We start from the raw sequence: 169,397 nt of genomic DNA, 5'->3' as shown, positions 1-169,397 counted from the left end.
CAGGATTATCAATAAATGTGTAAATTCATTCCAGTATTAACAATCAATAGTGTAAACTTTTTTTAGGACGGGTCAGTACTAAAACTGTGTCACCAAGTCGAAAAGTGTATCATGGTTTCAAAAACTGTAACACGGGTTTTGGTTAATTTACTGGATAATAGTGAATTAATCATTTTTTGACCTGAAAAAGTGTAACAGGTGTAACACCTTATTGTGATACAGTTTACAACATTACGGCGTAGTTTGCCACACTCCTTCAGTCCTCAAAGTTGATTAGCGCGGCGTACTTTCCCGGCGCAACTTCGCAGTAAGCAACCTTTAACAGTTCGGTACACATTTGGGGTGCGGCAATTTGCAGATCAATGTGGGTCCACCCTAATTTACCCCATTTGTTGGGCACCGGATAGACGCCGTTGTTTTCGCTAAGGCAGAAAACATCCTGGTCATTCGGCGACAGCTTTACCGTAGCCCGGCTTTGCCCCGGCACTATAGTGGCAAATATCTTCCCCGCTATCTTAAAGGACGTTTTCTCAAAGTGAGGCTCTTCAGTAGTGTCTGGCAGGGCAAGCGCCGCCATGCGAAATGTGGCGAAGTCCATCATACAGGCAAATTACCAGTCATCACTATTAACGATAGTTTACTTGTTCTGAGCAGCTAAGATATCGCGTATCTCTGCCAATAGCACTTCTTCTTTAGATGGCGCAGGTGGAGTGGCGGGTGCAACTTCTTCTTTTCTTTTGAAGCGGTTTATGGCAGTAATGACGATAAACAACGATAAGGCAATGATGATAAAGGATATCACCTGAGACAGGAAGTTACCGTATTTAATGGCCGTGCCGGGTATTACCAGCTGACTTAGATTAGAAAGATTAGCCGCCTTAAGGGCTGGTGTAAGTACAGCAGGCGTGATAATATCTTCCACAAGTGAACTAACTATCTTCCCAAAGGCGCCGCCAATTACAACAGCAACAGCTAAATCCAATACGTTGCCCTTAACGGCAAATTCTTTAAACTCTTTAACGAATCCCATAGCGCAGTTTTTTTTTTTAAAGTTACAATTATTAGCTACTCATGCAAACAAAACCAATTCAATTGCATTTAAAACTTACAATGCAATGCCACCTTATTATTTCCCAAGTTAAGGTAATTGGTGTACTTTTGCCCTTGCTTTAAATTATGCTTAAACAGAACCTTCAACAGAAACTTTTACAAAAGCTTTCACCGCAGCAGATACAATTTATAAAGTTGCTGCAGGTGCCTACTGTGTCGCTGGATACCCGTATTAAAGAGGAACTGGAGGAAAACCCTGCTCTTGAAGATATTAGTTTAACCAACCTTAACGAACCTGAAGAACAATATCCTGACCGCGATCCTGACGACGACTACAAAGGAGACGAGGAGAAAGGTGAGATGGATGAGTTTAACATTGACGACTACTTACAGGAAGATAACGTTAATGAATATGGTTCGCGGTATGACCAGAACGGGGATGATGATGATGAGCATAAGGAGATCCCGATAGCTGTACAAAGTTCTTTTTTTGAAAGCCTGCAGGCACAACTGGACCTACTCCCTGTATCTGACAAGGACTTTAAAATAGGCAAACAGATCATCGGCAGTCTTGATGACGATGGTTACCTACGCCGTCCTATCATGTCTTTAACCGATGATCTTGCTTTTTCGCAGAACGTAATGGCTGAGGACGAGGAAGTAGAAGACATGCTGAAGGTAATTCAAAGCTTTGACCCTCCAGGCGTTGGCGCGCGAAGCTTACAGGAATGTTTGCTGATACAGTTGAGGAGAAAAGATCAAAATGATCCAATCATCAAAAAGGCGATGACCGTTGTTGAAGATTATCTTGACGAGTTTACCCGCAAGCATTACGACAAGCTAGAGCGCTCGTTAAACATGAACTCGCAGGAACTGCGTGGCGTGGTAAACGAGATATTAAAACTTAATCCCAAACCTGGCGATAGCAACGAAGTAAGCACCAAGCAACTGCAGGTTATTCCCGATTTCCATATCACCAATAATGATGGGGTTCTTATACTCACTCTTAATTCTAAAAATGCACCGGAATTAAAGGTAAGCCGCTCCTACCAGGAAATGTTCCAGCATTACGAAAAAGCTTCGCAGAAAGACAAAAAGTTGAAAGAAGCTGTGCAGTTTGTTAAGCAAAAGCTTGATTCTGCCAAATGGTTTATCGACGCAATTAAGCAGCGCCAGCAAACGCTGCTGAAGACCATGAATGCCATTATGCAATATCAGTATGATTTCTTCCTGACAGGTGACGACAAAAACCTGCGGCCTATGATCTTAAAAGATATCGCAGACCGTATCGGCATGGACATCTCTACCGTATCACGTGTAGCAAACTCCAAGTATGTACAAACAGAGCATGGCACGTTCTTGCTAAAATCCTTTTTCAGCGAAGCCATACAAACAGAAAGTGGTGAAGAGGTGTCCAACAAAGAAGTTAAGAAAATACTAGAAGAGCATATAGGTAAAGAAGATAAACGCCATCCGCTTGCTGACGAAAAGCTCACGGACATACTCAAAGATGCAGGTTACAACATAGCAAGGCGCACCGTAGCAAAATATCGCGAACAAATGAATATACCTGTAGCAAGGCTGAGAAAAGAACTCTAGGTTAACTGTGGTTCTAGATAAAACAGAAAAGGCTGCTTCACATTTGTAAAGCAGCCTTTTCTGTTACAACGGATTTTACCACCCATGCTGCGGGCTTGTTAACTTATATCTGTTGTTTAATAATATACCCAACACTATCTCGTGCGATCCGTTACTTACCGTACGAAGGGCGGATGTGGTAACATCATAAGAATAGCCAACATTCACTACAGAACTTAAATTAAAGCCGGCAAGAACGGCATAAGAGTCATCCTTACGGAAAGAACCACCAAACCAAAACCTGTCGCGGAAAGAGAGCTTCATGTTTATATCGAAAGAGATCGGCGCCGGATCAATAAACTTTAACAGCGCAGATGGTAATAGAGTAACATCATCTGACAGGAAGAACTTGTAGCCACCAGTCGCAAAAAAGTGTGGCACTGTTTTGCTTTGGTTAGCTGTGTTTCCGGTAGTTATATAAAGATTCTGAGGCAGGATCTGCTGTGCTGATACGCCGAAATAATAATTTGATGAATACGCCCAGATACCTACACCAAGATCAGGTTTCCACTGACTGTTGTTGATGTTGTTAAGCGTAGGGTCATTAGGATCCTCCAGTGTTATCAGGTCAGTGTTCAAGTTGATATGATTTACCCCCGCCGAAATCCCTACAGAAAGGTTTAGCTTTTCAGTTAATCCCAAATGATAAGCGTAATTAGCGTTGATGTTTGTTTGGGTAATTGGCCCCGCTTTGTCAGACACCACCATAAAACCAATACCATGATGCGGTTCAGCCGCGCGGTAGTACTGGGTGTATAACCTGCTTGATGGGTTTTCGCCGCCCGAAGCAGGGAAAGCGGTTGCGTCACCTTGTAGGAAGTTATCACCAATTGGCGCACTTATGCTAAAATAGCTGGTAACAGGTGCACCTTGCAAGCCAGTCCACTGGCTGCGGTATCCCAGTTTAGCATCGGTATAATTCTCGATGCCGCTTACTGCAGGATTCAAAAGCAGATTATTGAACACGTATTGTGTATACTGCGGGCGCTGCTGTGCTTCTGCCAAACTGAAACACATCTGCAACACAAGCAAGAAAAGTAAAATTCTCTTCATTTATCTGATGATTGTAACATTGCCCGAAATAAGCCCACGGCCGTTCTTCGGGTCTATGATATAGTAATAGGTTCCTGCGGGTAAATTTGTTCCGTTGCGCGTACCATCCCAGGGAATGCCGTAACCAACAGACGAATATACCTTTTCTCCGTATCTGTTGTATACATTAACCGTATTTCCGGGGTAAGTTTCCAAATATTTTATCTTCCAGGTATCATTTATACCGTCACCGTTAGGTGTAAAAGTGTTGCTAATATTTAAGTTCTTAAGTACAGTTACTTTCACCTGATCTTCGGTGCTGCACCCATCACTGCTTGTAGCCGTTAAAGTATAAACTTTATCTTCGGTAGCTGTTACCATCGGCCTTAGAGAACTATCGTTATCTAAACCTAATAACGGCGACCATTTGTAGATCAAGTTTTTGCCTGTAGCTGTTGCTTTAAGCAAAACAGAGCCGCCCTCAAGAACCGTTACATCATCACCGGCGTTAATAACGGGTGCCTGTAACACTTCAATGTCCTGCGTAGCGCTAAAGTCGCAGCCATTAGTTGAAATGAATCTGTATTTAATAGTAGTGGTACCTGCACCAGCTAAAGCGGGGTCAAATACCCCGGCTTGACTGACTCCCTTCCCGCTAAAAGTTCCAGTTCCTGGTAAACTTGTTTGTTGAACAACTAATTGGATTGACTTTGCATTCTGACATATTGTACCAACTTTCAGGATGTTTACATTTGGACTCGCTAAAACTTCAATATCCTGATCTGCAATGGCAAAACACGTCTGACCGGAATAAGCTTCCATATGCACTCTATAAACCTTTGATGCCGGGCTACTAAAAACATTATAGGCATGCATGTATTTTCGATTTTCAGGCATCTCCCCGCGGGTAAATTCTTCCTTATCCTGCGGATTGTTCTTGTAATCGTAATACCATACTATCCTGGTAATATCTCCAAAATTAACGCTGGATGCATCTTTGAACACCACCGGATTAGAGCTGCACAACGTGTTTTTATTTTCTACTTCAAAACTTGCTACTGGTTTATCTCCATTTACTTCGAATGATTGAGAGACACTATATTGGCAACCATTGGATGAAGTAGCCGTTAACGTTACTAAATATTCGCCAACACTGGTATACTTGTGTTTAGGGTTCTTTTCGGTGGATGTATTTGGATTACCAACACCAGCTTTGCTGTCACCAAAGTTCCAGAAATAGGTCAAAGCCTCCGTAGTTCCGTCTTCTGTTGTTGTTTCATTTGAAAATTGCGCAAAAGCATCTGAAAGGCAAACGTCTGGTGTTCTGAATTTCACATCCGGTGCGGGGAGTATCTGGATTATTTGACTGAATGTTTCACTACTGCAGCCGCTTTGCGTTAAAACGGTAAGGCTGACTGTATCCGTACCCGTCTTCTTAAACACATGCGTAAACGGCTTATTATCGTACTGGGTAATTATGGTCGAGTCGCCCATATTCCATATCCAACTGGCAATAGGAGCATCAGAGGAGACTGATTTATCAGTAACAATCGTTGTTTTTTTTGTGCAAACAGGCGCATCTACAGTAAACGAGGCTACTGGCTTTTTAGCTACAACAACATTAGTTTGAGTTGATGATGTACACTCGTTTGCATTCGTAACTGTGAGTACTACTGTATACCTGCCATTTGATTGATATTTATGAACCGGATTAGCCAAGGTTGATGTTGTGCCATCGCCAAAATCCCACACTCTGCTTTTGATGAGCGCTGAACTAACATCTGTACTATCGATAAAGTAAGTACTATCCCCTTCGCAAGCTCCATTATAAGCTATTTTAGTCTTAGGTACATCGGTTACGCTAAAATCGAAATCTATGTCTGTCATAGAACCACACTCGTCAGCAACAGGATTTAGAACCGTTGCTGTTACCGAGTAATCACCAGCAGTATAATTGATTAATGTTGGATACTCATATGTATAAAGCGTTATACCATCCCTTACACTTGTGGAAGTAATTACAGGATTGTTTATCGTCACCGGGTCACTTCCGTTATCAAGCTTCCATTTTATACTATTTGTTTGGTACGGTAATGTCAACTGAAGTTTGTAATTGATACTGGAACAGCCGTTTAAATATAATGTGCCATTCCCGGGATCCTTAAATAAAATATTCTGATTAAGATTGGCAAGGTTTGCACCTGCGGCATACCCATAGCTCTCATGCTGGCCAAAGCCATAAGCGATTGCATTAAAACCACCATCAGCAGACATCGTGTGGACACCTGATGTTAATGGCACTTGTGCGTAAGAATATGTGTTGTCCGCATCAAGCAAAGTAAAATCTGTATAAAGCTTACCATCCACCCTGAAGCTCCCTTTTGCTGTTGTTTTTATGATAACGTTAGCAAAATGCTTAAATATCGCAAAATTACCTGTTGAGTTGAGTATGACGTGATCGAGGGTTTGTTCAAGCGGAGTTAGGTAGATCATTTCAGGATCACCAATATCGCTCTTGTCAATTTCACATTCATCCGTGTTAGTACGTCCTTGAGTTACGGCGTACTGTACTACCTGTATGGGCTTATTTGCTGTAACGAGGCTGGGTTTACTCGTCCAAAACTCGTAAAACTTAGGAGACCAAAACTCTGCTTTATCTACACTTTGCCCATTAATTTTAATCTCAGTATCCACATCGTCAATGACCACTCTAAAAATATCATAGTCTCTGCCTTTTAAAGGAACAGTTAAGTAGGTTTTGCCCCATGACGATGTGGGATAAACCTGTTGAAATAAATTATCAGACGAATAATCTACGTTTCCAATACACCCTATACCAATTCTTGTACTTCCTGAATACACAGCAATTTTCTTGCACTCCCCGTCAATTGTGCTTATAGATTTTATTGTAGTACCTGTAAGGTCTTGGTCAGACAACCCTTGATATAGTTCTCCTTTATTTAACAACAGTCTGAAAGTCTCGCCAGCGGGGTGCCCATCTTTTAGCTTATTACCAGGAGTTATTTCCACTGTAGTTTTATCTTCAGTAGCGATAACCATAAATGTTGAAAATGTATTTTTTTTGTTTGAAGCCTGGAAATAATTAATTGAATAATAGTTTTTTCCCAACGCATTAACAGGCAAAATAAGTGTTGCACCCGATACATTTTGAGCGTAGATGTGCCCAAAAACAGCTATCTTCTTTTGAGAGGTGATATGCAGACCTTTTTTATACTTCCCTGAGGCTTGTACATATGCACTTACCGGAATTCTTATTTCAATAAGCTTTCCTCGTTTAACATTAAAATCGTAAGAATAACTGCTGTCTGCAAGTGATATATTACCCTTAGTATCAAAGTCAGATGTAATATAAACAACCATATTGCTGCCTTCGCCTGCTGGAAGATCATGTGCCATATAGGCTGTCCAAAATTCTTTGCCCTGGTTAGTTGTACCCTGGGCAAAAACGCTTGAGCACATGCAAAACAACGCTGCAATAGTTAAACTTATCGCCTTTATTAGGTTCAATATAAATTTAATATCTGCTTATACTTTGATGGAAGCAAGTTAAAAGTACAAATTAATTGATTAATAAATGCCGCTATGCTGAGTTAAAAAAACTTGTCTGGATTAGGTACCAGATTAAGAAATTTATCAAAGTTTTCTTCGTAGTGAGATTGATCTAACTTATAATAAAAAGCACCCTTTTTTGATGACAGTTTATCCTTTTCGTCCAACTTTACTAAAAGGCCGGTAGAAAGCAGTTTCCGGCTGAAATTGCGATCGTCAAACTTGGTTTGATACACGCCCTCGTAAAGCGCTTGCAGCTGTGGTATTGTAAATTTCCCAGGTAACAGTTGAAATAATATGGGGTGCAAGGCCGCTTTGTAGCGCAGTTGTTTTAGTGCCCCTTTAACCATTTCAGTATGGTCAAACACTAGATGCGGTATCTCATCAAGCAGGAACCATTCCGGACTGTGCTCCGCGGTTAGCTGCTCCTCGTACTGGTGGATGTCTATTAAGGCAAAATAAGCTACCGCCAGGGTACGTTCCACCGGATCGCGGTTAGGATCACCAAATACTTTAAACTGCTCCATGTACACATTCTTCAGGCCGGTGTAATCTTCCAGTATCCTGTTTGCGGCATCTTCAGGCGACTCAGTTGGATTAATAAATCCTCCCATAAGGCTCCACTTGCCAAGTTCCGGGGCTAATCGTCTTTTAACCAGTAACAATTTAACCTTTACACCATCAAACCCAAATATGATGCAGTCTACTGCTACTAAAATTCTTTGTTGTCCCGAATACTTATGCATGAGTGTAGTTTATACGCAATTGTAAAGAAAAGATAATCATTTTAAAAACACTTAGTTTATGTAATGCTTTTGTAACTAAATATTTCACAGCCAAAAGCTCTAAATAAAACTTTGATATTTAACAACCTTCATTATACATAGCTTGGAAACAATATTAAATATATCGGCCGTAAGTAAAACTTATAAAAGTGCCGGGCGCAGTTTAACTGTGCTCGATAATGTAAATTTCGCTATTGCTGCAGGGTCTACCAACGCTATCGTAGGCCCATCTGGTAGTGGCAAAACAACTCTGCTTGGCCTTTGCGCCGGGCTGGACAGTGCAAGCAGTGGAACAGTAGAACTAAGCGGTGTAAACCTTACCGGTTTAAGTGAAGACAAGCGTGCACAAGTTCGCAATCAGCACGTTGGCTTCATCTTTCAAAACTTTCAACTACTACCTACCCTGACTGCTTTAGAAAACGTAATGGTTCCCCTTGAGCTCCGCGGAGAACGGAACATTAAAGCACGTTCTTTAGAGCTGCTGGACAAAGTAGGCCTTGCTGATCGGGGACACCACTACCCTGCCCAACTGTCCGGAGGTGAGCAACAAAGAGTATCGCTGGCAAGGGCGTTCTCAAATTCGCCGAAAATTTTGTTTGCTGATGAACCTACGGGCAACCTTGATGCTGAGACAAGCGAAAGAGTTGTAAAGCTAATATTCGACCTAAATAGAGAGGCGGGAACCACGCTGGTATTGGTAACACATGATCCGGAACTGGCTGCTAAAACGCAGCGCATTCTCAGAATAAAGGGCGGCAAATTGGTGTCTGATGATAAAACCGGTAACTAAAGCCCATGGAAAACCTGATTTATAACCGTGGGATTAACTTTGGCTGGCTATTTAAAATGGCATGGCGGGATAGCCGACGTAACCGAGCCCGGCTGTTGCTGTTTATTTCATCAATAATTTTTGGCATTGCTGCCCTGGTTGCTATATACTCTTTTAAATACAATATTCAAAATGATGTAGATGAGCAAGCCGCTACCTTAATTGGTGCCGATCTTACGGTAAACGGCAATAAGCAACCAGACAAAACACTCCAGAAGTTTTTAGACTCGTTAGGCGGCGACCGTTCTGAGGAACGTGCATTTGTATCCATGGTTTACTTTCCACGTACCAACGGCACCAGGCTTACGCAAGTAAAGGCTTTACAGGGCAACTTCCCATACTATGGCTCATTGGAGACCATGCCCTTAAGTGCAGGTACGTCGTTCAAGACAGGACAATATGCCTTGGTGGATAAAACGCTAATGCTACAGTTTAATGTAAAAGTGAATGATACCGTACGCATCGGCAATTCAGCGTTTGTAATCGCGGGCGCGTTGGACAAAGCACCCGGACAAACGGGCATCTCCTCGGGTGTGGCTCCGGTGGTTTACATACCTATGCGATATTTGCAGCAGACCGGATTGATGCAAAAAGGAAGCCGTATAAACTACAGCTACTACTTTAAGGTACCAGCCGGTACTAATATGGACAAGCTTAGCAAGCGCATAGAGGCTGTAACTGAAAAGGCAGACTTTAACTACGACACTATAGCTACCCGGAAAGAAAACACAGGTCGTTCTTTTGGCGATCTCTCTCGCTTTCTTTCACTTGTGGGGTTCATTGCCTTGCTACTCGGCTGTGTTGGCGTGGCCAGCGCTATAAACATTTACATCCGAGAGAAGATTGCCTCTATTGCTATCATGCGCTGCATGGGGGTAAAATCGTCAGAAGCGTTCCTAATCTACCTTATTCAAATATTAGGTATTGGGCTAATTGGTTCGATAGCCGGTGCTTTACTTGGATCTGCGATCCAGCGTTTATTGCCAATGGTATTAAAGGACTTTTTACCTGTTGAAATCTCAACCAACATATCCTGGTTGGCTGTCGGGCAGGGAATTGGTTTGGGAGTGGTAATATCAATACTATTTGCTTTATTACCGCTCATCAATATCCGTAACATATCTCCGTTGAATACGCTCAGGATGTCTTTTGATGAGGTGAATACCCGGCGCGATCCATTGCGTTGGCTGGTGTATCTGCTGGTGGTACTTTTTGTAGTAGCATTCTCCTACTTGCAGCTAAACGACTGGATGGGTGCCATAGTGTTCACCATCGGGATAGTCATTGCTTTTCTCATACTTACTGCAATTGCGTGGTTGCTTATCCGCTTTACCAGGCTGCTGGTTATGAGTTCCTGGAGCTACATCTGGCGGCAGGGCTTTGCAAACCTCTACAGACCCAACAACCAAACCATCATCCTTACGGTTTCTATCGGTTTAAGTACAGCTTTTATATGCACACTGTTCTTGATACAACAACTACTTATTAGCCAGGTATCTCTTTCTTCAAGCGGCAATCAAAGCAATATGATATTGTTTGATATCCAAAGCAGCCAGAAAAAAGCAATAGCTGAGCTTACAAAAAAAGAAGGTTTACCGGTATTGTCGCAGGTACCGATCATAACGATGCGACTGGATAAAGTAAACGGGCATACAGCTGCTGAAGCTAAAAAAGACAGCAATCTGCATATATCACCGCGCGCGTTCTCTTACGAGTACCGCGTTACCTATCGCGATTCGTTAACATCATCTGAACAGGTGACCAGCGGCGAGTTTATAGGAAAGGCCGAGCAGGGAAAAGACATTCCGGTATCTGCTGAAGAACGTTTTGCTAAGCGCATCAATGTAAAAGTAGGCGACAAACTGGTGTTTAATGTACAGGGTGTGCAGATGCCTGCATATGTAAGCAGCATACGTAAAGTAAACTGGAATAAAATCTCAACCAATTTCCAGGTTGTTTTTCCTGCTGGTGCCCTGGAGGATGCTCCGCAGTTTAACGTGTTGCTTACTCACGTTCCATCTGAAAAAGTATCTGCGAAGTATCAGCAAGCGGTTGTCCAGCGCTTTCCAAACATCTCCATGATTGATCTCGGCTTGGTGCTTACTGTTTTGGACGAGTTGCTGGGTAAGATTGGCTATGTGATCAAGTTCATGAGCGGTTTTAGCATTATTACGGGCATCATCGTGTTGATATCATCTGTTCGCATCAGTAAGTACCAACGCATACAGGAAAGCGTTTTACTAAGAACGCTGGGGGCCAGCCGCGGACAGATATTCTCCATAACCGCATTGGAGTATTTATTCTTGGGTGCTTTATCAGCATTAACGGGAGTAATTATCGCAATAGCATCAAGCTGGCTGTTAGCCAGCTATAGTTTTGATATGCCGTATAAAGTTAATTTCATGCCTGTGGCAATCATCTTCTCCGCAATAACGTTATTAACGGTAATTATAGGGCTGCTTAATAGTCGTGGTATATTAAACAAGCCACCTTTAGAAATACTGCGTGCAAACGCCTAATACGTAAACATGAAATCAAGGCTTAAAATAGGGGTACTTACTTGCTTAACCGTTGTTCTTGCTGCGTGCAATAGTAACACAAAGTTCTCCGAATCAGACACCACTAAGGCTGCTTCAGCAGCGTCGGCTCCTAAGAAAACTATACTAGTGTTCGGCGACAGCCTTACTGCCGGTTACGGGCTAGAAGATGTATCTGAAGCTTATCCCGGGGTTCTTCAAACAAAGATCGATTCTGCAAAGCTGCCTTATGAAATAGTGAACAGCGGAGTAAGCGGAGAAACATCTGCAGGAGGACTGGGAAGAATAGATTGGATATTGAAGCAGCCGGTAGACATATTTGTGCTAGAACTTGGCGCTAATGATGGCTTGCGTGGTTTACCTGTAAGCAGTACACAGTCCAATCTGCAAACCATTATCGACAAAGTAAAAACCAAGTATCCAAAAGCTAAATTAATGCTGTTGGGCATGCAGGTACCACCAAACATGGGCGGTACTTACGTTAAAGAATTTAAGGATATGTTCCCGAATCTTGCCAAAAAGAACAATATAACACTTGTACCATTCCTCTTGCAAGGCGTAGGTGGTGTAAAGAGTTTAAACCAGGCAGATGGCATACACCCTACAGCAGAAGGCGCTAAAATACTCGCCAATAACGTTTGGGCGGAGCTCAAAGGATTGTTGTAACTGAACGGCTTACAACGTTGTTTCCTTAAACAAACGCACAAAATAATTTTTCTGCGCGTTTGTTTATATCTAATTTTTATCTGTTTAGCTCTCCATTAGTGTCCGGCAACTACATCAACCTTCTTAACTTTAAGGTTGTTTAGTGCAAACAACAGGATAGCCGCAAAACTTATTCCGGGAACCAGGTAAGCAACCTGGATGTTGAACATGTCGGACACCCGGCCCATTATTGGCGGTAGTATAGCGCCACCCACAATACCCATGATCACAAGCGACGAACCGAGCTTTGTTTTATTGCCAAGGTTACGGATGCTCAACGAGAAAATTGTTGGGAACATGATAGACATAAAGAACCATACTGCCATTAACGTATATACAGCCTCCCTGCCATGCAGGTTTACAGCAAGCACAATTAGTACAACGTTTATTACCGCATAGGTAAGCAGCAACTTTACAGGGTTAAAAAACCGCATAAGGAACGTACCCACAAAGCGCCCGATCATGAAGCCTAAAAATGCAAGAGGAAGATATATAGTAGAGGCATCTTTCTCGGGTATCAATGCTACCTTTTCGCTAAAACGTATAAAAAAGCTGCTTACACAGGCCTGGCCACCTACATAGAAGAATTCGGCCAATACGCCTGTCATCAATTGCTTATTCTTTAACAATTCCGCTATACGGCTACCAAGCTGCCGACGTTCGTCGCCAAGGTCGTCTGCGTTTTCGTCTGTCACAGCAGGGAAGGCGGTCCGCCAAACAAGCACAGCAACAATAAACACCACTATACTTATTACAATGAAGGGTATTTGTACCGATGATGCTTCCTTATCCAGGTAAGCACCTAATTCCTGTGACGACATGGCCTTTTCTTCGGCCGCGGTAAGTGTTTTACCTGACAAAATAAACAGACCACCTAAAAGCGGACTTACCGTAGCTGCAAGACCGTTAAAAGATTGAGCAAAGTTTATGCGTTGCGTGGCGCTTGCCGGATCGCCAATAAGGGTAATCAACGGGTTTGCGGCAGTTTCTAAGAAAGCCATTCCGGAGAACACCACGAACAATGCGCCAAGGAAAAAGCCATATTCTCTTACAGCTGCTGCCGGGTAAAACAACAAGGCCCCAACCGAAAACAGCAAGAGCCCTAACACAATCCCACCTTTATAGCTATATCTTTTCATGAACAACGCTGCTGGAATAGGCATCAGGAAATAAGCGATATAGGAGGCAGAATCAATCAGTGAAGATTGAAAATCGGTAAGCTGACAAGCCTTTTTTAGATGCGGTATCAGTATAGGGTTAAGGTTCAACGCAAATCCCCATAAAAAGAATAGCGAAGTGATAAGCGCAACTGCAGCAAGGTTGTTATTTTTAGACATAATCAGATCTAATCGGTAATTTCGTGGGGTCAATATAGTACTAATTCACTTCCAATTCATCTTTAGCCGGCATTTTTGGAAACGGGCCATGCTGCCCCGTTTGGTACCAAAACACAACGGAGGCTATGTCGTCCTGTAAAGGCAAATACCTGCCTCCGCTGCGCCATCCTAACGCCTGTATGGTAACTTTAAGGTTCTTTTCAAATCGTATCGGATCAGCAATATGCCAGCGGTACATACCGAAGCGCTGGCCAACATTGTAGTGCCCGTCGCCACGTACCACCTGGTGCAATCCAGAATACGGTCCACTAAACTCCGTATAATCGGTGTATTCACTTCCATCCGGCCGCTTCTTACGCGAGTCGAAATTGTATGAACCGCAAAAATAGTCCTCAGTACCGGTGCCTATTATAGTAGGGTATTTTGTATCGTCATCCATAAAGAACTTGATTTCGCCCTCTCCCCACCAGCCGTTTTTGTTTGATCCATAAGCCAGGTAAGTGCCTACATACTGGCCCTTACCCCTAATGCTGTCTACCAAAACATAGTCCTTTTTATAAGGCAAAGGGTTTATACGCCTGAACTGCGCATGAAAATACCCCGCGTCATCAGGCACCCTGGTCAGCGTATAATTTACCTGGTAATAAAGCACCATGTCTTCGTCATCTATATTCTCCATCGTAATACGGCATTTTTTTCTGAAAGGCATTGGCCAATAACAGTTGAAAGCGCTACCGGGATTCACCACAACGGCTAGCGACGTAAGCGGCGAATACTTTCCCCAGCCCATGCAAAAGAAATCGCCAACAGGGGCTTCAACTGATGGTGTTGTTTCATCATCCCAGTAAAAGCGTATGATGGAATACCGCCAGTTACCGGTAGGTGTCATCCAGATGTGTTGTATAGCGCCTGAGCCATCAATTTCTGCAACGGTGTAAGTAGTGTGCTTTTTGATGATTATTGAAGGGCTCACTTTCCAAGTCTGTCCCAGATCACGGGAGGCGGCTGCACCTGTGCCGGTGGTTGCCATGCCGCCCTTTCCTTTTTCTCCTTTAAAGTTTTCGGGGCTGATGGATCTGCTCACCGCATCTGATGTCCGGAAGATGTTGCCCATGCCGTTGTTCAAGCCATCGTACTGCTGTGCTGCAGCTCCCAAGCCCAGCAATGCAAAAATTGCGGTAAAAAGGTGTTTTTTCATAATGTAGGTGTAATGGTTTATAAAGTTAAAAATAAACATTTTACATGCTAAGGTATGTCGACAAAGCTCATTTCGGAGCAGGTAACTAAATGTGTATCTTTGCCGCCTTACATTTTAAGTATGGTGTGGTCAGATAAGCTACGGCTGAACAAGCAATTAATTCGATCCGTTAATGAGGTTGGCTACACCAGCCCTACCGAACTACAGTCAAAAACAATCAACCGCATTATAGGTGGTCAAGACTTAATTGCCATAGCACCGGAAGAATGCGGCAAAACGACTACCATCGTGCTTGGCGCGTTAAACCGCTTTAGTTATAAACCCGATGGTGTGCCGCAAGTGCTGATACTGGTGCCAGATCAGGAGGCAGTGTTCGCAATGATCGCTCATTTTGATCTGCTTAATAAGAACTCCGCTATACGTATAGTTGGCCTTCACACAGGAGGGGGTGTAGACCAGCAAATGGACGACCTTACTGAAGGTGCAGATATTGTAATTGCCTCACCTGAAAGGGCCAGAGCTATTTATTTAAAGTTAGGATTGAACCTGAACAAAGTCACTTTATTTATTATAGATGATGCGCACGAGATAGTAAAACTTGGCTTACAGCTGCCCGTTACAGAGCTATCTAACAGCATTGATAAGTGCCAGCGCCTGGTGTTTAGCGAAGTGATGCATGATAAGCTGGAACGAATGATCATGCCGTTTATGAATACTCCGGCAGAGATTGAAGTGGATGGTTCATTCGACCATAAAATACCGACTTATCAGCAGCTGTTGTATCATGTACCCAACTTTGGCACAAAGTTAAATCTGCTTACATTGTTTATGCAAGACGATGAACTGTTTACTAAAACAGTGGTATTTGCCAATACAAAACAAACTGCTGAAAAGATTTACCAGCAACTACAAAACCGGCAACGTACAACAGTGATGCTGCTTGCTCCGGCCGCGTTCGACCTAAAAAAAGTAAGCGCAATAAGCGAGTTTACAGAGGATGAAAGCGCCCGTGTACTCATAATTGCGAATGAAAACGAACAGGAAACTGACCTGACCAACATACCTTTCATCATCCATTTTGACCTACCTGCAGAGAAAGACACGTTTATTAAACATGTAACTAAGGCGACCGACAGCAACGACGATGATACTGTGGCGATAACTTTTGCTACCGACATTGAATTAAACCAGGTTCGTAAGATTGAGCAGGCAACAGGGCAGAAAATGGAAGCCGGTGAGCTGCCCGAAGAGTTGGTGGTAGAAAAGGACCGCAAACAGAAGGAAGCTGAAAAGGAGAAAAAACCAGTCCGCACAGATCCTAACAAATACGTACCAGGCGAGGCTTTTCACACAAAGAAGCCTGAGAACGCCAAAACATTCAATTTCAGTTCAGGAGAGAAAGCTAAAATGAACAAGAAGCGCAAGCACTAGGCTTTATCGGCAGGCATTTGTTGGTGGAACTCTATATAAAGATCTTCCACTTTCTTGCGTGCCCAAGGCGTTTTGCGCAGGAATTTGAGGCTCGAGTTTATACTTGGATTATCCAAAAAACAGTTTATCCGGATACGATAACCAAGCTCCGGCCAACCAAAATAGTTCACCAAAGCCGTTAATATAGCTTCCAGGGTTTTACCGTGAAGTGGGTCTTTCGAGGTTTGCGGCATTGTCTTTATTTACTTAGCTGTACCAGTTCCAAGGCTTTAACGGTATTGGTATACAGCTGATCATACAGCCGCTCATCCAAAACCTTTTTACTAATAAGTTTACTCCCCAACCCTACAGCGCACACACCAGAACGGAACCAGGCTGATATGTTATCTGCCTCCAGCTCCACCCCACCGGTAGGTACAAATAGCTGCCCTGGAAACAATTCCCGTATAGAAGAGACAAATGCCGGCCCCAGGATATTAGCAGGGAAAAGCTTTATCAGCATGGCTTTATACTGCTGCGCAACATGTATTTCCGACGGTGTCATACAACCGGGAATATACAACAGCTTGTAGCTTGAAGTCACCTGAGCAACCTCGCTATCTATGATGGGTGATACTATGAAATCCGCTCCTGCATCAACAAACGCCTCCGCTTCAAGCCCGGTTTTAATGGTACCAATGCCCAGGTACATACCTGGCATATCTGCAGCAACAGCTTGTTTGATGATACGAAAGTTAGCTAATGCCTCTTTGCCCCTGTTTGTGTACTCCAGCGCCCTCACCCCTGCTTTATACAGCGTACGGGTAATTTCGAGGCTCACAGAGGCATCTTCGTAGAAAAACAGAGGTAATATACCCTGCGAAAGTATAGTGTCTAATACAGCTTCTTTATCGGCCATTTGAGCAATCGTTATTTTTTATCGAAATCAAAGTAGTTCTTGGCATTGTAGTAGCAAATGTCTTGTACAATTTTGCCGGTCCATTCCGGGTCATTAGGCAACTCGCCATTCTCAATGTCGTCACCAAATAAGTTGCAAAGTATCCTGCGGAAGTATTCGTGCCGCGGAAATGACATAAAACTGCGCGAATCTGTAAGCATACCCACCAAACGGCTAAGTAGCCCCATATTAGACAAGGCATTCATCTGCCTGATCATGCCATCTTTCTGATCCAGGAACCACCAAGCCGAACCCCACTGTATCTTGCCGGCAACCGAACCATCATTAAAGTTGCCGGCCATTGTTGCCATCAACTCATTATCAGCAGGGTTAAGATTATAGAGAATGGTTTTAGCCAGTTTATCTTCGCTGTCAAGCTTATCCAAAAACTTCGAAAGGCTTTTCCCCTGATGAAAGTCACCTATAGAGTCGCGACCAGTGTCGGGACCAGACTGCCTGAAGCCCCGCGTGCTATTATTACGTAACGCGCCAATATGGTACTGCTGCACCCACCCTTTCTCATGGTCCCAAACGGCAAACTGGTACAGCATGGCCGATTTAAATTTCACACTCTCCTGCACTGTTATTGGCTGATTGGAGCGTATTTTAGCAAAGATCTCAGACACTTCCTTCTCTGTGTAGTCCTCAGCGTACATCTGATCTATACCATGGTCAGACACACCGCAGCCCTGCCCTGCAAAGTAAGTGTGGCGCTTTTTTAAAGCAGACAGGTAACTGTACCAGTCAGGTATCTCACTATCAACAACTTTCTCCAACTGGTTGATGTAATTGTTCAATGCAGAAAGGCTATCGGTGTTCATGGCCTTATCCGGCCGAAACGCCGGCAGCACCCTAACGCCAAAGTTATCCTGACGTATTTTATGGTGATGTTCAAGGCTGTCCAGCGGATCATCCGTAGTGCAGATAACCTCAACATTGTTCCTGACTATTAGGTTTCTAACACTATATTCTTTACTGCGGAGCTTCTCGGTACAATCGTTATAAATATCATCAGCAGTGGATGGCATCAACCTTGATTTTATGCCGAAATAGCGCTGTAATTCCAAATGTGTCCAGTGATATAAAGGATTGCGAAGGGTGTAAGGTACCGTTGCCGCCCATTGCTCAAACTTCTCTTTATCGCTTTTACCACCGGTTATATAGCTCTCATCCACGCCGTTAGCCCGCATTGCCCGCCACTTGTAATGATCTCCGTGCAACCATATAGCAGTTAAATTATCGAAATTGATATCTCCGGCTATCTCATTTGGGGGTAAATGGCAGTGATAGTCAACAATGGGCATATGGGCCGCATAGTCGTGATAAAGGCGCTTTGCAGTCTCTGTTTGCAGTAAAAAATCCTCGTTGAGAAAGGTTTTCATGGTAGTAATATCCGGAGTTTTCAATTATAGGTTTATTCTGCCAAATAGCCTAAAACTTTTAACGAAAACGTTTCCGTTGATGTCGCCACTCTCTTCACGGAGGACCGGAGTTATCAGAATCCGTTAATAACCTCCATAACTGGTATGTTGCCATGAACCAAAATCTGCAGAAACCGCATTTTTTACTACAGCAATTTTGAAATAAAAAAAGCTGCTCCAAAATCCGGAACAGCTTTTTCATAACTTCTTTTCAGGGCTATTATTTTACCACAAGAACGCCGTCTGCCATAATGGAGATGTCCTTCTTCGGCTCGGTTATCTGGGCAATCTCTGCCTGGCTTTTGCCGGCGTCTTTAGCGTAGTGCACCAGGCGCTCTACTGATGTCTCCTTAACTTTGGCTTTACCTTCAACTACTACCGTTTTGCCAACAATGTTCTGTGGCATAAAGTAGGCGTAGTCTGTAAACTGCACCATTATGGTTTTGCCATTACCCTGGGCGAGTTTCATAAAGCAACCTTTCTTTTTACAAACTTCAACTACTGTTCCTGTCACCTTGCCGTTGTATACTGAGTCGGTGCTAAGGCTCGTTTTCAGGCTTTCGGTGCTGATGGCGTTATCGGCCGTAACTGTTTTGCCGTAGGTAATTCCCGCTGCAGCTGGGGTGATAGCAGTCTGCGCAAAAGCAACAACTGAAAAGCATAAGGTCAAAATAAGCAGGGTTAAGCGTTTCATTTCTGAATTAAATAGGTTTACAAATTGGGGCTTACACAAAAGTAATATTAATAGTCTGAAAACATTAATTCTTGAGCGCTTCTTTATAAGCCTGCTGCAGCAAGTAGTCCTTAGCTGAACGGATCTTCGCCGGCGTAAGTTTTACTTCCTTGTCCAGCTTTACACCTTTTCCTTCCTCAAAGCTTCCATTAAGTCCAATCACTTTAACTGCTGTGTACGAGCCTTGTATACCTCCGGGTATATCTATCCTGATCATGTTACCAGTTGTACCTGCGGTTTGCCTACCCATGATAATCGTATTAGGCCGCGTGCGCAGTTCCAGCGCGACACTTTCTGCCAGGCTTTGGGTATGCTCGTTCACCAGCACCACCAGCCTGCCTTTGTATAAAGGCAGGTTTAGCGTATCGGGCTCAGCAGGCAGTTGCTGCATATTGGCTTTAAATACCCCCGGATACTCCAGTACACCCTCGTAGTCGATTTCTGCCCTGCCCCTGTTCGCCATAATGCCCGGGAACATAGCTTGTACGATCTTGAATGACGGATAGTCGCGCATTTCCCAAATTACTCCTCTAGCATCTTTTATGGCTTCGTACATGTTTTTAAGGTTCTTTGTATCGGCTATCTCACATATCCGCACGTAAAATATACCATTCCCCATATCCTCCCACAACTTCGCGCGATGGCGTAAACGGTATTGGTACAATTCTCCATAGCTGTACATTTTGGCCTTACTTTCAATCACTTGCCCATTCCTGCTTAAAGTAACATTTACTATCTTAGTTGAATCGAACCGGAACAGGTTACGGCCAAGGTCTCGATGAAAAACAGCATTGTTAGTTCCCGTGGTGTAAGGTTTTATTTGCCGCTCGCGCTCTGCCACTGGTGTACCATTTATGGCAACAATCTCATCGCCTATTTCAAAATTGTTAGCCTTCATCAACGAATCGTACCTGCTGTAGCCAATGATATATTTCCCGCCAGCATAGTAGGTATCAAAGGGCATGTTCAAGAAGTCGCCATGTTTGGCGTTCCATTCTTTATTTAAAAACCAGCTGTGGCTGTCACGGATGCGGCAGGTAAGTTTCAGGAATGCTTCCCGGTATTGGTCAACATCGGCAGCATTCACGAACTGCGGTACAAATTCAGCCAGCACCTTATCCCAATCCGGGGTATTAACTGCTTTATGCGGATAAAAATAATTTACAATATTCCAAAAACGTGCTAACGCCAAAAAGCGGTGGGCCTCATCCGGGTAGTCGGGTTTCTCTATCATGTCCTCATTATGGAAGATATGATCGTAGGTATAGCCCCCCTCTTTATTGTTGATGTATTTGCTGGAATCAGGCAGGTGGTAACGGTACAAATTCACCAGTTCTTCCTTCAAACTCTTGGCAATAGTAAGCTTGTTGATGTCACGTTCGGTAAACACCCTAATGATGGAATCACCCTTAGGCTGAGTCTCACTTGTACTAACATTTGCTTTAGGTAAACCTTTGTACCATCTGATTAATAATTTGTTAAACTCTTCATCAGACTTAAGTTTCTTTATAGTTAAATAGCGTTTTGTGAGTTCCACGTCCCAGTCGGGGTGTCCTTTGGCTGCTTCCGGGTGATAATATTTCAAAAATCCCCAAACACGGGCGAAGATAGCCAACCTGCTGGTTTGTTCCCTGGTTTGAGCCACTGCATTCAAAGCAATAAGACTCATTAAGATGATAGTAGTAACGGTGCGCATTTTCATGCAGCAAACTTCCGTCATCTCCCCTACTCCGCCGGTATTAATTAGATGAACATGCCTTATGGACTGCCGAACCAAGGATATTGAAATTCACCGTGCAAAAACGGTTGTTCGTCTAAAAACAACTACCTTCAAAATCTGCAAACCTTACATTTGGCTATGCGCTTTTCTTTTTCATCGCTCAACTATAAACGAAAAAGCCTGGTTGCCGAGGCATGTTACCTATTCTTCCTTGGAGTGCTTAGTCCGTTTGCTGTTGGCAGCCAAATATTCACCCGGGCATCTTACACCTGGAGCCTGGTGATGCTCAATATTTTTAGCCTTGCAGCTGTTATACTGTTCTACCGCGTGTACCTGCCGCAAACCATTGGCAAACGCCGTTATGTGTTGTTTGTAGTATTGTTCCCGGTTTACATTGTGGTATATGAACTAATTGCCCGCCTTTCCGCCGTAATCCTTCTCAGGCTGCCTTTTATACCTGAGGGATATAAGAACAACGTACGTATGGGCCGTCCGGAAGACTTCTCCAGCATCTTTGCCTATCAAACGTTTGGCTATACCTGCCTGGTGCTTGCAGCTGCAACCTCCATTTATGTAATAAGGATGTTATTCAAACAGCAGCATAGCTTATATGAGGCCCAAACAGACAAGTTAAGACTGGAGCTGGACCACCTTAAATCGCAGGTGCAGCCGCATTTCTTTTTCAACACATTAAACAACCTATACGCACTTAGCGTGCAGAACTCACCTAAAACGCCCGGCATCATCGCCGATCTGAGCGGTATCATGCGTTATGTACTTTATAACAGCCAGCAGGAGAAAGTACATCTGCAGCAGGAGATCGGTTTTATACAAAGCTATATTCAGCTGGAGAATGTGCGTCATGATACCCCCGAAGCCATTGAGTTTTTGGTACAGGGCAATACCGGCGCTACCGAGATAGAGCCACTGCTGTTTTTACCACTTATTGAGAACGCTTTTAAGCATTCACTGCAAAAAAATCTCACAAGTAAATGGGTGAAACTGGCGTTGGTGGTTGATGATGATGAATTAACTTTTCAGACCAGCAACCCTGCGCCGGAAAACACCTTGAGCTCCGTGCCTGAAGGTGGCATAGGCTTAAAGAATGTTAGCAAGCGGCTGGAGCTGCTTTATCCGGGCAGACACCAACTTGTGGTACACAATGCGGATAATGTTTTTACCGTAACTTTAACCATTCAACTAAAATAATTCATGACCAACTGTATTGTTGTTGATGACGAGCCCCTGGCCAGGCAGTTGCTGGAAGGCTACATAAACCAAACACCTGGCTTAAACTGCATTGCCGTTTGCCAAAGCGCGGTGGAGGCATTCGCGGTATTGCATCAACAAAAAGTAGACCTCATGTTCCTGGATATACAAATGCCCGGGATAACCGGCGTGAGCTTTTTACGGTCGTTAAAAAATGCTCCGCGGGTAATCTTCACCACCGCTTATACCGACTATGCTGTTGAAGCATTCGAGTTAGAAGCAACAGATTACCTGCTGAAACCCATCACCTTTGAACGTTTTATGAAAGCGGTACAAAAAGTTTGGGCCATAAAATATGATAGCAGCGCATCCTCTGTTACCGCTAGTGAGGAAAACCCTTTTATTTTTTTGAAGGTAGACCGCCGCCTGGTTAAAGTAGATCACACAGATATTGTTTATGTAGAAGGATATGGTGATTACCTAAAGGTGCATACTAAAACTAAAACTCAAACCCACATTACCTATATGACTTTTGGTAAGCTTGAGCAACTGCTGCCTGGCACAAAATTCATCCGTATACACCGCAGCGTAATGGTAAATGCGGCATACATAGAATTTGCCGAAGGTAATTACTTGCGCGTGAATGGGCACGATTTACCAATAGGCAGCTCATACCGCGACAAGGTTTTTCAAAAACTGAACTTAGAATAGTACTTACTCTCTAACCTATAACTCTAAACGTAAGGTTTATTCGCTCCTGTAAGGCCTTGGTTGATTTGGGGACCTGGTGCTGCCAATTGTGCTGCAGGTCGCCTTTCATGATTAGCAGCGAGCCATTCTCCAGGTCTACAGAGTACTTTTCTTTATGATTGAGCTTGTGCCGCACCTCAAACGTGCGTATTTGGCCAAAGCTTACAGAAGCGATAACCGGGTTTATACCCAGTTCAGGTTCATCATCGGCATGCCAGGCAACCGAGTCGTTTCCGTTGCGGTAGAGGTTTAGTAAAACGCTGTTGAAGGTAATTCCACAAGCCGCATCTACTCGCTCCTTTATCAGCAGCAGTTCCGGTGTCCATGGGTGTGGGTCAAAACGTTTGCCCGAGAACGCGTAAGTTTTGTTATTGTCGCCATACCATGCGGTAAGCCGCGGCGTGTTCAATAACTTGCCGTACATCTGGATGGTTTCCTGCTTCCAATTGATGTTGCTGTGGAACGCAGTTATAAACCCGCTGCTTTCTTCCCTACTGAAGAAACCCGGCCGATACTCCATCAGGTCAGTTGGCAGCTTGGGGCTTTGTCCGCCACCATCAAAAAAGCTCAGTTGTTCCATGGCAGTTATAACGGCATTTACAAAAAAAGTGTTCTGACCAGAATTGTCCAAAACTCGATTTTTTTAATTTGATTTCAGAAATCAAGACCTACATACCTCTTGTTAAATTATGTTAATACAATTTAATCGTCTTGCCAATAGTTCATAAAAGTTGTTAATTGCACAGCCAAACCCATCGTTATGAAGAAATTCCACACCCTGCCTATTATAGTAGCTGTCGCCATTACTGCGGCATGCAATCAGCCAAAATCAACACACCAGAGTACCAATACTGCTAAGGTTGATGTAAAAAATAACAACGTTGAAATTGCTTATACCGACACAGGCACCGGCGATACCACGCTGCTATTTGTACATGGCTGGGCAATAAACAAGGGCTACTTTACTGACCAGGTAAAGCACTTTGCCGGGCGCTACCGGGTTGTTACCATGGATATGCCAGGCTTTGGCAAATCGGGCAAAAACAGGGATAAATGGGACACCAAAACCTACGCTACCGATGTTAATGCGCTGATAGATCAGCTTAAGCTAAAGAACGTAGTGCTGGCGGGCCACTCCATGGCAGGAGACATTGTTTTACAAGCCGCGCTTAACCAGCCGGACAAAGTAATTGCCATAATAGGAATAGATAACTTTAAAGGTATTGGGTGGGTACCAACTGAAAAAGACAGGAAAGAAGTTGCCGATGCCGTTGCAGAAATGAGCAAACACTACACATCATTTGCTACTATGTACTTTAACAATTATCTGTTCTCTAAAACAACAAGTAAAGCTATAAAGGACCGTATTTTGTACGATGTAGCGCACACCGATTCTGTTATTGCAACGAAAGCCATGGCCGAAGGGAACGGCGAAAACCATGAGATTGAAAATCTGCGGAAGTACAACAAAAAGCTGTACCTCATCAACAGCGATTACCAACCTACAGATACCACTACTATAATAGCTAAAAAGATACCTTACAAATTAATGAACATACATGGCGCCGGGCATTTCCCGATGGTAGAAGCGCCGAAGGATTTCAACAAAGCAATGGATGTTATTTTAAAGGAGATCTAATAATCTCCTTCTTCATCAAGTTCCACATTCTTTTTAACGGTAAACTCAAAAGTAGTACCCGAGCCAATTCTTGACTCTACTCGAATGGTGCCCTTCATCTTTTCTATAAGCGCTTTTACATTGTACAGGCCAATGCCGGTCCCACGCTTATTAAAGCGGTCGATAACGTTTAGCGTAACTTCCTTGTGAAAGATGCGCTCCAGGTTCTTTTCTGCTATACCCATACCGTTGTCAATTACTTTAAACTGATAGTAGTCGCCATCTTCCCTAAACTGGATATTAATTAATCCTTCTTCCTTATCATTGTACCTGATGGCATTGCTGATAAGGTTCATAAATATTTGCTCCAGTGCTATTGCCGAACAGGTTAATACGTGGTCATTAGTAGGCAGGTTAATCTTCATTCCATAAGGAATCTCTACCATAGCTATCACCGTTTTCAACAACGGATTAAGTTCTACTACAACACGGTTAGTGAGCAAGGTAGATGGAGACGAAGAATAGGTCAGGATTTCATCTACCAATGTCAGTAATCTTTTAGTAGAAGATATATTAAGCTCAGTAAGGTTTTTGCTTTTATCGTCGCTGCTCTTACTTAAACGCATTTGCAATGCCTGCGACGTGAGCAGGATGCTGCTTAACGGATTTTTAAGATCGTGAGCTGCCGAGCTTGCAAACTTTTGTATAAAAGAATTACTCTCTACAAGTGTTTGATTGGCGCGCTCCAGGCGTGCCAGCTTACGCCTCAACTCCATCTGGGTTATTACCTGCTTGGCCAGTATTTTCAACGACTTTATCTGCCTTGGGGTTAAGTCCTTTCGTTGTTTATCTATAACACACAACGATCCAAGAGCATAACCATCCTCATTCACCAGCGGCACACCTGCATAAAATACGATGCTCGGATCACCGGTAACCAACGGATTAGATGAAAATCGCTCATCCTCGCGTGCGTCAGGCACAACCATTATCTCGCTTGCACCCGCAATAGTGTGCGAACAAAAGGCGTATTCCCTTGGTGTTTCACGTGCGGTAAGCCCTATCATCGATTTAAACCATTGGCGTTTATCGTCAATCAGGCTGATAAGTGCTATAGGAGTTTGGCAAATTTCTGAGGCGAGATGCGTAAGCTCATCAAAATCATTCTCAGGCATGGTGTCGAGTACGTCGTAGCTATCCAGCGCATCCAAGCGCGCATCTTCGTCCTCAGGTATCGGGTAGGGTAATTTATTCAAGGCAATTCTAAAATTAAATAAAGGTAAGGCTTTTATGGAAGTAAATGCCACAATGGTGAACTATGACGCTATACTGATCTGTTATTCTTATTTAAAATAAATCTAAATAAACATTGCAATTTTAAAACCCGTTGTTATTTTTGCCCTAAATTAGAATCAATCTAAATACTACTTATGACATCTAACCCCTACTCACCTCTTTTAAAATTCTTGTCTGCCTTGTGCATTGTTCTGTTTACAGCACTTAGCGTAAAAGCTATTGACACTGATGACAGCAACAATGGCAGAATAAACGGTAAGGTTTTTACCAGTGACGGAAAACCTGCTGCGTTTGTAACCGTAACCCTTAAAGGTGTGAATAAAACCACCATGACGGTTGATGACGGTTCTTTCATTTTCAAGAACATCAAACCTGGCAGTTACGTAGTTAAAGTATCTTTCACCGGCGCCCAGAGCGAGGAAAAAACTGTTACTGTTGCAGCAGATAAGACAACAACCATCGACTTTACCCTTGTGGAAAGTGCCAACAAGCTTAATGAAGTAAGCATATCTTCTACAAAAACCATCAATCGTAAAAAGATTTCTATCGGCAAGATGAACGTTGCGCCAATTGATCTTCCGCAAAGCATCTCTGTAATTGGTCGTGATGTGCTTGATCAGCAGCAATCACTACGCCTCAGCGATGTTACAAAAAATGTGAATGGTGTATACTTATACAGCGCTCGCGGCAATACGCAGGAAACCTTTGCTGCACGCGGCTACAACTTCTCCAGCACCAACATGTTTAAAAATGGATTTAGGGTGAACTCAGGCGCAATGCCCGAGATCAGCTCACTGGAACGTGTTGAGGTACTTAAAGGCAGCGCTGCGCTACTATATGGCAACGTTGCTCCAGGCGGCGTGCTGAACATGATTACCAAAAAACCAAAGTTTGAGCAGGGCGGCCAGGTATCCATGACCTACGGCAGCTATGATCTGTACAAACCTGCATTTGATGTTTACGGCCCTATATCTTCCAAATTGGCTTTCCGTGTAGACGGCACTTACGAGAACTCCAAAAGCTACCGCGATGTGGTAAAAAACGAACGTTTTTACGTAAATCCTTCATTATTATACAAGATAAGCGACAAAACCAACATTGTACTCGAGGCAGATTACCTTAATTATGATTTCACCCCTGACTTTGGTACCGGCCAGGTAAACAACGTTATTGCCGATGTACCCCGCAACAGGTATTTGAGCCCACTATGGTCTACAGGTAAAACCAGGCAATCTACAGTAACCGCAACTTTAAACCACCAGATAAACAGCCTTTGGCAGGTAAGCGGCGGTGTGTCTTACCAGTACTATGACAGGCGCTACCAAACAACAGAACGAGTGCAGCCCGATGCTGCCGGTGACTGGTCACGCCCTTTAAACCGTGCTAAAACGTTGGAGGATTATATTACCGGCCAGCTTAACATAACCGGTCAGTTTAACACCGGTGTTATTAAGCACAACATTCTAGCAGGTATAGACGCAGACAGATATAAAAACGACAACTACACCTTTGTAGCCAATATCGATCCTACAAAGAAAACAGTAGTTTCATCAGGCGGCGTATCCAGCTACCTTGATAATGATGGCACAACAAAAAGCTCCACCTACGACAAGATCAATATCTTCGATCTGAACAAGTATACGGCACGTACAGACATGCCCAACATGAACCCTTTTTATGATGTAGAGACCGTTACTAACCGCTTTGGTGCTTATGTGAATGACCTGATCAGCATATCTGATAAGTTGAAGGTGCTGGCCGGTGTTCGCTGGTCATACCAGTACATTGCTCCTACTAAAGTAAACGCGTTCTCTTCTTATGGTGCCGTGGCATCTGCCAAAAGTAAAACTGATAAAGCTTTTTCTCCGCGTATAGGCGTAGTATACAAGCCATTGGCCAATACAGCACTGTTCGCCAGCTATTCAAACTCATTTGTAACAAATACGGGTACAGATATCAATAACAATCCAATTGATCCGTCTATCATAGATCAATACGAACTTGGTATTAAGAACGACTTCCTAAATGGTAATTTATCAGTGAATGTAACTGCCTATCGTATTCAAAATAGTAACCTGGCACAAACCGCACCCTTTCAGGCAGATGGTATTACTCCAAATACCAACACTAATATTAAGGTGCTAAGCGGACAAACCAAAAGTGATGGTGTAGAACTTGACATAGCTGGCCACCCTGTAAAAGGATTGGATGTATTGGCTGGTTATAGCTACACCAATGCACGCTACACTAAAACATCTACAGTTCCGGGCAGCAATATAGCCGGACAACCGTTATTAAACGTACCTAAGCATACCGCCAATGCAAGTATATTCTACAACTTCCTGGATGGCAGCTTGCGGGGCTTTAAAGTAGGTGCAAGCGTGTACTACCTGGGCAACCGCGAAGCTGGCTTTGCAAATGTTGTACCGCCCGTTGGCCAGCCACAGGCTGCGTCAAGATTAGTGCATGTACCCCACTTTACCACTGTTGACGCATCATTAGGTTACACCTACAAAAAGCTGTCTATCATTGGTAAAATATCCAACATAGGCGATGTGCTTAACTGGAACGTTCATGAGAACTACAGCGTAAACCCCATTGCGCCTCGTCAATTTTTAACTACCCTTACTTATAAATTTTAAAACAAACAGGGCATGCACTGCATGCCCTACTTTTTGAATCCGTTATGAAGGTTTTCTTTCGCAACATACACCTTTACCTAAGCCTGGCAGTCGGCATTGTTATTTTTTGCTCATGCTTAACCGGCACCATTCTGGTTTTTGAGAAAGAAATAAACCACACGCTTCATCCGCAACGATACTTTGTAGAATCCGCCGGTAATCGCATGGCGTTATCACAGCTTATTAAAGCAGCACTTAAGCAGGTACCGAAAGCAAAACTGGCATCGGTAATGGTGTTTAATGATCCTTTAAGAACCGTTGAAATAGGTGTAATGATGCCTGAAAAGGGGATTAACAAAAAATTAACTGAAGAAAGAAGCCACAAAGCAAGTGACAATAAAGGAAGGGATGTAAAAAAAGGCGGCGAGAACAAAAAGCCAAACACCACTTTATACGTAAACCCATATACCGGAAAGGTAATAGAGCAATTCAGCAAAAAGGGGTCCTTCCTGTTTTCTGTTGAAATGTTCCACCGCTTTTTGCTGGCAGGTAAAGACAGCGCCGGCGACATGATTGTAGGCATATCTACCTTGCTGTTCTTGTTTATCCTGATCACCGGTGTTGTTTTATGGTGGCCAAAAACAAAAGCAGTATTCATCAAGCGCATTAAAGTAAAATGGGACGGGAACACCAAGCGACTTGTGCATGATCTCCATTTAGTTACCGGCTTTTACACATCAGTATTCCTAATCGTGATTGTGTTAACAGGGATAGTCATGTCATTTACATGGGCAAACAAAGCGCTGTTTGCTTTAACAGGTTCTAAACAAAAGGAAAAAGATGCCAAACAGCCAGCCTCCGCATACTCGACCGGTTTAAAGAAACTTTCGCCTGATGAAGCATTGGAGGGCCTAAATCTGCAGGTAAAGAACGCGGAATACTTTACAATAAGAACACCCAAAGACTCTGTTGGCACCTATAGTATAAGCGTGTTGCCGAAAGGTGCATTTGAAAATACATCAGACACCTACTTTATAGATCAGTATAACGGCAGAATTGTTAGTACAGAAAAGTTTGCCGATAAGAGTACAGGCCAACGCGTGCGTTCTTTTGTTAAATCAGTACATACCGGGTCGGTATATGGTTTACCAACCAAGATAATCAGCTTTATCGTTTGCCTGCTATCACTTATTTTCCCTGTAACAGGTGTTATGATGTGGCTGAACAGAATTAAGAAAAGGGATAGAAAAAAGTCAATTACGAGGCCACGTCCTAAACCTGCCAAGGCAGTACTTTCTGTATAAAATCAGCAATCCAACAATCTCCTGTGATAATTTACTTGACCTAGGTGATAACTTAGATGCATGGCAAGATGAACGAGGAAAAATTCAGTTGTGAGCGTTCTTTCGAAGACAATCTGCGGGTAGTCTTTTCTTAATTGATCTTCGGTGAGAAACTCCAATACGGTATTAACAACTTCGATAGTCTGCTCTATCTTGTGGATCAATTCACTTCTCGGGATATTTTTTAACGAAAACTCCTCAGGTCTATTCCTTATATAATCTGTACTACCCAGTTCGGCACCTAAATAGGTATTAAGATTACCTATCAGGTGCAGGCAAAGGTTTCCTGCGGAATTCAAGATATCTTTATCCACGCGCCAGATATTTTCCTCGTCGTGATATAGTTCCAGCTCCTGCTTTAATTTAACTAGCTCTCTATTAAAAAGTTCTTTTAGCGTGTTTGCAAGCATCGTAGTAATTTGTGTGGTAAGATAAATAAACACATAATTAATTAAAAAAGCGGATGATCCCTCATCCGCTTTTCTCAGCACAAGCAATGGCCGGATTAACCTTCTACCACAAAATTGGTAGCTGTTGCCTGTTTGCGCCAGGCCTCCATATCCGCTTTTACAGCTTCTATTTTCTGGTCGGCAAGTTGGTAGGCATCAGGGCCTAAGAACAAGTGCAAAGGAGCCTCGTCCGCTTCTGCTACTTCTATCATAACGGCTACTCCTTTTTCAGGATCTCCCGCCTGCTGACCGTTAATCTCATTTTGATGGGCGCTTTGCACAGCACGTACTTCCTTGTACTCAGCAATCTCGTTTTGAGGCGTACTTAACGAATCAGGGGTGAGAAAATTGGTGCGGAAGTATCCCGGGGATACGATGGTCGCCTTTATTCCAAACGCTTTGGCTTCGGCAGCAAGTGATTCGGTAAATCCTTCTACTGCAAACTTGGTTGCACAGTAAATACCAAAGCCGGGGAAATTGCCGGTAAATCCTCCTATTGATGAGAGATTAAAGATATGGCCTGAACTCTGCGCACGCAGGTGAGGCATAACCTGGCGTATAACGTTTAATGAACCGAATACATTAATATCAAAGTTATCGCGTGCTTCCTGGTCGGTAAGTTCTTCCAGGCTGCCAGTTAAGCCATAACCGGCATTATTCACCACCACATCAATCTTTCCAAAGCGGGTTAACGATTGGCTGATAGCGTCAGCAACGATTTCTTCCGATTTTAAGTTAACTGCTAGCGCCAGAAAATTTTCGTGCTCGCCTACTGCTTTAGTAAGATCGGCTATGTTGCGTGATGTTGCCGCAACGTTATAACCTTTATTTAGTAGTTGTTTTGCGAGGCTAAGGCCTAAACCTTTAGACGCACCGGTTACAAACCATGTTTTTTGATTTTCCATTTTTTGTTGTTTTTATATGTTGATGTTGTGGGTTAAGCATTGAATGCCATTGATTTGGCTATCTCTTCGTTCAACTGAAATTCCTTTTGCAGTTTTTCGAGCTTGGCCATAGCACGTGTATAAGCATCTTCGCCAAGCAAAAGGTATAGTGGCGGGTTTTCCATTAGCCCAACTTCTATAATGGCGGCGGCGGCTTTCTCGGGGTCGCCGGCTTGCTGTCCGTTCATTTGAGTAAACCGGGTCTGGATGTTTCTTACAGCTACGTAATCAGCTATTTCGTTTTGTGGATAAGAGATAGAATCTGCTTCCAAAAAGCTGGTGCGGAAAGCACCTGGTGCAACAACGGTAACCTTCACACCGAACTCTTTAACGTCCTCGGCTAATACTTCGGTAAGGCCAACAACGGAGAACTTGGTAGCAGCATAAACCGCAAAGCCTGTACCCGGTGCAATGCCCGCTATGGAAGATATATTGATAATATGGCCAGATTGCTGATGGCGCATATAAGGCATTACGCACCTGATAACGTTAAGCGTACCAAACACATTCACCTCAAAGTTGTCGCGGGTTTCGCGGTCGGTAAGTTCTTCAATACTGCCGCCTACCCCGTAACCGGCATTGTTTATAACAACGTCAATCCTGCCAAAAGCCTGTTTAACCTTGTGGATGGCGCAGCCCACGCTGTCTTCGTTGCCCAGTTCTGCTTCTAATGGTAAAAAGTTGTCGCCTGTATAGTTTACAGCTTTTGTAAGTCCATCAAGGCTACGTGACGTTGCCGCTACGTTATGCCCTGCATTAAGTAATTGTTTTACCAGGCTAAGTCCAAAACCTTTGGAAGCGCCTGTGATAAACCATATTTTTTTGTTTTCCATAATCTTGCTTGTTTTGATAAGACAAAATTATGGCGCAAAAAACCTGACCGTTTACAGGATTCAAACCAAAAGTTACAAAATTCAAACAACCCTAAATGCCGAGGGCGTTACACTTGTTTGTTTCTTAAAAAAGTTGTTAAAATGCGCCGGCTCTTCAAACCCTAAACTGTAGCTGATCTCCGACACGTTCCAGTTGGTGTGGCGCAGCAGGGCTTTTGCTTCGCTGGCGAGACGTTCCATTATGTGGTCTGTTGTGGTTTTGCCGGTGGTTTGGCGAATGGCCCTGTTTAAGTGGTTTACGTGTACCGACAACTGCTCGGCGAAATCCTTTGCCGAACGCAGTTTGAAACGCTGAGATGGCGTTTCAATTGGAAACTGGCGTTCCAGCAGTTCGGTGAAGATGCTGGTTATACGCGAGTTGGCATCAGGGTGCGGGTATATAGTTTCGGTGGGCTGGATCTTAAGCGCGTAGTGGATCAGCTCGGTAACGTAGTTGCGCAGCAGGTCATATTTAAAGCGATACTCCGACCCTATCTCACCCTGCATCTTTTCAAACACCTGCGTTGCATAGCTATGTTGCTCATCATTAAGCGCATACACCGGGTTACCGCCAGGCATGAACATAGGCAACTCGTTAATGTTATTACGAAGCATCTCCGTAAAGAAAGACTCCTTAAAGATGCAGAAGTACCCGGACCGGATATCACTGGTATATTCAAATGTGTAGGGCACCACCGGGTTAAAGAAAATGAGCGTGGGGCCTGTAAGCTCTATGCTCTTATCTGCATAATGCACTATACCCCCGCCCCTGCTCAGGCTAATTTTGTAGAAGTCCCGACGACTGTACTGCACTGGCTTTGCATCCGGCAAAAAGCAGTCCTCCGTTTTAAACACATTGAAATGGCCAATGTCCTGACTCAGGTTAGCGGGCATCCAATTGAACTTATGCTGGTAGAATTCTTCGATGGTTTCTGTACGTGCCATATCCAAAGTTACACAATTCAAACATCAACATCCAAATACATAAGCAAAAACCTTCAAAAACCGCATTTTTTCATATGCGCATAGCTGCCCTTTTGAAAATCCGATGGGCAATCTTCAGCGGCCACGCTGTTTCGCAGCAAGGCAGAACTTACGTGTGTGATAGCGAACTGATTCCGGGCGGACTTCTCTCCATCCATACCCTTCTACTAATGGCCTAAAATGACACCGCAATTATTCTTAGCTGCTAAGAGTAAGCACTTCGAAATCTTGACTTTCAGAAAACCTGTTAGACAATTTGCGCTATCTACTTTTTTAATGCCCACTTTTTGCGGTCGCACATGTAGCACTTATATGTTCTTACAGGCACCCAAAAAAATAAGGTTTTTAGGTACCAGGGGCGCGGTGTGCGTACCCAATTAGTTTGCCCGCAAACGCAGGTGCCAATTGTTTGGTTTTTCTTAACAGGGGGATTACTAACCATTACAAAAAGATTTATTTAATCTTCTGATAACTTTGGTTTTATTGGTATTCAAATATACCAATTATCGTCTAAAATAAATTAATCAATTAGGAATATAATGGTCAAATAATGAAATTTTAATCCCATTTTAATGTTGTACCTGGTAATAGGAGGCAAAGTGCTGGTTATTGAGGATTCTAATAGCTTATCAACAAACAATATCCATTAAAATGCAAGTTAGGTCTACAACTAACGCAGATTCATCTTCCTTTTATATACTTATATTTAACACATATGAAACATTTGTTCTTTCTACTCACCATAACCATGCTAACTATGCTTACTTCTAAAGATGCCAGGGCACAAACTGACGAACGCATGGTACGTGTTGCCAAAATTGAGGTGGACCCATTACAGTTAACGGCCTACAATGCTGCCTTAAAAGAACAAATGACAACTGCGGTAATGTTAGAACCCGGCGTGCTCACCTATTATGCAGTAGCCGATAAAAAACAGCCTTCGCACATCACCATCCTGGAGATCTATGCCAACACTGCTGCTTACCAGTTACATATACAAACGCCACACTTTAAAAAGTATAAAGCTACTGTACAAAACATGGTAAAAAACCTTGAGCTGACGGATGTTGATGTAATAGGAATTGCTAAAAAGTCGGGACTATAACGTGCTCCGGGCTAAAAGACATGCCATTATCAGTATTTTTTTCCGGATGTAACGAACTTTAAGCTTCTTACGTCTATACCACCGATAAATACCTAAACATTTTATCGGTCAATATTCATGAGACTTTCGTTACTAACTACATTACTATTAACTACATTTTTTTGCATGAGCATCAGCCTGGCACATGGACAGGCCCGCAGTTCTATTGGTCTTTCGGGTGGCTTTAACCAAAGCTTTCATAAATGGGACAAGGAACATCATTATGGTTTTGGATTGATTGGGAATGTGCGTATCTCGCCTAAGTTTGCCATAGAGCCTGCAATAGCAACCAGGGAAGTAAAGGACTACGCTACAGCGCGGCTGTCGGCAAAGTATTACCCCACTAATAACTTTTTTGTTGCTGCCGGCCCGTTCTTTTGGGTTGGGAGCGATTTGTACAATAACTTTGGGTTTACCAGCAGTGTAGGCTACCGTGTACTAAATAGGAGTTACAGTAATCTCGAGTTATCTGTTCACGGCAACTTTGCAAAGTATAAGTATGATGGAGTGCCGGTTGTTGGCGTAAGAGCTGCCTTTAATTTCAACTTTAAAAAGTAGTTGCTGTTGATTGATCGGCTCTTGAAGCAGAATGCAGCGTTGTAAAGTAATAAACGCCGCCTACCCGGGAAGAACGGCGTTTATTAACGAAGTATATATTTGTCAGAAGCGGTTTTAGCTTCAACAATATCAGACCGGCTCACAACAAAGTTAATACGTTTAGGCCTGCTTTTTATTTTATTGATGTAACAAATTACAACCCGGGATTGTGCAGCTAGTGTACTTTACAGTGTAACTTGTATTAGCTATTATAAAGGTAAGGTAAACCAGAAAGTAGTACCCTTACCCAGTTCGCTGTCTGCATGTATGGTACCGCCATGGCGTTTTACAATTTCAGAACTGATGTACAGCCCAAGGCCCAAACCCGATACCTGATACCCTGCCGAGTCTACGCGGTAATACCTGTCAAACAAATGTGGTATTTTCTCTTTAGGTATACCCGGGCCTGTATCTGTAACAGATACCTTTACCATACCATCTATCAAATCGATAGAAAGGCTTATCACCTCTGAATCGGGCGCGTACTTTACCGCGTTATTTAGCAGGTTGGTAATCACCTGGTCAATCCGGTGCTCGTCTGCATTTACCTCTAACTCCAGTTCGCCGCCTATGCTAATTTTATGTTTACCCATAATAGCTATGGGGTTACAGGCAGCGTTTAACAGCTGCGATAGTACAAAACGCGTTTTGTTCAGGTTAAGCTCACCGTGTTGTAGCTTGGCAACATTAAGCAGCTCATCTACCAGGATGCTTACCCGCTCTACACTCTTGCGCGATTGCATGATAAGTTTAGGTGTCATGACCTGTCCCGGTACGTTTTTTATTTTGTCCATCAGCTGTAGCGAAGCTTTCAGGGTAGTTATGGGTGTTTTAAGTTCGTGGCTCGCAATGCTTATAAAGTCGTCTTTACGCTGTTCCTCAAGTTTTTCCACCGTAACATCCTGCAGTATACCGCTAAAGCGTGTAGGTTGTTTACTTGCGTTAAACTCTGCCTTGCCTTTTGCGCGTACATAACGTATTTTTCCATCCACCTGGTTTACAATGGCATATTCTACATCGTAGTTGCCGCCAGAGTCGTAGCGCAAGGCTTCGGCTATAGCTGCATTAACCTTTTTACGGTCGGCCACGGGTATTTGGTTAGTTGCGCGTTCAAGCTCTATTTCGTCTTCAGCAGCAAGGCCAAACCAGCTTTTAAGCCTGTCGTTACCGGTAAACCTAAAGGTGTTCGGATCCAGGTCCCAGGTGGCCAGTTCGGCTGCATCAATGGTAAATTGCAGTTGCCTTTCGCTGGTGGTGAGGTTATCGTTCACCGTGCTCAGCAGCTCGTTAGACTGCATCAGCTCGCTGGTAAGCGCCGCAAGCTCCTGGTTGGTGTTCATCAGGTCGGCATTGGATGCAGATAACGCTGCAGAAAGATTTTGCTCCCGAAGAAGCCCGAAGTACTGGCTGGTTACATCACGGGCCGTATGCAGCAGGCAGTAAGTCTTACCCTGTTCGTCAAGTATGGCCCTGTATTCAAAATCAAAGTAAAATGTTTGAAGCTCTCCGTTTACCACCAAATTGGCCGGGGTGTTTTCTGCAACGTAGGTTTGCCCTGTGCGCCATACGTTCTTCAGCAGATCTATAAAGGGCTGGCCTTCCAGCTCAGGCACCGCTTCTTCAAGCGTTTTACCTATTACGCTACGGTCTCTGCCCCAAAAGCTTATCATGGCATCATTGGCAAACCGTATGTATATATCTTCGCCAACATAAACCGCGGTAGCATCTTTAGATAATGCTAAAACCTGTAAAAGGGTATCGTTGCTTAAAGGTTGTACCGGCTGATCCATCTAAAAAGAAATTCTGCTAAAAAATAAGCAGCGCAAAGTTATAAAACTGCTTAACATGAGCTATAACTAAATTGTTCGTACGAAATTATATGCATAAACCAATTATCAGCAGAATAGGCAGATTTCACTTAGATTTGGCGCTTATATAACTGAAATAGTGTTTGACGTATTTAAAACATACCTGCTAGACAAGATCTCTCTTACCGAGGAAGATTTGGAACGCATCCGGGCGGTAAGCATTATTAAAAAGCTGCGTAAAAAACAGTACCTGCTGCAGGAAGGAGATATTTGGAAGTACGATGCCTTTGTGGCATCGGGCTGCCTGCGCACCTACTCGGTAGATGAGAAAGGTAACGAGCACATTATTAATTTCGCAATTGAGAACTGGTGGACAGGCGACAGGGAAAGCCTGTTGAGCGGACAATCATCGAGGTTTAATGTTGATGCCGTAGAAGATAGCGTGGTTATTCTTTTTATACACACTAATTTTGAGCAGTTGTGTAAAGACATTCCGGCTTTTAACAATATGGTGAACGCGATACTTCAACGCAGCTTTGTAACGGCTCAAAACCGCATACAGGCAGCCCTAAGCTATACCGCCGAAGAAAAGTACCTCAATTTTGTAGCTAAGTATCCGGGGTTTGCAAACCGCATCCCGCAAAGTATGATAGCCTCTTACCTGGGCATGACACCCGAAACTCTTAGCCGCGTGCGCAGCGCTACTGCTAAAAAGTAAGCTGCGGAAAGTTCCCCGGCTTTTTGGTTGATCTATATCAATTCCTTTCTTACCATACATCAATGTGCAAGTTGGCGTGGTAGCGCACCTTTGTAATGTTCACAACAACAAAGAACATTAAAAATTAAATACCATGTCAAAAACAATTTTCATCACAGGAACAAGCACCGGTTTCGGAAAATTAACCGCTACAACCCTTGCACAGGCAGGCCACTCTGTAATAGCCGGGATGCGCAATATAAACGGTAAAAACCAGGTCGTTGCTGCAGAGCTAAATGCGTTGCCCAACATAGAGGTAGTAGAAATAGACGTAACCAGCGATGACTCAGTTAATGCCGCGTTCGAGAAAACTTTAGCTAAATACGGCCATATAGATGTACTGGTTAACAATGCCGCGCTATCAGGCTTTGGTTTGGTAGAAGCATACTCCGTTGATAAAGTACGCGAGATGTTTGAGGTAAACTTTTATGGTGTGCTGCGCACCTACCAGGCAGTACTGCCATCTATGCGTAAAGCAAAGAACGGGCTGATCATCAACATTACCTCAGGCGCCAGCGGGCATACCCTGCCCTTTATGGTGCCGTACCTGGCATCTAAATTTGGTGTGGAAAGCATTACCGAAGGTATACAGGGCGAATTAAGCGACTTTGGAATTGAGAACGTAAGCATACAGCCTGGGGTTTACCCAACCGAAATGAATAACGGATCAAAAGCCGGCGTTCATGCTGATAAAGCCGAAATAGCAGCCGAGTACGGCGATGCCGCCCAGGAAAGGTTTAACGCGCTTGGTACAGCCTTATTTGGTAAAATGGCCAGCTTTAACATGGACCCGCAAACCATTGCCGACGGTATACTTTCACTGGTAGAAATGAAAAAAGGCACCCGCCCTTTACGTATGCCGCTTGATGCCATAGCACAAGGCACCGACCAGGAGTTTATTGATGCCCGTGCAGCCATAAAAGAAAAGTGGCTGGCTAAATACACTGCATAACTAAGGTATTTACACCTAAACCATCTGTTGTAATAATCGTGAAAGGAGCTGTTAAATTAACAGCTCCTTTTTTTATTATGCCCCCTGCACCCCTATCAAATACTTTTCAACAAATTATAAATACTAATATTTTTAGCATTATGTTTGTGATAACAATGTTATGGAAAGTGTAAAATCCAGGTTGGCTATTGTAGATCAGTTGCAGCAAAAAATTTTGCGGTGGCAGGGTTTTGTTCCGCCGTCTGCAGGTAAAAAGCAGCAGCTTGGGCTGGGTCCGCTGGAGGAAGCTTTTCCTAATGGTGTATTCCCAACCGGCACCATACACGAAATGCTTTGCGCAACCCGCGAGCAAGCTGCCGCAACCACTGGCTTATTATCCGGAATGTTAGGTTCCTTAATGCAGCAAACCGGCACCTGCCTCTGGATAAGCACCGACAGGAAGCTCTTTCCCCCTGCCATGAGCATGTTTGGCGTAGCGCCGGAGCGGCTCATATTCATTGATGCTAAAAGTGAGCGTGATGTATTGTGGGCCATGGAAGAAGCCTTAAAGTGCGAAGGGTTGGCTGCAGTTGTTGCAGAAGTGCGGGAGATCAGTTTCGCGCTATCCCGCAGGCTGCAGCTGGCGGTAGAAAGCAGCAAGGTAACCGGCTTTTTACTCCGTACGGATCTGCGCAAGCTTAACACCACAACCTGCGTTGCACGCTGGCAGGTTACACCTTTACCAAGTGTGCTTGATGATGGCCTGCCCGGTGTGGGCCATCCCCGCTGGAAGGTTGAGCTGCTGCGCGTACGCAATGGCCATCCGGGTAGCTGGCAACTGGAGTGGAAGGGCGATGGCTTTGTACCGGTACAAGAACAACAAGAACAAACAATTATACGAACGCTGCAAGTTGGTTAGTTATGCACAAAAGGTATGCTTCGTTTTGGTTCCGCCATTTACTGACGGACAGACTTGCCATCCGGCAGCCTGACCTGAAGAACGTACCCTTTGTTTTAGCCGCACCACAGCACAACCGCATAGTAATTACAGCAGTAAATGCGTTGGCCCTGCAACAGGGCATTACCCCAGGCATGGCAGCAGCCGATGCTAAAGCAGTTATACCCAACCTTAAAGTTATTGATGATGTTCCCGGCAGGGCAGCCATGCTGCTGCGTTCCATTGGCGAATGGTGCATCCGTTATTCGCCGCTTATTGCTGTTGATGAACCGGACGGACTGATAATGGATATCTCCGGCTGTACACATTTATGGGGCGGAGAAGAGGCGTACCTTAAAGAAGTGACCGCACGGCTGGCAGCAAAAGGGTATACCGTGTGCGGTGCCATTGCCGATACCATTGGAGCTGCATGGGCTATGGCCCGCTTTGGTAAAGAACAGTTTATTGTTGAGCCCGGCATGCATACCAACGCTATGTTGAAACTCCCCCCTGCCGCGCTGCGTCTGGATACAATTATACTGGACCGGCTGCACAAGCTCGGCTTTTACAGCATCAGGCGGTTTATGGGGTTAAAGCGACAGGCACTCAGGAGAAGGTTTGGAGACCAGTTCCTCTTGCGTATAGACCAGGCTATGGGCACCATTGACGAACCCCTGCTGTACCTACAGCCGCAGGAAGCCTATTACGAACACCTGCCCAGTCTTGAACCTGTACGAACAGCAGGCGGTATTGAAGTTGCTATAACAGCACTCCTGCAAAACCTGTGCAAGCGCTTAAAAAGCGAGGGTAAAGGTCTGCGTACAGCAGTACTGAAATGCTACCGTATAGATGGCAAAGTTGTTGGTGCAGAAATAGGCACCAATCGCCCAACTTATAACACCAGTCACCTGTTCAAGCTGTTTGAATTAAAGATAGCCTCTATAGAACCGGCACTTGGCATAGAGCTGTTTACACTTAGCGCCTCAAAAGTTGAAGATATCTCCATTGAACAGGAAGCAATTTGGGCTCCTGACGGCTGCGGACTAAACAACATCCGCCTTGCCGAACTACTTGACAAACTTGCCAACAAAATAGGCGCAAACAACATTCACCGTTACCTGCCGCAGGAAAGCTATTGGCCTGAGCGAACTACAAAAAAAACACTGAACTTAACAGAAAACGCAGTTAATGGCTGGAGCATCAGCAGGCCAAGGCCTTCCCTCCTCCTGAAAAAACCGGAACCTATTGCGGTTACTTTTAAATTGCCGGATAACCCGCCTATGCTATTCGTTTATAAAGGCGAAAAACATATTATTAAAAAAGCAGATGATGCTGAACGGATAGAGCCTGAATGGTGGCGCACTACGCGCCCGCACCGGGATTACTATATTGTAGAGGATGAGCAGGGCCGGCGTTACTGGCTGTTCCGTTCGGGGCATTTTGATGCTGAAGGTTCGCGGTGGTACATACACGGTTTTTTTGCATAAATTATGGAGTACGCCGAGCTACAAATAACCAGCAATTTCACCTTCATGCGAGGCGGATCGCACCCCGAAGAACTGGCAGACTATGCAGCAGAACTCGGCTATAGCGCTATAGCCATAACCGACCGTAATAGCGTAGCGGGTGTTGTAAGGGCACATCAAACCGCTAAAGCAAAAGGACTCAAATTTATCCCGGCTTGCAGGCTTGACCTACTGGACGGGCCCAGCCTACTGGCCTACCCTACCAACATTGCCGCATGGAGCAGGTTATCGGCCATGCTTACCAAAGGAAACTTGCGTACAGAGAAAGGCAAGTGCGACCTATACAAACAAGATGTTTACGAACATGCGGAAGGAATAAAGTTTATAGCCGTACCTCCGGATAGCCTAAACAAAAACTTTGATATAGAAGATGATTTTAAAGCACATCTGAAAGAATATAAGCAGGTTTTCGGCAGCAACCTTTACCTTGCTGCAACCCGCAATTATAACGGGCACGACGATAAACGTTTTTACAGGTTATCACGCTTAGGCGTACCGCTGGTGGCTACTAATAATGTGCATTACCATTCTCCCGAACGGCGCGAGTTGCAGGACATACAAACATGCGTTCGCGAAAAATGTACCATCCAAAATGCCGGCTTTAAACTACATTATAATGCCGAGCGATACCTGAAACCAGTTGAAGAACTCGAACGCCTTTACCGCTTGTACCCAGATGCTTTGCTTCGCACAAAGGAAATAGCGGATGCTTGTACATTTTCCTTAGATACACTGAAGTACCTGGAGCCAGAGTGGAAAAGCCCCGATGGCCGCACAGCAGATGAGCATTTGCGCGAGCATACTTTAAAAGGTGCAAAAAAACTTTTTGGTGAGGACGTCCCTAAAAAAATACTTAAACAGGTAGATTTCGAATTAGGGTTCTTTGCAAAAAGAAAGCTTGCCCCATATTTTCTACGCGTATACGAGTACACTCAAAAGGCCGAAGAACTGAACATACTTCATCAGGGCCGTGGTTCTGCGGCTAATTGTACAGTTTGTTTTTGCCTTGGCATAACACCGGTAAATCCAACTAAATCAAGGTTGTTGTTCTCCCGTTTTATGTCTGACGCGCGAGACGAGTGGCCTGATGTTGACGTCGACTTTGAGCATGAACGCCGGGAGGAGATCATACAATGGATATACGAGACCTATGGCCGTGATCATGCCGCTATTGTAGCTACGGTTACACAGGAACGGCACAAAGGAGCCATACGTGATGTAGGCAAAGCGATGGGCTTGTCAGAAGATACTATCAAGCGGCTTGCAGGTGCCATATGGGACTTTTCGGAAGAAGCGTTTGACCGCGATCGCATCATCTCGCAAGGTTTAAACCCAGATGACCCTCATCTGCATAAAACATTGGAACTTACTGATCAGCTGATCGGTTTTCCGCGTCAGCTAGGGCAGCATACCGGCGGATTTGTGATCACCCAGTGCAAACTTTCAGACATATGCCCGGTTATGAACGCCCGTATGGAAGACCGTACCCAATTGGAGTGGAATAAGGATGACCTGGAGGCGCTTGGGATTTTAAAGGTAGATGTACTGGGGCTTGGCATGCTTACCTGCATCCGCAAAGCTTTTCAACTGGCACAGAAGCATTACGGATTGGATCTTACGTTAGAGAACGTACCACAGGACGACCCTGTAGTTTATGATATGATCTGCCATGCTGATACCCTTGGCGTTTTCCAGATAGAAAGCAGGGCGCAAATGTCAATGCTGCCGCGCTTAAAGCCACGTAAGTTTTATGACCTGGTAATAGAGGTTGCTATAGTTAGGCCCGGCCCTATACAGGGTGACATGGTGCACCCTTACCTTAGGAGAAGAGATGGCATTGATCCTGAAGATTACCCCTCTGAAGAACTAAAAGAGATTTTGGGACGCACAAAGGGTGTCCCCCTATTTCAGGAGCAGGCAATGGAAATTGCTATGGTTGCAGGAGGCTTTTCACCTGCGGAAGCAGATCAGTTACGCCGCAGCATGGCTACCTTTAAAGCTAAGGGATTGGTTAGTCAGTTTCGCCAAAAGCTTGTTGATGGCATGACTGCAAAGGGATACGACCAGCAATACGCCGAAAGGGTGTTTAAGCAGCTGGAAGGCTTTGGCAGCTATGGTTTCCCGGAAAGCCATGCGGCATCCTTTGCCCATTTGGTTTATATCTCCAGTTGGCTTAAATGCCACTATCCCGACGTTTTTGGGGCAGCCCTGCTTAACAGCCAGCCAATGGGGTTTTATCAGCCAGCAGAAATTGTAGATGATGCTCGCAACCATGGTGTAACTGTAAGGCCGGTAGATGTAAACTATTCGGAATGGGACAACATACTGGAAGAAAAAGATGGCAGGTATTATGCCATGCGCTTAGGTTTCCGACAGGTAAAAGGGCTTAGTGAAGCAGAAATGAACCTGCTGGTAAAAAACAGGAATACAGGTTTTAGTACGGTACAGCAACTAAGCGATGCAGGTATATCCCAATCGGCTATAGAACGCCTGAGTGATGCAGATGCCTTCCGTTCTTTGGGACTTGACCGTCGCGAAGCGCTGTGGGAAGTACCGGCTCTGAATGATAAGCCAATTGGTTTGTTTTCCGGCCAGCCATCTGACAGTGCGCACGAATCGCAGTTCACCCTTCCGCTCATGACCAAATCCGAACATGTGGTACAGGACTTTGCTGTTATGGGCTTGTCGCTTAAAGCGCACCCGGTAAGCTTTGTTCGCCCCCAGCTGGACCTGCTACACGTAACTACAACTGCTAATACAAAACTGTTAAAAGATGGTGCGCCTGTTAAAGTTGCAGGTATGATCACCGTTAGGCAGCGGCCGGGCACAGCTAAAGGCATTCTTTTTATTACTATAAAAGACGAAACGGGTTTTTCTAACCTTGTTGTTTGGGAGAAGGTATTTGACAAGTACCGTAAAGAAATATTGCAATCGCGTTTGCTTATGGTAGAAGGAAGGGTACAAATAGAAGGCGAAGTGATACACATTGTGGTGCGGCGCTGCTTTAACCTCAACTCGTTTTTAAAAACGTTAACACCTGCCGGTGATGACGACTTCCCGGTAACAGCCATGTCGCGTTCTGACGAAACGGTTTCACCCGGCCTCATCACGAAAGAAGATACCGGCGTTAAAGATGTATTCTACAAAGGCAGAAATTTCAGGTAGATCCTCAGAAACCCACTCCAAATTGGATACCTGCACCAACGGAAGAAGGCAAGTTATTGCCAAACCTTACAGGTAAGGGTACGGCTACAAACAAATTCGAGCTTTTGCCTTTTGCCAATACCTGGTTAAACACCGGCGTAAAACCAAACCTTCCGCTGGTTTCAAATGCTACACGCCCAACCAGGGTAAACCCATGCTTAAACCTGAACATAGCACCGGGGTGAAACAGCAGGTTGTTCATCTTAGAAATATTCTTTTCTGTACGGATTGATGGTGCCACTTCCATGCTGATACCAAAACTATCGCTTTTGAGGATGTTTATACCAAAGGGAAAAGCAACGGTATAGCTGCTGCCAAAGTTAGTAGCAGCGCCATTTTTATTCCAGGCAACAATAGGATGTAGTACAGCAAAGTAGCCCGCAACCCTCGGGTAATTTGCCGATGACTGGCTTTTAGCTGAATATGAAAGCAGCATTATGCATAAAAATGTTGCAGTAGTAATTTTTGGAAAGGTATTTTTTAAACTTGTCATATTTTCAACAAGTTTATGGGCGTTACGCAGCTTAAAATAGTACGCGTTTTAACTTTTGGAAGCCTTTTTACTTTTAGCTAAATTTCTTTTATAAACAGATGGCGTTACACCTGTATGCTTTCGAAATATGCGGGTGAAGTGACTTTGGTCAGAAAACCCTGTAAGGTAAGCAACCTCAGTTAAACTGTATTGCGAGTTTTCCATGAGGCCTTTGGCTTTTTCAATCCGTAGACCCCGGATGTAATCACCGAAAGATTGATTCTCAAAATACCTGGAAAACTCACGAGACAGATATGATGGATTGATGTCCAGCTCTGAGGAAAGCTGGGTAAGGCTTAGGTTCAGGTTGGTATCCAACTGGTCCTGTATCATTTCCCTTAACTCAGTAACCCAGTCAGGGGCTTTGGCTTGATTATTCTCGAGGTATTTGTGGTAAACATTCAACAAAAGTCGCTCTACAGGTAATTGCGTATGCTTTTGCTCATACAAATGCGCTGCCCAGGTATAAAGCCCGTCATAAACCTTCATGCCCAAAGCCAACAGTTCATGATCGTCGCTAATGTTGTGCGATAAACCTAAAAATATTGCCGACAGACCACTGGACTGTGCCGCAAAGTCATGCCGGTCGGTATCGGCACCGCGTATTATCGGCGCCATCCTCTCCAGGGCGGCATTTTTTAGCTGATGTTTTTTCAGGAAATAGTCAAAGGTGCATTGGTCATCGTAGTGGCTATACTCCACGCCGGGGATGTCGTACGGTATGGCGTTAAGCTGCTCTGCCTTTGTTAGCACTTCACTAAAAGGTACGTAGATAAACTCAGCTTCGGTATCAATAAAACGTTTTATAAGCCACGGACAGGCTATACGATCAATTTTGGGGTGCTCTCGTGTTATCCATTTCACAACTCTTAAATATAGGCTTATAGTGACAAAGTACCTCGTGCCTATTATTATACCGGTGCTTATTTTTCAGTATTCAACAAATTAAGCTTAAGCCCAATCTCAAAAGTGTTGTTTGCATAAGAGTTTAGGCTCGAGGTGTTGTTTGTATAGGCCAGTAGTACATCTACAGGCTTTAGGTTTATACCTACGCCAATTGTTCCGCTTTTGTTAGTATGATACATTCCGGAAATGCTGAAGTTATATTCGGCCATATTCAGGTTTGCCCCGGCATCCAGTATATTATCAAACCCTTTTATGCCCCGGTAAGCAACCTTTGGTTCCAGCGTAAAATTATTGTCGTTATTTAAAAGCAACTTATAACTTATTGCAGTAAAAAAAGTATTGCGCAAAGCGTCCAGTTCCTGGTCGTTTTTTAAAAATATGCTTCGCAGGTTAGGCACAGCCCCCTGGATGGTGAACTGGCTGCTGGTGTAAGCAACGCCAAGGTCACCGTCAACATAAACGCTACGCCTGTTAAACTTATCTACCGACCCGTCGCCGGGGTCGCCAATAATTCGGTTATAATCTATAAAAACATTATTAAGTCCCAGTGAAAGGCCAAAGTTCAATTTATCATTCTCGCCTACCCGCAAGTGGTAAGCATATGTAGCCATTATACGTGTGCGGCTGATAAGCCCCGCCTGATCGTTGTTTACATTTAAGCCAGTGCCCACGTTTCCACCCGAATTATAATCAGCAGTAAAGTTCTGCATCTTAGGGCTGCCGGGCACGCTGTTAAACTGTTGCTGTAAGCCAAGGTTTAAGTTAAGCCCTTGTGTAAGCCCCGCCATTGCCGGATTGGTAATGTACTGGTTTTGAAAGAAAGCAGCTTGTAATACAGATTGCGAATTAGCTACATTGCCGCCCAGGCACAACACCGCAAGTATAACAAAGCATGCCTTTGGCATGCCGGGTATTTTAAATTTCATTAGGGAGTATTTTGAAGTAAGGCGAACCGTTTTTTACGGTTCGCCTGTTATTAACTACCTGTCTCTTACAACAGTGAAGAACCCTTTAATAAGGTTTGATTTACCAAGATCTATTGTATAATAATATGTGCCTTCTGAAAGCACACCGCCGCGATAGGTACCTGCCCAATCATTAGCATAGCCTTTCTTACTGAACACAACATTACCACCGCCATCAGTTACGTTAACGGTATTCTCGGGATAGCTTTCAATATTGCTTACTATCCATGTGTCATTCTTACCGTCGCCGTTTGGAGAAAGGATGTTGTTAGCTACTACAGCGCTATTACCTGTATCATTTAAGCCCGGTGCAAAATCGGTGGTGTTATAACCATTGCTGGCTAGGCGCAGGTTATTTGCAGTTGTGGTAACTGATGCCGGGTTGTAACCGGTTTTAAGGTAAGCTTCGGAACCTGCAGTACCGTTATATTCAACAACCAACACAGTGTAGGTTGATGATGCCGACAGGCCAAAGATATTTGTTGTATTTGCCGTTCCGTTGTACACGCAGTACCAGCCGCTTGTACCCTCCTGGCTGCCAAGCCCGAATGTGGTGTTGGCAGAATAGGTTACCCCTGTTGTTGGGTTAATTGGGCTTTTGCCACCTGCGCGCACAAACACTGCGCGAGCTGTTCCGTTACCGCTTACCCAGGTAGCTTTGGTAGAATTAAAAGTGGTATTGCTAAAGGTTAACCCGTAAGTGTAAGCTGTTGGAGGTGTTATAGGCGTGGTTAAGTTTGCCGGAGCTATGTTGTTTGTAATATACAGAGGCTTATCAATAGTGCCATTGTACTCTACCACCGCTACGCGGTAAGTGCCACCGGAAATAAGGCCTATAACATTTGTGGTAGAACCGGTGCCATTATAGATGCAATACCAGCCGGTTGACCCGATCTGGTTGCCGGAGCCAAACCTGACGTTGGATGAGTAGTACACATTAGCAGGCAGCAGTGCACCACTGTTGCTATTGCTGATGAACACTGCGCGGCTGGTGCCCGATCCGTTTGTCCAGCTCACCGTGCTGGTTGTTCCCGTAATATTGCTGAATGCCAGATTTGACGCTTGTGTAGGCTGGGCAACAACCGGTGTTATCACATAGGCAGGCGCCGTACGGGCTGTGTAGTATTTTTCGAGTCCCGGGTCGCCGTTGTATTCTATAACAACGCCGTAATATTTTGTACCACCCACAAGGTTGGTGATGTTTACGCTACTGCCGGCACCATTATAAACACAGTACCATCCGGTTGTGCCAAGTTGTGCCCCTTTGCTAAATGCTGCATTAGCTGTGTAAGTGGTAAAATCTGCGGGAACAGGTGAGCTACCGGCGTTTACATGCAGGAACACCGCGCGCTTGCCACCCGGCCCGTTTGTCCAGTTCAGGGTTGTGCTGGTTGCAGTTGTATTGGTAAAGTTTAGTAAGGTAGCGTAACCGCCGGGGGCTGCTACAGCCTCGCCTATATGATAAGTATAAGCACCGCCTAATGATAAATCATAAATCGAGTAAGAGTCCGTTGGCGAAGACCGTACTCTATTCGGGATAGTAGAACTGTCCCGGGGATTTCCTATAAACGCCACTGTAGCATCTGGTGTAAGAGCTATCGACACAGCAACCTGCACCTGGTCCTTTGGATACGTATTAGCTTGTTTTTTCCAGACCATGCCGGTGCCACGGGTATAAGCCACAGGTCCGGCATCTGTTGTGATCATGATTGTTGCGCCGTCGGCACTTATCGAAGGTATGCCTGCTTCAGGCAGTGTTTGTTTCAAAGTCCAGGTGGTGTCGGTACGTACAAGTATCTGCATTTTACGGGTTACCATAACATTGCCATCGGCGCTCAGCACTGTGCCCAGAAGGATACCTTCGAGGCTTAGCTGTTTTTGCCACCCATTATCAGTCTTGGCATAAACAAAGCCGATACCTGATATAGCGGGAGAAAAGTTGTTTGAATAACGGTAACTGCCTATCATAGGGGCTAACGCAAGTGTACTTCCATCAGCGCTTACACTAGCTACTGTCACACCTACTATATGCTCGCCCTGGTTGTCTTTCAGATCAGACATCACCCAAGTATTACCTTTTCTTTGGTAAAGCACTGCACTACTCCACGTACGATCATTATTGCCTTGCGTGGCAAAAATGCTATTCCCGTCAACCGTAATGGCGAAACCTGATACCTCAAAAGAAGTAACAAACGGATTGGTATTCCAAACACCGTTCAACCGTGTGAAAAAGTTCGCAATAAACGGCTTACCTTGTTCAACTATCAACTGGCCCACCACCGCTGTATTGCCATCACCGCTCAACGCTACAGAATTCCCATAGCCTGGCCATCCCTGGTGAGGGAACACGCCATCTTTTAACCATTCTCCATCCACGTTTTTGTATGAAGATACCCCCCCTATAGGTTGACCTCCTTCAGGTCTAAAATTAGAGTAACCCAATCTGGAACCTACCAGCGCGGTTTTGCCGTCAGCACTAATTGCTACCGACTGCCCTTGGTTTAAATAAGGCTGGGGATCATATGTAAATCTCTTATACTTAGTGGTATCGGCTAGTATTGGTTGTTTTTGAACGTTTGGATACAAAGTAGGCGTAACGGTAAAACTGCCGCCGCTGACGGTGCCTGCCGCGGTTGTTATACTTACACTACCATTAACTGTACCCGGCATTGCCATAGCCGTCACCTCGTTATCATTTACAGACAGGATAACGGCTTTCTTGCCGCTGATTGTCAGTTGGGTGGCTCCGCTAAGGTTGGTACCTTTAACTTTAACCACGGTACCAACAGGCCCTGTAGCCGGGCTGACGCCTGCAATGATAGCCGCAGGCTGTATGCCATATGCCGTAGCACTACCATACGGATAGGTGATGTAAGTACTATCTGTAGGTATGGTAGTACTACTTGTGTTAAAAATATACCGCTTGGTTAGTATTTGCCCGGCGCTGGCATCATCCGGAAAGCCGGATAATGCAGTGGTACCATCTGCGCTAATGGAAATAGCACTGGCAGCACTAGTTGTTAATCCAAGGTCTTGCTTTTGCCATACACCGGCAGTATTACGGATGTAGGTCACAGGGCCGTTATACCCCGGAAACATCACCACTTTGGCATCTGCGGTCACTGATGGTTTACCGGTTTCAGGTATGTCCTGAGCTTTGCTCCAGGCGCCATTAATACGCGTATAAAAAGAAGTTGAGCCTGAGAGCGACTCTATTAGCACATTACCATCAGTGTTAAGGGTTACGCTGCCCGCCACCGGCAACTTTGCTTGCACCTGCCAGGCTGTGCCGTCAAATCTCATGATATAGGTGTAACCAAAGTATGACGTTGCGGCAAGCGTTTTAGCGTCGCCGCTTATGGCCACCACACTGCCGGCTGCGTCGCCGGCACCAAAGGTAATTGCCTCACTTGGAGTTGCGTCAGACGTCCACGAGCCATTCTTACGGTGATAAATTGTTGTGAACTCAGTTACTTCGGGTCCATTCCTGTGTTGTACAACACGTGCATAGCCAAGTACTATGGTATTGCCGTCCGCACTCACATCGGCGTTGCTACCAAATTGAAAGAATGATGTTTTGTACCACACGCCGTTCTTCTTTTCTAATACGGATGTTGGTTCAAGATTATTGCCAGAATTTACAAGTACCGTTCCATCTGCATTCAACCTTGTGTTTTGTTTTACACCATATATCGAATTAGCAGCGAAGAACCTGGTTTTTTTCCATTTACCTTGTTGTTTTTCGTAAAAAGTAAATGATCCGGGATCGCCATAATATTGATTATCATAATTAAGGCCGGTAACAGAGGATACCACTGCGCTGTTACCATCGGCACTAACGGCAACATCAGCACCCTGATTAACAGATTTATACCTCACCCCCCCGGGAGGCGGCGTACCGCCGTCCAGATAAATCATTTTTGGATACGTTGTAGTATCCACCAGTTTAGGGCCCATTTGAGCTGTAGGGTGAGGCGTTGTAACCACTGTGAAAGTACCCTGGGAGGCTAACACTGCACCACCTGCTGTTGTAACCCGCACAGCGCCTGTTACGTTACCGGGCATTACCATTGCAGTAAGGGTGCTATCTACAGTAGAAATAATTAGGGCTGCACTATTACCAATGGTAACGTTGGTAGCCCCTGCAAGGCCAGAACCCTTTATTTTGATTAATGTACCGGGCGCACCGCTTGATGGCGCAAAAGAAGATACCGCAGCATAAAAGCCTTTCACATGCGGAGCTTTTGCAGCTGTGGCATTTAAAGCGATACCAAAAATTGCGATGAGCAAAATGAGTTTTGTACCAAAAAGGCTGAACGGGGCTGTTGAAAAAGCACCTTTAGGTGAGTTCATATTAAGTAATTGTTAAGGTTTAGTACTGGTATATTAAGATATAGAAGCAAGGCAGACGATACCGAGCAACTTTTATAATAATACCTGAAAGCATTTAATTATCAATATAGTTAATGCGTTCAGTTTGTGATATATCGTCAAATATAGATATTTAACCACTATTATAATATCGACCCCATAAATTAATTGTAATAAAAACGTTACCATATACTTTACCTTAAATAAATAAAAAGCCAACCTGTTTTACGCACATATCGGTTAATAAAACCACAAAATATATTTCAAATATTAACCATTGATTAATACGTAAATTCGGAATATTATTTTTTACTCAGTTAACAGTTCGTACTTGTAACATTTCCATGATAACGGCTGATCACATGCTGTGCTAGTAAAAAATTAATAGTTTCGTAACAAACAATCACACAGAATGAGAAAACCTTTACTTTTTTGCTTTTTCCTGCTGATGATCCAAATTTGTCGCGCGCAGGAGACTTTTCCTGTTAATGGCAGCTGGGACATCCGCCCCGGGAAGTATGCGTTTACCAACGCAACAATTATTACCGGACCCGAACAAACACTCACCGGCGCAACCCTGCTGGTGAACGATCGCGTAATTGAGTCTGTAAGCTCACAGGGAACTATCCCAAAAGGGTACATCACCGTTGACCTTAAAGGCAAGTTCATTTACCCCGGCCTTGTTGATGCCTACACAACGTATGGCATACCCGATGCACCACGCCAGGCATTTGGGCAGGGTGGCTTTGGCGGCGGACGCGTTTTTGTATCTACCAAGCCGGGAGCTTATGGCTGGAACGAAGCTATAAAGCCAGAAATGAACGCGAAAACAGTTTTTCACGTTAATACAGATGCAGCGGAAGCATTAAAGAAGAACGGTTTCAGCACTGTGCAATCGTTAATACATGACGGTATTGCACGCGGTACATCTGTTGCCGTAAGCCTTGCTGATGAGCGGGATAATTTTGTGATGATAAATGATCAGGCGGCCGCGCACTATTCTTTCAGCAAAGGAACGGCGGCTACTAATTACCCATCGTCATTAATGGGCAGCATAGCCTTGTTGCGCCAAACCTATTATGATGCGCAATGGTATAAATCGCAAAAAACAGAGTACAATATATCGCTGGACGAGTTCAACAAAACTCAGGCGTTACCCCAGATATTTGAAGTAAGCGATCCGCAGAGCATTCTTCGTGCGGCTAAAATTGCAAAGGAATTTGGCAAAACATACATCTTTAAAACAGATGGCTCAGAGTATCAGCGCATAGCTGCTGTAAAAGGCACCGGCGCTTCGCTAATTGTTCCGCTTAATTTCCCGGCCCCTTTCGAGATAGAAGACCCGCTTGATGCACGCAATGTAAGTTACCAGCAGTTAAAAAGCTGGGAATTGGCGCCCAGCAACCCTGCGGCATTAGAAAAAGCAGGCATTAAGTTCGCCATCACGTCATATGGGCTGAGCAACACGCGTGACTTTTGGGCTAACCTCCGCACCGCCATCAATTACGGCTTAACTCCTAAACAGGCACTTGCCTCGCTAACTACTATCCCTGCCGAAATGCTGGGCATCAGCGATAAAGTGGGCACGCTTGCAAAAGGCAAATTGGCCAGCTTTATTATCACGTCCGACACCTTGTTTAAGGCAGAGAGCGTGATCTATGAAAACTGGGTAGAAGGCCGGCAGTACATTGTATCTAAAATGGATGTTGCCGATATCAGTGGTAAATATAACCTCACCGGCGACGGCTTTGCCAATACCAACTTAACCATTAGCGGCAAGCCGGGAAGCTATGAAGCCAACATTGAGCGCACCGGGGCCGATAGCGCTAAAGTACGCGGCACCATTACCCGCACCGGGGACGATATAAATATCTACTTTAATTACAAAAACAAACCTGCTGGCATCATTCGCCTGTCGGGACATATTTCATCAATTTCGCCGGTTATAATTCGTGGTAACGCGTTACTGCCTGATGGTGGTTCAACCGCGTTTAGCGCTGTATACGCAGGCACGGCGCCAGCTGCAACAGCAGGTACCCGCCGAGATGCACAGAAACCAAATTTAGCAGTAGGCCCTGTAATTTACCCGTTTGCAGCTTACGGTTATACCGAACTGCCCAAAGCGCAAACAGTATTATTAAAGAACGGTACCGTTTGGACCAATGAAAAAGAAGGTGTGCTGCAGAATGCAGATGTGTTATTAGAGAACGGTAAGATTAAAGCCGTTGGTAAAAACCTATCTGCAGCAGGTGCAAAAGTAATTGATGCTACGGGCAAAAACATTACCGCAGGCATAGTAGATGAGCACTCGCATATAGCGGCAACAGGCGGCATAAACGAGGGTACCCAATCGGTAACTTCAGAGGTCCGCATTGCTGATGTGATAGACGCAGAAGATATCAACATCTACCGTCAGTTAGCCGGAGGTGTTACCACATCTCACATCTTGCACGGTTCGGCAAACGCTATAGGCGGGCAAACCCAACTGATGAAACACCGCTGGGGCATGCTTCCCGAAGAACTGAAGTTTGAAGGTGCAGACGGTTTCATTAAATTTGCACTGGGCGAAAACGTAAAGGGCAGTAATAACAACATCACCCCGGGTTCGGTACTGCGCTTCCCGCAAACACGTATGGGTGTTGAGGAAGTTTACATTGATGCGTTTACCCGCGCTAAAGAATACAAGGCTGCACGGGCGGTAAAAGGCAGCACTGCCCGCCGCGACCTGGAGCTGGATGCACTTTCAGAAATACTGGACAACAAGCGCTTTATCACCTGCCACTCCTACGTACAATCGGAAATTAACATGCTGATGCATGTTGCAGATAGCATGGGCTTCCATATAAACACCTTTACACACATTTTAGAAGGTTACAAAGTTGCCGATAAGATGAAGGCGCACAACATTGCCGGATCTACCTTCAGCGACTGGTGGGCTTATAAGAATGAGGTAGCCGAAGCTATACCTTACAATGGCAAGCTGATGCATGAGGTAGGTTTGATAACCGGCTTTAACTCTGATGATGAAGAAATGGCACGTCGCCTTAACCAGGAAGCAGGCAAGGCAGTTACTTACGGGCACATGAGCCAGGAGGAAGCGCTTAAACTGGTAACCCTTAACCCGGCCAAGATGATGCACGTAGACAACCGCATAGGTAGTTTAAAAGCGGGCAAAGATGCCGACGTGGTAGTTTGGTCGGCCAACCCGCTGTCTATATACGCGGTTGCCGAGAAAACCTTTGTTGACGGTGTGCTTTATTGGGACATTGAGCAGGATGCCGCGCGCCAGAAAGCAATGAAAGCGGATGAAGGACGCATTATACAGAAGATGCTGGATGCAAAAAATGCAGGCAGCAACACGCAACGCCCTGCAGCAGGCCGCAAACCCCGTTCTTACCAATGCGAGAGTTTAGAAGAAGAGAATTTTGTTGTGCAGGACGCTTACACCGAGATGGAGAAAGAGCGCGCCGCACGCGCAGCAGCAAGTAAACTAAAGTAATCCTTACACCCGGAACAACCACAATGAAAAGAACAATATTAAGTTTTGGAGGATTACTGCTAAGCATTAACCTCCTGTTTGCGCAAGCCAACATATCCCCTGCCAAACCACAAACCAGGCCCGTACTAATAACCGGGGCTACCATACACGTTGGTAACGGGCAGGTGATAGAGAATGGCTACATAGCGTTTGATAAAGGCAAGATCACGGCAGTTGGTACAGGCACCGCCCCCGGTGCCGGATCTTACGAAGTAATACAAGCATCAGGCAAACACGTTTACCCCGGCTTTATTGCCCCGGTAACTACGCTGGGATTGGTTGAGGTGGAATCCGGCGCGCGCGGTACTGTTGACGACGAAGAAACCGGCGAGTTGAACCCGCATGTACGCTCTATTATCGCTTACAATACAGATAGCAAAGTTATTCCTACCGTTCGCTCAAACGGTATTTTGCTGGCACAGCCAACACCTAATGGCGGCATTATCTCCGGTCAGTCGTCGGTTGTACAACTGGATGCCTGGAATTGGGAAGACGCCACTTACAAAAAGGACATGGCCATACACCTTAACTGGCCATCTGCAGCACAGCGCCGCAGGTTTGGGGCAGCTGCAGGCGCGCAGCAGGAAACACCCGCCGAGCGTGCCCAAAAAGCGATTGATGCCATTAACCGCCTGTTTAAGGAAGCGCAAGCTTACAGCCAGGGTGCAAAACCGGCAATAGCCAACACCCGCTTTGAAGCTATGCGGGGCTTGTTTGATGGCAGCAAAAAGTTGTTTGTAAACGCTAACGCAGCAAAGCAGATTATGCAGGCGGTGAGCTTTGCTAAACAGTTCGGAATCAAAGAAGTGATAGTAGGCGGCAAGGAAGCTTACCTGGTAACTGACATCTTAAAAGAAAATAATGTACCCGTTATTTTGGAGGAGACCCAAACCCTACCAGACAAAGACGAGGACGATGTATACCTGCCTTATAAAATGCCTAAGATTTTGCAGGATGCCGGTGTACTTTACGGGTTAACCGGTAATGGTTTCTGGCGCCAGCGCAACCTGCCCTTTGAAGCAGGACAGGCGGTGGGCTACGGCTTAGGTAAAGAACAAGCCGTGAGCATGATAACCCTCAACAACGCTAAAATTCTCGGTATTGACAAAACAACTGGCAGCCTGGAGACGGGAAAAGACGCCAACCTTTTCATCTCAACCGGCGATGCGCTGGACATGATAACGCTTAATGTTGAGACCGCTTTTATACAGGGGCGCAACATTAACCTGGACAACCTGCACAAACAGCTTTACAAGAAATTTGCCGACAAGTACGGTGTCAAAGCTGATTAATCAAGGTAACATATTTAAAGAAAAGCGGCCACTCTTTAAAGAGTGGCCGCTTTTCTTTTGAATGCAATCTGGCTACTTTTCACCTGTATTAAAACTGTTGCTTCCAAATTTATTTGAAAATACCTATTCAAATCAGTGCGATTTTTGAAGGTAGCCGCAAAGAAATTAAGCCAAAAACAGCCATATTGATGTTAAAAACGCAGGTTCTAGCCGGGTTGTAAGTTACAGCTTGTAAAGTGTTCAAAAGCATCCGGCATAAAAAAAGCTGAACACTTTTGAACACTTGCCTCCCTAAACAGGTATTATAAATTACTTCTCCGGTCCTGATCGTTGTCGCGTAAACGTTTACGGTCCAGCTCGTCTTCGTCATCGCTCAGGTAAATGGGTTTATCGGTATTATCAGTCAGGTTCTCAGGCGTATCCTGCTCATCCCTTACAATAATAACATCGTCAACCGGTTCATCACCAACATTACGTTCCATTATCCAGGTGCTTGGCATTTCATTTTCTGCAACAGATTCACCATCTGTAAGTGGCGGGCTATTGCGGTTATAAAACTTATCCTCGTCGAAGTGGGTATGGTCGTAAAAACCTTCGCGCTCGTATAAGGTATCTGATGTATAGCTGGTATCAAATACACCCCTGATTGCCAGCTCTGTTTCGGGAGTTACATTGCCCTTCTCGTAAGCAGGTAACTCACTTAACTGCTGTATGCTGATGTTAGGTATAACCACTACTTCATCATCGTATTCTTCCTCCTCGTCATCATCGTCGTCGTCAGCACGATCATATACCTGCTCAGTTGTTTCAGAAGAACTGTTATCACGGTAGTCGCCGTTAACGTCGGTTGAATTATCGACATCGCTTACCTCATCATCGTCCTGATGCAGGTCTGCTACGCCGATTGGTATTAACACCTTTTTGTCGGTATCTAAATCCAGCTCATTATCTTCAAGGTCAACTACCAGGTAGCGCACCTTGCGCGATTCAGGATCAAATAGCAGATCATCAACATCGCCTATCTTTTCTCCTTGTTCGTTGATCACTTCCCAGCCGGTGATATCCGGCTCGCCATCAACAATTTCAAAATCACTATCACTCAACTCCTGCAGGTGATTGTTCTTATATTCATTTTCTTCGAATGCCATAACTGTATGTTTTAGTATTGAGGTTAATTATTTAGTACCTGTACTATCCGGAAATGCAACAATCTCTACATTACGGTTTTGCTCCCTGCCGCTTGCAGTTGCATTGCTCGCTACGGGCTTAGTTTCGCCAAGCGAATGAACAGACACCTTGCCTGCATCTATACCACCGGTTTTAATAAGCCAGTCTTTTACCGCGTTGGCACGATCGGCACCTAGTTGCTTGTTGTGGCCGGCATCACCGGTAGAATCAGTATTGCCATAAACGCCGATTGCTGCACCCTTAAAACGTTTGTTTATAGATGTTGCGATTTGCTTTAACTTGCTTTCGGCGCTTCCTTCCAGCTGATTTTTGTCAGTGCCAAAAAGGATATTTTCACCAAGGCTATAAATTGTGTACTTATCGTTACCGCTGACAGCAATGTCATTGTCCGTAATGTCAGGATCAGATGTCTTTGGTGAATTAAAGTCCACGCTGTTCCAATCAGGTTCGGTAGCCGCAACCGGCTGGGCAGATGACGAGGTTGTGTCAGTTGATTTTGCCGTAGAATCGCTGCCGTTTGCCGAGTTTTTAGAACCGCATCCTTTTACTAAAAAGAACACTAAAGCTAAAGCAATAAGAGCGATCAGGAGCCAAAGCCACCACGGACTGGATGATTTTGGTTTTACTTCTAAATGTGCCATTTGTTGTGTTTAAGTATGAATTTATATCTGTTAAATAACTACAGAGTACAAGGCAATTATTAAATATTTGTTTTAAAAGGAAATTTTTTTGTTCATATATTATAAAATGTAACTTAAAAGAAGTTAACACGCATATCACTATCCAGATTAACTTTTGGTAATCATTCAAGCAGACCCACTATGTCCAATTAAAAATAATAGTACCTTGCACAATGGGAGATTACATCGCATCATTAAAAGACTGGATAGTTGCTTTGGGTGAGGAGCACGAAGTAGATCCGCTTTTACTTGGATGCTTGTATCTCATCAGCAAGCCCGGCTTTTTCTTCTTTTTAGGGTGGACAATAAAAAAACTCAGGGCAAAAAAGGTATTTCTTACACAACTACTTATAGCATGTTCATTCTTCAGCCTGCCCTATCTGTACGTAGTAATAGCCGGCCGCAATATTTCTCCATGGGTGTATATCTGCATTGTGCTGCTATTTGCCTCCGGTGCATATTCTATATGGAAAAAGGTAACAGCCAAGGTAGATCCCACCCTACCCGTTTAGCGCGCTTTTCATATTACCCGTTTTAACAGTATGTTAGTGGTATGAAACTTAGGCTACTGTTACTACTCCTTATAACAACCAATATCGTCTTCTCGCAGGATGTTAAGTTTGCCCGCCAAATGGTGGATACGCTTACATCCCAATACTTTTGGGGCAGAGGATACACCAACAATGGCATGAGCAAAGCTGCTGATTTCCTTGTTGCACAACTCAAAACATATGGCGTTAAGCCAATGGATGGCATAAATTATAAGCAGGACTTCTCCTATCCGGTAAATACTTTTCCAGGTAAAATGGAAGTAGCTATAAACGGTATACAACTGGTGCCGGGCAAAGACTTTATTGTTGGCCCGGGTAGTCGGGGTGTAAAGGGTCAAGGCAAACTATTACAAACAGATAGTACTCATTTTGTTGATCAGGCAAATCGGATAATTGTATCGCTGGAAAGCAAACTCACCTTTTCTGTTGAACAACAGGCAGCTGATTTTACATTGATACAATTAGACAAAAATTTGCAAAAGAGTATTCCGGTTGATATTAAGGCTAATATTGAAAGTAAGCTCATATCCGATTTTAAAACGGCGAACATCTGCGGAGTGGTTAAGGGAACTACTAAACCAGATTCTGTTATTGTGTTTACTGCGCATTATGACCACTTGGGTGGCATGGGCGATAAAACCTTTTTCCCCGGAGCCAATGACAATGCCAGCGGAGTAACGCAGGTGTTAAGTTTAGCCAAATACTACGCTTCTCATCCGCAGCCTTACACAATAGCATTCATCTTTTTTGCAGGAGAAGAAGCCGGATTGCTCGGCTCAAAGCATTTTACAGAACACCCGCTTATAAACTTGAATAAGATCAGATTTCTTGTTAACCTTGACCTGGAAGGTACCGGTGTAGACGGTATAACTGTTGTTAACGCTTCTGTTTTCCCTAAGGAATTTGCCTTGTTAAAACAAGTTAACGAACAAGGCAATTACCTGGTCAAGGTAAACTCACGAGGCAAAGCGGCCAACAGTGATCATTATTTCTTTTCAGAGAAAGGGGTACCTGCATTCTTTATGTATACCCTCGGAGGCATAAAAGCTTACCACGATATATTTGATGTAAGCGCAACCTTACCCATGAATGAATACGAAGATATGTTTCCTTTGTTGATTAACTTTACTAGCGGATTGATGGGGAAGCCGGGTAAGTAAAAGGTTAATCACTCACTTCAAGCCATAATAATTAAAGCTTCCTCGCAAGAAAGCAATGACTAAAGCAAGAAGAAGCGATGGTTGTAAATTATACGGAATGAGCCTATAAGTTGTGGCATCAGCCTCTAGGTTGAGCTTATACTTCCTTTGAGGAAACAATTTTATCCGTTACGAAAAATATCTATACGCAACTGTTAAATTACAGCAAAACTACGAGTTTTTGTTTTCTAATTTATACATTCGAAGTTCTATTACTTGTGGCTCTTGCCACTATTGTGATAAGGTTTAGGTTAAAGCCCCCAAACAGCGAGTGTAAGGGGGCTTTGTTTATATAGATTACTTATAGTCGACACTAATTTCTGTCCGCCGGTTAAGTTGCTGGGCTGTTTCTGGACAAACCACGCCGTCCGGGCAGTTGTTCACCAGGTTCTCTTCGCCATTCCAACTAGCGCGTATCCTTTCACGATCTATTCCTTTTGACGCCAGGTATTCCAAAGCCGCAAGCGCCCTGCTCCTCGACAAGTTGATATTGTAGCCGGCAGATGCACGGGCATCTGTATAAGCAGCTACCTTTATTTTAAGTGTTGAAAAACGATTAAGTACCTCAGCAAGTTTGTCTAACTGGGCTGCAGCATCTGCACGAATGTTTGCTTTATCAAGGTCATAATAAATAACAACATTTATGGCTTCGGGCAGCTTCGGGTTTATACCTCTTGCTTCATCTGGTATTGGTTTAGCGGCAGTTACAAGCGGAGGTACATTATAGCTAAAGCTATAAATGTCATCGCTGCCAACGCCACCTTCACGATTGGAAGATAAGTACCCTTCAGAACCATTGTGTGTAAGCAGGTAGAAATCGTCAGAAGTGCTGTTTACTGGGTACCTGTAATTATATGGCGTGCCCCAATCAGCCTTTTCTCCTTTAGAAAAGAATATATCAAACCCGCCCATACCCGGCAAACCTTTTGAAGCAAATGTTAGTGTATCTGAGCCTTTTACAACAGGAAAAGCCTCATCGTACTCGGTATTAATGGTTTTACCGCAGTTTATTGGCTTACCCCAGCTACCGTCGGCCTGCTTTTCGCAAAACCAAATGTCTGTCCCACCCTCGCCACCGGGCATATCAGAGGTAAAGTACAATAGGTTACCATTGCGAGACAACGCGGCATGGCCCACAGAATAGGAACTCACGTTATTATATGCAAAAGCTTTAAACCCGCCCCAAACGCCGCTACTTTTTGTAGCCATGATCAACTGCAGCCTGCGTGTGTAAAGCCGTTGAGAGCTACTATTCGGCCGTTCATCCACATGCAATTTGCCTGCTGCTACAGTTGTTGTAATGGTTATCCATGCTGTGTCGGCATTGTTATTAAACACAGCCGGGCCAACATGATAGTCGCCATTAAACACTCTGCTATCTTTTGTGCTTAAGGGAAGTAGAGTAATACTATCGTTTTTCACCAGGTAAAGTTTCAGGTAGCCATTGCCCGTTCGTTTGTAAGTTTCCTTTAAACCTTCGTAACCGCTGACCCTGTCACTCGTAAATACAATGTCGTTTTTACCATAATTAGTGGCACCCCAATCACTGTATGTAGTATTAAGCTTCTTTTCCAATTTAAGAGCATACCCTTTTACCGGTACCGTCATCCATTTTTCAGCTGAGTCGCAGGTGGCTAGTTTAAACTTCAAACGCTCTGGATCATTCACCTGCGCAAAATAAGCCTGGTACTGAACCTTTGCCTCTTTCAACTTCTTATTCTGCAGCAAGGCTTCTGCATAATAATAAATGTTTACGGTGCCGGCTTTATCGTAGGTGATGGCGCTGGCATACCATTGCTCGGCACGGCGGCTGTCGTTCATCAGGCGGTAACAGTCTGCTAAACGCTCTATCACTCTATAATCCGGATTTGCCTTATTGGTACGATCGAGGTACATGTCTGCCGCTTTTGCATACTCCTCCCTCCCAAAAAGTTTATCTGCTATTTGTTTTTTGCCCGGCTGTTCCTGTGCAAAGCTGAAGCAGCAAACGCTAAGCAACAATATGGTAACAAGTATACTCTTCATAGTATTGCTTAAAAAAACCTGGGGCTAAGTATCTTTGGTCGTTTGCGCCTGAATGACAGACTTAATGATACCTCGTGCGTTGCGCTTTGATAATTTGCAAGTGCACTGGTGCTAAAGTCAAAAGAGTAGCCAAATCGTAAAAAATCGCTGATGTTAACCTGTGCTATTGCCGTAACAGTGTTGCCTTTATCTAACGCTGCAGAGTTTGCCGGCTTTGAAAACCTTACACCAGTGTTGTATGAGGCGCCAATCCACAACTTTTTATCGAACAAAATATAGCTGGTAATGTCCAGTGCCGCGGTACCTTTAAAATCCTCTTTAAACATAATAGAAGGCTTAAGATCGATAGTTGGGCTAAGGGGCAGCATAGCGCCGGTGGTAAAATACATGTGGGCTACCGGGTTTATAACCTGTGTATTGGCACCTGATATAGCATTGGAAAATAAGTTAAGTACAGAGCCGCCGGCATAGAAATTAGAAGTTGTGTAATATGCGCCCAATCTAAAGTCTGTCATAAGCGTTTTCTCGTTACCAGTTATATTGCCATCAGTAACATCAATTGGATCAAATCTCGATGCATCTATCCGGTATTGCACCAAACCCGCTCCCAATCCGAAGCTTAGCCGCCTGGTATCCTCATCATTAAGCTGCAGCCTGTAAGCATAGTTGGCGTAGAAGGCGCTGTTGTTTTCAGGACCCAGCCGGTCATTCGTCACCAGGAAGCCAAGTGCAGCTTTCTTGTTTTCCGGATCAAGCACACCATCAATGGAAATTGTGCTGGTTTTTGGCGCACCGTCTATACCCGACCATTGCAAGCGGCTGCTCAGGTTAAGTGTCCAGTCCTCCTTATAACCTGCGTAAGCCGGGTTTACTACCAGTCCGTTGAACATATATTGGCTAAACTGCACCGTCTGCTGCGCACGCCCGTAAACGAATGCAAACAGCAGCGCCGCCAGGAGTATATATGTTTTTGACAGCCTCATCTATTTTCGGTTAATATATAGCCATCCTTTGTAAGCGGTGGGCTTGGCAGCGCCTGTTTTTAGTTCAAGCAGGTAATAGTAAGTACCTTCGGCTAAACCGCTAGCATCCCAGTTGTTGCTGTAGTCTTCAGATTTGTAAACCTCATTTCCCCATCTGTTAAATATTAACAAACGGCTCCCGGGGAAACTTGATATTCCCTTAACTTCAAATACATCGTTCTTTCCATCGCCATTTGGGGTAATAATGTTGGGGACTTTAATTAGTCCTGAGGGATCGGGCGTTTGTACCCTGATGTCGATTGTTGCCGCCAGACCGGAATTAATAACATAGGCCCAGGTATCAATGCTTTTATTGTTTCCAAAATCATTATCATCGTTACTGTTTGCTGCAGTGCCTCCCCATTTATGCCCGTTAGTAAGGCTGCTTAAACCTGAGAGGTTAACTACCGGATTAGATGGCACACCAACAACCGTTATCGGACTATCGTCCCAATAGATGGTGTTATCGGGCGACCCTGTTCCATTTATACGGGTTAGCTTTACACCGTTTGTGTTCCGTTCAACATCAAAGAAGGGGAAGTGTACTTCAGCCGCAAACAAGGTAGCTGTTACATTAATGCTGTAATTGTCTGCGCTTGCCGGCAGCAGTTCACCACGCCCGTCCCGCCCGTCCCAACTTACCTGGTTATTACCTGCGGTAACTGATCCTGTAAACTGTCGGTCGGAGCCATCGTCAAACTTTCCGTTTTGATTTACATCTATTGATATTTTATAAGTGCCGTTAGCAGTGGTAGTGAAGTTTATACGCCCACCAGGCATTACTGTCCCGGCTATGCCAGGCGTACCGTCGGCCCCTGTAAAAGCGACATTGTTTATGGAAGGTGTTAACGGCAGGTTCACTAGCCACGTGGTTCCGGAGGGTGTGGGTGCTGATGCAGGAAGATCAGTCGCCGGCGTGTTAAAGAATATCTTGTGCGTTATGTCAGATGGTGTATCCTCAAGCGATGGGTCATAAACGTTCACGCCCACAGTTGTACTATTTAAGCTTTTGTAAGACGGCCTACCATCAGCGTTACGAAAACCCTTATTGTTTGCAAAAAAAGTAAAACCGTTGCCCGCTTGTCCGTTATTATCCAACGTGTAATTATACCCATCTTTAGTAAGCACATTTAACACGGCATTAAAACCAACGTTAAATGTACCTAGAATACCAATGAGCACATTGGTAAATACACGTCCGCTGAGGAATGCGGTATTGCCCGCATTGCGAACGGATACATCAAACGCCGCTATATACTGGCTGTTTGGCTGCACCCAATTATTACCAACAGCTATGGCTGGCGGGTTTCCATTAACCTCGGCACCGTTTGTTGGAGATATAAAGTCAATTTCCCATATCCCCTCCTGACCCGGGGATACAGGAACTATAAACGGGATGTAACCTCCTGCATTTGGCAGCGGACCGGCCACCTCCTGGCTTCGGGTTCCCAGGTAACCTGTAGTTTTTGATGAACCGCTGTTGTAGATGTTTCCATCCGGCGCGCGTAACCTGATGGTTCCGGCGCCGATACCTTGAGCACTGGAGCCAAGGTAAATGGCTTCACCCACCTTTACGTAGACCTTCATTGTGCCCAACGTGGGATAGGGGTACGAGGGGTTTATACTAAGTGTAGACAGAAGATAAGCACGATTGCCGCCATTTGCAGTTAGCTCTTTACTCCCTTCAGCGTAAACGGACATTTGCACTATCGATAATAGCAACAACAGACTAATACGCCCCGTATTTAGGAAGTCAGAAAAATAATTGCTCATTGCGGTTACGGGACTGGTGGTATTGTCGATGTTAAAATATAAAAAATCTATGTTGTACCGGCAATCAGGTAAATAATATATTGAAGCTACTGTGAGCAGAACAGATTCCGGTGTGCTTACTTAAAAACCATATATAAACCCAAGAAAATAATAATACATAATCAATTTAAATTAACTTATCTGTTTGATAAATATGAACTTACTTATGCATACTGCGTAAATTGCGTACATGGATAATTTTATGGCCGCACGCTCGCAAATGGCCCTATCCCTTGGGTTTCATATTATCTTTTCATGTATAGGTATGGTGATGCCGTTCTTTATGGCAGTGTCTCATTTCCTATACCTCAGGAGCAACAATAATATATATCAGAACATTACTAAAGCCTGGAGTAAAGGTGTTGCAATATTCTTCGCTACAGGTGCGGTGTCCGGCACTGTATTATCGTTTGAGTTGGGCTTGTTGTGGCCTACATTCATGAAACATGCCGGGCCTATATTCGGGATGCCTTTCTCCTTAGAAGGTACCGCCTTTTTTATAGAAGCAATAGCGCTAGGCTTTTTTTTATACGGCTGGGGTAAGTTTAACAAATGGTTTCACTGGTTCACCGGGGTTATTGTTGGTGTGAGCGGACTTACATCGGGTATATTGGTGGTGGCTGCCAACGCCTGGATGAACACACCAACAGGTTTTGATTTGGTAAATGGCAAGTACCTTAATATAGACCCTGTAAAAGCAATGTTTAACCCTGCCTGGTTCTCACAGGCTTTGCATATGTGTATAGCTGCCTTTGCGGCCACGGGCTTTGCTGTTGCGGGCCTACATGCATTAATGATCTATCGCAAAAAGAATATTGAATTTCACCTGCGGTCTTTTCGTATAGCAGCGATATTTGGTGTACTGGCGGCTATTTTACAGCCATTGAGTGGTGACATATCTGCCAAGATGGTAGCTAAACGCCAGCCGGCGAAACTTGCTGCTATGGAAGCGCACTTTAAAACAGAACCTTACTCTCCCCTTATACTGGGTGGCATACCCGACGAAAAGAACAAAACTGTAAATTACGCGATAGAGCTACCCGGAATGCTAAGTTTCATGATCTATGAAGACTTCAACAGGCCGGTAAAAGGATTAGATCAGATACCTAAAGCTGATCAGCCGCCTGTTGCGGTTACTCATTATGCCTTTCAGCTAATGGTAGGATTAGGGATGGTGATGATGGCCCTGGGTGTCATCTACCTTATAGCGCTGGCTAAAAAGAAAAGCTGGTTTAGCAAGAACTGGTTTCTAAAGCTGTTTATACTTGCTACGCCACTTGGCTTTATTGCTGTAGAGGCCGGCTGGACCGTCACCGAAGTTGGCCGGCAACCCTGGATCATACAAGGCGTTATGCGTACCGCAGATGCCGTTACACCTATGCCGGGTATAGCTTATTCTTTTTACCTGTTTACCGCTGTTTACTTATCCTTAAGCTGTGTAGTTGTTTTTTTACTTTACCGGCAGATAAAAATGGTTCCCGTATTGTACGATGTTGCTGATAAACCACACTTAAAAGCGCATAAGCTATGATATACGTTGTAATTGTTTTTCTTTGGCTGGCGCTGCTGCTTTACCTGGTAATGGGTGGTGCGGATTATGGTGCCGGCATTATAGAGCTTTTCACATCGGATGCAAATAAATCGCGCACGCGGCGCATCATGTACAACGCTATAGGCCCCATATGGGAGGCCAACCACATGTGGCTTATTATTGCTATAGTAATATTGTTTGTGGGCTTTCCGGTGATATACACCACCATGTCCACCTATTTGCATATCCCGTTGGTAATTATGCTGATGGGTATCATAGCGAGGGGAACAGCCCTTACGTTCCGCAGTTACGACGCAGTTAGAGACGACATGCAGAAAGTATACAACAAAGTATTTGTTTACTCCAGCTTTGTCACGCCGTTGTTCCTGGGGATTATAGCAGGCAGTGCTGTGTCCGGCAGGATAGATCCCGGTGCAACCGATTTCCTGCATGCCTATGTTCTAAGCTGGCTCAACTGGTTCTCTGTAGCTATCGGCTTCTTTACTGTAGCACTTTGCGGTTTCCTGGCAGCCATATACCTAATTGGCGAGGCGACAGACGAGGCCGCACGCAAGAGCTTCATCCGTAAGGCACGTATCATGAATTTGGCTGCATTTGTTGCCGGTGCAATGGTGTTCATTGCAGCTATTATAGAAGAGATACCATTGGTGCAATGGGTGTTCGGCAATATCATCGGTATTGCTGCAGTAAGTGCTGCAAGTATATCACTTGTTGTATTGTGGTATTTAATCAGCCGAGGAAAGCGCTACATAATACGCGTACTTGCCGGTTTCCAGGTAACTATGATATTGCTTACCACAACCTACAAGCACTATCCAAACATAGTAATACTTAAAGGCGGAGGCTACCTCTCGCTGTTGGAGAACCGCGGAGCAGAAAAAGCGATAGAGTCACTGGCGATTGCTTTGCTGATTGGAGGTTTGTTCATCCTGCCGGCACTTGGTTACCTCATCTATAGCTTTCAAAAAAAAGGACAGGATATTGAGGGGCATTGAACAGCGAAGGATGACTTACAACGGCCTTAGTAAATCCATCCAATCTTCTTTACTCAATGATTGTAAGACCGCATCTGACGTAATGAGTTTATTGGCCAGTTCCCTTTTATTCTCCTGCAGACGAACCACTTTTTCCTCAATCGTATCAGGGCATATCATTCGTACCGCTACAACATTTTTGTGCTGACCAATACGGTAAACCCTATCGATAGCCTGATTTTCTATCGCAGGGTTCCACCATGGGTCAACCAGGTAAACATAGTCTGCCGCTGTAAGGTTAAGCCCTGTGCCACCTGCTTTAAGGCTAATTAAGAACACCCGTGTATCTGCATTCTCCTGAAAATCATTTACTACCTGCTCCCTGTTTTTGGTAGCACCTGTGAGGTAGGTAAAACCAATATCGCGTGCAATTAGCTCTTTGCGGATGAGGTTGAGCATCCCCACAAATTGAGAGAAAACAAGTATTTTATGGTTGGGTGATTTGCTTTCTATCTGCTCCAACAGTACATCTATTTTGGCCGATGCGTTACCCGGTAGCCTTACACCTTCAAGCAGCTGCGGCGAATCGCAAATCTGGCGCAGTTTTGTTATACCTTTAAGCACATGCATAGCGCTTTTTTTGAGTTGATCCTGAGATGTAGCCGATATAAACTCCCTGAACTCTTTTTCGTAAGCGTTATACAGTGTGCGCTGCTCTTCGGCCATCGGGCAATGTAACACCATTTCGGTCTTCTCAGGCAGTTCAGCGGCTACCTCCTGCTTGGTACGGCGCAGGATAAAAGGCTTTATCTTTTGCTGAAGCTCGCGGGCGCGTTTACTTATTTTAAACTGATCTATAGGCATCGCATATATCTCTTTAAAATATTGCAGACTGCCCAGCAGACCGGGGCATACAAATGACAGTTGCCCGTATATATCAAAGGTATTGTTCTCAAATGGTGTCCCTGTAACGGTAATGCGGTTACGTGCCTTCAGCAATTTGGCGGCTTTGTGACGCTGAGAAGTTGGATTTTTAATATTCTGCGATTCATCGAGAAACACGTAATTGAATGTGTAATTCTTAAGAAAGTTGATGTCCGACAGCAGCGTACCGTAAGAAGTGAGCACGATGTTATAACTATCAAAGTCTGCGATATTCTTTACCCGGTCGGCACCATAAAGCGTCAGAATCTTCAGCGATGGTGCAAAGCGTTCAGCCTCTGCCTGCCAGTTAAATATGAGGGATGTCGGTACCACCAGCAAGTTGGTATTCTGCTTCACTTTAGTGTTTTGCGAGAGAATAAAAGCCAGTACCTGGATCGTTTTGCCAAGGCCCATATCATCTGCCAGGCATCCTCCAAAATTAAGTTCGTCTAAAAAGTTGAGCCAGTTTAGCCCGAATTGCTGATATGGCCGAAGCGTAGTATTGAGTTCCGCAGGAACGCCTATCTCTTCAATTTTCTCAAGGTTATATAACTTGTTCCGGTATTGCTGCAGTTCCAGCTTCACCTGTTCGTCCAATTGCTGATCCTCGTATAACTCACTTATTAGTTCGAAATTAGTTTTAGGTGTAAGCAGTTCTTCATCAACTATCTGCCCGGCTTCAAAATACCTGGTGAACTTTTCTATCCATTCCTGTGGTAGTATGCCCAGCGTGCCATCATCAAGCTGCACATACTTTGTTTTGTTGCGTATAGCCTTATGGAGGTGTTTAAGCGAGGCCTTGCGCTTACCAAACCTTGCAACAAGTTTTGTATTGAACCAGTTTAGCCCGCTAAGTACTTTTATGCTGATGCTGACCTTATGCGGGTTAAGGTTATTTCCCGTAAGTTCATTAAAACCTAAAATAGTAATACCCTCGGCTTGCCATACCTCAAAGGCGTTCAGGAACCATTCCTCATCTAAAAAGCGTTTCTTGTGCAGGTAAAAGTATTGCAGGTCATCCGCCAGCTGCTCCTCAAAGTAAGCGTGTTGTTTTAAAATTGCAGCAATAAATTCCTGCTCGGCAGGTTCATCACGCTGAACTAGAAACTCCTCGCCCCGGCTATCGATAGCATAGATCAGGTCGTTTTTACGAATCGGGATCTCCGCTTCGCCATAACGCATTACCGGGAAGATCATGATATACTGACCAAAGTCAGAAAGGTAGATAATGCGCTCTCGATGGTTAAACTGCTGCTCCTGCAGTTGCACAGGCGTTGCTGCCGGGATGTAAGGATAGCTCACCTTAACACCTGCATCCAGCTTGTTTAAAATACGACTTCGAAATTCTTTAAATTGGTTTTTATGTACGTGCAGATATTCCTGCCCCCGTTTAAACAAAGTTATTGCGCCAGTTGTCTGCAAATCCTTCACCAAATACAAGGTCGCTCCAACTTTTATAAAATAACCAAAAAGCACTTGAAGCTTTGAAACAGCATAACGCTCCTCCCCCACTGGTAACGAACCTGATATCTTAAACACATCCTTTATTGGGTCAATTGTAAGCTGCAAATCGGTATGCAGTGCGCGCAAATTAACCTTCGTTAAAGCCCCGGACGAAACCTTTTCAGACACAGCTACATCATGCAGGTAGCAATCGAAATTAAGCGGATTCTTAACTATAGCTTTTAAGCTTTCCAAGCCTTGCTTGTTAACTTTCGCATCTATATTTTGCTGAAAGCGGGATACAGCGGTATAAAACTTAAGCTCAAACGGATCATTAGTATCCATTATCAATTGCAAGGGCGCAACAGGTACCAGCGGGTTTTTTATACGGCCATCCTTTGTGCTATCTGCGTAATACAGTTCAATAATAAGATGCTTGTAAAACTTGTGCTGCTTAAATACTATAATACGCTTTAAATCGTCGTCAGCCTTCTTTAATCGCGGCGTTGCAGATGCTTGCTGCAGCATTAGCTGCCGTTCCATAGCATCTATACTTGCATTGGTAACCGGCAATAATGCGCGATCTTTAGGATTAACTACCAACCTGCCTTCATTTAGCTCCAGATCGAAGTACTCGTCAAGCTCCGGCTCCGCTTCCAGCCCATAATCAGCGGCAAATTTCCGAAGCTTTTCGCGCCGCACATCATCATCAAAAAACACGATGTAATTTGGATTTGCTATGATCTGCAACAAAGCCGATGATTGATGACTACAAAGTTTGTTTTTAGGTTGAGTGCATGTACAGGTAAGATGAATTGCTGCCTTTTGCTGGCTCACTCCGGTTTTGCCGTCTACACTTAGGAAAGTCGCTTCGTCTGCAGCTATATCTACCAGGTCCAGCGTTTCGCTGCCCAGTTCCTCATAGCCTGTAACCGGCGACAATTGCGCAATTGTTACCGCATTTATTTGTGATATTAATTTGCCGGATATTATATAAGTACCATCATGGGGTGCGGTTTCCATAGAAGCCGGCAAAATACGGTTTTACTACTTTAAACCACAAAGATTGCAACAACATCAACGGAAGTATACCATACCAGTAAACGGCTGATGTTGGTACTTTAGCTCTACTTCTGCATTACCATGACGCCGTTCATCAGCAGGGTACTTCCCTTTTCGGCAACTATGTTGTAAACGTTTTGTACGCCTCCGGCACGTTCATTTTTTTGCAGCACAGTAAAAGCTTCGTACTTGCCGGTTTGCTCGTTAAGGCAAAGTACCTGCTGGCCAAGTGTTACATCGGCCATTCTTTCGCGCCCGGCCTTAGTCATCATCGGGTGATTAGGCGTGGCCTGCAATACTTTGGCCCGGAGGTTAACAGATGTACCTGCTAGGGTGTTTTTTTCCTGAGCAGAGACCAACACCAATTGCGTAAGCGCATAGTTTTTAGCAGCATGCACGGTAAGCTTTTTCACCCTGGTAGCAGATGTTTTACGCGTTTGGGGATCAATAGTAATCACCTCATCCCCACTCTTCACATCTTTCAGCATCTTTTTACTTCCGTTGCTCATGGTTACCAGTTCCTCTCCTGGAAAGCAGATGTCGTTGCCATAAGTGGCCGACTCTTCTTTCATATCCTTACCGTTGTTCAGCACTTTGTATTGTTGAAAGCTTAGCTCCTTGGACAACACGTAAGACAACTTCAGAATGAAGTTCTTTTCTACTTTATTAATGTCATCTATGTCCTGAAAATACTGTTCCCATACTTTGCCGTCTGCAGTAAAGTCGGGCACCAAGGCCTGGTATTTTTTACCAGTTTCGCTGGTGTAAAAAATCATTGTGCCAATTTCCTGCATACCTTCTTTTGCGACAAGCTTATACAGGTCAATCCGTTTTTTCAGGCCATCACTGCCGGTGATGAAGTATGGCTTGCGACTTTCATAACGGTCAAGAACATAAGTATTTTCAAACTTTACATAAGTGTCTTTATCCAGATCTGCTATGGTATAGGTCTTAGCTTTTTTATACTCATCAAGGGTAAGTGGCCGTGGATTAGGCGTTTTTTCCTGTGCGAATGTGGTGGCGGTTATAAAGGCGAAAGAAAGTGTATAGATTAATTTGCGCATTAGTATTCGATATTTTTTTGTTGAGTTGCTGCCGACTTTTGAGTTGAATTAAGATATCTCTTTAAAGGCATCAGCAAAGGCCTGCATCTCGTCCATGCGGCCAACGCTTACGCGGCACCAATCCTGGTTGTTAAGTTTCCAGCTGCGTACACCTACGCCGCGTTTCATCATTTCGCCAACAAACTTATTACCATCCATTTTTAGCGGAAACATGACAAAGTTAGCCGACGATGGAATATACGTATATCCTTCTTTCTTAAGCACATCATACAAATACTCTTTAGAAGCATTGGTTTTCTTTAAGGCGTCCTGAAGATAATCGGTCTCCTGGTAAGTAGCGATAGCCGCTGCCAAAGTGGTGGACGACAAGCCAGCCCAACCCGGTGTATATATTTCCAGGGTGCGGATAGTTTCGGGCTGTGCAACAATGTAGCCGCAGCGTAAGCCTGCAAAACCATAAAGTTTAGAAAAAGTACGTGCTACAATAATGTTTTGACCTGCTTTAACCCCACCTATCAGCGTGGTGCCTTTAGGATTGGGCAGGTAATCAATATAGGCCTCATCAACAAAAACCACCGCTTTTTTTGATACACGTTCACAAAATGCCTTTAGCTTTTCGGTGTCTACAATGGTTGCAGTAGGGTTATTGGGGTTACAGATGTAAACTAAACCAGTGTTTGCATCAACTTTGGCTTCCATCGCATCAAGGTCCAGTTTATAGTCGGAGGTTAAAGGGACTTTTACCCATTTACCTTCAAAATGTTCGGCCTGGGTAGGCAGGTCGTCGTAAGACGGGTCGCCGGTTATGATGTTCTTACCGCCTTTGCTGTAATGCATAGCTGCAGCCAGCAGCAACGGCGAAGAGCCGGATGCCAGCAATACATTGGACTGCTTTATTCCTTCGTAAGCTGCTATTTTACCGCGAAGGGTGTTGATGGCGGAAAAAGCATACTGGTAGCTCAGGTCCATGGCATCGGCAATGGCCTTCTTGGCAGCGGCAGAAGGGCCAAAAGGGTTCTCATTAGCCAGCAAACGCGCTTTCATAACCGGTGCGGCATTCAAAACTGCGCTTTGATCGGTTATCCGTTGTAAGGCATTTATTTTCCTAAGCACCGGCATTGCAGCCAGTTTGTTAACTGTTCCTGAGAGGAAAGCAACGCTGCCGGCCATTAAAGCGCTGCTTTTAAGCCAATTTCTGCGGTTAATTGTGTTTGCCATATTTTAAAGTTTAGTTTTTCTATTTTGTTGTGGGATAAGCTAACCGCTGCCCCGTTACACGCCCGTGAATAGAAGACACCACGCTACGGGCTGATTCAAACGCGCCTGCCATCCAGGCATTTAAATACGTAAGGTGCTCTCCCGCAAAGTAAACGTTACCATCAGGTTTGAGCAGTGCAGGATACTGGTTCTTCCGCGTCTCACCGGAATAAACAGCCCAACCGCCCATGTTATACCTTGTTTTATGCCAGCTTACCGAAAATGACTGCTCGAACTCGGCATCATACTGCGGATGAATTAACCTGCCTTTTTCCAACGCAAGCTTCTCCCGGTCCGCATAGCTTAGCTCGCCCGTACGCTGTGCTTTTTCGTTGAAATTATAATATCCTATTAAGATACCCTTTTTACCAAGATAATCATAGCTGGGGTAAAATATTTGAGTTAAATCATTGTTGGTGTGTGTAATACCTCCGTAGATGTGGTCATCCTCTTCCCAAAACCGGCGTTTAAACTGCAGGCCTATCTTACCAGTCTGGTTATAGGTGATGTAGTCTATAGCTCTGCTTACTTCGCCAGAAAAGTTGTTGTTGATGTTGCTAAGCACCGGCAACGGAATAGTGCAAATACACATATCGCCTTGTAACTGGTGTTCTCCGGCGGCATCTTTATAAGTTATCCTCACACCTTCAGGCAGGTTAGTTATATTGGTTACCTCCGTGCCAAGCTTTAAAGACGCCGAAACCTGTTTATGCAGCGCTTTAGCGATCATATCCATTCCACCAACGGCCTGAAACATGGTCATCTGCAGCTCGTAGGTATACTCGGCCACGTTATAAAAATCCGGATCAAGCAAACCAGATTGTATAAGATCGGCCAATTTATGGGCATCACTTACTTTACCCGGCAGATTGCCCGCACCAGGCGATTCTGCGTAACCCCTTCTTGCTGACGCTTTGTACAGCTTATCAATATCTAGCCCCCCTTCAGCGGCCAGGTATTCTAATACCTTTTGGGTATCCTCTTTGGTGAGGGCGGCATCTAAAGCTCCATGGTCAATGCTTTTGCTTAGCAGTTCGGCCATGTAGCCGCGTGCATCGTTATGTACCTCGCGTGCGCGTATCTTTTTATTAGACAACGGCCCCTTTCCTTCGGCAAAGTAGTAGGCGCCTTCGTTTACGTTATTGTAGACTTGTATGGGTACACCCAGCTCCTTGCAGTAATGGAGGGTTAACTCATGATGATGCGGAATGCGGGAAGGGCCGGCATTAAAATACAGCCCGTCATCAAATTTTGCAGTTATAGCAGCCCTGCCTGTTTCCTGGTTGGTACTGCCGTTACGTACGCTCCAGCAGCGCCCACCTGCGCGGTTCCGTGCTTCCAGGATAGTGCACTTGTAGCCAAGTTTGGTCAGTTCGTAAGCGCTTGCCATCCCCGCCAGGCCTCCACCCAGGATAATGATGTGTTTACCGCTACCACTGCCGGGCAGATCAAAAGAATATGCAGGTGCAGACTTGAGCATTCCTAACGCCATCATGGCCGGGTAAGCGCCGCCGGCCAGCATGGCGCCTTTGCTCAGAAAATTTCGCCTTGTGAGATTTTTCAAAATAAGAAACAGTAATAAAGCAGGTGGAAGCTTACGCTTCACATCCGAAAATTAACTGTTTTTTAACACAATGGCAATAACGTTATCAAAATGCTCCACCATCAATACAAAAAAGTGTGAAAATTGAAGGTTTTGGAGCGGCATATTGTATTATCGCGCCTCCTCAGGCCAGTACCAGTTGACCAAAGTGGTAGGCGATATGATTGGTCCTGCTGAGCAGTACACTTAAGCGATTACGTGCAGGATCCTTTTCAAAATCCTCGTCTGTCATGGCGTTGTGGCGTTTGAACCAATCTTCAGCAGGGAGTGCTGCAAAAAGCAGGTTTAATTCGTTGTGCACTTCTGCCCAGTATTGCCTGAGTTCTGCAACGGAGGGCATGTTTGCCTTTACATCATCGGCATTCTTCAGAAAATCATTTACCAGGAACGAATGGGTGGCTGTGCCTAAGCCCAGAGTTTCCTTAAGCATGTCATGGTAAGCAGTCAAATGCCCATAAAGGTATATTATACGGTTTTTACCAGCGCCTACGGTGCGTTGAAAAGCTTCATCGCTGAGCTCTTTAAAGAATTTCTCAGCGCGTGCAACCTGCTGATTCCATCCATTTAGGGCTATTTGTACAAAGAGTTGTGGCTCCATCCTTTTTAAGTTTTGGTAAAGAATGCAAGAACTTGGGAGTTTAAGAAATAAGCAGGCTAAAATTACGGATAGTTGACGTTTGACCCGAACTATCAGGTTGTTAATGATACGATATACTAAAAACCGTTTGCCTGTCTGCTATTGTCTTCAAAGAGAACTCATAACCATGGTTCAGCATAATTTCCCGCACGAGGGTCAGCCCTATACCCTGTCCGTCTCTCTTAGTACTAAAGAAAGGGGAAAAAAGCTGAACGCTTTCTTCCCCGGTAATCCCTTTACCTGTATCAGTAATAGTTAGCAACTGTTTCTTAGCATCTATGCTAAAGGTAACTGTGCCATTACTATTTACTGCCTCTATGGCGTTTTTAGTAATGTTAATTAGTGCCTGCTCCAGCTGTTGTACATCAGCATAAATTATAACGGCTTTAGATGTTGGTTCAAAAATGAGTCTTACATTATTTTCCTGGCCTTTTAACCGCATTAGTTCAATTACAGCTTTAACCAGTAATTGCAAATCTGTCTGTTTTTTGTTTGGAGGTGGCAGCTTTACCAAGTCGGCAAAATTGCGCATAAAGTGGTTCAGGTTTTGGTTACGGTCAAATGCTACCCGCAGTGCATTGTTGATTGCCCCGGCACTCTGATCTTGCCACAATGTATCTGCCCGTAGTGCAGATTGCAAAATTGAGTTAACCGGGCCGATGGTGTTGTTTACTTCGTGTGCCATCATACGTATCACTTTACCGTAAACATTCTTTTCGGCAGCAAGTATCTCTGTAGTAAGCTCTTCTATCATAATAAAGCCCCGCTGAAAACCACGATCAATAAAGTTGGAACGTTGCAATTTATAGGTGTTAATTCCATCGGGTTTTAGCGTAACGGACTCCCCGGCTTTTAATAAAGCCGCTTGTTGTATCAATGAATTATCAATGACTGATATATGCTCGCCAGTTAGCTGCTTTTCTTTAACGCCAAGCACCTGCGCCGCTTTAGGATTAAGCTGGTAAACACGATCGTCATGATCCAGAATTACAATACCTGTCGGCGAGGTATGAATCAGCTTCTCCAGAAAGAAGTGCTGTTCCTCCTGCCTTGTACGTTCGGTACGTAATTCATCTATCATCTGGTTATAAACATTTATGAGTTCGTCTACCTCGTGTTTACCTGTAGTTAAAAACTTAATATTAAAGTCCTTGTCTTTAATAGCTTCTATGCCCTGCAGCAGCATTTTTATAGGGCTTATAAGCTGCCGGTAAAGCTGTACGGAAATTATTATTGATGTTATTATAAATACCTCGGAAAAGATAAAGTAGATGCGGTTTTTGTCAAAAATATAGAATGACAGCAACAGCGCCAGCGCATGCAGAACAACAACAAATAAAATGTACTTAGTCCTCAGCTTCATCGTACGGTATCTCAAATTTATCAAGTCGCCGGTACAAAGCACTTCTTGTAAGGCCCAGCGCAGGTGCCGCTTTACTCACCCTGTTTTTGTGGAATGCCATAGCCCGCTTTATCATCTCAACTTCCATTTCCTCAAGCGTTATGGTGCCTACGCCTGGCCAGTGCGAATTACCTGTCTTTTGCGGCGATAGCTCCAGCTGCGAACGAAAGTCATCTATCTCCAGTACATTTTTTTTACTTACAAGAATAGACCGCTCTACCAGGTTTTTTAACTGACGTATGTTGCCGGGCAGCGGGAGTTGCTGCAACCACTTCATAGCACTTTTTGATACTGACAACTCAGGCCGGTTATATATTTGCTTCAGGTTATTAATAAAAAAGTCTACAAGTAACGGTATGTCCTTAGGCCGCTCACGTAGAGCTGGAAGGGTAACTGTTATCAGATTTATGCGATATAGCAGATCTTCCCTGAAAGTACCGCTGTTAGCCATGCCAGAAAGATTTTTGTTTGTGGCACATACAACCCGCACATCCACATTCTTGGTACGGCTACTGCCCAATACTTCATAAGTGCGGTCCTGCAATACCCGCAACAGTTTTACCTGGCTTCCAGGGTCAAGGTCACCTATCTCATCTAAAAATATTGTCCCTTTATTAGCCAGCTCGAAACGGCCTGCCCTGTCAAAACGGGCATCTGTAAAAGCACCGCGTACATGGCCAAACATCTCACTTTCAAACAAGGAAGTAGATATACCTCCTAAATTCACCTTTATAAATGGTTTGTTGCGGCGCAGGCTGTTCTGGTGAATGGCTTCCGCTATTAATTCCTTTCCGGTACCGCTTTCGCCCATTATCAGGATGGAGGCATCCGTGCCTGCCACCCTGCCGATAGTTTCCAATATTTCCAGCATTTTAGGGTCTTCCCCTATAATCTGCTGAAAATTGTACTCTTTATCTAATTGCCTGCGCGTGCGGTTAACCACCGTTTTTTCGCGCAAGCCAAGTAATGTTTTTACCGACTGTAGCAGGTGGCCGTTATCCCAGGGCTTGTTAATAAAATCATTAGCCCCCAACTTCATACCCTGCACTGCAAGGGCAATGCTACCCCACCCAGTTATTAATATAATTGGCACAACGGCATCAGCCTTGCGAATAGCTTGCAGCAGGTTCATACCTTCCTCGCCAGTGGTGCTGATTGAAAAATTCAGATCCAGCACGATGAGGTCAGGCGCATCTGCTTTAATGATACGTAAAGCAGATGCCGGCGCGTCAGCTCCGCTCACCTTATAACCTTCACTTTGCAGCAGAAGCTGCAGCGAGGTACGCACGGCATTGTCATCATCAATAACCAGTATCATGTTCCAAAGCTAATTTTTATTCTTCATGTAAAGCAACTGCCGGATAAATCGCCGCGGCTTGTTTGCCCGGATATAGCGAACAAACCAATACCAGCAGGTAAATAAATATGATAGCTAATAACATCGCACCCAGATAAACTCCCGCCGGCAGATCAAAAACATTAAGCAGCGGAAACTGTACTGCGAAGAAAGCGCCAATGATAAGTGACAAAGTTGCTAATATAAGTGCCTCGCCTACCAATTGGCCAGATACAGAACTACCCGGTGCTCCTATGGCCCTACGCAGCCCTATTTCTCCCCGACGCTTATTTATGTTATACCAAAGCACCCCGAATATGCCCAATGCCACATTGATGATAAGAAATGCTGCTACAATGGAGAGTATAATAAGGGGTACCAGCGTAATTTTGTTGTAAGCGGTAAGCTTGTTGTCCAGGTGCTCTATTTCGATGTTAGAATTTTTGAACGTGTTAGCCATCAGTTTGTAAAGCTTAGCTTCAAATGCCGCGTCGGTTCCAGGGCTTACTTTTACAAGTATTTTACCCATCCACTTGTAAGCGGCAGTATCGTGTCGGTTGTACATCCCGTAAGGTGCTTGCTGGTAATCGCCATCTGTTTTAATGTCATCTATCACACCAATTATCTTGCGCTTGTTCTTATCATCGTTATTGCCAAATGTTTTACCAATGGCGTCGGTATTGCCAAACAACTCTTCTTTAAGCTTTCTGTTGATGACAATAATATTGGCTTTGGATCCAGCATCTGCTTTACTGTACCAGCGCCCAGCTATCATTTTGGCGCCCATTACATTAATATAATTTTCGTCCATGAAGAAATTATTAACGTTATCTACCTTGTGGCCGTTGTTATCAATACCTGTACTCATGTGGTTATTTGCAAAGGGAATATTACCACTGGCATAGCCGGCATCAATTACCTGCGGCATTGATTTTATGTTTCGTAACAGGTTTTCATAAACCAGAACCACTGAGTCGGAGTTTTTGGTTTCAAGAGTATGGTTATAACTTATTGCCCAAACTTGCTTGTAGTTAAAGCCCATGGGCTTTGCGTAATTGTTATAAGAATTAAGGGCAAAGGTGAATACAGCGAAGATCACCAGGAACGAAAGTAATATCTCCACAATAAGCAGGGAGTTTTGCTTCTTTTTGTTCCATATCATTTTAAATAAATGCCTGAACATGATATCTTGATTTTAAGGTTGATAAATAATTAAGCTTTTAGCGCTGCAACGATGTTTAACTTAGACATGCGCCATGCCGGGTATACTCCCGACAATAAACCGAAGAACACGCAAGTAACAATTGCATAGCCCAAAACTGTGAAGTTTAAGCTGAGGTTAAGATTAGCTATAAATTTTGCGCTGTTAATAAAGTACATTACGACTAGGGACAGCACTATACCAATGATCCCTCCCAAGAAAGTTAGGATCAGATTCTCTACAATAAACTGGTAAACAAGCGTTTTTGATGATGCGCCGAATGCTTTGCGCACCCCTATCTCTGATGAACGCTCCATTATGCGTGTAATATTTACGTTCACTAGGTTTAGTGTTGGCAGCAGCATTACAAATAATGCAAAAAGGCTGATTGCAGTTAACGCATAGGTCATGCCCGACCGTTGCTCGTTACCGCTGCGTACATAACCTTCCAGGTAGCTATCGGCATGGCTGTAGATGTGATCCCATTCTTTGCCCGGAATTGGTAGCTTTGGTATTATAGCTTCATACTCCGTCTTCATTTTAGCTACATCTGCAGGCGTTTTCGCCAGTAATATTGCAGTAAAGTTCCCCATGTAACCTTTGTCGGCATCCAGCTTTGTCTTGTAAGTCGTGATAGGCAAATAGATGTCGGCATATAACAGGTACGATGTTATAGGTAAGCTTTTCACCACGCCGCATACGCGGTATTTAACATTATCAGCCTCAATGTACTTACCAACAGCAGACGCTCCACCGTCCCCGAAATACTCCCTCTTCATATCTTCCGAGATTACTGTAACGCGTTCGCCGTTTGTTACTTGTTGTCTGCTTATAGCCTTACCCTCGATAAAGTCGTAATCGAGAACTTCCCAAAAATCGGCGTTGGTATACTTGTAATTGATAACCACTTTCCGGTTATTCACGTAAGTGTTGGTTGAATTAAAACCTGATGATATGGCCACTTTCTCGGGTGTTTTCATTTTCCCAAGATAGTGGGTAAGAAAATAGTAGCTCAGTGCACTTGAGTTCATAGATTCTTTACCCCTGAGCTCAATTTTATTTACATAAAGAGACCGGTCGCGCTTTTTGTCGGGATAATTGTCGTTTACAACTTTGTCTATAAATGCGGTAAGTACCAACAATATAGTAAGCGTAAAGCTGATGCCGAACAAGCTAATAAACGTAAAAAACTTACGTCTTTTAAGTACCGCTATGGCTATTTTAAAGTAGTTTTTTAACATGATATTGTTTGTTTAGGTGATGAATTATTGAACTTGAGACCCATCAAACAACCTCATTAAGCGATGCGTTTTCTGGGCCATGTTTTCGTCGTGCGTTACCATTACAATGGTGGTACCATCATTGCGGTTAAGCTGCAAAAGGATGTCCATTATCTCGTTGCCCATGGCGCTGTCCAGGTTACCTGTAGGCTCATCCGCCAGGATGATCTCCGGTCTGCCCACTATTGCCCTGGCAATAGCTACACGCTGCCTTTGCCCGCCGGAAAGCTGTTTAGGGAAGTGCTTTATGCGATTGCCTAAACCAACCTTTTCCAATGCTTCATTTGCCAGGGCTCTTCGCTGTTTGGTGGTAGTATCCCTGTATAACAGCGGCAGTTCCACGTTATCCAGCACCTGCAGATCATTTATTAGGTGATAGCTTTGGAAAATAAATCCAAGCTTTTGGTTGCGGAACTTTGCCAGCTCCTTGTCCTTCATATTAATGGTCGACTGGTCATCTATGCGGATGCTACCTTTAGACGGTGCGTCAAGCAGCCCCATTATATTCAGCAGTGTGCTCTTCCCGCAGCCCGATGGGCCCATAATGGATAAAAATTCACCTTTTTCTATTTCCAGGTTTATGCCATTCAGCGCCAGGGTTTGTATAGTATCCGTGCGGTATACTTTCTCGATGTTTTGTAGTTGTATCATAGTAATTGTGATTTTATTAAGTTAATGATTATTGATGTTCAATTTGTCGTATTATTTTAAACTGAGTCTTGATTCTTACATCCTGTGTCCGTTAGTCGAGTCTTTCTTCATACCTTATCTTTCGGTTCTTTTCAAAATCGTAGAGGCTTAGGTATCTTAATTGGTAGTAAGCGCCCCAGAAATCTCTTAATGCGGCGATGTAGTCGCGCTTGGCCTGATCATTTTCTGCGAACGCGATGCTCAAATCCGTAATACTTAAGTCGCCGAGTACGTAGCGTTCCCGTGCTATCTGGTATTTCTCCGATGCAATGCTGTCTGCCCTGGCGGTAAACACCAATTGATCTTTCATCATATTAAAAAGTGTTACCTGCGTTACTATTTGCTGCTTAAAGGTTTGCTTATCCTGCTCTACGGCATATTCTGTGAACTGCTCATTTGCTTCGGCCGTTTTGGTGCGCGATTTCGATCTGCCCCAATCCAATACAGGTATAGTAAATTGCAATTGCAATAATTGCTGGTTTTGTGGCGAGCGATACACATCGCCTATGGTTGGCGCACTTTTAGAGTAGCCCAGGTTAGCTGTAAGCGTAGCAATCAACCCGCTTTGCCCTTTAGCTTTCGCCACATCTCTTTTTGCCTCTGCAATACGGCGTACAAAGGCTATTGCGTCACTTCTGTTAGCAAATGCTTCCTCCAACACCTTATCTGCCGATACATTCATCTCTATGGTTGATGGCGGCAACTCGAGTGCGATCTTATCATCTCCTTCTGCACCTGTGTATGTACGCAGGTTTAAGGTGGCAATCTCCATATCGCGTTTGGCTGTACCTACGGCTTTTTGCGCGTTAAGCTGCTCCAGTTGCAATTGCAATATTTCATTTTTAGATATCTTCCCGAGGTCAAACTTCACCTTTGCTATTTTTAAAATCTTCTCAGTGTTAGTGAAGTTGGTTTCTGCTATTTGCAGGTTTACCTGGGCAAGCAGCAGATCAAAAAAGTAGCTTGCCACGGTTACCGAAATTTGCTCTTGCGACTCTATGTAAGCCTGCCTGCTCTCGTTGTACTTTAACGGTTCTATTCGTTTGTCCCAACGTAGCGCATTATACTGGAACAATGGTTGGCTGTAGCCTATAGCATAAGGTACACCATTGTACAAGGTGTTCTTGCGGTCAAAATCATAGAAGCGCTGCATTTGTGTGGTTCCATAAATGGTACCACCTGTAGCAGTAATGCTCTGGCTGAAATCCAACTGAAGTGACGAGTTATCGTTATGTATAGGCTGGAACAAAATAGTACCATCTGGCTGCAACACTTGCTGATAGGTTTTACTATAGCCAGGCAAGGTGCCAGTTAATGATAACTGTGGCTGATAGTTGCTTTTAAAAGTGCGCCACTGCCAGTACTTGTTTTCGCGCTGTGTAACGGCTTGTTTAGCTGCGATGGAGTTCTTTTTAGCCATCTCCACCACCTGTTGCAGGCTCAGCCTAAGGGTGTCGCCGCCTGGCGCGGCAACAACCACTTTGCTGACACACATGATTATAATTATGATGAGGTACAAGTATTTCATGTCAATTAGTTCTTGATAGTGATTTCTTTTGCGTTTTTGTATTGGCTCATGTCTGATGTGATCACTACATCACCCGGCTGTATGCCTTTGGTGATCTCTACATAATCAAAGTTGCCCAACCCAATGTGAACCGACCTGCGCACCGCTTTGTCACCATTAATTACAAACACGTCCTGATCTGCAGGGCCTTTAAAGGCCGGGCCGTTTGTTACCCGAACTGTTTTAGCACGCATATCGGTTACGAGGAAAACGTCCACTTTCATGTTAGGGCGAAGTTGTTTATTGTCGCGGTCGTCTAACTGTACATCAAAGCTTACTGTGCTATTTTGTACGGATGGCTGTACGTTAACCACGTGCCCTTTCAACTGGCTTTCATTAAAGCGTACAATCACCGGCATACCGGCCCTTAACTGGTCAAGGTAACTATCAGCAAGGCTGCCATTCACCTTAAAGCTGCCAAGATCTGCAATACGGGCAAGTGCGTCGCCTTCGTGCACGCTAGCGCCAATGTTCTTATTTACATAGGTCACCACACCGCCGCGGGTAGCCACAATATTGGCAAGCTGCAGTTTACGCTGCAGTTCGCGTAAATCATTCTGTTGTATAGCAAGCGCGATCTCAGCTTCCTTTATTTCAATTTGCATCGTTTGCTGCTTGCTTTTTATTTCGTTCTCCAGCTGTTTTTTTTCCAGCTGCGCCACTTTCAAGTTCAGTTCGGCCTGTTCTATACCCTCGCGTGTACCGCCGCCGGCTTTATAAAGACGCTTGGCATTCTCTACAGCGTCGGCGAGGTTACTGATACGTAGTTGTTTAATGTCGTTATTGCTGCGGATGTCGTAAAAGCTTTTGTTAAGGTCGAGTTTAAGTTTGCTGATCTCGTTCCGTTTGCTTTGCAGCTGAAAGTTGAGCTTGTCGTAATCCGTTTGAGCCGCGCTTTTATCCAGCGTTAATATGGATTGGCCAGCGTTAACCTTATTGCCGGCATCTAGTACAACGTTCTTTATTGATGCATTAATTGGGCTGGTAAGTATCTCTTCAAACTCGGGCAATACTTCACCCGTGGCGTTAAGGGTATTTTCTACGCTTCCAGTTTCAGCCTTTGCAGTTGTAAAATCATTACGGCTGATGCTCGAGCCAAGTAATACCCTAAGCAGCCAAACGGCAATCACTAAAGCGGCTATAGCTCCTACCCCTATAAATATTCCCTTTTTACGTTTTCGGGCGGTTACTTCCTGTTCTATTATCTGATCCATTGTTGTGATATAGTATGCAAGGGGGTTTGCAAGCGTTATACCAAACTTAATTATCTAACTATCATCTATTTATGTAAATTTAGCAACGTCTTTTTGTCCGATATCGGACAAACATTTTCATTTGCGAAACAGATTAGTTATTTGCAGCGTACGATATGCTAAATGAATAACCTTGCCAGAAGGGCAAGCGCGAATGTATTTCAACCAAAAAGATTTATTTTTAATTAAAAGTATCCTTACTTTACAACCAATTTTAGAGCCGATACGTTTAAGCATCTACATCTAAAGCCCTATAAACGGCTAAAGGAGCATTTTTAAAGAGCGGTCACTCGAGCTTTCGGTTAAGCTACTATTTACATTTACTGCGCTGAGCATTATTTTTTAGAACTGTGGTATTTAAACGAAATGGATTTTTTACACGCGATAACTTCCTTTGGCGGAGTTATAAATTGTTTGTACAGCGCGCTATAGTATCTAATGCTGCGGGGCGTAGCAAAGATGTTGCGTTCTGGCAGATAAATCTTTTTAAAAATGTAATGATCTACTCGCTGCCACTAAGCGCCATAGCTTTAGTGCCCAGTGTAGTTACGCTCTACAACGATGGACGTATTTTTCTTGCTTGTGCTGCCATTTTTACATTGTTGTCTATTGGACTCGTATCCCTTAATAAAAAGATAAACCTCGGTGTTAAAAAAGCCTATGTAGTTGTAATGTTATATGTACTGGCCATAACGCTAACGGCTACACTAGGAGCATTTGGCATTGGTTGCGTTTACATATTGGCACTTAGCGTATTCATCGCCCTCCTTTTTCCCAGAAATGTTGCTTATGCTTCTATAGTCGTAAACTTTGTAATTTACGCCTGCTTCACGGCCATTATTTACTTTAAATTGTTTAATTCGCCGCTAATAAGCCATTATACAATGCCTTATTGGGTAACTTATTCTTTAAACTTCCTGTTTCTTGATGTAGCCGTAATTGTACAAATACGTTATTTAACTAACGGGCTAAGGGGCACTATAGAGAAGAAAGCAAAACTGTTAAAGGAGTTGCGTGCAGAGATCACCGAAAAAATTATCCGAAACGATGTGCTAAAAGAGTCTGAGCAGCATTACTATATGCTCTTTTCTCTTAATCCTTCACCTATGTGGATTTATGACGTGGAAACGCTTCGTTTTTTGCAGGTGAACAACGCAGCGATAGATTATTACGGCTACACGGAAGACGAGTTCCTGAACATGACCATTAAGGATATCAGGCCCAAGGCAGTGTTGCCGGATCTGCTTGATACTTTACAGCACAATCAAACTGTAAAAACCTGGCATATGACCACCCAGCACCAAGACAAGAACGGCAACACTTTTCACGTGGAGGTAAGGTGCAGCACAATACCGTTTAAAGGCAGGGAAGCAAGGCTTGTGATAGCGCAAAATATTACAGAGCAAATAAACCATACACAAGCCATCGAACGTCAGAATACTAAACTAAAGGAGATCGCCTTTATACAGTCTCACCTCGTACGTGCTCCGCTCGCCCGCATCATAGGGTTATCAACCGTGATCAGACAGAATCTTGATGAACCGGTTGATCAGCAAATACTCGGCTTTTTGGATACGTCAGTGAATGAGTTAGATCAGATCATCAGGAGTGTGGTAAACAATAGTCAGGAGATATTCCCCGAAGACAGCCTTATCGGGCAAGTTAACAACAAAGCGGGAGTTGAGACGAGCGATAACGATCCACTGCCGCAAATACAATCGGCATGACACGACAGTGAGCCAACCCGCTCAGAATACCTTATTGATGTGGTAAAACAGAAGAGCCATCTACGCCTACCTTACCGGCAAATGCTTTCTTTAAGTGTACTAATAAGTCGGCAAACCCTATTGGCTTAGATATAAAGTAATTCATTCCCGCGTTTAAACAGTTCACTTTATCTTCAGGCATAGCACTTGCAGTCATCGCTATAATAATAGGTTGATGCATCTGCTCGCGGCGTATAGCTCTTGTCGCTTCTAAACCATCCATCTCTGGCATTTGTACATCCATTAACACCAGGTCGAAATCACTAGCTGCTGCAGCATACACTGCCTCGTGCCCATTACTTACAATTACAGGTTGATAGCCAAATTTGCTCAGAACTTGTTTTATCACTTTCTGATTGATCACATTATCTTCTGCAACTAAGATGTTTAACGGGTATGCTAAGGCAAACTCCGGCGTGATCGTTTCCGCAGGCTGTTGAGTAGGTGTGGGATGATGCTCGGCAAGCGATAATTTGTTCACCTTACAACGCATACTGAATGTTACTACAGTACCCTTGTTAACTTCACTTTTAATATTCATGGATCCACCTAAAAGGCTAACCAGTCGCTCACATATAACCAATCCCAACCCTGTGCCGCCGTATCGGCGTGTAATAGATGAATCTCCCTGGGAAAATGGCTTAAACAGCTTGGCTAACCTGTCTGATGAAATACCAATTCCTGTGTCTTCAACATCAAACACAACTCTTACTTCACCATCTGCTTTAGCCAATAGTTTTGCTCTTAAAGTTACTGCTCCTTCCTTGGTGAACTTAATAGCATTACCAACAAGATTTATTAACACCTGCTTCAATCGAAGCCTGTCGCTGATTAGTGTTGGCGGTATGGCCGTATCTATATCAAATCGCAAAGCAATACCCTTCTTCTCAGCTTGGTTTGCAAGCAGTTTGATCACCTCTTCTATACATTGCTTAAGATGGAACTCGTGCATGTCAAGCATCATCTGCCCCGACTCTATTTTAGAAAAGTCAAGAATATCGTTGATAACATTTATAAGGCTTTCACCACTGATCCTAATGGTTTCGGCGTACTCCCGCTGTTCTGCATCCAGATTTGTTTGACAAAGTAAAGACGCCATGCCCATAACGCCGTTCATTGGCGTACGAATTTCATGGCTCATGGTCGCCAGGAAAATGCTTTTTGCCTTATTGGCGCGTTCAGCTTCCTTACGCGCTTCAAGTTCCTGTTCTCGCTGCTGCATCAGTTCTTCCGACTGTGCTTGTAACTCCTCATTTATTGCGGTGAGTTCCTCAGACTGGTCCTGTAATTCATCAGCCTGTTTTTTTATCTCCAGCGTACGTTGCGCAACTAATTGCTCAAGTTCCCGCTTTTTATGCCGAACATCATTTAACCTGTACCTGTAAAAGGCGTACAATAAACCTAATATAAACACAGCAGCTGCTATACGGAACCACCACGTCATCCAAAACGGTGCTACTATCACAATGGTTACGGTAGCTGGTATGTCGTTCCAAACACCATCGCTATTAGCGGCTTTTACTTCAAATGTATAAGTGCCCGGGTCAAGGTTTGTGTAAGTTGCTTTTCTTTGCTGACCTACATAACTCCAGTTATCATTAAACCCGCGCAAACGATAGGCATATTTACCCAGTTCAGGCAGCGTGTAGTTTAAGGCGGTAAATTCAATCGTGAAGACAGATTGTTTATAATCGAGTTTAAAAGCCTGTGATTTGCCATCTTGCCCAAGCAAAAGTTCTTTTGAACCAGGTAGAATGCTTCGATCAAATATTTGAAAACCACTTATGATTATCCCCGGTTGCCGCGCATTTACCGGCAAATGGTTTGGATCAATTATGTTAAAACCGTTTAGCCCTCCAAAAAGCAAGTCCCCGTCGGGCTCGACCAAGCCGGCAGAGGGGCTAAACTCGGGACCTTGTAAACCGTTATGCAGAGCAAAATGCCGTATACTGCCATCTTTTGGATTCAGCCTGACCAAACCCTCTGTTGTGCTTATCCATAAAAAATTCTTGCTATCCTGCTGTATAGCACAAATAAGAGAATACGAGCTGCCATCGCGAAATTGGAAGCCGGTAATCTTATGCGTTTTTCTATTAAAATGGTTAAGACCTCCACCTAAAGTACCAATCCACAGGTTATGTTCACTATCTTCTAATACGCTTGATATCGTATTATTGGTAAGCCCGGAATTATAACCTTTAAAATGTTCAAACGAATTGGTTTCGGGAACATACCTGTTTAAACCATCAAAAGTTCCTATCCAGATGTCTTTTTGTGAATCCTGATAAATCACCCGCACATCATCGTTGCTCAGCGAATGCACAGTATCAGCCTTGTTGTAGCGAAATCGTTTTGTAACGCGGTTGTTTTGAATGATGTTAATTCCGCCTTCGTCTAACCCAGCCCAAAGCTCGCCTTTGTCAGACATCATTAAGGCAAATACCGATACGTTGCTGACCTGATTGGGCAATTTACCCGGTCCGAAATGAGCAATACGTTTGTCTTTTCCTGCAAGCAGATCCAAACCATCGCCGTAAGTACCTACCCACACCTGGCCTTTACTATCTTTCACCATAGACAGCACCTTACTTGCTGTAACGTGTGCGTCGTCGTGACTTACCTTGCCTGTTGATTTATTAAAATAATTGAGCCCTCCGCCGTCGGTACCTACCCATAGTTCGTTACCCATTTCCAAAAACGATAGCACGTGATTATTGGTAAGTTCGTCGGAACCGTTCTTTTGGTTTAAAATATGCCGGAACAGAGATATATTATTATCAAACCTTACTACGCCGGTTTCAAATGTGGCTACCCACAGGATGTTGTCGCTTTCAAGAACATCATTTATAGAGTTGATGCGGTTATTGATCTTATTATAACTATGATCAAAAACGCCTGTACTTCTATCTAACAACTCCAGGCCGCCTTCGGTACATACCCACATTTTGTTACCGGAGGTGAGTTTTAACCGGAAAACTGAATTGTCAACAATGCTTTCGGGCGATCCATTTTTTTGATAGTGAGTAAATTCTCCGGTATGTTTATCCAACTTGTCCAGCCCAAACCCTAGCGTACCTACCCACACATCGTTGCCTGAAACAGCTATGGTATGTGTCTTATCATCAATTAAGCTGGTTGGGTGTCCGGCCTTATGGTTGTAGCTTTTATAGCTGCCCGTCTTTGTGTCAAATCGGAGCAATCCACCTTCTGTGGCAAGCCACAGTTGCCCTCCGGTATCTTCAGCTATTGAAAATAAGTGATGGTTCGGTATATAGTCTTTACGTCGTTCATGCAAAAACCGCTTAAAACGTTTGGTTTTTGGGTCGAATAAGTTTAAGCCCGAATAGGTGGCTATCCACAACTTGCCACTTTTATCTTGCATTACAGCGGTTACATCATCATTTGACAGAGTTGTTTTGTCGTTCTCGTTAGCACTATAGTTAACAAAACTGTCCGTGGCGGGGTTGTAAAGGCTCAATCCACCGCCAGTACCTACCCATAGGTTACCAGCCCTATCCTGATATATAGTACTAATGTTATTTGATCGAAGGGAAGTTTTATCAGCAGGGTTATGCCGGTACGATCTAACGCTGTAGCCATCAAATTTATCCAGGCCGTCATCTGTGGCAAACCACATGTAGCCCAGTTTATCCTTTAAAATTGACTTTACGTTGCTGTGAGATAATCCGTCGTTAGTGGTTAGGTATAACGGCGCGGCATTCTGGTACTGTGCATTTGCTTCAGAAATGATAAGTACAGAAAAGAAAACTAATAAAAATGCCTTTACCAACTGAAGAAATATCCTGCTCATTATAAAATTAATAACACCACTATACCAGGTAAAGGCAACTCCAAAACATATATGGAAAAGGCAAAAAATATATAGCTGGCTAAATTGCAACTTGGTTAGGAGCGTTTTACGCTCACTGGTTCATAAAGTTACATATATCTATATTAAGAATGATTATGGATTACTAAGAGCTATTAAGCATGGAAATAGAAGTTGCGCAACTCACCGATTTGCTTATGGCAACGTTTTATTAGTGTTGATTCTTTGATGTTGACCAGAGCCGCTCCTGTGAATTACACTTAAACAAAAAAGGCTGCCTTTGGCAGCCTTTTACAAATACCACAACTTATTTATTTGCTTATTCGGTACAATTTACCACTATCTGTTACACCATAAAGTGCACCATCTTTGCCGGTGTTTAGCGCACGCCAGCGTTCTCCTTTATCTTTCAGGAGACGTTCTTCGCCAACTACCTTATCATTTTTTATAATAAGACGCGCTATGTGCGAGCCGCCAAGGCCCCCTACAAACAGGTTGCCTTTCCATTCAGGAATTACATTGCCCGTGTAAAAAGTGATGCCTGCCGGCGATATGCTGGGATCCCAGTAATAAACAGGCTGGGTAACGCCTTCTTTTTGCTGAATGCCTTCGCCTACCTTGCTGCCGCTGTACTCGATACCATAAGTGACAACCGGCCAGCCATAATTGTTGCCAGCGCGGATAATGTTGATTTCATCGCCGCCACGTGGGCCAAATTCTGCTTCCCATAGTTCGCCCGTAGCAGGGTTCCAGGTCATCCCTTCCGGGTTACGGAAGCCGTATGCAAATATCTCTGGCAAAGCACCGGCTTTACCTGCAAAGGGCCCTCCTACAACGGCTTTCCCTTCTTTGGTGATGTGTATTACCTTGCCAATTGAAGCACCCAGATCCTGCGCTTTCATGCGGATGTCGTTACCTGAACGCTCGCCTGTGCTTACAAACAAGTTGCCTTTCTTATCAAATAATATACGCGATCCGTATTGCAGCGTGCCTTTGTAAGCTGGCGTAGCACGATAAATCACCTGGATGTTAGTTATGTTGCTTTCATCTGCCGAAAGTTTCCCTTTGGCTACAGCAAGCGTATAACCATCACTACCAGACTCGGCATAATCCCAGAAAATCATGCGGTTAGATGCAAAGCCCGGATCAATATTTACATCAAGCAAGCCGCCCTGCCCCTGTGCAACTACGTCGGGTAGATTGGTGATCTTCTTATCAACTTGGCCGTTGGCCTTAAGGATTAGCATGCTGCCACCCTTTTGAGTTACCAGGAAACGACCGTCCGGCAGTACACAAAGTCCCCAGGGTTGTTTCAGATCAGAATTAATGATTGTTGCTTTGTATACCGCTTTGGTTTTCACACCCGGCGCCCGGGTTTGACCGGGAAATGCAGGCTTGTAATCGCTGTTTGGCGCGCTGGTTTCTACAGGAGCCCCCGTTTGAGCGTTAGCAGTATATGCCCCGGCTAGCAAAGCCGCAGCAAGGAGCAAAGTCTTTTTATACACAGGTAGTTTCATGGAATATGTTTATCAAAATCAATGGTACGCTAAATTAAGCTTAGTTTTTTTAAAGCAGGTACGCAACAGGGTAAAAAGACAGTTACAACGGCAATTGTTTTAACTGGTTGGCTAAGCATTATGGATATCACCTATTAAGCTGTAAATCTCATCAGCGGTCATTCCGTTTCTTCGCAGGAACTGTATAGAAGTATCTCCCGCCGATTTTGAAAGCTTTTGCCCATTTGGCGCCAGTTTGAGTGAGTGGTGATGAAAACGAACCTGTTCAAACTCCCGCAACCCCAATATGCGGGCAAGATAAAGTTGTGCAAGGGTACTATCCCACAGATCGGCACCGCGAACGATGAGGTCGATGCCAAAATGCACATCATCTGCAAGAGAGGCAAGCTGATAAGCGGGAAAGCCGTCTTTTTTGCGTACTACAAAGTATTGCATTGCGCTAGGCAGCATAGCTTCCTTATATGTGCCATCAGGTGAAAATACATGTAAAGCTTCTTCTTTGGAGGTATCCAGCCGCCAGGTTACACCTGGTGAATCCAGCGGGATATTTTTGTGGCGGCACGTACCAGGGTAAATACCTGACGGACTAGCGGCAAGCACCTGCGCACGCGAACACGTACAGGCAAACACAGCCTTCCGGTCCTGCAATTTAGCCAGCATCCCTCGATAACTATCCATGTGGTATATCTGCGAATACTGCTCCTGGTACTCAGTCATATTACGCGGGCCTTCGTCCCATTCTATTCCCAGGAAATTGAGCGTATCAAAAACATCCTGAACATATAAGGGGTTAACCCTTTCACGGTCGAGGTCATCTATGCGCAGGAGTACCTTAGCACCATACATCCTGGCAATTGACGCGGTAAGCGCAAATGAATACGCATTGCCCAAATGCAGGTACCCGCTTGGCGTAGGCGCTATACGAGTCTTTTGGAATTGCATTGGTGGATTATTACCCATACACAATTACACTTTCAGCAAACCCCTGAATGCTCTTGCTGCGTAATAAGACTCGGCACCGTTATGGTACACAAATACAGTGTTGTACCTGCGGTCACAAAACAAGGCGCCACCCAGTTGACGTATATCGGCGGGTGTTCTAATCCAGCTGGATGTTTTGGTATCGAAGTTCCCCAGCGTTTGCAGGTGACGGTATTGCTCTTCGGTCAATAGTTCAACACCCATCTCTGCCGCCAGGTCAATAGCGCTGTTAGCAGGTTTGTGTTCTTTTCGCGACTCCAGCGCTGCTCTATCATAACAAATGCTTCTGCGGCCTTTAGGACTTTCGGCAGCACAATCGCAAAAGAGGTATTCGCCTGTACCTTCATCGTAACCAATTACATCAGGTTCCCCGCCGGTTGCTTCCATTTCATCCAGCGACCATAGCTTGCCTGCATTGTTCGCAAGCTTGTTGTACACGCTTGCCCATTCAATGTTTTGATGCCTACTCATGTTGCGCTCGAACCGTGATTTTAAGACCCCAAGCAGCTCCTGGCATTGCTCAGGAGAAAGCTTATTGGTATTGTTTACCTCGCTCATATTTTAAGTTATTGATGTGCTAAAAGTAACCTTCTTTCGGCAGGCCTGAAATACCACGACACTGCAGTAAGCACCAACAGCAGCGCCGGTCCAAAATAATCCTTTATTTCGCCTCCGGCCACGATATGAGATACCAGGGCACCAGACATTGCAAAGAAGAAGCCCGCATATGCCCATTCCTTTAGGAGTGGAAACCTGGGAACCAATATAGCCGCTACACCTATTACTTTCCATACCCCTAACAAGGTAAGCAAGTAGGCCGGGTAGCCCAACTGTATTATGCGGTCCATCTCTGTTTTCGATCTCATGAGTTGTACAACACCGGTAGACAGCATCCCTAAAGCCAGCCAGCAGGTAGCTATCCAGTAGATGATCTTGTTTCTTTTTGACATGGTTTTAAGCTAAATTGGTAAACGCGTTTTGTAACCTGTTATGCGCCATATTGATGCCTTGCGCAAATGGCAGCGACAGCACCTGGTCACGCTGCGCTACCGATTCATAAACTACGTGCATGGTAAGCTTGCTTTTGTCTGCAGAGAGGCCTTCAAATCCCAGCAACTCTAATTGGATGCCGTATGGCGTGTTCTCCATCTCAAATGTGCGGCTAATTTTGTGATTGGGTGTAAACTCGTGTATCACGCCGTTGAAACCATGTCTATTGCCCCTTGGGTCTGTTGTTTCAAACTGGTAACTGCCGTGCTTTCTGCTTTCCAGCTTAAGCACCTTAGTGCCCATCCATTGCTCAACAATAGCTGCTTCTGCATAGGCCTTAAACAGCAACTCTACAGGCAAATCAAACTCCCTTGTAATAAACAGATCCTGCTTGCCATCCTCGGCGTGCACTTTTGTTTTTTGTTCCATGTTGGTTTTATTTTGCTGGTTTATAGTTCTTCATTATGGCCTCAAGCTTATTAAACCTGTCATCCCACATTTGGCGAAACGGCTCTATAAAGTCTGCTACCTCTTTCATCTTCTTTGCATTTATATGGTAGTGCACCTCCCTCCCGCTTTGCTTTTGCTGCAGCAGCTCGCATTCGGTAAGTATTTGCAGATGTTTGGAAACTGTTGGCCTCGCTGTATCAAAGTTGGCGGCTATTGCTCCCGCGGTTAACGATTGCGATGCAACTAACAGCAGTATAGCCCGCCTGGTTGGGTCGGCCAAAGCCTGGAAAACATCACGGCGTAAATTCATATATGTAGCTATTTAACTACAAATATAAGCGTAGCTATTTAACTACATAATTATTTCTCCGATTTATTTTCACAAAACACTTTGAAATACAAAGCCGATATGTAACTTTGTAATACAAAGTACTTTAAAAGTAACATTCAATATAATTGCCATGACACAAGGAAACATTTTAGCATCACCCATCCGCCCATCCGCATTGGTCAAAAGGATGCTTATTGGTGCAGGTATAGGGCTGGTTCTTATCGGCTTATTCTTATCAGGCGTTAATCACCCTAACCCTGCCTGGCCAAAGTATTGGATGGCAAGGCCGCTTATCATCGTTCCGCTGGCAGGTGCCACAGGCGGTGCTATCAGCTACTTTTTAGATGGCCTGCGCCTGCAGGGTGGCTGGAAGACGTTTGCAGCCATAACGCTAAGCATTGTTATATACCTAATTGGCTTATTCATGGGCACTGTCCTCGGCTTGGACGGCACCTTATGGAATTAATATACAGTAGTTAACACCAACATCACTAAGCTCAAAACAATGAAAGAGGAAATACGCAGTCATATCAACGATGCAGCCCAACTTGAGCGACTGTACCGCGGTAATAAAACAGCGTTTAAACGCGATTTCAGCAGTTTGTACCCCGAAGTAAAGGACCAACCGCTAACAGTTTTCTGGAATGAGCGGCTCAATTATCAGTCTGACGAGATAAGTTGGGGATCAAAGAGCGAACTAACGCTGGTGATCATCGCTTCGCTAGTAGCCGGCTTTATAGCAAAGATGCCGGCCATCTTCGGCATTGATGAAAATTACTTTTATCCAAGGAACATCGGCTTTATTGTTTTCCCATTATTAACCGCCTATTTCGCCTGGAAGAACAAACTGCCTGCAGGTAAAATTGCTATAGCTGCGGGTGCAACATTAACAAGCCTGCTGTTCATCAACCTGCTGCCGCGTAACGATAGAAGCGACACGCTCATCCTCTCCTGTATTCATCTTGGCTTGTTTTTATGGTGCGTACTCGGCTTCACCTTTTCAGGAGGAACGGGTAATACTTTGATAGAACGCCTGTCATTCTTAAAGTACAACGGCGACCTGGTAGTCATGACAACGCTCATCCTTATAGCAGGCGGCATCATGTCGGGCATCACTATAGGCTTGTTTTCATTAATAGGCTTTCATATCGAGGAGTTTTATTCTAAAAACATAGTGGTATTTGGCGTTGCTGCCGCACCTATTATTGGCACCTATCTTACACAAACCAACCCGCAACTCGTGGGCAAAGTGTCACCGGTTATCGCAAAGCTGTTTAGTCCGCTGGTAGCGGTAATGCTGGTGGTCTATCTGGTAGCCATTGTACGCTCCGGTAAAGACCCGTATAGCAACCGCGAGTTCCTGCTCATTTTTAACGCGCTGTTGGTTGGTGTTATGGCCATCATCTTTTTTTCTGTTGCAGAAACAGCACGTACGACAAAAAGACGTGCCGAAATTTACATCCTTTTTGCCCTTGCCATATTAACCATTATAGTAAATGGCGTAGCACTGTCGGCCATTGTGTTTCGTATTTCCCAATGGGGGTTTACACCTAACAGGGCAGCCGTTTTAGGCGGCAACATCATTATCCTGGTTAATCTGCTGCTGGTAGCCTGGCAACTATTCAGGGTGGTAAGGAAAAATGCAGAAATCTTGGCAGTTGGCCAAACAATATCGCGCTACCTGCCGGTCGACTTAGCATGGACTATTATTGTTACCTTTCTGTTCCCGTTTGTATTTGGTTTTAAGTAAATTATAAGTTTAGTTAGTAGTGTGAAGCGCCGGCTGCCGATGGGTGGTTGGTGCTTTTTTTGTTATCAACGTTTGTCACTTACTTAGTGGCAAAACAAGAAAATCGATAATTAAAGACACAATTTCGTTATTCTCAGTCATTCCCCAATAAGCAGGGTAACTCCCATCCCCATAACCCGACCGGAACATGGTTATATTTAAATCAGAGTTAGGAACTCTCATATTAATCCAATCGCCGTCATCTCCCGGTTTTTTTGCGTGCTTTTTAAACTCAGCCTCTAGGTAATCAATATAGATGTTACCTTTAGGATGTTGCTGCTGAAATTGTTTTACAAATTTGCCATACGCTAAACCCGTCTTATAATCAAAAAATGCTGCGAGGCCCGCATCTACAGGAAAGCCAAAGTAGTCATCCGAATTTTTTAGTTCAGATGTATTTTCTCCGTCGTGAAGAGCAAGCACCCATTTAGCCGCTTTTTTATGACTGAACTGTAACTTTGCGATAGCATACCTGTCCCCTGATTCTTTCGTTTCTGCAACGTATATTTTTACAGGATAGACCCCTGGTTTAACAGTTTTGTTAAAAGGTTTAAGGTTTACTGCAACAAGTGGGTCGCATGCAACTATTTTTCCAGTTGGTATATTCAAGTCTCCAATTTCAAGAAGCTTTATAGGTGTTTCTTTAACTATCTTGTTTTCAAAAACTTGATTATAATCTACGGGGGACAAAATCTCTTGTTGAACGATTTTCTTTTTGACAGTATCTGTTGCATAGTTGCCGTTAGGTCGACTTTTATCAAATTGCGGGTTATTACAAGCGCAAGTCACAAAGGGTATTAATGTAATAAGATATATAGGTTTCATTGGATAGTATTGTAAACAAATGTATTTATATCAAACCTAAAATCCTTTATATTAGTAAAGGTTAGGTGAATACGTTCTGTTTAAAGCTAATTGGTCAAGCTTTTTTCCTGAGCTTATTTAGCTTAGCAGCCAGTAAATATATATTGCTACTTATACCTATCCGAAGGTAGTCACCTTACAGTTAATTATTATCGACACGCATGAATACCCTAACAGATTTTAAAGCATCACTAAATTCAGATAAACCGGCCGGATCGCTTCCGGCTCATTTAAAAAGCCTTTGGTATGATGCCAAAGGTGACTGGGACAAAGCGCATGCGCAGGTTGATCATCTTAATGACCAATCTTCGGCCTGGGTGCATGCTTATTTACACCGTAAAGAAGGAGATACCTGGAACGCCGATTACTGGTACAAAAAGGCAGGTAAAAGCCGCCCAGATTTGTCGCTGCAAGAAGAGTGGGAGAATTTAGTGTCGCACTTCCTTTGATAAAGAATATGCTATTTATTAAACATCACTGAAACACCAGGTTTCGCTAATTTTTAAGAAAGCTGCAGATGCGGTGTTTACAAATTCTATAGAGGATTTTTATCATTAAGAAAAGTGTGGTTTTTGCAGATTTTGGATCATGAAAAAGGACTCGAGGGATGCTGAGATCAGGTATAATAATTATTGCCGCTACTTTTCAGGCCCGCAAATATCGGCATTATTATACACCAAAGTGGTGACAGAACTTTGTCAGCAATCACAACGTAAACAGGCGTAAAAACATAATAAACAGTAAGTTGTTCAGTAGGTTTTCGGCGCACTTATTTACTGTCACAATTCTTAATGAGAAAACTTTTACTAGTCCTTACACTGCTCTATCCCAGCTTGTTAATGGCACAAACCGGCATCCGCAACCGTGTAATACTTATTGGTGACGCCGGCGAGATAGACCCGCAGCAAAGCTTTGTGCTCACCAACGCTGCGTCGCGCATCATAAAAGACAGAACTACAGTAGTTTATCTTGGCGATAACATCTATCCAACGGGTATGGGCCTACCCGGCAGCAAGGAGGAAGAGGGTACTAAAAACATCCTCAAAGCGCAGTTTACACCCATGCGCAAGGCGGGAGCCCCTGTATACTTCATTCCCGGCAACCACGATTGGGACCGAATGGGACCTTTGGGCATGGCTAAAGTAAAGAGACAGTGGGAGTTCCTGACCGAACAGAAGGACTCCTTGCTGAAGTCGGTACCCCGCAACGGTTGCCCGGACCCTACGGAGATCAACATCTCTAAAGACTTGGTAATGATTGCTTTTGACTCGGAATGGTGGCTTTACCTGTACAATAAAGACAACCCACTTGCCGACTGCGATTGCCAAACCAACGATGAGATTATCTACCGTTTTCGTGAACTTCTTTATAAGAACCGCAATAAAGTAATCCTGCTGGCAGACCACCACCCTTTTCGCTCTTACGGTCATCACGGCGGTACGTATGTATTTAAGGATTACCTGTTTCCGCTTACATCGGTGAATCAAAAGCTGTACATACCTTTTCCGCTTATTGGTGCCTTGTACCCTCTATTGCGCGGCACGTTTGATAACCCCGAGGATAACGGCCACCCTTTATACCGCACAATGATGGCCATGATCGACGGTGTATTTGCATCTGAGCCAAATGTGATCAGGGTTTCCGGTCACGAACATGGATTACAATTTATCAAGGATGGTTCTTATTACCAAGTAGTTAGCGGATCTGGCGCTAAGCGGGCTGTCACCATAAAAGGAAAAAATTCATTATACGGAGCAGCTATCGGGGGCTATGTTACGGTGGACCAGTTGGAAGATAAAAGCGTAAAGTTTACCTATTATGCCAACACTGTAGATAGTACAATCGCTGAAGTATTTACCTACACTAAGCCTTACGTTAAGGTAGAAATACCATTAAGTAAGCCTGACAAAGTTGTTGTCGGCGACAGCATAACGGTAAGCGCTAACAACGAGTTCGCCCGAAGGAACGAGCTACACAGGGTAATGTTTGGCAAAAACTACCACAGCGAGTGGACCGCTAAAACAACTGTGCCTGTAATACGGGTTAGCAAGTATAAAGGCGGGCTTACCCCCGTAGAGTTTGGCGGCGCGCACCAAAAGCAAGCACTTGTTCTTAAGGACGCAGCTGGTAAAACGTACATAATGAGCAGTATAGAAAAATACCCTTTAGTACTACTCCCGCAGGCACTTAGTCAAACCTTTGCAAAATCATGGCTTAAAGATGCTATGTCTGCACAGCACCCTTACGGTGCGCTCATTTCACCGGTTATAGCACAGGCAGTCAACTTAAGGCACACTAATCCGATTATTGGGTATGTTGCTCCTGATAGCAAATTAGGCTATTACGAGTCACAATTTTCCAGAAAGCTGGTGCTTTTAGAAGACCGAGAGCCCGGTGACAGCTCCCTCAACACAGGGAATATGATTGCAGAACTAAACAAAAGCAACAATAACCGTCTGGATACTGTAGAATACCTGAAAACCAGATTGCTGGACTGGTTTCTGGGCGACTGGGACCAGCAACCTGAAAAATTGCGCTGGCTGGCCAGTAAGCGCGGCGAAAACACCTATTATTCCGCTATTCCAATTGACCGTGCTGAAGCTTTTTACGTGAACCAGGGCGTTATTCCCAACCTTGCGGCAAAGCAGTATGTTGCAAGGTATTTAAAGGGCTATAACGCCTCTGTTAGGTCAGTAAACGACTTTTTTTACAATTCCAATGACTTTAATACCCGCTTCCTGAGCCAGTTAGATCAAAAGAAATGGCTGGAGATCACGAGGAATTTTAAAGATTCTCTTACAGATGCAGTTCTGGAAAACTCACTTCGTCGTTTGCCGCAGGCTATTTACAAGCTCAGTCACGATCGTTTACTAAAGGAGATGAAACAGCGCCGCGCCACTCTGCTTGAAGCATCAGAAAAGTATTACACCTTCCTCAGCAAAAAGGTAGATATAAAAGCCACTGACATAAGCGAACTGTTTGTTATAAAAGATACACTCGACAACAAGTTGCTGATACGTGTCAATAAGCTGCCGATAACTAAAGAAAGAAGTACGGTTTACTTCCGGGTTTTTGATCCTGCAACAACTGATGAGGTGCGCGTGTACACTGGAAAAGGTAATGACAGCCTATTCGTAAATAACACCAAATCACCGATAAAACTTCGTATAATAGGTGGAAGCGGCCACCGGGTGTACAACTTTATGAATACCACGCCAAAGGTGCGTGTCTACGAGAAAACTACATCCGCCACTTTCCTTGGAAACTTTGCAAACATTAAACGAAAGCTGTCAGACGATTCGTCAAACGTTGCGTATGTACCAACAAACAGGTACCACACTGTAATTCCGCTATTAAGTACCGGATATGACCTTGATCAGGGCTTTTACGCAGATGCCGGGTTGAAATACCTTCACCAGGGATTTCGCAAAAATCCTTCAAGCACTACTGAATTAATGGTTGGTCATTCCTTTGGGTATAATTCAACACGCATCAAATTTCTATCCGAAATCAACGCCGGGTTGAACAATCTGGATAAGCAGTTTAAATTAGAAGCTTATCTGCCTAACAGCATTAATTTCTTTGGAAGAGGTAACAAGACCGGGTTTGATAAAGACTATGGTATAGATTATTACCGGGACAGGTTCAATTACTTCACGGGAGAAGCAACACTGCGGTGGCAGAACGCCGCGAACACAGAAAGTGTGCAATATGGTGTAGCTGCTCAATACTATCATTTTTTACAAAACTCGTCACCCGGCTTTATTAACAACACACCGCTTATTAATAGTTATGATAGTACCAGTTACCGGGATAGCAAGTTCCACGCAGGGTTAACTGTTACCTATAGTGACGATAAACGTAATCGAAAGATACTTACCAGCTGGGGTGTTTACGTACATTCTAATCTGCGGGCTTTTGCCGGCTTTGGCAATGCGGCTAAGCCGTATGTGCAATGGCTTACTGAGGCAACGCTTTATAAAAGCGTAGATGTAAATTCCAATTTCGTCATTACAGAAAAGGCCGGAGCTGGTGTCACATTTGGTAAAACAGCTTTTTACCAATCTGTTTTCCTGGGTGGCGAGAACAGTTTAATGGGTTATCGTGAAAATCGCTTTGCAGGCGAACAAATGCTGTACAATAACCTGGAAGCACGATATCGCCTCAACAGCTTTTTATCGTATATACTCCCGGGACAGTATGGATTAACGGCACGCTACGATGTAGGGCGTGTTTGGGACCGAAGCGAACACAGTAACGCTGTTTGGCATAACGGTTTTGGCGTCGGTGCCTATTTTTCCCCATCAGACATGGCTCTGCTTCAGCTAAAGGCAGGCTACTCTAAAGAGGGCTGGTACCCATACGTCAACTTTAAGCTAACGTTCTGAAAAAGAACATTTATAACCAACACTTGTTAAGAAATATTGAGAAGATACCTTTAACGTTATGTGCCTTACATGAGCTATAAACCTATACTCTTTGCTGCGTTCTTTTTCCTGCTAGCTGATACCGCCTTTTCACAAACGATTAAAGGAGACAGCGTTACAATGGCTGTTAACCCACAATTTGACAAGGCAGGCAAATTTAAGCGGTGGCTCATGGGCACCAACTACCGCAAGGTTTGGGCTCAGCCTATAACTATACCTATCTTTCATCTCGATAAAGAAAAAGGCGGCTTGCGTATTACAGGTACAGGCGGCGGCAATCAAACCAGTTCATTGCAAATGGTGGACAGCAGCGGCAACGAGTGGGTGCTTCGTTCAGTAAAAAAATCTATCTCCCGTGATCAGCCCAAGATATTTAAAAACACGCTGGTAGAAGACCTTATGGTAGATGCCGGTTCGATAGGCCACCCCTACTCTGCCTTGTGCGTTCCGCCGATGGCTGAGGCATTGGGCATACCACACAGCAACCCTAAAATTGTTTACCTGGGTGACGACCCCCAATTAGGCAAATACCGTAAAGAATATGCCAACCATGCTTATTTATTTGAACAACATGGCCCAAACAATGGCAGCAAAGACATAAAGACTGAAAAACTACAGGATCGCATAGAGAAAAATAACGACAACAAGGCAGATGCACGCCTCATTCTTAGGGCTCGTATTTTTGACATGATGGTTGGCGACTGGGACAGGCACGGCGGGCAGTGGCGCTGGAGCAAACCAGATACGACAAAAGAAATCTATGAGCCCTTCCCCACAGACCGTGACAAGGTTTTTTATACAACAGGCGGGGCTATTTTCAACGTAATGTCGTTAGCAAACCCTGCTTTGCAACGTTTTAGTCCACGTATACGCCGCATAGATCTCTGGAACTATAACACCGTAGGCTTCGATCTTTACTTCCTGAATGAACTTGATCAGAAAGATTGGGAAAAGGAGATAGCATTTGTACAAAAAACACTGAGCGACGATCTTATCGAACGGTCGGTCAAGTTAATGCCGCCTAATGTTTATGCCGTATCAGGCCCACGCATTATTAAAACTTTTATGAGCCGCCGCGACAGAATTAAGAAGTACGTGATGAAGTACTATTATTTTTTAGCGCAACGGATAGATGTGCCCGGGTCTGACAAAAGCGAGAAGTTTACTATCGATCACAAAAAGAATGGCAATGTCGAACTCACTATCAACAAAGTAAAGAAAGACAGCAGCATAGGGAAAGTAATTTATCAGCGCACTTTCGATCAGAAATACACCAGGGAATTGCGTGTATATGGTTTGGACGGAAAGAACTTATTCCAGGTAACAGGGAGTACGCCCACTAAGATCAAAACACGCCTGGTTGGTGGGACAGATACAGACAGTTACTACGTTGATAGTACCCTCAACAACCGTCATCAATTGCTTATTTACGACAGGTCCGATCAGCACAATAATCTACCGTCACTCTCGTCTGCTCACCTTATCTTAAAGGACGACACGATGGTAAACCGTTATAAACGACCCGAAAACAAGTACAATACTTTAAGCCCGATTGTAGCAATGGGTTACAGCACTGAGGATGGCTTTCAGATTGTGGGTGGATTAAACTACATCGGCTATGGTTTTCATAAAGAGCCTTATGCCAATAAACAGCAATTAAAAGTGAATTACACGCTGCAACGCTCCTCTTTCATCATCACTTATCACGGTGAGTTCAGGCAGGTTTTCGGTTCTAACGATTTACTGGTGAACGTGCTGGAACGCGGCCCTCGAAATACAAACAACTTTTTTGGTTTGGGCAACGAAGTAAAGTTTGATAATAGCGGTGACCGGGAGTTTAGATATTACAGGAACCGCTATGATTACGGATTTGCCGATGTGCGCATAGGTCACAAATACACAAACTGGTATTTAAGTGCAGGCCCTGCGCTGCAGTTTTACACTGCCAGCAATGGCGCTAATGAAGATCACTTTTTCAAAGAATACAACCAGACTCACCCGGAAGATAATGTGCTTGCCTTAAAGTTCTATACCGGCGCTATCGGCAACGCCACGTTAGATACCCGTAAAAACAAGCAGTTCCCCTACAATGGCGTAGTATGGAGTACAACACTAACCGGCCTTACGGGTATTAATGTGAGTAACCACACCAATGCCGCCCTGGTATCAACATTCAGCTTTTACCTGCCACTTGCAGATTCTTCTATTGTGTTTGCTAACCGTACAGGAGCCGGAACGATAGTGGGTAAAGGGGAGTTTTACCAGATGATGAACATTGGCGGGCTTAATATGCAGGGATACCACACCAGCCGCTTTATTGGTAATACCATGGTTTACAACAACACCGAGCTGCGTGCCAAGTTGTTTAACTTCAATACTTATGTATTTCCGTCTACCTTTGGAATAGTGGCTTTTAACGATGCAGGCCGCGTGTGGCTAAAGGGTGAATCGTCTAACACCATACACGATACTTATGGGGGCGGAATTTTTCTTACGCCCTATAATGCGTTTTTGTTTGAAGGTGTAATTGGCAAAAGCCCGGATGGCAGCTTGGGGTATATCTCCCTTGGCTTCAGGTTTTAATACTGCAGTGAACGAGCTATATTGATCTGTCCAGATGTGTATAACCACCGTCCACGTAAACAATTTGCCCGGTAGTATGGCTGGAAACAGGTGACAACAAAAATGCTACAGCATTTGCTATTTCTTCTGTCGTGGTCATGCGGTGCCCTAACGGGATATTTGATGTTATCTGCGCCAGCTTTTCTTCGGGGTTTGGAAGGGTTTTAATCCACCGATCGTAAAGCGGGGTGTAACATTCGGCCACCACTACAGCGTTTACACGAATATTATGAGGTAGTAACTCCACCGCCCACTCACGCGTAAGCGCGTTGCGCCCACCGTTAGATGCCGCATAGGCAGATGTACCACCCTGCCCTGTATCAGCAACCTTAGACGTGATGTTAACAATGCTGCCCTTAGAAGTGATTAAATGCGGTAAAGAATGGTGTGCAACCAGGTAGTAATGAATCAGGTTTTTGTGTAACGATTGAACAAAGCTTTCATAATTACCGCTTTGCAAACCAACTCCATCGTTCTCACCTGCATTATTAACCAGTCCATCTATACGTCCGCATTGCCGTACAACCTCTGCCACTGCAGACTCGCAGGCTTGTGGATCAGTTAACTGAGCTACCGTGTGGTAAGCGTTACCTCCTGCCTCTTTTATTTTATTCACAGTTGCTTCGTTCTCAGCAGCAGTACGGCTGATTATGAATGGAATAGCGCCTTCGTTAGCAAGCACAAGGGCAATTCCTTTACCTATCCCGCGTGCGCCTCCGGTAACGATTATCACTTTATCTTTAAGCTGAAGATCCATCAGTATAGTTGTTAATTGTAAATACGATAAAAAGCGGCGGCATTACCACCCCAAAATTTTGCCTGTTCTGCTTCCGAAAAATCTGCTGTATATTTCATCAGACATTCTACGGTACTCTCATAACCACCCGCCAGCAGGCACACCGGCCAGTCACAACCGAACATGAGTCTGTCTGTTCCAAATGCTTCAAAAACGACATCCAGGTACGGCTTTACATCGTCAAAGGTCCAGTTCTGCCAGTCAGCTTCGCTACAAAAGCCGGATACCTTGCACCAAACGTTCTGATGTTCAGCTAAAGCAATCATATCTTCCCCCCAAGGTTCGAGCTCCTGTTGTTTAATAAGCGGCTTGGCCATATGGTCAATTACAAATCGCTGATCAGGAAAGTTTCCCATAAATGTTGTGGCTTCCTTTAATTGATCTTGCTTTATGAGAATATCGTAACTGAAATCATGTTTGTTTAACAGCGCTATTCCTTTAAGGAAACGTTCATTAAGCATGAACCCGGTGGCTTCCGCCTGTACGATATGGCGAAACCCTTTCAAGATATTATATTTACTGTAATGCTGCAGACGGTCTTCTAAGTCTTCAGCTTGCAGATCGACCCAGCCTACAACGCCCTTTACAAAGGAGTTTTGAGCAGCTAAATTTATTAAGAAATCCGTTTCAGCTTCACTTTGGCTGGCCTGTACCGCTATACAGCCATCGATAACATTGTCATGCAACACCGGAGACAGATCCTCCGGCATAAAATCACGCTTTAGTACAGCCATCTCGTCCGTTATCCATGCGTCCTTTACAGGATCGTACTTCCAGAAATGCTGATGCGCATCAAGCCTTAGCATAAGCTATAACGTGCTGTTTTGCGGTGCCAAGCCCGTCGATACCCAGTTCCACCACGTCGCCCGGTTTAAGGTATACAGGCGGTTTAAATCCAAGCCCTACACCTGCAGGTGTTCCTGTGGATATCACATCGCCCGGCAACAAAGTCATGAACTGGCTTATATAAGATACAACATACGGCACATTAAATATGAAATTAGCTGTAGTGCCATTTTGCATCATTTGGCCGTTAACACTTAGCCAGAGCTTCAGGTTATTTGCATCACCTACTTCATCCGGAGTTGCCAGAAACGGGCCCATTGGTGCAAAAGTATCGCACCCTTTGCCTTTGTCCCATGTGCCGTTACGCTCCAGCTGAAACTCGCGTTCTGAAACGTCGTTATGCAGTACATAGCCGGCAATGTATTGCTCAGCATCTACCTCATCTACGTAAGATGCTTTCTTACCTATAACTACCGCCAGCTCAACTTCCCAATCTGTTTTTTGGGAGTTTTTAGGGATCATTATATCATCATTCGGACCAACAAGAGAGGTTGTGCTCTTCATAAAAATGATAGGCTCCGATGGCGTTTGCGCATTTGTTTCCTTTGCGTGGTCAGCATAGTTAAGGCCTATACATAATATCTTAGACGGGCGTGCAATCGGGCTACCCAAACGCTCATCATCACTTACCACCGGCAGCATACCGGGGTTAGCTGCTATATGTTCCTTCAGCACAGATAACCCTTCACTTTCAAAAAACTCCTCATTGTAGTCCTTAACTACAGCCGAGACGTCATATCGCTTATCGTTGATGATAACACCCGGCTTCTCCTGGCCGGCAGCTCCGTATCGTATTAATTTCATAGGTAATTAGTTGTTAAGTTTTATAAAGCCGCCGTCAATCGGGTAATCGCAGCCGGTAATAAATCCAGCCTCGTCAGAACATAAGTATAAAGCAAGTGCGGCTATCTCATCAGGTTGTGCCATACGGCCGATGGGCTGACTTTTAGATAGTTTATCGAACATCTCATCCTCCCTGCCAGCGTAATTCTTGGCAATAAAACCATCTACAAAAGGCGTATGCACCCTTGCAGGCGAAATGCTGTTGCTGCGAATGTTGTCATGTAAATAATCGCGCGCTACGGACATGCTCATAGCGTGTATAGCGCCTTTACTCATAGAGTAAGCAAACCTGTCGGCTAACCCTACCCATGAGGCTATAGAGGCCATATTGAGTATCACGCCCCCATTGTTGGCTTTCATAAGAGGTATAGCTGCATATATGCAATTATAAGCGCCTTTAACATTTACGTTGTATACTTTTTCAAAGTCGGCAGTAGAGGTGTTCTCTACATTACCCACATGTGCAATCCCGGCATTGTTAACCAATATGTTTATTGTGCCGATAGATTGAAAAAGGGCGACGATCTGCTCCTGGTCAGTAACGTTTCCGCTGTGAGCTACTGCGCTACCGCCTTCTGCTTCAATCTCTGTAATCGTTTGAGCTGCGGCCTCGGCATTTAGCTCAACAACATGAACCGTCGCCCCTTGCCTTGCAAAAAGCTTCGATATTGCTTTGCCTATTCCACTGCCACCGCCGGTGACTACCGCGCTTTTATCTTTTAAACTGAACATATCTAATGTTTATAATGAAACGCCTCTTTTCCAGGGAATAAAATCGTCCTGCCCAAGTACAACAGCTTTTGGTTGAATATTCCCGCTGGCTACCTCTAAAACATAATCGAGTATGCGCTCCGCCGCTTGCGGAATCGTCTCTAAACCATCTATAATGGTTCCGCAATCAATATCTATAATGTCGGGCATGCGGTTATAAAGCTTAGTGTTGGTTGACAGCTTAATTACTGGGGCTACAGGGTTTCCGGTTGGGGTACCCAACCCTGTGGTGAACAGTACAATATTTGCACCCGAGCCAACTTCCGCCGTGGTACTTTCTACGTCGCTGCCTGGGGTACAAAGCAGGTTTAAGCCAGGCTTGGTGACCTTTTCGGGATAATCCAACACGGCTGCAACCGGCGAACTGCCGCCTTTTTTAGCCGCTCCTGCAGACTTAATCGCATCGGTTATTAATCCATCTCGTATATTTCCAGGTGAAGGGTTTGCGTAGAAGCCGGAGCCATCGGCCTCTGCCCGGGCGTTATATGTACGCATCAGGTGCATGAACTTCTCCGCCGTGGGTATATCAACACAGCGATCGCTTAGCTCCTGCTCTACCCCGCAAAGTTCAGGGAACTCAGCAAGAATAACGCTACCACCCATCGCAACCAGCATATCTGACAAATAACCCAGCGCAGGATTGGCGGATATTCCCGAAAAACCATCAGAGCCACCACATTCCAGTCCGATACACAATTTTGACAACGACGCCGGCTGCCTGCTTTGTTGATTGGCCTGCATCAAACCCGCAAATGTTTGTTTTAAGGCCTCGTGCAATAAGCGGCTTTCAGTACCCAATTGCTGTTGTTCCAGCATTACCAGTGGCTTGTTGAAGTTTGGATCACGCTTCGCAATCTCATTCCGCAATATGCCTGCCTGTGCGTGCTGGCATCCGAGGCTAAGTACTGTAGCTCCGGCTACGTTCGGGTGTGTTATATACCCAGCCAGCAGTCCGCAAAGCGCGTCGCTATCTGTTTTGGTTCCCCCGCAGCCTAGTTCATGATTCAGGAATTTGATGCCATCAATATTTGGAAACAGTTTTCTTGTTGGGTGCTGTGCAGGTGTCATTTGCAAATCAGCATTCAGTATATCCTCAACCGATTTCCCTGTTTGATACATTTCTATAAGGCTATCCACCTCGTTCTCATATCCACGAGGTTTAGCAAAGCCTAATTTTGCAGATAATGCCTCTTTAAGCACATTAATGTTGCGGTTTTCGCAGAAAACCAAAGGTATCACCAGCCAATAATTACCTGTACCAACCGACCCATCTGCGCGATGAAAACCCATAAAAGTTTTACCCTGATATTTACTTACATCAGGCTGTTGCCAGTTTATCTTGCGCTCTCCAAGATGAAAATCGCTGGAAGCGTGCTTGATGTTCTCTGTGGTAATAACACCACCTTGTGGGATGTGCTGACTTGCCTTCCCTACTAGTACGCCATACATGAATATCTCATCACCGGGATCAAAAGCATGCAACGAAAACTTGTGCTTTGCTGCCACATTATCAACAAGAACCAAATCGGTTCCGTTAAAATTAACAGCTGTACCTGCAGATAGATCCGTTAACGCTACTAATACGTTATCATTTGAGTGTATTTGCAGATAGGTGTGCCTCTCAGCCATTTGTTGTAGTTTATAATTCAAAAATCTTTTCCATAAGCATCCACTTTTCGCCAGGCTTAGCGCCGGGTAATGGCTGCTGATAGTTCCACATTAACGTTTCCCATTCCTGTACTTGGCTGTTGGATGCATCCGCAGCTGTCTTCCCTTCAAAGCTAAAGGATTGGTTTACATCCATGATCATGAAGAGACGGTTACTGAAACGATAAATCTGCATGTGCTCTATCCCGCTGCGTGTAATGCTCTGCAATATTTCCGGCCAAACAGCACGGTGATATTCTTCATATTCGGCAATCAGATGAGGATCATCTTTAAGATCAAGTGTGAGACAGTATCGTTTCATTTATAGATGCGTCGTTATCAGTACACAAATAAAGGAATATCTGCTTGCTTAAAGTAATTAAATGTATTTCTTACAATTAAGCGTTGCTACTTTACTTCTTCAAGCTGCAGCACAACACTTGTGTGACCTGAGTTTACGTTTGGATTGACTCCTACGTTCATCAGGAAATCGCCCGAGTAAGTAGCGTTACTTACAGCCGGCTTACCGCCCGGGTAAACATTGATCTCTTTAACCTCATACTTCTTCAACGGATCAAGCCCCTTGAACTTCACAGGAACCCTCGTGCCTTTATCATAGCGGTAATTAACCAGGTAATTGAAAACAACTGCCCTCGAACGGTTCTCGTTAACATACATTACCGATGCTGCATCATTTTCCCAAGGGTTTAGTAAACGGTACTGATCACCGTGCCATATCACATCTTTTAGGCCGTTGTAGTTTTGGATAGCCTTCTGACAAAAAGCTAACTCGTTTTCATTTAGCTTACTTACCACAATATCAAAGCCTAATTTCCCCATCATAGCCACATCCACCCGGTATTTGATAGGCTGCTTGCCCCAATCCGTAACATGGTTAGAACTGGTTATCGCCGGGAAGAAATAGGAATACTCCCATTGCAGGAACACGCGCTCAAGCGGATCGGTATTGTCGCTCGGCCAAAACTCTGTAAAATATTTAAGTGCTCCGTAATCTACCCTGCCGCCACCACCTGAGCAAAGCATAATAGGCACTTTAGGGTATTTAGCCCTAACCCTGTCTAATACCTTGTACAAGCCTCGTACATAATCGGTATACAAATGCGATTGGTTCTTACCTAAATAAGCAGAATATGCATTATAAATAACAGCATTACAGTCCCATTTAATATAAGCAAGATCAGGATGTTTGGTGAACAGATCATTAACAATCCCGAATACAAAGTCCTGCACTTTTGGGTTGGATAGATCAAGCACCAACTGGTTTCTAAAGTATTTTTCCGGTCGGTTTGGTTGCTTTATCACCCAGTCCGGATGTTTCTCGTACAACTCGCTTTTAGGATTCACCATTTCCGGTTCTATCCAAATACCAAACTTTACACCGTTATTTTGCGCTTCTTTTACAAGCCACCCAATGCCGTTAGGCAGTTTAGCACGGTTTTCCTGCCAGTCGCCCAAACCTGCATTGTCGCTGTTGCGGGGGTATTTGTTGGCAAACCAGCCATCATCCAGCAAAAACAGGTCTACTCCAAGCTTCTTGGTATCCTTAAACAACTGAGCCAGTTTGGTCTCATTAAAATCAAAGTAAGTGGCTTCCCAGTTGTTCAGGAGCGTTAACCTGTCACCTTCGCCGTTAACAATTTTGTATTTGCGTGCCCAGCGCTGCAGTTTACGGCTGGCATCCCCCCTGCCGTGGTCAGAATAGGTATACAACAACGCGGGGGTAACAAAGTCTTCTCCGGCTTTCAGATGATACTCCGCAGCAGCATTGTTGATGCCTGCTATGACACGCAGGTTATTGGATACATCCAGTTCGAAATCTTCGCGGAAGTTACCAGACCATTCCACGGCGCCAAACAGCACTTTACCTTCATCTTCAGTTGCTGGTTTGTCTATAGAAACCATAAACATAGATGGTTCATACAAATTAGCGCGAGTGCCCAGCTTAGTATCTATCGTTTTAATACCGTGAGTAAGCCGCGTCTCCTCGGGCTGCATTTCCAGCGCCCAGTTGCCATGGTAATGTTTTAACCAAAAGGCATCTCCTTTGAGGTTAAGATTAGCCGAGGCGAACTTATTTAGCGTCACAACGCCTTTTTCGTTATGCCTGATAGTGCACCATTGTTCTGTAACATCTTCTTTATAGAATGTTTTATAAAATAGCTGAACTTCAAAAGGATAAGCCGGATCTTTGAGGTTTACTGTAAGTAACGATACATTGTCGTCGATCTTTGTAACCGTATGACTTACATAGGCAAAGCTGAGCGATTTGTTTCCATCTGCATGGGTCACAGTTATCGCGGGTTCGGCTAAAGCCTCAGAACCCGAGGGCATGTAAGCCTCGTCCAGCACTTCAGAATCATCGGCTTGGTGGTACATCTTTTTTATAGAGGCGTACTCTGCAGCATTAGCTAGCTTAGCACCGAAATATACCATTTTAAGGTGTTTACCTGCATCTGCTTGCAAAACCAACGCATTGTGCTGCGTTTCGACGGGTATCATAATACTTTGAGCAGCAGCAACAGCGGGAGCAAATAAGGTGACTCCTATAAACAGATGAAGATAAAATGAGGTGAATAGATGGTTTTTCACGACAGCTTGGTTAGTGCACTAAAATAGTTTTTTTCTGCCTTCTATGGTAAACGACTGGCATCAATTTATTCGTGATACTACAAACAAAGTAATGTTTTAATAAGGTTGTTCTCCTTTGTTAGATATGATTGAAGACTGTCATCTGTATCATAAAAGTCAGCACGATGAGTAATGAATTTAGTGGGATCAATCAACTTTTGCTGAATGCTGGATATAACTTGCTCAAAATCCTGCCGGGTGGCATTGCGGCTGCTTAACAGTGTCCCTTCCCGCTTATGGAATTCCGGATGATTAACCTCAATGTTCCCTTTTTGCAATCCTACCAGAACATACCTACCGCCATGCGCCATGTACGAAAAAGAACTCTCAATAGCCTGTTTATTGCCGGTTACATCAAATATCACCGTCGGCATATCACCGCTGGTAATATGCTGTAGTTTTGTTTCCATGTCTCCATCAGCCGGATTGATAAGGTACTCAATACCCACCTTATCGCGACAAAACTCAAGTCGATAAGGGTTGACGTCAGCAGCAATAACCTTACAGCCGGCAATCTTTGCATAGGTTATTACTGCCAAGCCAATAGGACCGGCCCCGTTTACCAAAACAAACTCTCCAGGCAATAAACCTGCTCTCCTTACTGCGTGTGCGCCTATAGCAAGGGGTTCTACCAAGGCAAGTTCGTCATGACTGAGCCCTTGCCCGTGCACAAGTAAACGCTCGGGAACCTGAAAAAACTCCGCCATGCCTCCATCAGTGTGTACGCCATATACCTGCATCTGCACGCAACAATTCTCTTTGCCATTCCTGCAGGCGATACAAGTACCGCAGTTATTGTAGGGGATCACCGTTACAACATCTCCGGCGATAAAACCGCTATTTGCTGATATGCTTACCACCTCTGCCGAGAGCTCGTGACCCAGAACACGCGGGTAGGAAAAATAAGGCTGCGTGCCCTCAAAAGCGTGAATGTCAGTTCCGCAAATACCTATTCCTTTGATACGCAGTATAGCATAACCCTCTTTAGGTTCTGGCATATTAGCGGTGGAGCTTTTTAAAACTCCGGGTTCTAAACAAATCAATGTTCTCATACCAGTGTGTTCTTTAGTGAGACTTAAACATAACAAAGCCTATCTGAACAAGACCTTTGAAACAATAGAAACTTTGCAGAAAACTAAACGTTGGTAAGTTATAAAACAAAGTGCATAGGATTATGCCCCGTATATTAAAACGTAAATCGCACATATATAAATGATTGTTAACTATCGTAAAAGCGGCTGGGAAATAGTTACCCAGCGTGCGCACGGATTACTTGCTGCAGAATTCGCGCTCCATTGGCAGAAAGCGCAGCGCCCAGAACGCTGGATGGAGTTTTTAATGGCTGTAGCTGAGCATGACGACGCCCAAATTGAACTGGAGCGCAATGACGTGCTTACCGAACAAGGCGGACCTACAGATTTCAAAATGAGGGCTTTTCAACTGGAGCATGGTGAACGTACACTTACTTACACTTTAAGTAAAAGCAGGTATATTGCACTACTAAGTGCAACACACCTTGAGTTTTTAGCAGGAGATGCCAAAGAAAATAAAGCTAATATAGCGTTCTTTAAAAAACTTGCAAGCCAGAAAAAAGAATGGTGTAAAGAGTTAAAAATCAATAATGAGCAACTTGAAAAAGATTACCGTTTACTGGAGTGGTGCGACGCTTTATCGTTGTTAATTTGCCAGCATGAAGACCAGCCTGAAGAACGGCGGGTAGAGATAAGTACCGGCCCTGACGGAAAACTGCACTGCCTGAGGCAAATAGCGCCTGGCTGCCTTACTGTTGAGCCATGGCCGTTTGAAGATCCGGAGTTTAGCATAACCTATGAACACCGAACATTAACACGACTTAAATTTGATAATGTTGATGAATTTAAAACTGCGTTTCTTACAGCTGCGGTAGAAACAACAACCTGGCTATTTAAACAGCTAAAATAGCGCTTAATAACTGTTAATCAATCTGATTCCGGCTCAACACCCTTGTAGCCTGCAGGCAGTAAACCAGTAAGTTTAACTAGCCGTCCTTCTTCAGCTGACTTGTAGATAGCTTCCATAATCAGGTGATCCTGCAAACCCTCTTCACCAGGTGTAAACGGCTTTTTATTATAGATGACGCAGTCCGAAAAGTAGTCCATCTCAGTAGCAAACTGGTCTTTTTCGGTTAAGCCAATATCTTGTTGAAGCTCCAGTTTTCCATCTGCTTTAGCAGACATAAGCTTCTGGCCCTTGTATGCGAACGCCTTATCCATACTCAACCAACCCTTTTCGCAGAGCACGCGGTAACGCCTGCTTTCGTGCACATTGTAGTCTGTTGTGCAGTTGGCTATCAGCCCATTAGCAAACTTCATCTGCCAGGATACCAGCTCCTCAACCTCTCTAAACAGCGGATTACCTGGCGTACTATACCGGTAGGCAAATACTTCCGTAGGTTCTGCATTTAGTACAAAACGAATGGTATTCAGGCAATACAGGCCAATATCCGGCAGCGCGCCGCCACCGGCTAAAGCTTTCTTGTGACGCCAGTGTTCAGGATTAGCGCTGCTTTGACAATTTGATGCTTCTATTAGCTTAGGCTCCCCGAATGTCTTCTGCTGAACCATCTCGCGCAACTTACGGTTATGTGGTTGGTATTGAATGCGGTACGCAACCATAAGCTTTACTCCGGCCTGGTTACAAGCAGCTATCATTTCCTTACATTCTGCTGAGCTATTGGCCATTGGCTTCTCGCACAATATGTGCTTACCTGCTTTTGCGCCTCTTATAACATATTCTTTATGAAGCCCATTTGGCAAAACAATGTAAATTACTTCTACTTCTTTATTGTTCTTTAACTGGTCGTAAGTTTGGTAATTATAGCAGTTCTGAGGCGTTACACCGTATTGAGCCGCTACTTTTCGCATCTTTTCGGGGCTACCGCTCACCAAAGCAACAAGTTTCGACTTTTTACATGCGGTTATAGCAGGAAGTATGTTTTCCAGTGCTAAATGGCCTAAACCTACAACAGCATACCCCACTCTTTGGTCGGGAGCTAAAGGAGTTGGCGTTGGGCCGCTGGCCTGGTCAACTTCAGACTTCCATTTCTCCAGCACTATAGGCTCATCCTGATGGGCTGGCTTCCTTTCTGTACTTACATGATTTTTAACGCTTTGCGCAGTTGCGTCACTTACCAAAACCGATCCTACGGCTCCCGCCGCGAGTGTTTTACCTGTAAGTGCAATGAAATCTTTACGGGAATATCCGCCCTTATTACCTGTATTCTCCGGTGTGTTGGTTGCCATAATAAAGCAACCCTGCAGCGGTATTTTATGTTTCGAAAAAATACAAAACCACCGGCCAAAAGTAGTGACAAAACAGTGTCACCACTTTACTTAACAAAAATACCGTTATTAGCAGGAGCTAAAAAGCAGGATTATTAAGGCCTTGAAAAGTCGAAATGACGAGCAAAAATCTTCAAAAACCACACTTTTTACAACGTCATTTTACCGAGTAGGCTTCGATGTACTGCTGTACAGCAGATTTCGCTTTTTTCTACGTCAGCCACTCAAATTTTAACATTTTCACTGACCTTTCTAAAACTCGAAGATCAGGCCGATGGTTGGTTGTATGTTCCCGCCAGTCCGGTTAAGGAATTTTGTCTGGATGCGGGTTGGATCGCCAGGCACCGGTTGTATATTACCCGACGCATCTTTCACCGGAACTACTATCGGCTGCTGGTCGTACTTATGACCGGTAACGTTCTGCATGTCGAAGTAAAAGTTGAAGGAGTAATGCTTAAAGTAGTACTTCTTATCAACGCGGGCATCCAATTGGTAAAAGGCGGCAGGCACCTGGGTGTTCAGCAAGTTGTATGCAGGTATACCTTGTGGGAAAGTGTTGTAGTTTGAAACAAGTGAAGACAATGCCTGGTCGTAAGGGGTGTACGGACTGCCTCCCGTGAACCGGAGCTTAGCGCCTATCTCCCAGTTTCTCTTCAGCAGCTTACCGGCTGTCATGCTCAGGATGTACCGGTTGTTCCATGAAGAGGCAACATAATCGCCACGCTTGTTCTGGAACTCGCTTTTGAACAATGTAAGCGCGAAGATTCCATAAAAGCCTTTGTTAAGCCGTTGCTGCGCAAAGAACTCTATACCGTAACTCCTTCCCCTACTCTCGCCTACTACCGGGTCGTTGCCTACCACACCAAAATCGGCGCCGAGGTTGGCCAGCGGTATCGAATCATTCAGCACCCGCACTATCGGGTAGTTGCGGTATTGCTTGTAGAAACCTTCAACCGTGAAGCGGGTCCCTTTTAAGGTATTGTACTCCAGTCCCAGCACCACCTGGCGGTTCTGTATATAACCGAGGCTCTTGTTCAATAATGTTCCGGTACTGTCACGGTAGCCCGTCACCGTGTAAGCGGGCAACTGATAGTAAATACCGGTGTTAAAGTTGATGCTTAACCTGTCCGTAAAGTTGTAGGCGGCCGAGAACCGGGGCGATAAGGTCTTCAGCAGATTGTTCATCTTATCTGAATAGGTATTTGCATCGGCACGTGCACCTATTGACAGCGACAGCTTGTTGTCGGCAAAAGAACGGCTCACCTGGCCAAAAAAGTTGTACTTGAAGAAGCTAAGGTCCGACTGATAGATGCGATTGCCATAAGGCAGCACATTGAAAGTGTTTGTAGTATAACCGGCGCTTTCGGCACCGGTACCAAAGTTTACCTTGTACTTACCACGCTGGCTGGTATTCTCAAACCTGAACTTGTTCTCTGTTTCTGTCGACACGTATTTTAACAACAGCCCTTCGCTCTCGTTATTGTTGCGAAACTTGTTAGCTTTATTATCCAGGTAACTTCGGCTAACTACAAACTGCGAAAAGCCGTAACGGGTAAAATGCTTTAAAACAGCGCCCACACTATAACTATTCTGCGTATTCTCAGGTATGGTGGCCAGGAAGTACTGCTTGTCTTCTTCATCGTTGGCTTCTTTATTTAGCGTAAAGCGGTCTATAGCACCGAGGCCTATCAATGTAAGTTCGTTCTTGCTGTCCAGCTTTGTTTTTACCTTAAATTGGAAGTCCTGGTACGTGGGTAGGAACGGCAGTTTCAGCAATTTAAACAATGCCTGCAGGTACGAGTACCTGTACGATGCCAGGTAAGTTGTTTTACTGCCGAGAGGGCCCTCCAGCGTAGCGCTGAGATCACTTGAACCGAGCGATAAGGTTGCACCCATACGATCGGTACGACCGTTCTTTTGAGTGAACTCGAAAACTGAACTTAAAGCATTGCCACGGTTGGCCGGGAATGCCCCTGAGTAGAAATTAACCTCTTTAACAAAGTCGACGTTGATCAACCCCACGGGCCCGCCAGATGATCCCTGCGTCGCAAAATGGTTAATGTTGGGTATCTCTACCCCATCCAGGTAAAACCTGTTTTCGTTGGGAGCACCACCCCGTATGATGATGTCGTTACGAAAACTTACCGGTGCCGAAACACCTGGGAGGGATTGTATTACTTTAGATATGTCGCGGTTACCTCCCGGGTTACGCTTAATTTCTGATACGCCTATACTGCGCAACGATAACGGACTTTCCAGCGTTTTTGTAAGCCTTGAACTGGCTACCACCTTTACTTCACCTAATGTTGCGGTCTCCTCGTCCAACGCAACGTCTATCACTGTTGCTTTAACACTGTTCACCTGTATATCATACGCCGTCTTGCTTTTAAAGCCTACCTTGGTAAACAGCAGGCTGTAATTGCCCGGTTTAAGCTGTAAAGTGTAGTTCCCCAGCGAATCTGTTATTGTACCCTCGTTTGTGTTGGTGACCTTAATGGTAACGTTTTGCACTACTGTATTTGACAAGCCACTGGTGACCGTACCTTTTATAACCGCAGTTTGCGCGGCAGCCGAAAAACAGATAACAAACAGGATTATGGTAGATAGAATTAACCGCATATAGTTTTATAAAGCTTTAACAGCACTGCCCCGGGGTGTACTTGCAGGTTTATGCTCAAATATAAATAAACATCCAGGCGCAAAATCATTGCTAACCTTAATAATGCTATTATCATTTTATTACAAAAATATACCAATTATCTATTTAATAGCATTTATTTGTACATAATAAATATCTGTAACCTCTATTTAATAGTTAGCACCACCAGATGAATTTAAAAAACAAGAACATTTTAGTTGTTGGCGGTAGTACCGGGATAGGTTTATCGTTGATCAAACAACTATCAGCAGCAGGAGCAAACATCTACAATATCTCCAGGAATGGATCGGTGGAGTGGCCGGCAAATGTAAATCATCTTGCGTTGGACATCTTAGGTGATGTTACCGCAACGGCAGCATTCCTGCCCCAGCAATTGCACGGGCTGGTATATTCTGTAGGAAGTATTAACCTTAAGCCTTTTAACCGCCTGTCGGAAGATGATTTCATGAATGACTACCGGCTCAACGTTTTAGGGGCCGTTAAAGTAATTCAACAAGCGTTAAAGCCACTTAAAAGCGCTGCAGGTGCTTCTATTGTGCTTATCAGCTCAGTTGCCGCACGTACGGGAATGAGTTTCCACGCAAGTATCGCCTCGGCTAAAAGCGCGGTTGAGGGGTTAGCATTATCACTTGCTGCGGAGCTGGCACCAAGCCAGGTACGGGTTAATGTAGTTGCACCTTCGCTTACCGAAACGCCTTTGGCACAAAACCTGCTTAACACCCCTGAGAAAAAGGAAGCTTCGGCCAAACGCCATCCGCTCAATAAATATGGACAGCCGGAAGACATTAGTTCGGCGGTGGCTTATCTTTTGGCAGATGAGAGTGCATGGATAACCGGACAGGTAATTGGCATTGACGGAGGCTTGGGTAAGCTAAAAACTAGTTAATAAACGCAACATTAAGTATGCTTAAAAGCAACCCTTATCCGGATAATGTACTTGCAGCAAAACGGCTACAGGGAGATAACGCTGCCGACAATTTTATTGCCGGTGTATTTGCCAATACAGAAAACAAGAAGGCTTTATATGAATGGCTGGGCACTCTAAGTAATAACACGCAACTATTACACCTGCCAACCCTGTTTGCTAATGAGCCTGTCCTTACTACGGCCGCTAACCTGCCGCATTGGGCCAATACCAGGATGATGCAAAGGGGTTCGGTGTTCTTTATTCGCCATTCCGAAACTATAATGAACCTGCTGGGCCTGCTTTCCCTGCCATACTGTTACACAGCAGCCAATGGCGCAATGGTGCTCTATTTGTCTGACAGGATGCGGAGCGATACCACTAAACGCCTTTACGAAACAGCCGCCTTTGTTTGGGAGGTGATGGCTCCAGATGCATTTGAAACCACAGGTAAAGCCTTTGCGAGTATTTTGAAAGTGCGTTTAATGCACGCCGCCGTTAGGTTTTATACCTATAAAAGCGGACGGTGGAACGATGAATGGGGTACGCCGGTAAACCAGGAAGACATGGCCGGCACTAATTTGTCGTTTTCGTTATTGGTAATGCGCGGCCTTAGAAAGCTGGGCATCACCGTGGGCAAAGAAGATCAGGAAGGTTTCATGCACTTGTGGAATGTGATAGGCGCGCTATCCGGATTAGATGAGTACCTGCTACCCGGTAGTGTTAAAGAGGCACAGATACTGGATACCATCATCAGTAAAAGACAATTTTCTTCTTCGGCCCACGGAAAAGAGTTAACATCATCATTAACAAAACATATAACCGGCATTAACAACACGGGCGCCTCGGCAAATGATATTTTAGGCCTGATGCGCTACCTGCTTGGTGCGCCTGTAGCCGACATGCTGAATATAGATGCACCTGAGCTGCCATCTTACAAAATACAGTTGCTGAAGCTGACTAACCTTGTAAAAGGATTAAAGCCTGTGGGCAACACTAACCTGGCTTACAAAGAGGCATACAGCCGGTTTAAGCAGCAGAGCCCTGCCGAAGCTGTAACTTAACCCCGAATACGTACTTTATAAATGTTAGCTCAATGAAATCGTACAAACTTATACACGAATTGATTTCCATGGTTGAAAAGCTGGAAACAGAGAACAACGGCGTAGAGGTTTCCTTACAGGATTTCGCAGGATTTCTGGTAACCCAACTGGAAACAACAAGCTTATACACCAGCCAGGCTGATGCACGGTTTGGAGAACAGGAACAACAAGCACAGCAACTTGCCTACCAACTGGACAACAGCATAGGCCGCTTATTTGTTTATATGAGCCGCTATGCAAAATCTTACATTAAGAAAGCGCTTGAAGGAACCCCTTTGCAAAGTGGCGAAGACTTTACCTGTTTGGCCATATTGCTTACGCATGAACAGCTTTCCAAATCGGACCTGATCAGTCGTAACCTGCAGGAGAAAACTTCGGGCACGGAGGTGTTAAGGCGACTGATAGCTAATCAATTGATAACGCAATGGGATGATACAGGCGACAAACGCGGCAAGTTTGTTGCCATAACCGAAAAGGGCAGGCAGCTGCTTTACCAGGTATTTAATGAAATGAACCATGTTGGCAAGATGATAGGCGGCGATTTAACCATTGCTGAAAAGCTATCGCTACGGTACACATTACAAAAGTTGGAGAACTTTCACCACCAGCATTATCAAAACAAAACGATAACGAACAAAGCAGCCTTAAAGGAAGTTACAGCCCAGCTTGTTTAATGTTGGGGTTGGAGTAGTGGTTAGAGTGTCAGCGGGATCAATAATTTGGGGCGGACTTGTTACATGCAGCGGCGATTGCCCGCCTGTTACCACGAAATTGCAGGGGCTAGACGTAAAAAGGTGTTTTCTTCCAATATTTTTACCACAAACCTGGCTACATCCAGCCGGCTTATATTGATCGAGGGCTTGTCTTTACGGTTAAGAATAACTTTAATCTCTTTTTTTGCTTTTGAGTTTATAAGGCCCACGGACCTTACAGCGGTCCAGTCGAGATCAGATGCTGAAAGTAAGTCCTCCTGCCTGCCGTGGTCCAGGTAACCATATTTAATGTTACTATAACGTATTGTCCATCTAAACCACCAGGGGATATCGGCCATGGTTTCGTTAACGCCCCAGGCTGATAAAATTATAACCCTCTTTAGCTTTATTTCTTTTGCAATAGCAATAACGTTTTTTATAGTTCCGGACATTAACAACTCAGGTGTGCGCAGCCGGGACCATGGAAAGTCGCTATACCTGGAGATGTTCAATGCGCTAATTACTGAATCGCAGCCGTTTATTGCCGAACGCATTAAAGTTTCATCCAGCGTAGATCCCTCATAAACGGTAAGCAGGGGCGAGTTTATCGATATCTTGTTTTTATTGCGTACGATTACTTTAACAGCATGCCCCCTGGCTAATAACTCACTGAGTATTAACTTACCTGTGCGCCCTGTAGCCCCTAACAAGAGTACTGTCATGTTTAAAGGTAATAATTATATGACAAATCACCAACGCGACACCACGTATGGACGCTAGCCTTTAAGAATAAGGCTAATTATCAGCAAACCAAATTATTATACTATATTTATAGCACCCATTGTAGCCGTCGCCTGTACTTACTTAAAGAGAAACATTGTAGTTATTGTATTTGCCGTTTGAAATTAAAAAACAAACATAGTAGCGACAATTTAAGCCGGCAGGCGAAGTGAACACCGATGAAGTTTTTTGCTGTTGTATTATCGATAATCTTTTCGCTGGTTTGTTTTACAGCCGAAGCGCAAAACATCGGTTTTGAGAAGGGCAACTTCGACAACTGGGAATTTGCCGTTGGAACGATAGACACAGCAGGTATTATAACAACTACACCAACCATCGCGGTACCCGGCAAGTTTGAACTGCTAAAAAACACCAACGATGGTATGATCGATCTCATAGGCGGCTTCTCTGTATACTCCCCCAATGGCAGCAAATACTGCATGAAATTAGGTAACATTGATGAAGGTAATGGTGTGCAACAAGCATCTTATACTTACAATGTGCCACCAGAAGGTGCAAGCAGTATTATACTTAACTACGCGGTAGTACTGGTAAACCCGGGCCATCCGCCCAATCAGCAGCCCAGGTTTACCGTGAAGATTTTTAATGTAACAGACGGTAAGTATTTGGCTTGCCCGGCGTTTGATTTTATATCGTCCTCAGATCTTCCCGGCTTTAAATACAACAGCGATGGTGTGTTTTACAAAGACTGGGCTACTACTTCTATAAACCTTACAGGATTAAACGGAAAGCAGGTACGCATGGAGTTTACCGTAAATCACTGCCCATTTAAAGAACATTACGGCTATGCCTACCTGGATATTAATGAGGATATAGGTTCACCTATAAAAGGTAATATCTACTGTGCTGATCAAAAGGATGTGACACTTACCGCTCCTCCCGGCTTTAAAACCTACACCTGGTACACTGCGGACTTCTCGAAAGAACTAGGCACGGGGCAGGTAATTAACTTATCGCCGGCACCGGCTGATCTTACCAGCGTGGCGGTAACTATAACACCTTACAACGGCCTGGGATGTACCGACACCTTGTACAGCACCGTAAAGAAAATAGCAGAACCGTTTAACTTTGTAGTACAAAAAGATATAAACGTTTGTCCCGGCTCGCCTTTAGACCTAACAAGGCCTGAGTACAAAGCAGGCAGTAGCAGCGGGCTTACTTTCCGGTATTTTGCCGACGAAGCGGGATTGATCCCGTTACCTTCTCCATCAGAGATTACTGCTGCCGGCACTTACTACATCAGCGCGGTAAATGCAGGTGGTTGCAGCGGTATATTACCTGTAAACGTAACGTTTAATGCGCCGGAACTAACTATCACCGATCCACCGGCTGTTACATTCCCGGCGACTGTTTCTATTTTAAACAGCTACAATCCACAAGCGGGAGTAAGTTACTCATACTGGAAAGACCCGTCAGCCACTACTGCGCTTGATGATGCCGCCGGTGTTGCACAAAGGGGAACTTATTACATAAAGGCTGAGCTATTAGGCTGTACAGCGATAAAGCCGGTTAAAGTTACCATCTTACCTCCACCGCCTTCAATAATAGATGCTCCTACTGCTTTCACACCTAATAACGATGGCATAAACGACTGCTTTAGGTTTTACGTTAAAGATTTGGTGTTTGGGTCACTGGAGATATTCAATCGCTACGGAACTATTGTTTACCGAACAACTGCTCCTGACTGGTGCTGGGACGGTAATTCGGGCAAGAAAGCGCTACCGGCAGGTACTTATTATTGGGTGTTCCACGGATTAGATGAATATTCCCGTAAACCGGTGCAAACAGCATCGTACATAACTTTGATAAGATAAGATTTTGATTATGTCTGACTAGTCGAACTTTGCCGCGATAGTTTGTTCACAAAGGCCAAACGATAACGTCATGCCATTGCCGCCAAGTCCGTTTATAATGGTAACGCCGGGTTCCGGCTGGTGTACAAACTCCGTTTCGCCGTTGGTCATTTTTGCATACGTCCCGTTCCACGTTTGTATAACCTGTTGGTTTTGCAACTGTGTAAAGGTGGCAAGATAATCCAGTATCATTCGGTTGATGAAATCTTTATCGAACGGATCAAGCACCAGGCCATATTCATGAGAATCGCCCACTGTAAGCTCACCTAAATGATTTTGACAAACCATCACGTGTATACCCCATTTCAACTGTTCGGCATACTGCTCCTCATAACGTGCGCGCAAGGCAGGTAAGCTTGCTGCCGATTTAAAGCCAGGATAATGTATCATGGACAAGCTACCGCAAAGCGCAGGTCCTATCCGCTGATTTGCCGGTTGCGCAGCTAATCTCAGCATTTGCAACTTGCACTTGGTGATTGGGGTAGCCGCAAAAAGCTCCGGGTATAAGGTTTCAAATTCCACACCGCTGCCAATGAATATTTCGTCGGCCCGCCAGGTGCGTTCGCCGGTAGTTACCGTAGTGCTACTTACCCCACTTACTGCCGTGTTCCAGTAGAACTTAACGCCGTATTTCTCTGCCAGATATTTTGCGACAGCGCCAATTGCATCACGCGCTTCAACTATCATTTCGGTACCGCTCCAAAGGGCACCTTTAAGTCCGTTAGGGTTCACTGCTGCCGACTTGTTTAGCGCTTGTTGCGGCGTTAATAAGCTTACATCTCTTACGCCGCTGTTAATGGCTGCATATTGCTCCATTACTTCCAACTCATCGTCATGGTAGGCCAGGTGCATAGATCCTACTTCATCATGCCAGATACCGGCTTCGGCACATACCTGTTTCCATATACTTCTTGACAGCATTGCCCTTTCGAACAATGGTCCGGTGGGCTGCCCTATAGGCCATACCATTCCAAAGTTGCGTATTGAAGCGCCAACTGCACGCTCGTTACGTTCAAAAACAGTTACATCGTATCCTCTAACGGCCAAGGCGCGCGCTGTTGCAAGGCCGACTATACCAGCCCCTATTACAATTGCAGACGGTTTATTCATAAAGATTTAGTGATGATTTGAGCATCCTTTCGGTAAGATCTCAGGAAATAAATAAGTGAAAAAACGCAGCTTAGTCCGCCAATGAGTGCGACCGCTATCAAGCCATCTTTAAAAAGATCGCTCCAGCTTACTGTTGGGTTGCCGAGCTCTTTTATTAGCAATACCGTTACGCTGCCAAGGTATCCCACAGAATCGGCAACATAGATGAGGAAACCAACATTACCCTTATAGTGAAACGTAGCGATCATACGCTCAAAAAAGATAGCGTTGTAGGGTACGTAACCCAGGTAAAGGCCAAGGCCGGCCAACGTCATCCAGCTTACTGAGCCTATTATCCCCATACTAAAGATTACGGTAGAAATGCCAGCAACAGCACATCCTAAAATGATCATCAAGTGTATCAGCGTAAACGCCTGTAAATTCTTTTTCACCAAAACCAGCAGGCCCATAGCCGCTAAAACCATTATGGATATGGGTGTATCAATCCGCGCGAAAATGTTTTTATCGGTTACGCCCAGGCTGTGCCATATCTCCACGTTGAAGTTATCCCGTACATCACGCATAACGGTAAGTATCACGTAAATGATGATGGTTAACACCATTCCCGGCCAAAAACGTGCAAGAAATGCCTTGCGTTCTTCGCTGTTCATGGGCAGGCGCTCGGTACGCAGCTGCTTATCCTCGATTGTTGGAGCTGGCATCAGCTCCAGCAAAAGCACGAACACTATCAGGGGAAGGATAAACACAGCGCCGGTTACAAATGGCATGTAATTTTCACTCACTCCATAATTAAGCATAAGCGTTTGACCTATTGTCTTCACAAATCCGGATCCGAAAATGAAGCTGATAGACAGCACCGCTGCCATGAACTCGGTAGAACGCCTGCCTTCTATATACCCGAATACCAAACCCCATATCAACCCAAGCGGAAAGCCGTTTACAAATAAGAATATGATATTATAAGGCCTGGGTGTTAAAGCAAATAAAAGTAACGCCAACCAGGATATACCCACAAGCAATATGATGGTCTGACCTCGTTTGGCTTTTATCTCGGCTATAAACCTGATCCCATAAAACTTGCTGAACATATAACCAAAGATCTGCGCAATCACCAGCCATACTTTAAAATCGATATGGAGGTACTGGTCGCCTGCAAAAGTAGCTGCGGTAAAAGCCTTGCGAAACGCGTACATAGATGTATAAGCCCCAAATGCTGAGAGCGCGGCCATAATAGTAACTGCGCTGTACGGCCATTTGGCAACACGTTGTTTAAGCTTAAGCAGCATCCGGCTGGTTTATAATCTTTTGCACATCGGCAATATCGTCAATTATGTGTGTAGGATTATAAGGCTGTAATTGCTCTTTGGTAAAAGCGCCTGTAGTTACGGCTATTACATACCGACAGCCAACATTCTGGCCTTCACGTATATCTACTTCGGTATCCCCTACTTTGGCAACTTCTTTAGGATCTGTTATGCCGGCCTGCTGCATCATAATACTGATCATTGCAGGGTCAGGCCTGCCTTGCGGCACTTCGTCAGAACATACCATGTAGTCGAATATCCCTTTCTCGCGCCAGCACAACTTGCTTACGATATTCTCGGCTATCTCACGCGAAAAACCGGTATTAATACCGATTTTTTTACCTTCTGCACGTAGAGTCAGCATTGTTTCCTCTGCATTTGGAAGTGGTTTAAGGTCAGTTGCATCTTTATAGTACTGAACCATTGATTGCACAAAATCTTGATGTATACTACCAATTAGCTCGCCAGTTATCTTGCTTTTATCTGCTTCGTGTTCAAGGAGCATTTTTTCTATAGCAACCTTTTTTTCATAGCCCATGATAGGATTGATCTGCTCGATAGCAACATTATAGCCGTATTTAGCCATAGCAGTTTTGAAAGTGGCTGTCACACCATTCTCATCAGCAACCGTGGTTCCGGCCATATCAAAAACAACAAGTTTAATAGACATGTTAAAACATTTATGTTTAGCAATATTAAACTATGTTTATTAAAATTAAACCAACACAATGTTAAAATATTTTTAAGAAAGTGGGTCCGCTTCAAAAAAGTACACAACCAGCATGCGGGCTATATCTTTCCCAATGTTTTTAGGTGTATGTGGGGCACGGCCATCAAACAGCATAGAATCGCCCTCGTCAAGCACATACCTATCTTGACCAAACTGGTATTCTATTTTACCACTTAGTATGTATTTATATTCAAATGCTTCGGTTTGTACCTGGGGGCGGTGCGCATCCGTATCCAGTTCAAGCAATACTATATCTACTGTCGACCCTTTTATCGACTGTGTAAAAATACGTTTGTAGTAAAAGCCTGCTGCATCCTCCTTTTCAAATCCTTCGTAATCCTGCTTACGCTTTATAATAATTGGATATGGAGTTGTTTTGGAACGGATATCTTTAAAAAACACATTTAAATCTATATCTAAAGCTTTTATAATATCTATTAATACAATTAGCGAAGGAATGGTGCGGCTGTTCTCTATCTGTGATATTAATCCTTTACTCACATTGGCTTTGTTGGCCAGCTCTTGTACGGTAATATTCTTTTCACGTCGCCTCTCCTTTATCCGGTAGCTTATTTGTATTAAAATATCATCTTGCATCTGTGCGCTTATAGTTGGTTGGCGGGAAATTAGAAATTATATAAAAAGCAAACAAGAAAACGTTTACATATTGATTGTGAAAAAGCATAAAGTTGTATTTTGTATAAACATCACGCTGATTTAATACAGGCGTAACACTAACCTTCGTCATTTGCCCTATTATGATAGATCCTACTTTTCACCGCGCACCGGAACTCATCACCGATAAGGTATTTGCCTTGTATGAACTGCATGGCAATGAGGATTACATTGGCGAACCCGTATCGCAACTGGAGCACATGGCTCAGGCAGCAATGCTTGCCAAAGAAGAAGGGTATGATGATGAGGTGGTACTGGCTGCATTCTTCCATGACATAGGCCACTTATGTGCTGCCGAAGGAGAGGCGGAAAGCATGGATGGTTTGGGGAATGTTGACCACGAAAAACTTGGAGCCGAATATTTGTTGAACCTGGGGTTTTCTGCCCGGGTGGCCAGCCTGGTGCAAAGCCATGTTGTAGCCAAACGCTATCTTACCTTTAAATACCCCGACTACTATAATAAGCTATCACCTGCCAGCAAGGGAACGCTGGAATTCCAGGGAGGGGTGATGACCGCTGACGAAGCGGCTGCCTTTGAAGCTAACCCGGACAAAGATCTGATTATCCGTTTCAGGCATTGGGATGATGAAGCAAAACTGCAAAACCTGCCGGTAAATAATATACCTGAGCTAAAGCAAATGGCTGTTAAGCACCTTTCGGCACAACTAGCCGGAAGCCGCTAATGTTAACTATGTTTAACTTAAATATATAGCTTACATTATCATTCCTCATCCTCCTTAACCTTGTTTCAACATACCTTTAAGGTTTACTTAACTTAAACTTAGTTTATAAATAATAAACAAAGTTTAGTATTGCTGCTGACAAATTCCAACTAATCACATTAGAATTTTTGTAAGCAGATGAAACAAATTTACCCCCATTTTAAAAGGTTTGCTATGCTACTGCTATGCAGCCTTATGCCTCTTATCTTGTTTGCACAAAACAAGATTACCGGTACAGTAAACGACGAAAACAAACAGCCCCTGCCCGGCGTAAGTGTAATGCTTAAAGGAACCACGCAAGGCACCACTACCGATGTTTACGGTCGCTTTATTATTACAGCCAGCCCCGGCCAGGTGCTGGTATTTAAATTTTTAGGCTTTGCGCCGCAAGAGGCTACGGTTGGCACCGGCACAACCATGGTAATTAACCTTACAGGAGACAGTAAGGCTCTTAACGAAGTTGTAGTAACCGCACTGGGTGTAAAAAAAGAAACCCGCCGTGTAGGTTACGCGCTGCAAACCGTAGCTGGTGAAGACCTAACACTGGCACGCGACCCCAACCCTATTACCGGCCTAACCGGTAAAGTAGCCGGCCTTTCGGTAGGTCCGTCTGCGGAGTTACTCGGCGCGCCAAGTGTGCGCTTACGCGGTAACGCCATTTCATTGTACGTTGTTGATGGTTTCCCTATTAACACCGATACTTACAACATCAGCCCGGATGACATAGAATCGTATACAGTGCTTAAAGGCCCTGCTGCAGCCGCTTTGTACGGTAACCGTGCATCGTATGGCGCTATCCTGATCACTACAAAAAAGGGCAACAAAAATAAAAAAGGTTTAACTGTAGATGTTAACAGCTCAACAGTAATAAACTCTGGCTTTCTTGCATTTCCAAGGGTACAAAAATCTTATGGTGCAGGTGAGAACACTTTTTACCAGTTTGTTGACGGCAAGGGCGGTGCACCTGGCGGTGTAGACGCTGATTACGACGTATGGGGCCCGTATTTTAACGGACAGTTAATACAGCAGTATGATAGCCCAGTTATAAACGGTGTTAGGCAGGCAACTCCTTATACCGCGCGTGGAGCAAACAACCTTAACAATTTCCTGCGCACCGGTTATCAAACCAACAACAACGTTGCTTTAAGCGCTAACGGTGATAACTACACTGTACGTTTATCAGCTTCACAGCAACACCAAAACAGCTATATTCCGGAACAATACCTGGATATTGCCAATGCAAATATCTACGCATCTTTCAACCCAAACCCACGCTGGAAATTTGAAGGCAACGTTAACTTTAACCGTCAAACTACAGACAACTTTCCTGACGTGCAGTACGGCCCCAACAGCTTAATATACAACTTAGCTGTATGGACCGGCGCAGACTGGGACGTAAACGCACCGGACATTAAAGCCATATGGCAGCCCGGTAAAGAAGGTATTCAGCAGCAATTTGCCGAGTATACCCGTTACCATAACCCGTGGTTCATGGTTAAAGAATGGACACGTGGTCATTACAAAAATAATACAACTGGTTACTTACTGGCTAACTACAAGATCAATAATAACCTGAACGCCACTTTACGCTCGCAAATAGATACTTACAACCTCCTGCGTACCGAAAAAATGCCGTTCTCGGCACACCCTTACGGCCGTGAAGGTAATGAAGGTGACTACCGCGAAGATCGCCGGGACCTGTTCGATAACAACACCGAGTTGATGGTAAACTATGATTATACCATCAAAAAGTTCCTGAACCTGTCGGGCTTGGTAGGTGGTAATATGCGCAACCTAACCTATAACTCTAACTGGACATCTACCGACTACCTGAACGTGCCGGAAGTGTATTCTTTCAGCAACTCAAAAAATCCGGTTCAGTCTACCAGTTTTAATGCGGATATGCGTGTACTAAGTGCTTACTACTCGTTAGATGCAACCTTTGGTAAGTATGCCACTATTTCCAGCACAGGCCGTATAGATAAATCTTCGGCTTTCCAGGTACCAACTACATACTATTATCCAAGTGTATCAGTAGCTACAGTGATATCAGACTACGTTAAAATGCCGGAGTTTATCTCCTTTCTTAAAGGCAGGGCTTCGTTCTCTAACATCCGTTCAGACGCAACCTCTACAACAATAGGCCCCGCGCCGTTCAACTCCATTACGGTGTTTGGTGGCAGCACGGGTTCTTCGTTATTCACCAATCCACTTGGTTACGGCTCTACCTATAACTCGCCGTACAATGGGCCGGATTACTCATTGGCAACATCGTACAACATCAGCAAACCGTACAACAGCCAAACCGCAGGTTACGCATCAGATTACCTGTACCAAAATGGCATTAAAACCTCTACCCGTATAAACTACGAAGAAGGGTTTGACATCAAGTTCCTGCAAAATCGCTTAGGGTTTTCAGGTACGGCTTTCCAATATATAGATGGCCCAAGGATATTGCCTAACGTAATATCAACAGCAACCGGTTATAACATTGAGTATCTGAATGCGCTCAAAACTAAAAAGACGGGCTACGAAGGATCGCTCAGCGGTACACCATTTAAAAACCCAGATGGTTTCTCATGGAATGTATTGGCCAACATATCAACCTTTAAGGAGGTATATAAAGAGCTACCTGAAGGCCAGGATACTTATGCTACATTCTTTGCAGCAGGAGACCGTACAGATAAATTATACGGAAGTGCATTTGTGCGCAACCCACAAGGCCAGATCATTAACGATGCTGCCGGCAAACCGCTTATTAATCCTGTTGCACAATACCTTGGTAACATGAATGCCAAGTTCGCCTGGAGTATATATAACAAATTTGAGTACAAGAACTTTAGCCTGGGCGTACAGTTTGATGGTTCTGTAGGCGGCGTTATTGTAGACTACATGCACAACAAGACCATGCGTGGCGGTGCTAACGCAGAAACCGCCGAAGGTGCCCTGGGAGCGGCCCGCTACCAGGATTGGTTAAACTTTGGTAAAGCAGGTTATAGCGGCACTTACGTTGGCGAAGGTGTTGTTATATCAAACAATGCGTCTATCAACTACGACTCTAAAACCGGTGCGGTGCTTAACTATAGCGCTTTGCAGTACGCACCTAATGTTACAAAAGCTTTTGTGCAGGATTATGTAAGTAAGTACTACAATGCGGACGAAGCTAACCTAATGAGCAAGACTTACACCAAATTGCGCGAGGTAACACTAAGCTTTGCATTTCCTAATAAAGTACTTGAGAAAACTTTCGTAAAGAAGGCATCAGTTACTGTATATGGCCGTAACCTGCTTTATTTCTATAAAGATAAACGCTTTAAAGATGTGGATTTGGACCAGTATAACTACGCTACCAGTTTAACAGGCCTGCAATCGCCTACTGTACGCAGCTTTGGCCTTAACCTAAATGCATCATTCTAACAACGAGGACCAGCGATCATGAAAAAGACACTAAAATTATACATACTACCTATAGCAATGCTGCTATCGGTAACCGGGTGTAAAAAGAGCTTTGACGAGCTTACTAAAAACACCAACAAACCAAATAATGTATCTGCAGCGCTGTTGCTGAACGGTATAGAGAACAGCATTGCAGAATTACCGGACGGACAAAAAGAAGTAGTAGACCAGTACTATTTGTACAACTATGATTATTACGGCAATAACCGTTATGATTTTGGTGGCGGTGACGACTACTATACTACACTAAAGAACGTGCTGGCCATGGAAAAGCAGGCGGAGGCTAGCGGTGGCGCTGCAATAAACCCGTACGAAGCGTTGGGCAAGTTCTTTAAAGCATACCTGTTTACCAAAATGAGCCTGGAGATGGGCGATGTGCCTATGACCGAGGCTTTACAGGGCTTAGATAACCTAGCGCCAAAGTACGACTCGCAAAAAGCGGTTTTTAAACAATCTCTGGATTGGTTGGAAAGTGCAAACAGCGACCTGGGCCAAATGATTGCTAAACCTAACGACTTCGGTACCGGCGAAGGCGCGGTGCTGAAGAATGACTTTTATTATAGCAATGACCTTAGCAAATGGCAAAAAGCTGTTAACGCCTTAAGGATACGTTTACTTGTTCAGCTAAGTAAAAAGACATCTGATGCAGACCTGAACGTTACCGCACAATTTGCAAATATTATTAGCAACCCATCAAAATACCCTTTGATGACAAGCTCTGCAGACAATCTGCAATATGTGTTTGTATCGCCAAGTAATTACTATCCGCAAAATCCTAACAATTTCGGTCAAAGCGGGTCGCGCAAGAACATGTCCAGCACCTATGTTGGACTGTTGACCTCGCTCAAAGACCCAAGGGTATTTGTAACTGCTGAACCCGTACGCGACCTTGTTGACAACAAAAAGCAAAGTGCAACAGATTTCGCCTCTTTTGTAGGTGCAGATGCTGGCCTTGATCAGGGTGTAATGTACAATAATGCAGGCTTACAACAGTACTCGTTCTTAAACCGCAAATACTTTTACTCTACTTATACAGGTGAGCCGAGTATACAGATAGGGTATCCGGAGTTGATGTTTAACATTGCAGAAGGCATTAACAGGGGCTGGGCAAGCGGCAATGCCGAAACCTGGTACCAGGCCGGCATTAAAGCATCAATGGCATCATATGGTATTCCAGAGAATGGCACTTTCACTGCTTACTTCTATCGCCCGGGTTCTACCAGCGTAACTGCAAGCGCAAACTACGACACCTTCCCCATCAACTTCAGCTTTGCAGATTACTACAATCAATCGACGGTAAAGTACGCAGCGGGAACAGATGGCCTTACCAAGATATTGAAGCAAAAGTACGCTGCATTGTTCCGCCATTCGGGTTTGGAGTCTTACTTCACTTATCGCCGTACGGGTGTACCAACCTTTACCACCGGACCAGGAACAGGCAACGGCAGCCGTATAGCCCAGCGTTATCAGTACCCGTCTGCCGAGCGCACTGCCAACCGCGCTAATTACCAGGCGGCCCTGGATGCACAGTTCGGCGGTAACGACGACATTAACGGCCTGATGTGGATACTTAAATAATTGAATTAATTACCTGCCGGGCCGTTAGCAATAGCGGCCCGGCTTTTTTACAACCTACTATGAAAAAACTGATCTTGATTGCAGCTATAGCAATTGGCATCCTGCCAGCTTCAGCACAAAAGCATCAAACACAAAATGTGATTATAGTAACGCTCGACGGTATGCGCTGGCAGGAAGTGTTCCGCGGAGCCGACTCAGCACTTATTAGTTCTAACTTCACCGAAGACAAAGAAGAGGTTAGGAAAAAGTTTTGGGCTGCATCAGCAGAGGAAAGGCGTAAATTACTGTTCCCGTTTCTTTGGTCGGTTATAAGCAAGAAAGGCCAACTTTATGGTAACCGTGATTTGGGCAACAAGGATGAAGTGGCCAATCCTTATCGTTTCTCCTACCCTGGCTATAACGAAATATTCACCGGCTTCCCTGACAAGCGGATGAACACCAATGATCCCATAACCAACCCTAACATGAATGTGCTTGAGTACATTAACAAACAAAAGGGTTTTGAAGGCAAAGTTGCAGCTTTCGCATCATGGGAACGATTTCCGCAGATTTTGAATAAGCAGCGCTCCGGCTTAGCAGTTTATTCTGGTTATGTTGATGTAAATAAGCCCGATGCTAACGAGCGCATAAAATATCTCAACGAATTACAACACAATGTGCCCCATTACCTGGGCGATTCAACACGTCTTGATTTCATCACCTACGAATACAGCAAAGAATATATAAAACAATTTAAGCCAAGGGTACTCTACATGGCATTTGATGAAACCGACGACATGGCTCATGCGGGTAATTATAAATCGTACCTGGAGCGTGCCAAACAAGAAGACGGATACATTAAGGCTTTATGGGATATGATACAGAATGATCCGGTTTACAAAAACAAGACAACCTTGCTGATAACTTGCGACCACGGCCGCGGCGAAAAGCCACTAGACTCATGGAAACACCACGGTGCTGAAGTGGCAGGCGCGGAACAAACCTGGTTTGCAGTCATCGGCCCGGATACGCCCCCTTCAGGAGAAGTAAAAACCGCCACAATTACTTACCATAAGCAGTTAGCGCAAACTATAGCACAGCTACTAGGCTTTAACTTTAAGGCTAATGCAGGTCATGAAGTTGGAGACGCTATCACATCCGTCATGAAGTAGAACAAATTACTAAATCTACTAATACCAGTTACACAGGGCTGCATTATATGAATGCAGCCCTTTTTGCTTTATATATTCCTTTATAATTACTGACACATTTACAGCACTACTTTCGAAAACCTTGTCCTAACTGTAAACTCACGTATTCATTGTATAGTAAGTATCTAATTTGCATAACTTACCAACGCACTTAATTGATGCTGATTTATGTTGTATAAAGGTATTATATTAGTTTACTTTTTCGATTGCCAGGCGACACTGGCTTGTTGTTGATTATGAGAGGATTATTGCTCTTTATTTTCAGTCTTTTACCATTTATACTGTTTGCTGACAACGGCAACGGTGAGCTTTTTGATGAGTTGAAGACAGAGTTTAGCAAAAAAAGCCGTTACGATAAAAAAAAAGAAGCGCAAATTCTGGTTATAAAAACCACACTCAAGCAATTACCCGCTAGTGATTTTAACAGCCAGTTTGAGGTTTGTAATAAGTTATATGACGGGTACAAATCTTATCAGTACGATTCAGCATACGTTTATGCCAACAAGCTACTTTCATTAAGCCAATCACTTCACGACAGGTCCAAAGAAGACTTTAGTAAAATAAAGATGGGCTTTATCCTGCTGTCGTCGGGTATGTTTAAAGAAACCTTCGAGAGCATGCGGGGTATTAACGTAAAAAGCCTGGAAAGTTCCGTTAAAATGGAATATTATTCCATCACCATGCGTGCCTATTATGACCTGGCTACTTATAATAACGATAAGCATTATACCCCTGTTTATACCTCACTGGCAAACAAGTATATTGATTCGGCCATTGCTTTAAGTAAGCCCGGATCTTACGATAACTTATATCTTTCCGGATACAAGAAATACAAGAACGGATTGAATGATTCTGCGGCCACAATATTCTACCAACTCCTAAAGTCGAAGAAGCTTACCGAACACCAGAATGCAATTGTAGAATCTACCTTAAGTAACGTTTATCAAAGCATGTCGCAGCCGGATAAAAGCATTGCGTTGCTTATACGTGCAACCATAAGTGACATTCGCTCTTCCACCAAAGAAACCATAGCCCTATTTTGGCTGGCCGAAATATTATACAAAAAGGGCGACATAAAAAACGCCTACGTAGCGCTTGAGCATGCGCTTGACGATGCCGAATTCTATGGTGCCAGGCAGCGAAAAACCCAGATTGGTTCGTTACTGCCCATGGTAGCCTCGGAAAAACTTTTGTTTATAGAACGTGAAGAACGCTTGTATATAAAGAGCCTAAGCATGATTACTGCTTTAGCAGTTGCTGTTGTGGTAATTTCTGTACTCTTATATAAGCGAAATAAAAAACTGAAAGCAAAAGAGCGGGTAATAGAGCGGGTGAACGAAAAGCTTATAGAAGGCACCAAAATCAAGGAAGACTATATTGGCTATTTTTTTAATGTAATATCAGGATACATTCTTCAACTGGAACGCATCAAACGTTCTGTAGATACAAAATTGCCTGCAAAACGGTATGAGGATATACAGTTGATGGCTAACAACATCAACATTAAAAAAGAACGCGAAACGCTGTTTAACACCTTCGACCAGGTTTTCTTAAAAATCTTCCCAAACTTTGTTGAAGAGTTTAACACTCTTTTTAAAAAGGAGAACCAGATATGGCCGAAAGAGCATGAGGTACTTACTACCGACCTGAGGATATTTGCCTTGATGCGAATGGGAATTACAGACACAGAGACGATCGCAAAAATACTGGAGTACTCAGAGAAGACCATCTACGTATACAAAATGCGAATTAAAGCCAAGGCACTAATCCATGGTGACGAATTTGACCAGCGAATAATGGCAATTAAAGCCGTTGACACGGGCGCCAAAAACTAACCACGTAAGTTCTCCAATCAGGAGCAAAACCGCTACTACTTTCCGTATTTAATACACTAAGGTAAAATACGTCCTTTCTCATTTTCTTTTTATACGCCTTATACAATTTAAGGTTCATGGCTACAAGTTAGATCTTCTAAATTTAGCCCTTGCTGACCCCTCCTATCGCATAAAAATAACTCTTTAAACATGCTTAGTGTATTGAAAATATGCTACAGCCGTTAAATTTCTGTGGATTTTTAAAATTTATATAATTGATTATCAATATTATAAATTTAAACAAATCGACTTTTTATTAAATTTTATGTAAATAAATAGCTTACGGTTTTTCAGCTCGTTTAATTTGTATCAGCGAAGCAAATCATCCGTTTAACACTGGATACTCTTCGAAAACAAACCAATTATAATTTATCTGCACGGCAAAAATTTCTGCTTGCAAAACAGTCGATCTAATCATATAGGCACTAGTTATGCCAATTGGCGATACACATACTTTATGTATTGCCGGGCCGATTGGAAAGTCTTTAAAATGAATATTGATCAACAAAAATTATTAATACGATAACACCGTGCAGCCTTTAAGCAATTGATGGCTGCAAATTAAAAGCAACCAATTTAAACTATTAACCAACTTAAAATTAAATGAGAAACAATTACCTAAAGAAGTATTTGCTCCTTTTTGCAGTGATGCTGATATCGCAGGCGATATTTGCGCAAACAAGAAGCATTACCGGTAAAGTCGTTGACGAGAACAACCAGCCGTTAACAGGTGCAACCGTACTTATTTCTGGCACCACTATGGCCGGTGCTGCTGATTTGAATGGCATTTACAAGATAAACGGAGTGGCACCGGGTACTTACACCTTAACAGCCAGCTTTATCGGCTATACATCTGCACCTCAAAGTGTAACTGTTGGTACAGATAATGCTACAGTCAATTTTTCTTTACAACCATCATCAAAATCACTGAACGAGATTGTGGTTATCGGCTATGGTACCGTTAAAAAGAAAGATCTTACGGGCGCTGTTACAACAGTGAGTTCAAAAGATTTCCAAACAGGTAACATTACGTCGCCCGAGCAATTAATTGCCGGTAAGGTGGCAGGTGTATCCATTACGCCAAACGGTGGCGCACCAGGCGCAGGTAGTACCATCCGTGTACGCGGTGGGGCATCTATCAGCGCCAGCAACGATCCGCTGATTGTGGTGGACGGTGTACAGTTAAGCAACGACGGTATTGCCGGTGCTCCTAACGCATTAACGCTAATCAACCCGAACGATATTGAAACTTTTACCGTGTTAAAAGATGCGTCAGCAACTGCCATCTATGGTTCAAGGGCATCTAACGGTGTAATTATCATCACCACCAAAAGAGGCGCGACAGGCAAGCCGGTAGTAAATTTAAATACCCAGGTTTCCGCTTCGGTACTTACTAAAGAAGTAAGCGTACTGTCTGCAGATCAGCTGAGGGATTATGTAAAAGCTAACGGTAACGCAACCTTCCAGGGCCTTTTAGGTACAGAAAGTACAAACTGGCAAAAAGAGATCTACCAAACCGCTATTAGCAACGATAATAATCTGAGCGTATCTGGCGGGTTAAAAAACCTTCCTTACCGGATCTCTGTAGGGTATTTGGATCAGAAAGGTATTCTACGAACCGGCTACTTAAACAGGGCTTCAGCTTCTATTAATTTGTCTCCAAAACTGTTCGATAATCATTTGAAAATCGATTTTAACGTGAGGGGTACCGCAAGCAAAGCGCGCTTTGCCAACCAGGGTGCAATAGGTGCTGCCATTAGTTTCGACCCTACCAAACCTGTGTTGTCAGGCAACACTAACTATGGTGGCTACTTTGAATACTTAGACAGCGACCCTTCATCGGCAACAGGCCTTAAACAGCTTGCACCACGCAACCCGGTAGGTTTGTTGGAAGAACGTGAAGACAAAAGCGATGTAAAAAGAAGTATTGGTAACTTGCAATTAGACTATAAATTTCACTTTCTGCCTGATCTGCATGCCAACGTAAATTTTGGCTACGACGCATCTGAAGGTAAGGGTACAATTGTACAGCCTGATTTTGCTGCATCAAGCTTCAGGAGGTATAAAGACGCCAACAATGTATTACATAGTGGTGTAAACAACCAGTATAACAACAAAGTATTAAATACCACATTTGAGGGTTACTTAAACTACGTCAAAGAAGTTAAGGCCATTGATACACGGATTGATGCGGTAGCTGGTTACGCTTATTACGATTACAAAACCACAATAACCAATTACCCGGATCTTACAACAGACGGTACAGTTGTATCAAGTCCAACGTATCCGTTTGATATTCCACGCAACCGTTTGTTGTCTTACTACGGCCGTTTAAACTTAACTATCGCCAATAAATACCTGTTAACAGGTACTATCCGTCGTGATGGTTCATCAAGATTTAGCCCGCTAAACCGGTACGCGGTATTCCCTTCAGGTGCGCTGGCCTGGAAGATCAAAGAAGAGTCTTTCCTGAAAGACAATACATTATTTTCTGATCTAAAACTGCGTGTTGGCTACGGTTTAACCGGTCAGCAGGATGGTTTATCCAACTACGCTTACACACCATATTATTCACTTAGTTCACAAACCGCTTCATACCAGTTCGGTAATACATTTTACCAGTTATATCGCCCGATTGCTTATGACCCTAAACGTAAATGGGAACAGAGTGCAACCACAAACGCAGGTATCGATTTCGGATTCCTTGGCGGACGCTTAACAGGTAGCATCGATGCCTACTATAAAGAAACCAAAGACCTTTTAGCGCCGGTTAATGTAGCCGCGGGTGCAGGGTTCTCTAACACATTTGTTACCAACGTTGGTACCATGACCAATAAGGGTATCGAGGTAGCGTTGAATGCACAAGTGGTGAGAAGTAAAGATGTAGCCTGGGATGTTGCCTTTAACGCCACTTACAACCAAAACAAAATTACAAAGTTAACCTTCGTTAATGATCCTAACAGTACGGGCATTGCGTCTGGCGGTGTATCAGGCGGAACAGGCTCTAGCGTACAGCGTATTATTGTTGGCCAGCCTCGTGGTGCATACTACGTTTACCAGCAGGTGTATGGTACAGATGGTAAACCGTTAGATAACGTGTACGTAGACAGAAACGGTGACGGATCTATTAATGATAAAGACCTGTATCTGTACAAACAGCCGGATCCTAAGTATATATTCGGTTTCTCGAGTAATGTTAGCTACCGCAACTTCAATCTTGCTGTAGTAATGCGTGCTAACGTAGGTAACTATGCCTACAATAACGTTTATTCAAGTACAGGTACCAGAAACAGCATCCTTAATCCACTTGGTTATTTAAATAACGGCTCCACCAATGTATTGGAGAGCGGCCTGATAGGTGCAAACGATAAAAATGTTTTATCTGATTACTACATCCAAAATGCATCATTCGTGAAGATGGATAATGCAAGCCTTGGTTACAACTTTGGTAAAATATTGGGCGGCTCTGCACAGCTTAGCGTAAGTGGCAACGTGCAAAACGTGTTTACTATAACCAAATATAAAGGGGTAGATCCGGAAGTAAACGGTGGTATAGATAATAATATTTACCCACGTCCGCGTACTTACGTACTAGGCGTAAACCTGAAATTTTAACTCAATCGTATATTAACGTATACAGCTAATAATAAGCGATATGAAAAAGAACTTTTTAAAAGCATTTGCAATTGTAATGCTTACAGGCAGTGTGTTTTCGTGTAACAAAAAACTCGATTTGCTGCCAACAAACGACATCACCTCAGCAACGGTTTACAAAAATGCCGACGGTTACAAACAGGCATTTGCCAAAGTTTACGGCTCCTTTGCCTTAACAGGTAACCAGGGCCCTGCCGGTAACGGCGACGTACAAGGCATTGACGAGGGTACATCAGACTTTTTAAGGCTGTATTGGAAAGCGCAAGAACTAAGCACAGACGAAGCTGTAATTGCCTGGGGCGATGTAGGCATACAGGACTTCCATAACATGAACTGGTCTGCAGCCAATCCTTTCTTGAAGGGCCTTTACTACCGTAGTTTGTACCAAATTACGCTGGCTAACGAATTCATCAGGCAATCTGCCGATGACCAGTTAAGCAGCCGCGGGATCTCCGGAGAGGACGCAGATAAAATCCGAAGGTTCAGCGCTGAGGCTCGTTTCCTTAGGGCATTTCAATACTGGGTTTTGCTTGACCTCTATGGTTCAGTACCATTGGTTACAGAAAGTGACCTAATAGGTGTTACCGTACCTAAACAGGCAGATCGCAAAACGCTCTTCAATTATGTTGAATCGGAATTGAAAGCCATAGAACCAACATTAGCTGCGCCAAAATCAAATGAATACGGCCGTGCCGACCAAGCTGCTGATTGGGCTTTACTAGCCAGGCTTTATTTGAACGCCGAAGTTTATACTGGCACAAAAAGATATGATGACGCTATTAGTTATGCGAACAAAGTTATTGGATCAGGTTACTCACTTATAAGCAATTATCAGTGGTTAATGCTTGCCGACAATCAGCAAAACACCAGCGAAAACATCTTTACTATTAATTACGATGGCTTACGCACCCAAAGCTACGGCGGTACAACTTTCCTGACCCACGCACCGGTTGGCGGCTCAGAATCTGCCAGCAACTTCGGTATCAGCGGCGGCTGGGGTGGCGCACGTACTACCAAGAACCTGCCCAACCTTTTTCCTGATTACACAGGTGCTGCAGACAAACGCGCACAGTTCTACACTAACGGCCAGAACTTAGAAATTAAAGATCAGGGGGTATTTACCGATGGCTTTGCCGTTACAAAGTACCGCAACGTCAACCGTTCAGGCGCAGCCGGCCAAAGCCTTGATTTTGCTGATGTTGACTTTCCACTTTTCCGTCTGTCAGAGGTTTATCTTATTTACGCAGAAGCCGTTTTGCGTGGAGGCGCTGGCGGTAATTTAGGTAATGCGTTAACTTATGTTAACAATATCCGCACACGTGCTTATGGTAATACAAGCGGCAACGTAACCTCTATTTCGCTGGATTTTATCTTGGATGAAAGGGCACGCGAGCTGTATTGGGAAGGTTTCCGCCGCACTGACCTTATTCGTTTCGGTAAATTTACCACAGGCACTTACCTGTGGCCATTTAAAGGTGGTGTTGCCAACGGTAAAAGTGTAGAAGACTTCAGGAACATCTACCCTATCCCAACAGACGATATTACAGCCAACCCTACACTTAAACAAAATCCGGGTTACTAAAACAACTACCAGGCCCGGCAATGCCGGGCTTGTAATACTGCTATAATTTAAACGTATTCAAACAAGATTTTAAAATGAAAAGAATCATTACCAAATTTTTAGCATTCAGCTGCCTTGCCGTATTTGTGCTGGCATCATGCAAAAAAGATGAAGTACGGGTTACAGCACAACCGGCCACTGGGGGTGCCTTGGCAGCTTCAACAACCAGCCCGGCACTTTCAAAAGCTAATTTAACCCAAACAGCAATTACTATAACAGCCAGCCCGCAAGATTACGGGTACAAAGCGGCGGTAACCAACACCCTGCAAATTGCGGCTAAGGGCACTAACTTTGCTTCTCCAACAGAAGTCGCATTAGCAACTGGCGCGTTAACCAAAACCTATACCGTACAAGACTTCAACAATTTGCTTTTAGCCATGAATATGCCAAGCGGTGCTGCTGCGCAAATAGAAATGCGGTTAAAATCATCTTTAAGCTCAACTACTCCGGGTAACATTGCTTACTCAAATGTAGTTACAGTTACCGCTACTCCGTTCGCCTTGGTGTCTTACGTTTATGTGCCGGGTGCCTATCAGGGCTGGAACCCACCAACTGCCGATAGCTTGCAATCTGCAACAGGCAATGGCATTTATACGGGTATAATAAACTTCACTACCGGTAATTTAGATTTTAAAATAACACCTGAAAAGAAATGGGATGTTGCTTATGGTACAGTTAGCGGCAGCGCAATCAGCACATCCGGAGGAAACATCAGTGCACCTGGTGTAGGTCAGTACTTTGTAACGGTAGATTTAAATGCAAAAACGATTACAATGGTAGCCGTTGATGCTTACTACAGCCTGATAGGCGACGCAACAGCCGGTGGATGGGGCAGCGATACTGATATGAAGTTTAACAACGGTACACGCGCTTGGGAAATCACTCTTCCGCTTGTTTCGACAGGGCACTTCAAAGTAAGAAAAAATCACGATTGGGGAACCAGCTACGGCGTTCCTAAAACTGGCGCGGACGGCGCAACTCTGGCATCGAGCAACTCCGACGATATCCCGGTTGCAACAAATGGAACTTATAAATTCACGTTCACGCCAATCGGCACAGATAACGCGAAAGCTGCGTACACACTGTTAAAACAGTAGTACGCTCAAGGCTAGTCAGGCTGAAGCTGGCTGGCCTTTTATTATTCCGGTTCTTAACGCAGCTAACTACAGCTGATGCAAACCAACTTATACCATTATGAAATTACGGTTTAATATTACGCTGACCTTTTTGTTATTGTCAGGCTGCCTGCTGGCACAAATACCCGCACTTGAACGTGTAGAACCTGCCTTTTGGTGGGTAGGTTTCAAGAATCCTAAAGTACAGCTTATAGTACACGGCGATAAAATATCTGCTAGCGCAGTAAGCTTAAGCTATCCTGGTGTGAAACTTACAGCAGTGCATAAAGTAGAGAATAGCAATTACTTGTTTCTTGATCTTAACATTGGTGCGGCAACCCGCCCGGGCAAATTCCCTATCACCTTTAAGCAAGCTGGGAAGAAAGATGTGGTTTACACCTACGAGCTTAAGCAGCGAAACAAATCAGGACAATGGGCATAAGGAGTAACCAATAAAGATTTGATATATCTGCTGATGCCCGATCGTTTTTCAAATGGTGATCCGTCTAACGATGTGGTACCAGGCATGTTAGAAACAGGGCTGCATCGCGATTCGATGTACTCACGCCATGGTGGTGATATACAGGGCCTCATCAACCACCTCCCCTACCTAAAAGACTTAGGTGTAACTGCAATATGGATGACACCAGAGATAGAGAACGATGAGCCGCATGCATCTTACCATGGCTACGCAGTTACAGATTACTATAAAATAGACCGGCGTTTTGGCACTAATGAGTTATTTAAGACTTATGTTGCCAAAAGCCACGCAATGGGATTAAAAGTAATAAAAGACCTGGTGCATAATCATATTGGTACCGAAAGCTGGCTTATACAAGATATGCCGATGAAAAGCTGGGTGCATCAATGGCCTAAATACACAAATTCTACCTTCCGTGATGCTGCAGTAATGGACCCACATGGTGCTGCTGCTGATAAAAAGCAAATGCTGGATGGATGGTTTGACAAACGCATGGCTGATGTAAACCAAAGCAACCCTTACGTGCAAAACTATCTTACACAAAATCATTTATGGTGGATAGAATACGCTGGTATAGATGGATTAAGACTGGACACTTACCCTTATAACGACGCTACATACATGGCAGACTGGGCCAGGAAAATAAAAGCAGAGTTTCCGCACCTTTCCATTTTTGGTGAAACATTGGTATGGTCTGTTGCTAACCAAGCGTATTTCACACAGGGGAATACAGTAAACCGCGGCTTTGACACTCAGTTACCCGGCATTACCGACGCGCAGATCAAAGATGCTATTACCGAAGCATTAAATGGAAAAGAAGGATGGACAGATGGCGTGAACAGGTTGTACAATATCGTAGCGCAGGATTTTATGTATCAGGACGCCACGCGCAATACAATATTTTTGGACAATCATGATATGAGCAGGTTCTATTCTGTGGTGAATGAAGATTTTACAAAGTTTAAATCTGGTATGGCCATGCTGTTAACTATGCGCGGTGTACCGCAAATGTACTATGGCGATGAAATACTAATGAAAGGCTATTCCAACCCGGACGGGCTTGTTCGTGAAGATTTTTCCGGCGGATGGGCTGGCGACAAAAAAGATAAGTTCACCACTGACGGTCGTGATAAAATGGAGAACGAAGCTTTTAATTATGTGCGCACCCTGGCCAACTATCGTAAAACCACACCAGCACTACAAACTGGCAAGCTTATGCAATACATACCGCGAAATGGTATTTACACCTACTTTAGGTACGATGCGCAAAAAACAGTTATGATAACTTATAACGGCGGCGAAAAGGATGCCGTTTTAACTGCCGAAGACTTTAAGGAGCGCACAACTGGTTTTACAACTGGCACTAATATTATAACTCACGAAAAACTGGGTAATTTAAAGCAGCTAAACATACCTGCCAAAACCGCCCTGGTAATAGAACTAAGCAAATGACAGTTTTAACAGAACAGGCAACGGGGCAAGCTATTGTAGAACCGCACAAGGTTATCGAGCGGCCGCAACTTACCTTCTGGCAGATATTCAATATGAGCTTTGGCTTTTTGGGTATTCAGTTTGGCTTTGCGCTTCAAAACGGCAACGCATCACGCATATTGCAAAGCTTTGGTGCCGATGTGGAGCACTTGTCACTATTTTGGCTTGCGGCGCCAATTACCGGCATGATCGTTCAGCCTATTATAGGGCATTACAGCGACCGTACCTGGAACCGCTTAGGCCGTCGTAAGCCGTATTTTTTAACAGGTGGCATTCTGTCTGCTTTGGCGTTACTATTTATGCCAAACTCAGCTATGCTGATGTTTTTACCACCTGTAATGGTAGGTGCAGGTATCCTCATGATAATGGATGCGTCTTTTAATGTTGCGATGGAACCCTTTCGGGCGTTAATCGGTGATAACTTGCCGGATAACCAACGCAGTTTAGGCTTTTCTATCCAAACGTTTCTGATTGGGCTGGGCGCTGTTACGGGTTCTGTACTACCCTGGCTTATTAGTTATTTCATGGGTACCAAAGCAGCAGCTCCGGGTCATGTACAACCAAATGTAATTTACTCATTTTATGTAGGGGCTGCTGTAATGATTATTTGCCTGTTGTGGACAGTTCTGCGAACCAAAGAGTACTCACCTGCAGAATATGCACAATTTCACCCGGAAGAAGCAGAAGCGGAACAGTCTAACGGATTAGGTGAAATTATAAAGGACTTTAAACGTATGCCAATGGCGATGAGGCAGCTGGGTTTAGTGCAATTCTTCTCGTGGTTTGCGTTATTCTCTATGTGGGTATTTGCGTCGCCCGCCATCGCTACCCATGTTTTTCATGTAGATCTAAAAGATACCACATCTGTTAATGCGGCAAAAGCTGGCGACTGGGTAACGCTGATGTTTGGGGTTTATAACGGTATTTCAGCGTTGTACGCTTTATGCTTGCCAGCCATTGCCCGCGCAACAAGCCGTAAGCTGGCACATTCATTTTCGCTGATAGCAGGTGGTATAGGGTTGATCTCTATCTTCTTCATTCAAAATCAATACATGCTTATTATAAGCATGGCAGGTATTGGCCTTGCCTGGGCAAGCATATTGGCTATGCCTTATGCCATCCTTTCAGGTTCTATCCCCGCTAAGAAGATGGGCGTTTACATGGGGATCTTCAACTTCTTTATCACTTTTCCACAGATCATAAATGGCTTTTTCGGAGGCTGGATTGTAAAGAACCTTTTTGGCGGACAAGCCATTTACGCGCTGGTGCTTGCAGGCATTTTCATGCTTTGTGCTGCGGTATCTGTGATATATGTACAAGACGGTAAAGACATCAAGTATCTAAAAATCAAATAGCATAAAATCAGATGAGGGGGTTTAGGTTTTACGGAATGATACTTTTATTGGTGATCGCTTTAACATCACTCAGGCCGGTAGCAGATAACTATCCGGTTTATAACGGAACTGATCTGGGCATCACCTATTCTCCTTTGAAGACAGTATTTAAAGTTTGGGCGCCTCAAGCATCGGCTGTTAAGCTTCGCCTGTATTCCAAAGGCGAGGGCGGTAATGCGCTCCAAAAGCTTGACTTGAAGCAACAGGAAAATGGTGTTTGGTCGGCAACGGTGTTAAAGGATATTAAAAACCAGTATTATACCTTTCAGGTGATGCAAGCCGGTAAATGGTTGCTGGAAGTGCCTGATATGTATGCTAAAGCCGTAGGTGTTAATGGAAAACGCGGCATGGTAGTTAACCTGGCAGAAACAAACCCTGCTGGGTGGGCTGCTGATAAAAAACCGGCATTAAAGAACTTTACCAATATAGTGCTGTACGAGACTCATGTAAGAGACATTTCCATTGACCCAAATTCCGGGATTACACATAAAGGAAAATTTCTAGGCTTAGCCGAAGTGGGTACCAGAAGCACCGACGGCCAGTTTACAGGATTAAGCCATATGAAAGAGCTGGGTATAACCCATGTTCATCTACTCCCCTCTTTTGACTTTGCTACAATTGATGAATCTAAATCATCAAACGGTCAGTACAACTGGGGTTATGACCCACAAAACTATAACGTACCTGAAGGTAGCTACGCAACCGATGCATATAATGGTAATGTACGCATCCGCGAATTTAAGCAGATGGTGAAAGCCATGCATGGTAACGGGCTGAGGGTAGTTTTAGATGTTGTTTACAATCACACAAATGATACCGAACACTCGGTATTTAATCAGTTTGCGCCGGGATACTTTTACCGCAAAACTGCTTCGGGCCAATACTCTAACGGAACGGGATGTGGTAACGAGACTGCATCTGAACGGCCGATGATGCGCAAATTCATGATCGAATCGGTATTGTATTGGGCCAAAGAATATCACATTGATGGTTTCAGGTTTGACTTGATGGGGGTACATGACATTGCTACTATGAACGCGTTAAGCGACGCGCTTCATAAATACGACCCTACTATATTCATCTACGGCGAAGGCTGGACCGCTGGTGATAGCATATTGCCTGACAGCCTGCGTGCAACCAAAGCCCACACAGCACAACTACACCAGATAGCCGCATTTGGCGATGACATGCGAGACGGACTTAAAGGTGGCTTTAGTGATGTAAAATCCCGAGGGTTTGTGAGTGCACAGGCTGGTACTGCAGAAAGTGTAAAATTTGGCATTACCGGTGCGGTACGACACCCCCAAATAGATTATAGTGCTGTAAATTATTCTAAAGCGCCATGGGCTAGTCAACCCTACCAGGCTATAAGTTATGCATCCTGCCATGACGATAATACTTTGTTTGATCGCCTTAAAATAGCTAATCCTGACGCTACTGAAGCAGAGTTGATAAAGATGGATAAACTTAGCAATACAACAGTGCTTACCTCACAAGGTGTACCGTTTTTGCACTCGGGTGCAGAATTCCTGCGAACTAAGAAAGGTGTAGCCAACTCTTATAAATCGCCCGATAGTATTAACCAGATTGATTGGCAACGGAAAGCTCGGTATAAGGCTGTTTATGATTACTACAGGGGTCTCGTTAATTTACGCAAAAGTCATCCGGCATTCCGAATGCCAACAACTAAAATGATTCAGAAGCACCTCAGTTTTATAACAACAAACGACAAGGAACTAATTGCTTACACATTGAACGGTAAGGCGAATAGGGATAAGTGGAGCACTATTATGGTGATCCTTAACGGTAATGCTTCTGCAAAGCAATATAAGTTGCCGGCCGGCAACTGGACAATGGTGGCTGACGGTGACAAAGTGAACCAGCAAGGCATTTCTACCGTTAGCAATATTATTACCATACCTGCAACTACCGGATATATTTTACATCAATAAAAACTATAACAGCTAAAGCTGTATTAACAAACCTGTACTTATGAGAAGGATTATTTTACTAACGGGAATCATTGGCTTGTTGTTGGGCACAGTAAGCTGTAGCAAAAAAAATGTCGATCCCGGCACGCCAAGTACCGGCGGAAATGGCGTAGTTAACCCGCCAGTAACAAACGGCAAAGCACTGCCTGTTGGCGCGGGCGACGGAGTAACATTTATCAACTCTGGTACATCTGCCATATTCAACTTATATGCACCCGGCAAAACCTCAGTTGGTGTAATTGGCGAGTTTAACAACTGGCAGCCTACTGCAATGAACGTTACTCCTGATGGAAATAACTGGTGGATACAAATAGACAACCTTGATGCTAATAAAGAATATGCATATCAATTTTTGGTTGATGGTAATTTGAAAGTGGCCGATCCTTATTGTGAAAAAGTGCTCGATCCTGCAAATGACCAATATATACCGGCTTCTGTTTACCCTGCCTTAAAGCCCTACCCTGCCGGCCAGGAGGGTATAGTAAGTGTTATGCAAGCTAATCAGCCGGCTTACGCCTGGAAAAACACCAACTTTGTTCGTCCGGACAAAAACAAGCTGGTTATATATGAACTGCATGTGCGCGATTTTGTTGGCACACACAGTTACAAGACAATAAAAGACACTTTAGATTACCTAAGTAACCTGGGTGTTAACGCAGTGGAACTTATGCCGATAAACGAGTTTGAAGGCAACCTGTCGTGGGGATATAATCCGTCGTTTTACTTTGCAGTAGATAAATACTATGGTTCAAAAAACGATTTAAAAGCGCTAATTGACGAGTGCCACTCCAGAGGCATAGCGGTAATACTGGACATGGTACTCAATCATTCTTTCGGACAATCGCCGATGGTGCAGCTTTATTTTGACAAGGCTATACAAAAACCTACAAGTACCAGCCCATGGTTCAACGTGAACCCGACCCATCCATACAACGTTGGGTACGATTTTAATCACGAAAGTGCCGCAACCAAATACTTTGCAAAAAACGTAATGAAGTTTTATATGACTCAGTTTAAAATTGATGGCTACCGTTTTGACCTTGCAAAGGGATTTACCCAAAAAGTAAGCAGCGACGATGCTTCATTTGCCGCATATGACGCAAGTCGTGTTGCCATATGGAACGAGTACAACAACTTCATCAAAAGTATAGACAATAATAACTTTTATAACATATTAGAGTTTTTCGGCAGCGACCGCGAAGAAAAAGAATTATCAGATAACGGAATGATGTTTTGGAGCAACATCAACTACAATTTCAACGAGGCTACAATGGGTTATGTGCCCACATCAAACTTCTCGCGACTTTACTTTACCAATCATTCGGGTTTCTCCCAGCCAGATAACCTGGTTACCTACATGGAAAGCCATGACGAAGAACGCCTTATGTTTAAAAACCTGCAATATGGTAATACATCAGGTGCAAACGGCTACAGCGTAAAAACACTGTCTACTGCATTAGCACGTCAGGAAGCCGCGGCAGCATTCCTGTTAACTGCACCCGGGCCAAAAATGATATGGCAATTTGGCGAATTAGGTTACGACGTTTCTATTGATCAGAACGGGCGCACCGGAGAAAAGCCCATCCGTTGGGAATACAACAAAGATCCGCTACGCCATAAACTTTATACAACATTTGCTAAGTTGATCAAAATGAAAATCAGCAATCCGGTATTCTCAACATCAACTATCACTGCCAACTCTTCAGGTTCTGTTAAAACAGCGTACTTAACAGGTTCGGGGCAAAACGTAGTTGTTGTCGGCAACTTTGACGTGAATAGTCAATCTGCTACAGTGGCATTCCCTAGTGCAGGTACATGGTACGACTACATGACGGGAACATCCATTAATGTTACGCTCCCGTATAACGCTACTTATGCGCCAGGTGAATATCATATTTATAGCAACTCAGTTTTAAAATAACTGGGCAACTTAATAAACGATATTCTTATTATTAGTAACAGCAGCTTGATAGAATTACACCTTTAATTTGTCATAAATGTATTCAAGCGATGATGATAGGTATGCTTAACAATGTGACTTTTGTTGTCACATTGTTAAGCAATTTATATCAATAACTAAACCACCGACTGATGGCGTATTTCATCGACCGACGCACCTGAAAACGCCAAATACAGTAGTAGTATTCAACAGCTGAAAGCAACTTGCGTCTCCTTTTACTTTTATTAATGCGCGGTTTAAACCGTATTCAACACAGCTTATGGTGTTACTCCGCAATCAAAACGTAACGACTTCAATTAAGACTTACGCGACAAACAGGATAGCCTGTGCTTTTTGGCGACTTAGATACAATTACTACCTTTAAAAAAATCTTTTTTTATGAAACGGGTAGTTACGCTTTGTTTAACCTTACTATTTCTTCTCGCTTACAATTATTCAAATGCACAGCATAAAAGCTTTGTGGATGTACCCGGGCTTGACCCCTCTGTTAAGCCGGGCGATAACTTCTTCAGGTATGTAAACGGGCGCTGGTACGATACCGCAAAAATAGATAATGACCAAGCGGGTGTAGGCTCTTACTCGTTTTTAAACATCCCGCAAAAGCGTTTACTGCAGAACATCCTGGATAGCGTATCTAAAACAAAAAACACCGCTGGCAGCATTGAACAGAAGGTGGGAGACTTTTATGCTTCAGGTATGGACATGGCAACCATTAATAGCCGCGGATATGCACCACTTAAACCTATACTCGCGCGTATTGAAGCTATAAATAGCATACCTATGCTTCTGAAATTCATCGCAGCTGAAACCGCTGCGGGCGACCGTTTATTAATCAGCTTCGGAGTATCCCCTGATAATAAGAACAGTTCGATTAACATAGCCCATGTTTACCAGGCAGGCATCAATTTGCCAGAAAAAGGTTATTACTTTAAAACAGATTCCACAACGCTGCAGGTTCAAAAAGCTTATAAGAACTACTTACAAACTTTGTTTCAACTAACAGGGAGCAGTCGTTCGCAAGCCATTAAGAATGCGAATATAGTATACCTCATAGAAAAGGATTTAGCTGCAGGTAGCAGAACCAATATTGAGCTAAGAGATGTTAACGCAAACTTTAACAAAAAGGCTGTATCTGCTATGGCAAAGAGTCAATCTAATATTGGGTGGACCACTTTGCTCGCCGGTATAGGTGCCACTACCGACTCCATTGACATGGCGCAGCCAGGTTACTATAACAAGTTAAATACAATGTTAAAGTCGGTTAGTCTTACCAACTGGAAAACCTATTTGAAAGCGGCTACTATTCAAAACTATGCGCCTGTTCTAAGTCAGCCATTTGTAAATGCCTCGTTCGAGTTTAACAAAGTCCTGTCAGGTGAGGATACACAGAAGTCGCGCCGCCAGACTATGACCGCGATGGTTGATAACCTTTTAGGACAGGCATTAGGTCAATTGTATGTAAAGCGGTATTTTAATGAAGATGCAAAAAAGCGCGTGCTTACCCTTGTGAATAATTTACAAAAAGCATTTGAAAACCGCATTAATCAGCTTGATTGGATGAGCGATAGCACAAAATTGAAAGCCAAGGAGAAACTGTACACCATTATTAAGAAAATAGGTTATCCCGATAAGTGGCGGAACTACGATGATGTGCAGATTACCAGGACCAAACTTTTTGAAAACATAATATCTCTCAATAAAAATGACTTTAAATACGAGCTGGCAAAGTTGAATAAGCCGGTTGATAAAACAGAGTGGCAAACAACGCCATCAACAGTTACTGCTTACTACAATCCGCCAGTGAATGAAATTGTATTTCCTGCCGGCATACTTAAGTATCCTTATTTCGACTTTTCAGCAGATGATGCCATCAACTACGGTGGTATAGGCATGGTGATAGGTCATGAAATGACACATGCCTTTGACGACCAGGGTGCCCAATTTGATAAAGATGGAAATGTGAAAAATTGGTGGACCAAAGAAGATTACAGGAAGTTTAAAGAGAGAACTACAAAGCTATCTGAATTGTATAGCACCTTCACTGTGTTGGACACAGTGCATATTAAAGGACCTTTGACCTTAGGCGAGAACACTGCAGACAATGGTGGCATAGCTATCGCCTATGATGCCTTCAAAATGACTGAACAGGGTAAAGGCAATGAGAAAATTGATGGTTTTACGCCTGATCAGCGCTTCTTCTTATCTATAGCAAGAATATGGCGAGTGAAAACCAGAGACGCCTTTCTGCGTACTTACGTAAACACCAACCCGCATTCGCCGGCCATGTGGCGGGTAAACGGACCACTTATGAACTTTGCGCCTTTTTACCGGGCTTTTAACATACAACCAGGCGATAAAAACTATAAAGCAGAAAACGAAAGAGTAAGAATTCGGTGATAACAACGAGCTGAATTTTTCAGGCTTTAAGTTACTTACCGATACAGAAAGTACTGAGCATGTGATTATCAGGAAATTATGAGATTTTAGTAACAAATTAGTAACAAAAATTCCGTCCTTTTTTCAGGTCATTTTTGTTGCTATCTTGTTTCCGAAGTGTGGAAAACTTTGCGAAAGTAAGCATTACATGTCAATAGTTAAAATAAATATAATTTGCTCGAATGTCTTAAGCTGTATTATTGGTGGATGGAAGTTTCATCTGAAAGAAAATAGGTAATAAAATTGTCACTTAATGGGTGTTGCCAATAGGTTATGTAGCATAACAAGTTTTTTTACTTGCTCATTTAAACCAGGACTTTATTTTTTCGGTCAGTGGTTTTTCTCTTTTCCCTTCATCACCATTACCTATCAGGTAACCATAAGGTTTTAACGGTTCTATATGGTCGCAAACGATCTTTACCATTCCCAAGACCGGAATAGCCAGTACCATACCTCCTACACCCCATACGGCTTCACCCAAAACCAGTACCATAATGGTAAACAATGGACTTACATCTACGTCCTTACCCACAACCAGTGGCTGCAGGATATAGCTTTGAATAAACTGCACCAGGCCATAAGTGATCAATACGCTAATGACCATGCTGCTTCCGCCGCCTTGTGCCAGTGCCATTAGAACGGTTAGCCCTGTGCCCGTTATATTACCAACAAATGGTATAATTTCCAATGTCCCGCATAAAATTGCAAAGAATATTGCATTGTTAACCCCTACAACAGAAAAACCTATGCCATACATGATCCACAGGCAAAAGATCATTTTAGCAAGGCCCGACACGTAATTCTGCGCAACTTCCGTGGTTTGGGTAATGATCTGTTTCGTATTGGCCTGATCTTCGGTCTTTACCAACTTTAAAAGGAATTTTTTAAAATGCGCACGCGAATTAATAAAGAGAAACATATAGATCAGTAAAAGAACGGCGGTAGTAACAGAACTTAACAACGTAGCTACAAATCCAGCAATGTAGGTCGCTGCACCGCCCGCAGTGGATGACCCTTGCTTTTTCAGCATTTGATCCTGCTGTTGTTTGGACACACCAAAACTATTATTAATATAATTTTGTACTTGCCCAAGGTATTTATTGAACTGCTGTTCTATCTGATCCAGATTAGCCTGCAAATTAGAAACCCGCCAGCTGATCAAAAAAAGAAAACCGGCGACCACAAAAAGAAGGGTAAGCACACATATCACCGCCGCTACGGTACGATTGATGCCCTTCTTTTCCATCCATCTGCTAAAAGGCAGGAAAAGCATAGCCAATATACCTGCCAAAGCAACTGGTGTTAAAAAGCCGGCTGAGAAATAAAGGCCGCCAAAGATCAGGAACAGTAATAACAGCGTTTGCACGCTGCGGGGAAGGAAATCATTTACTTTATTCATTTTATAAAAGATTATAGCCACTCCAGGCTTTGAGGAAGGTCAAGACGCGCAACACCTATCCGATTGTCGGCCATTCCATAATAAACATCATAACGGTCGGGCATGCCAATATCAGTCCGCTGGTCAATACCCGTTGGGAATACGACATCAGCTATTACGCCGACCTTTTCTTCAGGAAGCGTCGGGGTCAGTATTGGCTCAAATGATCTGAACGCAATATCATAGGGATTATCCGCTGATAAAAACATGACACCGGCTGAATAAATCAATTGTTCTTTTTCAGGTGTAGATTGCTCACTTGCATGAACACCGTGGTACAAAAACATCCAACCAAACTTTGTCATTACCGGAGGTGTACCGGATCCTATCTTTATTTTTTCCCAATCAAATACAGGCACAGCGAGCGGCCTGTGTGAAGTGAATTCAGCAGGGTTCCATTTTTCGCTTTCCTGTTTTTCCGGGTGAATATGGCAATAGGATAACCAGATACTTTCATGATGTTTATGAACCGCTTTATCCCAGGGATGTGCCGCTTTTTCCTCTGGTGAGGTGCCCGGGAAAAGCGGGCGATGCAACATGCCTAATGCACGATGCCCGTGCGGGCTGGGTATCTGTATAGGAAAAACGCAGGCGTCTTTATTATTTACGTCGTCAAAATCAATATTTTCGTAAGGTTTATAATTAACCAGTCCTAAACGCTCCCAATGAAAGAGATCTATGGATTGTGCCATGGCAATCCTCGGGCCATCTGGCGAGAATGCGGTGTACGTCATAATATAACGCTCCAGTGGCTCGACATATGTCACACGGGCATCTTCACAACCACCGCCGCCATCAGGTCGTTTCTCGTAATCCGCTTCCGGCTCAAGCGCGATACCCAGGCGTTCTACACCATTTGGGTTTCCCGCTTTATCAAACAGTACTTTAACGATACCGATTCTTGAATAATTCTCCTTGGTTGCGATTCTCGGGAATAAATATAAGTTTCCATCCTTTCCCCTTGCGGCGGCCGGGTTTAATACGCCGCCCGCCTCCATGGGATTATTCATATCCGGCTCCATGATGGTGACCAGGCGTTTCAATTTTAAAGATTGCATAGGTAATTACTTTTGGCAGGTAATAATTGTTTGAATAATGATTTTGGTGTCTTCCGGATCACGCACCTGGATGCAGTCTGCACCGCTGGTCTTCGCGGGGTAATCATTCCCTCCGTCAAATAATGCATCACCTATAAAAAGCATGTCGTTGATACTGATCTTCAGGACCTCTTCCAGCTTATGCATCCCGTAAGCTTTATCGATGCCCGGTTTGGTAACATCGATAGACGTAGCACCACCCAGGTTGATCGCGAACTCCGGGATCATCTTCTTTAAGATCGACTTGATCTTTTTTCTCTTTTCAAAATCAGGATCCCAGGCTTTTTTTGGCTCCAGCGGAGCTTTTTGCCCTAAGGCAGAAAAAGTGATCTGGCTATCCCGGTCTTCAATCTGTTCACCCCATATCTTTTCTGCTTTGAACCCCGATTTTTCGACGGCCTTTTTTAAGGAATCTTCTATCTTTTGTTTTTGTGCCTCCGTGAAGTTTTCGGCATAAAGCTTTTTCCAATCATCGTTCTCATAGCTATAGAATTTGGTGCCACAGGTAGGCAGGATCGATAACTTGTTCAGGTCACTTTCTTTCGGCAAATGAGCGATCACCTGTTTTTCAAACTGTGGCCATGCTCCTCCGGAAATAATGGCTACCCTGGCAACCTTCAGCAGGTCATGAAACAGGTTTGCCATTTCTTTGTCTATAGCGGCTTTACTTTCCGCAAGCGTCCCATCTAAATCGAATACAATTAATTTTTTCATACGATATATTTATGAAGGAATTCCTACCTCCAGAAGTTCTATTTGCCCAATAGGTATAACTTTGCATTCACCCATTTGAGCCGGCAGCAGGAACACATTTCCTTTTTTTAAGGGATAGTTTTCATGCCAGCCAATCTTTCCCTGCCCGTCTGTGCATACCAAAACTCGCGGTTCACGGGCTTTTCCAACAGAAAACGTTTCTTTTTTGTGATGTTTCCAAACCGTAAAGTGATCCGATTCTAAAACAATAGGCGATTGAGACGAAGACGATTTTACAGGCCCAATATTTACCTGGTCATAATCTATGCAAGCCAATGCCTGCTTTACCTGTAACGGACGCGGCTTGCCCGTTTTTTTATCTGTCCGATCCCAGTCAGAGAGCCTGAAAGTGACGTCGCTGTTCTCCTGTACTTCTAACACTACCACCCCTTTTAGGGTATGGACGGTGCCTGCTTTGATCAATACGCTATCACCCTTATCCGGTTTAAAACTGTGTAAATGTTCCGCTACTTTTTTTTCTTGCAAAGATTTTTTTAATGATTCCGGGGTCGTGCCCTTTGTTAAGCCCGCATAGATCAGGCTTTCATCACCTGTTTCCAATACTACCCATCCTTCTGTTTTCCCATGCTCTCCATCAGGTAGATATGCCTTCTGCTCATCAGAGGGATGGACTTGCACGGATAGTACATCTTGGCAGTCCAAAAATTTAAGTAACAATGGGAAGCGATCAAAATGGCCGGCGAACTTTCCCATAATGCCTTTTTCGTCGGCGCGAATCAGTTGCAAAAGTGATTGTCCGGCTAAAGGCCCGTCTGCAACTAAACTTGCGTGTTCGTCCCGGTCACTCAATAACCAGGCTTCGCCAACCGGCCCGTCAGGCAACGGCTCTGAAAGAAAATTTTCCAGCCTTCGGCCACCCCATAAGCGATATTGGTAAATCGGTGGAAAACGTAATGGATAATAATTCATAGCTTCCATAATAGATTAACTTTATTTACTGACTGCCATCTTTCCGGCGATTTTCTCATTTACATTTTGCAGCATTTCTGTTAGGGTTTTTTCAGCTTCGTTACCAGGCCCGGCGTCCAGCAATTGCGATAACATCGATTTCAAAGCGTTTTGTACATAACGGTCTTCGCTGCCGTAGTCCCACACCGGATAAATACATTCTTCAAATAATTCTTTAAAGCTCCTTCCGGTTAGATAGATCTTCGTTTCTCCAACCTCGTTGGTGATCGCCAGTTGAGGATGATGGCTAAGCCGGTATTCAAAAAGATCAGCCAGCGCATATATACTTAGAACCGCTGTTTCAGGATCATTAATGCCGGGACTGAGTGCCTTAAGGGCTACTTCTGTTAATTGATGAAAACCATAGTAAAAATTTTGCTTTACATCTTGTCCTGCGTAAAAGTCGAGTGACATTAGCAGGTCACCCTTTTGTTCTTTGGTCAGTATATTTTCTCCGTAAAACCCAGCAACTTTCTGCCCTTTTAATAAGAAGGTCCCTGGGGAGTGAAGCAAGTGGAAAACGCCCTCCAAGTCGCAGGTTGTAGAAAAAAGTTGTTTTTGGTCAAAGCCCTGGTAGTAACCGGCCGAAGCGGTTATGATCCACTGCCCTTCAGAAGATGAAGTGTAAGAAACGGGGACATCGTTAGACTTACAATCCTTTTTTAACGCTGTGAACGTTTGAGAATGCACCCGCCCAATAATCGTTTCAAACTTTACGGATTGCGTGACATAGTGCAAAAAGTAAATAAACATGAAAATGTCAGCTATAGTGACCAGCAGTAAAAGATAGATACTTAATGCCGGCACATATATACCTGATTCAATATCTCTGATGGTACTGAGTAGAAATAGCGAATAGACGATAGTGCCGATATATAAACCGAGTACCAATTGCTGAAAACGGTTCCCGATCATGCTTTCCAGCATGCGGTTGCTCATTTGCGAAGCAGCCTGGTTCAGAAGGATCATTACCATAGAAAAGCTGAACACCATCAGCGAGATAATGCCGCCTGCAATGGTGGATACAATCGTACGCGCGGTGCTGGCATCCTTCAACCTTACCCAGCTATAATTGGCTTTAATATGTTTACCGGTCTCAGAAAAATCCAGTTCCAGCATCAACCATGATAGCAAAAGGAACCCCACCGCTATCAGCGCAGGATAAAAGGCTATGCTATTAATCGTCTTGTTATAGGTCGCCCTTAATGCTTTTGATAACCGGCTGGTCATGCTTAGGGATTTGTACCGGCTTTGACAGCATAAATACTGTCCACAACAAAATGGCTTACCCCACGCCATGGAAGTGTATGCAAATATTCTTTATAATGTAATTCTAAGATGCTTCCTGCATGGTGGTTCAGCGAATCTGCCAAACGTGAATCAGTAACAGAGAACATAAATTCATTAGAAGCGATAGCCCCGGGCTGCTGCGTCCTTATACCCGCCTGGATCAACCTGCCTTCATGTGTTTTAAAAACATATCCTTTTTCCACAAAATAATTAAGCTGGCCGGCTTTAACACCTTCTCCAAATACAAAGTAATATCGGTAGTAAATAATTGACGCCAGGCCAATAAAAAGGATAACACCTGCTATGATAAGGGTTTTCTTTATCAGCGGCTTATTCCAGGCAGATCTGCGGGGAGTTGTTCTTGTAATTTCTTCGTTGTCTTTCATATTTGAGTTTTTTAATTTCAATGTCTACCCCGGGCAAAATACCCGGAATAAACTATTGAAAAAGCATCTTTAATCATTTATACCCTTGATAGGGATAGGGAAAATAAAATCCTCGAGGATGTTATGATGTGCCATGGAAACATGGTCTTTAAAGGCTTGCATACTTTTATGCATTACTGCCTGGTAAATTTTGCCAAGTCTATGGAGTATAATGTTGTCACCAGCTAAAAAATCCTTCAACGCTTTATCGCGTTCGATTTTGCCTTTTGGAAGAGACTGGTCAAGTTTCTTCCAGTTTTGTTTAAACAACTTTTCCGAGCGTTTATAAAAATCACCAAGTGCAGGATCGGATGTGTAGGTTTTAGTATGTTCGAATGCTATTGCCGTGTTTTTCTCTTCATCGTCTGTTGTGCCGTCAGCATTTGCAGCCAATAAAGAAACATATACCGGGAACCTTAAAAGTTCCTGCTGATCTGCTGAAGATAATTTGTTGTAAGTGGTCATAGTTTAAAGTTTTAAGCGCCGAGTGATAAATTAAAAACGATACGAGAGCCATCAGGCGTAACGCATTCAAAACGGACGATACCGTTGTTTGCCGCATTAAATGCCGTGGCCATATCGTTTACGCTATTGATGCGGCGGCCATTTATACTTAAAATAATAGCCCCTCGCTGAATCCCGATCTGTGCAAAAAGCCCTTTAGGGTCTACTTCGGTAACGGCCAAACCCGTATTCATTCGGTAATGTAGTTTAAAGGCATCGCTCAGCGGCGCAAATGTTGCACCTAATTTTGACGAAAGGGTTGGTGTGCTTATGTTTACACCTGCCTCGGGAGCCGCTTCCTGAGCCTTAAGCGTTACGTTTACCTTGATAGTTTGATCACCGCGTTTAAGCGTAATCGTTAGTTTGTCGCCGGGATTGTGCCTTGCGATCCGTTCAGATAATTCCACCGATGAACCGATCTTTATATCATCGATTTGCTGTATGATGTCGCCGGATTTTATACCTCCCGCAGTTGCGGCGCTACCTTCCTGCACATTAGTCACATATGCTCCCTGTACGCTGCCAGGTTTAATACCCTGATGGATCAGGAACTGATCTTCGGTAGCAGGTGACGGAAAACTAACGCCTAACAGGCCTCGTTTCACCGTTCCGTATTTGATCAGGTCTGTTACGATCTTTTGGGCCAGGTTAACTGGTATGGCAAATCCGTAACCTTCATAACTTCCGGTTTGAGAAGCAATAGCCGCATTGATACCGATCAATTGCCCGCTGGTATTGACCAGCGCACCACCGCTATTTCCCGGATTGATTGCCGCGTCTGTCTGAATATAGGCTTCTACCGCAGAACTCATGGCTGAAGTAGTTGCCGGCTGTCCGTTCTCGGGTTTACCAATAATGCCTATGCTTCGTTCTTTAGCGCTTACTATACCTGCGGTTACCGTTGTATTAAGCGAAAAGGGATAGCCCGCAGCTAGCACCCACTCGCCGATCTGCACATCATCAGAGTTGCCTATAATTATAGGTGTAAGATCATTTGTATTGATCCTGATCACAGCCAGGTCGGTATTCGGATCGCGGCCAACGAGTTTCGCTGGGAAGATCCGCTTATCGGTCAATATCACTTCTATTTCTGTCGCCCCTTCTACTACGTGGTTGTTGGTTACGATGTAGCCGTCTTTGCTAAAGATCACACCCGAACCTGAAGCCATAACTTGCGTTGCAGGTTGCCGCGAACCATAATAAGGATCATATTGATCATTGCCTGCCGTCTTGTTCAGTTTCACTTTAATATGTACTATCGACTGAGTAACCAGTGCAGCTGCCTGTGTAAATTCCGGTGTATTAGCTGTTGAACGTCCTCCTTCGGGCGCTTTAGCAAAGTAAATTGATTGAGCGGCTGTATCAGCGGGATCAGTTGCAATCGCATTGGACGACCCCATGATTTTGAAAGTAGTAAAGCTGACCAGGGCAGCTACTATGGCGGTAATGGCAATTAGTCCGAACTTGTTCATAGCATTATGTCTATTTATTAACTCATTTTTTCTAAAGCTGTCGTTAATACCTTTTTTATTTTTTCAATAGCCGAATTTACAGCGCTTTCAACTGTTTCCGCATTAGCCGTCACGGAAAAAGGCTCGCGGCCTTCCATGCGTGCCTCTAAAAGACAACGTTTATCATCCGGGCCACTTTTTCCGGCGTTATCATCGCTCAGGTGCAGCTCAATTCGGCTAATGTGGCTTTCAAAGCGACTTAGTGCATTCGTTATTTTGTTCTCCAGAAATGCTTGCAGGCGTTCATTACCTTCTATGTTATGGTCTGTATTGATCTGTATTTTCATCTTATATGATTTTAGTTAATTCATTTTTTTCAGCAACTCTGCCGATCTTTGAAAGAAGCCTTTGACCTTATTTTTCTGGTCAAGGGTCATCTCATCAGGGTTAATCTGTTGTGCAGCAACACTGACTGCTGCAGCATCACTCGCGAGCGTCGGATACTTCGCCTGCTGAAGGGTACTTAAAGCTTCAGATAGAATATCGGCGGCCTTGCGGATATTGTCCGCGTGCGTGATCACGAGTGGGTCTACCGTTATCTTGTTGGCATCAGTCTCCGCTTGATTAAGATCTGCCTTTACCACGTATCCAGTTGAATGCGCCATTGCGCTTATCGCCTTGGAAAGTTTTAACAGAGCGGTATTGGAATATTCATGATCCAGGCTCATTTTACTATTTTCGTCATTTACGAATGTGATATAAGAGGCAACGGTAGTATCGTTTTCATGCTTATCAATTAGTTTAACCTCTTGGTTATGCAGATTTATTTCTGGTTTGCCCTTAAAACGATTCTCGTAAAGGAAATAGGCGATGAACGCCATGATCACTAATGCCAGTAATACCCAGGCAAATGGGAATAATTTATTTCTATGTTCAGTCATTGAGTTGGTCTTTAATTGGTTTTTGAATAATTTCAGCATCGAGTGCAGTCCACTTAGCATGAATCGCTTTCTCATCACGCACATTGTGAGGTACCATTGCCAGCATGATCTTGCCGTTTTTTAAGCCTTGGGTAATCAATTCTGATTGTGGTTCAGGGACGCCAGGGGATAACATCTTGCCGATGATGCCGCCTGTCAGGCCACCGGCACCTGCCCCTAAAAGACCCGCGGCAAGTGGTCCCATCAACACCAGGCCTAATCCGGGGATGAAAAGATTGCTGCCAAATGCTCCTATTGTAAATGCGATACTGCCAAGCAAGCCGCCAGTAATACCGCCATCTATTGTTCCGTCATAATCGGTCTTTGGTTCTGGTTTAGGAGTTCCTATCTGCAGGTCTGCCGCGTGAAGCTTGTCACGGGTTATACTGGCCATTGCTACATTGACTTCTTCCTGCTTATAGCCCATGAGGAGCAGTGCGCTGTAAGCTTTTTCAGCTTTTCCTATCTCATTGAAAAGACCTGAAAGAAAGTATTGCTCATCATTTTGCATAATTGCTGATCTTAATTCTTGCCCTTGGTAGTTAGAATAACCATACTGCCGGGATACTGGATATTCGCGTCATTTTCGGCGGTAATAAATACGCGTTCCGGTTTAAATGAACTGACGGTATTCAGTTCTCCTTCTAAAACACTGGAGAAGAAACCACTGCTGCTTTTAAGCTGCCCGATATTTTTGGTACCGTTACTTTCGGTTACCATCCATACCACATATAGTTCGCGTTTAGGTTGCAAGCGGTCAGGTTCTGCCAGGTGCTTAACCTTGACATTAATAGCATAATTGTTATTGTTGTCTTTGTTGATTTTAGCATAGCCCTCGGCGGCGGGTACGACTGAAGAGGTAACAAATGTCAGTTTTCTTGAACAGGATGTTAGAGTAATTGCAAAAGATAAGCTCAAAAGAATGATAAAGCGAAAAATGGGTTTCATAGCAATATTTTAAATAGAAGTGAATATCGAAGAATAGCTATACTGCTATAGAAACCCTTGTAATTACTACAGTCGATTACAAGTTTTTGTTTCCATGCCCGGGGATATACTTTGCTTTATTTCAACGATTTGGGTTAATAACTAAGTTTATCAAACATTATGTGCTACCCATTGTAGTTATGATATCCTCTCTCTTAGCGACCTGTTTGAAATAAAATTTCTCGCTTTCCCAGCAGGTTTTCATTTTAACAATACTTTATAATTATGAAAAAGTTATGCATCGTTTTGATCGCATTAGGTTTATTATTGATAATTGGTGGTAATGTTTTTTACAAAAGCCACCAGAATCCCGATGACAGCGGAGGTTCGGCCTCTATTACAACGTTCAACGGCGGATGGTCTGTAAAAATACCTGCCTATTTTGGAGGAGTCATGCTATTGTTTGGTTCTATCTTTTTTTACATTTCAATAGATACGCAAAAGAAGGCAAACAGCGTAATACACTAGCCAGGGTTTTGATTTAGCATTGAATTATTGGATACGGTGAAAGATCATACTTTTACCTATCCATTTAAAATGCCAGTATCCTCTTACCTTTAGTAACCCTTTTTTATCTATGGAAGCAGAAGCATTCCATTCTTTACCGTGTTTGGAATCATACACTTTTCCATTTTCCCAGGTTCCTTTGTCCGCGTCATACTTCAGGTCGCGTAATATACTCATGCCCAATATGGTTCGGTTACGCAGTTTCGGGTCAGGATTTCTTTTGTCCTTCCAGTAACCCATTGGCTTACCTTCCGTATCACTAAACCAAATGACTTTTGCTTTAAAATCGCTATCTTCTGTGTAAACCAATAATCGCAATGTTTTAGCCTCATTTTCCCATTTGCCACATATGCGTTCACTTGCAGGTATCAGCTGAGAATAGGCCCGTGGAGAGAGAACATAAATAAAAAAGATTGAAGCCAGAAGTGTTTTATAGGTTAATGACATACAAAAAAGAGACGTGGTCCTTGATTAAAGGTTTAATTTTGATGGTGTATTATAAGCCATTTGCATCGGAACTTTAACAACTTCTTTCAACGGAACAGGTTTTATAAACAGTACCGCAAATTGAGCGTTACGTATCATTCGCTGGGTGAAATTTCCTAAAAAGAACTCTTTAAAGTTTCTTTTGGTGCTGCCCTCAACAACAACGAGTTGTGCTTTTTCGTATTCAGATATTCTCATGATGTCCTTTATGGCACTTAAGCTATAAACTGATTTTCTGGTTACAGATCCTGAAAACGTTTTTACTCTACGTTTGATACTTGCTGAAAAATCTCTCACTGTACTTAACAGGGTTAGGTCCTGTTGTTTTACTATGCCGACAACGGAAACTGCCGCGTTATTTTTTTCAATAAAACTGCGTGACATTTTTAACTTCCTTATTGCGTTTTCTTGTGTTAGAACGGGGAAAATTATCTTTTTAAAATTATTAACTTCCTTACCAGCAGGCACTGTTAATACATGGCTGGTGGTGTTTTGTAAAATTTTGTACGCCAGGCTATCATTCAGGTAAGAATGATCTGCTATATCAGGAGTTGTGCCTACCACAATTACATCAATATCTAATTCCTCAGACTTTTCGGTAATTACAGTTGATCGATAACCAATTTCTACGTGTAGGAAACAATTGATTTGATGAGTGTAAAAAATAGATTGCACAACTTTTTCAAGAAGCAGTTTGTCCTTTTCCAACACTTCTTCCAGCATTGGTTCCAGGGCGGCCATTCGCCCCATTTTTGGGTAGTAGTCCATAATATCCTGACAATACAATAAATGCAATTGGGCATTATGACGTTTTGCCATCTGCGTTGCAGTATTTAACGCATTCAAAGATGTTTCTGATAAGTCGATAGGAAGTAGTATTCTTTTTATTTGAGTGTTCATAACAAGTATTTATTAATGGTTTAACAATTGCGAATAATTGGTCAATTACCCGCGGAAGTACCATAATATACAAAAAATAAACGGGAATTGCAAATAAAATACAGAAAAGTATTTAAAACGCAGAGATTTCTTTAGAAGGCGGTACTTGTAGACCTATCTTTTTTCCATCATTTCTGTTAAAGGAACGCCACCTTTGATGCCGAAATCCATCGTACGAATAGGGAAAGGAATCATGATATTATTGGCGTCATAGGCTTTTTTAATGCGCATAATGGCCTGGCTCTTAACTTCCAAAAAGTTGATCTGCTCGGTAGTGCAAACCCAAAGCCTGATCACATAATTGATGGAGCTATCACCAAAATCGGTATAAAACATAGTGATCTCATCATCTTTAGAAAGCCCCTCGATGTCTTTAACGGCTTCGATTGTTATTCCTTTAACCTTTTCCAAATCATCGCCGTATGAAACACCAACGGCAAGGTCCATCCGTCTTTTGCCTAGTAAGCTGTAATTTTCTATCGGGTTTTGAAAAACGTCTTTGTTAGGGATAATTACCATTTGTCCCTGATAGGTCCGAATAACGGTATCGCGCAGGTTGATCTCTTCCACTTTTCCCATGTATTCTTTAATCTTAACAATATCGCCTACAGAAAGCGGGCTCCTCACCGAAAGAAAAATACCCGACATGAAATTAGCTGCAATATCCTGAAAGGCAAAAGCTAATGCTAAACCTAAGATACCCGCGCCTGCAAGAATTGATGTAACCGCCTTGTCTAACTTCAATACGCTCAGAGCTATAAATATTACGATGCCTAAAAGAAAGATATAAATTAGTGAGCTAAATAGATTATCGAGCGTTTCATTATGAATGAATCGGCGGATCAGTTTTCTCAATCCGTTTTTAACAGATTTTGCGATAAAAAAGCCTAAAACAAGGATCAGTGCGGCAAGGGCAATGTTTGGTAATAGCCTGATGAGGTCTTTTGCCCAAAGGGTCAATTTATCAACTATCAGTTGATAAGCATTATTAATATCCATGGCATTTATTAATTACATGATAAGCCTGACACCGCCAAGCTCGGAAACGTGGTAAGGGAATTTGTTGCTCGGCGAACCTATGAACATGAAATTCTTGGGAATGCCCCATTTCTTAGAAAGCTCGTCGATAATTTCAGGTCCAAAGGTGCCTTCGATCTCCAGAAAATCAATATCGATATCAGGGTAAGCTCTATCAAGTACTTCTATGTCCTTTTTCAGGCTGTCATTATCGCTTTGACCGTTAATTATATGTACAATTTTGAGCCGTTTGGTCGATTCATTTTCCTGGACATAAATCATTACCCGGTTTAGAATAGACACATTGTCGCCACGGGTAAAGAAAACAAGTTCTTGCGCGTTGATCGTTACCAGCAAGCGGTGCAACCAAATTTTACTGTGAAAAAAAGGTTTCAAAGGCTCTTTTAAATAGGTGACAGAGAAAATAAGCCATTTAATGATACGTGCTCTGTTAAGCATGATCGTGATAAATAGCATTGCCGGTACCAGGTATTTTACGAAAACGTAAAAGGAAAGTATATTAAGTTCCATATTGCCCAAAAATGCAGCGACGATAAAAACGATGGCAATCACAACAGAAATCACCGGTGCATTTTCCATTCGCGGCAATTTGCTTCTCTTGACTTTAAGCAATAGGTTACCTACTCCAAATAGTGCCATAACCAGCAAAAAAGAAAAAGTATAAACTCCGGCCAGGTTAGCCAGGTTGCCTTTGGTTACTAATAATATGGAAACGCACAGCAGGAAAAAACCGATCACAATGCGGTAATTGACCCCTCTGCGGTTCTTAGCCAGGAAAAAATTAGGGAGTATCCGGTCAAGCGTTATACGTTCTGCCAGTCCTGTAACCCCTACATAAGAAGTAAGCACCGCGCCACTTAATACTAATACCGCATCAATGGAAATGATATAACTTAACCAGTTCCCACCAGCAGTTTGCCCCATAAACGAGAGTAAAGATTCCTGATGGTTATTGATGGAGGCCATGGGGATAATACTTAGTGCCAGCAATGCGATAGCCGGGTTGAAAAAGCTGACAACCCGCCACATATTCCGCAGCGTTTTTGGAAATACGCCATCTTTCTGCTCTTCCACGAAGTTTGCCGAACTTTCAAAACCGGAAATTCCCAGCATGGCAGCAGAAAACCCTAAAAACAGGGCCATGATAAGTCCGCCAGAAGTTACCGGCAAATGCCAATTAGCCTGAAAAATGGCGAAGCCGTTATCAAAAAGGAACCAGCAACAGGTTAAAACCAGCAGGCTGAGTGACGCTAAATGTGTAATAAAGATAATAACAGCTACAATAGCCGATTCGCCGATTCCAATGATTGCAAGCATCATAAATATGCCCAGAATCATGATAGTTGCGGGGATCAACGGCAAAGAATGTACAATGTCGTGAAAATAAAACATGGCTTCATATCCTGAAATTACAGCTGTTGCCATATAAGAAAGAATCGTCAGACAGGCGGCAAAAGAAGCCGTTCTTTTGGAGGCGGTGTTCAACAACACATTGTAAGCTCCGCCGTTCAACGGTAAGGCTCCAACTACTTCCCCGTAAATCTTTCTAAAAAGAAATAATACCAGGGCCACGATCAAGAGTGATATCCAGGCGTATTGCCCGGCATAAGCGATAGTTAAAGCCGATACATAAAGGCAAGAGGAACTGATATCATTACCGCAGATGGATGTTGCCTGCAATTCGTTCAGTTTATGAGAGGCAACATGCAATTCTTTCATAGGTAAATTTTATTGGGTAATAAGTTGCAAGGTTGGTGACTGGTAGCGTTGTCGTAACCATTGTTGTAGTTTAACAACATCGGTTTTCCTTAAGGGTTTCGCAAAACCGGCCAGCACCACGTTTTGTGTATCTACTTTTAGGTCATTGGTTTTTCTGATGGCTATTTTACTTACACCGATGGTACGTACAGCCGGGTACAGTACTTTCATTTCGGCTAAAACAATACTATCCAAAGCGGGTAAAATTTGAGGTTTAAGGCGAACCGTATCGGCCTTAGTGCTACTGTTAAATACATCTTCTAAAATACTCGCCTTTATTTGTGAAATGTCTAATTGATGCCTTGCGTCTAAACCCTGCCGAATGGTTAGGCTTACGTTACGTAACCGATACTTATTCATATGGCGCTTCAATGAATCAATTACAGGCTTATCAAGTACATTGCCGATTAAAAGCAAATCAATACTTTTTTTGTCGGTACTATACTTGAAGGATTTTGAAACCACCTGAGTGTTATCAAAATGAAATTGTTCTTCAACAAACTTCCTTGCATTACTTTCAAAAATGCTTCTGTTCACAATGCGGTAGGCCATATATATACTTGGTAAGATTGTGATCACGACAATGAAGATGACGTACCTCGTTACTTTTTTTTCAGCACCGGGCGTTTCAAAAACCTTTTTGTTCATTCTAAGATACCGGGCCATTAAAAATGTGGCAATGGCAATAAATACGCTGTTGATAAAGTAGAGATAGATAGCGCCAAAAAAGAAATACCAGTTACCCATTGCCAAACCAAATCCGGCCGTACACAGTGGGGGCATTAATGCCGTTGCAATTGCAACGCCCGGGATCACATTGCTTTTTTCTTTACGGGAGGCAGCAACCATACCTGCCATGCCACCAAAAAAGGCAATAAACACGTCCCAGGTTGATGGTGAAGTACGCGCAAGCAATTCCGACTGTGCTTCATGCAACGGTGTTATAGAAAAATATATAGTAGAGGTAATGATCGCGATGATAGTTGCGACCAATAAATTCTTCCCTCCTTTTTTAACCAATTCAAGATCGTTAATGCCAACACCCAACCCTATACCCATAACGGGCCCCATGATTGGCGAAATAAGCATAGCGCCTATAATTACCGCCGTAGAATTAACATTAAGCCCTATAGAGGCAATAAAAATGGCAAAGATAAGTGCCCATAAATTTGCTCCCCGGAAATCAACATTTTTTTTGATGGAATTGACAATATCCGATTCTTCGGCTTTATCCTCCTGCAGGTTAAAACGATGTGTAAGAAAATAACGGACACGGTAAAAAAGGTTACTCATAAATTTAAATTTGAGTTTTTGCCTGCAATTTTTGTGCAAGTTTACCAATGGTTAAGCCTTGCACCAATATGGAGAACACAACGATGATATAAGTAATAAGCACAAATTCGTCTCTGTGCATGTCGGCACTAAGCGAAAGAGCCAACGCAACAGATATACCACCCCGAAGACCGCCCCAGGTAAGTATGGCAATTGCATTGTTCTCAAATTTAATCTTATATCGCAGTAACAGGACCGGAAAAACTACGGAGATCCAGCGAGCCAATAACACTAAAAGAATAGATATACCGCCAATAATCATCACTGTTGAATTAATCTTTATGATGAGCATCTCCAAGCCAATGAAAAGGAATAGTACAGCGTTTAGAATCTCATCAACCAAATGCCAGAATTTGCCAAGGTAATCTCTGGTTTCATCAGACATTCCGCCATCCCTCGCCTTGTTTCCTGTAATAATACCCGCAACGACCATTGCTAGCGGACCCGAGATGTGCAAATGAGACGCCAGGGTGTAACCGCCCATTACAATAGCAAGGGTCATTAAAACTTCTACCTTATATTCATCTATGGATCGGAGAGCCAGGAAACCTAAATAGCCCAGAACAGCTCCAAAGACCAGGCCTCCAACAGCCTCCTGCAAAAAAAGTTTCCCGATTGCCACCAAGGAAAAAGCGCCATCAGGGGACCTAGCGATCTCAGCTATACTAATGAATATTACAACAGCCACACCATCATTGAACAATGATTCGCCGGCGATCTTGACTTCCAGAGATTCGGGTATTTTTGCCTGTTTTAAAATACCCATCACGGCTATGGGGTCGGTTGGAGAAATCAACGAACCAAAAAGCAGGCAATAAATAAACGGAATAGGCATGCCGAAAAAGCCAAATAGCAGCCATGTCATGCCCCCCACTAAAAAGGTTGATATCAATATACCAAGTGTTGCGAGTAATAAAACAGGCCAGCGTTCCGCCTTCAGTTTGCCTGCATCAATATGAATGGCACCCGCAAAAAGCAGGAAACTCAACATAAAATTCATGAGCACATCCTGGAAGTCGACAGAGTTAGCTAACTGAACAGCTTTTTCAGACAGTAGTGATTTTGAATTTCCTAAAGCTACCAGTATCACAGAGCAGATCAGAGATAGCGCCATAATACCAATTGTTGGAGGCCATTTAATCACCCGATGATTAATATATGCGAACAGAGCGGCTAAAACGATGGTGATAGATATAATTTCCTGGGTATTCATGCAAGGATCGGATTAAAGTGAATGCAAAAAGGTTTAAATATTTAACCTCCAATTTGAGAGTAGACATGTTGTAATGATAATATATATCTGATTCTTAGCTACAAGTGCTCAAAACCTGTTATTCTTTTGTATTCGCAAAAGCTGAAAGATAAGCACCGCAAGGTTTATGAAAATCAAAACAATTCCTAAATTTCCGTTCATAAATACATATCACTAGTTAAAAGAAAATGAGAAATTAATTGTTTTGCCTTGGAAACGAGTGTTCAATATCTGTTATATAAAATCTCCCGGTCGGCCCAACAATTTGTAATAACTGGTAACTATTGTAGTATGGTAGCGCTTAATGTCATTTTCATCCTTAATGTAAGACGTGATTATCTTTCCTTCTATATAAATCAGTTTGTTCTTGGTTAATAATCTTCTGGCAAAAGGTACCATTTTATCAGGTATTATAATGTCATGAGATTCAATTTCACTCCTAACTTCGCCATTTTTTAAAAAGGGCATATCGGTAAGCAGGCAAAATGAAAGCGTCTCACTTCCATCGTTTAAGACTATTTCAGGTTCGTTACCTAAATAGCCAATGAGTATAATTTTATTTAATCCGGCCAAATCACCAATATTTTATTTTTCGCTTGAATGTTACTCGCTACGGTTTTCTTTAACAAATCCGGGTGCAATATAATCCTTCGGCAGGTAGTCTGAAGGAATAGTGGTTGCATTTCCATCCCGAAGAGCCTTGTAGTGCGGTGACATAATTTCTACACCTGCTTTATTGAAATGATCCTGAATGTTCGCATGCAGTGCTGAGTAGATGGCGGCCTGCCTATTCGGCTCTTTAGTAAAAGCATTTATCCGGTAGCTTACATAGTAATCATCTAAGCTGGTTTGTAATACATAAGGCTTGGGTTCCACCTCTATCATTGGCGTAGCTAGTGCCGAGTCGATCAGTAGCTGGTGCACATCCCTCCAGGGTACATCATAGCCTATGGTAACGGTTGTGTGTACGATCAAACCGTTTACCGGAGCATCGCTGCTGTAGTTAATGGTATGGTTCCCCATCACTGTCGAATTAGGTATGGAGATGATCTCGTTTTGAATGGTACGTACCCGGGTTACTAATATCGTTTTTTCAATAATATCCCCCGTTACTTCACCAATCTTAACACGGTCGCCTATTTTAAAAGCGCGCATATAGGTAAGCACTAATCCTGCTACTACATTTCCAAGCGCCCCGGCGGACCCAAATGTGAACAGTACGCCCATAAATACCGATACACCCTTAAATATGCCTGAGTCAGAGCCCGGCAGGTAAGGGAAGATAACGATCAGCATGAAAGCAAGCACCAATACCCGAATAATCTGATAGGTCGGATTTGCCCAGTCCGGATAAAAACCTGGTACATTTAGCTGCCCTTTTTCAATTTCGGTAGTGATGAACTTAAAAAACTTCAAAACGTATCTAAAAACAACAACCAAAACCAAAATGGTCATCAGGTTTGGTATGTAATCCCATATGGCATGAGCGATTCTTTTGAGCGGGCTGATCAGATAGTTAAGCAACATATCTGACACATCTTTGGTGAATGGAAATATGCCAAATAAGATAGGCAATGCCAGGTAAATCACCAGTAAAATAACAGCCCATTTGATCAGTGTAAGCACTTTTTTTATAACAGCAAGTTCATTTTCAGCATTCAGTAACTCATAATTTTTGATGTGAATACCTTTGTTGAACCAGCCGATTTGTTTTACTAAT

The 169,397-nt window shown here is 43.9% G+C and carries 133 protein-coding genes (1 of these 133 cut by a window edge); 50 read left to right on the top strand and 83 right to left on the bottom strand.

The features are described 5' to 3' along the window. Window positions 1–256: 256 nt before the first annotated feature. Both AC59GT_RS18780 and mscL read right to left on the bottom strand, forming a co-directional pair. On the bottom strand, window positions 257–601 hold the full coding sequence (locus AC59GT_RS18780) for an MmcQ/YjbR family DNA-binding protein (protein WP_497239081.1): 345 nt from the start codon (window positions 599–601) through the stop codon (window positions 257–259). Window positions 602–637: 36 nt separating this feature from the next. After that, a complete protein-coding gene (gene mscL, locus AC59GT_RS18775; RefSeq protein ID WP_497239080.1) occupies window positions 638–1,030 on the bottom strand; it encodes a large-conductance mechanosensitive channel protein MscL in 393 nt (130 codons plus the stop codon). 146 nt (window positions 1,031–1,176) lie between these two features. On the opposite strand from mscL, the gene rpoN reads away from it, so the two are divergent. After that, window positions 1,177–2,649 carry an RNA polymerase factor sigma-54 gene (gene rpoN / locus AC59GT_RS18770; protein WP_117381200.1) on the top strand — a complete coding sequence of 491 codons (1,473 nt, stop codon included), beginning with the start codon at window positions 1,177–1,179 and terminating at the stop codon, window positions 2,647–2,649. 75 nt (window positions 2,650–2,724) lie between these two features. On the opposite strand, the gene AC59GT_RS18765 is transcribed toward rpoN, so the two are convergent. From AC59GT_RS18765 to AC59GT_RS18755, 3 genes are all read right to left on the bottom strand, one after another. Continuing rightward, complete coding sequence (locus tag AC59GT_RS18765; RefSeq protein ID WP_497239079.1) at window positions 2,725–3,741, bottom strand: PorP/SprF family type IX secretion system membrane protein; 1,017 nt, start codon at window positions 3,739–3,741, stop codon at window positions 2,725–2,727. Then, entirely contained in the window at window positions 3,742–7,200 is a 3,459-nt protein-coding gene (locus tag AC59GT_RS18760; protein ID WP_497239078.1) for a PKD domain-containing protein, read from the bottom strand. 131 nt (window positions 7,201–7,331) lie between these two features. After that, a complete protein-coding gene (locus tag AC59GT_RS18755; protein WP_117381197.1) occupies window positions 7,332–8,036 on the bottom strand; it encodes an NUDIX hydrolase in 705 nt (234 codons plus the stop codon). A 142-nt stretch (window positions 8,037–8,178) separates the two neighbouring features. Here AC59GT_RS18755 and AC59GT_RS18750 point away from each other — a divergent pair, with 142 nt between their 5' ends. The 3 genes from AC59GT_RS18750 to AC59GT_RS18740 are packed head-to-tail and all read left to right on the top strand — an operon-like array spanning window position 8,179 to window position 12,107. Further along, on the top strand, window positions 8,179–8,865 hold the full coding sequence (locus tag AC59GT_RS18750; protein ID WP_497239077.1) for an ABC transporter ATP-binding protein: 687 nt from the start codon (window positions 8,179–8,181) through the stop codon (window positions 8,863–8,865). A 5-nt stretch (window positions 8,866–8,870) separates the two neighbouring features. Further along, window positions 8,871–11,423 carry an ABC transporter permease gene (locus AC59GT_RS18745; protein WP_497239076.1) on the top strand — a complete coding sequence of 851 codons (2,553 nt, stop codon included), beginning with the start codon at window positions 8,871–8,873 and terminating at the stop codon, window positions 11,421–11,423. Between the two features lie 9 nt (window positions 11,424–11,432). Then, window positions 11,433–12,107, top strand: a complete 675-nt coding sequence (locus tag AC59GT_RS18740) for an arylesterase (RefSeq protein WP_497239075.1) — start codon at window positions 11,433–11,435, stop codon at window positions 12,105–12,107. A gap of 95 nt (window positions 12,108–12,202) precedes the next feature. On the opposite strand, the gene fucP is transcribed toward AC59GT_RS18740, so the two are convergent. After that, complete coding sequence (fucP, locus tag AC59GT_RS18735; protein ID WP_497239074.1) at window positions 12,203–13,483, bottom strand: L-fucose:H+ symporter permease; 1,281 nt, start codon at window positions 13,481–13,483, stop codon at window positions 12,203–12,205. A 40-nt stretch (window positions 13,484–13,523) separates the two neighbouring features. Continuing rightward, window positions 13,524–14,681 (bottom strand): glycoside hydrolase family 172 protein, encoded by a 1,158-nt coding sequence (locus AC59GT_RS18730; RefSeq protein ID WP_497239073.1) that lies wholly within the window; start codon window positions 14,679–14,681, stop codon window positions 13,524–13,526. A 54-nt stretch (window positions 14,682–14,735) separates the two neighbouring features. On the opposite strand from AC59GT_RS18730, the gene AC59GT_RS18725 reads away from it, so the two are divergent. Then, a complete protein-coding gene (locus AC59GT_RS18725) occupies window positions 14,736–16,112 on the top strand; it encodes a DEAD/DEAH box helicase (RefSeq protein WP_497239072.1) in 1,377 nt (458 codons plus the stop codon). On the opposite strand, the gene AC59GT_RS18720 is transcribed toward AC59GT_RS18725, so the two are convergent. The 5 genes from AC59GT_RS18720 to AC59GT_RS18700 form a co-directional block, all read right to left on the bottom strand. After that, window positions 16,109–16,345, bottom strand: a complete 237-nt coding sequence (locus AC59GT_RS18720; protein WP_497239071.1) for a VF530 family protein — start codon at window positions 16,343–16,345, stop codon at window positions 16,109–16,111. The two genes, AC59GT_RS18725 and AC59GT_RS18720, sit on opposite strands and share 4 nt — an antisense overlap. 5 nt (window positions 16,346–16,350) lie before the next feature. After that, window positions 16,351–17,010, bottom strand: a complete 660-nt coding sequence (locus AC59GT_RS18715) for a beta/alpha barrel domain-containing protein (RefSeq protein ID WP_497239070.1) — start codon at window positions 17,008–17,010, stop codon at window positions 16,351–16,353. 11 nt (window positions 17,011–17,021) lie between these two features. Beyond that, entirely contained in the window at window positions 17,022–18,431 is a 1,410-nt protein-coding gene (uxaC, locus tag AC59GT_RS18710) for a glucuronate isomerase (RefSeq protein ID WP_497239069.1), read from the bottom strand. 259 nt (window positions 18,432–18,690) lie between these two features. Further along, window positions 18,691–19,164: a DUF4920 domain-containing protein gene (locus tag AC59GT_RS18705; protein WP_497239068.1), complete on the bottom strand. Its 474-nt coding sequence runs from the start codon at window positions 19,162–19,164 to the stop codon at window positions 18,691–18,693. Window positions 19,165–19,228: 64 nt separating this feature from the next. Further along, window positions 19,229–20,923: a S41 family peptidase gene (locus tag AC59GT_RS18700; RefSeq protein ID WP_497239067.1), complete on the bottom strand. Its 1,695-nt coding sequence runs from the start codon at window positions 20,921–20,923 to the stop codon at window positions 19,229–19,231. Between the two features lie 138 nt (window positions 20,924–21,061). Here AC59GT_RS18700 and AC59GT_RS18695 point away from each other — a divergent pair, with 138 nt between their 5' ends. Both AC59GT_RS18695 and AC59GT_RS18690 read left to right on the top strand, forming a co-directional pair. Then, a complete protein-coding gene (locus tag AC59GT_RS18695) occupies window positions 21,062–22,132 on the top strand; it encodes a sensor histidine kinase (protein ID WP_497239066.1) in 1,071 nt (356 codons plus the stop codon). Between the two features lie 3 nt (window positions 22,133–22,135). Further along, window positions 22,136–22,843 (top strand): LytR/AlgR family response regulator transcription factor, encoded by a 708-nt coding sequence (locus tag AC59GT_RS18690; RefSeq protein WP_497239065.1) that lies wholly within the window; start codon window positions 22,136–22,138, stop codon window positions 22,841–22,843. Window positions 22,844–22,853: 10 nt separating this feature from the next. On the opposite strand, the gene AC59GT_RS18685 is transcribed toward AC59GT_RS18690, so the two are convergent. After that, window positions 22,854–23,462, bottom strand: coding sequence for an alpha-ketoglutarate-dependent dioxygenase AlkB family protein (locus AC59GT_RS18685; RefSeq protein ID WP_497239064.1), 609 nt, complete (start codon window positions 23,460–23,462; stop codon window positions 22,854–22,856). A 180-nt stretch (window positions 23,463–23,642) separates the two neighbouring features. Here AC59GT_RS18685 and AC59GT_RS18680 point away from each other — a divergent pair, with 180 nt between their 5' ends. After that, window positions 23,643–24,521 carry an alpha/beta fold hydrolase gene (locus tag AC59GT_RS18680; RefSeq protein WP_497239063.1) on the top strand — a complete coding sequence of 293 codons (879 nt, stop codon included), beginning with the start codon at window positions 23,643–23,645 and terminating at the stop codon, window positions 24,519–24,521. On the opposite strand, the gene AC59GT_RS18675 is transcribed toward AC59GT_RS18680, so the two are convergent. Continuing rightward, complete coding sequence (locus AC59GT_RS18675; RefSeq protein ID WP_497239062.1) at window positions 24,518–25,756, bottom strand: sensor histidine kinase; 1,239 nt, start codon at window positions 25,754–25,756, stop codon at window positions 24,518–24,520. The two genes, AC59GT_RS18680 and AC59GT_RS18675, sit on opposite strands and share 4 nt — an antisense overlap. A gap of 174 nt (window positions 25,757–25,930) precedes the next feature. Between AC59GT_RS18675 and AC59GT_RS18670 the strand changes: the two genes are divergently transcribed. Next, complete coding sequence (locus AC59GT_RS18670) at window positions 25,931–28,438, top strand: TonB-dependent siderophore receptor (RefSeq protein ID WP_497239061.1); 2,508 nt, start codon at window positions 25,931–25,933, stop codon at window positions 28,436–28,438. Between the two features lie 44 nt (window positions 28,439–28,482). Then, complete coding sequence (locus tag AC59GT_RS18665) at window positions 28,483–29,721, top strand: PepSY-associated TM helix domain-containing protein (RefSeq protein ID WP_497239060.1); 1,239 nt, start codon at window positions 28,483–28,485, stop codon at window positions 29,719–29,721. A gap of 2 nt (window positions 29,722–29,723) precedes the next feature. Here the strand turns inward: AC59GT_RS18665 and AC59GT_RS18660 are convergent, their stop codons facing one another. From AC59GT_RS18660 to AC59GT_RS18645, 4 genes are all read right to left on the bottom strand, one after another. Then, entirely contained in the window at window positions 29,724–30,170 is a 447-nt protein-coding gene (locus AC59GT_RS18660; protein ID WP_497239059.1) for a DUF1572 family protein, read from the bottom strand. A 95-nt stretch (window positions 30,171–30,265) separates the two neighbouring features. Next, window positions 30,266–31,114, bottom strand: a complete 849-nt coding sequence (locus AC59GT_RS18655) for an SDR family NAD(P)-dependent oxidoreductase (RefSeq protein ID WP_497239058.1) — start codon at window positions 31,112–31,114, stop codon at window positions 30,266–30,268. A 32-nt stretch (window positions 31,115–31,146) separates the two neighbouring features. After that, window positions 31,147–31,986: an SDR family NAD(P)-dependent oxidoreductase gene (locus AC59GT_RS18650; RefSeq protein WP_497239057.1), complete on the bottom strand. Its 840-nt coding sequence runs from the start codon at window positions 31,984–31,986 to the stop codon at window positions 31,147–31,149. Window positions 31,987–32,067: 81 nt separating this feature from the next. Then, the gene (locus AC59GT_RS18645) at window positions 32,068–32,970 is read right to left on the bottom strand and encodes a helix-turn-helix domain-containing protein (RefSeq protein ID WP_497239056.1); all 903 of its coding nucleotides are present in this window, start codon (window positions 32,968–32,970) and stop codon (window positions 32,068–32,070) included. A gap of 754 nt (window positions 32,971–33,724) precedes the next feature. On the opposite strand from AC59GT_RS18645, the gene AC59GT_RS18640 reads away from it, so the two are divergent. After that, the gene (locus AC59GT_RS18640; RefSeq protein WP_497239055.1) at window positions 33,725–34,114 is read left to right on the top strand and encodes a putative quinol monooxygenase; all 390 of its coding nucleotides are present in this window, start codon (window positions 33,725–33,727) and stop codon (window positions 34,112–34,114) included. A 165-nt stretch (window positions 34,115–34,279) separates the two neighbouring features. Further along, entirely contained in the window at window positions 34,280–34,711 is a 432-nt protein-coding gene (locus tag AC59GT_RS18635) for a hypothetical protein (protein WP_497239054.1), read from the top strand. 248 nt (window positions 34,712–34,959) lie between these two features. Here AC59GT_RS18635 and AC59GT_RS18630 read toward each other — a convergent pair whose 3' ends face one another. Next, complete coding sequence (locus tag AC59GT_RS18630; protein WP_497239053.1) at window positions 34,960–36,540, bottom strand: ATP-binding protein; 1,581 nt, start codon at window positions 36,538–36,540, stop codon at window positions 34,960–34,962. Between the two features lie 157 nt (window positions 36,541–36,697). On the opposite strand from AC59GT_RS18630, the gene AC59GT_RS18625 reads away from it, so the two are divergent. The 5 genes from AC59GT_RS18625 to AC59GT_RS18605 all read left to right on the top strand — a co-directional run bounded on the left by AC59GT_RS18625 (window position 36,698) and on the right by AC59GT_RS18605 (window position 43,874). After that, window positions 36,698–37,276, top strand: a complete 579-nt coding sequence (locus tag AC59GT_RS18625) for a Crp/Fnr family transcriptional regulator (RefSeq protein ID WP_497239052.1) — start codon at window positions 36,698–36,700, stop codon at window positions 37,274–37,276. A 133-nt stretch (window positions 37,277–37,409) separates the two neighbouring features. Further along, window positions 37,410–38,267 carry an SDR family oxidoreductase gene (locus AC59GT_RS18620; protein ID WP_497239051.1) on the top strand — a complete coding sequence of 286 codons (858 nt, stop codon included), beginning with the start codon at window positions 37,410–37,412 and terminating at the stop codon, window positions 38,265–38,267. Window positions 38,268–38,427: 160 nt separating this feature from the next. Then, window positions 38,428–39,165 carry an ImuA family protein gene (locus AC59GT_RS18615; RefSeq protein ID WP_497239050.1) on the top strand — a complete coding sequence of 246 codons (738 nt, stop codon included), beginning with the start codon at window positions 38,428–38,430 and terminating at the stop codon, window positions 39,163–39,165. Between the two features lie 2 nt (window positions 39,166–39,167). After that, window positions 39,168–40,670 carry a Y-family DNA polymerase gene (locus AC59GT_RS18610; RefSeq protein ID WP_497239049.1) on the top strand — a complete coding sequence of 501 codons (1,503 nt, stop codon included), beginning with the start codon at window positions 39,168–39,170 and terminating at the stop codon, window positions 40,668–40,670. A gap of 3 nt (window positions 40,671–40,673) precedes the next feature. After that, the gene (locus AC59GT_RS18605) at window positions 40,674–43,874 is read left to right on the top strand and encodes an error-prone DNA polymerase (RefSeq protein ID WP_497239048.1); all 3,201 of its coding nucleotides are present in this window, start codon (window positions 40,674–40,676) and stop codon (window positions 43,872–43,874) included. Between the two features lie 4 nt (window positions 43,875–43,878). Here AC59GT_RS18605 and AC59GT_RS18600 read toward each other — a convergent pair whose 3' ends face one another. The 4 genes from AC59GT_RS18600 to AC59GT_RS18585 form a co-directional block, all read right to left on the bottom strand. After that, complete coding sequence (locus AC59GT_RS18600; RefSeq protein ID WP_497239047.1) at window positions 43,879–44,349, bottom strand: hypothetical protein; 471 nt, start codon at window positions 44,347–44,349, stop codon at window positions 43,879–43,881. A gap of 105 nt (window positions 44,350–44,454) precedes the next feature. Continuing rightward, window positions 44,455–45,309 (bottom strand): chromate resistance protein ChrB domain-containing protein, encoded by an 855-nt coding sequence (locus tag AC59GT_RS18595; RefSeq protein WP_497239046.1) that lies wholly within the window; start codon window positions 45,307–45,309, stop codon window positions 44,455–44,457. Window positions 45,310–45,368: 59 nt separating this feature from the next. Next, complete coding sequence (locus tag AC59GT_RS18590; protein WP_497239045.1) at window positions 45,369–46,277, bottom strand: PorP/SprF family type IX secretion system membrane protein; 909 nt, start codon at window positions 46,275–46,277, stop codon at window positions 45,369–45,371. Window positions 46,278–46,331: 54 nt separating this feature from the next. Then, a complete protein-coding gene (locus AC59GT_RS18585) occupies window positions 46,332–50,669 on the bottom strand; it encodes a T9SS type B sorting domain-containing protein (RefSeq protein WP_497239044.1) in 4,338 nt (1,445 codons plus the stop codon). A gap of 430 nt (window positions 50,670–51,099) precedes the next feature. On the opposite strand from AC59GT_RS18585, the gene AC59GT_RS18580 reads away from it, so the two are divergent. Together AC59GT_RS18580 and AC59GT_RS18575 are read left to right on the top strand one after the other, a co-directional pair. Further along, window positions 51,100–54,186, top strand: a complete 3,087-nt coding sequence (locus tag AC59GT_RS18580; RefSeq protein WP_497239043.1) for an amidohydrolase family protein — start codon at window positions 51,100–51,102, stop codon at window positions 54,184–54,186. Window positions 54,187–54,209: 23 nt separating this feature from the next. Next, window positions 54,210–55,517 (top strand): amidohydrolase family protein, encoded by a 1,308-nt coding sequence (locus AC59GT_RS18575; protein ID WP_497239042.1) that lies wholly within the window; start codon window positions 54,210–54,212, stop codon window positions 55,515–55,517. 302 nt (window positions 55,518–55,819) lie between these two features. Here AC59GT_RS18575 and AC59GT_RS18570 read toward each other — a convergent pair whose 3' ends face one another. Beyond that, window positions 55,820–56,665 (bottom strand): PRC-barrel domain-containing protein, encoded by an 846-nt coding sequence (locus AC59GT_RS18570; RefSeq protein WP_497239041.1) that lies wholly within the window; start codon window positions 56,663–56,665, stop codon window positions 55,820–55,822. A gap of 27 nt (window positions 56,666–56,692) precedes the next feature. Next, the gene (locus AC59GT_RS18565; protein ID WP_497239040.1) at window positions 56,693–57,346 is read right to left on the bottom strand and encodes an OmpA family protein; all 654 of its coding nucleotides are present in this window, start codon (window positions 57,344–57,346) and stop codon (window positions 56,693–56,695) included. Window positions 57,347–57,558: 212 nt separating this feature from the next. On the opposite strand from AC59GT_RS18565, the gene AC59GT_RS18560 reads away from it, so the two are divergent. Both AC59GT_RS18560 and AC59GT_RS18555 read left to right on the top strand, forming a co-directional pair. Continuing rightward, the gene (locus AC59GT_RS18560) at window positions 57,559–57,897 is read left to right on the top strand and encodes a hypothetical protein (RefSeq protein ID WP_117381165.1); all 339 of its coding nucleotides are present in this window, start codon (window positions 57,559–57,561) and stop codon (window positions 57,895–57,897) included. A 41-nt stretch (window positions 57,898–57,938) separates the two neighbouring features. Further along, window positions 57,939–59,096, top strand: a complete 1,158-nt coding sequence (locus AC59GT_RS18555; protein WP_497239039.1) for a M28 family metallopeptidase — start codon at window positions 57,939–57,941, stop codon at window positions 59,094–59,096. 336 nt (window positions 59,097–59,432) lie between these two features. Here the strand turns inward: AC59GT_RS18555 and AC59GT_RS18550 are convergent, their stop codons facing one another. The 3 genes from AC59GT_RS18550 to AC59GT_RS18540 are packed head-to-tail and all read right to left on the bottom strand — an operon-like array spanning window position 59,433 to window position 63,955. Beyond that, window positions 59,433–61,160, bottom strand: coding sequence for an OmpA family protein (locus AC59GT_RS18550; protein ID WP_497239038.1), 1,728 nt, complete (start codon window positions 61,158–61,160; stop codon window positions 59,433–59,435). An 8-nt stretch (window positions 61,161–61,168) separates the two neighbouring features. Then, window positions 61,169–62,143 (bottom strand): PorP/SprF family type IX secretion system membrane protein, encoded by a 975-nt coding sequence (locus tag AC59GT_RS18545; RefSeq protein WP_497239037.1) that lies wholly within the window; start codon window positions 62,141–62,143, stop codon window positions 61,169–61,171. Further along, window positions 62,144–63,955 (bottom strand): T9SS type B sorting domain-containing protein, encoded by a 1,812-nt coding sequence (locus tag AC59GT_RS18540; protein ID WP_497239036.1) that lies wholly within the window; start codon window positions 63,953–63,955, stop codon window positions 62,144–62,146. Window positions 63,956–64,184: 229 nt separating this feature from the next. On the opposite strand from AC59GT_RS18540, the gene AC59GT_RS18535 reads away from it, so the two are divergent. Both AC59GT_RS18535 and AC59GT_RS18530 read left to right on the top strand, forming a co-directional pair. Further along, window positions 64,185–65,525 carry a cytochrome ubiquinol oxidase subunit I gene (locus tag AC59GT_RS18535; RefSeq protein ID WP_497239035.1) on the top strand — a complete coding sequence of 447 codons (1,341 nt, stop codon included), beginning with the start codon at window positions 64,185–64,187 and terminating at the stop codon, window positions 65,523–65,525. After that, complete coding sequence (locus AC59GT_RS18530; protein WP_497239034.1) at window positions 65,522–66,541, top strand: cytochrome d ubiquinol oxidase subunit II; 1,020 nt, start codon at window positions 65,522–65,524, stop codon at window positions 66,539–66,541. The genes AC59GT_RS18535 and AC59GT_RS18530 overlap by 4 nt, the downstream gene beginning before the upstream one ends. Window positions 66,542–66,556: 15 nt before the next feature. Here the strand turns inward: AC59GT_RS18530 and AC59GT_RS18525 are convergent, their stop codons facing one another. From AC59GT_RS18525 to AC59GT_RS18470, 12 genes are all read right to left on the bottom strand, one after another. Continuing rightward, window positions 66,557–69,910, bottom strand: coding sequence for a DEAD/DEAH box helicase (locus tag AC59GT_RS18525; protein WP_497239033.1), 3,354 nt, complete (start codon window positions 69,908–69,910; stop codon window positions 66,557–66,559). A 104-nt stretch (window positions 69,911–70,014) separates the two neighbouring features. Beyond that, window positions 70,015–71,013, bottom strand: a complete 999-nt coding sequence (locus tag AC59GT_RS18520) for a Hint domain-containing protein (RefSeq protein WP_497239032.1) — start codon at window positions 71,011–71,013, stop codon at window positions 70,015–70,017. A gap of 48 nt (window positions 71,014–71,061) precedes the next feature. Further along, window positions 71,062–72,231 (bottom strand): pyridoxal phosphate-dependent aminotransferase, encoded by a 1,170-nt coding sequence (locus AC59GT_RS18515; RefSeq protein ID WP_497239031.1) that lies wholly within the window; start codon window positions 72,229–72,231, stop codon window positions 71,062–71,064. A 19-nt stretch (window positions 72,232–72,250) separates the two neighbouring features. Further along, window positions 72,251–73,834 (bottom strand): flavin monoamine oxidase family protein, encoded by a 1,584-nt coding sequence (locus AC59GT_RS18510; protein ID WP_497239030.1) that lies wholly within the window; start codon window positions 73,832–73,834, stop codon window positions 72,251–72,253. 163 nt (window positions 73,835–73,997) lie between these two features. Beyond that, the gene (locus AC59GT_RS18505; protein ID WP_497239029.1) at window positions 73,998–74,471 is read right to left on the bottom strand and encodes a DinB family protein; all 474 of its coding nucleotides are present in this window, start codon (window positions 74,469–74,471) and stop codon (window positions 73,998–74,000) included. A gap of 100 nt (window positions 74,472–74,571) precedes the next feature. Beyond that, entirely contained in the window at window positions 74,572–75,873 is a 1,302-nt protein-coding gene (locus tag AC59GT_RS18500; protein WP_497239028.1) for a sensor histidine kinase, read from the bottom strand. Beyond that, complete coding sequence (locus tag AC59GT_RS18495; RefSeq protein WP_497239027.1) at window positions 75,857–77,230, bottom strand: sigma-54-dependent transcriptional regulator; 1,374 nt, start codon at window positions 77,228–77,230, stop codon at window positions 75,857–75,859. The genes AC59GT_RS18500 and AC59GT_RS18495 overlap by 17 nt, the downstream gene beginning before the upstream one ends. Before the next feature lie 16 nt (window positions 77,231–77,246). Further along, window positions 77,247–78,431 carry an ABC transporter permease gene (locus tag AC59GT_RS18490; protein ID WP_497239026.1) on the bottom strand — a complete coding sequence of 395 codons (1,185 nt, stop codon included), beginning with the start codon at window positions 78,429–78,431 and terminating at the stop codon, window positions 77,247–77,249. Between the two features lie 29 nt (window positions 78,432–78,460). Continuing rightward, window positions 78,461–79,690 (bottom strand): ABC transporter permease, encoded by a 1,230-nt coding sequence (locus AC59GT_RS18485; RefSeq protein ID WP_497239025.1) that lies wholly within the window; start codon window positions 79,688–79,690, stop codon window positions 78,461–78,463. 24 nt (window positions 79,691–79,714) lie between these two features. Next, complete coding sequence (locus tag AC59GT_RS18480; RefSeq protein ID WP_497239024.1) at window positions 79,715–80,380, bottom strand: ABC transporter ATP-binding protein; 666 nt, start codon at window positions 80,378–80,380, stop codon at window positions 79,715–79,717. Between the two features lie 91 nt (window positions 80,381–80,471). Next, window positions 80,472–81,947: a TolC family protein gene (locus AC59GT_RS18475; protein ID WP_497239023.1), complete on the bottom strand. Its 1,476-nt coding sequence runs from the start codon at window positions 81,945–81,947 to the stop codon at window positions 80,472–80,474. A gap of 5 nt (window positions 81,948–81,952) precedes the next feature. Further along, window positions 81,953–83,200 carry an efflux RND transporter periplasmic adaptor subunit gene (locus AC59GT_RS18470; protein WP_497239022.1) on the bottom strand — a complete coding sequence of 416 codons (1,248 nt, stop codon included), beginning with the start codon at window positions 83,198–83,200 and terminating at the stop codon, window positions 81,953–81,955. Between the two features lie 389 nt (window positions 83,201–83,589). Between AC59GT_RS18470 and AC59GT_RS18465 the strand changes: the two genes are divergently transcribed. Continuing rightward, complete coding sequence (locus tag AC59GT_RS18465; RefSeq protein WP_497239021.1) at window positions 83,590–84,966, top strand: PAS domain S-box protein; 1,377 nt, start codon at window positions 83,590–83,592, stop codon at window positions 84,964–84,966. 31 nt (window positions 84,967–84,997) lie between these two features. Here the strand turns inward: AC59GT_RS18465 and AC59GT_RS18460 are convergent, their stop codons facing one another. From AC59GT_RS18460 to AC59GT_RS18430, 7 genes are all read right to left on the bottom strand, one after another. Further along, complete coding sequence (locus AC59GT_RS18460) at window positions 84,998–88,816, bottom strand: two-component regulator propeller domain-containing protein (RefSeq protein WP_497239020.1); 3,819 nt, start codon at window positions 88,814–88,816, stop codon at window positions 84,998–85,000. A 329-nt stretch (window positions 88,817–89,145) separates the two neighbouring features. Next, window positions 89,146–90,351 (bottom strand): PQQ-dependent sugar dehydrogenase, encoded by a 1,206-nt coding sequence (locus AC59GT_RS18455; RefSeq protein ID WP_497239019.1) that lies wholly within the window; start codon window positions 90,349–90,351, stop codon window positions 89,146–89,148. A gap of 111 nt (window positions 90,352–90,462) precedes the next feature. Then, window positions 90,463–91,293, bottom strand: a complete 831-nt coding sequence (locus AC59GT_RS18450; protein ID WP_497239018.1) for a glutamate--tRNA ligase family protein — start codon at window positions 91,291–91,293, stop codon at window positions 90,463–90,465. A gap of 24 nt (window positions 91,294–91,317) precedes the next feature. After that, the gene (locus AC59GT_RS18445) at window positions 91,318–91,890 is read right to left on the bottom strand and encodes a DUF4256 domain-containing protein (protein ID WP_497239017.1); all 573 of its coding nucleotides are present in this window, start codon (window positions 91,888–91,890) and stop codon (window positions 91,318–91,320) included. An 8-nt stretch (window positions 91,891–91,898) separates the two neighbouring features. Further along, window positions 91,899–92,282: a DoxX family protein gene (locus tag AC59GT_RS18440; protein ID WP_497239016.1), complete on the bottom strand. Its 384-nt coding sequence runs from the start codon at window positions 92,280–92,282 to the stop codon at window positions 91,899–91,901. Window positions 92,283–92,286: 4 nt separating this feature from the next. Continuing rightward, a complete protein-coding gene (locus AC59GT_RS18435; protein ID WP_497239015.1) occupies window positions 92,287–92,751 on the bottom strand; it encodes an SRPBCC domain-containing protein in 465 nt (154 codons plus the stop codon). Window positions 92,752–92,758: 7 nt separating this feature from the next. Further along, entirely contained in the window at window positions 92,759–93,082 is a 324-nt protein-coding gene (locus tag AC59GT_RS18430) for an ArsR/SmtB family transcription factor (RefSeq protein WP_117381142.1), read from the bottom strand. Window positions 93,083–93,233: 151 nt separating this feature from the next. Between AC59GT_RS18430 and AC59GT_RS18425 the strand changes: the two genes are divergently transcribed. Together AC59GT_RS18425 and AC59GT_RS18420 are read left to right on the top strand one after the other, a co-directional pair. Beyond that, entirely contained in the window at window positions 93,234–93,569 is a 336-nt protein-coding gene (locus AC59GT_RS18425) for a hypothetical protein (protein WP_497239014.1), read from the top strand. 39 nt (window positions 93,570–93,608) lie between these two features. Further along, window positions 93,609–94,853, top strand: a complete 1,245-nt coding sequence (locus tag AC59GT_RS18420) for a hypothetical protein (RefSeq protein WP_497239013.1) — start codon at window positions 93,609–93,611, stop codon at window positions 94,851–94,853. Between the two features lie 75 nt (window positions 94,854–94,928). Here AC59GT_RS18420 and AC59GT_RS18415 read toward each other — a convergent pair whose 3' ends face one another. Then, the gene (locus AC59GT_RS18415) at window positions 94,929–95,717 is read right to left on the bottom strand and encodes a DUF4241 domain-containing protein (protein ID WP_497239012.1); all 789 of its coding nucleotides are present in this window, start codon (window positions 95,715–95,717) and stop codon (window positions 94,929–94,931) included. 200 nt (window positions 95,718–95,917) lie between these two features. On the opposite strand from AC59GT_RS18415, the gene AC59GT_RS18410 reads away from it, so the two are divergent. The 4 genes from AC59GT_RS18410 (at window position 95,918) to AC59GT_RS18395 (ending at window position 102,766) form a co-directional block, all read left to right on the top strand. Continuing rightward, window positions 95,918–96,205, top strand: coding sequence for a hypothetical protein (locus AC59GT_RS18410; RefSeq protein WP_497239011.1), 288 nt, complete (start codon window positions 95,918–95,920; stop codon window positions 96,203–96,205). Window positions 96,206–96,344: 139 nt separating this feature from the next. Continuing rightward, complete coding sequence (locus AC59GT_RS18405) at window positions 96,345–96,482, top strand: hypothetical protein (RefSeq protein ID WP_497239010.1); 138 nt, start codon at window positions 96,345–96,347, stop codon at window positions 96,480–96,482. A gap of 65 nt (window positions 96,483–96,547) precedes the next feature. Next, window positions 96,548–100,144, top strand: coding sequence for a BamA/TamA family outer membrane protein (locus tag AC59GT_RS18400; protein WP_497239009.1), 3,597 nt, complete (start codon window positions 96,548–96,550; stop codon window positions 100,142–100,144). A 69-nt stretch (window positions 100,145–100,213) separates the two neighbouring features. Then, window positions 100,214–102,766, top strand: a complete 2,553-nt coding sequence (locus AC59GT_RS18395; RefSeq protein WP_497239008.1) for a BamA/TamA family outer membrane protein — start codon at window positions 100,214–100,216, stop codon at window positions 102,764–102,766. 16 nt (window positions 102,767–102,782) lie between these two features. Here the strand turns inward: AC59GT_RS18395 and AC59GT_RS18390 are convergent, their stop codons facing one another. From AC59GT_RS18390 to AC59GT_RS18355, 8 genes are all read right to left on the bottom strand, one after another. Further along, a complete protein-coding gene (locus AC59GT_RS18390; protein WP_497239007.1) occupies window positions 102,783–103,562 on the bottom strand; it encodes an SDR family oxidoreductase in 780 nt (259 codons plus the stop codon). A gap of 11 nt (window positions 103,563–103,573) precedes the next feature. Next, the gene (locus AC59GT_RS18385) at window positions 103,574–104,407 is read right to left on the bottom strand and encodes an amidohydrolase family protein (RefSeq protein ID WP_497239006.1); all 834 of its coding nucleotides are present in this window, start codon (window positions 104,405–104,407) and stop codon (window positions 103,574–103,576) included. Then, window positions 104,394–105,251 (bottom strand): fumarylacetoacetate hydrolase family protein, encoded by an 858-nt coding sequence (locus tag AC59GT_RS18380; protein ID WP_497239005.1) that lies wholly within the window; start codon window positions 105,249–105,251, stop codon window positions 104,394–104,396. The genes AC59GT_RS18385 and AC59GT_RS18380 overlap by 14 nt, the downstream gene beginning before the upstream one ends. Before the next feature lie 6 nt (window positions 105,252–105,257). After that, on the bottom strand, window positions 105,258–106,022 hold the full coding sequence (locus tag AC59GT_RS18375; protein WP_497239004.1) for an SDR family NAD(P)-dependent oxidoreductase: 765 nt from the start codon (window positions 106,020–106,022) through the stop codon (window positions 105,258–105,260). A 9-nt stretch (window positions 106,023–106,031) separates the two neighbouring features. Then, window positions 106,032–107,690 carry a UxaA family hydrolase gene (locus AC59GT_RS18370; protein WP_497239003.1) on the bottom strand — a complete coding sequence of 553 codons (1,659 nt, stop codon included), beginning with the start codon at window positions 107,688–107,690 and terminating at the stop codon, window positions 106,032–106,034. Window positions 107,691–107,700: 10 nt separating this feature from the next. Continuing rightward, window positions 107,701–108,030, bottom strand: a complete 330-nt coding sequence (locus AC59GT_RS18365; RefSeq protein WP_497239002.1) for an L-rhamnose mutarotase — start codon at window positions 108,028–108,030, stop codon at window positions 107,701–107,703. Window positions 108,031–108,116: 86 nt separating this feature from the next. Beyond that, complete coding sequence (locus AC59GT_RS18360; RefSeq protein WP_497239001.1) at window positions 108,117–110,318, bottom strand: alpha-galactosidase; 2,202 nt, start codon at window positions 110,316–110,318, stop codon at window positions 108,117–108,119. Between the two features lie 77 nt (window positions 110,319–110,395). Continuing rightward, window positions 110,396–111,355, bottom strand: a complete 960-nt coding sequence (locus tag AC59GT_RS18355; protein WP_497239000.1) for a zinc-binding alcohol dehydrogenase family protein — start codon at window positions 111,353–111,355, stop codon at window positions 110,396–110,398. A 214-nt stretch (window positions 111,356–111,569) separates the two neighbouring features. On the opposite strand from AC59GT_RS18355, the gene AC59GT_RS18350 reads away from it, so the two are divergent. Then, entirely contained in the window at window positions 111,570–112,298 is a 729-nt protein-coding gene (locus AC59GT_RS18350; RefSeq protein ID WP_497238999.1) for a DUF3891 family protein, read from the top strand. Between the two features lie 17 nt (window positions 112,299–112,315). Here AC59GT_RS18350 and AC59GT_RS18345 read toward each other — a convergent pair whose 3' ends face one another. Further along, window positions 112,316–113,638 (bottom strand): Gfo/Idh/MocA family protein, encoded by a 1,323-nt coding sequence (locus AC59GT_RS18345; RefSeq protein WP_497238998.1) that lies wholly within the window; start codon window positions 113,636–113,638, stop codon window positions 112,316–112,318. A gap of 291 nt (window positions 113,639–113,929) precedes the next feature. After that, window positions 113,930–116,296 (bottom strand): TonB-dependent receptor, encoded by a 2,367-nt coding sequence (locus tag AC59GT_RS18340; RefSeq protein ID WP_497238997.1) that lies wholly within the window; start codon window positions 116,294–116,296, stop codon window positions 113,930–113,932. A 209-nt stretch (window positions 116,297–116,505) separates the two neighbouring features. Between AC59GT_RS18340 and AC59GT_RS18335 the strand changes: the two genes are divergently transcribed. Genes AC59GT_RS18335 through AC59GT_RS18325 form a run of 3 tightly spaced genes read left to right on the top strand, consistent with a single transcriptional unit; the run spans window position 116,506 to window position 119,017 of the window. Continuing rightward, window positions 116,506–117,222: an SDR family NAD(P)-dependent oxidoreductase gene (locus tag AC59GT_RS18335; protein WP_497238996.1), complete on the top strand. Its 717-nt coding sequence runs from the start codon at window positions 116,506–116,508 to the stop codon at window positions 117,220–117,222. Between the two features lie 17 nt (window positions 117,223–117,239). Next, window positions 117,240–118,304 (top strand): oxygenase MpaB family protein, encoded by a 1,065-nt coding sequence (locus AC59GT_RS18330; RefSeq protein WP_497238995.1) that lies wholly within the window; start codon window positions 117,240–117,242, stop codon window positions 118,302–118,304. 32 nt (window positions 118,305–118,336) lie between these two features. Further along, a complete protein-coding gene (locus AC59GT_RS18325; RefSeq protein WP_497238994.1) occupies window positions 118,337–119,017 on the top strand; it encodes a MarR family winged helix-turn-helix transcriptional regulator in 681 nt (226 codons plus the stop codon). Between the two features lie 86 nt (window positions 119,018–119,103). Here AC59GT_RS18325 and AC59GT_RS18320 read toward each other — a convergent pair whose 3' ends face one another. Beyond that, complete coding sequence (locus AC59GT_RS18320; RefSeq protein WP_497238993.1) at window positions 119,104–119,757, bottom strand: NAD(P)-dependent oxidoreductase; 654 nt, start codon at window positions 119,755–119,757, stop codon at window positions 119,104–119,106. Window positions 119,758–119,994: 237 nt separating this feature from the next. On the opposite strand from AC59GT_RS18320, the gene AC59GT_RS18315 reads away from it, so the two are divergent. Beyond that, window positions 119,995–121,650 carry a T9SS type B sorting domain-containing protein gene (locus AC59GT_RS18315; RefSeq protein ID WP_497238992.1) on the top strand — a complete coding sequence of 552 codons (1,656 nt, stop codon included), beginning with the start codon at window positions 119,995–119,997 and terminating at the stop codon, window positions 121,648–121,650. Window positions 121,651–121,668: 18 nt separating this feature from the next. Here the strand turns inward: AC59GT_RS18315 and AC59GT_RS18310 are convergent, their stop codons facing one another. The 4 genes from AC59GT_RS18310 to AC59GT_RS18295 form a co-directional block, all read right to left on the bottom strand. Next, a complete protein-coding gene (locus AC59GT_RS18310; protein ID WP_497238991.1) occupies window positions 121,669–122,799 on the bottom strand; it encodes a TIGR03364 family FAD-dependent oxidoreductase in 1,131 nt (376 codons plus the stop codon). Next, a complete protein-coding gene (locus tag AC59GT_RS18305; protein WP_497238990.1) occupies window positions 122,796–124,085 on the bottom strand; it encodes a DUF5690 family protein in 1,290 nt (429 codons plus the stop codon). Before AC59GT_RS18305 ends, AC59GT_RS18310 begins: the two co-directional genes overlap by 4 nt. Next, the gene (locus AC59GT_RS18300; protein ID WP_497238989.1) at window positions 124,075–124,773 is read right to left on the bottom strand and encodes an HAD-IA family hydrolase; all 699 of its coding nucleotides are present in this window, start codon (window positions 124,771–124,773) and stop codon (window positions 124,075–124,077) included. The genes AC59GT_RS18305 and AC59GT_RS18300 overlap by 11 nt, the downstream gene beginning before the upstream one ends. Window positions 124,774–124,845: 72 nt before the next feature. Continuing rightward, complete coding sequence (locus tag AC59GT_RS18295; RefSeq protein WP_497238988.1) at window positions 124,846–125,430, bottom strand: helix-turn-helix domain-containing protein; 585 nt, start codon at window positions 125,428–125,430, stop codon at window positions 124,846–124,848. A 161-nt stretch (window positions 125,431–125,591) separates the two neighbouring features. On the opposite strand from AC59GT_RS18295, the gene AC59GT_RS18290 reads away from it, so the two are divergent. From AC59GT_RS18290 to AC59GT_RS18225, 14 genes are all read left to right on the top strand, one after another. Continuing rightward, window positions 125,592–126,191 carry an HD domain-containing protein gene (locus tag AC59GT_RS18290; protein ID WP_497238987.1) on the top strand — a complete coding sequence of 200 codons (600 nt, stop codon included), beginning with the start codon at window positions 125,592–125,594 and terminating at the stop codon, window positions 126,189–126,191. A gap of 234 nt (window positions 126,192–126,425) precedes the next feature. After that, the gene (locus AC59GT_RS18285) at window positions 126,426–129,647 is read left to right on the top strand and encodes a SusC/RagA family TonB-linked outer membrane protein (RefSeq protein WP_497238986.1); all 3,222 of its coding nucleotides are present in this window, start codon (window positions 126,426–126,428) and stop codon (window positions 129,645–129,647) included. Between the two features lie 18 nt (window positions 129,648–129,665). Further along, a complete protein-coding gene (locus tag AC59GT_RS18280; RefSeq protein ID WP_497238985.1) occupies window positions 129,666–131,264 on the top strand; it encodes a SusD/RagB family nutrient-binding outer membrane lipoprotein in 1,599 nt (532 codons plus the stop codon). Between the two features lie 59 nt (window positions 131,265–131,323). Then, entirely contained in the window at window positions 131,324–132,415 is a 1,092-nt protein-coding gene (locus AC59GT_RS18275; RefSeq protein WP_497238984.1) for a phosphoglyceromutase, read from the top strand. Between the two features lie 275 nt (window positions 132,416–132,690). Continuing rightward, complete coding sequence (susR, locus tag AC59GT_RS18270; RefSeq protein WP_497238983.1) at window positions 132,691–134,289, top strand: SusR family glycan utilization regulator; 1,599 nt, start codon at window positions 132,691–132,693, stop codon at window positions 134,287–134,289. A 642-nt stretch (window positions 134,290–134,931) separates the two neighbouring features. Then, window positions 134,932–137,943, top strand: a complete 3,012-nt coding sequence (locus AC59GT_RS18265; protein WP_497238982.1) for a SusC/RagA family TonB-linked outer membrane protein — start codon at window positions 134,932–134,934, stop codon at window positions 137,941–137,943. 40 nt (window positions 137,944–137,983) lie between these two features. Next, window positions 137,984–139,564, top strand: a complete 1,581-nt coding sequence (locus tag AC59GT_RS18260) for a RagB/SusD family nutrient uptake outer membrane protein (RefSeq protein WP_497238981.1) — start codon at window positions 137,984–137,986, stop codon at window positions 139,562–139,564. Window positions 139,565–139,638: 74 nt separating this feature from the next. After that, on the top strand, window positions 139,639–140,700 hold the full coding sequence (locus AC59GT_RS18255) for a SusE domain-containing protein (RefSeq protein ID WP_497238980.1): 1,062 nt from the start codon (window positions 139,639–139,641) through the stop codon (window positions 140,698–140,700). 97 nt (window positions 140,701–140,797) lie between these two features. After that, window positions 140,798–141,160 carry a cyclomaltodextrinase N-terminal domain-containing protein gene (locus AC59GT_RS18250; protein ID WP_497238979.1) on the top strand — a complete coding sequence of 121 codons (363 nt, stop codon included), beginning with the start codon at window positions 140,798–140,800 and terminating at the stop codon, window positions 141,158–141,160. A 33-nt stretch (window positions 141,161–141,193) separates the two neighbouring features. Continuing rightward, a complete protein-coding gene (locus AC59GT_RS18245) occupies window positions 141,194–142,651 on the top strand; it encodes an alpha-amylase family glycosyl hydrolase (RefSeq protein WP_497238978.1) in 1,458 nt (485 codons plus the stop codon). Further along, window positions 142,648–144,045: an MFS transporter gene (locus AC59GT_RS18240; protein WP_497238977.1), complete on the top strand. Its 1,398-nt coding sequence runs from the start codon at window positions 142,648–142,650 to the stop codon at window positions 144,043–144,045. The genes AC59GT_RS18245 and AC59GT_RS18240 overlap by 4 nt, the downstream gene beginning before the upstream one ends. Window positions 144,046–144,056: 11 nt before the next feature. Continuing rightward, a complete protein-coding gene (pulA, locus tag AC59GT_RS18235; RefSeq protein WP_497238976.1) occupies window positions 144,057–146,036 on the top strand; it encodes a type I pullulanase in 1,980 nt (659 codons plus the stop codon). Between the two features lie 40 nt (window positions 146,037–146,076). Next, a complete protein-coding gene (locus AC59GT_RS18230) occupies window positions 146,077–147,996 on the top strand; it encodes an alpha-amylase family glycosyl hydrolase (RefSeq protein ID WP_497238975.1) in 1,920 nt (639 codons plus the stop codon). 417 nt (window positions 147,997–148,413) lie between these two features. Beyond that, the gene (locus tag AC59GT_RS18225; protein ID WP_497238974.1) at window positions 148,414–150,432 is read left to right on the top strand and encodes a M13 family metallopeptidase; all 2,019 of its coding nucleotides are present in this window, start codon (window positions 148,414–148,416) and stop codon (window positions 150,430–150,432) included. Between the two features lie 340 nt (window positions 150,433–150,772). Here AC59GT_RS18225 and AC59GT_RS18220 read toward each other — a convergent pair whose 3' ends face one another. The 12 genes from AC59GT_RS18220 to AC59GT_RS18165 all read right to left on the bottom strand — a co-directional run bounded on the left by AC59GT_RS18220 (window position 150,773) and on the right by AC59GT_RS18165 (window position 160,326). Continuing rightward, on the bottom strand, window positions 150,773–151,870 hold the full coding sequence (locus tag AC59GT_RS18220; RefSeq protein WP_497238973.1) for an AI-2E family transporter: 1,098 nt from the start codon (window positions 151,868–151,870) through the stop codon (window positions 150,773–150,775). 11 nt (window positions 151,871–151,881) lie between these two features. Next, window positions 151,882–152,967: a glycoside hydrolase family 130 protein gene (locus AC59GT_RS18215; RefSeq protein ID WP_497238972.1), complete on the bottom strand. Its 1,086-nt coding sequence runs from the start codon at window positions 152,965–152,967 to the stop codon at window positions 151,882–151,884. A 6-nt stretch (window positions 152,968–152,973) separates the two neighbouring features. Continuing rightward, window positions 152,974–153,720 carry an HAD-IIB family hydrolase gene (locus tag AC59GT_RS18210; RefSeq protein WP_497238971.1) on the bottom strand — a complete coding sequence of 249 codons (747 nt, stop codon included), beginning with the start codon at window positions 153,718–153,720 and terminating at the stop codon, window positions 152,974–152,976. A gap of 9 nt (window positions 153,721–153,729) precedes the next feature. Continuing rightward, window positions 153,730–154,698, bottom strand: coding sequence for a type I phosphomannose isomerase catalytic subunit (locus AC59GT_RS18205; protein WP_497238970.1), 969 nt, complete (start codon window positions 154,696–154,698; stop codon window positions 153,730–153,732). Between the two features lie 12 nt (window positions 154,699–154,710). Continuing rightward, a complete protein-coding gene (locus AC59GT_RS18200; RefSeq protein ID WP_497238969.1) occupies window positions 154,711–155,958 on the bottom strand; it encodes a DUF2254 domain-containing protein in 1,248 nt (415 codons plus the stop codon). A gap of 2 nt (window positions 155,959–155,960) precedes the next feature. Then, a complete protein-coding gene (locus AC59GT_RS18195) occupies window positions 155,961–156,404 on the bottom strand; it encodes a hypothetical protein (protein WP_497238968.1) in 444 nt (147 codons plus the stop codon). Between the two features lie 69 nt (window positions 156,405–156,473). Next, a complete protein-coding gene (locus AC59GT_RS18190) occupies window positions 156,474–156,908 on the bottom strand; it encodes a hypothetical protein (RefSeq protein WP_497238967.1) in 435 nt (144 codons plus the stop codon). A gap of 11 nt (window positions 156,909–156,919) precedes the next feature. Then, window positions 156,920–158,419: a trypsin-like peptidase domain-containing protein gene (locus AC59GT_RS18185; protein WP_497238966.1), complete on the bottom strand. Its 1,500-nt coding sequence runs from the start codon at window positions 158,417–158,419 to the stop codon at window positions 156,920–156,922. 17 nt (window positions 158,420–158,436) lie between these two features. After that, entirely contained in the window at window positions 158,437–158,745 is a 309-nt protein-coding gene (locus AC59GT_RS18180) for an HPF/RaiA family ribosome-associated protein (protein WP_497238965.1), read from the bottom strand. A gap of 15 nt (window positions 158,746–158,760) precedes the next feature. Further along, the gene (locus AC59GT_RS18175; protein WP_497238964.1) at window positions 158,761–159,339 is read right to left on the bottom strand and encodes a hypothetical protein; all 579 of its coding nucleotides are present in this window, start codon (window positions 159,337–159,339) and stop codon (window positions 158,761–158,763) included. Beyond that, complete coding sequence (locus AC59GT_RS18170; RefSeq protein WP_497238963.1) at window positions 159,332–159,889, bottom strand: hypothetical protein; 558 nt, start codon at window positions 159,887–159,889, stop codon at window positions 159,332–159,334. Before AC59GT_RS18170 ends, AC59GT_RS18175 begins: the two co-directional genes overlap by 8 nt. Before the next feature lie 11 nt (window positions 159,890–159,900). Continuing rightward, entirely contained in the window at window positions 159,901–160,326 is a 426-nt protein-coding gene (locus AC59GT_RS18165; protein WP_497238962.1) for a hypothetical protein, read from the bottom strand. Window positions 160,327–160,590: 264 nt separating this feature from the next. Between AC59GT_RS18165 and AC59GT_RS18160 the strand changes: the two genes are divergently transcribed. Beyond that, complete coding sequence (locus tag AC59GT_RS18160; RefSeq protein ID WP_497238961.1) at window positions 160,591–160,833, top strand: hypothetical protein; 243 nt, start codon at window positions 160,591–160,593, stop codon at window positions 160,831–160,833. Between the two features lie 24 nt (window positions 160,834–160,857). Here AC59GT_RS18160 and AC59GT_RS18155 read toward each other — a convergent pair whose 3' ends face one another. From AC59GT_RS18155 to AC59GT_RS18120, 8 genes are all read right to left on the bottom strand, one after another. After that, complete coding sequence (locus AC59GT_RS18155; protein WP_497238960.1) at window positions 160,858–161,319, bottom strand: DUF2147 domain-containing protein; 462 nt, start codon at window positions 161,317–161,319, stop codon at window positions 160,858–160,860. A gap of 24 nt (window positions 161,320–161,343) precedes the next feature. Beyond that, window positions 161,344–162,258: a universal stress protein gene (locus AC59GT_RS18150; protein ID WP_497238959.1), complete on the bottom strand. Its 915-nt coding sequence runs from the start codon at window positions 162,256–162,258 to the stop codon at window positions 161,344–161,346. Between the two features lie 153 nt (window positions 162,259–162,411). Beyond that, entirely contained in the window at window positions 162,412–163,296 is an 885-nt protein-coding gene (locus tag AC59GT_RS18145; RefSeq protein WP_497238958.1) for a mechanosensitive ion channel family protein, read from the bottom strand. 12 nt (window positions 163,297–163,308) lie between these two features. After that, window positions 163,309–165,054 (bottom strand): APC family permease, encoded by a 1,746-nt coding sequence (locus tag AC59GT_RS18140; RefSeq protein WP_497238957.1) that lies wholly within the window; start codon window positions 165,052–165,054, stop codon window positions 163,309–163,311. Between the two features lie 9 nt (window positions 165,055–165,063). Further along, entirely contained in the window at window positions 165,064–166,386 is a 1,323-nt protein-coding gene (locus AC59GT_RS18135) for a TIGR00341 family protein (protein WP_497238956.1), read from the bottom strand. Window positions 166,387–166,390: 4 nt separating this feature from the next. Next, window positions 166,391–167,638, bottom strand: a complete 1,248-nt coding sequence (locus AC59GT_RS18130) for a cation:proton antiporter (RefSeq protein WP_497238955.1) — start codon at window positions 167,636–167,638, stop codon at window positions 166,391–166,393. Between the two features lie 273 nt (window positions 167,639–167,911). Further along, window positions 167,912–168,250: a single-stranded DNA-binding protein gene (locus tag AC59GT_RS18125; RefSeq protein WP_497238954.1), complete on the bottom strand. Its 339-nt coding sequence runs from the start codon at window positions 168,248–168,250 to the stop codon at window positions 167,912–167,914. Between the two features lie 30 nt (window positions 168,251–168,280). Further along, on the bottom strand, window positions 168,281–169,397 hold the 3' portion of the coding sequence (locus AC59GT_RS18120) for a mechanosensitive ion channel family protein (protein ID WP_497238953.1). 731 nt of this gene lie beyond the right edge of the window; the window shows 1,117 of its 1,848 coding nt (coding positions 732–1,848); its start codon lies off the right edge, out of view; it ends in the stop codon at window positions 168,281–168,283.

The organism is Mucilaginibacter sp. 320_HR (genome assembly GCF_059691875.1).
This window is presented reverse-complemented; position numbering and strand designations above follow the sequence as displayed.

What these genes read in the sequence shown, in the direction of transcription:
- AC59GT_RS18780 (WP_497239081.1), bottom strand. Translation starts at nt 601, where the DNA reads ATGATGGACTTCGCCACATTTCGCATGGCGGCGCTTGCCCTGCCAGAC.
- mscL (WP_497239080.1), bottom strand. Translation starts at nt 1,030, where the DNA reads ATGGGATTCGTTAAAGAGTTTAAAGAATTTGCCGTTAAGGGCAACGTA.
- rpoN (WP_117381200.1), top strand. Translation starts at nt 1,177, where the DNA reads ATGCTTAAACAGAACCTTCAACAGAAACTTTTACAAAAGCTTTCACCG.
- AC59GT_RS18765 (WP_497239079.1), bottom strand. Translation starts at nt 3,741, where the DNA reads ATGAAGAGAATTTTACTTTTCTTGCTTGTGTTGCAGATGTGTTTCAGT.
- AC59GT_RS18760 (WP_497239078.1), bottom strand. Translation starts at nt 7,200, where the DNA reads ATGTGCTCAAGCGTTTTTGCCCAGGGTACAACTAACCAGGGCAAAGAA.
- AC59GT_RS18755 (WP_117381197.1), bottom strand. Translation starts at nt 8,036, where the DNA reads ATGCATAAGTATTCGGGACAACAAAGAATTTTAGTAGCAGTAGACTGC.
- AC59GT_RS18745 (WP_497239076.1), top strand. Translation starts at nt 8,871, where the DNA reads ATGGAAAACCTGATTTATAACCGTGGGATTAACTTTGGCTGGCTATTT.
- AC59GT_RS18740 (WP_497239075.1), top strand. Translation starts at nt 11,433, where the DNA reads ATGAAATCAAGGCTTAAAATAGGGGTACTTACTTGCTTAACCGTTGTT.
- fucP (WP_497239074.1), bottom strand. Translation starts at nt 13,483, where the DNA reads ATGTCTAAAAATAACAACCTTGCTGCAGTTGCGCTTATCACTTCGCTA.
- AC59GT_RS18730 (WP_497239073.1), bottom strand. Translation starts at nt 14,681, where the DNA reads ATGAAAAAACACCTTTTTACCGCAATTTTTGCATTGCTGGGCTTGGGA.
- AC59GT_RS18725 (WP_497239072.1), top strand. Translation starts at nt 14,736, where the DNA reads ATGTCGACAAAGCTCATTTCGGAGCAGGTAACTAAATGTGTATCTTTG.
- AC59GT_RS18720 (WP_497239071.1), bottom strand. Translation starts at nt 16,345, where the DNA reads ATGCCGCAAACCTCGAAAGACCCACTTCACGGTAAAACCCTGGAAGCT.
- AC59GT_RS18715 (WP_497239070.1), bottom strand. Translation starts at nt 17,010, where the DNA reads ATGGCCGATAAAGAAGCTGTATTAGACACTATACTTTCGCAGGGTATA.
- uxaC (WP_497239069.1), bottom strand. Translation starts at nt 18,431, where the DNA reads ATGAAAACCTTTCTCAACGAGGATTTTTTACTGCAAACAGAGACTGCA.
- AC59GT_RS18705 (WP_497239068.1), bottom strand. Translation starts at nt 19,164, where the DNA reads ATGAAACGCTTAACCCTGCTTATTTTGACCTTATGCTTTTCAGTTGTT.
- AC59GT_RS18700 (WP_497239067.1), bottom strand. Translation starts at nt 20,923, where the DNA reads ATGACGGAAGTTTGCTGCATGAAAATGCGCACCGTTACTACTATCATC.
- AC59GT_RS18695 (WP_497239066.1), top strand. Translation starts at nt 21,062, where the DNA reads ATGCGCTTTTCTTTTTCATCGCTCAACTATAAACGAAAAAGCCTGGTT.
- AC59GT_RS18690 (WP_497239065.1), top strand. Translation starts at nt 22,136, where the DNA reads ATGACCAACTGTATTGTTGTTGATGACGAGCCCCTGGCCAGGCAGTTG.
- AC59GT_RS18685 (WP_497239064.1), bottom strand. Translation starts at nt 23,462, where the DNA reads ATGGAACAACTGAGCTTTTTTGATGGTGGCGGACAAAGCCCCAAGCTG.
- AC59GT_RS18680 (WP_497239063.1), top strand. Translation starts at nt 23,643, where the DNA reads ATGAAGAAATTCCACACCCTGCCTATTATAGTAGCTGTCGCCATTACT.
- AC59GT_RS18670 (WP_497239061.1), top strand. Translation starts at nt 25,931, where the DNA reads ATGACATCTAACCCCTACTCACCTCTTTTAAAATTCTTGTCTGCCTTG.
- AC59GT_RS18665 (WP_497239060.1), top strand. Translation starts at nt 28,483, where the DNA reads ATGAAGGTTTTCTTTCGCAACATACACCTTTACCTAAGCCTGGCAGTC.
- AC59GT_RS18660 (WP_497239059.1), bottom strand. Translation starts at nt 30,170, where the DNA reads ATGCTTGCAAACACGCTAAAAGAACTTTTTAATAGAGAGCTAGTTAAA.
- AC59GT_RS18655 (WP_497239058.1), bottom strand. Translation starts at nt 31,114, where the DNA reads ATGGAAAATCAAAAAACATGGTTTGTAACCGGTGCGTCTAAAGGTTTA.
- AC59GT_RS18650 (WP_497239057.1), bottom strand. Translation starts at nt 31,986, where the DNA reads ATGGAAAACAAAAAAATATGGTTTATCACAGGCGCTTCCAAAGGTTTT.
- AC59GT_RS18645 (WP_497239056.1), bottom strand. Translation starts at nt 32,970, where the DNA reads ATGGCACGTACAGAAACCATCGAAGAATTCTACCAGCATAAGTTCAAT.
- AC59GT_RS18640 (WP_497239055.1), top strand. Translation starts at nt 33,725, where the DNA reads ATGAAACATTTGTTCTTTCTACTCACCATAACCATGCTAACTATGCTT.
- AC59GT_RS18635 (WP_497239054.1), top strand. Translation starts at nt 34,280, where the DNA reads ATGAGCATCAGCCTGGCACATGGACAGGCCCGCAGTTCTATTGGTCTT.
- AC59GT_RS18630 (WP_497239053.1), bottom strand. Translation starts at nt 36,540, where the DNA reads ATGGATCAGCCGGTACAACCTTTAAGCAACGATACCCTTTTACAGGTT.
- AC59GT_RS18620 (WP_497239051.1), top strand. Translation starts at nt 37,410, where the DNA reads ATGTCAAAAACAATTTTCATCACAGGAACAAGCACCGGTTTCGGAAAA.
- AC59GT_RS18615 (WP_497239050.1), top strand. Translation starts at nt 38,428, where the DNA reads ATGGAAAGTGTAAAATCCAGGTTGGCTATTGTAGATCAGTTGCAGCAA.
- AC59GT_RS18610 (WP_497239049.1), top strand. Translation starts at nt 39,168, where the DNA reads ATGCACAAAAGGTATGCTTCGTTTTGGTTCCGCCATTTACTGACGGAC.
- AC59GT_RS18605 (WP_497239048.1), top strand. Translation starts at nt 40,674, where the DNA reads ATGGAGTACGCCGAGCTACAAATAACCAGCAATTTCACCTTCATGCGA.
- AC59GT_RS18600 (WP_497239047.1), bottom strand. Translation starts at nt 44,349, where the DNA reads ATGCTGCTTTCATATTCAGCTAAAAGCCAGTCATCGGCAAATTACCCG.
- AC59GT_RS18590 (WP_497239045.1), bottom strand. Translation starts at nt 46,277, where the DNA reads ATGAAATTTAAAATACCCGGCATGCCAAAGGCATGCTTTGTTATACTT.
- AC59GT_RS18585 (WP_497239044.1), bottom strand. Translation starts at nt 50,669, where the DNA reads ATGAACTCACCTAAAGGTGCTTTTTCAACAGCCCCGTTCAGCCTTTTT.
- AC59GT_RS18580 (WP_497239043.1), top strand. Translation starts at nt 51,100, where the DNA reads ATGAGAAAACCTTTACTTTTTTGCTTTTTCCTGCTGATGATCCAAATT.
- AC59GT_RS18575 (WP_497239042.1), top strand. Translation starts at nt 54,210, where the DNA reads ATGAAAAGAACAATATTAAGTTTTGGAGGATTACTGCTAAGCATTAAC.
- AC59GT_RS18570 (WP_497239041.1), bottom strand. Translation starts at nt 56,665, where the DNA reads ATGGCATTCGAAGAAAATGAATATAAGAACAATCACCTGCAGGAGTTG.
- AC59GT_RS18565 (WP_497239040.1), bottom strand. Translation starts at nt 57,346, where the DNA reads ATGGCACATTTAGAAGTAAAACCAAAATCATCCAGTCCGTGGTGGCTT.
- AC59GT_RS18560 (WP_117381165.1), top strand. Translation starts at nt 57,559, where the DNA reads ATGGGAGATTACATCGCATCATTAAAAGACTGGATAGTTGCTTTGGGT.
- AC59GT_RS18555 (WP_497239039.1), top strand. Translation starts at nt 57,939, where the DNA reads ATGAAACTTAGGCTACTGTTACTACTCCTTATAACAACCAATATCGTC.
- AC59GT_RS18550 (WP_497239038.1), bottom strand. Translation starts at nt 61,160, where the DNA reads ATGAAGAGTATACTTGTTACCATATTGTTGCTTAGCGTTTGCTGCTTC.
- AC59GT_RS18545 (WP_497239037.1), bottom strand. Translation starts at nt 62,143, where the DNA reads ATGAGGCTGTCAAAAACATATATACTCCTGGCGGCGCTGCTGTTTGCA.
- AC59GT_RS18540 (WP_497239036.1), bottom strand. Translation starts at nt 63,955, where the DNA reads ATGAGCAATTATTTTTCTGACTTCCTAAATACGGGGCGTATTAGTCTG.
- AC59GT_RS18535 (WP_497239035.1), top strand. Translation starts at nt 64,185, where the DNA reads ATGGATAATTTTATGGCCGCACGCTCGCAAATGGCCCTATCCCTTGGG.
- AC59GT_RS18530 (WP_497239034.1), top strand. Translation starts at nt 65,522, where the DNA reads ATGATATACGTTGTAATTGTTTTTCTTTGGCTGGCGCTGCTGCTTTAC.
- AC59GT_RS18525 (WP_497239033.1), bottom strand. Translation starts at nt 69,910, where the DNA reads ATGGAAACCGCACCCCATGATGGTACTTATATAATATCCGGCAAATTA.
- AC59GT_RS18520 (WP_497239032.1), bottom strand. Translation starts at nt 71,013, where the DNA reads ATGCGCAAATTAATCTATACACTTTCTTTCGCCTTTATAACCGCCACC.
- AC59GT_RS18515 (WP_497239031.1), bottom strand. Translation starts at nt 72,231, where the DNA reads ATGGCAAACACAATTAACCGCAGAAATTGGCTTAAAAGCAGCGCTTTA.
- AC59GT_RS18505 (WP_497239029.1), bottom strand. Translation starts at nt 74,471, where the DNA reads ATGGAGCCACAACTCTTTGTACAAATAGCCCTAAATGGATGGAATCAG.
- AC59GT_RS18500 (WP_497239028.1), bottom strand. Translation starts at nt 75,873, where the DNA reads ATGAAGCTGAGGACTAAGTACATTTTATTTGTTGTTGTTCTGCATGCG.
- AC59GT_RS18495 (WP_497239027.1), bottom strand. Translation starts at nt 77,230, where the DNA reads ATGATACTGGTTATTGATGATGACAATGCCGTGCGTACCTCGCTGCAG.
- AC59GT_RS18490 (WP_497239026.1), bottom strand. Translation starts at nt 78,431, where the DNA reads ATGTTCAGGCATTTATTTAAAATGATATGGAACAAAAAGAAGCAAAAC.
- AC59GT_RS18485 (WP_497239025.1), bottom strand. Translation starts at nt 79,690, where the DNA reads ATGTTAAAAAACTACTTTAAAATAGCCATAGCGGTACTTAAAAGACGT.
- AC59GT_RS18480 (WP_497239024.1), bottom strand. Translation starts at nt 80,380, where the DNA reads ATGATACAACTACAAAACATCGAGAAAGTATACCGCACGGATACTATA.
- AC59GT_RS18475 (WP_497239023.1), bottom strand. Translation starts at nt 81,947, where the DNA reads ATGAAATACTTGTACCTCATCATAATTATAATCATGTGTGTCAGCAAA.
- AC59GT_RS18470 (WP_497239022.1), bottom strand. Translation starts at nt 83,200, where the DNA reads ATGGATCAGATAATAGAACAGGAAGTAACCGCCCGAAAACGTAAAAAG.
- AC59GT_RS18460 (WP_497239020.1), bottom strand. Translation starts at nt 88,816, where the DNA reads ATGAGCAGGATATTTCTTCAGTTGGTAAAGGCATTTTTATTAGTTTTC.
- AC59GT_RS18455 (WP_497239019.1), bottom strand. Translation starts at nt 90,351, where the DNA reads ATGAAACTACCTGTGTATAAAAAGACTTTGCTCCTTGCTGCGGCTTTG.
- AC59GT_RS18450 (WP_497239018.1), bottom strand. Translation starts at nt 91,293, where the DNA reads ATGCAATTCCAAAAGACTCGTATAGCGCCTACGCCAAGCGGGTACCTG.
- AC59GT_RS18445 (WP_497239017.1), bottom strand. Translation starts at nt 91,890, where the DNA reads ATGAGCGAGGTAAACAATACCAATAAGCTTTCTCCTGAGCAATGCCAG.
- AC59GT_RS18440 (WP_497239016.1), bottom strand. Translation starts at nt 92,282, where the DNA reads ATGTCAAAAAGAAACAAGATCATCTACTGGATAGCTACCTGCTGGCTG.
- AC59GT_RS18435 (WP_497239015.1), bottom strand. Translation starts at nt 92,751, where the DNA reads ATGGAACAAAAAACAAAAGTGCACGCCGAGGATGGCAAGCAGGATCTG.
- AC59GT_RS18430 (WP_117381142.1), bottom strand. Translation starts at nt 93,082, where the DNA reads ATGAATTTACGCCGTGATGTTTTCCAGGCTTTGGCCGACCCAACCAGG.
- AC59GT_RS18425 (WP_497239014.1), top strand. Translation starts at nt 93,234, where the DNA reads ATGACACAAGGAAACATTTTAGCATCACCCATCCGCCCATCCGCATTG.
- AC59GT_RS18420 (WP_497239013.1), top strand. Translation starts at nt 93,609, where the DNA reads ATGAAAGAGGAAATACGCAGTCATATCAACGATGCAGCCCAACTTGAG.
- AC59GT_RS18415 (WP_497239012.1), bottom strand. Translation starts at nt 95,717, where the DNA reads ATGAAACCTATATATCTTATTACATTAATACCCTTTGTGACTTGCGCT.
- AC59GT_RS18410 (WP_497239011.1), top strand. Translation starts at nt 95,918, where the DNA reads ATGAATACCCTAACAGATTTTAAAGCATCACTAAATTCAGATAAACCG.
- AC59GT_RS18405 (WP_497239010.1), top strand. Translation starts at nt 96,345, where the DNA reads ATGAAAAAGGACTCGAGGGATGCTGAGATCAGGTATAATAATTATTGC.
- AC59GT_RS18400 (WP_497239009.1), top strand. Translation starts at nt 96,548, where the DNA reads ATGAGAAAACTTTTACTAGTCCTTACACTGCTCTATCCCAGCTTGTTA.
- AC59GT_RS18395 (WP_497239008.1), top strand. Translation starts at nt 100,214, where the DNA reads ATGAGCTATAAACCTATACTCTTTGCTGCGTTCTTTTTCCTGCTAGCT.
- AC59GT_RS18390 (WP_497239007.1), bottom strand. Translation starts at nt 103,562, where the DNA reads ATGGATCTTCAGCTTAAAGATAAAGTGATAATCGTTACCGGAGGCGCA.
- AC59GT_RS18385 (WP_497239006.1), bottom strand. Translation starts at nt 104,407, where the DNA reads ATGCTAAGGCTTGATGCGCATCAGCATTTCTGGAAGTACGATCCTGTA.
- AC59GT_RS18380 (WP_497239005.1), bottom strand. Translation starts at nt 105,251, where the DNA reads ATGAAATTAATACGATACGGAGCTGCCGGCCAGGAGAAGCCGGGTGTT.
- AC59GT_RS18375 (WP_497239004.1), bottom strand. Translation starts at nt 106,022, where the DNA reads ATGTTCAGTTTAAAAGATAAAAGCGCGGTAGTCACCGGCGGTGGCAGT.
- AC59GT_RS18370 (WP_497239003.1), bottom strand. Translation starts at nt 107,690, where the DNA reads ATGGCTGAGAGGCACACCTATCTGCAAATACACTCAAATGATAACGTA.
- AC59GT_RS18365 (WP_497239002.1), bottom strand. Translation starts at nt 108,030, where the DNA reads ATGAAACGATACTGTCTCACACTTGATCTTAAAGATGATCCTCATCTG.
- AC59GT_RS18355 (WP_497239000.1), bottom strand. Translation starts at nt 111,355, where the DNA reads ATGCCAGAACCTAAAGAGGGTTATGCTATACTGCGTATCAAAGGAATA.
- AC59GT_RS18350 (WP_497238999.1), top strand. Translation starts at nt 111,570, where the DNA reads ATGATTGTTAACTATCGTAAAAGCGGCTGGGAAATAGTTACCCAGCGT.
- AC59GT_RS18345 (WP_497238998.1), bottom strand. Translation starts at nt 113,638, where the DNA reads ATGGCAACCAACACACCGGAGAATACAGGTAATAAGGGCGGATATTCC.
- AC59GT_RS18340 (WP_497238997.1), bottom strand. Translation starts at nt 116,296, where the DNA reads ATGCGGTTAATTCTATCTACCATAATCCTGTTTGTTATCTGTTTTTCG.
- AC59GT_RS18335 (WP_497238996.1), top strand. Translation starts at nt 116,506, where the DNA reads ATGAATTTAAAAAACAAGAACATTTTAGTTGTTGGCGGTAGTACCGGG.
- AC59GT_RS18330 (WP_497238995.1), top strand. Translation starts at nt 117,240, where the DNA reads ATGCTTAAAAGCAACCCTTATCCGGATAATGTACTTGCAGCAAAACGG.
- AC59GT_RS18325 (WP_497238994.1), top strand. Translation starts at nt 118,337, where the DNA reads ATGAAATCGTACAAACTTATACACGAATTGATTTCCATGGTTGAAAAG.
- AC59GT_RS18320 (WP_497238993.1), bottom strand. Translation starts at nt 119,757, where the DNA reads ATGACAGTACTCTTGTTAGGGGCTACAGGGCGCACAGGTAAGTTAATA.
- AC59GT_RS18315 (WP_497238992.1), top strand. Translation starts at nt 119,995, where the DNA reads ATGAAGTTTTTTGCTGTTGTATTATCGATAATCTTTTCGCTGGTTTGT.
- AC59GT_RS18310 (WP_497238991.1), bottom strand. Translation starts at nt 122,799, where the DNA reads ATGAATAAACCGTCTGCAATTGTAATAGGGGCTGGTATAGTCGGCCTT.
- AC59GT_RS18305 (WP_497238990.1), bottom strand. Translation starts at nt 124,085, where the DNA reads ATGCTGCTTAAGCTTAAACAACGTGTTGCCAAATGGCCGTACAGCGCA.
- AC59GT_RS18300 (WP_497238989.1), bottom strand. Translation starts at nt 124,773, where the DNA reads ATGTCTATTAAACTTGTTGTTTTTGATATGGCCGGAACCACGGTTGCT.
- AC59GT_RS18295 (WP_497238988.1), bottom strand. Translation starts at nt 125,430, where the DNA reads ATGCAAGATGATATTTTAATACAAATAAGCTACCGGATAAAGGAGAGG.
- AC59GT_RS18290 (WP_497238987.1), top strand. Translation starts at nt 125,592, where the DNA reads ATGATAGATCCTACTTTTCACCGCGCACCGGAACTCATCACCGATAAG.
- AC59GT_RS18285 (WP_497238986.1), top strand. Translation starts at nt 126,426, where the DNA reads ATGCCTCTTATCTTGTTTGCACAAAACAAGATTACCGGTACAGTAAAC.
- AC59GT_RS18280 (WP_497238985.1), top strand. Translation starts at nt 129,666, where the DNA reads ATGAAAAAGACACTAAAATTATACATACTACCTATAGCAATGCTGCTA.
- AC59GT_RS18275 (WP_497238984.1), top strand. Translation starts at nt 131,324, where the DNA reads ATGAAAAAACTGATCTTGATTGCAGCTATAGCAATTGGCATCCTGCCA.
- susR (WP_497238983.1), top strand. Translation starts at nt 132,691, where the DNA reads ATGAGAGGATTATTGCTCTTTATTTTCAGTCTTTTACCATTTATACTG.
- AC59GT_RS18265 (WP_497238982.1), top strand. Translation starts at nt 134,932, where the DNA reads ATGAGAAACAATTACCTAAAGAAGTATTTGCTCCTTTTTGCAGTGATG.
- AC59GT_RS18260 (WP_497238981.1), top strand. Translation starts at nt 137,984, where the DNA reads ATGAAAAAGAACTTTTTAAAAGCATTTGCAATTGTAATGCTTACAGGC.
- AC59GT_RS18255 (WP_497238980.1), top strand. Translation starts at nt 139,639, where the DNA reads ATGAAAAGAATCATTACCAAATTTTTAGCATTCAGCTGCCTTGCCGTA.
- AC59GT_RS18250 (WP_497238979.1), top strand. Translation starts at nt 140,798, where the DNA reads ATGAAATTACGGTTTAATATTACGCTGACCTTTTTGTTATTGTCAGGC.
- AC59GT_RS18245 (WP_497238978.1), top strand. Translation starts at nt 141,194, where the DNA reads ATGCCCGATCGTTTTTCAAATGGTGATCCGTCTAACGATGTGGTACCA.
- AC59GT_RS18240 (WP_497238977.1), top strand. Translation starts at nt 142,648, where the DNA reads ATGACAGTTTTAACAGAACAGGCAACGGGGCAAGCTATTGTAGAACCG.
- pulA (WP_497238976.1), top strand. Translation starts at nt 144,057, where the DNA reads ATGAGGGGGTTTAGGTTTTACGGAATGATACTTTTATTGGTGATCGCT.
- AC59GT_RS18230 (WP_497238975.1), top strand. Translation starts at nt 146,077, where the DNA reads ATGAGAAGGATTATTTTACTAACGGGAATCATTGGCTTGTTGTTGGGC.
- AC59GT_RS18225 (WP_497238974.1), top strand. Translation starts at nt 148,414, where the DNA reads ATGAAACGGGTAGTTACGCTTTGTTTAACCTTACTATTTCTTCTCGCT.
- AC59GT_RS18220 (WP_497238973.1), bottom strand. Translation starts at nt 151,870, where the DNA reads ATGAATAAAGTAAATGATTTCCTTCCCCGCAGCGTGCAAACGCTGTTA.
- AC59GT_RS18215 (WP_497238972.1), bottom strand. Translation starts at nt 152,967, where the DNA reads ATGCAATCTTTAAAATTGAAACGCCTGGTCACCATCATGGAGCCGGAT.
- AC59GT_RS18210 (WP_497238971.1), bottom strand. Translation starts at nt 153,720, where the DNA reads ATGAAAAAATTAATTGTATTCGATTTAGATGGGACGCTTGCGGAAAGT.
- AC59GT_RS18205 (WP_497238970.1), bottom strand. Translation starts at nt 154,698, where the DNA reads ATGGAAGCTATGAATTATTATCCATTACGTTTTCCACCGATTTACCAA.
- AC59GT_RS18200 (WP_497238969.1), bottom strand. Translation starts at nt 155,958, where the DNA reads ATGACCAGCCGGTTATCAAAAGCATTAAGGGCGACCTATAACAAGACG.
- AC59GT_RS18195 (WP_497238968.1), bottom strand. Translation starts at nt 156,404, where the DNA reads ATGAAAGACAACGAAGAAATTACAAGAACAACTCCCCGCAGATCTGCC.
- AC59GT_RS18190 (WP_497238967.1), bottom strand. Translation starts at nt 156,908, where the DNA reads ATGACCACTTACAACAAATTATCTTCAGCAGATCAGCAGGAACTTTTA.
- AC59GT_RS18185 (WP_497238966.1), bottom strand. Translation starts at nt 158,419, where the DNA reads ATGAACAAGTTCGGACTAATTGCCATTACCGCCATAGTAGCTGCCCTG.
- AC59GT_RS18180 (WP_497238965.1), bottom strand. Translation starts at nt 158,745, where the DNA reads ATGAAAATACAGATCAATACAGACCATAACATAGAAGGTAATGAACGC.
- AC59GT_RS18175 (WP_497238964.1), bottom strand. Translation starts at nt 159,339, where the DNA reads ATGACTGAACATAGAAATAAATTATTCCCATTTGCCTGGGTATTACTG.
- AC59GT_RS18170 (WP_497238963.1), bottom strand. Translation starts at nt 159,889, where the DNA reads ATGCAAAATGATGAGCAATACTTTCTTTCAGGTCTTTTCAATGAGATA.
- AC59GT_RS18165 (WP_497238962.1), bottom strand. Translation starts at nt 160,326, where the DNA reads ATGAAACCCATTTTTCGCTTTATCATTCTTTTGAGCTTATCTTTTGCA.
- AC59GT_RS18160 (WP_497238961.1), top strand. Translation starts at nt 160,591, where the DNA reads ATGAAAAAGTTATGCATCGTTTTGATCGCATTAGGTTTATTATTGATA.
- AC59GT_RS18155 (WP_497238960.1), bottom strand. Translation starts at nt 161,319, where the DNA reads ATGTCATTAACCTATAAAACACTTCTGGCTTCAATCTTTTTTATTTAT.
- AC59GT_RS18150 (WP_497238959.1), bottom strand. Translation starts at nt 162,258, where the DNA reads ATGAACACTCAAATAAAAAGAATACTACTTCCTATCGACTTATCAGAA.
- AC59GT_RS18145 (WP_497238958.1), bottom strand. Translation starts at nt 163,296, where the DNA reads ATGGATATTAATAATGCTTATCAACTGATAGTTGATAAATTGACCCTT.
- AC59GT_RS18140 (WP_497238957.1), bottom strand. Translation starts at nt 165,054, where the DNA reads ATGAAAGAATTGCATGTTGCCTCTCATAAACTGAACGAATTGCAGGCA.
- AC59GT_RS18135 (WP_497238956.1), bottom strand. Translation starts at nt 166,386, where the DNA reads ATGAGTAACCTTTTTTACCGTGTCCGTTATTTTCTTACACATCGTTTT.
- AC59GT_RS18130 (WP_497238955.1), bottom strand. Translation starts at nt 167,638, where the DNA reads ATGAATACCCAGGAAATTATATCTATCACCATCGTTTTAGCCGCTCTG.